Here is a 230,686-nt window from a genome sequence, read left to right on the forward strand (position 1 = left end):
ATGACGTCGCGCGCCGGCCCTTCCTCCACGATCACGCCGTCGCGCATGAAGATCACGCGGTCGGCGACCTCGCGGGCGAAGGCGATCTCGTGGGTCACGATGATCATCGTCATGCCCTCGGCGGCGAGGTCGCGCATCACCCCCAGCACCTCCGACACCAGCTCGGGATCGAGGGCGGAGGTCGCCTCGTCGAACAGCATCACCTCCGGCTCCATGGCCAGCGCGCGGGCGATGGCGACGCGCTGCTTCTGCCCGCCGGACAGCCGGTCCGGATAGGCGTCGGCCTTGTCGGCCAGCCCGACCTTGGCGAGCAGCCGGCGCCCGATCGCCTCGGCCTGCGCCTTCGGCATGTTTTTGGCGGAGACCGGCCCCTCCATCACGTTGCCGAGCACGGTCATGTGCGGGAACAGGTTGAAGTGCTGGAACACCATGCCGGTGTTGGAGCGGAACTTCGCCTGCGCCTTGGGCCGGGGCAGCGCCTTGCCCGTCTCGAAGTCGAAGGCGTCGCCGCCGATGCGGACCCGGCCGCCGTTCGGCACCACCAGCAGGTTGAGGCAGCGCAGCAGGGTGGACTTGCCCGACCCCGAGGGGCCGATCAGCGCCACGACGGCGCCGGAATCGACCTTCAGGTTGATGTCGCGCAGGACGACCAGCTCGCCGAATTGCTTCCTCAGCCCGGCGACTTCGATCTTGGGAATGCTCATGGAAAGGGGCCTCTCGCGTTGGATCGCAGGGGGAGCGTCAATGGTCCGGACCTTAATGACCGGTCTGGAGCTGCTTCTCGCCCCGCTTCACGATGGCCGTCAGGGGGACCAGCACGACGAAGTAGATCAGCGCGACGATCGTGTAGACCTCCAGCGGGCGGAAGGTGTCCGTTGCGGCGACCTGCCCCTGGTAGAGAAGGTCCGGCACCGCCACCACCGAGACCAGCGAAGTGTTCTTGAACTGGATGATCGACTGGTTCATCAGCGGCGGGATCATGCGCTTGACCGCCTGGGGCAGCACGATGCGCCGCATCACCTTGGCCGGCGTCATGCCGAGCGCCAGCCCGGCCTCCGTCTGTCCCGCCTCGATGGAGACCACGCCGCCCCGGATCACCTCCGCGTAGAAGGACCCGCCGTAGAGCGACAGGGTGAGGACGGAGGCCGTCACCGCGTCGATCTGGATGCCGGTCAGCATCGGCAGCGCGTAGTAGAACCACAGAAGCTGCACCAGCAGCGGCGTGCAGCGGAACAGCTCGATGTACGCCCAGGAGATCCAGCGCAGCACCGCGAAGCGCGAGAGCTGGGCCAGCCCGCCGACCAGCCCCAGCAGCAGGCCCAGCACGACGACGGCGGCCGTCAGGCCGATGGTGACCAGCGTGCCGTTGAGGAACAGCCAGCGGTATCCCCAGAGCATCTCGAAGTTGAAGGTGTACATGGCGGGCCTGCTTGCAAAACTTCGGAACGGCGGCCGAATCCCCGCGGGGTCGGCCGCCGTGCGCCATCGGAACCCAAATTCATCGACAGGTTCCTTCAAAGCGGATTGCAATCCGCTTTGGACCGCGACGGCGGTCCCGGCCGCACGTGCGGCCGAAGCCCGCCGGCGAGTGAGGCGATGTGACTCTAAAGCGAACGGACGTTCGCTTTAGAATGTGATGCCTTCCGGGATGTCGCTCATGGCGATGTCCACCTTGGCGAGGCTGTTCACCACCGCCTCGCGGATCAGGCCCAGGCCCTGGGCGTATACGATCCAGGTGTTCACGAAATCGCGCAGGGTCTTGTCCGTCTCGCGCCGCACCGCCGCGTTGGAGGTGGAGCCGAAGATCGGGCGCGGCACGATCACCTTGCCCAGCGACGGGTCGCGCTTCACCGCGCGCACGCCGCCCATCCAGAAGATCGACTGCGCGTCGGCCCGGCCGCTGCGCACGGCCAGCGTCGCCTCGTCCAGCGACTTGAAGCGGATGAGCTGGGCGTTCGGGCAGAGGCGGCTGGCCACCTGATCGTGGGCGGAACCGACGTCCACCGCGATCTTCACCTCCGGCTTGTTCATGTCGGCCCAGCTCTTCGGCTCGAAGCCCGGCTTGGCGATGACGACCAGGGCGCTGTTGTAGACCGGGACCGTGAAGTCGACGGCCAGGGCGCGTTTGGGCGTCGGGTTCATGCCGAACATGACGTCGATCTTGTTGGCCTGGAGATCGAGGATGGCGTTGCCCCAGGTGGTCTCGACCACCTCGATGCCGACGTCCATGTCGGCGGCGAGCGCCGACCCGATGTCCCAGAACTGGCCCGACCACTGGCCGGTCGTCTGGTCCTTCATGATCCAGGGGGCGCCGGTCGCCACGCCGCCGATGCGCAGCTTCTTGGCCTTCAGGACCCGGTCGAAGGAGCTGCCGCCCTCCTGCGCCGCAGCCGGGGCGATGCCCGCCGCCATGGTGGCCCCGAAAGCCCCGACCGCCGCGCCGGCGCCCAGAAACCCAGCCAGTTCCCTGCGATTCACCATGTCCGTCTCCCTTGTGGTCCGTCGGGCTGTCCGACCGGATGTGTCATGACGTGTGTGTCGTGACGTGTGTTCAGGCCATTCCGTGTTCGTTGACCGGCCGCCGCCGCGGCTTCGCGTTGTTGGGGCGCTTCCCGGGGGAAGGAGCGCCCGAAACGTTCCTTTTGGCCGTCAGGCGAGCGCGATGTCGCGCGCGTGCCGGGCGACGGCCTGGAGCTTCTCGGTGGTCTCGGCGGTCGGCGCAGTCAGCGGCAGCCGCACCCCGCCGACCGGCATGCCGGCCATCGCCATGAAGGCCTTCAGCGGGCCGGGGTTGGTTTCCAGGAAGATGGAATTCACCACCGGGTCGATCTGGGTCTGCTCGGCCAGCGCCTCGTTCAGCTTGCCGGCGCGCGCCAGTTCGAAGATGCGCAGCCAGATCTTCGGGTAGATGGTCGCCGAGGCCAGCACGCCGCCCCGCGCGCCCAGCGCGACGTGGGTGGCGAACAGCGGCTCCTCGCCGCTCAGCACCGAGATCTTCTCGCCGGCGTACTTCATCGTCTTGATGAATTCCGGCATGTCGTAGGAGGAGAACTTCATGCCGATGATGGAGCCGTCCTCCGCCATCGCCTGCACGCCCTCGGCGGTGACCGCCACGGTGGTGCGGCGGGGGATCTGGTAGAGCATGACCGGCAGGTCCACCGCGTCGCGGTAGGCGCGGAAATAGGCGCGCATGCCCTCCTGGGTGCCGGCGGCATAATAGGGGGTGACGGTCATCACCGCGGCGGCCCCGGCGGCGGCGAAGTCGCGCCCGGCCTCGACCGCGTCCTGGAAGCCGGTGGACAGCACGCCGGGGATCACCGGCTTGCCGCCGGCCTCCTCCACGCAGGCGGCGACGACGCGTTTGCGCTCGTCCCGCGACAGGGCGGGATACTCGCCGGTGCCGCCGATCGGCACGACGCCGGACGCCCCGGCGTCGAGCTGGTGCCGCACCAGCCGCTTCAGGCCGGCGATGTCGACGGAACCGTCGACCGTCAGCGGCGTGACGATGGCGCTGAACAGGCCGCTGATCTCCGAATGGGTGAGTGCCATGGGGTCCTCGGATTTCCTAAGCGTGGCGTTTGAGGCGTGGCATAAGGGTGTGCTGCGGCCGCGGGGCGGCCTCGCCCCCGCGATGCGGGAAGCCGGTTCGGGACGATCGGAAGAGGCGCGATGAAACGAGTCCGATGAAATCGACAAAGACCGGCGCGCCGCCGGAAATCCGTGCCTGAACCCGCACCCGGACCAACGCTCGGGTGGGGGTCGGAGGGAACGGGAGCGATGGAGCGTCCCTTGTGAGACCTCGATCCGGCCCCGCCCGCATCCGACAAAGGAGATGTGACCCTATTTTTCCTTTTGCTGCAAGAACAAATCGTTTCATGGATGAAAAGTGACGATACGATAAAATCCGGCGCGCCAACACACGTCAACGTGGCCGTTCCACCGTCCCCGCGATGTCGGCCACGGTCGGGGCGCCGAGGAAACCCATGGTGGTCAGAAGCTCGCGCCGAACCATCTCCAGCACCGCCTGCGCACCCGCCGCCCCGTCGCTGGCCAGCCCGTAGAGAACGGCACGGCCAAGCAGCACGCCCTGCGCGCCGAGCCCCAGATAGCCGGCGACGTGGCTGCCGCGCCGCACCCCGCTGTCGGCCAGGACGGTCACCCGGTCGCCGACCCGCTCGGCGATGTCCGCCAGACAGCGCACGGGGTGGATGGCGTGATCCAGGTTGCGGGCGCCGTGGTTGGATACGACGATCCCGTCCACCCCCAGTTCGGCCGCCTTCTCCGCGTCGTCGGCGCGCAGCACGCCCTTCAAAATCAGCTTGCCTTTCCAGGCGTCCCGCAAGCTCCGCACGTCGTCCCACCCCACGTCCTGGGCGAGGCCGATCTCGTCGCCGACGGCGACCCGACCCAGCGCGGTGCGGAACTCGTCGGGATAGTGGGCATAGGTCGGCACGCCGCCGTTGCGCAGATACTTGGCGAAGACCCCGGCGAACCAGCGCGGGTGGGCGAGACAGTCCAGCCCGGCGCGCAGCGACGGCTTGATCGGAATCCCGAAGCCGTTGCGGATGTTGTATTCGCGGTTGGGCGTCACCGCCGTGTCCACGGTCAGGACCAGGGCCTCCGCCCCGGCTTGTTCGGCGCGCCGCACCAGCTCGCGGGTGCGCTCGCGGCTGCGCCAGACATAGAGCTGGAACCACAGCCGCGCCCCGGATTCCCCGGCGATCCGCTCGACGGAGGTGATGGACTGGGTGGAGACGCAGAAGGGAATGCCGACCGCAGCGGCGGCCCTGGCCAGTTCGACCTCGCCGTCGTACCAGACCAGCCCGGCCACGGCGGTGGGCGCCACGACCAGCGGCATGGGCTGGCTCACCCCGAACAGGCGGGTGGTGGCGTCGCGTTTCGACACGTCCACCAGAACGCGCGGCTTGAAGACGAGGCTGTCGAGCGCCGTTTTGCTCGTCGCGATGCCGGTTTCGTCCTCGGTTCCGCGGTCGATGTACTCGAACAGGCCGCGCGGGAGGCGGGCGCGTGCCCGCTGCCGGGCCTCGGCGATGTTGAGCGACGCGGTCACCGCCATTTCCCCGGTTTCCTCGGGAGGACGCGTGCATCGCACGATTCGCAGGATATGCCCATTGGGTGCTGCTCCGACAAAAATTATCTTTTCGGGAACAATTTTTCGTATGCTAGACATGGTGAAACAGTATCGTCAACGTCCGATCGTCCCGGCCGATTGTCCGCCTCACCGATCTCCACCCCGGCGCCCTCCTCCGGCCCCGAAGCCACAAGGACCTGCCCGATGCGTGACCCACAGGCTCTGCTGACGTCGCTGCGTACGCTCCTGGGGGAGCGCCATGTGGTCACGCAGGCGACGGATCTCGAACCGCTGACGCGGGACTGGCGGGGCCGCTACCAGGGCACGGCGCTGTGCGCCGTCTATCCGGCGGACACGGAGCAGGTGGCGGCGACCGTCCTGCTGGTGCGCGAGCATGGCGGGAAGATCGTGCCGCAGGGCGGCAACACCGGCATGTGCGGCGGCGCCACGCCCTTCTCGGAGGAGGCGGTGGTGCTGCGGCTCGACCGGCTGAACCGGGTCCGGCAGGTCAGCGGTCTGGACAACACCATGACGGTGGAGGCCGGCTGCATCCTGGCCGACCTCCAGGCCCGCGCGCAGGAGGCCGGACGCCTCTTCCCGCTCAGCCTGGGCGCGGAGGGGAGCTGCCAGATCGGCGGCAACATCGCGACCAACGCCGGCGGCACGGCGGTGCTGCGCTACGGCCCGATGCGCGACATGGTGCTGGGGCTGGAGGTGGTGCTTCCCGACGGCTCGGTGATGAACGACCTGAAACGGCTGCGCAAGGACAACAGCGGCTACGCCGTGCGCCACCTGTTCATCGGGGCGGAGGGCACGTTGGGGATCATCACGGCGGCGGTGCTGAAGCTGTTCCCGCAGCCGCAGGCGAGCGCTACCGCCATGGCCGGAGCCAGTCATCTCGACCAGGCGCTGGAGCTTCTGGCCGCCGTCCGCTCCCGCTTCGGCGACCGGGTCGGCGCCTACGAGGTCATGTCGCACTCGCAGATGCAGCTCGTCCTCGACCACATTCCCGGCTGCACCCTGCCCTTCGCGGAGCCGCACCCCTGGTACGTGCTGATCGAGGCGGAGGACAGCTTCGCCGCCATGGATCTGGCCTCAATTCTTGAGGATTGCCTTGCCGACGGGCTGGAGCGCGGCCTCGTCGCCGACGCCGTGATCCCCAGGAGCGAAGCGCAGCGCGAGGCGCTGTGGCGCCTGCGCCATTCGGTGTCGGAGGCGAACAAGGTCGCCGGGATCAGCGTCTCCTACGACACGGTGGTGCCGCTCGACCGGCTGAGCGACTTCGCGGCGGAGACGGAGCGCGGCGTGCGCGACGCCTTCCCGCAGGCGCGGCGGCTGTTCGTCGGCCATGTCGGCGACGGCAACCTGCACGCGGTGATCCATTTCGACCACGACGCCTTTCCCTCCCGCGCCGCGTTCGAGACGGCGGCGGGGCGGATCAACGAGATTGTCGACACGGCGACGCTCGCCTGCGATGGTTCGATCAGCGCGGAGCACGGGATCGGCCTCAGCAACCGCAAACGGCTCGCCAACTCCATCGACCCGGCGCGCTACCGGCTGATGACGCAGATCAAAGCGTTGCTCGACCCTCACCATATGATGAATCCTGGAAAGGTTCTTGTGTTCGAGGACCCTCAATGAAGCGGCCCGCCCTGACGACCAGGCATGTACGACGAATCGCGACACGACAGGCGGCGGACGACGCAATGGATGTGATCGACAGGCCCGACGCGGTCTCCTCCTCCCCTTCCCAGAGCGGGGCGGACGGGGAACTGGACCTCGGCGTCCGGCTGAAGAATCTGCGCAAGCGGCTGGGGCTGACGCTCCAGCAGGCGGCCGACCGCACCGGGGTCGGCGTGTCCACCCTGTCCAAGATCGAGCGGAACGAGCTGTCGCCGACCGTCACCACCCTCCAGAAGATCGCCGGCGGGTTCGACATGGACGCCGCGGCGATCATCGGCGGGCCGACCCCGGCGCTGCGCGTCGCCGGCCGCCGCTCGGTGACGCGATCGGGGGAGGGCCGCCCTTTCCCAACTGGCACCTGCAACAACGCCTGGCTCTGCCCAGATCTGACGAACAAGGTCATGAGTCCGATCATGACCACCGTCGCCGCCCGCTCGCTCGACGCCTATCCGGAATGGGCCAAGTACGACGCGGAGCTGTTCCTCCACGTCCTCTCCGGCACGCTGGTGGTTCACAGCCAGATCTACGAGCCGCTGCGTCTGGAAGCCGGCGATTCCATGTATTACGACGCCAGCACCCCCCATCTCTGGGTCTCTGAGGGGGACGAGAACGCCCGCGTGCTCTGGGTTTACGCCAAGTATCAATGACACATAACGATCCGATTGATGGATAAATAGCGGAACGCTATATTTATGCGATGCACACGATCCGCTATACCGCGGCGGCTCTGAAGACGCTTCGCCGAATGCCGCGCAACACGGCGGAGCTGATCCGCCTGAAGCTGCAGGAGGTGGCTGCCGACCCGGCGAACGCGCGGAACGTGAAGAAGCTGAAGGGCCGGGACGGCTACCGGCTCCGCGTCGGCGACTGGCGGATCGTTTATGACCTCGAATCCGGCGTGCTGGTGCTGATCGTCATCGAAATCGGCCCGAGAGGAGGCATCTATGACTGATTCCGCGCAGATCATCCGGGATGCCAACGGCAATCCGGCCTTCGCGGTTCTGCCCATCGCCGAATATGAACGATTGCTGGAAGCCGCCGACGAGGCGACCGCGACCCGCGCCTTCGACGTCTACAAGGCCACGCAGCCGGAAACCTTCCCCGATGAGGTGGCCGAGCGGCTGCTGGGTGGCGAGCATCCGGTGAAGGTCTTCCGCGACCACCGCGGCATGACACAGGCTCAGCTCGCCGAGGCCACCGGCCTCAAGCAGGCCTATGTCTCGCAGATCGAGGCCGGCACGCGGGGTGGTTCCGTGGATGTGCTCAAGCGGATCGCCGAAGCCCTTCGGGTGGACCTCGACGACCTCACCTGACCGACACGGCGAACAGCACCGGCACCTCGACGGTGGCCGGCTTGGGCGGGGGTGGAAAGGGTGCGGTCCGGGCGACCGTCTCCAGCGCCGCCCGCTCCAGCACCGCGACGCCGGGGCCGGACAGGACGGCCATGGACTCGCCCGGAACGCTGCCGTCGCGCTGCACCGTGAAGCGCACCAGCACCGTCCCACCCAGCCGCAACCGCCGCGCCTCCGCCGGCACCGCGAGCCGGGCCTGAAGACGGCGGCGCACCTCCTCCAGATAGACGCGCATGGCGTCCGCGCCTCCGCCGCCAGCACCGGCATCCGCCACAGCGGAGCCGTTCATCCCGCTGCCCATCGCGGGTCCGGCCGTTGGTCCGGTTGCGGCGGCGGCCCCATCGCGATTCCCGGCCATGTCCTTTGCCGGGGCGGCCGGTAATGGAACGCGGGTGGCCGCCGTCACCGGTTTCACCGTCGGCTTGCGGGCCGGAAGCGGTGCAACGGAGTCCGGAACGTCGGGGGGCGACGGGTCGGGAAGCGGGCCGGCCTCGACCGGTCGCGGTTCCGGGTCCGGCGCCGGTTCGGCGGCGGGAGCGGCCGGCGGCGGCTCCACGTCGGACTCTCCGCGGCCGTCCGGGCCTCCCCCCGCGTCGCCGGCTGTTTCCACGCCGTTTCCCGGCACGACGTCGACGCTGACCGCCTCCGGAACCGGCACGGTCGGTGTCTCGGCCGCAGCGATCAGCAGGCCCAGCAAGGCGGCATGGGCCAGGGCGGACAGGACGAAAGCCCACGGAGCCCACGGCCCATGCCCCTCCCCTTCCCCAACGATCGCCGCATCGCCGGCGCGCATGCCGTCCATGCTTAGGCCCCGTGCTCAGCCCAGCCTCTTCCGCGTCAGAACTGGTAGCGCGCCCCGAGGTAGAAGCTGCGCCCCTCCTCCGGGTAGCCGTCCATGAGCTGGTAGTTGCGGTCGGTGATGTTGCGGACCACGGCCTCCGCCTCAACGCCCTTGACGATCTCGTAGGAGACCTTGAGGTTCGCCAGCGCGTAGGCGCCGGTGCGGTAGTAGACGGTCTGCGCGGAATTGCTGGTCCAGCGGTTCGAGGAGACCTCCAGCGACGGCACGACGTGCAGCGCCTCGACGGGCTGTATGTCGGCATAGGCGAACAGCTTGTGCGTCGGCGTGCCGGTCGGCTTGGGCTCCGGGGTGCCCACGGCGTCGAGCGTGCGGACCAGCAGCGTGTAATTGCCGCCGATCTCCAGCCATTCGGACAGCAGCGCGCGCGCCGACAGCTCGAACCCGCGGTCGAAACCGGACCCGACGTTGCGGTTCTGCGTCACCGACTGGCCGTTGTAGAGGATGTTCACCTGCTGGATGGCGTCGGTCAGGTCGTTGACGAACACCGCCCCTTCCAGGCGGGTGTTGCCGAAGACCTGCTCGGACGCGCCGATCTCGTAATTGATGGCGCGTTCCGGCTTCAGCCCCGGATTCGACACGGCCCCGCCAAAGCGCGAACTGAACCGCTCGAACAGCGTCGGGAAGCGGGTGCGGCTGGACACGCTGGCGTGGGTCTCGCCGGTGGCGCTGTAGCGCCAGATCACCGCGCCCTGCCAATTGAAGGCGTCCATGTCCTTCGTCGGGTAATTGACGAAGCGGCCGGTGTTGGTGCCGTCCCAGTCCTGGGCCTTGCGCAGGTCGCGCCAGTCGTAGCTGGCGCCAGTCACCACATCCACCGCCCCGGTGGCGTGGAAGGTGTTCTCCAGCGCGACCGAATAGGTGTCCTCGACGCTCTTCTGGTTCGGCTCGCGGAAGCGCGGCGCGTAGAGGGTCTGGAATTCCTCATGCTCGTCGCGGCGGACATGCACGGCGCCCTTCAGCGTGTTGCGCGGGATCAGGTCGGTGCCCAGTTCCACGCCGCCGCCATAGGCGCGGTCGTCATAGATGCTGGTGAAGGCCCGCGACGTGCTCTGCCGGACGTAGCGGCGGTCGTCGTAGGAATCCAGCTTGTTGTCGAAGGTCGAATGGAACAGCCGCGTCTTGACGTAGGACTTCTCGCCAAGCTGTGTGCGCGAATTGAAGGACAGGTTCTGCACCGCCCATTCCGGCCATTTCCAGTAGCGCATGGTCTGGCTGCTGGCCGGGTCGTAGGTGTGCAGCGGGGCGCCCTTCGAGCCGTTCTGCTTCAGAACGTTGAAGGAGTACTCGTCGGTGTCGTTGGGCGTGATGCCGAACTTGGCGTTCACCCGCCAGTCGCGGCTGTCCGACCCCTCGCGCCGGCCGCCATTCTCGTTGGCGGTGGGCTTGTAGTCGTCGGACAGGCGGAAGAAATTCTGCTCGACCTTGGCGATGCCGCCCTGGACGTAGAAACGCTCCTGCTTCGTCCCGGCGCTGGCGCTGGTCAGATAGCCGGAGAACGCGCCGGTGGCGTCGAGGTTGATGCCGGTGCGCAATTCGCCTTCCAGCTCGCGCGTCGGCTTGCGGCTGACGAGGTTGATCGAGCCGCCGAGCCCGCCCGGCCCGTCGAGAACCGACGCGTAGCCCTTGGCCACCTGGATCTCGGCCAGATCGCCGGTCAGGAAGCGGCCGAGGTCGAAGCGGTTGTCCGCCGGCAGATAGAGCTGCACGCCGTCCAGATAGAGCGGCACCTGGAACCGGTCGTAGCCGCGCACGGTGACGTAGCGCTCGTTGCGCGGGCCGCGGGTGGTGGCGATGCTGACGCCCGGCAGCAGGTCGAGCGCGCGGTCCAGCCGCTCGCGGTTGAAGCGGGCGATGTCCTCCGACGACAGGACGGAGCCGCCGACCGGGGTGCCGCCGGCCGCCTGGGCCGTCGCGTTGATCTGGCCCAGCCGGTAGACCGGCTCGTCGGGCGCGGCCGTTTGAGCGGGCGTTTGACTGGCCGTTTGGGCGGTGGATTGAGCCAAGGCGGGGGCGTTCTGCGCGGCGGCCATCACGGCCGACGACGCAGCGGCAAGCAGCAATCGTCTCATCGGACTCCTAGAGGGGAAAGGCGTCAGCGGTGGGTGTGGATCAGAGTGAGGCGAGGAAGGACAGCAGCGCCTCGCGGTCGGCGGTGGGCAGGGCGCGCACGGCGTCGACGCTGCCCTGGGCCTCGCCGCCGTGCCACAGCACGGCCTCCAGCGGGCTGCGGGCGCGGCCGTCGTGCAGATAGGCGGGGTGATCGGCGATCAGCGGGACAAGGCCCAGCCCCCACAGGGGCGCCGTGCGCCATTGCCGCCCGTTGGCCCGATGATCGGGCCGCCCGTCGGCCAGCCCGTCGCCCAGGTCGTGCAGCAGCAGGTCGCTGTAGGGATGGATCGTCCCTCCGCCCACCCCCGGCAGGAGAGGATGCTCCGCCGTCTCCAGGCTGGGGGCGTGGCAGCGGGCGCAACCGGTCTCCGCGAAGACCGCCTCGCCGCGACGCACCGCCGGGTCGTCCACGCCGCGCCGCGGTGGCGGCTGGAGCGCCAGCGTGTAGAGATGGATGGTGTCGAGCATCGCCTCGGACAGTTCTGGCTGCAGCCCCTCGTCTTTGGCGGCATAAGCGGTGCAGGCGTCCTGCGCCTCCGGACAGTTGGGCTGCGGATAGAGGCGCGTGGTGATGCCGAGGTCGCCGACGAAGGCCCCGGCGATCTGCTGGCGTACGGTCGGCTGGTTGGCCTTCAGCCCGAAGCGGCCAAGCGCCTCCACCCCGGCTTCGCGGTCCCAGACGCGGTTGGGCTGGCCGGAGACCACGCCCTCGCGCGCCTGCACCTCGGCCAGCGCCAGGACGACGCGCTCCGGCACCGCCTCCAGCAGGCCCAGCCCGAAGACCGGCGGCCCCATGCGCGGCGAGGTCATCGCATCGTCGCCGAGCGGCCCGAAGGCCGGATCGGTGATGCGAATCTCGGGAGCGCGCAACGGCACCTCCGTGCCGTCGGCCAGACGCTCCACCCGCTCGTGCCACGTGAAGAAGACGCGCGCCTCGGCCGGGACGCCGGGCACCGACTGGTCGTTGATCTGGTCGCCGTAGGCGGGGTGCGGCTTCGGTCCGCCATGCGCGTCCTCGCCGGGCACCGACAGGCGGACCAGCATGGCGCGCAGCGCGTCGTCGGGCCCCTGCGGCGGCTCGCCCCGCCCGTTCTTGATGTGGCAGGCGGCGCAGGACAGCCGGTTGTAGGTCGGCCCCAGCCCGTGGAACCCGCCCTCCCCCGCGAAGCCGTTCTGCACCAGCGCCCGTCCGCCGGCCTGGGCGCGGCCGACGCCGGTCCCGGCCTCCGGGTCCGGGCCGCCCGGCGTCCAGACATGGTTGAACAGGATGCGCCCGATGGTGAACTGGACGCGCTGCGCCTCGTCGGCCGGCGGCAGGGTATGGTCGAAGGCGGCGCGCGTCGGGTTGGACGGGGCGGCGGCCTGAACCGCCGCTCCCGCCGTCGCGGACAAGGCGACCGACAGGCCGAGAAGCGCGTGGAGGGTCCGGCGCACGGGTCAGGGCTCCTTGGCGGCGGTCAGCACGGCGCGAGCGGTGTCCGCGGCGGCGGCGCGGGCCTTGCCGATGCGCTCCGCCCAGTCCTGATCGAGCGCTAGGGTGACGGTCAGGCCGGCGGCCTGCTCCTCCGTCACCGGCACCGCGGTGGCGAGGGCCAGCGCCTCCTCCGCTTTTGCGACGAGCGCGGGATTGCCCGTCCGGGCGGCGGCCCGCCGTGCCTCGTCCAGCAGAGCCAGCAGTTCGCGCAGCTCGTCCTGACGGCGGGTGATCAGCGCGTCGAAAAGCGCGGCGACCGCCGGTTCGCGGCGGCTGCCCCGCTCCGTCTCGTAGGCGAAGGCGCCCGCCGCGGCAAAGGGGTTGCCGGTACCCGCCGGGGCGTCGCGATAGACCGCGGGGCGGACCGGGTGGCGGCGGATGTCCGGGTGGAAGAGAATGCGCTGCCCCTCCTCCGACAGGGCGAAGGCGACGAAGGCAGCGGCGGCCTTCGGGTGGGGGGCGGCGGCGGTCACGCCGATGTGGGCGGGCAGCCAGGCGGTGCGCTCCGGATAGAGGATTTCCACCGGCTTGCCGTCGGCCTGGGCGTTCAGCGCCTGGAAGTCGATGGTCGGCCCGGCGCCGCGCCGCCCCGAGCCCACGCTGTCGCCCACGCCCGGCCCGCGGTCGGCCAGTTCGGCGCCGGCGGCGATGCGTTGCAGCAGCGTCCAGCCCGCCGTCCAGCCCTCGGCCTGGAGAATGATGTCCACCAGCACCGGGGCGAAGCCGACCCGCGAGGGCACCGGGAAGGCGACGTGCCCGGCCAGCGCGGGGTCGGCAAGGTCGGCCCAGCGCCGCGGCGTCGGCAGCCCGCGGTCCGCCAGATAGGCCGGATTGACCACGATCCCGTAACCGGCGACCTCGAACGCCTCGAAGCGGCCCGAGGGGTCGGACAGGGTCTGCGCCCCGATGCGGCCCGGCAGCGCCTCGCGATCAAGCTCCGGTGAAGCGGTGTCCAGCGGGCGGAGCCGCCCCTCGTCGCGCAGCAGCGGGAAGTTGCGCAGCGCCGGGGTCCAGTAGACGTCCACGCCCCCCTGGTCGGCGCTGCGCAGGATCGGCATCGCCTCCCGTCCCGTCTTCCAGAGGACGCGCAGGTCGGTGCCGGGATTGGCCCGCTCGAACGCCGCCTCGAAGCGGGAGACCAGCTCGTCGGGGTAGCTGGTCAGGACGAGCAGGCTCGATTCCAGGGGCTCCGCATGCAGCGCACCCGGAAGGATGCCCATCGCCAGCACAACCAACGCACGCAATCTCATCGCGGGCTCCGTCACAGGGGACCGATAAAGCCATATCCATTCGCTATGTTTGTTTGGATACAGCGCATACCGGCGTCTGTCAACGGCGCTATATACGTTCGGTATATAACCGTGAAGAAAATATGGAAATGGAAAAGGCCCCCGCTGTCCGGGTGCCCTCACCTCAGGCCGTGATTTAACTCAGAGCTATCGCATTTGGCCTCTATAACCCTCTCCCCTCTGGGGAGAGGGTGGCCCGCAGGGCCGGTGAGGGGGATGTGCTTGGCGGTAGGTCCGGCAAATGCGCACCCCCCTCACCCTAACCCTCTCCCCCGAGGGGAGAGGGGACTTCAAATGCAATCACCCCGTCACTTCACCAGGGGGCAGCCGCTGTCCTTCGGGTTGATGTAGGCCTGCTCGCCGGGAATGGTCTTGAGGATCTTGAAGTAATCCCAGGCCCCTTTCGACTCGCCCGGCGTCTTGATCTGCGCCAGATACATGTCGTTGAAGATCCGGCCGTTGTCGGCGATCTTCGCGTCCTTCATCATCATGTCGCTGATGAGCGTGGCACGCATCTTGGCGGCGACCTTGTCGGCGTCGTCGGTGCCGGCCTCCTGCACGGCCTTCAGGTAATGCTTGACCGCCGAATAGACGCCCGCCTGGTTCATCGACGGCTTGCGCCCGGTCCGCTCCTCGAACTTCTTCGACCAGGCGCGGGTCTCGTCGTTCATGTCCCAGTAGAAGGAGTTCGCCAGCATCAGCCCCTGCGCGGTGTCGAGGCCCAGCGCGTGGATGTCGTTGACGTTCAGCAGCAGGCCGGCCAGCGTCTGGCCGCCCTGGGGAATGCCGAACTCGGCGGCCTGCTTGACCGCGTTGATGGTGTCGCCGCCGGCGTTGGCGAAGGCGACCACCTCCGCACCCGAGGCCTGCGCCTGCAGCAGGAAGGACGAGAAGTCCGAGCTTGCCAGGGGATGGCGGACGCTGCCCTTGATGGTGCCGCCGAGCTGCTTGACGGTGTTGGCCGCCTCCGTTTCCAGCGAATGGCCGAAGGCGTAGTCGGCGGTGATGAAGAACCAGCTCTTTTTGCCCTGCTCGACCAGCGCGCGGGCGGTGGAGGACGCCACGGCGTGGTTGTCCCAGGTCCACAGGAAGCCGTAGGGGCTGCAATCCTTGCCCGTCAGATCGGTGGAGCCGGGGCCGGACATCAGGAAGATGCGCTTCTTGTCCTTGGTGATGCCCTGCACGGCCAGCGCCGCGGCGGAATTCGGCACGTCGGCGACGACGTCGACCTTCTCCACATCGATCCACTGGCGCGCGAGGTTGGCGGCGATGTCCGCCTTGTTCTGGTGGTCGCCGACGATGATCTCGATCTTGGTGCCGTTGATGGCGTTGCCGAACTCCTCGGCGGCCAGCCGCGCGGCCACCGCCGAGCCCTCGCCGTTGATGTCGGCGTAGATGCCGGACCGGTCGGACAGCATACCGATCTTGATGACGTTGTCCGACATCTGGGCCTGGGCCGTGCCGGACGCCAGGGCGGCGAAGGCGACTCCGGCGAGAAGGCCGGCAAGACGGGTGCTGCGCATGGTTCACTCCCTAAGGTGTTGTTTTCTTGGTGGTTGGGGATTCAATGGGTCGTGTAGCCGCCATCCACGGGGATCGCGGTGCCGGTGATCGACGCGGCGGCGTCCGAGCACAGGAAGGCGATGGCGGCGGCGACCTCCTCCGGGGGGATCAGCCGGCCGGTCGGCATGCGGTCGAGGAACACCGCCTGGAGGACCCGCTCCTCCGGCAGACCGGTGACCTGGGCCTGCTGGGCGATCTGCTTCTCGATGATCGGGGTCAGCACCGTGCCGGGGCACACCGCGTTGCAGGTGATGCCGTGCTCCGCCACCTCGATCGCCACCGACTTCGTCAGGCCGATGATGCCGTGCTTGGTCGCGACATAGGCGGGCTTGTGCGGGGCGCCGACCATGCCGAGGACCGACGCCGTGTTGACGATGCGCCCCCAGCGGCGCTCCCGCATCGCGGGAAGGGCCGCCTTGATGGTGTGGAAGGCGGCGCTGAGGTTGACCGCGAGCAGCAGGTCCCATTTTTCGTCGGGGAACTCGTGCACCGCCGCCACATGCTGCACCCCGGCGTTGTTCACCAGGATGTCGATGGGGCCGAGCGCCGCCGCGGCCTCCGCCATCATGGCGCGGGCCTCGTCCGGCCGGCTGAGGTCGGCCCCCGAATAGACGATCGTCGTGCCGCTCTGCGCCGCGATCTCCGCGCACAGCCGGTCGATCTCCGCGCGGTCGCCGAAGCCGTTGAGCATGACATGGCAACCCTGGCGGGCGAGTTCGCGGGCGGTCGCCAGCCCGATGCCGGTGGTGGAGCCGGTGACGACAGCGTTCCTGTTTCGCATCTCGGTCTTTCTTTCGGACGTCTTGGATGTCAATGGCGTGTCGCGGTTCAGAAGGCCACCTGATCGGCGCCTTTGAGGGCGAGCATGGCGCGCGCCTCGGCGGGGGTGGCGACCTCAAGCGACAGCTCTTCGAGAATCCGGCGGATTTTCGCCACCTGCTCCGCGCTGTTCCGGGCCAGCCGGCCCTTGCTGAGATACAGGCTGTCCTCCAACCCGACCCGGACGTTGCCGCCCATGACCGCAGCCATGGTCGTGAAGGGAATCTGGTGACGCCCGGCGGCCAGCACCGACCATTCGTAATCCGTCCCGAACAGCCGGTCGGCGGTCTCGCGCATGAAGACGAGGTTGCGCTGCTCCGCACCGATGCCGCCGAGGATGCCGAAGATCGTCTGGACGAAGAAGGGCGGCTTCACCAGCCCCCGATCGACGAAGTGGGCGAGGTTGTACAGGTGCCCGACGTCGTAGCACTCGAATTCGAAGCGCGTTCCGCAGCCCTCGCCCAGATGCTCCAGGATGTAGGCGATGTCGCGGAAGGTGTTGCGGAAGATGAAGTCATCGGTGCTGCGCAGATAGGGCTCCTCCCAGTCGTGCTTCCAGCCCTGGTAACGGTCGGCCAGCGGGAAGATGCCGAAGTTCATCGAGCCCATGTTGAGGGAGCACATCTCCGGCTGGGCCTGCAGCGGGGCGGCGAGGCGCTCCTGCACCGTCATATTGAGCGAGCCGCCGGTGGTGATGTTGAGCACCGCGTCGGTGGACTGCTTGAGGCGCGGCAGGAACTGCATGAACACCGCCGGGTCCGGCGTCGGCTGCCCGGTCCGGGGATCGCGGGCGTGCAGATGGAGGATCGCGGCACCGGCCTCGGCGGCGCCGACGCCCTGCTCGACGATCTCATCGGGCGTCACCGGCAGCGCGTCCGACATGGTCGGGGTGTGGATCGACCCCGTCAACGCGCAGCTGATGATGATCTTCTTCTGTGGTGCGGCCATGGGACAGTCTCTGTGTGGGTTCAATTCGAATGGAGAGGAGGCGGCGCGCGGTCACCCGCGCTCGACGCCGTCCAGCCGCTGGAGGTGGGCCGCCAGACGGGCGTGGGTCTCTGTCCGCTGCGCCTCCGTCCAGGTCCGGAAACCGGCGCCGGACTTCATGCCCAGCCGCCCGGACGCGACGAGGTCGCGCAGCAGGGGCAACGGTTCCGGCGTCCGGTCGAGGTCGGGCAGGACATGCTCGTGCACCGCCAGGGTCAGGTCGGTGCCGACGAGGTCGGCGTTCTCCAGCGGCCCCAGGACGGCGAGGCGTCGGCCGAAGCTGGCCTTGACCACGGCGTCCACCGTCTCGGCGTCGCACACCCCGTTCTGGACGAGCGCGATGGCCTCGCGCCAGAGCGCGTGCTGCAAACGGTTGCCGATGAAGCCGGGAACGTCCTTGCGGACATGCACCGGCGTCTTGCCGATGGCGGCCAGCAACCCGATCATCGCGGCGACCGCCGCGTCGTCGGTGTCAGCGGTCTGGATGACCTCGACGAGCGGAATTTGATACGGCGGGTTCCACCAGTGGGTGCCGAGCGCGCGGCTCTTGTCCCGGAGCGGTTCCATGATCCGGGTGATCGGGATCACCGACGTGTTGCTCGCCAGAAGCGCATGGGGCGGGGCGGCGGCCTCGACCGCCAGGAAGATCCGCTGCTTGAGGGGCAGATCCTCCGGAACCGCTTCGATGACGACGTCCGCCCGGCCGACCGCGTCCTCCAGGGAGGCGCAGGGCCGAACCCGGTCAGCGGCGGCGGTGTCCATTCCCAAAGTCTCAAGGTTGCCGCGGACCCGTTCGACGATCCCGGCCCGGCGGCCCGGATCGGGCTCGTGGATGTCGACCGGGTGCCCGGCGACGGCGAACGCCTGGGCGATCCCATGCCCCATCAGCCCGGCGCCGATGATCCCAATACGCTGCTGCGTCATGCCTCTGTCGCGTCCCCCCTGCCTTGAGCGCCGCCGCAACGGCCGTCCGGCCAATTGTTCGCGGCGCACATATTTTCTTTCCGCAATCAAAGCAAGGGGCGTGCCAGCGATGGGAATTGTTGGTATGGAGGGCCTTCGGCCAAGCCAGCGGGCGGATTGCCTGCGGTTTTCAGCCCTTCGCCGCCATGGGCCTGACACTCAGGGCTTCCGTCGTGTGCTGAATTTTGACAAACAGTGTTCAGAATATTGACAGAAACGACGCGACGGGAGGCGGGCCATGGCGGCGGGACGGGACGAACACTTCGCGGCGGCGCGCGCGCTGATGGTGATGATCGACGAGATGATCGACGGCGCCATCCTCGTCGACAAGGACGCGCGGATCGTCTGGTCCAATGATAAGCACGTCTGGTTCGATGACAAGCGCAAGGCGCTGCTGGGCATCCGCTCCCTCACCGAGGTGGTGGGGCAACCCATCGAACGGGTCATCCCGCACAGCCAGATGCGCGACGTTGTGGAAACCGGCCGCTCCTTCCCGCTCGACATCATGCGCTACGGGGAGCACACGCTGCTGGTGAGCCGCCTGCCCCTGCGCGACGAGCAGGGGGAGATCATCGGCGCCCTCGCCTTCGCCCTGAAGAACAGCCTGACCTACCTGCGTCCCATCGCCGAGCGCTTCAACAAGCTGCAATCGCGCCTCGCGCGCATGGAACAGGAACTCGCCGCCAGCCGCGCGCCGAAATACTCGGTCGAGAACCTCGTCGGCTTCAGCCCGGCGATGCTCCAGGTGAAGCGGCTGGTTCGCAAGGCGGGCCAGATCAACTCGGCGGTGCTGGTGCTGGGCGAGACGGGAACCGGAAAGGAGCTGGTGGCGCAGGCCATCCACGCCGCCTCGGATCGGGTCGACCGCCCCTTCGTCGGCATCAACGTCGCGGCGATCCCCGAAAACCTGCTTGAGGCAGAGTTCTTCGGCGTCGCTCCGGGCGCCTACACCGGCGCCGGCCGCCAGCCCCGCCCCGGAAAATTCCAGCTCGCGCATGGCGGCACGCTGTTCCTCGACGAGATCGGCGACATGCCGCTGCCGCTTCAGGCCAAACTGCTGCGCGTGCTTCAGGAGCGCGAGGTCGAGCCGCTCGGCTCCAATCAGGTCATCAAGGTCGATGTCCGCATCATCGCCGCGACCAGCCGGCCGCTGCCGGAGATGATGCGGAACGGCACCTTCCGCTCGGACCTCTACTACCGGCTCAACGTCTTCCCGATCCAGCTTCCGGCGCTGCGCGACCACAAGGAGGATTTGGAAATCCTCGCCTCGCTGTTTTCGGAACGGATGGCGGTGAGCCTCGACCAGCCGATGCGCGACCTCACCCCCGCGGCGCTCGACGCGCTGCGCGGGCATGACTGGCCGGGCAACGTCCGTGAACTGGCCAACGTCATCGAGCAGGTCTATGTGCGCACCGAAGGCGAGCGCATCCTGGCCGACGACTTCGCCGACATCCTTCCCGGAGCCGCTGCCCGGCCTCTCGCCCCACCGGCGCGCAGGCGCCCCCTCGCCGACAGCATGGACGAGCTGGAACGCTCGCTCATCCTCGCCGCGCTCGAGGACGCGCAGGGCAACAAGCTCGAAGCCGCGCGGAGCCTCGGCCTGTCGCGCACCAACCTCTACGCGAAGCTGCGCAAGCACGGCATCACCGCCGACTCCGAGACGTAGCCGGATCGCGGCGCTACAGCAGCAGGGCCTTCTCCCGCTGCACATGGCCCGACAGCCGGGCCGTCTCCCGCTGGTCCAGCGCGTTCCGCAGCTTGGGGAAATCGACGTCCTCCTCCTGCTGGACATGCTCCGCGATCAGTTCTTTCAGTTGGATGACGCGCCGCCGCCACGCGGGATCGTCCTTCGGCATTTGTTCGAGGGCATATAGGTGCATCTTCATGTCGGCGTGCTCGCCGTAGAGGTGCCGGACGTCCGCCTCCTGATGCGCGTGGTCGTGCAGCAGGGGATAGACGACGTCCTCCTCGGCCATGGCGTGCGCGGCGAGGCGGCGCTTGAGGCGGAGCAGCAACTGCGTCCGCTGGAAGGTCTCGCCGGTGTGCGTCCGCTCCATCGCGTCGAGCAGCGCCAGGATGTGGCGGTGGTCGTCCATCAGGGCGTCGAACGGGTCGCGCGCCATCGTCGTCCCGGCGGCCTGGGCAACCACCGGCGGCAGCAGGCGACTGGCGAGGATCGCCACGGCGGCACCGCTGGCGAAGGCGATCAGACCGTTTGTGGACCAGAGGTCCCTTCCTCTCCTGCTCATGATGTCCGTGCCTCCTGGGTCCATGGGTGTGTCCGATGACCAACAGGGGCGGGACGGGGTCATTCCGCCGGAGAGGTCTTCGCCGGAACGTCCGCCGCCTCGCGGTGCGGGATGAGCCGCTCGGTCAGCCGCTGGAAGGCGACGAACAGGACCGGCACGAAGATGATGCCGGCCAGCGTCGCCGCGGTCATGCCGCTGAAGACCGTCGTACCGATGGAGCGTCGGCTGGCCGCTCCGGCGCCGGTGGCGACCAGCAGCGGCACCGCCCCCAGGACGAAGGCCAGCGCCGTCATCAGCACCGCGCGGAAGCGCTGGCGGGCGCCCATCACCGCGGATTCGACGATGGGGTGGCCGGCGGCGCGCTGCTCCCGCGCGAACTCGACGATCAGGATGGCGTTCTTGGCGGCGAGGCCGACCAGCAGGACGAGGCCGATCTGCGCGTAGACGTCGTTGGCGATGCCGGCGACGCTCAGGCCGATGCCGGCCCCCAGCACCGCGATGGCCACCGACAGCAGCACGGCCAGCGGGATCAGCCAATTCTCGTACTGCGCCACCAGGAACAGATAGCCGAACAGCACCGCCAGCCCGAAGATGATGATCGTCTGGTTGCCGATGCGGCTTTCCTGATAGGACAGGCCGGTCCATTCCGTGGCGTAGCCCGCCGGCAGGGTGCGGTCCGCCACCTCCTGCATCGCCGCCAGCGCTTGGCCGGAGCTGCCGCCGGGGGCCGGGTTGCCGTTGACCGAAGCGGAGAGGAACTGGTCGTAGCGGACGAGGCTGTCGGGGGCCAGCGTGTTGCGGATGGTCACGATGCTGCGCAGCGGCACCATGTCCCCCGAGGAACTCCGCACATAGAGCTGGTCGATGGCCGCCACCTCGTCCCGGTACTCCGCGGCGTCCTGCACCTGGACCTGGAAGACCCGGCCGTAGAGGTTGAAGTCGTTGACGTAGCGCGACCCGAGATGGGACTGCAGCGTGGTGAAGACGTCGCCCGGCGAGACGCCGAGCAGCGCCGCCTTGGTGCGGTCGAGGTCGACGAACAGGTGCGGCACGTCGGGGCTGAAGGTGCTGAAGACGGCCGACAGCCGCGCGTCCTGGTTGGCGGCGACCAGCAGGCCGCGCAGCACCGCGCCGAGCTGCTGCGCGGATTGCCCGCCCAACGCCTGCACCTGGAGCTGGAACCCGCCGGTGCTGCCGAGACCGGGGATTGAGGGTGGGTTGAAGGCGGCGATGGTCGCCTGCGGCACCGCGGCGAGCTGCGGCCTCAGCCGGCCCAGCAGCGCGTCCACCGTCTCGGCGGCCCCCCGCTCCCCCCAGGGCTTCAGCACGACGATCTGCAGGCCGACGTTGGAGGCCGCTCCGCTGAGGATGCTGTAGCCGGCGATGGAGATCACATGGGCCACACCCGGCGTCGCGCGCAGCCGCTCGGTGACGTCGGTCATCACCGCCTCCGTCCGGCTGAGCGACGCGGCACTCGGCAACTGGACATTGACGAAGAAATACCCCTGGTCCTCCGACGGCAGGAAGGCGGTGGGCAGGCTCCGCAGCAGCAGGAAGGCCCCGGCGGTCAGCAGGGCGAAGACGGCGATCCCGATCACCAGCTTGCGCGACAGCCAGCCGACGAGGCCGCCGTAGCGGTCGCGCACCCCGTCCAGCCCCCGGTTGAAGGCGGCCAGCGGGCGCCAGGGCGGGGTCGGCGGGCGCAGCAGCAGGCCGCACAGCGCCGGGGTCAGCGTCAGCGACACCATGCCGGAAATCAGGAAGGCGGTGGTGATGGTGACCGCGAACTGCCGGTAGAGCTGGCCGGTGATGCCGGGAAGGAAGGCCACCGGCACGAACACCGCGGCCAGCACCAGGGTGGAGGCGACGATGGCGCCGGTCACCTGCTCCATGGCGATGCGGCTGGCCGAGGGAGCGGGCTGGTCGGGATGCTCCTCCATGACGCGGCGGACGTTCTCGACCACCACGATGGCGTCGTCCACGACCAGCCCGATTGCCAGCACCAGCGCGAACAGCGTGATGGTGTTGGCGCTGTAGCCCAGCACCAGCAGCACGGCGAAGACACCGATGATCGACACCGGGATCGCCAGGGTCGGGATCATCGTCGCCCGCCAGTCCTGCAGGAAGACGTAGATGACCACCACCACCAGCAGGAAGGTGATGCCCAACGTCAGCACGATCTCCTCGATCGTCGCGCTGACGAAGCTGGTGGTGTCGAACACGACGGCGTAGTCCAGCCCCTCCGGGAAGCGGCCGGACAGCCGGTCCAGCTCCGCCCGCACCGCTTTGGCGACGTCCAGCGCGTTGGCGTCCGGCGACTGGTAGACGACCAGCGTCGCCGCCGGGTCGCCGTCCAGCTTGGCGGTGGAGCCGTAGCTCTGCGCCCCCAGTTCCACCCGCCCGATGTCGCCCAGCCGCACCACGCCGCCGTTCGGGTTGGTGCGCACGATGATGCCGGCGAACTGCTTGGGGTCGTCCAGCCGGCCGCGGGCCAGGATGGTCAATTGCTGCTGCTGGCCGTCGGGGACGGGAGGGGCGCCGATCTGCCCCGCCGAGGCCTGGAGATTCTGGTTCTGGATCGCCGCGACCACGTCCGCCGCGGTGATGCCCAGCGCCGTCATGCGGTTCGGGTCCATCCAGACGCGCATGGCGTAGGTCAGCGCGCCCATCACCTGCGCGTCGCCGACGCCGGGCACCCGCGCGATGGCGTCGCGCAGGTTGATGCTGGCGTAGTTGGAGATGAAGATCGGGTCGAACTGGCCGCCGGGGGAGAAGACGTTGACGGCCATCAGCATGTTGGACGACTGCTTGCGCACCGTGACGCCCTGGCGCGACACCTCCGTCGGCAGGGTCGGCGTGGCGAGCGACAGGCGGTTCTGGACGTTGATCTGGGCCAGATCCGGGTCGGTGCCCTGCGCGAAGGTGACCGACAGCGTGTAGGCGCCGGTGTCGGTGCTGGTCGAGGACATGTAGAGCATGCCCTCCACCCCGTTCACCTGCGCCTCGATCGGGGCGGCGACGCTGTCGGCGACGACCTGGGCGTTGGCGCCGGGATAGGTGGCGGAAACCTGCACCGAGGGCGGCGTGATCGGCGGGAACTGCGCCACCGGGATGGCCAGGATGGCCAGCGCGCCCGCGATGGTCACGACCAGCGCGATGACGATGGCGAGGTTCGGGCGCCGGATGAACAGGCCGGAGAACATGGGCGCTTATCCTCGCGGCTGTTCGGCGGTCTGGGGGGCCCGCTCGGGCTGCACGGCCATGCCGGGGCGGACCTTCTGGGCGCCGCCGACGATGACGGTCTCGCCGGCCTGGACGCCCTTGGGCACCGCGATCACCTGATCGAGCTGCGGTCCGGGCTCGATCGGGCGGCGCTGCGCCCGGTTCTGCTGGTCGAGCACCAGGACGTAGCTGCCCTGCTGGTCCTGCTGGATGGCCGACACCGGCACCACCGGCTGCCGCTCCGTCTGCGCCGGGCGGATCAGGACGGTCACATACTGGCCGGGCAGCAGAAACCCCTTGGGGTTCGCGAAGTCGGCGTAGACGGGGATGGTCCCGGTCTGCGGGTCGATGCGGTTGCTGGCGAAGGAGACCTTGCCCTTCTGCTCGTACTCGGAGCCGTCGGCCAGCCGCAGGGCCGGCACGAAACGGTTCACCGCGTCGGCCGAGGCGAGATCGGGGGCGGCGCGCTGGACCTCCAGGATGTCGCGGTCGCTGACCGAGAAGACGACGCGGATGGGGTCGAGCTGGACGACGGTGGCGAGCGGGCCGCTGGACGGGTTGACGAGGTCCCCCACCGTCATCGCGGTGGCGCCGATGCGCCCGTCGATGGGCGAAGAAATGCGCGTGTAGCCGAGGTTCAGCTCCGCCTGCCGCAGCTTGGCCTGCGTCTGCATGATGTCGGCGTCCGCCGTCTCCTGCGCCGCCTGGGCCTGATCGAGATCGGCCTGGGAGATGTTGCCGCGGGTCCGCAGTTCCTGGGCGCGCTGGAACGCGCGCTGGGCCTCGCGCAGGGTCGCCTGGGCGCGGGCGAGGTCGGCCTTGGCGCTGTCCACGGCGGCTTGGTAGGGGGCCTGCTCGATGACGTAGAGCAGGGTGTCCTTGGTGACGTTCTGGCCTTCCTGGAAGGCCACCTGCTCGACGAAGCCCTCGACGCGGGCGCGGGCCTCGAAGTCCTGGATCGCCTGGACGCGACCGATGAACGCGCTGGTCGGGGTGACGTCCCGTTCACGCACCACCTCGGTCATGACCGTGGGGGGCGGAGCGTTCGCAGGCTGCTGGGCCAGGACCGCGCCCAAAGGGAGCAGGACGAGCAGGCACGAGACGGCGAGGCCGTGGCGAAGGCGCAGCATCGAGAGTGCTCCCGTTCAACCGTGCCTTCTAAACAGGGCCGCGGCGATTGGGTTCAGCGATGCCGATGAAAAGTGGGTGCGAGGAAGGCGACCGGGCGCTGAAAACGCAAGGGGACCGCCCCACGGAGGGCGGTCCCCTTGCCATCAAACATTCCGGCAGGTCAGTGTCCGGTCAACGCGGAGCGATGACCATGACCATCATGCGCCCTTCCATCCGGGGCATCTGCTCGACCTTGGCGATGTCCTCGAACTGGTCGCGCACACGGATCAACACGTTCATGCCCAGATCCTGGTGCGCCATCTCGCGCCCGCGGAACCGCATGGTCATCTTGACCTTGTCGCCCTCTTCGAGGAAGCGCCGCGCCGCCCGCATCTTCACGTCGTAGTCGTGGTCATCGATGTTCGGCCGGAGCTTGAGCTCCTTGATCTCGATGATCTTCTGCTTCTTGCGGGCCTCGTTGGCCTTTTTCTGCTCCTCGAACCGGAACCGGCCGTAGTCGAGGATCTTGCAGACCGGCGGCTCCGCCTGGGGGGCCACCTCGACGAGGTCGAGTTCGGCCTCGACCGCAGCGTCGAAGGCGTCGCGCAGCGAGACCACGCCGATCATCTCACCGTTGGCACCAACGAGGCGCACCGTGCGTGCCGTGATTTCCCGATTGATGCGCGGGCCTTCGCGGACCGGGTCCGCATCGTAGAGTTTAGCTATGTCCTGTCTCCAACGGTCTGTCCGGCGAGGAACCGGAATGGATGCTGACGGCCCTGACGCCGTCCCTCAAATTAAGGCATCGGTGGCCACGGTCAATAGCCCTCGCGCTGCAAACGCTTGCGCAGCAGCTTTCGCCGCCGCCGGACCGATTCCGCCGCCTGCCGTGCCCGGCGCTCCGAGGGCTTTTCGTAACGCCGGTGCAGCTTCATCTCACGAAAAAGCCCTTCGCGCTGCATTTTTCTTTTCAGGACGCGCAGAGCGCCCCCCACATCGTTGTCGCGGACCTGAACGAGCATAAGGCGATCATCCTCCCAATTGCTTGTATGGAAAGGGTTTTTCGTCGAAAAGGCCGCTCAGCCCAAGGTGTCGAGAACGATCTGGCGGATCTCGCGCGGGGTGAGGCGGGGCCACCCCGGCGCCCACGCCGGCTCCACCGCGGGAACGGGGCGCTGATGCTGGGGTTGGGCGGCCTGGGCCGCCCCGGTCGTCGGAAGCTTGATGGTCATGAGAATCCCCTTGCCGATATGGACGAAGCCCGTCGGCCGTTGTTGTTATGTGTTGAAATCCGGGGTATGCGGCGCTCAAAGCGCCCGCAGGTCCCCGATCGACACCCTGTCCTCCCCGTCATCGGGAAGGCATCAAATGCACTTTGGGAGAAAGAGACCCAGAGCGGATGGCCGGAGCGGCAGACAACAGGCCCCGGAGCAATCTTGATCTGTCCCAGATGGGAGGGTCCGCCGGCTTTTACAAGCGAAGACTGAGCGGTAACGTTCGGATTTCCAAAAATGATTTGGGCACACACCCGATGCCGGGATCACATCAGGCGTGAACGGCGACGGGACGGTTCGCGTCGGCGGTGAACGGAACGCTGACCGTGGCGGTGCAGCCCGGCCGCGCGTCGAAGGTGATGGTGCCGCCGACCTGCCGGACCAGCGCATCGACCAGCGTCGTGCCGATTCCCCCCTTGGGCGGCATGTCCGGGCAGCCGATGCCGTCGTCGGCCACCGTCATCGTCAGACGGTCGCCCGCTTGCCGCAGCCGGACCGTCACCGTCCCGCCTCTCCCCTCCGGAAAGGCGTGCTTCAGCGCGTTGACGACCAGTTCGTTGGCGATCAGGCCGAGCGGTGTGGCGAGTTCGATGGAGCAGGACACATCGTCCGTGTCGGGGTGGATGGTGATCGCCTCGTTCGGGAGAAGCTCCTGAAGGGCGTCGCAGAGCTGGCGCAGGTGCGTTCCGAAATCGACGTTCATCAGGTCGCCGGAAGTGTAGAGCTGCTCGTGCAGGCGCCCCATCGAGGTGACGCGCCCGGCCAGCGCCTCGATGCGGCCCCGCGACAGGTCCCCCTTGGGCAGGCGGCGCATCTCCACCATCATCAAGCCGTAGATCACCTGCAGGTTGTTCTTCACGCGGTGGTGGACCTCGCGAAGCAGCACCGTCTTCTCGGCGACCGTGCCGCGGAGCCGCCGGTCCGCCTCCTGCAGGTCGCTGACGTAGGTGTGCAGCGCCCCGGACAGCGTCGCCGCCTCCGTGTAGCGGCCGGTCAGCGGCAGGACGGGCATCGCGCCGTCCGGCCCCGCGGCTTCGACGGCCCTGGACATGGCGCGCAGGGGCGCCGACAGCCACGTCGCCAGGACATGGCCGACGAGGACCGCCAGCAAGCTGGCGGCGATTCCCCAGGCGATCACCCGGTTCCGCAGTTCGGCGACCGGCGCCATCGCCTGATCGACCGGCTGGCGGAGCACGACGCTCCACCCCAGCCCGGGATAATCCCGGTAGCCCTTCGTCCGCGCCACGCTCGTCAGGAAGCGGCGCCCGTCCGGCCAGGATTCGACCCACGCGCGCCGCCCTGGCGCCGACGCGAAGGCCAGCGGCTTGCCCACCAGGGGTTTGGGCCCCAGAATCACCGTGCCGTCGGCGGAGAGGATCATCGCCTCGACCTCGGCGTCCTCGGAAATCTGGCCGAGCACGGAGCGTTCGACCTCCGACGCCCAGTCCCAGCTCAGATGGGCGGCGACGACGCCGGTCAGCGTCCCCTGCTCGTCGCGCACCGGCGCCGCCAGATCGACGAAACGCGGAACCTCCATCCGGTTGGCGTACAGAATCTTGGCCAGAACCACCGCGTCGTGCACGTCGCCGACATAGGGCCGGTCGAACCCCTGCTTCCACCATCCGCGCGCGCTCACGTCCATGCCTTCATAGACACGGCCCGTCGCCGCCTCCAGAAGGCCGGTCGGCCGGATGAAGCCGATCCAGGCATAGTCCGGATAGCTGTCCTGAAGCTTCTGGAGGACGGCGCGGCGCGAATCGCGGGAAGCGTCGGTCGCACGGATGGTTTCGAGGCTCGTCACGACGAGAAGATCGCGGTAGCGCTCGAACATGCCACGGTCGAGCTTGTCGGCGACCTGCCCGGCGTAGAGGTGCAGCTGCCCGCCGATCACGCGCTGGAGCCGTTCCCCGGCTTCGACCTGCAGAATCGCGGCAGTGCCGGCCGTGAAGGCCAGCCCGACACCCCCCAGGCACGCGATCAGCATCGTCCTCAGGCCGATTTTCAAGGTCGCGGGTCTTCCTTTGGTGAAGGCTTCGCCCGGCGGCGCCGTGCCGGTTCCCAGCAGGAAGAATGCACACATCCCCGCGGAGCGAACAAGGGCTAGAAGCCCCCCGAAATGGCCGGGGAAACAACCATAGCCCGTTCAGCTTTGTTTTTCATCGCGTCGCCGGTTACAATCGTACCTGGAGCTGGACCACATCGTCCCGCACCCAGGACTGTGTTTACTCTGTACGGTGAGCCGCCATGACCGAACCCCGCCACATCCTGCTGGTCGACGATGAAGCCATCGCGATCATGGCGCTGGAGCATGGCCTGATGGACGAAGGGTTCCGGGTCACCACGGCCTTCAATGGCCAGGAGGCCCTGAAGCTCTGGCAGGACGAGTCCTTCGACGCCCTGGTCACCGACCTCAGGATGCCGGTGATGGCCGGCGACGAGCTGATCCGCAACCTGCGGAGCGAAGAGCCCGGCCTGCCCGTGGTGGTGGTCAGCGGCTACGCCACCGGTGAGATTTCCGAAAAGCTGAAGGTGAGCTTTTCGGACCCCATCGCGATCATGCCCAAGCCGGTGCGCGTCGAGGAGATTTCGGACGCGCTGAAGCGGATGCTGGCGATCGCCCCCGGCGCCTGACCCCGGCGCGTCACGGCACCACCGAGGACCATGGACACCGTCACCCAAATGCTTCTCGGGGCCACGGTCGCGCAGGCCGGCTTCCGCCGCCGGCTGGGCCGCCGCGCGCTGGCCGTCGGCGCGGGCATCGCGCTGATCCCCGACCTGGACGTCGCCGCCGGCTGGATCGGCGGCCCCTTCGCCAACTGGGTCCATCACCGCGGTCTGACCCATTCGATCCTGTTCGGTCCGGTCGCCGGCCTGCTGCTCGGCTGGCTGGTCTGGCGCTGGCAGCGCCGGCGCCATGGTCCGGACAGCCCGTCGGGCGACGGCGAGGCGCGGCGCGCCTGGATCTGGCTGGCCATCCTGGCGCTGATGACCCACCCGGTGATCGACGTCTTCACGTCCTACGGCACGCAGTGGCTCTATCCGCTCACCACCACGCGCTTCGCGATCAACGCGATGCCGATCATCGACCCGATCTACAGCCTGATCCTGGTGGTCTCGCTGGTGGCCGGCATCGCGCTCCGCAAGCGGGCGGCCCTGGCGCAGGACATCGCGGGCGTGGCGCTGATCCTCGTGACGGCCTACACGCTCGGCGGCTGGGCCATCAACGACCGCGTCGAGGCGCTTGCTCGGGCGCAGACCGGCGGCACCGCCCAGGTGACGGCCTACCCGACCCTGTTCCAGCCAGTGCTGCGCCGGGTGGTGGCCGAAACCCCGGACGCGGTGCTGGTCGGTTTCCACTCCGTGCTGAGCGACGGGGAAATCCAGTGGGAGCGGTTCGAACGGCACCGCTCGCCGGCCATCGCGGCGGTCGCGGCGACTCCGGAGGCCGAGGTCTTCCGCTGGTTCTCGATGGACAATCTGATCTGGCGCCAACAGCCGCTGGATGCCGAGCGCACGCTGGTCCAGGCGCTCGACCATCGCTACGGCATGCCCGGCGTCTCGTCGCTCGGCTTCTGGGGCATCCGGGCGGTCGTCGATCCGGCGGGGAGGCTGGTCGGTCCGGTGGAGACCTTCCAGACCCCCCGGGACGCGTCGCGGGCGGCGTGGCAGGACCTGTGGGTCCGCATCGTCGGTACGGGTCCGGCGGACCGGACGGTCCGCGCAAACTAATGCCACCCCAACTGACGCCGTAGACCCTCACACCGCAAGCGCGACGCCGAGGTGCCGCTCCATGAGGGCGTGGTCGTCCCGCAGATCGGCGGCCGCCCCCTCATGCACCACCTGCCCGCGTTCGAGGATCACCGCGCTCTGCGCGAAGTCCAGGGCGCGGTCCACCTGCTGCTCCACCAGGATCAGGGTGACGGTCAGCTGCGCCAGCGCCTGCATCAGCTGGTCGCAGATCACCGGAGCCAGGCCCTCCAGCGGCTCATCCAGCAGCAGCACCGTCGGCCGGCCGAGCAGCGCGCGGGCGACCGACAGCATCTGCTGCTCGCCGCCGGAGAGCGCGCCCCCGCCGTTGCCCCGCCGCTCCTTCAGGCGGGGAAACAGCGCGTAGGCCTCCTCCAGGGCGGAGCGCGGCCGGCCCTTCAGCCCAGTGACCAGATTCTCCTCAACCGTCAGCGAGCGGAAGATGTCGCGGGTCTGCGGCACATAGCCCAACCCGGCCGCCGCCCGTGCGGAGGAGTTGAGGCCGCTCAGCTCGACGCCGTCCAGCCGGATGCTGCCGGCATGACGCGTCGTCTGCCCGACCAGGGTGGCCAGCGTCGTCGTCTTGCCCATGCCGTTGCGGCCCAGCAGGGCCAGCCGCCCGCCGGCCGGCACGGTGAAGGACAGCCCTTCGACGATGCGGGTCTCGCCATAGCCGGCGGTCAGGCCGGTGATCTCCAGCGTCCCTTCAGTGCGGCGCATTGGCCCGGCTCCCCAGATAGACCTCGCGGACGCGCGGGTCGGTGGTGATCTCCTGTGCCGTGCCGCTGCACAGCAGGCGTCCCTGCGCCAGAACGACGATGCGCTTGGCGAAGCGGAACACCAGATCCATGTCGTGCTCGATCATCAGCACGGCCAGATCGGGCGGGAGACGGTCCAGCGCGTCGAGGATGCGGTGGCTTTCCGAATGCGGCACGCCGGCCGCCGGCTCGTCGAGGATCAGGAGCTTGGGCTTCAGGGCGAGCGCCAGCGCGATCTCCAGAAGACGCTGCTGCCCGTAGGCCAGCGCCCCGACGGCGGTGTCCGCCACCGGGACCAGCCCCATGCCGTCGAGCAGGCCGGCCACCTCGTCGGCCAGACCCGGCGTGCGCCGGACCGAGGCGAAGAGGCGGAAGGTCTTCCGCTCGCGCTCCAGAACGGCCAGCTCCAGATGCTCGCGCACCGTCATCGACCGGAACAGCCGGGCCACCTGGAAGGAGCGGATCAGGCCGAGGCGCACCCGCGCCTGGGCCGACAGGCGGGTGACGTCCTGCCCGGCCAGCCGGATGGTGCCGGCGCTGGGCGCCAGCACGCCGGTCACCAGATTGACGAAGGTCGTCTTGCCCGCCCCGTTCGGCCCGATCAGCGCGCAGCGCTCGCCGGGATGAAGCGCCAGCGTGATGTCGGCCGACACCTGCAGCCCGTCGAAATTCTTGCTCAGCCCCTGGACGTCGAGAAGCGCGGTCATGCCCGGTTCCCCTTGATGAAACGGTCGGCGAGCGAGGCGATGCCCCCCGGCAGGAACAGCACGGTGCCCATCAGGAACAGGCCGATGAACAGCATCCAGTGGAAGGGGTCGATCGCGGCCATCACGTGATGGATGGTCATGAAGGCCACCGTGCCGATGATGGCGCCGACGAGCCGCCCGGCGCCGCCGAGCACCAGCATGACCAGCGCCTCCGCCGACCAGGAGAAGCTGACGCTGTCCAGCCCGACGATGCCGCTGGTCACCGCGGTCAGCGCCCCGGCCACACCGGCGAACACCCCGGCGACGGCGTAGAGCGTGACCAGATAGCGGCGCGGCGAACCGCCCAGGGCGGCGACGCGCAGCGGGTCCTCCTTCACCCCCCGGCAGGCCAGCCCGAAGGGCGAGCGGACGATGCGCCGCGCCACCAGGAAACCGACCAGAAGCACCGCCAGCGCGAACAGGTAGGACGTGCGCCCGAACATGTCGAAGCGGAACAGGCCGAACAGCGGGCTGGGCTCGATGCCCGACAGGCCGTCGCTGCCGCCGGTGAGGTCGCGCGCCTTGTTGACCACCTCCTGGACGATCTGCACCACGGCGATGGTCAGCATCAGCAGCGTCAGGCCGCGCGCGTGCAGGATCAGCGCGCCGGTGACCAGGGCGACCAGACCGCCGGCCAGACCGCCGACGGCGAGCAGGACGAGCGGGTCGCTCACCAGATGCACGGCGGCGATGCCGGCGGCGTAGGCCCCGGTGCCGAACATCGCCGCGTGCCCCAGCGTGGCGATGCCGCCGAAGCCGAGCACGAGGTCGAGCGACAGGACGTAGAGCGCCGTCGCGGCGATCCGCGTCATCAGGCCGAGATCGTTGGGAAACAGCCAGAAGGCGGCCAGCCCGGCGGCGGCGAGCAGCGGAAACGCGGCCCCGCCGAGCGCCCGGCGGAACCAGGGCTGGCGCGCGGAGACCTGCGGAGACGGATCGATGGCCACCGCGCCCGTGTGACGTCCGCTCATCAGGCCGCCCTCCCCTGGAAGAAGCCGTGCGGCCAGCGGAACAGGATCAGGATCAGCGCGGCGTAGAAGAAGAACTCGCCGAAGCTGGGGATCAGGTACTTGCCCGCCGTGTCGACGATGCCGAGCGCCAGGGCGGCGGCGGCCGAGCCGAGGATGTTGCCCGCCCCGCCGACGGCGACCACCGCCAGGAACAGGACGATGTAGCGGATGGCGTAATAGGGCTCCAGCGGCAGCAGCTCCGCCCCCAGCACACCGCCCAGCGCCGCCAGCCCGGTGCCCAGCGCGAAGGTCGCGGTGTAGAGGCGCTCCGTCCGGATGCCCAGCGCCGCGGCCATGTTCGGGTCGTCCACGGCGGCGCGCAGCTTGATGCCGAAATCGGTGCGCTCCAGCAGCCACCACAGGCCCAGCACGGTCGCCGCCCCCATGGCGATGACGAAGGCGCGGTGCACCGGGATGGACTTCGGCCCGATCGCCACGGTGCCGAGCAGCGCGTCCGGCAGCGGGATGCGCTTCAGCGTCGGGCCGAACAGGTAGTTGATCCCGGCGACGATGACGAAGGTCAGGCCGATGGTCAGCAGCACCTGGGCCAGCTCGTTGGCCGAGCCGTAGATGCGCCGGTACAGCAGCTTCTCCAGCGGCAGCGTGGCGAGCACGGTGAACAGGATCGCCGCCACCAGACCCACGGCGTAGGGCAGGCCCAGCCCCTGCGCGGCGTAGGAGGCGACGTAGCCGGCGACCATGGCGAAGGCGCCGTGTGCGAGGTTGACCACGCGCATCAGGCCGAGCGTGACCGACAGGCCGACCGAGATGATGAACAGGATCATCCCGTAGGCGACCCCGTCCACCACGATGCCGAAAAGCGTTTCCATCAGGAACTCCAGCACGGACAGGCCCCTTCCCTTGGAGGAAGGGGCCGTCGATGGACCTTACTTGCCGGCCTTGAAGCCGTAATCGGGCTGGTCGGGGAACCCGGCGACCTCGGTGTTCTGCAGCCGGCCGTCCTTGCGCTCGGTCACGCGCAGGTAGATGGTTTGGGTGATGTGGCGGGACTCGGGATCGATCCGCACCGGCCCGCGCGGGCTTTCCCAGGCCATGCCCTTGACCGCCTCCACCGCCTTCGCTCCGTCGCTCTTGCCGTCGGTCGCCTCGACCATGCGGTAGATGACGTGCGCGCCGTCATAAGCGCCGACCGAGGTGAAGGTGACGATGTCGGACGAGCCGAACAGCTCCTTGTGCTTGGCGAGGAATTGGCGGTTCAGGTCGGACTCGTGGGCTTGGCTGTAGTTGAAGGTCGTGGTGATGCCGACCGCCGCGTCGCCGAGCACCGGCAGGTCCGGTTCCTGCGTGATGTCGCCGGGGCCGAAGAACTTGATTCCCGCGGCCTTCAGGCCGGTATCGCTGAACGCCCGGGCGAAGCCCAGCGTCGTCGGGCCGGCGGGCAGGAAGGCGTAGATCGCCTCCGCCCCGGAATCCTTGATGCGCTGCATGAAGGGGGCGAAGTCGGTGGACTTCAGCGGCATGCGGATGCTGTCGACCACCTTGCCGCCGGACTTCTCGAAGGTCTGCTTGAAGGCGGTCTCGCCGTCGATGCCGGGGCCGTAGTCGCTGACCGCGGTGGCCACCTTGCGGATGCCCTGCTTGGCGACATGCTCGGCCAGCGGCACGGTGTTCTGCCACAGGGTGAAGGAGGTGCGGACGTAGCGCGGCGACTTCTCGGTGATGGCCGAGGTCGCGGCGTTGAAGATCACGCAGGGGATGTTCGCCTCGTCGATCAGCGGGGCGACCGCCAGCGCGTCCGGCGTGAAGAAGAAGCCGGCGAGGTAGCCGACCTTCTCCTTGACCACCAGTTCCTGGGCCAGGGCCTTGCTCTGCGCCGGGTTGGCCTGGTCGAGGTCCTTGTAGACGAACTCCACCGTGTTGCCGGCGACCGTCTTGCCATGCTGGGCCTGATAGACCTCGATGGCCTGCTTGAAGGTCTGGCCGACCGTGGCGAAGGGGCCGGAGAACGGCGCGATCACCCCGACCTTGATCGTGTCGGCCCAAGCCGAACTGGTGCCGAAGGCGCACAGGAAAGCCGTGCCCAGCAGGGCCTTGCGAAATGTTCCGGACATGTTTCCTCCTCGTTTTGAAAGCCCCCGTGCTTTTTCGTCGTTGATTGGGGGGCGTTGCTCTGGGGCGTCTTGGCGTTCGCCGGGGCCGGACGCGCAGGCCGCCGATACCGTCACCACAGCAGGGATATCAGTGATCGCAGCGCTGCGCTCATTCGTTGGACGAAGGCCCCATTCGTTTTTTGAATAACGTCCGGGGCGCCATTGCAATGCAGCATGGGCATCTGCACCGATGACCGACGGTGCCAAGCCGCAAAGCCTAGGGATTGTCTATAGTAAAACTCAATGCCCCAGGGCTTCGACGGTCCGGCCCGTGCCGCTCGACCGGTCCTCGGGATGGACGAACTGCTTGACCAGCAGGGCCAGGGCGGCGACCAGACCCGGAACGGCGACGATGGCGAAGATGCTGGTGAAGTCGAGCTCCCGGCGGGCCAGCTCGGCCACCAGGAACGAGCCGCCGATCCCGCCGAAGCGGCCCAGCCCAAGCATCCAGGCCACGCCGGTGGCCCGCCCGTGGGTCGGGTAGAAGCTGGCGGCCAGCGACGGCAGCGAGGTCTGGGCGGTGTTCATGATGGTGCCCGCCGCGAAGACCGTGACCACCAGAAGCCCGACGTTCCCGGCGACCTGTCCGATGGCGTAGACGGCGCCGTAGGTCAGCACGAAACCGAAGGCGATGATCCGGTTGGCGTTGAAGCGGTCCATCAGCCAGCCCGACAGCACGGCCCCGACACCGCCCAGCGGGAACAGCGCGGCGATCAGCGCGGCGTCGCGCGGCGCCAGCCCGGCGTCCTTGAACAGGATCGGCATCCAGTTGATCAGCGCGTAGAAGATCACCAGCCCCATGAAATAGGCGACCCACAGCATCACCGAGCCAACCAGATAGCCGCGGGACAGCACGACCGCGATGCCGTTCCGCGTCTTGGTCGCCGGAGCCTTCTCGGTCATCACGAAGCCGGACGCCCCGGCCGCCGTCTCGGAGATGCGGCGCAGCACGGCGCGGATGCGCTCCACCGGGTGATTGTGGGCGACCATGTAGCGGACCGATTCCGGCAGCAGGACCAGCAGCACCGCCGCCAGGACCAGCGGCGCGATCCCGCCCAGCACCAGCACGCTGCGCCAGCCCCACAGCGGGATCATCCAGGCGGCGAGGAAGCCGCCGAAGGCCGCGCCGAGCGGGAAGCCGCAGAACATGGCGTTGGTGACCATGGCCCGCCGCCCCTCGGGGCAATACTCGCTCATCAGCGTGACGGCGTTGGGCATCGCCGCCCCCAGCCCGAGGCCGGTGACGAAGCGCAGCATGACGAGCTGGTCCAGGTTGCCCGAGAAGGCGGAGGCCAGACAGGCAGCGCCGATGACCAGCACCGAGCCGATCAGGATCGCCTTGCGGCCGAAGCGGTCGGCCAAGGGCCCGGCGGACAGGGCGCCGAAGGCCAGCCCGAACAGCGCCGCGCTCAGCACCGGCGCCAGCGCCGGCCGCGCGATGCCCCACTCCGTCGTCAGCGACGGGGCGATGTAGCCGATGGCCGCCGTGTCGAAGCCGTCCAGAAGGACGATGAAGAAGCACAGCGCGAACACCAGCCACTGGTATCGCGAGAAAGGATGCTCGTTGAGAAAGGCTTGGACGTCGACGCTGCGCGCGGTTGGCATGGGTTTCCTCCTCGGGGGACTCGTCACGGGGCGTTTTTTGTTTTGCGTCCCGTCTTTTGTTTTTTGGGAATTGCGGCCCCAAGCAACCATAAGTGCTGGGGCCGTGGGGCTGGCGACGCGTTCCCCGGTCAGGTGTTCAGCGATTTTTCCAGCCGGTCGAGCGTCCGCATGGCCGGCAGGCACTGCGCCACGCTGGCGTTGGGTTCGCGCCCGTCGCGGATGGCGGCGAAGAACTCGCGGTCGATCAGCTCGATGCCGTTGGTCGACACGGTGAGGCCGCTGAGGTCGATCTTGTTATCCTTGCCGTCGTACAGATCGTCGTAGCGGGCGATGTAGGTGCCGTTGTCGCAGATGTAGCGGAAGAAGGTGCCCAGCGGCCCGTCGTTGTTGAAGGACAGCGACAGGGTGCAGATCGCCCCGGACGGCACCTTCATGCCGATGCTCATGTCCATGGCGATGCCCAGCTGCGGGTGAGTCGGCCCCTGCAGGGCGTGCACCTGGCTGGCGACCTCGCCGGTCTGGTACTGGAACAGGTCCACCGTGTGGCAGGCGTGGTGCCACAGCAGATGGTCGGTCCAGGTCCGCGGCTTGCCCAGCGCGTTCATGTTGGAGCGGCGGAAGAAGTAGGTCTGCACGTCCATCTGCTGGATCGTCAACTCCCCCGCCTGGACCCGGTTGCGGATCCACTGGTGGCTGGGGTTGAAGCGCCGCGTGTGCCCGGCCATGGCGACCAGCCCGCTGGCCCGCTGCGCCGCAACCAGCCGCTCCGCGTCGGCCAGACTGTCGGCCATGGGGATTTCCACCAGCACATGCTTGCCGGCCTCCAGGCACTGGATCGCCTGCGCGGCGTGCACCGGCGTCGGGGTGGCGAGGATCACCGCCTCCACGTCGGTCCGCTCCAGGCTCTCGGCCAGATCCTTGGTCCAATGCGGAATGCCGCGCGCCTTGGCGAAGCCCTCGATGTCGTCCGGCTCGCCGCCGACCACCGACACCACCTCGATGCCGTCGATGGCGGCGACCGCCTCCAGATGCTTCACGCCGAAGGCGCCCGCGGCCCCCGCCACACAAATCCTCATCGCGTCCTCTCCCGAAATCCTTTGTCCGGGCCGGGGAGCGTCCCGCAACGGCGGGTCCGGCTCCTCACCCCTTAATCCCTCATGATCGAATGGGTATCATCCCGCCCGCCGCCGAGGAAATTCGTTCGTCGAAGAGCCCATTTGTTTTTTGAATAGCGGAGAGGCCGACCAGCGTGGAAGGAGCCCCGTCGAGGCGGCTGCAAGGCAGCCCTTTCCTTACCCGTCAACGCGCCTTTCAGCACAGCCCCGTATGTTGCATCCCCATGATTCGACATGAGATTACGCTTGGCGCGACATCTTCGCATCGACGCCGGAGGCTTCCTTCCGCCGCCCCTTCCCTGGCGAGGCCCAACGAAAAGACGCGCCTATAGCAAAACCAAATGATCATGATGGGAGTTCGAAATAGGATTTGCCACCGGACCGGCGGATGATGGGCCATCGGAATCGGACTGCCCACAACAAGGCTGCCCACCACCAGACTGCCCATGCGGGGGAGCGGACATTCATGGCACAGAACAAAAGAGCGCTGGTTCTCAGCGCCCACTCGGCGGACTTCGTGTGGCGCGCCGGCGGCGCCATCGCGCTGCATCAGAAGAAGGGTTACGAGGTCACCATCGTCTGCCTGTCCTACGGCGAGCGCGGCGAGTCCGCCAAGCTGTGGAAGCAGGACGGCTGCACGCTGGACCACGTGAAGACGGAGCGCCGCAAGGAGGCCGAGGCCGCCGCCAAGGCACTGAACGCCCACGACATCCAGTTCTTCGACCTCGGCGACTACCCGCTGGAGATCGACCGCGAGGCCAAGTTCCGTCTGGTCGACGTGATCCGCAAGGTGCAGCCGGCCTTCCTGATGAGCCACTCGCATTACGATCCCTACAACACCGACCATTCCTACGCGACCAAGGTCCTGATGGAATGCCGGATGATCGCCCAGGCCTGGGGCCACAATCCGGGTCAGAAGGTGCTCGGCGCGCCGCAGCTCTACCTGTTCGAGCCGCACCAGACCGAGCAGATGGGCTGGAAGCCGGACGTCTTCCTCGACATCACCGAGGTGTGGGACAACAAGCGCGCCGCCATCGAATGCATGGCCGGGCAGGAGCATCTCTGGGATTATTACACCAACCTGGCGCAGAACCGCGGCAACCACTTCCGCCGCAACTCCGGCGGGCAGGCCGGCGGGCGCAACGCCCGCTACGCCGAGGGCTTCCAGTCGGTCTATCCCCGCACCGTGGATGAGCTGTGATGAACGTCGTCGTCCAAACCATCGAGCGGGCCGACCCGGCGGTGATCGCCGGTCTGGCCGAATGCGGCGTCGCCACCGTGCACGAGGCGCAGGGCCGCAAGGGCCTGCTGGCCTCCGCCCTGCGCCCGATCTATCCGGGCGCCCAGCTCGCCGCCTCGGCGGTGACCGTCCTCGCCCCGCCGGCCGACAACTGGATGCTCCACGTCGCCATCGAGCAGGTGACGCCGGGCGACATCCTGGTGCTCGCCACCACCTCACCATCGGACGCCGGCTATTTCGGCGACCTGCTGGCGACCTCGGCCCAGGCGCGCGGCTGCGCCGGTCTGGTCATCGACGCCGGGGTGCGCGACGTCCGGACGCTGACCGACATGGGCTTCCCGGTCTGGTCCCGCGCGGTCTGCGCGCAGGGCACGGTCAAGGAGACGCTGGGTTCGGTCAACGTGCCGGTGGTCTGCGCGGGCGCACTGGTGAATCCCGGCGACGTGATCGTCGCGGACGACGACGGCGTCTGCGTGGTCCGCCGCGAGGAGGCCGCCGGCGTGCTGGCGAAGGCGCAGGACCGGCTGGCGAAGGAGGAGGAGAAGCGGGCGCGGCTCGCCGCCGGCGAACTCGGCCTCGACATCTACGGCATGCGCGGCCCGCTCGCCGCGAAGGGGCTGCGCTATGTCTGACGGCGTGCGCTGCCTGTGGATGCGCGGCGGGACCTCCAAGGGCGGGTATTTCCTGGCCGACGACCTGCCGCCCGGCACGGCGGCGCGCGACGCCTTCCTGCTGCGGGTGATGGGCTCGCCCGACCCGCGCCAGATCGACGGGATGGGCGGCGCCGACCCGCTGACCTCCAAGGTGGCGGTGGTGCGCCGGTCGGAACGGCCGGGCGTGGACGTGGACTACCTGTTCCTTCAGGTGTTTGTGGACAAGGCCATCGTCACCGATGCCCAGAACTGCGGCAACATCCTGGCCGGCGTCGGCCCCTTCGCCATCGAGCGCGGCCTCGTCCCCGCCCGCGACGGCGTGACGCCGGTGACCATCCACATGGAGAACACCGGGCAGGTGGCGGTGGCCGCCGTGCCGACGCCAGGCGGGACGGTCACCTACCGGGGCGAGGCGCGCATCGACGGCGTGCCCGGCACGGCGGCGGCGATCCCCATCGAATTCCGCGATACCGCCGGCTCCTCCTGCGGGGCGCTGCTGCCGACGGGCAACGTCGTGGACGTCATCGACGGGGTTCCGGTCACCTGCATCGACAACGGCATGCCGGTGGTGGTGCTGCGCGCCGCCGACCTCGGGGTGCGCGGCGACGAGACGCGGGAGGACCTCGACGCCGACGCGGCGTTGAAGGCGCGGCTGGAATCGATCCGGCTGCAGGCCGGGCCGCGGATGAACCTGGGCGACGTAACGGACAAGTCGGTGCCGAAGATGACCCTGGTCAGCGCTCCGGCCAACGGCGGGGCGATCTCCACCCGGACCTTCATCCCGCACCGCTGCCACGCCTCCATCGGCGTGCTCGGCGCGGTCAGCGTCGCCACCGCCTGCGCGCTGGAGGGCTCCCCCGCCGCGTCGCTCGCCGTGGTCCCCGACGGCGCCACCCGGACGCTGAGCGTCGAGCACCCGACCGGCGAGATGACCGTGGTCCTCGACCTGGACGGGGCTGGAACGGTGACCCGCGCCGCCCTGCTGCGCACCGCCCGCAAGCTGTTCGACGGCACCGTCTACGCCGACTGATCATTTTCCCCGAAGGGAGCCTTCCCATGGACGCCAACTACCGTCCCTTCCACCCGAACCCGAGCAAGCCGGCCTACACGCCGCCGCCCGGCGCGGTGGACGCCCACTGCCACGTCTTCGGTCCGGCCGACCGCTTCCCCTACGCGCCGGAGCGCAAATACACCCCCTGCGACGCGCCGAAGGAAAAACTGTTCGCCCTGCGCGACGATCTGGGCTTCGCGCGCAACGTCATCGTCCAGGCGACCTGCCACGGCAAGGACAACCGGGCGCTGGTCGACGCGCTGAAGGCCTCCAACGGGCTGGCGCGCGGCGTCGCCTCGGTCGGCCCGTCGATCACCGAAGGCGAGCTGGCCGAGTTGCACGAGGCCGGGGTGCGCGGGGTGCGCTTCAACTTCGTCAAGCGTCTGGTGGACGCTACGCCCAAGGAGGTCTTCCTCGGCATCGCCGACAAGATCGCCAGGTTCGGCTGGCACATCGTGGTCTATTTCGAGGCGCCGGATCTGGACGACCTCACGCCCTTCCTGCGCGAGCTGCCCACCACCATCGTCGTGGACCATATGGGCCGCCCGGACATCGCCAAGGGCGTGGACCACCCCCAGTTCCAGAAATTCGTCGCCCTGATGGCCGAGAACCCCAAGGTCTGGAGCAAGGTGAGCTGCCCCGAGCGGCTGAGCGTCCAGGGTCCGCCCTCCTACGACGACGTGGTGCCCTTCGCCCGCCTGCTGGTCGACCGCTTCACTGACCGCGTGCTGTGGGGCACCGACTGGCCGCACCCGAACATGACCTCGCACATGCCCGACGACGGCCATCTGGTCGACGTCATCCCCCGCATCGCCACCGACGAGGCCAAGCGGACGGCGCTTCTCGTCGACAACCCGATGCGGCTTTACTGGTCCGAATAAGCCCAAAAACGAGTGACAGAAACGAAAAGGAGGAAACACCCGTGACCGCACCCCACGAGCCGATCCCCGGCACCACCATCTTCGACGGCCGGATGGCCATGAAGGGCTATCCGCTCAACAAGATGTGCTACTCGTTCAACGAGGCGGCGGCCCGGCAGGAGTTCCTGGCCGACGAGGACGCCTACTGCGCCAAGTTCGGCCTGACCGACGAGCAGAAGACGGCGATCAAGGAGCGCAACGCGCTGGCCCTGCTGGCGGCCGGCGGCAACATCTACTACCTCGCCAAGTTCATCGGCATGCTCGGCCTGAATGTCCAGGACATCGGCGCGCAGCAGACCGGCATGACGGTCGAGGAATTCAAGGCGAAGCTCAAGGCGGCGGGGAACTGAGACCATGGCCAAGATCGTCGGTGGCGTCACCACCTCCCACATTCCCGCGATCGGCAACGCCATCGCCAACGAGCTGTTCGAGGACCCCTATTGGAAGCCGTTCTTCGACGGCTATCCCAAGGCCCGCGAGTGGCTGGCCGAGGTCAAGCCGGACGTGGCGATCGTGGTCTACAACGACCACGGGCTGAACTTCTTCCTCGACAAGATGCCGACCTTCTCCATCGGCGCGGCTCCCGAGTACCAGAACAAGGACGAGGGCTGGGGCCTGAAGCCGCTGCCGCCCTACCCCGGCGACCCGGAGCTGTCCTGGCACATCATCGAATCGCTGGTGAACGACGAGTTCGACATCTGCTCCTGCCAGGAGATGGCGGTGGACCACGGCTTCACCGTGCCGATGGCCCTGCTGTGGCCCGACCAGACCCGGCGGCCCGTCCGCACCATCCCGGTGGCGGTCAACACGGTGCAGCACCCGCTGCCGACCCCGGCGCGCTGCCTGAAGCTGGGCGAGGCCATCGGCCGCGCGGTGGCGTCCTACCCCAAGGACCTGAAGGTGGTCGTGCTGGGCACCGGCGGCCTGTCGCACCAGCTCGACGGCGAGCGGGCGGGCTTCATCAACAAGGACTTCGACCTGATGTGCCTTGAGAAGATCGTCGACGAGCCCGAGGCGTTGGCGAAATACTCCATCCACGATCTGGTCCGGCTGGCCGGCGCCCAGGGGGCGGAGCTGATCCTCTGGCTGATCATGCGCGGCGCACTGGGCCGGAAGGTCTCGAAGGTCCACAGCAACTACCACATCCCGATCTCCAACACCGGGGCCGGCCTGCTGGTCCTGGAGAGCGCGGCCTGATCGGGCCACCGCCGCCGTTGGTCCCCGTCCGCCGCCGCGTTCCCCGGCGGGCGGGGATCATGCAGAACAGGCCGGTGCAGCGCGCGCTGCACCGGCCTGTTTCTTTGCGTCACGATCCAACGATCACCGCGTCCCAACGATCACCGCGTCAGGGACGCCAACGGAAAGCCCTCGTCGGCCGCTTGGTCCGGCGTCAGCACGGCCTTGCGATCCAGCAGCTTGCGGCCGACCATGTGGTCGGCCGGGCGATTGACGGAGTCGATGGCGACCAGGGCGCCCTCACGGAAATAAAAGGCGGAGAAGCGACGGTCCTCCGGCGCGCCGCGCAGCACCATCCGGTCGTGATCGGCGGCCAGGCCGACGATCTGCAGCTTCACGTCATACTGATCGGACCAGAACCAGGGCGCCGCCGTGACGGGACGCTCCCGCCCCAGCAGCGCGGCGGCCGCCGACTTGCCCTGCTCGACGGCGTTCTGGACCGACTCCAGCCGCAGCAGGGTCCCCGCGCCGGTGCGCCGGGCCGTGCAGTCGCCGACCGCGACGATGGCCGGATCGTCGGTGCGGGCGCCGTCGTCCACCAGAACGCCGCCGTCGCACGCCAGCCCGCAGGCTTCGGCCAGCGCCGTGTCGGGGACGATTCCGACGCCGACGACCACCAGATCCGCCGGGTGCGAACGCCCGTCGGCGGTGCGCACGGCGGTGACGCGGCCCCCCTGCCCGTCCAGCGCGACCACCTTGGCCCCCAACTCGACCGTCACGCCCTGCCCGCGGTGCAGGTCGGCGTAGAAGCCCGCCAGGAACGGCGTCGCCGAGCGGGCGAGCAGACGCTCAGCCGCCTCCAAGATGGTCACCTCCAGGCCGCGCTTGCGCGCCGCCGCCGCGACCTCCAGTCCGATGTAGCCGCCGCCGATCACCACCACCCGCGCCGCCCGGTCGAGCGCCGCACGAATCCGCCGGGCGTCGTCCAGCGACCGCAGGCCGAGGACGCCGTCCAACTCATCGCCAGTGATCGGCAGACGGCGCACCCGCGCGCCGGTGGCCAGCGCCAGCCCGCGATAGTCCAGGCGGCGCCCGTCCTCCAGGCGCACGCGGCGGGCGGAGCGGTCGATGGCGGCGACGCGCGTGCCGGTCAGCAGGGCGATGCGCTGCCGTTCGAAGAACTCGGCGCCGCGGATGGCGAGTTGCGCCTCCTCCATCGTGCCGGCAAGAATCGCCTTGGACAGCGGCGGCCGGTGATAGGGGGCCGAAGCCTCCTCCCCGATCAGTGTGATGGGACCGTCGTAGCCCTCGGCGCGCAGGGATTCGGCGACCTGCAAGCCGCCCTGCCCCGCCCCGACGATGATCATTCCCGCTTCGACCATTCCCGCTTCCGCTTGCGCCGGGCCGCCCATCAGCTCTGGGCCTCCGGCAGGCGCACCACCATGCCGTCCAGCGCGTCGCTCACCCGGATCTGGCAGGACAGGCGGCTGTTGCTGCGGCGCTCCGACGCCGTGCAGTCGAGCATCTCCTCCTCCGTCTCGCTGGGCGGCGGCAGGGAGTCGACGAGCGCCTCGTCCACGTAGCAGTGGCAGGTCGCGCAGGCGCAGGAGCCGCCGCACTCGCCCTCGATGCCGGCGACGCCGCTTTGCACCGCGCCCTGCATCAGGGTCCAACCCGTCGGGATGTCCACGACCTGCTCCAGGCCGTCGTGCTCGATGAAGGTGACCTTCGCCATGACCGAAAAATCCTTTGGAAAAGCGTGTTCTGCGAAAACCGTGTTCTGCGTCGTGGCGCGGCCGGAGCCTCCCCCGGCCGCGCCGTCGTCCCCGCGATCAGCCGACCGCCAGTTCGAGGCGGGTCGGGCTGCGGAAGGTGGTGGAGGGCATCCAGGGAAGCTGGTCCTGCACCCGGACGAACTCCGGCACACGCTTCAGGAACTCCTCGCAGGCGACGCGGGCGGCCAGACGGGCGAAGGCGGTGCCGAGGCAGGCGTGGACGCCGCCGCCGAATCCCAGATGCCCCTTCGGCTTGCGGTCGATGTCGTAGAGATGGGCGTTGGCGAAGCGCCGCTCGTCGCGGTTCCCCGACCCGTAGGCGAGGCAGACGAAATCACCGGCGCGCATCGTCTGGCCGTGCAGCGCAACGTCCTTCTGCAGGCAGCGGCGGAAGCGCTGGGCCGAGGTGTTGAAGCGCAGCGATTCCTCGATGGCGTCGGGGATCAGCGCCGGGTTGGCGGCGAGCCGGCGGCGCGCGTCGGCGTGGTCGGCGAGGTTCAGGGCGAACATCGCGAGGAAGCCCGACAGGGATTCGATGCCGGCCATGATCAGCGTGGTGATGGTCATCTGCACCTCGCGGTCGGCCAGCTTCTCGCCGGCGACCTCGGCCTGGATCAGCGCGGTGATCAGATCGTCGCCGGGCTCGCGCTTGCGCAGCTCGACCAGCTCCTTGGCGTATTCGCTCATCCACTGGAAGGCGGCGAGATGCTCCGGCCCCTTCTGCCGGGTGCGGGGATCGGACTGCACCATCAGCACGGCCTTATCGCGCACCATCCGCTCGTTCTCGCGCGGCAGGTTGAACAGGCCGAACAGCACGTCCACCGTGACCTTGCTGGAGACGTCGCTGACGAAGTCGAAGGTCCTCTCCCCTTGAACGGCATCGAGCGCCCGGTTGGCCGAGGCGCGCACCGGCTCGGTCAGCCCCTCCACCGCCTTCTTGGTGAAGGCGAACTGGACGATGCTGCGCAGGCGGTCGTGGCGGGGCGGATCGGTGGTGCCCAGCGTGTTGCCGGCGCGGTTGGGCATCTCGTCCATCAGATTGCCCTTGGCCGAAGAATAGGTTTCCCAGTCGTTCAGCGCGGTGACGATGTCGTCGTAGCGCGACAGCACCCACATGTTGGCTTCCTCGCTCCAGAAGCAGGGATGCTCGTCACGCAAGGTCTTGTAGAAAGGAAACGGGTCGGCATCGACGGCCGGTGAGTAGGGATCGAAGCGAAACATCGGGCGCACTCCTCCGACACCCGCGGCGGCGGGCGGCCAATTGGCAGTTTTTGGTTTGGATTGACGCGAACCGTTCTGGTCGCGAACAATTGCATCCTAGACGGATTCGCCTTCGCGGCGGAATGGACGAAGCGGAAGGAAAATTGTACTTTTCCGACAAACGAAGGCGCGGGGGAGGACGGCATGGAAAAGGATGCGGAGGGGCTGGCGCAGACGCCTTCCGGAATGGTCCCGCTGTTCGCCCTCTACGGCGAGGAGGCCCGGCTCACCGACGCCGAATTCATCCACATCGAGGACATCGAAAGCCGCAGCCGCCTCTACGATTGGGGCATCGGCTCCCACACCCACCGCGGGCTGTTCCAGCTGGTGGCGGTGCTCGACGGCGGGGGGCGCGTGCAGATCGACGACCGGGTGGCGGAGGTCGCCGCCCCCTGCGTGATCGTCGTTCCCCCGGCGGTGGTGCATTCCTTCCAGTTCCGGCCGGGCAGCCACGGCTATGTGCTGACGGTGGCCGAGGTGATGCTGTTCGACGGGGCCAGCGCGCAGAGCCGGCCGCTGTTCGAGGCGCTGTTCCTGCGCCCCTGCCTGATCGATTTCACCGACGCCCCGGCGGCGGCGGCGCGCGTCTCAACGCTGCTCGATCAATTGATGACGGAGTTCCGCTGGCCGCAGCTCGGCCGGTCGGCGATGTGCGAGTGGCTGCTGCGCGGCGTCCTGCTGCTGCTGGAGCGCCAGCGCGCGGCGGCGGCGGGCGCCGACCCGGCGGAGCGCGTGCGCACCGCGCTGTTCGCCCGCTTCCGCGCGCTGGTCGAGGACCATTTCACCGAACATTGGACGATCCCGCGCTACGCGGACGCGCTGGGGATCACGGAATCGCGGCTGAACCGCCTGTGCCGGCATCTCGCCGGCCGCTCCGCCTTCGAGGTGGTGCAGGACCGCCTGCTGCTCGAAGCGAAGCGCCGTCTGGTCTACATCGCCGCACCGGTGGCGATGATCGCCTATGAGCTGGGCTTCCAGGACCCCGGCTACTTCAACCGCGTCTTCAAGAAGCTGACCGGGAAGACGCCGGCCGCCTTCCGGCGCGAGGCGCGGGCCGGGTAGTACAGGCTGTTTCTCAGCGCCCCACCGGGTCGAGCCGCGTCAGAATGGCGTCGGCGAGCGCCCGGTAATCGCTCTCGCCGATGGCGCGGGCATCCAGCTTGAGGTCGCCGACGCGCTGCTGCCAGTCGACGGCGGCGCGGGCCATGCCGCCGGCCAAACCCAGCTCATCGACGGTGCGCGCGACCTCGCGCATCTCGGCGGCGCGGCGGACGCCGTGGGTCATGACGCGCTCCTGCATGTAGGCGGCGCGCTCCTTGAAGCCGAAACCGGGATAGGTGACGTCCAGGGAGTCCAGCACCACCTCGTCCACCCCGGCCTTGCGCCCGGCCAGAACGCATTCGAGGAACAGCGCCTCCAGCCCCTTCATCATGACGCTGCGGATCATCTTGATCGAGGAGGCGGTGCCGACCGGTCCCGGCACCTCCCGGGCGCTCATCTCCAGGGCCGACAGGGCAGCCAGAGCCTCGGCGGCGTGCGGACCGGCGACCAGCAGCGGCGTCTTGTGGAGTTTCGGATGGACCGGCGCCATCACCGCCAGATCGACGTAGCGCCCGCCCGCCGCCTCGACCGCCTGCGCCGATTCCCGCTTGGTGCCGGGCGCGCAGGAGTTGCCGTCGAAGAACAGCGCGCCGGGCGCGAGATGGGCGGCGGCGTTGCGGGCGGCGGCCTGCGCCTGATCGGCGGTGACCAACGAAAAGACCAGCGCGGCCCCGGCCAAGGCGTCCTCCGCCCGCTCGGCGCCGGTCACACCCGCCGCCACATAGTCCGCCCATTTGCGGGCGCGCACCACCGCGTCGGCGGACCCGGTCTTGACGTCGAAGGCGGCGACCGTGTCGGCCAGCCCGGCGCCCCGCCAGCCGGAGCAGAAGGCCGACGCCGCCTCCCCGAATCCAATGAAGGCCACCTTGGCCGTCCGCCGATCCTGCACCGTCATCGCCGCCTCCGTCCGTGCGCCGGGAGTCCACCTCCCCTCGACTGGGCATGGCTAACACGCCGACACACCCCCGGCGTCATTCAATGACGGACCATCCTATCCAATTTTTGAATAGCGTCTCGATGGTGTTTTGAATGGCCGGTCACGGGCGGGGGACCGGCGAGACGGCCTGCGTCCCGGCCGCGCGCAGCAGGTCGAGGAAATGCGCCTGCGTCGCGGTCGGGCGCCACCCCCGGCGCACGGTGAGGCCGATGGTGCGCTCGGTGTTGGCCAGTTCCACGGGCAGGATGACCAGCAGGCCCAGCTCATGCTCATGCCGGATCTGGTGCGCCGAGATCAGCGTCAGCCGGTCGCTGCCCAGCAGCAGGCCGCGCACCAGAATCTGCGAGCTGGTCTCGACCAGCCCGCGTGGCGGGGCGTCGGCGAACAGCGCCTCGAACCGGTCGCGCGTCGGCGTGCCGCGGCGCGGGACCACCCATTGGCACCCCGCCAACTCCTCCAGCGTCAGCTTGGGCCGGCGGGACAGCGGGTGGAAGGCGCGCGCCACCACGACCAGCGGGTCCTCGAACAAGGGCTCCTGCACGACATCGTCGATGGGCAGCGGGTCGCGCAGCGCGCCGATCAGCACATCGATCTCGCCGTGGCGCAGCCCGTGCAGCAGGTCGTCGTAGGGGCCGTCGAGCACGTCGAACTGGACGTCCGGACGCTCGCGCACCAGCGCGTTGACGGCGGTCGGCAGGATGAAGGGGCGCGACAGCGGCATGCTGCCGACGACGATGCGGGCGGTGTCGCCGCCCAGCCCCTCGCCGACCTCGGCAAAGCCCTGCTCCAGCTCCGTGATCGCCAGCTTGACATGCTGGACCAGCGCCTTGGCGGCGGGGGTCAGCGCGATGCCGGCGGCGGTCCGCGCGAACAACGCCATGCCCGCCAGTCGTTCCAGATCGCGGGCGGCGCGGTGCAGGGTGGGTTGCGAGATGCCGACGGTGCGCGCGGCGAGGCTGAAATTGCCGGCGTCGGCGACCGCGGCCAGCGCGCGGATCTGCGCCGCGGTCAGCAGCTGGTCGAAATCCGCCACACCGCGCAGGCCGCCCTTGCGTCCCCCGATGCGGACGGCCTCGCGCGTGCCGGTGCGCAGGCGGTCCAGCGCGCGCTCCACGCGGTCGAGGAACAGCACGCCCATGGCGGACACCGCCATGCCGTCCGGCCGCCGCTCGAACAGGGGGGTGCCGACCTCCTCCTCCAGCTTGGCGATGGCCTGGGTGATGGCGGGCTGGGACAGATGCACATGCTCCGCCGCCTGACTGATGCTGCCGCGCCGCGCCACCTCGCGGAAGGCCCGCAAATGCCGGATGTTGGGAATGCCGTTCATCGGACCGTCCTGCTCCACAGCACCGCTGCCGGAGCGGCCATAGCAAAACTCAATGGCTCCAGCTTATCGTCGGGGCACCGCTCCGTAAAGAGGCCGGGCCGCGGGGCGTGCTACACCGCCGCCGCGCGCTTGACCGCCTCGATCATCCCCTGAAAGCCCTGGGCCGAACGGTACGGCCCCTGCGGATCGGCCGCCTGGACGAAACAGGCGCGGAGCCGCTCCCAGTCGGGCGTCGGGCACATCTCCTCGAACCAGGGGCCATGGCTCCGCCATGGGGCGAGCGCCGCCGCGACGTCGGCCGGCAGAACGCGCCCGCCGTCGCGTTCCTGCTCCAGGAAGGCCAGGGCCGACCGGCAGCCGCCGATCATGTTCTCGGCGAAGACCCCGAGGCTGTCCGGGTGCAGGCGGGGGCGTCCGTCCGGGTCGATGTGGAGGATGGGAAAGACCGGCGCCAGCCGCGGGAACAGGGTGTTCGCCCACAGGGTGCCGCCCCAGTAGACCTGGGCGATCCGGGCGAAATGGGCCACCTCGACGACGGGTTCGAGTCCGCTCGCCTCCAGGGGCAAAATCTCGACCTTGGGCTTGGTGACGGTCACGGTGTCGTTGGCCGCGTCGACATACAGCGCGCCGATCTGCATGGCGTTCTGGAAGTAGCTGCCGCGCAGCGCCCCCCAGATCGGCGAGAGGTGGCCGCCCTCGCGGACAAAGGCCGCCAGAGCCTGCGTGACCGGCGTGTCCGGTGCGGCGATCCGGCGGCGCAACCGCTCGAAGACGGCGTCGCTGATCTCGCGGCAGAACCCCTTGGGGTAAGGGTTGCGGCGCTTCGGGAAGGTCAGCCGGCCCTCGTCCCGATCCCGGTCGACGCCGTGGCGCAGTTCCAGCATCAGCGCTTCCAGGGCCGCAAGATGGGGGCCGAGCCACCGCTCCGTCAGGGCGCGCATCCCCTCGTCGGGCGGAACCAGGCGGCGGTGGGCCTGCCAGAGCCGCAACTGGCGGTCCAACGGAGTCTCGGCGCCCAGCGGCGGACGGACGGAAGCGGTGTGGCTCACGGGCGGGCGGTCTCCGGGGAAAGCGGCAACCGTCCATTCGGTCCGCAAGGCCAACCCGGGCGGAGCGGCGCGCGGCATCCCCGATCTGGTCCCCGCCCGGTCTGGTCGCGGACAGGTAACGCCGTTGCCGGGCCGCAGGTCAAGCGACCATCGCGGTCCAGCGGCGTCCCGTCGCTCAGGGCGACGGGTCGACCCGCTTCATCGCCTTGCGGCAGTGAACCAGCGCGTCGCGGATCATGACGTTGACCAGCGTCGGCGACACGCCGAGGGTCTCCGCGATGTCCTTCTGGCTGTGGCCGTGGATCCGGTGCATTTCGAAGGCATAGCGGGTGCGCTCCGGCAGATCGGCCAGCGCCGCTTCGAGCGTCTGCAGGAGCTGGCGGTTCACATTCACGCCTTCCGGCGAGGCCGCGTCCGGCGTGCTCACCGCCTGCCCCTCCTCCTCCGCCGCCATCAGACGCAATTCCAGGCCTTTCCGGCGGTAGTGATCGATCGCCAGATTGCGCACGACCATCATCAGGTAACCCGCCTTGGCCCGGATGGAACTGGTCGATTCCGCTCCCAGAAGCTTCAGGAAGGCGTCCTGGACCACGTCCTCGGCGTGGTGGCGGCACCCGGTGATCCGCTCGGCCACCCCGATCAGCGACCGCCGATGCGTCGTGAAGACGTCGGTCAGGGTCTGGTTCTCGGCGGTTCCTACCGGTCGCATGGGACGATCCTTGTGCAAAGCGACGCCGCGGCGGGGCAGCAATCCCCAAGGCTTGACAAGCCGTCGCAAGCTAATGCAACTGACAGTCATTTGCAAATGAGGAAAAGGCAGAAATTCCTGCGGTGATTTCTAGTATTCGTTGCGCGAGTTCTCGATGACCCCGCGCCTCGCAGGCTTTCTGCTCGGCGGGCTGGCGCTCGGCTGGCCGGTGCTCGGCTGTTCTGTGCTCGCCGCGCCGCCCGCCGCCCTATCCGATTCCGTGCAGCCCGCGTCCCAAGACCGGCCACTGGCGATCCCGGCCCTTCCGCTGGGCGAAGCACTGACCCGCCTCGGCCAGCAGAGCGGTTTGCAAATCCTCTACAGCCCGGACCTCGTGTCGGGCCGCCGGTCGCGCGCCCTGGCGGGACGGATGGCCCCGGCGGCGGCCCTCGCCGAGCTGCTGAGCGGGACCGGCCTGGCCTTCGACCTGCGCGACGGTATGGCGACCATCGGCCGGCCGCAGGAAACCGCCGACGTCCTGCCCCCCTTGACGGTGGAGGGCCGACCGCTGCAAAGCGGCCGGGCGGCGAGCCTCGCCAGTCCCGACCAAAGCGTCGGCCGCACCGAAACCCCCGTCGAAGACCTGCCGCAGGGGCTCTCCATCGTCACGCGCGCCGATCTCGACCGGCGCGACGCCCAGGACATCAACGGCGCGCTGGCCTACAGCGCCGGCGTGCGCCCCATCGACTATCCCGGCGGCCAGGGCGCCATCGATGTCTATGTCCGCGGCTTCCGCCAGAGTTCCGAAGCCGTCCTGCTCGATGGGCTGCGCAGCGGCTACAACCCCTATGGGCTGGAGTACGAGCCCTTCGGCGTGGAGCGGGTGGAGGTGCTGAAGGGACCGGCTTCCGCCATCTATGGCGCGATGCCGCCCGGCGGCGCCATCGCCCTGACCAGCAAGCGCCCGACCGATCAACCGCTCCACCAACTCCAACTCCAGGGCGGCAGCCATGACCGGCGGCAGGTCACCGCCGACCTCGGCGACCGCATCGACGCCGGGGGATCGTTGCGCTACCGGCTGACCGCGCTGTCACGGCGCAGCGGCACGCAGGTCGACCACACGCCGGATGACCGCCTCTATGTGGCCCCCGCGCTGTCCTGGTCGGCCGGTGAGGGCACCGAGATCACCCTGCTCGCCAGCCTCCTCGATTTCCGCAAGATGGGGGCGGAGCAGAGCTTCCCGGTGTCGGGCACGGTCCTGGACAACCCCTACGGCCGCCTCGATTCCAGCCTGTTCCTGGGCTATCCGGGGGTGAGCTCCTACCGCTCGCGCACCCTCGCGGCCGGCTATGAGGTCCGCCACGCCCTGACCGATGACTGGACGCTGCGCCACAGCCTGCGCCACAGCCGCAGCCGCGTCGCCTACCGGTGGAGCTGGTCGGACTCCGGCGCGCTGGAGGCGGACCGCTATTACCGGTTCGGGCTGCAGGACCGGCCCAAGACCAGCTCCACCCTGCTGGCCGACGCCAACCTGCAAGGCGCCGTCACCACCGGACCGCTGCGCCACAGCCTGCTGGCCGGCGTCGATCACGCCCGCTACCGGGTGCATGAAACGCGGCGGAACGGCACGGTGGCCGACCCGATCGACGTCTTCGCCCCGGTCTATGGCGGCCCCTACGCCTGGGACGCGGCGCTGCTCAACGACCTGACCGACCGCATCCGCCAGACCGGCCTCTATCTCCAGGACGAGATCGCCGCCGGGGGCTGGCGGCTGACGCTCGGCGGGCGGCTGGACTGGAGCCGCACGGACGTCCGCGGCCTGCTGTCCGACAGCGTGCCGGTGGAGACGATGCAGTTCGACCGCGCCTTCACCAAGCGCATCGGACTCGCCCACCGCTTCGACAACGGCCTGACGCCCTACGCCGGCTATTCGACCTCCTTCCAGCCGACCAGCGGCAGCGACGCGCAAGGCCGTCCCTTCTCGCCGAGCCGCGGCGCGCAGATCGAAACCGGGCTGCGTTACCGGCCCGAGGGCTTCGAGGCGCTGTTCACCGCGTCGCTGTTCCGCGCGGTGCAGCGCAACCTCACCGCCGCCGATCCGAACCATCCCGGTTATCTGACCCAGACCGGGAAAACGCGGTCGCGCGGCATCGAGCTGGAGGCGCGCACGGCGGTCGGCGAGACGACCGATCTGACGGCGGCCTACGCACACACCGACGCGCGGGTCACCCGCGACACCCCCGCCCCCGGCGGCACCGACAAGACCGGGCATCGGGTGGCCTCGGTCCCCCGCCACGCCGCGTCGCTCTGGCTGCGCCAGCGTTTCGAGGACGGACCGGCCGACGGCCTGACCGCCGGCATCGGCGTGCGGTATGTCGGCGCGACGTACAACGCCGCGAACAGCGTGCGCGTCCCCGCCTACACGCTGGTCGATGTCAGCCTGGGCTACGAGCTGGACCGGCTCGGCCCCTCGCTCGACGGGGTCGGGCTGACGCTGACCGCGACCAACCTGTTCGACCGCCGCTATTTCTCGCCGGGCTTCTATGAGGATTCGGTCTTCGTCGGCAACCGGCGGGCGGTGCTGGCGACCCTGTCCTACCGCTGGTGACCGGCCCGCTGGTGACCCGCGCGACCGCCCCCCGGCCTCAGCGGGCGGAGAGGAGCAGCGCGCCGTCCTTCGCAGCGATTGTCACCGGCAGCACCCGCGGCAGCGACGCCACCACGCGGTCGAGGTCGGCGACGTCGTACACGCCGCCGATGCGCATCGCCCCGACCCGGCGGTCGGCCAGCCGCAGCGGCTGCGCCAGGTAGGGGTTCAGCAGCGGGACCGCCTCGGCCAGGGTGATGTCGTCGAACACCAGCTTGCCCTCGCGCCAGGACAGGACCCGCGTCGGATCGACGCGCGCGACGCTGCCGAACCGGCTGTCGCGAGCGAAGCGGCCCTGCTGGCCCGGCGTCAGCCGCAGGGGCTCCTCGCCCACCGCGGCGGCGGCGCTCACGGTCACCGCGCCCTCGGCCAGCGTCACGGCCAGCTCGCCGTCGTTGGCCCAGACGTTGAACCGCGTCCCCGTCACCCGGACCCGATGGGCGGCGGTGAAGACGGTGAAGGGCCGCGCGGCGTCGCCCGCGACCGCGAAATAGGCCTCGCCATGGTCCATCAGCACGCTGCGGCGGTCGCGGAACTGGGCGTAGAACAGGGTGGTGCGGACGTTCAGGTCCACCGTCGAGCCATCGGGCAGATCGACCACGCGGTGCCGGTCGCCGCCGAGGAAGACGTCCACCCTGCCGGGCAGCACACCGAACGACCAGCCCACCGGCCAGCCGACGGCCAGGACCGCCGCGACGCAGGCCGCCAGCGCCCAGCGCCGCTGTTTCGACGCCCGGACACTGGGAGAGCGCACCGTCTCGACGGGCCGTGCCGGAGCGGGGGTCGCGGCCACCCGCGGCCGCAGTCCGGCGGACAGGCCCCACAGCTCCCGCATCGCGTCGAATTCCGCCAGATGGCGCGGGTCGTCCCGGCACCAGCGCTCGAAGGCGGCCCGGTCGGCGTCGCTCACCTCCTCCGCTTGCAGGCGCAGGCACCAGTCCGCCGCCTCTTCGGTCACGCGGTCGTCGTCGGAAGGATGGGACGGAGGCATACAGGCGCGCTCGGCTCCGGAAATCGTGTGCCAGCTATAGGGCAGACCGGGACCACACCGCAAGACGGGGCGGATCGCCGCGACCGCTCCGCCGGGGCCGCTTCAGTTTTGCCCCGCTCGTTCGTCCTAGTCGTCAGGGCCGTGCGCGTCCGCCTTCCCGGCGGAGTCGTCGCGCGGCCGTCTGTCGCCCCGTCCCCCAGGAACCCCGATGCCGACGTCCCCCCGTTCCAGCCTTTCCGCTCTGCTCCACCTCCTGCGCCCCTTCTGGCCGCTGCTGACCGCCGCCACCCTGCTGGGGGTGCTGGGCGGGCTCAGCGTGACCGGGCTTCTGGCCGCCATCAACCGCATCCTGCACGCCGGCGACAGCCCCGGCGCCGGACTCCTGCTCGCCTTCGCCGGGCTGTGCGCGCTGGCGCTGGCCGGCTCGGTCCTGTCCGACATCGGCACCAACCGGATCGGGCAGCGGGTCATCGCCCGGCTGCGCAAGGATCTGGGCGACCGCATCCTGACAGCACCAATCGACCAGTTGGAGCGCTACCGCAGCCACCGCCTGATCCCGGTGCTGACCCACGACGTGGACACCATCAGCGACTTCGCCTTCGTCTTCGCGCCGCTGGCGGTGTCGCTCAGCGTCACGCTGGGCAGCCTCGTCTATCTGGCGCTGCTGTCCTGGCCGATGTTCCTGGCGACGGCGGCGGCCATCCTGATCGGCAGCGCCGTGCAGTACATCGCGCGCGGCCGTGGCATCGACGGCTTCCAGGAGGCGCGCGCCCACGAGGACGAATTGCAGAAACACTACCGCTCGCTGGCGGAAGGGGCGAAGGAGCTGCGCATCAACCGGCCGCGCCGGCTGCGCCTGCAAAGCGAGGCGCTGCGCGGGACCATCGACCGCATCTGCGAGGTCCAGATCCGCTCGATCACCCTCTTCGTCGTCGCCAAGGGGTTCGGCTCCACCCTGTTCTTCATCGTCATCGGGGTGGCGCTCGGCGTCGAGGCGCTGTGGCCCAGCACCGACCGCGGGACGCTCAGCGGCTTCATCCTGGTCCTGCTCTACATGAAGGGGCCGCTGGAGCATCTGATCGGCACCCTGCCCATCGTCAGCCGCGCCCAGGTCGCCTTCCGCCGCATCGCCGAGCTGTCGGCGGCCTTCGCCTCACCGGAGCCTCACTTGCTGATGAAGGACGGTGCCCCGCCGCCCAAAACCATCGACTCGCTGGAGCTGCGCGACACCCGCTACGCCTACCCACCGGCCGGGCCGGACGTGGAGCCCTTCGTGCTCGGCCCCGTGTCGCTGCGCGTCGGGCGCGGCGAGATCCTGTTCATCGTCGGCGAGAACGGCTGCGGCAAGACCACGCTGATCAAGATGCTGCTCGGCCTCTACGCCCCGCAGGACGGGGACATCCTGTTGAACGGCACCCCGGTCACGCCGGAAACGCGCGACGACTACCGCCAGCTCTTCACCACCATCTTCGCCGACTATTTCCTGTTCGACGACCTGATCCAGGCGGGCGGAAACGTGCCGGAGGAAGCCCAGGCCTATCTGGAGCGGCTGGAGATCGCCCACAAGGTCAGTCTGGTCGACGGGGTGTTCAGCACGACCGACCTGTCCACCGGACAGCGCAAGCGGCTGGCCCTGCTCCAGGCCTGGACGGAGGGGCGGCCGGTGCTGGTGTTCGATGAATGGGCCGCCGACCAGGACCCGGCCTTCCGCCGGATCTTCTACACCGAGCTGCTGCCCAGTCTGAAGGCGATGGGCAAGACGATCATCGTCATCTCCCACGACGACCGCTATTTCGACGTGGCCGACCATCTGCTCCGGCTGACCGCCGGAATGGTCGCCCAGGAGGAATTCACCCGCTAAAAATTTCACGGCGATGAAAGAATCCCCTTAAGTTCCGCCTACCCCCTTCGTCTTAGAGCCAGGAGACGGGTTTCGCAGGACGCGGAACCCGCCGGATCGAGCGTCATTCGGGGGTTTGGAGATGGAGATTGGGGTTGGTGCGGCCGCAGCGGCCGTCCGTCCGGCGACGGGCACGCGCGGGCGTCTGAAAGCTGTCCTGCTGGCGACGACATTGGCGGGAATGACGGCGTTGGCGCATCAGACAACCGCCCTGGCGCAGCAGCAGCCGGCCAGCGGATCGGTCGGCAGCGGATCGGTCAACAGCGGATCGGCCGGCAACGCCACGGTTCTCGCCCCGCTCACCGTCCAGGGCGTCGTCGGCGGCACCGACGGCTATGTCGCGACGCGCAGCGCCGTCGGCACCAAGGTGGACACGCCGCTCGTCGAGATTCCGCAGACCATCTCCGTCGTCACCCGCGAGGAGATGGACCAGCGCGCCGTTCAGGATTTCGGCGGTGCGGTGGCCTACTCGCCCGGCATCGTCGTGGTCGATTATCCGGGCGGCCCCGGCGCCCCGGACTTCTCGATGCGCGGCTTCCGCGACTTCAGCCTGTTCGGCATCTACCGCGACGGGCTGCGGGCCGGTTTCAACAACTACGACACCAATTTCGAGCCCTACGGGCTGGAGCGCGTCGACATCGTGAAGGGCCCCTCGTCGGTCCTGTTCGGCCAGACCGCGCCCGGCGGCGTCGTGAACCTGACCAGCAAGCGGCCGACCGCCGCGCCGCTGCACGAAATCCAGCTTCAGACCGGCAGCTACAAGCGCCGTCAGGCTGCCTTCGATCTCGGCGGGCCGGTCGATGGCGAGGGCAAGGTGCTCTACCGCCTGACCGGGCTCGGCCGCCTGTCCGACACCCAGGTGGACCACGCGCCGGACGACCGCCTCTACATCGCGCCGGCGGTGACCTTCAAGCCGACCGACAGGACCAAGCTGACCCTGCTCGCCAGCTACCAGTCGCTGAAGATGAGCGGGTCGGAGCAGAGCATCCCGCGCAGCGCGCTCGACCTGATCGGCACCGACCTCTATTTCGGCGTTCCGGGCGTGTCCGACTGGCGGGTGAAGAACACGTCGATCGGCTACGAGGTCGAGCATGAGCTGAGCCCGAGCTGGACGATCCACCAGAACGCCCGCTACATGCATTCGCGGGTGAGCTTCCAGTCCTCCTTCAGCACCGAATGGCCGGTCGAGCTGGTGGACGGCCGCTATTACCCGGTTGGCCTGCAGGACCGTCCGAAGAACACCGACACCTACCTGATCGACAGCAACATCCAGGGCAGGCTGACCACCGGCCCCGTCTCGCACACCATCCTGGCCGGCGTCGATTACGGCTACTACTCCGGCAAGGAGACGCGGCGGAACACGCTGAATTCGCTGGTCGTCGACATCTTCAACCCGACCTATCCGGGGACGGAGTTCATCTACGCCGACCCCTGGGTGAACGGGAAGAGCAAGCTGTCCCAGATCGGCGCCTACCTCCAGGACCAGCTGCGCTACGACAACTGGGTCCTGACGCTCAGCGGCCGTCAGGACTGGGTGGTCGGCAAGGAGGTCGACTACCTCTCCAACGGCTTCCAGACCACGCGCGACCACGACTTCACCGGGCGCGCCGGCCTCGGCTACGTCTTCGACAACGGCATCGCGCCCTACGCCAGCTACGCGACCTCGTTCCAGCCGAGCACCGGCACGCTGGCGCCGGAACGTGGCGGCGGCACCTTCAAGCCGACCACCGGCACGCAGTACGAGGTCGGCGTGAAGTACCAGCCGACCGGCTGGAGCAGCTTCATCTCCGCCTCGCTCTACCACATCACCCAGCAGAACGTGTCGACCAACGACCCGCTCTACAGCGGCTACGCCGTGCAGGAGGGCGAGATCCGCAGCCGCGGCGTCGAGCTGGAGGGCAAGATGGCGCTGACGGAGGCGTTCAGCCTGATCGCCTCCTACGCCTTCATCGACGCCGAGATCACCAAGGACAACCCGGCCGTCGGGTCCTCCACCAGCTCGGTCGGGCTGCGGCCGAAGGGAATTCCGCGCCACATGGCCTCGGCCTGGGGCGACTACACCTTCAAGGCGGGACCGCTCGACGGGCTCGGCCTCGGGGCGGGGGTGCGCTATGTCGGCTCGTCCAAGAACATCGCCAACACCGCGTCCATCCCCGAGCACGCGCTGATCGACGCCGCCATCCGCTACGACCTGGGCGCCCTGCGTCCGGAGCTGGCGGGGGCCAGCGCCGCGCTCAACGTCAGCAACCTGACCGACAAAAAGTACTATTCGCCGGGCTTCTACGACAACACGGTGCTGTACGGCAACCGCCGCCAAGTCCTGGCGACGCTGAAGTACAGCTGGTAAGGCCGGCCCCTTGTCCCCGATGCCCGGCATCAACGGCACCGTCGGCCGGCGCCGCGTCCTCCGCACCGCCGCCCTGCTCCCTGCCGTCCTGCTCTCTGCCGGCCTGATGGCCGGCGGCGCGCGGGCGGCGGAGCGAAGGACGGACGGCGGACTCTGCGCGCTCGACTGGACGAGCGCGCAGGCCCTGCTGGCGCTGGGCATCGTTCCCCGCGGCCTTCCGGAGCTTGACCGCTACCGCCGGGCGGTGGTCGAACCGGCGGTGCCGGACGGCGTTCCGGACATCGGCGCGCGGGCGGAGCCGAACCTGGAGCTGCTCGACCGACTGGCCCCGGCGCGTTTCGTCAGCGACGGCGCGCTGTCGGCGGTGCAGGGCCGGCTGGAACGGATCGCCCCGGTCACCGTCCATCCGCCCTTCGACACCCGGTCCGACGGAGACGGGCAGCCCGGTGGACAACTCGCCTTCGCCGTCGCGTCGCTGCGCGGGCTGGCCGCCGGCCTCGGCGTGCCGGAGGCGGCGGAGCGGGCGGTCGCCCGGCTCGACCGCACTCTGGCGGCGGCGCGCGACCGGCTCTCCGGATGGGAGCCGCGCCCGCTCTACATCCTCAGCGTCCTCGACGGGCGGCGCGTCCTCATCCACGGGCGCAACAGCCTCTATCACGACGTCCTCGACCGGCTGGGCATCGCGAACGCCTGGACCGGCCCCAGCGGCCCCTACGGCCACGCCACGGTGACCATGGACCGTCTGGCCGGGCGCCCCGACGCCGGGCTGGTCAACATCGGCAGCGAGGGCGGGCGGGCGCTGGAGACGCTGGCCGCCCTGCCGCTGTTCGCCGGCCTGCCCTTCCTGCGCGAAGGCCGGGTCACCATCCTGCCGCCCATCCTGTTCTACGGCGGCGTCCCGGCGGCGGAGCGTTTCGCCCGCCTTCTCGGCGAAGGGCTGGCGCCGCATCATGGCTGACACCGCGATGGCACCCCCGTCCCGCCGCTTCGGTCCCGCCTGGCCGGTCATCGGCCTGTTCCTGCTGGCCGGGCTGGTGTCCGCCCTCGTCCTTGAGCGGCAGTTGCCGGCCGGGCTGTGGTGGCGGGCGCTCGTCGCTCCCGACCCGGGACGGCTCGACCAGCTCGCCGCCCATTACGTCCTGTTCCCGCGCTTCGCGGTCGCCTTGCTGGTCGGGGCGGCGCTGGGGCTCGCCGGGGCCATCCTCCAGCAGGTCCTGCGCAACCCGCTGGCCGAGCCCGCCACGCTGGGCATCTCCGCCGGCGCCCACCTGTCGCTCGCCGTCGCCACGCTGTGGCTGCCCGACGCGCTGGCGCTGGGGCGGGAATGGGTGGCGCTGGCCGGCGCCGGGCTGTCGGCGGCGGCGCTGCTGGCGCTGTCCTGGCGCAAGGGGCTGTCGCCGGTCACCGTCGTTCTGGCCGGCCTCGTCCTCAGCCTCTACGCCGGGTCGGTCAGCGGCGTGATGGTGCTGTTCAACCACGACCTGCTGATCGGCCTGTTCCTGTGGGGCGCCGGCTTTCTCGACCAGCAGGATTGGAGCACGGCCGCCTTCCTGGCGCCGCGGCTGGCGGTGCTGGCGCTCGCCGCCGCGCTGGTCCTGCGCCCGCTGGTCCTGCTCGGCCTCGGCGAGGGCGGGGCGCGCAGCCTGGGCCTGTCGGTGGCGGGCGCCCGGCTGGCCGGTCTGGTGATCGCGGTGATGCTGGCGGCGTTGAGCGTCGCCGCCGTCGGCGTGGTCAGCTTCGTCGGGCTGGCCGCCCCGACCATCGTCGGCATGGCCGGCGCCCGCCGGCTGGGTCCGCGCCTGCTCTGGGCGACGCTGTGCGGCGCCGCCCTGCTGTGGGCGACCGACGCCCTGGTGCTGCTGGCCCCGGTCACCTACCGCGAGCTGCCGACCGGCGCCGTCACCGCGGTGCTGGGGGTGCCGATGCTGCTGTGGCTGCTGCCCCGCCTGCGCACGGCGGCACCGCCGGTCACGGCCGCCACAGCACCGCCGCCGCGGGCGCACCGCCCGGCGTTGCTGCTCGCCGCCGGTGCCCTGCTGCTGCCGCTGGCCCTGTGGGCGGCGGTCGCCGCCGGCCGCGGTCCGGACGGCTGGGAGTGGAGTGCCGGCAGCGCCCTTGCCGCGGTGGAGCCCTGGCGCCTGCCGCGGGCGCTGGCGGCGCTGGCCGGCGGGGTGATGCTGGCGGTGGCCGGCGCCACGCTGCAGCGGATGACCGGCAACCCACTGGCGGCGCCGGAAATCCTCGGCGTGTCCTCCGGCGCGATCCTCGGCGTGATCGTTCTGATGTTCTCCACCGAAATCCCCGGCCGCGGCGCCCAGATCCTGGCCGGCGGGGCGGGAGCGGCGGCGGTGCTGGCGGCGATGCTGGCGCTCGGCCGCAAGGACGGCTTCTCGCCTGACCGGCTGCTGCTGGCCGGGATCGCCACCAGCTCCATCTCCGGGGTCGTCGTCGCCGTCCTGATGGCCGGGCACGACCCGCGCCTGCAGACGCTCGTCACCTGGCTGTCCGGTTCGACCTACATGGTCGGCCCGACCGACGCGCTGGCGGCGGCGCTGCTGGCTCTGCTCGCCATCGCCGCCATCCCCTTCGTGGCGCGCTGGCTCGACCTGCTGCCGCTCGGCGGCGGGATGGCGGCGGCGCTGGGCGTCAGCCCACCGCTCAGCCGCGCCGTCCTGTTCAGCCTGTCGGCGCTGCTGACCGCCGCAGCGACGCTGATCGTCGGGCCGCTGAGCTTCGTCGGGCTGATGGGGCCGCACCTCGCCCGCATGCTCGGCCTGCAGCGGGCGGCGGCCCATCTCGCCGGCTCCGCCCTGCTCGGCGGTCTGGTCATGCTGGCCGCCGACTGGCTTGGACGCGGCGTGATCTTCCCCTATCAAGTGCCGGCCGGGCTGCTCGCGTCCGTGATCGGCGGCCCCTTCCTCCTCTGGCTTCTGGGACGGCGCTGATGCCCCGCTTCTCCTGCGACACCGCGATTTCCCAAGACCTCCTTCCCGACACGCCCGCCGCCGCCGCGGACTGGCTGGTCGCCGCCTCCGAGCCCTACGGCCTGACCTTCACCCGCGACGGCGACCGCCGGACGACGGACGGACCGTTCGGCCGCCTGACGCTGACCGTGGGCACGGACGCCCTGCGTCTGCGGGCGGAATCGGACGACCGCGGCCTCCTGGAGCGGTTCCGCGGCTCCGTCACCGAGCAGTTGCTCGGCCTGCTCGGGGAGGGTGCGGCGATCGTCTGGACCGGCGATGTCGAGACCGGGGCGCTGTTCGCCGATTTCCGCGAGATCCGCGTCACCGCCGTCCGCGACCTGACTCCGCGCCTGCGCCGCATCACCTTCCGCGGCCGCGACCTCGGCCGCTTCGCGACGTCGGACAACCTGCATGTCCGCCTCTACCTGCCGCCGCCGGGGCTGGAGGCGCCGTCCTGGCCGCGCCCCGGCCCCGACGGGCGGCCGGTCCTGCCCGAGCCCGAGCGCCGGCCGGCGGTCCGCTACTACACCCTGCGGCGCGTCGATGCCGACGCCGGTGAGTTGGACATCGACGTCGTCCTTCACGAGGACGGCGGCCATGATGACGGCCATTCCGGCGAGGCGCCCGGCGCCGACTTCGCCCGGCGGGCGCGGCCCGGCAACCTCTGCGGCATGTCCGGCCCCTACGGGCTCGGCATCCGTCCGGCCTCCTGGTACCTGCTGGCCGGCGACGAGACCGCCCTCCCCGCCATCGCCCGCATCCTGGAGGAGCTACCCGGCGACGCCCGCGGCACCGCCCTGATCGAGGTGGAGGACGCGGCGGACGAGCTGCCGTTGCAGGCCCCCACGGGAATCGCTGTCCGCTGGCTGCACCGCCGCAACGCCGATACGGCCAGCCCGCTGGTCGAGGCGGTGTGCGCCCTGACACTCCCGGCGGACAGCGCCACCCTGTTCGCCTGGGTCGCCTGCGAGTTCGACGATCTCGCCCGGCTGCGCGAGCATTTGCGCAGCTGCGGCATCGATCGCGACCGCATGCTCGCCGTCGCCTACTGGCGGCGCACCCCGCCGGGGGCGTCTGCCAACGGAACCTCCGCATGACGCCCGCCATGGAGCCGATGTTCCGCCTCGACGGGGTGCGCTTCGCCTTGCCGGGGCGTCTGCTGCTCGACCTGCCGTCCTGCGACCTGTTCCCCCACCGGGTGACCGCGCTGATCGGCCACAACGGCTCCGGCAAATCGACCCTGCTGAAGATCCTCGCCCGCCAGCAACCGCCGAGCGGCGGGCGGGTGCTGTTCGACGGCCGGCCCCTGGACCGCTGGAAACAGCGCGCGCTCGCCCGCCGCATCGGCTACCTGCCGCAGCACATGCCCGCGGCGTCCGGGCTGCTGGTGCGCGAGCTGGTGGCGCTCGGCCGCTATCCCTGGCACGGCGCGCTCGGCGCCTTCCGCGCGGAGGACGCCCGCAAGGTGGAGGAAGCGCTGGCGCTGACCGACACCGCGCCCTTCGCCGACCGGCTGGTCGACAGCCTGTCGGGCGGCGAGCGGCAGCGGGTGTGGCTGGCCATGCTAATCGCCCAGGACGCCGGCTGCCTGCTGCTCGACGAGCCGATCTCGGCGCTCGACGTCGCCCATCAGGTGGAGGTGCTGGCCCTGGTCCGCCGCCTGTCGCGCGAGCGCGGCATCGGGGTGGTCGCGGTGCTGCACGACGTGAACATGGCGGCGCGCTTCTGCGACGACATCGTCGCTCTGCAGGGCGGGCGGCTGATCGACCGCGGACCCCCGGCCGAGATCATGACGCCAGCCCGGCTGGACGCCATCTACGGGGTGCCGATGGCGGTGATCCCCCACCCGGACAGCGGCGAGCCGGTCGCGCTGGTGCGCTGAGCACCGGCGGGCGCGCTCACGCCCCGCCATCTCCCACGCCGTCTCCCAAGATGCCGAGCTGACGGCGCAGCGCCGCCAGAATCTCCGCCGACCGTTCGGGATCGGTCGGCGCGGTGGCGCGGGCCAGCGCCATGCCGCCGACCAGGGCCGACACGATGGCGATGGCGCGGTCGCGGCGGCCGGCGTCACCCTCCCCGCCCCGCTCCGGCAAGCGCTCCTCCACCGCCGCGAAGAAGCGCTCGACACCAGCGCCGAAGCGCTCCTGCACCGCCGGGTCCTGCCGCGCCACCTCCCCGGCGAAGGCGGCCATCGGGCAGCCGGCGTCCGGCCGGTCGCGGTGCCGGTCGCTCAGATAGCGCGTCAGGAAGGCGTCGAGCGCCCCCTCCGGCGACGCCTCGTCGGCGGGCAGCCGGCCGAGGCTTTCCGCGAAGGCGGCCTCGCACGCCTCGGCGGCCAGCGCGTCCTTCGAGGCGAAATGGCCGTAGAAACCGCCATGGGTCAGCCCGGCGGCCTTGGTGATCTCCGCCACCCCGACCTTGTCGAATCCACGCTCGCGGAACAGGCGTCCCGCCGCCTTGACGATGGCGGCCCGGTTCTCCGCCGCCTTTTCCTTGGAAACCTTCACGTCGTCACCCTGTGCATGGCTGCCACGCCCCCATCGTGGGGGGCGCCGCGATATTCATGATGGACGTCATGAATAAGTCCATTCATGATGATCATCATCATAACCCAGCGAACGTGGAGAGGACAATGACGGATATGAGCGGCGGCGTGGCCCTGGTCACCGGCGGCACCTCGGGCATCGGGCGGGCGACCGCGCTGGCCTTCGCCAAGGCGGGCGCCACCGCCATCGTCACCGGGCGGCGCGAGGCGGAGGGGCTGGAGACGGTGGACCTCGTCCGGCAGGCCGGCGGGCGCGCCGTCTTCGTCCAGGCCGACGTCGCCGACGCCGAGGAGGTCGCCGCCCTGTTCGCCCGGATCGAGCGGGACCACGGCCGGCTCGACTACGCCTTCAACAACGCCGGCATCCATTTCGGCCGCTCGGTGGCCGACACGACGGAGGCCGACTTCGACCGCATGGTCGCCGTCAACATCAAGGGCGTCTGGCTGTGCCTGAAGCACGAGCTGCCGATCATGCTGCGGCAGGGCAAAGGCGCCATCGTGTCCACCGGGTCGGTGCTGGGCCAGATCGGGCTGGCCGGCAACAGCGTCTATTCCGCGAGCAAGGCGGCGGTCGAGGGCATGACCCGCAGCGTCGCCATCGAGGTCGCCAAGTCCGGCGTGCGCGTCAACGCCGTCTGCCCGGCGATCATCCAGACGCCGATGAGCGCCGGGTCCTTCGGCGGGGAGGAGGCGGTCAACGCGGCGCTCGGCCCGCTGCACCCGGTCGGGCGCGTCGGCCAGCCGCGCGAGGTCGCCGACACCGTGGTCTGGCTGTGCTCCGACGCCGCGTCCTTCATCACCGGCCAGTCGATCAACGTCGACGGCGGCCTGACGGTGCAGTGATCCCCACCCCATCCAGGAGTTCGCGATCATGGATACCCTCGACCCCGCCGCCGACCCCGCCGCCGACCCCGCCGCCGACCCCGCCTTCGACCCCGTCGTCATCGTGTCCGCCGCACGCACGCCGCTCGGCCGTTTCCAGGGTGAGCTGTCGGCCCTGCCCGCCCACGCGCTGGGCGCCCACGCCGTCCGTGCCGCCCTGAGCCGCGCCGGGCTGGCGCCGGAGCGCGTGGACGAAGTCCTGCTCGGCTGCGTGCTCCCCGCCGGCCAGGGGCAGGCGCCGGCCCGGCAGGCGGCGCGCGGCGCCGGTCTGCCCGACGCCACCGGCGCCACCACCGTCAACAAGGTCTGCGGCTCCGGCATGAAGGCGACGATGCTCGCCCACGACCTGATCCGCGCCGGCTCCGCCGACCTCGTGGTCGCGGGCGGCATGGAGTCGATGTCCAACGCGCCCTATCTGCTGGCCAAGGCGCGCGGCGGCTACCGCATCGGGCACGACCGCATCCTCGACCATCTGATGCTCGACGGGCTGGAGGACGCCTATGAAGGCGGGCGCCCGATGGGCGATTTCGGCGAGGCGACCGCCGACCTCTACGGCTTCACCCGCGCCGAGCAGGACGCCTACGCCGTCGAGACGCTGACCCGTGCCCGCGCCGCCATCGCGAGCGGCGCCTTCGCCGCCGAGATCGCGCCTGTCACCCTCGCCGTCAAAGGTGGCGAGCGAACCGTCACCGACGACGAGAACCCGCTGAAGGTCGCGCCGGAGAAGATCCCCGCCCTGAAGCCGGCCTTCCGCCGCGACGGCACGATCACCGCGGCCAGCTCCTCGGCCAACGCCGACGGGGCGGCGGCGCTGCTGCTCACCCGCCGCTCGCTGGCCGAGCGCGAGGGGCTGCCTGTGCTGGCGACCATCCTCGGCCACGCCACCCACAGCCAGGACCCGGCCTGGTTCACCACGGCGCCGATTCCGGCGATCCGCAAGCTGCTCGACCGCGTCGGCTGGGGTGTCGGCGACGTCGACCTGTTCGAGATCAACGAGGCCTTCGCGGTCGTCGCCATGGCGGCGCAGCGCGATCTGGGCATTCCGCGCGACGCGCTGAACGTCAACGGCGGAGCCTGCGCGCTCGGCCATCCCATCGGCGCCACCGGCGCGCGGCTGATCGTGACGCTGCTGCACGCGCTGGCCGCGCGGGGGCTGCGCCGCGGCGTCGCCTCCCTGTGCATCGGTGGCGGCGAGGCCACGGCCATCGCGGTCGAACGGCCTGCCTGACCCTTTCCGCCACACCGGAACCGCATCCATGCTGTCCTCCCCCGTCGCCGCCGCGCTGGCGCGGCGCAACGTCCATTACGGCTGGGCCGTCGTCGGCGTCACCTTCCTGACCATGCTGGTGTCGGCCGGCGCGGTCGGCGCCCCCGGCGTCCTCCTGCTGCCCCTGCAGCGCGAGTTCGGCTGGTCCACCGCCGACATCTCGGTGGCACTGGCCATCCGCCTGCTGCTGTTCGGCCTGATGGGGCCGTTCGCCGCCGCGCTCATCAACCGCTACGGCGTCAAGCGGATGGTGCTGTCCTCGCTGACTCTGGTCAGCGGCGGGCTGCTGCTGTCGCTCGCCATGCGCGAGGTCTGGCAGCTGATCCTGCTCTGGGGCTTCGTCGTCGGCTTCGGCACCGGCCTGACCGCCATGGTGCTGGGCGCCACCGTGGCGACGCGCTGGTTCAGCCGGCGGCGCGGGCTGGTCGTCGGCCTGCTGACCGCCAGCTCGGCCACCGGGCAGCTCGTCTTCATGCCGCTGCTGTCGATGCTGACCGAGCAGATGGGCTGGCGCGTCGCGCTGGCTCTGCTGTGCGGGCTGCTGTGGGTGGCGGCGCTGGCCGTGCTCGCCCTGATGCGCGACCGACCGTCCGACCTCGGGCTGGCCGCCTATGGCGAGGAGGGTGCGGCGACCGCCCCGCCGCCGCCCGCCGGATCGGTGGTGGCCGCCGCGCTGGGCGCCCTGCGCGACGCGTCGAGGACGCGGGTCTTCTGGGTGCTGTTCGCCACCTTCTTCGTCTGCGGGGCGAGCACCAACGGGCTGATCCAGACCCACCTGATCCCGCTCTGCGTCGATTTCGGCGTGCCGGAGGTGCGGGCCGCCGGCCTGCTGGCGCTGATGGGCATCTTCGACTTCGTCGGCACGGTCGCCTCGGGCTGGCTGTCCGACCGCTACGACAACCGCTGGCTCCTGTTCTGGTATTACGGCCTGCGCGGGCTGTCGCTGCTGTTCCTGCCCTATTCCGATTTCACGCTCTATGGCCTGTCGCTGTTCGCGGTGTTCTACGGGTTGGACTGGATCGCCACCGTGCCGCCGACCGTCCGGCTGACGGCGGAACGCTTCGGGCGGGAGCGCGCCAACCTCGTCTTCGGCTGGGTCTTCGCCGGGCACCAGATCGGTGCGGCCTGCGCCGCCTTCGGGGCCGGCTACGCCCGCAGCACGCTGGACAGCTACCTGCCGGCCTTCTTCATCGCCGGGCTGCTCTGCCTGGGGGCCGCGCTGCTCGTCCCGACGCTGGGCCGCGCCCCGGCCGCCAAGCCGGCGCCGGCCACCTGAGGGCGCCCATTCAAGACTCCCGCGTTGGCGCAGTAGCCCTCTCCCCTCTGGGGAGAGGGTGGCCCGAAGGGCCGGTGAGGGGGTTGCGCGTAGCGGCACGTTCGGCAAAAGCGCAACCCCCTCACCCCAACCCTCTCCCCAGAGGGGAGAGGGGACAACCAAAGCCCCATCGACTTCGCCCCGGGCTGTGCTTAGATAGGCGCAACCCGGCCCGCTCCGTATATGTGCGGGCCGCCCCCACTGCGTCGATGGACCGACCATGGACAAACTGCACGCGATGCGCGTCTTCGTCCGCGTCGTCGAGGTCAACAGCTTCACCAAGGCCGCCGACACGCTGGGCCTGCCGCGCGCCTCGGTGACGACGACCATCCAGAATCTGGAGGCGGCGCTCGGCGTGCGCCTGCTCCAGCGGACGACCCGCAAGCTGAGCCTGACGCTCGACGGCGCCGCCTATCTGGAGGGCGCCACCCGCATCCTGTCCGACCTGGAGGAGATCGAGACCTCCTTCACCAGCGCCCGCAAGATGCCGCGCGGGCGGCTGCGGGTGGACATGCCGGGCTCGGTCGGGCGGCTCATCATCATCCCGACCATCCACGAGTTCCACGCCCGCTACCCCGACATCGAAATCATGATCGGGATGAGCGACCGCCCCATCGACCTGATCCAGGAGGGGGTGGACTGCGTGCTGCGCGTCGGCGACTTGGTGGATTCCAGCCTGATCGCCCGCCGGGTCGGCGCCTTCCGCCCGGTGACCGTCGCCAGCCCGGCCTATCTCGCCCGCCACGGCACGCCCAAGACCATCGAGGAGCTGGAGGGCCACAGCGCCGTCAACTACTTCACGCGCACCGGCAAGATGCACGAGATGAGCTTCGAGCGCGACGGCGTCATCCACGAGGTGAAGCTGAACGGCCCCGTCTCGGTCAACGACGCCGACGCCTACGTCACCTGCGCGCTGGAGGGGCTGGGCATCGGCCAGACGGCGCGCTTCATGGCGCTGCCCCACCTGCGCAGCGGCGCCCTGGTGGAGATCCTCAAGGAGTGGCGCCCGGCCCTGATGCCGATCTCCGCGCTCTACCCGCACAACCGCCACCTGTCGCCCAAGGTCCGCGCCTTCGTCGACTGGGTCGCCGAGCTGTTCGAGGGCTGCCCGCTGATGCAGGGCGAGGAGATCGACGGTTACGAGTGTCCGGACCGGGAGAAGCCCAAATCCGCTCCTGCCACCACGGAACCGGAGGGCGCCCGTCTCTGCGTGGTGTGAGCCGGGCCTCATGTGGATCGGATTGTTCATCCGATCCGAATTGTGTTGCCGTTGACCACGTATTTATTCCGACCCGCCTGACGTCCACACTCCCTCCTGTTGCAATGCGGGAGGGGTGCTGGGGCACCGTCGGATCATGGGCCGCTCGTCGGAACCGTCGAACACACGAAATGCCGGAACGGCGCCCTGCCGGATCGCGGTCGATGACCGGACCATCGCCGGCCACGCCCAGGACATCCGGCTGCGGCTCTACCGGCCGCTGATCGGGCTGACTGTCCCGGCCCTGCTGTACCTGCACGGCGGCGGCTTCACCTCCGGTTCGCTGGAGGAGGCGGAGACCGCCGCCGCCGCCATCGCGGAGAGCGTGCCGGCGCTGGTCGTCTCGGTCGGCTATTCGCTGGCCCCCGCCCACTGCTTCCCCACCGCCGCCCACGACGCCCATCAGGCGGCGCTGTGGACCCTGGCCGAAGCCCGCGACCTGAACATCGCCAAGGGTGGGCTGGGCGTCGCCGGGCACGACGCCGGCGGCCATGTCGCCGCCTCGCTGACCTTCCTGGCCCGCGACCAGGGCGAGGTGGACATCCGCGCGCAGGCCCTGCTCGGCCCGATGCTGGACCCCAGCCTGACCCGCGCCGGCGACGCCCAGGCCATGCAGTGCGACGTTCCGGCCACCGCCTACGCCCGCTGCTACCGCGCCTATCTGCCCGACGCCGCGCAGCGCGTGCACCCCTACGCCGCACCGCTGGATTCCCGCCGGCTGGCCGGGCTGCCGCCGACGCTGATCGTCACCGCGCAGAAGGACGTCCTGCGCATCGAGGCGGAGCAGTACGCCGCCAACCTGATCGGAGCCGGCGTGCCCACCGAGGTCACCCGCTTCCCCGCCATTTCGCACGCCGCCTTGCCGGGCCACCGCCCGGCGTTGCTGGCGGTCGCCGATTTTTTCCGCCGCCGCCTGTCCCCCGCGGACGGCCGCGGCGTCCCTGTCTGATCCTCCCCAGGAGAGTGGTCCCATGTCGTTGTCTCCTTCGAAGCTCGCCCTCCTTCTCGCCGTCGGCGCCGCGACCGCTGGTGTCGCCGGTGTCGTCTCCACCCAGGGCCACGCCGACGCCCCCGCGGCGTCTGCCGCCGCCCCGCCGCCGCCCGAGGTGGATGTGGCGCCGGTCGTCGCCCGCAAGATCACCGACTGGCAGTCCTACTCGGGCCGCCTGGAGGCGGTCGACCGGGTGGAGGTGCGCCCGCAGGTGTCCGGCGCCATCACCGCCGTGCATTTCCGCAACGGTGCGCTGGTGAAGAAGGGCGACCCCCTCTTCACCATCGACCCGCGCCCCCACGTCGCCGAAGTCGCGCGCGCCGAGGCCCAGGTCGCCGCCGCGCAGGCCGCGGTGCGCTTCACCACCGCCGACCTCGACCGCGCCCAGCGGCTGGTGCAGAACAACACCGTCTCGCGCCAGACGCTCGACGAGAAGGAGAACGCCGCCCGCGAGGCCGGCGCTAACCTGAAGGCGGCGCAGGCGGCCCTTGATCTCGCCCGCATCGACCTGGAGCACACCCAGGTCACCGCACCCATTTCCGGGCGCGTCTCGCGCGCCGAGGCGACGGTCGGCAACGTCGTGGCGTCCGGCGCCTCCGCCGCCCCGCTGACGACCCTGGTCTCGGTCTCGCCGATCTACGCCTCCTTCGACGTCGACGAACAGACCTACCTGCGCCACATCGCCAGCGTGAAGGACTCCGCCGACGTGCCGGTCCAGCTCGGCCTCGCCAACGAGAGCGGCTATTCGCGCGGCGGCACGGTGGAGCATGTGGACAACCGGCTCGATTCCGTGTCCGGCACCATCCGCGTGCGCGCCAAGTTCGACAATCCCGACGGCATGCTGGTCCCCGGCCTCTACGCCCGCGTCAAGGTCGGCAGCAGCACCCCGCACGACGCGCTGATGGTCGAGGACCGCGCCATCAACACCGACCAGGACAAGAAATTCGTCCTGGTGGTCGGCGGCGACGACACCGTGCAGTACCGCGAGATCATCCCGGGTGCTGCGCAGAACGGGCTGCGGGTGGTCAAGAGCGGCCTCGCCGCCGGGGAGCGCATCGTCGTCAACGGCCTCCAGCACGCCCGCCCCGGCGCCCGCATCAGCCCGAAGACCGTGGCGATGGGCAAGCCGGCGGACGCCATCGAGACCGCCGCGAACCAGTAACAGCCTGGCCCCCTCCCCCAACCCTCCCCCGCAGCGCGGGAGAGGGAGTCCGTCGCAGGCCCTCTCCCGCGCAGCGGGGGAGGGAGGGACCCGCTCCGTCAGGAGCGGGAGGGAGGGGGCCTTGTATCCAAACTCCATGCCGCCCGCTGGGAAGGCCATCATGAACATCTCGAAATTCTTCATCGACCGCCCGATCTTCGCGGGCGTGCTGTCGGTGGCGCTGTTCCTGGCGGGAGCGATCTCGCTGTTCCAGTTGCCCATCTCCGAATACCCGGAGGTCGTTCCACCGTCGGTCGTCGTGCGCGCCCAGTTCCCGGGCGCCAACCCCAAGGTCATCGCCGAAACGGTCGCCTCCCCGCTGGAGGAGCAGATCAACGGCGTCGAGAACATGCTGTACATGCAGTCGCAGGCCAACAGCGACGGCAACATGGCGCTGACCGTGACCTTCCGGCTGGGCACCGACCCGGACAAGGCGCAGCAGCTCGTGCAGAACCGGGTGGCGCAGGCGTTGCCGCGCCTGCCGTCGGACGTGCAGCGGCTGGGCGTGACGACGGTCAAAAGCTCGCCCACCCTGACCATGGTCGTGCATCTGCTGTCGCCCAACGACCGCTACGACATGACCTACCTGCGCAACTACGCCATCCTGAACGTCAAGGACCGGCTGAGCCGGATCAGCGGCGTCGGCGAGGTGCAGGTGTGGGGCGCCGGCGACTATTCCATGCGCGTCTGGCTCGACCCCAACAAGGTCGCGCAGCGCGGCCTGACCGCGTCCGACGTGGTGGCGGCGATCCGCGAGCAGAACGTCCAGGTCGCGGCGGGCGTCATCGGCGCCTCGCCGTCGCTGCCCGACACGCCTCTCCAGCTCTCGATCAACGCGCAAGGGCGCCTGACGACGCCGGAGGAGTTCGGCGCGATCATCCTGAAGACCGGCGAGCAGGGCGGCGTCACCCTGCTGCGCGACGTCGCCCGCGTGGAACTGGCGGCGGCGCAGTATGGCCTGCGCTCGCTGCTCGACAACAAGCCGGCGGTGGCGCTGGGCATCAACCAGTCGCCGGGCGCCAACGCGCTGGCCATTTCCGACGCCATCCGGGCGACCATGGCCGACCTCAAGGCCGACATGCCGGACGGCGTCGATTACAGCATCGTCTACGACCCGACGCAGTTCGTCCGCTCCAGCATCGACGCTGTGATCAGCACCCTGCTGGAGGCGGTCGCCCTGGTCGTGCTGGTGGTCATCATCTTCCTCCAGACGTGGCGCGCTTCGATCATCCCGCTGCTGGCGGTTCCGGTGTCCATCGTCGGCACCTTCTCGCTGATGCTGGGACTGGGCTACTCGATCAACGCGCTGTCGCTGTTCGGCATGGTGCTGGCCATCGGCATCGTCGTGGACGACGCCATCGTCGTCGTGGAGAACGTCGAGCGCAACATCGAGAACGGCCTGTCGGCCAAGGAAGCGACCTACCGCGCCATGCAGGAGGTCAGCGGCCCGATCATCGCCATCGCGCTGACGCTGGTCGCCGTCTTCGTCCCGCTGGCGGCCATGAGCGGCCTGACCGGCGAGTTCTACAAGCAGTTCGCGATGACCATTGCGATCTCCACCGTCATCTCTGCCTTCAACTCGCTGACCCTGTCGCCGGCCCTGGCGGCGGTCCTGTTGCGCGGCCACGACCAGCCGCAGGACTGGCTGACCCGCGCCATGAACAAGGTCTTCGGCGGCTTCTTCCGGCTGTTCAACCGCGTCTTCCACCGCGCCTCGACCGGCTACGGCCGCGGCGTCGGCGGGGTGGTGCGGCACAAGGGGCTGATGATGCTGGTCTATGTCGGGCTGCTCGGGGTCACCGTGCTGCTCGGCCGCACCGTGCCGATGGGCTTCGTCCCGGCGCAGGACAAGGAATACCTCATCAGCTTCGCCCAGCTTCCCAACGGCGCCTCGCTCGACCGGACGGAGGCGGTGATCCGCGAGATGACCGACATCGCGCTGGCCCGCCCCGGCGTGCAGAGCGCCGTCGCCTTCCCCGGCCTGTCGGTCAACGGCTTCACCAACAGCTCCAGCGCCGGCATCGTCTTCGTCACGCTGAAGCCCTTCGCCGAGCGCAAGGACCCGTCGCTCTCCGCCGCCGCCATCGCCGGTGATCTGCAGAAGCGCTACGCCGGCCTGAAGGAAGCCTTCGTCGCCATCTTCCCGCCACCCCCGGTGATGGGCCTCGGCACGCTCGGCGGCTTCAAGATGCAGATCGAGGACCGCGGCGCACTCGGTTACGAGGCGCTGAACGCGGCGGTCGGTTCCTTCCTGAAGAAGGCCATGGAAACGCCGGAGCTGGGGCCGGCCTTCTCCAGCTACCAGATCAACGTGCCACAGCTCGACGTCGACCTCGACCGCGTGAAGGCCAAGCAGCAGGGCGTGCCGATCGGCGAGGTGTTCGACACCATGCAGATTTATCTGGGCTCACTCTATGTGAACGACTTCAACAGCTTCGGGCGCGTCTACCAAGTCCGCGTCCAGGCCGACGCGCCCTTCCGCGCCGAGTCCGCCGACATCGGCCTGCTGAAGACGCGCAACGCCCAGGGCGACATGGTGCCGCTCTCCTCGCTGGTCACGGTGAAGCAGAGCTACGGGCCGGAGATGGTCGTGCGCTACAACGGCTACACCGCCGCCGACATCAACGGCGGCCCGGCGCCCGGCTATTCCTCCGGCCAGGCCCAGGCGGCGGCGGAGCGCATCGCCCAGGAGACCCTGCCGCGCGGCGTGCGGTTCGAATGGACCGACCTGACCTATCAGGAGATCCTGGCCGGCAACGCGGCGCTGTGGATCTTCCCCATCAGCATCCTGCTCGTCTTCCTGGTGCTGGCCGCCCAGTACGAGAGCCTGACCCTGCCGCTGGCCATCCTGCTGATCGTCCCGATGAGCCTGATGTCGGCGCTGGCCGGGGTGTGGCTGACGGGCGGCGACAACAACATCTTCACGCAGATCGGCTTCATGGTGCTGGTCGGCCTGTCGGCGAAGAACGCCATCCTGATCGTCGAGTTCGCCCGCGAACTGGAGCATCAGGGGCGCAGCGTGGTGCAGGCCGCCATCGAGGCCAGCCGGCTGCGGCTGCGGCCCATCCTGATGACCTCCATCGCCTTCATCATGGGCGTGGTGCCGCTGGTCACCTCGACCGGCGCCGGCGCCGAGATGCGCCACGCGATGGGCGTGGCGGTGTTCGCCGGGATGATCGGCGTCACCCTGTTCGGCTTGATGCTGACGCCGGTCTTCTACGTCCTGCTGCGCACGATGGTCGGGGCCGGCAAGCCGGCGGCGGTGCCGACCGGTCCGGCGCTCGCCCACGGGCATGGGGACGACTGAGCGCCCCTGAGAGAACCGTCGCCTTAACCGCGGCGGGGAGCCGGGGCCGAGCGCCCCGCTCCCCGCCGCGTCGTTTCTTCGCCGACCCTTCCCCTGCTTGCTCTGGCACAACGAACGGCGACGCTTCCGCCGGCACTCTCACCGTCACGCACCGCCCATTCGCTGGCGGCCCCGGTTGGAGACCTCGTCATGTCCAGTGCAGCCATCAGCACCACCCTGTACCGCCATCACCACGCCACCGTGGGACAGCTCGTCGACCGGATCGACTCCCTGCTGGCGGCGCCGTCCCCGGTGGCGAACGCCGCCGCTCTCGCCACGGCGGTCCGCGACCTGTTCGGCGTGTTCACCGTCCACCTGTCGCTGGAGGACAGCGCGCTCTACCCGCGTCTGCTGGCCCACCCGACCCCGGCGCTGCGCGCCACGGCGGCGCGCTTCCAGGCCGAGATGGGCAGCCTGCGGGCACGCTTCGACCGTTACCGGTCCAGCTGGCCCGGCCCGCTGGCGGTGTCCAAGGACCCGGAAACCTTCGTCCGCGAAACGCGGGAGGTGGTGACCGCGCTCAAGCACCGCATCGCCCGCGAGGATCTGGAGCTGTACGACGTCATCGACCGCGCCGCCCTCGCCGACAAGACGGCGAACCGCTGAGGGCCTCACTCCTCCGCCGCGATGGCCCGGGCGAACTCGTCGAGCAGAGCGTCGGTGTCCAGCCCATAGTCGTCCGCGACCTCGGCGATGGTCTGGAAACGCGCCATGGGGCAGCCCGGACAGGCCATCCGGTGCTTGAGGAACACGGGAATGGTCGATGGCCAGCGCTCCAGCACATCCTCGACGAGGTCGGAGGACGAGGGCAAGGCCGCGGTGGCGCAGTGTGATGGCGGGGCGATCATCCCGGCACCGTAGCACACCGGAACGCGCGTCTCTTTGCGCCCGCACAAACGGAACGGAGGTTCAGCCCCGCCTACTTCTCCGGTTTCGAGGTCGCTTCCGGCTTTTCCGGCTTGGGCAGATCCTCGGCGATGGCGACCAGGGCGTGCGGCTGGCGGATCGTCACCTGCTGGCGCCCGCCCTCGACGATCCCCTGCCCCTCCCAGCCGCTGAGGATGCGGCTCACCGTGTGCAGCGTGGTGCCGGTCATCTCCGCGATGTCCTGGCGGGACAGCGGGAAGTCGATCTCCACCCCGTTCCCCACCCGGCGGCCCGCCTGACGGACCAGACGCAGGAGCGCGTGGGCGACCCGCCGCTCCACCCGCTCGGTGGACAGCTCGCGCAGACGGGTCTGCACCTCCTGCAGGCGGCGGCCGACGATGTCCAGGGCGTTCAGCGCGATGCGCGGATAGCGCTCCATCAGCTCGCCCATCGTCGCGGCGGTCCAGTGGACGCCGACGCAATCGACCATGGCGAGCGCGTCGGCAGGGTAGATGCCGCCCGAGAACACCGCCGCCGTGCCGAACATCTCTCCGCCGCCGATGTAGCGGACCACCAGTTGCTGCCCGTCGGCCCCGGTCTGGACGATCTTGACCCGCCCGTCGATCAGCGCGTGGCAGAGGGCCGCCCGGTCGCCCTGGGAAAAGATGGTGGTTCCCTTCTCGATCCGCCGGGTGTGGGCGGACCGGACGATCTCGGCCAGGGCCGCCGCGTCCAGACCGGAAAACAGCCGCAGGCCACGCAGACTGGCGGGATCGGGGGCAAGCGGCGTCATCGGACCATCCTCAAAAGGCCGTGCCCGACCACCCCTGCGGGCAGCCGTCACGGAAAGGTTGCCTTCCAAGATGACCGCCCGCGCGCCGCGCCGCAACCCGCCTGCGCTCCGCTTGACACTCAAAGCCGGAACCAAGGTCTCAATTTGTCCTGGAACAAAGAGCCGATAGAACCAGTCCTTTAGGCTTGCCACCACATCGCAACCCTTCGGACCTCCCCCATGCAGATCGCCGAACAGTCCAGCGCGGCCGAGCCGGTCATCGACGTCCAGTCCATTCCGCCCCACCAGCGCCACCCGCTGATCCTCCAGGCCACGCAGGATCTGGCGCCGGGCCGCGGCTTCGTGCTGGTGAACAACCATGACCCGCGCCCGCTCTGCCTCCAGGTCCAAGCGCTGTTCGGCGATGCGGTGAGCTGGACCTACTTGGAGCGCGGACCGGAGCGCTGGCGGGTGCGCATCGGGCGGCCCGAGTCCGGAACCGCGCCGGCGACCTCCCTGCGGGTCCTCATCGGGCGCGGCGGGCAGGCGAGCGCGGTCGCCGCCGAGACGCCGCTCGGCGTGGCGGATGGCGGGCTGGTCTGCGAGATCACCGACTGCCCGCCGGGCACGACCGCGGAGCAGGTGCTCGACCTGATGCAGGGGGTCATCCCGCCGGCCGGGCAGCTGCACCTGTCCTACGAGCGGCTGGTCGCCCGGCGCTCCGGCTCCTGCTGCGGCGGCATGTGCGGCTGATCGCCCCAGGCGGCGTTTCGGGACCTTGGGCTTGACCGTCATCAAGGATGGTATGACCACCGGGCTGTATTGCCGAAGCCCGGCGGGCTCCGCCCGCCACACGACCATTCCGAAGGGAAGGAGACAGGCGTATGCGCGATCCCGGCTTTATGGCTCTGGATAAGGCCCAGGAGATGGCCACGGACACCCGTGCCCGCGACGTCGAAGTCCAACTGACGCGGGCCGGGCTGGGGTTCGCGCGGCGGCTCGGCGACCGGGCCGGCGGCCTGCTGTTCGACCGGCTGCTGCGGATTCTGGAGGCGCGCCACCCGCGCGCCTTCACCGCCCTCGGCGAACTGCCCGACGCCCGTCTGCTCATCGACCCGGTGGACGCGCCCGCCGCCCTGCTGCTCCGCGTCGGCCCCGGCCTCGCCCTGCGGGTCTGCGACCGCACCGCCGAGGCGGAGGCCACGGTGCGCGGCCCCTGCGCGCGGCTTCTCGACCTTCTGGAAGGGCGCATCGACGGCGACGCGCTGTTCTTCCGCCGCGAACTCTCCATCGAGGGCGACACCGCCCTGATCCTGGCGCTCCGCAACACGCTGGACGGCGAGGAGATGGACCTGTTCGGCGACGTCGCCGCCGCGGCCGGCCCGCTGCGGCACGCCCTGCCCGTGGCGCGGCGCAACGCCGGGCGGGCGCTCGACCTGCTCGCCACGGCGCGCCGTTTCGCCCCGCCGCCGGTGCGCTGGGGCATGACCATGCTGGAGCGGCGGCTCATCGGCCCGCGGCAGGGAGCGTGACGGGATGAGTTCCTTCGAACTGATCTGCCCGGCGGGCAACCCCGCCGCGCTGCGCGCCGCCGTGGACGCGGGCGCCGACGCCGTCTATCTGGGCTTCCGCGACGAGACCAACGCGCGCAACTTCCCCGGCCTGAACTTCTCGCGGCCGGAGCTGGCCGAGGCCATCGCCTACGCCCACGCGCGGTCGGTCCAGGTCTTCGTCGCCATCAACACCTACCCCCAGGCCGGCAACCTCGCCCCCTGGCAGCGCGCGGTGGACGACGCCGCGCGGCTGAAGGCGGACGCGGTCATCCTCGCCGACCTCGGTCTGCTCGCCTACGCGGCGGAGCACCACCCCGACCTGCGGCTTCACCTGTCCGTCCAGGCCTCCGCCGCCAACGCCGAGGCGATCCGGCTCTACCGCGAGGCCTTCGGCGTGCGGCGGGTCGTGCTGCCCCGCGTGCTGACGGTGCCGGAGATCGCCCGGCTGAACGCCGAGGTCGATGTGGAGACGGAGGTCTTCGTCTTCGGCGGCCTCTGCCCGATGGCGGAGGGGCGCTGCTCGCTGTCCTCCTACGCGACCGGGTTGTCGCCCAACAAGCAGGGCGTCTGCTCCCCGGCCAGCCATGTCCGCTACGAGCCGCGCGGCGAGGCGCTGGCCTCCCGCCTCGGCGGCTTCACCATCAACGTCTTCGGCGCCGGGGAGCCGGCGGGCTACCCGACTCTGTGCAAGGGCCGCTTCGTGCCCGGCGGCGGCACCTCCCGCGACCCGGCCTACCTGTTCGAGGAGCCGACCAGCCTCAACGCGCTGGCCCTGCTGCCGGAGCTGAAGGCCGCCAAGGTGTGCGCCCTGAAGATCGAAGGCCGCCAGCGCGGCAAGGCCTACATCGCCGCCGTGGTCGGCGCCTACCGCCGGGCGCTGGACGCGTTCGAACGCGGGCTGCCCGTGCCGGCGCTCGACCTGGAGGCCATGGTCGAGGGCGGGGCCCAGACCACCGGCGCCTACACCCGCGCGTGGCGCTGAGGAGTTGCGTTCATGAAACCCACCCTGACCCTTGGCCCCGTCCTGTTCAACTGGCCGGCGGAGCGCTGGCGCGATTTCTACGCCCGCATCGCCGACGAGGCGCCGGTCGACGCCGTCGTCGTCGGCGAGATCGTCTGCTCCAAGCGCGCCCCCTTCCTCGCCCCGGTCATGGACGAGGTGATCGCCCGTCTGGCCGCCGCCGGGAAGGAGGTCTGGCTCGCCAGCCCGATCCTGGTGGGCAGCGACCGCGAGCGCGCGGCGATGCGCGACCTCGTGGAGAGCGACCTCCTGCCGGTGGAGGCCAACGACATGGGCGCGCTGGCCCTGCTGGAGGGACGCCGTCACGCCGTCGGCCCCTTCATCAACAGCTACAACGAGGCGACCCTGTCCTGGCTGGCCGGGCGCGGCGCCGTCGCGGTGTCGCTGCCGGCGGAGCTTCCCGCCGGCTCGGTCGCCGTGATGGCGAAGACGGGGGCGGCGCTCGGCCTGTCCATGGAGGTGCAGGTGTTCGGGCGCGCGCCGCTCGCCATCTCCGCCCGCTGCTACCACGCGCGGGCGCACGCGCTGCACAAGGATGGCTGCCAGTTCGTCTGCGCCAACGATCCGGACGGCATGCCGGTGAGCACCGTCGACGGCCAGCCCTTCCTGTCGGTCAACGGCACGCAGACGATGTCGCACGGCTATCTGGCGCTGGCGGCGGAGATCGACCGCCTGCGGGCGATGGGCATCCAGCGCTTCCGCCTGTCGCCGCAGGACCTCGACATGGTCGCCGTCGCCACGGCCTTCCGCTCCGTTCTGGACGGCGAGCGCAGCGGACAGGACGTGATGGCGGAGCTGCGCGGCATGACCGCCGTCCCTCTGGAGAACGGCTTCTTCCACAACATGGCGGGTGCGGCCTACGCCGACGCCCCGGCCGCCTGACGCGTCCGCCATCCGCCCGCCATCCGACGTCCGTCGGACCGCCGCTCCCGCGCGGTCCGGCTGACTTTTGAGTCCGTTGAAACTTTTGAGTCCGTTAAACGAGGAAACCCCTATGAAGCGCATGTTTGCCCTGCTCGCCTTCGGGCTGGTCGCGTCGTCCCCCGGCTTTGCCGCCGCGCAGGACGCCGATGCCGGCGCGAAGGTGTTCAACCAGTGCAAGGCCTGCCACACCATCGAGGCCGGCGGTCCGAACCGCGTCGGCCCCAACCTGCACGGTGTCGTCGGCCGCAAAGCCGGTGCCGTCGAAACCTACAAGTATTCCGATGCCATGAAGAACGCCGGGGCCTGGGACGAGGCGACGCTCGACGCCTATCTGGCGGACCCGAAGAGCGCCGTCCCCGGCAACAAGATGGCCTTCGCCGGCGTGAAGAACGAGCAGGCCCGCAAGGACTTGATCGCCTATCTGAAAAAGAACAGCTGACGAAATCGTCCGTTTTCCTTGGCGGCTTGACCGCCGTCAAGGATGGGAGGGCGACCAGCCGCTAGGATAACCGCACAATCGTTGATCGATTGCGTCCCCGCTGGACGAGTACCCTCCCGTTTTTCTGCCCCCTCCAAGCCCATCGGTTCTTCGCCGGTGGGCTTTTTTCCTTTCAAGAACGGCCGCGGACGAGAAGGCGGCCGAAGGCGGCCAGGAACAGGACCACTGCCACGCCCCAGGCGCCGGTCGCGGCCAACAGCCACAGGGAGCGGCCCTCCCCCACCACCGCGGCAGCCGCCCGCAGGACAACGGCGAAGCCGATCAGCGCGTAGCAGCCCGTCACCACCGCCGACCGCCCGAAGGCGTTTCCGGCGTGCTTGCGGATCATGCTCGACATCACCGCGAAGCCCATCAGCCCGAGCGCCCCGACCGTCCAGAGATGGACCGCCATGCCGGGCGATGCCGCCACGGCGGCGAACCCCAGCGGGACGCAGGCGTAGGCCGCGTGCACGGCGAGGACCGATGGCCGGTCGAGCGTCCGCCAGCCTCGCCATTGCAGCAGCCGGGCCGTCTGCATCAGCGCGGCGAGAAGGCTTGCGGCGGCCGTCGTTCCCGAACTTGGCTCGGCTAGCCAGCCGGCCAGCGCACCGGCGGCGGCCAGGGCGGCGGCACGCTCGAACCAGGGACGCCCGGTGAACAGCCCCGCCTTGCTGGGCAGCCCCAGATGGGTGGCGGTCAGGCTCGGCGCGATGCGCCCGCCCAGCACCATGACCAGCCCGAGCGACAGCGCCAAGCCGGACGGAACGGCGTCGCACAGCGCCGCCCCGGCCAGCGCGCCGACCAGGGCCGCGACGACGGCGTTGCGCCGGTCCCGCGCGGCGGCGATCTGTGCGGTCACGAGAAGGGCCAGCGCGGCGAGGAACGGCGCGTGCGCGGGGACCACCCAGGGCGACAGCGCCCGTCCCGCCAGCCAGAGCGGCACGAGGAGCGGCCAGAGGCGCGCGCCGACCAGCGGCCGCTTGGTCCAGCGCGGCAAAGCGGTGCGCAGGAATCCCGCCATCATCGCCGGCAGCGTGCCGAACAGCAGCGCCCGCCCGTGCCACCCCGGCAGGTCGGCGATCACGTTGGAGACGTCCCAACCCAGGAGCGCCGGCACCCACAGCCCCACCGCCAGCAGCGCGTCCAACGCCGTCAGCAGGAAGAAGGGACGGAACGGCACCGTCAGGCCCCGCTCCGCCTGGACAGGATCATGAGGTGTGATGACCGTTGGGAAGGCCGACGTTGCAGTGCCGCCGAAGCTGCTCGACGGACCGGACCCGGACGGTGTTGCCGGTGACGTGCAACTGGTGCGGGGAGAGCTTGGTGAAGGTGCGGGACAGCTGTTCCGGCGTCATGCCGAGGCGGCTGGCCAGCACGCGCTTGCTGACCGGCAATTCGACGGTCGCGCCGTCCTCCGCCTCGTCCTCAGGCGACGGATCGACCTGCGACAGGATGAAGGCCGCGAGCCGCTGGGTCGTCGTGCGCAGCTTCAGATTCTTGACCTCGCGCACCAGACCGCGGCACTGCCCGACCAGCGTGCTCATCACCCGCAGCGCCAGCGCGTGGTCGCGGGCGATCTGCGCGCGCAGGACGGGCGCGGCCAGCATGAGAATGCGCGACGATTCCAGCGTCCGCGCCGACATCAGGTACGGCGCGTCGGCCAGCACCGCCGCCGGCACGAAGCAATCGCCGGGGCGCACGATGTCGATCACCGTCTCCTGCCCCGCCTCGTCGCAGCCGGCCAGCATCGCCGTGCCCTCGACGAGGATGTGCAGGAAGTCGGGAATCTCGCCCTCCGCGAACAGCCGTGTCTCGCGCGGGAACCACTGGAGAAGCGCCCCGTAGGTCAGCGCCTCCAAGGTCTCGTCGCCGACTTCCTCGAACAGCGGGAGGTCGCGCATCAGCGTCAGGGCGCCCTGTCTCATCGTCCCGGCTCTGCTGTCGCGGTCAGGCGTCGGAGGCGGGCTTGCGCGACGCCTCCACCATGACCGGTGCGTCATCGTCCTTCAGGCCGGCCTTGAAGGACTTCACGCCCTTGGCGAGGTCGCCCATGACCTTGGGCAGCTTGCCCGCCCCGAACAGCAGCAGGACGAGCAGCAGGACGATGGCCCAATGCATCAGACTGAAACTTCCCATGACGATGGTCTCCTGGGTGAAGGGCGGTCAGGCGCGCAGCGCGAGGACGCTGCCGTCGCGGCGGGTGAGGCGGGCGGCGGTGCCCGGAAAACGGTCGAGCAGGACGGCGGCCCGCGCTTCCGGCGCGACCGACAGAGCGGTGGACAGGGCGTCGGCGGTGGTGGCGTCGGGGGCGAGCACGGTGACCGCCAGCCACTCCCGCGCGCAGCCGCCCGTCGCCGGGTCGAACAGATGGGTGAAGCGCCCGGCGGGATCGAAGGGCGTGCCGTAGCCGCCCGACGTCGCCACCGCCCGGTCCGCGATCTCCAGCGTGCCGGCGTTGCGGCCGTCCACGAGCGGATCGGCGAGGCCGACCGACCAGGGGCGGCCCGAGGGGTGATGGCCGAGCGCGCGGATTTCGCCCAGATCGACCAGCACCTCGGTCATGCCCTCCGCCCGCAGCCGTTCGGACACGCGGTCGGTGACGTAGCCCTGGGCGATGCCGTTCAGCGTCACCGCCATGCCGCGCCCGGCGAAGGCGACGCGGCCCGGTTCGACACGAAGCTTGCGGTGATCGACCAACTCTCTGGCCGCGCGGAGGACGGCCTCCGGCGGGCCGGCGGGATCGGCGCCGGGGCGGGCGAAATGGCCGGCGTAGAGCTGCCACAGCGGCTGCACGGTCGGGTCGAAGGCGCCGTCGGTGCGGCGGCTGAAGGCCGCGGCTTCGGACAGCAGCCGCACGAGATCGGCGGGAGGCGCGTCCAGCACACCGTCGCGGTTCAGGCGGGCCAGCGCCGAATCCGTCCGGTAGAGGCTGAAGACCCGCTCCAGCCGCGCGACCTCCTCCAGGCACAGGGCGATCAGCCGGTCGGCCTCGGCGGGGTCCGGGTGCGCCAGCTGGAGGACGGAATCCGCCCCCAGCGCGACACCGCGCCACGTCCGCACCGGCACGCCCGCCGCCCGGAGGCCGCCCGGCAGCAGCGCCAGCCCGGCGGCAGCCGCGGCGATGCCGAGAAAGCGGCGGCGGGTGGTCATGGCGTGCCTCCGTGCCCGGCGCCGTGGCCGCCGCCATGATTGCCGCCCTGCTCCGCCGGCTCGTCGGCGGCGGTCTGTTCCGAGGGAAGCGTGGGGTGAAGGATCTCGTCCTCGGTCACCTCGGCGAAGCGCTTGATCGTTCCGCCGTTGTCGGCGGCGAAGCGGCGGGCGGCGGCCTCGTCGCCGAAGGGGAAGGGCTCGGCCTCGCCCATGCCGCCGCGCTGGCGGCTGCCCACCACGTACCAAGCCTTGCGCGCCTCGATCCAGACGGTCAGGTCGGGCTTGCGCGGGTCAGGGGCTTGGCCGACGTCGGTCACGTAGATGGCGCGGACGTCCTTCTCCTCCTCCGGCAGCATGGTGAAGGCGAAGGTGTCGCGGACCGAGGACAGCCAGACCGGGCGGTCCCGCCCGCCGACCAGGATCTGCCCCTTCGGGCCGGGATGGTCGGCGAGGTTCATGCCGCAGTAATGGCCGATCGCGTCGGCCGTGATGGCGACGGGCGGCGGCGGGGCGGTCTCCGCCTTCTGCTGCTGGCAGGCGGACAGCGGCAGCAGCAGGCAGGCGGCCAGCAGCGTGGCTCTCAGGGAGGTGTTCATCAGATCTGCCTTCTGGAAAAGAGGACGGCGGCCAGCGCCAGCGGTGCGGCGACCCAGCCGGCCAGCACGGCCAGCAGGACGGAGGCTGACACCTGCACCTGCGCGGCCAGCCCGGCGGTGCCGGCGAACTGGCTGACGCTCTTGAAGCCGGTCAGGTTGAAGAGGCGGAAGGCGTCCGCCGGGTTGGCGAGCAGAAGCCCGTTCAGCAGGCCGGCGTTCACCGTCTTGCCGCCGTCGGCCACCAGCAGCCCCAGCAGCGCCATGTCGTAGAGCAGGACCAGCACCAGCCAGATCGCCACGGCGATGCCCGCCGCCGTGCCGCGGTCGCGGACCAGCGTGGAGGCGAGGTAGCCCATGGCCGTGAAGGCGGCACCCAGCAGGACGCTCGATCCGATCATGGCGGCGAAGGCGCGCCAGCTCTCAGGCCCGATCCCCGATCCGTTTTCTGGCCCGCTCATCGCCAGCGCCACCCCAGCGGCGCCGTAGCCCAGCACGGTGGCGAAGGCGATGATCGCGGCGTGACCGAGGAACTTGCCGATCAGCACCTGCCAGCGCGCCACCGGATAGGACAGCAGCAGCGTCATGGTGCCGCGGTCGATCTCGCCCACCACCGCGTCGAAGGACAGCAGCAGCGCGATCAGCGGCAGCAGGAAGATGGTCAGGCTGGACAGGCTGACGATGGTCACCTCCACCCGGCCCACGCCGACCGTGCCGGTCGGGGCGGCCCCCAGGAAGCTCAGCGTCAGCGCCAGCGCCGCCATCAGCAGCGTGGTGGCGACGACCCAGCGGTTGCGCAGGCCGTCGCGCACCTCCTTGGCGGCGATCGTCAGAAGCGTGTTCATTCCGCAGCCTCCCGGCGCAGGAAGTGGGCGTACATCTCGTCCAGGCTCGGCTGGACGACCTCGATGTCGGCGAGTTCCGGGCCTTCGCAGGCGATCTGGCGGAGCGTCGCCACCTTGTCGTCGTTGGCGCAGGTCGTCTCCACGACCTCCCCGGACGGCAGGGTCAGGCGGATGCGCACCGGCAGCTGGGCCAGCCCGCGCAGCGTGGCGAGCGAGCCGTCGGCGACCTTGCGCCCGCGGTTCATCACCACGACGCGGTCGGCCTGCCCCTCCAGTTCGGTCAGGGCGTGGCTGCACAGCAGGACGGTGGTGCCGGCGTCGCGCAGGTCCCGCACGATCTCGTAGAAGCTCTGGCGCAGCGCCGGGTCGAGGCCGGTCGTCGGCTCGTCGAGGAACAGCACCTTCGGCCCGCCGAGCAGCGCCTGGGCCAGCGCCAGCCGCTGCCGCATGCCCTTCGAATAGGTGCCGACACGGCGCTTCACCGCGGCGGGCTCCAGCCCCACCCGGTCGAACAGCGCGTCGTTGCCGTCGCGCGGCACGCGCTTCAGCCGGGCGTAGAAGTCCAGCGTCTCGCGTCCCGTCATGCTGGGATGGAAGGCGACGCTTTCGGGCAGGAAGCCGACCTGCCGGCGGATGTGCGAGGCGGCGGCACTCGCCGGGTCGCCGCCCAGCACGCGGATGCCGCCGGCGGTCGGCGTGGTCAGCCCGAGCATCAGCTTGATCAGCGAGCTCTTGCCGGCGCCGTTGTGGCCGACCATGGCCACGCATTCACCGGCGGCGAGGTCGAGATCCACCTCGCGCACGGCGAAGGCGTCGCCGTAGCGCTTGGAGACTCCCTCCACACGGATGGTCGGTGTGTCGGTCATTGGGCGTTCCTTTCCGCCGTTTGGGGCCGTGCCGGAGACGGCGGCGGGCTCATCAGGGGGGCGCTGTCGATCACGCCGCCGGGGTGCAGCGCCGGGAACTGCTTCTGCGCCCAGCGGATCACCTGCACGCCGGGGCTGTTCATCAGCAGCTTCGCCGCCGGGTAGGCCCACATCACGCGGTCGACCACGTCGTTGGGGCGGTAGGCCTCGTCGGCGACGCCGTCGCCGTTCAGGTCGAAGGCGGCGTTGTCGGACCAGTAGTTGCCGCGCCCCTTCTCCGACCAGTCGAGGTGACGGGTCCCGACATACTTGACCTGGGTACGGTTGCCGATGAAGGCGTTGCCGGTCAGCGTGTTGCGCTCCGACCCGGCGGTGAAGTGCACGCCGATCTCGCAGCCTTCGAACCGGTTGCCGGTGAAGCGGTTCTTGTTGGCGTTGTAGATGAAGACGCATTTCCAGGTGCCGGTGCGCTGGCCCTCCACCGGGCCGTCGGTCGCCACCGGCATGTCCTTGTCGGCCACCACCTCCACCGGCGCCGCCTGTTCGGGCGACAAATGGCCGTCGACCACGTTGCCCTCGATGAGCGCGCTGTTGGCGTAGTTCAGCAGCAGCCCATGCTCCCGGTCGCCCTGCGAGCGGTTGTTCCGGATCACGAGGTTGTTGGAATACATGATCGCGTAGCCGACATGGTTGCCGACCGAGACGTTGTCCGACACCTCGGAATCGTTCGTGTACATGTAATGGACGGCGAAGCGCACCCGATCGAACCGGTTGCGGGCGAACAGGTTCTTCTTCGACGTCGTCGTGAAGATGCCGTCGCGCCCGTCCTGGACGCGGTTGTCCACCACCTGTGTGCCCGGCGCGTTCCACAGCTGGATGCCGTTGCCGCGTTCGGACAGGCGCAGGTCGGTGCGCCCGATGACATCGTTGCGCTGGACCATCACATCGTGGGCGCCCCAGACATAGATGCCGATCAGGTTGTCGCGCAGCCGGTTGCCTTCGATCACACCGCGGTGCGCCTCCTTGCCGAGGAAGATTCCGGTGTTCTGCTCGGACAGGCTGATGCCGGAATTGCGGACCTCGACGTTGCGCACGGTCACGTCGGGGGCGAAGACCGTCACGGCGTTCCCCTCCCCTCCCCCGTCGATGACGGCCCCGGGCTCGCCGAGCAGCGTGACCGGCTTGCGGACCACGACGGGGCCGGGATGCGTGCCGGGGGCGAGGACGAGCGTGTCGCCGGGCGCCGCCGCGGCGAGCGCGCCCTCCAGCCCGCCCGGCGCCACCGTCACCGTGGCGGCGCCGGCCGTCCCGGCGGCGAAGACGAGCGCCGCGGCGAAGAGGGGGAGTGGGGAGTGATGGGGCATTGGCTTGCCTTGATTGTTTTGCGGCGTGTTGCCCCCACCCCGGCCCTCCCCCGCTGGGCGGGGGAGGGAGATGGGGCGACCCTTGTTCCCTCCCCTGCGAAGCGGGGGAGGGTTAGGGTGGGGGCGAACGGTGCCTCAGGTGGCGCGCGGCTCGACGATCATGCGGCCGCCCATCTCCATGTGCAGGGCGTGGCAGAACCACTGGCAATAGTACCAGTGCACGCCCGGACGCTCGGCGATGAAGGTGACCGAGCTGGTCTGCTGCGGCCCGATCTCCATGGCGATGCCGTGGTTCGACAGGGTGAAGCCGTGGGTCAGATCGTCCACATCGTCCATGTTGGAGATGTAGAGCGTCACCTCGTCACCCTGCTTGACCGTGAACTCCTCAAGCCCGTAGGCCGGAGCGCGCTGCCACATGTAGACGCGGACCTTGTTGCCCTCGCGGATCACCTTGGCGTCGTCGTCCAGGTTGACGCCGTCCTTCTTGGCCTGCTGGCGGGCCTCCTCCCACATCGGGTCGTCGCGGGTGAAGATGCTCTTCGGGTTCAGCTTGGAGCGGTGGACGATCAGCGTGTCGTGCGGCTCGGCGTAGGTCGGGCCGTCGTGCACCAGCTTCATCTCGTCGCCCGAGATGTCGATGAGCTGGTCGTTCTCCGGCTTGCTCGGACCGACGTTGAGGAAGCGGTCCTTGGAGAACTTGTTCAGCACCATCAGCCACTTGCCGTCGGCGTCCTTGGTCTGGCCCATGGAGGAATGGGTGTGGCCCGGCTGGTAGTGCACGTCCAGCTTCTGGATGATCGGATCGACCTTCTCGCCCTTGTAGGCGCGCTTGGCCTTGTCGATGTTCCACTTCACGATCTGGCTGTCGAGGAACAGCGTGGTGTAGCCGTTGCCGCGCCCGTCATAGGCGGTGTGCAGAGGCCCGAGCCCCAGCTGCGGCTCTGCCACGATGACGTCCCGCGGCTTGATCTTGTCCTCGAACAGGTCGTCGAGCAGGCGGACGTCCATCACCGACACCGTCGGCGACAGCTTGCCGTTGATGGTGACGTGGATGCCGTCCGGCGCCGCGTTGATGCCGTGCGGGCTGTTGGGGATCGGGACGTAGCGGGTGAAGGGCGAGCCGTGGCGGCCGTCCACGACCGGGACGCCGTGCATCACCTCGACCTTGCCGGCCTTCACCGCCTCTTCGATGCGCTTGATGTTGAAGATGACGATCCAGTCCTGCTCGTTCGCCGTCATCTCCGCGGTGGTCACGCCGCCTTCGGAGTTGTAGCAGGTCGAGAAGGCGTATTTGCCCTGGTAGTCCGCCTCGGTGTTGTCGAGGTTGCCGTCCACCCGGACCTGCCACGACACCGTCATGCTGTCGCCGTCGATGGCCGAGAAGTGCGTCCGGTAGTTCTTCGGGTCGAGGTTCTTGCCGTCGTTCGGCATCGGCACGAGCTGCTCGGCGTTCGCGAAGACGTAGCCGGTGCGCGGGTACTTCTGCAGGCGCAGGCCATGGATCGCCGAGACGTTCGGAATGTCGATGATCTTATCGACCTTCATGATGTCGCAGCGGATGCGGGCGACGCGGGTGTTCGCCTTGTCGTTCACGAAGATGTAGCGCCCGTCGTAGGTGCCATCGGTGAAGGACATGTGCGGGTGGTGCAGATCGCCGTTCAGCCAGGTGCCGCCGTGGTTGGCCAGATACTTCCGGTTCTCCTCGGTCAGACCCTCGGTCAGGATCTTGCGGCTCTCGTTGGTCAGGCCCCAGCCCGAGGCGCTGCAGCGGTTGAACACCGGGATGCGGTGCAGCTCGCGCATGCTGGGCAGGCCGAGGATGCGCAGCTCGCCCGACTGTCCGCCGGAATGGAACACGTAATATTCGTCGAGATCGCCCGGCTTGACCTCGTACTTCTGGTTGCCCGACCCCGCGGCCGCGGCCGGCCCGGCGCCGAACAGCGCACCGCCCGCCGTGCCGCCGGCCACCGCGCCGGCGATGCCGGCCAGCGCCGCCGCCTTGGCGGTGCCCCCGAGAAGATCGCGGCGGTTCACGCCCGTCCGCTCAACCTTGATGTTCGACGCTTTTGTGTCCGACGCTTTTGTTTCCGACATGGGTGAACTCCTTCGATGTCCCCTTACGGGGCTCTTGTTTCGACCTGGTGGGTCAAAGTCCTTCCGGCCGGGCGGACAGGTGCCCGGTGGTGGGATCGGTGGTCAGCACGGCGGCACGGGGCTGGGCCTCGGCAACCGAAGCTGTGGATTGGGTGGCGTCACGGCGCTCCCGCTTCAGGCGCTTCTGGATCATGACCGGGCATTTGCGGTCGTGGTGGTAGAGCACCTGGCAGTGGAGGCACTGGATGCATTCGTTGGGGTTGATCGAACCGTCAGGGTGGATCGCCTGGACCGGGCACTCGTTGGCGCAGCGCCGGCACGGGTTGCCGCATTCCTTGTAGCGGCGCAGCCAGTCGAACATCCGCATCCGGCCGGGGATGGCGAGCGCAGCACCCAGCGGGCACAGATAGCGGCAGAAGAAGCGCTCGATGAACAGGCCGGCGGCGATCAGGGCCACGGCGAACAGGACGAACCACCAGTCGCGGACGAAGTGCAGGATGATCGCGGTCTTGAAGGGCTCGACCTCCGCCGCCCTCTCCGCCGTCGCCAGCGAGGTCAGCGACAGGCCGAACAGCAGCAGGAAGATCATGTACTTGATCGGCCACAGCCGCTGGTGCAGCCCGAAGGGCACGGCGATCTGGCGGACGCCGAGCTTCTTGGCGGCCTTGGACGCCAGCTCCTGCAACGCGCCGAACGGGCACAGCCAGCCGCAGAAGGCGCCCCGGCCCCAGAACAGCAGCGACGCGGCGACCGAGAACCACAGGATGAACACCAGCGGGTCCATCAGGAAGTAGTCCCAGCGGAAGTCGGTGCGCAGCGCGTTGGCGAAGGTCAGCACGTTGACCACCGACAGCTGCGCCGTCGCGTACCAGCCGAGCCAGACCAGCGTGAAGACGAGGAACCCGGTGCGCACCCGCTCGTAGAGGGCCGGGCGCTTCACGAGCTGGTCCTGGAAGAAGAAGATTCCGGTCAGCAGCAGGATCGCGCTCGCCAGAATAGCGACGTCGAACAGCCGGTTCTCCCAGATGCGCCGCCACAGCGGGATCTCGTCGCCGGCGTCCGCTTCCGCCAGGGCGGCGGCCATCGGAGCCACGGCGGCCGGAGCCACGGAGGCCGGCGCCGCGGCAGCGGCAGGGGCGGCCACCGGCTCGACCTTCAGGAACTTCTCCGGCGGCTGGTAGCCGAGATCGAAGGTGACGAAGGCCTTGTCGAGCGCCGCGGTCGCGCGCTGGACCAGCAGCTGCAGGCGCCACGGATCGGCGGGGTTGAAGCCGACCTCTTCGGGGATGACGAACAGGCCGATCTCGGGGAAATTCGGCGCGCCCGCCGCAGCCAGGGAGCCCAGGCGCTTGTGCAGACGGTCGCGGAAGCGGATGGCGCCCTCGTGCTGGACCAGCTCGAACCGGTCGAAGATGCCGCCGCGCACATAGCCCGAACCCTTGAAGGAATAGCGCCCCTGACCGGCCACGACGATGGCGTGCTGGCCCGGCTTCAGCCGCTGCACCAGCGCCTCGTACTCCGCGTCGCCCAGCAGGGAGCGGCCGACGGCGGGAATGGTGGCGAGCGCGGCGTAGAGGTCGATGAAGCTGTCGTTCGGGTCGCCGGCCTCGGGACGGGCGGCGGCCTCGGCCTTGCCGGTGCGCTCGAAGGCGGCGTTGACCTCGCCCACCGTCAGCGTCAGGCGGCGCACCGAGCCGTCGCCGACCAGCGTGGCCCAGTCTTCGACTCCGCTCTTGGACAGGTCGAGGCTGCGGGTCACGGTCGGCGCGGCCTCCGCCGCCCCCGGCGCGCCCAGCGCCTGCAACACCTTCTTGCCGGAACGGATGATCGAATCGCCGATCACCATCACCGTCACGGTGGCGCCGGACACGATGTCCACCGGCGGGCTGGACGCGCTCTGCGAGGCCAGGGCCAGCACGTTCTTGCCGACGTAGCCGTCGATGAAGGCGTTGACCTTGGCGGGCGGGATGCCGATCAGGACGATGGGCTCGTGATGGTCCACCAGCTTCGCCCCGGTCACCGTTCCGTCCGGCGCCAGCCCGACCATCACATGGATGGGGCGGCCCGAGTAGCCGGTGGTGTTCACGAAGTCGGAGGTCAGGAAGGCGTGGCCGACCAGCGCGTCGCCCTTGTAGACGGGAACCAGAGGCGCGTTCGGCAGGGGGGCGCCGAAGCGGTCCGCCCCGGCGGCGAGATCGCCCGGCTGCACCGTGCCGAGATACCGCGCCAGCAGCGCTTCGGCGGCGTCCGCCGTGCCGAGACCGGCCAGCAGGATCAGCAGCCCCACCACCAGCGCGCGTGTTCCCCGCAAGAAGTCCGCAACCATCGCCCTTGCCTTGAAGTCTTGATCTTGATCAAGGGGCCGTATGCCCCGTTGACGCACCCATGAGACCGCAGGTTCGGGCCGCTGTTCTTGACCGTCGTCAAGTCGCGGAAAAATGAAGCTGGACTATCCTCCTCCCCAGGGTCCGTACGATTGCTGATCGGGCGGGACTATCGATTGCATTTTAGGCGAAGTTCACTCGCGACCGGGGGTTTCCATGCCGTTGCTGCGCCACGAACCACAGGGTGGGGTCCGCTCGCTGGACGAGCTTCTGGGCATCGCGCTGGCGCTGGAGCAGGAGGCGGTGCGCCGCTACACCCAATTGGCGGCCCTGATGGACCGCCGCGGCGAGACCGACACCGCCACCACCTTCCGCGCCCTCATCGCGGAGGAGCAGGACCATGTTCAGGCGGTGGACGGCTGGGCGCACCGCCTCGGCCGCCCCGCCCCCGACGCTCCGGCCTCTCTCTGGCGCCTGCCGCCGGAGCTTGCCGCCTCATGGGAGGAATTGACCGAGCGCACGCGGCTGACGCCTTATCAGGCGCTGTCGCTGGCGGTGGTCAACGAGCAGCGCGCCTTCGCCTTCTACAGCTACATCGCCGCCAGCGCCCCGGATGAGCCGATCCGCACCCACGCCGAGGCGCTGGCCCGCGAGGAGCTGCGCCACGCCGCCCTGCTCCGCCGCGAGCGCCGCCAGGCCTACCGCCGCGAGCGGGGCCGGGCGGAGCACAAGCCGACCCGCGCGGACACGCCCGCGGAGCTGGAACGGCTGGCCGTCGCCCTGCTGTCCGCCACCGCCGCCGAGCACGGCGCGCTGGCGGCGCGCCTGCTGGCCCTGGGCGACGGGGACGGTGCCGCGCTACTGACCCGCATCGCCGAAGAGGAGCGGTCGCTGATCCCCTCCGGTTCCGACGCGGCGGCGTCGCCGACTGCCCTACCCGACACCGCAGCCGCCGGACTGCGCGCGGCGGTCGCCGCCTCCGAACGGCTCGCCGAAGCCTTCGGCGACGTGGCGGCCCAGGCGACCGACGAGCTGGTCCTGACCGAATCCCTGCGTTTTCAGGAAGCCGTGGTCGGACACCTCGCGCTGCTGGCGGAGCGGATCGACACCGCGGGCTAGGATCCCGCCCGAGGGCGATCGGCGCGGCGCCCCCCCGTCCCCGGCAGACGGTGCAGCAGCTCCCCGACGATGCCGCGGCGGAAGAGCAGAACGCAGACCACGAAGATCGCGCCGATCACCACCGGCACCGGCAGGCTGGTCGAGGCGAGGTAGCTTTCCAGCGTCACCACCAGCGCCGCCCCCACCACCGGGCCGAGCAGCGTGCCCATGCCGCCAAGCAGGGTCATCAGCACCACCTCGCCGGACATCTGCCACGTCACGTCGGTCAGCGAGGCGAGCTGGAAGACCAGCGCCTTGGTGCCGCCGGCCAGACCGGCCAGCGCCGCCGACAGCACGAAGGCCAGCAGCTTGTAACGCTCGGTGCGGTAGCCCAGCGACACGGCGCGCGGCTCGTTCTCGCGGATCGCCTTCAGCACCTGACCGAAGGGCGAGTGGACCGTGCGCCAGATCAGGGCGAAGCCGCCGAGGAAGATCGCCAGCACGGTGTAGTACATGGTCAGCGGCTGGCTGAGGTCGAACAGCCCGAACAGATGCCCGCGCGGCACCGCCTGGATGCCGTCCTCGCCATGGGTGAAGGGCAGTTGCAGGGCCAGGAAGAAGATCATCTGGCTCAGCGCCAGGGTGATCATGGCGAAGTAGATGCCCTGCCGGCGGATGGCGAGCAGGCCGAAGGCCAGCCCCATCACCCCGGCGACCGCGGTGGCGGCGAGCAGCCCGGCCTCGGGCGCCCAGCCCCATTCCTTGACCGCATGGGCGGCGACGTAGGCCGCTCCGCCGAAGAAGGCGGCATGGCCGAAGCTCAGCAGCCCGGCGAAGCCGATCAGCAGGTTGAAGGCGCAGGCGAACAGCGCGAAGCACAGCACCTTCATCAGGAAGACCGGGTACAGGGCGTAGGGCGCCAGGACCGCCAGAAGCAGCAGAGCCCCGGTCAGCAGGACCTTCGGCGAGCCGCCGCGCATGGCGAGGCCTTCGTGCAGCGTGTCCCTGGTTTGCAGGCTCATGGCTTATCTCTCCCGCCCGAACAGGCCGGCGGGCTTGACCATCAGCACCACAGCCATGATGACGAAGACGACGATGTTGGAGGCCTCCGGGTAGAAGACCTTGGTCAGGCCTTCCAGCAGCCCCAGCCCCAGGCCGGTGACGATGGCGCCGAGGATCGAGCCCATCCCGCCGATCACCACCACCGCGAAGACGACGATGATCAGGTTCGACCCCATCATCGGCGAGACCTGATAGATCGGCGCGGCCAGCACGCCGGCCAGACCGGCCAGCGCCACCCCGAAGCCGTAGGTCAGCGACACCATCACCGGCACGTTGATGCCGAAGGCCTGGACCAGGGTCGGGTTCTCGGTGGCCGCCCGCAGATAGGCGCCCAGCTTGGTCCGCTCGATGGCGAACCACGTGCCAAGGCAGACCAGCAGCGAGGCCGCCACCACCCAGCCGCGGTAGGTCGGCAGATACATGAAGCCGAGGTTGGTCCCGCCCTTCAGCAGGTCCGGAATCGGGTAGGGCTGGCCCGACACGCCATAGTGATGGCGGAAGGCGCCCTCGAAGATCAGCGCGAGGCCGAAGGTCAGCAGCAGGCCGTAGAGATGATCGACCTTGTAGAGCCGGCGCAGCAGCGTGCGCTCCAGCGCCAGCCCGACCATCAGCGGCGCCAGAACCAGCGCCCCCCAGTAGCCGACACCGGCGTAGGTCAGCAGCAGCCACGCCACGAAAGCGCCGACCATGTAGAGGGCGCCGTGCGCCATGTTGACGACGTTGAGCATGCCGAAGATCACGGCCAGCCCTAGGCTGAGCAACGCGTAGAAGGAGCCGTTGATCAGGCCGAGCAGAAGCTGGCCGAACAGGGCCTGTGGCGGAATGCCGAGCAGTTGGGACATCGGGCGTTCTTCTCCCGCTCACACGCCGAGATAGGTGTGGAGCTTGTCCATGTTGGCGTGGAGCTGGTCGTTGGGGATCATGTCCACCACATGCCCTTCCTCCATCACGTAGTGGCGGTCGGCGATGGTGGCGGCGAAGCGGAAGTTCTGCTCGACCAGCAGGATGGTGAAGCCGCGCTGCTTCAGCGCCCGCACCGCCACGCCGATCTGCTCGATGATGACGGGGGCGAGGCCCTCGGTCGGCTCGTCCAGCAGGATCAGGCCGGCGCCGGTGCGCAGGATGCGGCCGATCGCCAGCATCTGCTGCTCGCCGCCCGACAGGCGCGTGCCTTGCGTCGCGCCGCGGCCCTTCAGGTTGGGGAACAGCGCGTGGATCTGCGGGACGGTCATCCCGCCCTCCTTCACCACCGGCGGCAGCGCCAGATTCTCGTCCACGCTGAGCGAGGAGAAGATGCCGCGCTCCTCCGGCACATAGCCGATGCCGAGGCGGGGAATCTTGTGCGGCGCCATGCCGATCAACTCGTGGCCCTGGAAGCGGATGGAGCCGGTGCGCTTGCCCATGATCCCCATGATGGCGCGCATCGTGGAGGTCTTGCCGGCGCCGTTGCGGCCGAGCAGCGTCACCACCTCGCCCTGGCGCACGTCGATGTTGACGCCGTGCAGCACATGGCTTTCGCCGTAGAAGCCGTGCAGGTCGGCGATGTCGAGCATCGCCGACCCGGTCCGGGCGGTCGCCGCGCGCATCCCGTCAGGCATGTCCGGTCCCCATATAGGCCTCCATGACCTGCGGGTTCCGCGAGACGGCCTCGTACGGCCCCTCCGCCAGGATTTCGCCGCGGCGGAGCACGGTGATGGTGTCCGACAGGTGGGCGACGACCGACAGGTTGTGCTCCACCATCAGGATGGTGCGGTCGGCGGAAACGCGCTTGATGAGCGCGGCGGTGCCCTCGATGTCCTCGTGGCCCATGCCGGCCAGCGGCTCGTCGAGCAGCATCACCTCCGGGTCGAGCGCCAGCGTGGTGGCGATCTCCAGCGCGCGCTTGCGGCCGTAGGGCAGCTCGGCGGCCAGATGGTCGGCCCACGGGGTGAGGTTCACCGCCTCGATCAGCTCCAGCGCACGGCCCCGCAGGTCGCGCAGCGTCTCCTCGGACTTCCAGAAATGGAAGCTGGTGCCCAGCGGGCGCTGCAGAGCGACGCGGACATTCTCCAGAACGCTGAGGTGCGGGAAGACGGCGGAAATCTGGAAGGAGCGCACCATGCCGAGCAGCGCCACGTCGGCGGGCTTCATGGCGGTGATGTCGCGTCCCTTGTAAAGAATCTGGCCGCGCGTCGGCGTCAGGAACTTGGTCAGCAGGTTGAAGACCGTGCTCTTGCCGGCGCCGTTCGGGCCGATCAGCGCGTGGATGGTGCCGCGGCGGACCTGGAGGTTCACCTCCTTCACCGCGACGAAGCCCTTGAACTCCATCGTCAGGCCACGCGCTTCCAGGATGATGTCGCCGGTGTGCCCGGTCATGTGGCCGGCGGTCGTGTGTCCGGTGGTCATGTCTGTCCTTTCCCGGTGATGAGCCGGCCTCGCGCGGCCTCGGACTCAGGCCGGCGACGCCGCCGGTGCCGCGTCGCCGAAGCGCCGCGCCCCGACGGCGTGTTTCGCCTTACATCTTCTTGACGAGCGGGCAGTCGCTTTCCGACAGCGGCCGGAAGGCGCGGTCGGCGGGAACGCTGCGGACCAGCTTGTAATAATCCCACGGCGCCTTGGACTCCGCGGGGGTCTTCACCTGGAACAGATGCATGTCGCGCAGCACCCGGCCGTCCTCGCGCACCGAGCCGTTCTTGGTCATGAAGTCGTTCACCGGGGTCGCCTTCATCGTCTTCATGACGTCGGGGGCGGCGTCCGTCCCGGAGGCCTTGATCGCCTTCAGGTAATGGCTGACCGCGCCGTAGACGCCGGCCTGATAGAAGGTCGGCATCGCCTTGCGCTTCTCGAAGAAGCGCTTGGAGAAGGCGCGCGTCTCGTCGTCCATGTCCCAGTAGAAGGGGGTGGTCAGCATGATGTCCTGGGTCGCTTGCAGGCCCAGCGCATGGACCTCGCTGATGGCGAGCAGCAGCGCCACGATGTTCTTGCCCGACTGGCCGAGCCCGAACTCCGCCGCCTGCTTGATCGCGTTCTGGGTGTCGGCCCCGGCGGTGGCGAGCGCCACGACCTTGGCCGGGGACGCCTGCGCCTGGAGCAGGAAGGACGAGAAGTCGGCGTTGTTGGCCGGCACCCGGACGCTGCCCAGCACCTTGCCCTTCTGGCTTTCGACGACGGCGCCGGTGTCACGCTCCAGCGCATGGCCGAAGGCGTAATCGGAGGTCAGGAAGAACCAGCTGCTCAGGCCCGAGGCCACCACCGCTTCCGCCGTCACGTGGGCGAGGGCGTAGGTGTCGTAGGTCCAGTGCAGCCCGTTCGGCGTGCAGGCCTTGCCGGTCAGGTCCGAACTGGCCGGGGAGGAGAAGATGGCGACGCGGTTGGCCTCCTTGGTGATCTGCTGCACGGCCAGCGCCACCGCGGAGTTCGGCACGTCGATGATGGCATCCACCTGATCGACGTCGTACCAGCGCCGCGCCGTCGAGGCCCCGATGTCGGCCTTGTTCTGATGGTCGGCGAAGATCAGCTCGACGGGCGTGCCGTTGACGGCGCCGCCGAAATCCTCCACCGCCATCTGCGCGGCGGCGATCGAGCCCTGACCGGTGCTGTCGGAGAGCTGGCCCGACAGATCGGTCAGAATGCCGATCTTGATCTTGCCGTCGCTGTAGGCGGCACCCTGGGCGTGGGCCGGTTCGGAATAGGTCTGGGCGAGCAGGCAGGCGGCGATGGCCGCCGTCACGGCATAGCGCTTCACGATATCCTCCCAATGAATCCTTGGACCCGAGATTTTCTTATGATGGTCAGCCGGCGTTCCGCGACGCGGCCATGTCTTGGGCTGCGTGCTGGGCGGCGAGCCGGCCGAACACGGCGCCGCGCAGGACCGAGGTCGAGCCGGTGTAGACCTGATGGTAGAGGCCGACGGTCTCGCCCGCCGCGTAGAGGCCGGGCATCGGCTGGCCGTTGCCGTCGAGAACGCGGGCGTCCACGTCCACCTTCAGCCCGCCGAAGGTGAAGCAGTTGGCCGAGACGATGGGGAAGGCGCGGAACGGTCCCTTGACCAGCGGGCGCGCCCAGTTGGTCTTGGCCGGGGTCAGCCCGGTCGTCGCCAGACCGTCCACCCGCGTCGGGTCGAAACCGGCGGCGTCGGCCGGGCAGGCGGCGTTGTAGGCGGCGACCGTCGCCTTGGTGGCCTCGGCCGGCAGGCCGAGCTTCTCGATCAGGGCGTCGAGCGTCGGCGCCTCGATGGCCGGCACGTCGCTGCGGATGCTGGTGCGCCAGCGCGGGATGTCCTCCACCTGATCGTCGAACAGGACGTAGGCGAGCCCGTCCGGCTGGTCGGCGACGACGCGGGTGATGTGGTCGTAGGTGGCGTCGGCGGTGCCCGGCGCCTCGTCGAGGAAGCGCTCGCCGCGCTTGTTGACCAGCACGCCGTAGGGCCAGATGAAGATCACCGCCTCGGGCTGGCGGGACCGCGGATCGACCGGCTCGGCGTGGTAGGAGCCGAAATCGCCGGCCGGCGCCGCCCCTGCGTCGAGCGCCATGCGGATGCCCTCGCCGCGGTTGTAGTAGCCGCCGCGCGCCACCGGCCGCACATGCTTGGCGCGCGCCCCCATGTAGCGGGTCATCATCTCCGTGTTGCCCTGGTAGCCGCCCGAGGCCAGGACCGTCGAACGGCCGCGGATGGCGACGCGCAGGCCGTCCGGCCCGGTGGCGTGGATGCCGCCGATGCGGCCCTGCCCGTCGCGCAGCAGGTCGAGCGCGGTGGTGCGGTAGAGCACGCGGGCGCCGAGCGCCTTCGCCTCGGCCATCAGCCGCTCGATCAGGGCGAGGCCGCCGCCCTGGGCGGCGATGCGCTGGGTGTTCTGGGTCAGCAGATAGATCGGCTGCGGCTCGAAGCGCAGGCCGAACTCCTTGAGCCAGCCGATGGTCGTCGGCACCCGCTCGGCGAAGCGGGCGATCACCTCCGGATCGGGGAAGGGATGGGCCTTCACGTAATCGGGCCAGTATTCGTAGGGCTCGGCGGCGGCGGCCAGAACGTTGGGGTCGATGTTCAGCCCGGCGTTGGCGGCGAAATGCTCCTCGAAATCGTCGGCGATCTCGGAATCGTTCTTCATCCGCATGTAGGCTTCGGTCCAGCGCGAGTTGCCGCCGAAATCCTCCTCCGGCGCCCGCTCCAGCAGCGTGACCGACAGCCCGGCCTGCAGCGCCGTCACCGCCGCCGAAAGCCCGGCGATGCCGCAGCCGACGATCACCAGATCGCTGATATCATTGTCGCTGGGGGTGTCGCTGGCGATGTTGTTGCCGGCCGGGCTCATCCTGGTTTCCTCCGTCATTTCATTCGTCTCCTGACCTGTCCCGCTTCATCCGGCGAGGCGTTTCTGGTTCTTGCCCGATGCGTGGTCGGTGGCGCCGTTGGTGGTGCCGTCGGCCACGATGACCCCGGCCTCCACCAGCCGCTCGATTACCGCCGGGTCGTAGCCGGCCTCGGCCAGCACGGCGCGCGTGTCCTGGCCGACGCGGGGCGGATCGCAGCGGATCGCCAGATCCGCGTCCGCCACATGGATCGGCAGCCGCGGCAGCGCGGTCCGCACCCCGTTGGGCAGGGTGGTCGGCATCAGTCCGCCGGTCGCCCGCAGATGCGGGTCGTCGAACAGATCCTCCGGCCGGGCGATCGGGGCGAAGGGGATGCGGGCGCGCTCGCACACCGACACCGCCTCCTCCATCGACAGGCCGCCGAACAGCGCCGTCAGCAGCGGCAGCAGGCGCGGCCGGGCGGCGATGCGGTCGTTGTTGGTGCGGAACTGCGGATCGTCGCGCAGGTCCGGCCGGTCGATGGTGGCGCAGAAGCGCTCCCAATGGCTGTCGGTGGTGATCCCGACGAAGATCGGCCGCCCGTCGGCGGTGTGGAAGGTCTCGTAGACCGCCCAGGCCGACACGCGTTCCGGCATCGGCGGGATCGGCGCGTCCGACTGGGCGGCGTAGCAGAGATGCTGCCCCATCAGGAACACCGTGGTCTCGAACAGGGCGGATTCGACGGTCTGGCCCCGGCCGGTCCGCTCCCGCTCGCGCAGCGCCACCAGGATGGCGATGACCGCGAACATGCCGCCGGTGATGTCCACCACCGACGTGCCGGCGCGCAGCGGCCGGCCGCTCGGCCCGGTCATGTAGGCGAGCCCGGTCATCATCTGCACCACCTCGTCGAGGGCGAGGCGCCCGGCGTAGGGGCCGTCGAGGAAGCCCTTCAGGCTGGCGTAGATCAGGCGCGGGTTGACGGCGGCCAGCGTCTCGGCGCCCAGCCCCAGCCGGTCCATCGTGCCGGGGGCGAAATTCTCCACCAGCACGTCGGTCTCGGCGACGAGGCGGCGGGCGATCTCGCGCCCCTCCGGCGATTTCAGATCGACGGCGAGCGAACGCTTGTTGCGGTTGAAATACCCGAAATAGCCGGTGCCGAAACCCTTCAGATGGCGGGTGGGCTCGCCGTTGGGCACCGGCTCGATCTTCACCACGTCGGCGCCGAGGTCGGCGAGGATCATGGCGCAGGACGGCCCCATCACCGTGTGGCCGAAGTCGAGGACCTTGACGCCGGCCAGGGGCAGCGGATTGTCGGCGGACGGGCCGGTCATGCGCCGCCTCCCGGCACCGGGCGCGGAGCGGCGCCGTCGTAGCGGTAGGGGATGGACGGAGGCATCGGCCCCTTGATCCGGCCGCCCTGCTGCGACTGCTCCCAGGCGTGCGCCAGGATGCCGACCGAGCGCGACAGCACGAACAGCCCGCGCCCGAGACCGGGCGGGAAGCCGAGTTCGGCGAACACCACGGCGGTGGCGCCGTCGATGTTCATCGGCACCCGCTTGCCCTTGCGGGCGGCCAGCGCGTCCTCGACGGCGCGGCCGATGGCGGCGACCGCCCCGGTCACGGCCTCCACGCCCCTCGCCTCCTCCACCAGGGCCAGCAGGCGGCCGGCGCGCGGATCGACGGGGTGGAAGCGGTGGCCGAAGCCGGGAATGTGCTCGCGCCGCTCCAGCCGGGCGGCGATCTCGGCGTCCGCCGCCGCGGCCAGGGTGGCGCCCTCCGCCATGCGGGCGGCGATGGCTGCGTACAGCTCCATGCATTGCTGGCCGGCGCCGCCATGGACGTCGCCCAGCGCGTTGATGCCGGAGGCCATGGCGTTGTTCAGCCCGACGCCGCAGGTGGCGGCCATGCGGGCCGTGGCGATGGACGGCGCCTGCGGCCCGTGGTCCACCGCCGCGACCAGCGCGGCCCCCAGCAGCCGGCCCTGCGCCGGCGTCGGCAGGTCGCCGCGCAGCATCAGCCAGACCATGTCGGGAAAGCCGATCGTGCCGATCAGCTCCTCGATGGCGTAGCCGCGCACCCGGATCGAACCTGGATGGATGTCGATGATCGACGTCCGCCACCAGCCGGCGGCGGTATCGATGGTCGCTTCGGACATGGGAATGCTCCCGGGGCAAGGCCCCTGCAGGCCCGGCCTCAGCCGAGCACGAAGGGGTTGGCGCGGTTGGGCTTGGTGGTGATCCAGACGCTCTTGGTCTGGAGATATTCCTTGATCGCCTCCACGCCGCCCTCGCGGCCGAGGCCGGAGCGCTTGTAGCCGCCGAAAGGCGTGGTGAAGCTGGTGGAGCGGTAGTTGTTCACCCACACCGTCCCGGCGCGCAGCCGGTCGACGCACTGCATCGCGCGGTGCAGGTCGCGCGTCCACACGCCGGCCGCCAGACCGAACTCGACGTCGTTGGCGATGCGCAGCGCGTCCTCCTCGTCCTCGAAGGGGATGACGCAGAGGACCGGGCCGAACACCTCCTCCTGGGCGATGCGCATGTCGTTGCGGACGCCGGTGAAGATGGTCGGCGCCACGAACTGCCCCTGGCCGTACTCCGGTCCCGACAGCGCGTGGCCGCCGAGCGCGCAGACCGCGCCCTCCGCCTTGGCCATCTCGATCATCCGCAGGATCTTCTCCCACTGCGCGCGGGTGGCGATGGGGCCGATCTGCGTGTCCATCTTCGACGGATCGCCGATGCGCGCCTCGCCCGCCGCCGCGACCAGCTTCGCGACGAAGGCGTCGTGGATGGTCCTCTGCACCAGCAGGCGCGAGCCGGCCATGCAGGTCTGGCCCGAGGCGCCGAACACGCCGGAGATGGCGCCCTTCACCGCCTGGTCGAGGTCGGCGTCGTCGAAGACGATGTTCGGCGACTTGCCGCCCAGTTCCAGCGTCACCTTCTTCAGGCCCGGCGCCGCCGCTTCGTTGACGCGCTGGCCGCCGATGTCGCCGCCGGTGAAGGCGACCTTGGCGGTCAGGCGATGGCGGACCAGCGGCTCGCCGACCTCGCCGCCGAAGCCGGTGACGACGTTGACGACGCCGCGCGGGAAGCCCGCCTCGTGGGCCAGCTTCGCCAGCTCCAGGATGGAGGCGGAGGTGTATTCCGACGGCTTGATGACGATGGTGTTCCCGGCGGCCAGGGCCGGGGCCATCTTCCAGGTGGTCAGCGCCAGCGGCGAGTTCCACGGCGTGATGGCGACGACGACGCCGAGCGGCTCGTACTTCACGTAGTTGAAGACGTCGGCCTTGTTGATCGGCACGACGGCGCCCTGAACCTTGTCGGCGAGGCCGGCGTAGTAGTGGAACCACTGGGCGACGTTGCGCACCTGCCCGCTGACCTCGGCCATCAGCTTGCCGTTGTCGCGCTGCTCGATGGCGCCCAGCCGGTCGACGTTGCGCTCGATCAGCTCGGCCAGACGGCGCAGCAGGGCGCCGCGCTGGGTCGCGGTCAGCCCGGCCCATTCCGGAGCCAGGAAGGCGCGGTGCGCCGCTTCGATCGCGCGATCGGCGTCGCCCTGCGTCCCGCGCGGAATCTCCGCCCACGCCCGCCCCGAATAGGGCTCCGTCGATTCGAACCACTCGTTGGACACCGGATCGCACCAGTCCCCGTCGATGAACAGCCTGTAGCGTTCCACCCTTCGCCTCGCAGAAGTTCTGTTAGATAGAACCATGTTTCATCTAAGAGAACATAGGCGTACTAAATGCGTCAACCCCGAACCGTTCGTCCTCCCACTTTTTTCCGCCCCGGCCATCCTTGACGTCCGACGGTTGTGTCGGGGAAAAATGCGCGCTAAGGCTGCCAATGGCCAAGGCCGCCAGGCTGCCAATGAAGGATGCGATATGACCGACGCAAAGCCCAAGACGACCATGGCTCCCGCCGGCGGGGTGGAGGCCGTCGACCGGGCGCTGAGCATCGTCGGCTGCTTCCAGGCGGGCGATCACGCGCTGAGCTTGACGGAGATCGCGGCGCGGACCGGGCTCTACAAGAGCACCATCCTGCGGCTGACCGTGTCCCTGGAGAAGGCCGGCTATCTCGTCCGCCACCAGGACAAGTCCTACCGGCTCGGCCCGGAGCTGATGCGGCTGGGGGACTCTACCAACGCTCCCTGCGCCTGGAGGACCATGTCCGGCCGGTGCTGCGCCAGCTGATGCGCGAGAGCGGGGAGAGCGCGTCCTTCTTCCGGCGCGAAGGGGCGTGGCGGATCTGCGCGTTCCGCGAGGATTCGACGCAGGCGATCCGCGACCACGTCCACGAAGGCGACCGCCTGCCCCTGGACCGGGGGGCCGCCGGCCATGTGCTCCTCCGCTTCGCCGGAGCGGTGTCGGCGGAGGACTTCGCCGCCCTGCCCCTGCTGTCCTTCGGCGAGCGCGAATCCGAAACCGGCGCCGCCGCCGTTCCGGTCTTCTCCCAGCGGGAGGGGCTGGTCGGCGCCCTGACCCTGTCGGGCCCACTGACCCGCTTCACCGAGGAGCGCGTGGCGGTGATGATGCCCCTGTTGCTCGCGGCGGGTCACCGGCTGTCGGAGACCCTGGGCGGGCATTACCCGAACTGAGGGCCGTCAGGGATCGCGCGGCGGCGGCTGGACGGCGCTCCTGCCGCCCTCAGAACTGCCAGTTCGCGGGGACCCAGGCGTAGCCGCCGTCGGTCTTGAGCATCCGGCCGAGGCCCGGAAACGGAAAATGGAACCCCAGCACCGGAATGCGGTCGGCGGCGGCCCGGTCGAAGATGCGCCGGCGCGAGGCGAGCGCGGTGTCCTTGTCGCGATCGGGTCCGGGACGCCAGGGATTGTCGACGTTGACGACCGGGTGATAAGCGAGGTCGGCGGTCAGCAGCAGCTGGTCGTTTCCGGAATGGACGAGGAAGGTCGCCATGCCCGGCGTGTGGCCGGAGGCGACGATCGTCGTGAGGCCCGGCACGATCTCGGCGCCCGCCTCGTAGAGTTCGACCGCGTTCCCGACCGGTTCGAGGCTGCTCTTGATCGCGGCGGCGAAGCGCCGGCGGAAATCCTCCGGGACCGGCATGTAGGACAGGTCCGGATCGTTGCGGACGAAGAACTCCCAGTCCGCCCGCGGCACGAAGACGGTGGCCCGGGGGAACGCCCGGCCGCCGGTCGCGGTCCTGAGATTGCCGACATGGTCGGGGTGGGTGTGCGAGATCACGATGGCGTCGATGTCCGCGGCACCGAGCCCGATCGCCGCGAGGTTCTGAAAAATCCGCCCGCCGTTCGGCCCCATGGTCGTGCCCGCGCCGGCCTCGACGAGGATGCGCCGTCCGCCGGTTTCGATCAGAAGGGTGTTCAGATTCAACGTCATGTGGTCCGTCGGCAGGAAGGCGCGCCGCAGCACCTCCTGAAGCTCCGCTTCGGGCGCGTCGCTCGCATAGACGCGGGGCGGACCGCCGATCACACCGTCGCTCAACACCACAGCACTGATGTCGCCGACCCGGAAACGGTAGTGGCCGGCGTTGCCGGTCGCGGGCGTTGTCGGCGGCGGCGTCACTTGCGCAGACGCGCCACCACCACCACCGGGAGCGAACAGGGTCGATGCGCCGACGGCCGCGGACAGCATGATCCGGCGTCGGTTCAGAGTGAGGGCATTCATCGGCGTTTCCTCCCGAGTGGGGCGCCCGCTTCCCGCCACGGGACCGGGGGTGACCGGTGGCGGACGGCGATCCGGGCGCGACGATCAACCGCAGATCGACCATGACACGGCAAGATTGCGCTGATAAGCTCGTCAAATGTGATCGGCTTGATTAGGCCAGCTTCGCAATGAACCCAATTCGCTTGGACAGCTTCGACGTGTTCGCGGCGATCGTGCGCTGTGGCGGCTTCCGCGCGGCGGCGCTCGAACGGGGAGTCTCGTCATCGGCCTTGAGCCAGACGATGAACGCCCTGGAGGAGGCGCTGGGCATCCGGCTGCTCAATCGGACGACGCGGAGCGTATCGCCGACGGAGGCCGGGCAGCGCCTCCTCGATCGCCTGGCTCCGGCGCTGAGCGACATCCAGCTTGCGATCGCCGAGGTCGGCGAGCTGCGGGACAGCCCATCGGGAACGCTGCGGATCAACGCGCCGGCGCCCGCCGTCGATCATCTCCTCTGTCCGCTGGTCTTCGACTTCATGGACGCCTACCCCGAGGTGAGGATCGAGATCATCAGCGACGCCGCGGTGATCGACATCGTGGAGCAGGGGTTCGATGCCGGCGTCCGGTTCGGCAAGCAGTTGGCGCAGGACATGATCGCGGTCCCGTTCGGGCCGTCGCTGCGATACGCGATCGTCGCGTCACCGGATTACATCGCGCGGCATGGGCTGCCGGTGACGCCGCACGCCCTGGTCTACCACGACTGCATCAGGCGGAGATTTCCCGGCGGGACCCTCGTCACATGGCGCTTCGCCCGTGGGAGCGACGCGCTGGAGGTCACCCCCGCCGGACGCCTGACGGTCAGCACGGTGCACAACGAGCTTCAGGCCGCCCTGGCCGGCCGGGGCATCGCCCACGTCCTGGACGACTATGCGAAACCCCATGTCCGGGACGGTCGGCTGGTGGAGCTTTTCCCGGAGTGGAGCCCCACCTTGCCGCACTGGTTTCTGTATTACCCGAACCGCCGCCTTCCGAGCGCGGCCATGCGGGCGTTCCTCGATCACATGAAGGGCTACGACTGGCGGGCCGGGGATCAGGCCAGCTTCTGAACGACGGTCGCGATGCTGGAGCCCAGGTCACCCAGCGTCTTGACCGTCGAGCCATACTCATCCGCGTATTTCTTGAGAATCGTCTTCCAGTCGGCGTTTGGAATCGCGTCGTAGGTGGACGGGTCGAATGCCCGCCGCGCTCCGTCGATCATCGCGTCCAGACGCTTCAGGTCGGTGCGGGCTCCGTTCAGCAAGGGGGTGAGGCGGTCGATCAAATCCTTGTACTGCTTCACCTTCTTGACGAGAGCCAGGATGGAGGCATCCTCGGTGACGGCGATTCCGTCAATCTTCTTCTGACTGAGGATGCGCTCCACGTCTTCGTACTTGGCCTCCGCCGCGCGAAGCTGCCGCTCCAGCTTGTTCACCGACTCCGCCATGAGGTAGCGCCGGCTCTCGGCCCGCTCGACCACCTTCATCGCCTCCTGCGCGCCGCTCCGGTGTTTCGCCACGGCGCTTTGCAAGGCGACCACCTCGTCCGCGCCGTCGTTGAAACTGTCGTAGGCGGCCTTCCCTTCCTTGACCACGTCGAGCGTGATCTTGGCGCCCGCCACGACCAGCGGCAGCGCCGCGCCCCCGGTCAGCACCGTGGCCGTGATGGCGAGGGCCGTCGCCGTCAGAGCGAGGGCGATCTTTCCCACCGTCTTGGCGTAGACCTTCCACTTCATGTCTTCGAGCATCTTGCGCACGGCCGCGTCCAGGCCGGCGAAGGCCTTCTTCTCGATCAGCTTCATGACCGTCGCGATGCCGCCGACGATCCCCCCGAAGCGGTCGGCGGCCCGCTGCTCCATGGTGTTGTTAATCGTGTTCAAAAACAAAAACAGGTTGCGGCCGTCGATCTCGTGCTTCGCAATCTTCTGATCCCACGCCTGAATTTGCTTCTTTATTTCGGCAACCGTCTTCTCTTCGGTCTTCATCAACTCCTGAATGGCGTCGCGCACATTCTTGTTGAAAAGATCGACCACCTTCTTCGGTATCGGCTTTCCCGATGGATCGGTTTTCGGAGAGTCCCAGGAAAACTCGACATCCACCTTGTTGTTGTTTCCGGAAAATTCGAAATATTTGTATTTTCCGTACTCGTAGGAGAACTTTATCGACTGGTCCGCCATGCTGTCCATCCTTCCACTGCAAAATGCTGCAAGGCGTCGTCCAGCCGGGAAGACAGCCGCGACAACAGGGTGATGTCCCGATGAAAACAGCGGAAGAAGAATTGCCTCCAGTTGGGATCAAACACGTTCGCGACCCCAGCATTTTTGCACGGGATGATATCTCAGGGCTTGGTTGATCCGATGGCCGGCGGTCCACCCGGTGGATCGCCGGCCATGGACCGGAGCGGACCCTAGAGCAGGTCCTCGATCCGGATCGGCAGATGCCGGATCCGTCTTCCGGTCGCGTTGTGGACGGCGTTGACGATGGCCGCCGCCGCGCCGACCATGGCCACCTCGCCGAGCCCTTTGACGCCCGACAGGTTGAGGCGGCTGTCCGGCTCGTCGATGAAATCGACGTCGATGGCGCCAATGTCGGCGTTGACCGGCACGACATACTCGGCAAGGTCGTTGTTGAGAACGCCGCCGAACCGCGGATCGATCTCGGCGGCCTCGCGCAGGGCGGCGCCGATGCCCCAGACCACGCCGCCCCGGACCTGGCTTTCCGCCGTGCGGCGGTTCATCACCCGTCCGCAATCGGCGACGCTGACGACCCGCCGGACCCGCACGCGTCCCGTCGACGGTTCGACATGGACTTCGACGAAATGCGCGATCCAGCTGAAGGCCAGGAAGTCGGGGTATTCGGGGCCGGTCGTCACCGGCATGCCCCGGCGCAGCTGCTCGATCGCCTGCCGGTCCTTGCCGAGCGGCACGGTATCGACCGACACCTCCAGATAAGGGCGGCGGGTCCGGGCAAGCTGAACAGGGACGGGCTCGTCCGACAGCGCCGCGCCGGTCAACTGGCTCAGCTCCTCGCGCAGCTTCAAGGCGGCGGCCCGCGCCGCCGGGGCCGCACTCCCCGCGCCCCAGGAGCCCGCGGTGAGGTGCTGGGGGGCGTGGCCGGTGTCGCCGATCCGGATGTCGAGCTTATCGGGATCGACGCCGAGGACGTCGATCAGCTCCGCGGCGATGACGCTGCGTATCCCCTGCCCCATTTCGTGGCCGGACGTCGCGATGCGGCATTGGCCGCCGGCCGAAAGCCGCAGCGTGGTGACGGAGGGCGTCATCGCGGCCTTGTAGCTGCCGCAGGCGACACCGAGGCCGATGCGGTCGCCGTTTCCGGCGACCAGGGCGCCCGGCTGGTTCGTCCAGCGGTCCCAGCCGAACAGCGCGGCCCCGCGCTTCAGGCAGTCCGCAAGATGGCGGGACGAGAAGGGCTTGCCGGTGATCGGGTCACGCTGGGTGTCGTTGGCGAGGCGCAGCGCGACGGGGTCCATGCCGAGCGCCCCGGCGAGTTCGTCGAGCGCGCATTCGGTGGCGTGGCTGGCCGGATGCTCGTGCGGGGCGCGCTGGTGGCCGGGGGTCTGGGTGTCGACCCGGACGATGCGCTCGCTTCCCCGCCACGCGCCATAACGGTACATGCGCGGCGGAGTGGCGCCGTGATCGCTGGCGAAGCCGTCATACCGGCTGTTCTGCTGCACCGTTTCATAAATGCCGGCGAGCAGGCGGCCGTCACCGTCGGCGGCGAGCCGGACGCGATGCCGGCTTTGCGGGCGGTAGGACGCCGTGTGGAACAGCTGGCCCCGCGGCATGACGAGCTTGACCGGACGGCGCAGGAGCAGGGCGGCGCTCGCCACCAGCACGCTCTGTTCCTGAACGCCGTTCTTCTGGCCGAACCCGCCGCCCGTGTAGGGGCTCACGCCGCGCAGCGCCTGCGGCTCCATCCCCATCATGCCGGCCAAGCCGCCGGCGAAGGCCGCGGCGGACTGCGTTCCCTCGTAAATCCGCAGCGTGCCGTCCTCGAAGGCGGCGGTGGTCGAGATCAGCTCGATGGGGTTGTGATGCTGCTGGGGATGCCGATACTCCACGTCGATGGTGTGGACGGCGGCGGCGAAGGCGGCCTCGGCGTCGCCGGACGCGAGCTGGCCGACGGCCTCCGGCTCGGGGCTCGCAAGATCATCGTCCATCCGTGCGCTGAAGGGGTCCTCGGCGTAGCGCACCGTCACCGCTTCGGCGCCCTCGACCACCGCCTCCAGCGTTTCGGCGACCACCAGGGCGACGGGCTCGCCGCGGTGGCGGACCTGCGGGGCGGTCATGGGCTGGTAGCCCTTTCCCGGCTGCCCTTAGGCGCCGCGGGCCGCGGGCGTCGTCCGGATCTGCGAAAAATCAGCATGGGTGAAGACGCGCACGACGCCCGGAACCTGCAGGGCCGCCGCCGTGTCGATGGACAAAATCCGCCCCTTGGCGATCGTCGCGGGCACGGTCATCGCGTGCAGCAGACCGGGAAAGGGCTGGTCGGCGGCGTACAGGGCACGGCCGAGCACCTTCTCATGGGCGTCGATCCTGGGACGGTCCGCGTTGCGGTTCGGCGTCATTGGCTCTTGCTCCCGGCGTTGATGATGGCGTCGGCAAGGGTCCGCGCGCCGAGTTCGATCTTGAAGGCGTTGTGGCGGCCGGCCCGGGCCTCGGCGAACGCCGCCCTGGCGGCCTCCAGCGCCCGCTCGCGATCCAGGGTTTCCCCGCGCAGGAGAGTTTCGGTGGGACGCGCGCGCCAGGGCACGGTGGCCACCCCGCCGAGCGCCACATGCGCCTGCCGCACGCGATCGCCGTCCATCTCCAGCGCCACCGCGGCGGACACCAGCGCGAAGGCGTAGGATTCGCGGTCGCGCACCTTCAGATAGGTGGAGTTCCGGCCGGCGGCGGTCTTCGGCACCGAAATGCCGGTGACGATCTCCTCGCGGCCGATGGTGAATTCGAGGTGAGGCGTCCGGCTGGGCGGCCGGTAGAGTTCGGCGATCGGGATCACCCGCGGTCCGTCGAGGCCCTGCAGCTCGATCGCGGCGTCCATCGCCATCAGCGCAACGGGCCAGTCCCCGGGCGACACGGCGTTGCACGCCGCGCTCGCCCCCAGCACGGCCTGGGAGCGATCCATCCCGCCGATGGCCGCGCAGCCGGAGCCCGGTTCCCGCTTGTTGCACGGGTAGGCGCCGTTCGCGCCGTTCCGGAAATAGGGACAGCGCGTCCGCTGCAGCAGGTTGCCGCCGACGGTCGCCATGTTGCGCAGCTGCTGGGAGGCCGCCTTCGACAGACTCTCCGCCAGCACCGGATAATCGTCGCGCACGACCGGGTGTTCGGCGACGTCCGCCATCAGCGCCGCGCCACCGAAGAACAGCCGGTCGCCGTCGGTGTCGATGCGGTTGGCGCCATCGAGGTCGGCGATGTCGATCAGATGCGCCGGCTTCTCGATGCCGAGCTTCATCAGGTCGTAGAGATTGGTGCCGCCGGCGATGTAGCGGGCGCTTTCGCCGGCCGCGACGAAGGCCTCGATCGCCTCACGGGCCGTTCGGACCTGGACGTAGGACAAGGGCTTCATGGCTCAGCTCCTCTCGATCTGGGGAGCGGCCTGTTCGATCGCCGCGACGATGCCGACATAGGCGCCGCAGCGGCAGATGTTTCCGCTCATGTAGTCCTTGATCTGCTCCGGCGTCGACGCGTGCCCCTCCTTGACGCAGGCGATCGCGGCCATGATCTGGCCCGGTGTCGGCCAGCGAAATAACCTTTACTGAAGCCTTTTCGGCCCGAAACCTAGTCGCAATAACGTGAACTGGCGCGTGTCGCCGCCACACCCTCGACCTCAATAACCTTTACCGTCGATCCCAATAACCTTGATTGGGGCTTGGCCGCAGGTCTGCCCTCCGGAGGCACGCGCCGCCGTTTGTCCATGCTGCCGGCCGCCCGGCCGTTGGCTTGACCGTTGCCAGACCTGTGCACGATAGTCGGGTCTATCGCCGACCGTGTAGCCGCGGGCGCGGACTTCGCGGAGCAGCCGGCTGGCGGTGAGTTCCGGAAACCCGGTGACGCGCTCGCGCAGGTAGGCCTCGTAGGGCGCGACGACGGTCGGCCTGGGCGGCGTCCGGCGGAGAGACACGATGTCGAGTTCGTTCCGGCCAAGGGTGTAGTGGCGCACCATGGCACGCTCGTCGTCCGCGACCGCCAGGAACCTCGCCCATTGCTCCTTGGTCAGCAATCGCCGACGCGCCATGCCCATCCCCTCCCTTCGTGCCGGCGGGACCATAGTGAAAGGGGGGTGCCATTGTCACGGCATGCCCGGGACATTGATGAAGTCTGAGGCCCGCTTATGGATCGCACTGGCCTGAACAGGTTATCGATCGGCGTGGGGTTCCGATGGCGGAGGGGAAAACACCCCTTTGTACAGTCTGATCAGTTATGAAAAAATGACCGTTTCCGGGTGGGCCAATTCCTTTACAGCGACCACGCGAGCGGCCGTCCCATGATCGGGAGCGTCCCGGAGGAGATCTGCGACATGGATCAGGGCGCCGGACCGCGGGCTGTCAAACTGGGCAGCCGACATCGAAGGAATGCCCTGGCAATCCCACTAGAACTGAGCCCTGACGCGCTTGGAGCCGCCGATCTGAGCAGCGACGGTCCGCTTCTAAATCAATCCACTCTCTTCTAAACGGATCTGGTCTGCAAGACGGCGGCCGGTCCGGGGCGGAAGCCGCGGAAAGCCGGCTTCTAAACGGATCCACCCGACAACGACATGCTCGTTCGCAATGTCCGAGAAGCCCTTTTATCAGCAGAAACTGTGCCTTTGGCTGCCCTGCTCCCCTTGATCGCATGCATAACGTGGGTTGCGGAAGGCCGCTCACTCCAAGGCGATGCTTGCCCGTTCACAAAAGAGCATCACCTTTCGGACCTCGACAAAGGCGATGCATCCAATTGAACTCTTTTGCCGTTACCTGCAATCTGAAGTGTGAAGGCGGTGGTCATTGGAAACGTTGAACGGCCGCACCCACGACGTGCCCAAGGCCAATCATGCGCATGCGTCTATTCCTGCTGCTAGCCTTGGTCATGCTGCCACTGTTGGGCTTCGAGATTGCGGCGCAGATCGATCTGCGCCGCGACCGAGCGGCGGACGTCCGGCGAGAGGCCGAACGGCTGCTCGACCTGATCCAGGCTGAACAGCGCCGCATCGTCGCGGATGTCGAACATGTCCTTGTGGCCATGGCGGAGACAGGCGTCGCGGCGACCGGCACCGAGAACTGCCAAGCCGTTATGGATCGTCTTAAGCGACGCTATCCAGCCTACCTTACCATCGAGATCACCGGCTTGGACGGAATCATCCGGTGCACCACCGACCGCCGCACGGCCGGTGCCCATATCGGGGACCGCGACAACGTCCGGCGCGCGCTCGAAACCGGCGGTTTCGTCGTCGGGGGCTACCGCATCGCCCAGGGCATCGGCCGCCCAATCCTGAGCTTTGGCTTGCCGTACTCCGGCCCGGATGGCCGGCCGGCTGGTGTCGTCACCGCTCTGATCGACGTTCAGTGGCTTTCGGAATACCTCGCAGACAAACCGCTTTCGCCGGGTGCCACGGTTCTCTTGGCGGATCGGAACGGCATCATCCTGGCGCAGGCTCCCGAGCTGCAGGGCATGACCGGCCAGCCCTTGCCCGCACCATACCGCTTCATGCAGGAGAATGACCGGCGCGGAACGGTCGAGATGGAAGGGCTGGATGGCGTCGTCCGCATCATCGCCTACTCGCCGGTCGAAGCTGACCCCCATGGGCTGATGCTCTGGGTTGGAATCTCCAAGGCCCAGGCCATGCTGCCCGTCGAACACGCCATGCTGCGGTCGCTGGCGATCCTCGCGGCGGTGCTTGTCCTCTCCGGTCTGCTTGGCGTCTGGGGTGTCAGCCGCTTTGTCCGGCTCCAAAGGCAGGCCGAGGCAACGAGGCAGCGGATGGCCGAGGTGTTGGAAAGCACCCACGACGCCATCCTTGAGGTGGATCACAGCTGGCGGTTCACCTTCCTCAACGAACGGGCGAAGTCGCTCATCGCCCGAGGGCATGACGTTGATGGACTCACGCTGCTCGAAGCGTTCCCCACGCTGGCAGGCACCGACACGTGGCGGCGGCTCGCCCATGTCATGGAACACCGAGACGCCTGCGAATTCAGCCATCACGACAGCCGGAACGGCCAATGCTACGCGGTGCGGGCCTTTCCGTCCCGCACGGGGATGGCTCTGTACCTTCAAGACATTACGGAACGTGAGGACGCGGCGCGAGCACGGGATCGTCTGGCCCGACACTTGGAAGAGGAACGGTTGCTGCTCAAGGCCGTTCTGACGCACCTTCCGTCCGGGGTTCTGGCGGTGTCCGCTCCTTCCGGGCGCCTGCTGCTGCACAATGAGGCCGCCGAACGGCTCATGGGCCACACGGTGGGACATGGCGAGACGATCACGGACTACGCGGCGCAGCACGCCCGGCACACGGACGGAACGCCCTACCGTCCGGAGGACCATCCGCTGGCCCGTGCGCTTGAGCAAGGCACGGCGACCGACCAGGAAGAGTTGCTCCACCTCCGCGCTGACGGCCGGTTCACGAGCTTCGCGGTGAGCGCCGCACCGGTCCGTGACGCCGCGGGCCGCATCGTCATGGCGATCTGCACGTTCCAGGATATCTCCGAGCGGCGGCGGATGGATGAAGCGTTGATCTCCGCCAAGGAGCGTCTGGCGCTGGCGCTCGAAGCGGCGCAGGCCGGCAGCTACGATGTCGACCTGAGGACCGGCGAGTCGGTGTGGTCCAAGGAACTCTACCGTGTACTGGGGCTCGATCCATCCGCGCACCCGGCGACGATGGCCAGCTGGATCGGCACTCTGCACCCGGATGATCGCGAACGGGTGCTGGCGGAACGGTCCAAGGTTGTGACAGGCCGGTTGCCGCAGACGCGTCTGGAATACCGCGTTGTACGCCCCGACGGTTCTGTTCGCTGGCTCGAGGCCGTGTGCCGCGTCGTCCGTGCCGATGACGGCACGCCGCTGCATCTGACCGGCTTGGAAATCGACGTCACCGACCGCCACGCCATGGAAGACCAATTGCAGCGCGCCAAGATAGAGGCGGAACGGGCGAACCTGTCCAAGTCGAAGTTCCTGGCTGCCGCCAGCCACGACCTTCGGCAACCGATGCAATCCATGTTTCTCTTCGCCGGAGTCCTGCGCGCCCATGTTCATGACCAGCGCGGTCAGCACGCACTGGGCATGCTGGTGCGGGGGCTGGACGCGCTCAAGGGGCTGCTGGACAGCCTGCTCGATGTTTCGCGCCTGGACGCGGAAACCATCCACCCCAACTTCGAAAGCACAATGCTGCGTCCGCTGCTTGAACAAATCGGCGCGCTGCACGCGCCGGTCGCCGAAAGCAAGGGGCTGGCGCTGCACCTGGACATGCGGTGCGACGGTGCGGTGCGCACCGACCGCCACATGCTGGCGCGCATGGTGCGCAACCTCCTGGAGAACGCCCTCCGCTACACCGACCATGGTTTCGTCCGTCTGTCGTGCGAGGCGGTGGACGGGTGGGCCCGTATCGCGGTGCAGGACAGCGGGATCGGCATCGCGGCCAACCAGATGGAGCTGATCTTCGAGGAGTTCCACCAGGTGGGCAACCCGGGGCGCGACCGCGGCCAGGGGCTTGGCCTGGGGCTGTCCATCGTGCAGCGCCTGTCCAAGCTCCTTGGTCATCCCGTCACGGTGTCGTCGACACCGGCGGTCGGATCGACGTTCACCGTGGATGTACCGCTCGCCGACGCGCCTCCCGCCCGTCCGGCCACTCCCTGCAAAGCCCGCGCGATCGACGGTGCCGGACGGCTGGCGGTGCTGGTGGACGACGACGCCATCGTGCTGTCCGGTCTCCAGGCCATCTTCCGGGACTGGGGCTACGAGACCCTGGTCGGCTTGAACGCCGATGACGTGGTGGAGCGCCTGAAGGAGGCGGGACGCGCGCCGGATGTGATCGTCGCCGACTATCGTCTTCAGGGTGGGAGCACGGGCATCCAGGCGATTCACCGCCTTCGCGACTGCGTTGGTGTGGACGTTTCCGGCATCCTCCTCACCGGCGAATCGGGAACGGAGTGGCAGCGAGAGGCCGCCGAACATGGTCTTGGCGTTGTCATCAAACCGGCAACGCCCCAGCAACTTGGGGAGGCTCTGACGCGATTTCCCAAAACGGCCGCATGGCTCAAAGGACGGCAGGAGGGCTGAGGCGCACCGGCGGAGTGCCCGCCACCGGCTACGGATCCGGGGATCGGACCGCTGTCAATTCGTCTGCCGGACGAGGCCGACAGCCTCTGCAAGAGCCTGTTCGAGGCCTTCGCGACTGTACGGTTTGGGCAGGGTCACCGCACCGGGATGCAAAAAGCTGGAATAGCCCGTTGCCATGACGATGGCGAGGCCGGGCTGCCGCCGCCGCGCCTCGTCGGCCAGGTCGCTGCCCGACAAGCCCGGCAACCCCACATCGGTCAGCAGCACATCGACCGGCCCGCGGCCCAGCATCTCCAAAGCCTCTGCGGCATCGCCCGCCTCGAGCGCGTCATGACCGAGGTCGGCCAGCATGTCCAGCGTGGTCAGGCGGACCAACGTGTCGTCCTCGACCACCAGGATCGAGAGGCGCTCGCGCGGCGGCGTTGCAGCGTCGGGCATCGCTGGAGCGGGCGCATCCAACACGTGGCGCATCTTGGCCGCCAAGGCCTCGCGGCTGAAGGGTTTGCTCAACAGCGACACACCCTCGTCCAGCCGTCCATGGTGGACAATGGCGTTGGCGGTGTAGCCGGAGGTGAACAGGACCCTTAGGGCCGGGCAGACCTCCTGCACCCGCCGCGCGAAGTCACGTGCGTTGATCGTCCCGGGCATCACCACGTCGGTGAAGAGCAGATCCGCCCTGGCGCCATTGTCCAGGAGGTTCAGAGCCGCCTCGGCGTTGGCCGCCTCCATGGTGCGGTAGCCCAGCGAGCGCACCAGCGCGACGGCGGCGGCACGGACATCGGGATCGTCCTCCACCACCAGAACCCGCTCGGAGCCGCCGCGGATATCGGTTGTTCCGCCCGGCGGTTCCTGCTCCGCTGCCCGCACGCGTGGCAGGTAGATCTTGACGGTCGTGCCGTGCCCCACCTCGCTGTAGATCTTCACATGGCCGCCGGACTGCTTGACGAAGCCGTGGATCATGCTGAGGCCCAAGCCCGTCCCCTTGTCCACGGGCTTCGTGGTGAAGAACGGTTCGAACACCCGCTCCAAGACGTCGGGCGCTATGCCGCCGCCGGTGTCGCTGACCGCCACCAGCACGTACTGGCCCGCCGAGACCTCGTCGTGGCGGGCGGCATAGGCGTCGTCCAGTTCGGCGTTGCCCGCCTCGATGGTCAGCTTGCCACGCCCCTGCATGGCGTCGCGCGCGTTCACCGCCAGGTTCAGGATGGCGTTCTCCAACTGGCTCACATCGGCGCTGGTGTCCCACAAACCGCCGGCAACGATCGTCTCGATCTCGATGGACTCGCCCAGCGTGCGCCGCAGCAGGTCGGTCATGGTCTGCACGACGCGGCCGACATTGACAACCGTCGGATTGAGCGGCTGGCGGCGCGCGAAGGCAAGCAAGCGCGAGGCCAGCGTCGCCGCCCGGTCCACAGCGGCCAACGCGTTGTCGACCAGCGACAGCTCCTCGTCGCCCAGGGCGCGGGCACGCAGCAACTGCAGGTTCGCACCGATGATCTGGAGGTGATTGTTGAAATCGTGCGCAATGCCGCCGGTCAGTTGGCCCACAGCCTCCATCTTCTGGGACTGGAAAAGTGCCGCACGGGTCTCTTCCAAGACCTCTTGCGCCCGCTTGCGCTCCGTGATGTCGCGGGTGACCTTGGCAAATCCAATCAGCTTTCCAGTGTCGTCACGGATGGGATCGATGAGAACGTGCGCCCAAAAGCGCGCGCCGTCCTTGCGAACCCGCCAACCTTCCGCCTCGAACTTCCCTTCGTTCAAGGCGATGGAGAGCGCCCGCTCCGGCACTCCGGCACGCTGATCGTCGTCGGTGTAGAAGTGGGAGAAATGCCTGCCGATGATCTCTGCGGCCGCATAGCCTTTGAATCGTTGCGCACCTGGATTCCAGCTGGTTACGATCCCTTGAGGATCGAGCATGTAGATGGCGTAATCGTGGACGCTATTGACGAGCAGTTCGAATCGCCGCTCGCCGGACAACGGCTCCCCGCTAACGCCGGTCGGCAACTCACTCTCCACCAAAATTCTCCAAAGCACATTGAACCATGGTTGGCACCCTATCGCTGTTGGTGATGCCGTTCAACGAAACCGGCCTCCGGGAACCCCAGAGTTGTTCACTGCGACGGACGGTCTGTGGGCCTCTTGCGGATTTCCTTGAGTGAACTTCCAGTCACGTGTTTTGTGTTTGGCCCGCGAGGAGTGAGGTTCGCCTTCTTCAGCCATGGATCGCGAACGGTGCGATTGCGCCGCACCCATGAGGTCCGTAGCATAGATTGACGGTGGGCGCAGAGAGCAATGGCTGACCCGAATTTCAGATCCCAGCGTCGCACCGTCTCCTAGGACTCATCGATGCCACGCTCCGCCAGAAGCTCCTCAACATCCCGGCAGCTCAACGTGAACCGGAGATAAGAGCTCCTATCAAAACCCGTGGAAAGTGGGCTGAAGCCGTTGATTTACCTCAGCCCTACCCGGTTTTGATCCGCACTCTAAAGCCAAATCGCGAGCAGAATGACGGCGGGAGGGAACTGATGGCGGGCATACAAGATCGGCAACATCCTAGTTGGAAAATGCCGCGACCCGCGGGCCGCCATCGGTCTCGTGACAACGCTCCTATAGGCCAAAGGAGTCACAGGTGCACCAACAGCGCTACGGTTTTTCAAGGTGCCCAGTTGAACCTGGGCAGGGTCAACCATGTTATTGAAATTAAGCAAGTTAATCCAAGACCACCGTGATCGGTACAAACATCTTCCTCCGACATCGCCAAGCCAACCGGCGAAAGTGGTGACTGACGACAGCAGCGTTCAAGGGCGAAACCGGAAAGTCCCTACATGCGTGGTGCGGGCACTTACTCGTGCGCTCATGTGTGCGACGGGGCCTTAACGCTCATCGCACAAGGTATGCGCTATTGTGTGATTGCGTGACCGAATCGCTATGTTAAGTGTGATGATCACATTGCTTAGCCGCCGACCCATAATGAGGACGCAGTATGAACCATTTTGAGAAGGAATCGGTTGTGGTTGATGGCGATGTTCTTACGAAAGTTGAATTCCAGCGATTTGAGCATGTTCCCGTACCTGCGTGCCTGGTGGATGCTGACGGTATGGTGCTGCAACACAATCGGCGGGCCGCCGAGCTTTTGAACGGCACGGCGGCGTTGACAGTCCCTGGCGACCGGAGATTAGGAGCCTGGCGGCTCTACACTCCCGATGGCCAACCCCTGCAATCGAACGAGACGCCCGTTGCCGAGGCCCTGCGCAGCGGTGTTCCGAAACACGACGTCGAATTGCAGCTGGAACGCCTTGATGGCACCCGACGGTGGGTGCTGCTCAGCGTCGAGCCCGTTCCTGAGCCAGCCAGCGGCGCACGGGCGATCGTCACTTTTCAAGACATCACCGCGCTCAAACAGGCCGAACTGCAGGCCCGCCAGGGTGAGGCGCTGTTCCGGGCCATCGTCGAGACCACGCCGGAATGCGTCAAGATTGTCGCTCCGGACGGCACCTTGCTGCACATGAACCCCGCCGGCCTGCGGATGATCGAAGCCGACGCGCCGGAGCGGGTGCTCGGCGCGTGCACCGTCGACCTGATTGCCCCCGAACACCGCGACCACTGGCGCGCGTGCCACGCCCAGGTGTGTGCCGGCGAACGGCTCAGCTGGGAGTTCGACATTGTCGGCCTCCAGGGCGCTCGGCGCCACATGGAGACCCATGCCGTCCCGTTGCGCCTGCCCGACGGCAGCTCGGCCCAGCTCGCGGTGACACGGGACATCACGGAGCGCAAACGCGATCAAGCGGCCCTTACGACGAGCGAACCAAGCCTGCGCGACATCCTTAATTCCCTTCCGGCCGCCGTTTACACCACGGATGCTGCGGGACACATCACTTTCTACAACGAGGCGGCGGTTGCGCTGTCTGGCCGCCGTCCGACCCTGGGCAGCGATCAGTGGTGTGTTACCTGGCGCCTGTACACGCCCGAGGGCGCGCCGTTGCCCCATGATCAATGCCCTATGGCTGTGGCGCTGAAGGAGGGGCGGCCCGTTCGCAACGAGGAGGCCATCGCGGAACGACCGGACGGCACTCGCGTGTCTTTCCTCCCCTATCCGACGCCGTTGCACGACTCCACTGGCACAATCATTGGCGCCGTGAACATGCTGGTCGACATCAGTGACAGGAAGTCTGATGAGGCCGAATTGCGTCGCCAGCGGGAAGACCTTGAGGACTTCTTCGAGAACGGAGTTGTGGCGCTGCACTGGGTCGCTTCCGACGGCACCATCCTTCGGGCGAACCGAGCGGAGCTCGACCTCCTGGGCTACAGGCACGACGAATACATCGGCCGACACATCGCGGACTTCCATGCCGACGCCGGCACCATCGGCGACATTCTGGGGCGCCTGCGCAACGGCGAGCGGCTGGACAAATATCCGGCCCGTCTCAAGGCCAAGGACGGCGACATTCGCCACGTTCTCATCAGTTCCAACGCGCAGTTCCGTGACGGCAAGCTCATCAAAACGCGTTGCTTCACCCTGGACGTCACCGACCTCCAGGCAGCCGAGCAGCGCCGCAAACTGCTGATCGACGAGCTGAACCACCGGGTCAAGAACACTCTCGCCACCGTGCAATCGATCGCGGCCCAAACGTTGCGCTCGACACCGACGCCGGACGCGTTCGAACCGACCTTCACCGGCCGCCTGATGGCACTGTCCCGCGCCCACGACCTGCTCAATCTGGAAAGCTGGCAGGGGGCATCGCTGCAGGACGTGCTGACGACGGCGTTCCTGGCGCACGACCCGGACCGCGTCACGCTGATTGGCGAGAACCTCCGCGTGCGGACGCGAGCGGCCTTGGCGCTCAGCATGGCGGTCCACGAACTGGCGAGCAACGCGGCCAAGCATGGCGCGCTGTCAGCGCCCGCTGGCCGCGTGGAGATTGGCTGGACCGTTGGTGACCGCAACGGCGCTTCTGACGTCCATTTGGTTTGGAAGGAGCGCCATGGGCCCGCGGTGATGACGCCGCCCGGCCGGGGCTTTGGCTGCCGGCTGATCGAGCGCGGCTTGGCCCACGAGCTCGGCGGGACCGCTCAGCTTGATTTTGAGCCGGACGGTTTGCGTTGTGCCATCACCTTCCCATTGTAGGGGCAAGCGGCGCGATGATGGAGGGTCCGCAAGAATGACCGCTCTGCGCGGGTGCCGGGTGTTGGTGGTGGAGGACGAAGTCTTCATTGCCATGACCATCGAAGACATCCTCGAGGCACTCGGGTGCGTCGTGGTTGGACCAGCGGCGCGCGTACAGCAAGCCTTGGAACTTGCGGGTCGCGAGCTGTTCGATGTGGCCTTGTTGGACGTCAACGTAGCGGACGAGTTGGTCTTCCCGGTGGCCGAGCTTCTGGTTGAACGGCGTGTGCCATTCGCCTTTGTCACCGGCTACGGCCGTTCCGGCTTGGACGGTCGTTACCCGAACGCTCCGGTCCTGCAGAAACCCTTTCGTGCCATTGATCTGGAGACTGTGCTGAACGACTTACTCGACCCAAAGTTATAATTTGATTGCCGCTCTATCGCGGCCGGCGCCAGCGATATCGGATGCGCTGGATGCAAGAAGGGCTGCCGAGGAGTGTTGTCAGGTTGGCGAGCGGGAGCCGCGCGTGGCAGTTTGCTGGCTATGGGGGTCACTACACGAAAGTGCGCTTCGACTTTGCGCATTTTGGGACGCTCGTCCTGTCATGCTTGGGCGTCGCAATACCGCCGGCGAAAGGTTGTTGGCTGGTCAACGTCCGACGACACCACAGGTGCCCCATGGCACACCTCGCTGTCCCCCTTCCTCCGACTTTCGTCGCTTGGCTGTGCCCCTATCTGGTCGCCTTCTCGGGGCGCACTCGATCTACGGTGGCCGCGCTCGCGGTCGGTGCGGTGCTGGCGGTTGGTCCCCGCACCGTCGCCAACCTGTTGCGCACACTCGGCTTGGCGGACGATCCCGGCTTCGCCGCCTTTCACCGCGTGCTCAACCGCAACCGCTGGTCAGGGCTGAAGCTCGCACGCACCCTGCTGAACGCCCTGGTCGGCGCCTTCGTCCCGGACGGCCCGATTGTCATCGGTATCGATCACACCCTTGAACGGCGCCGGGGAGCCCATATTCGCCCAGCCGGCCATTGCTTTGACTCCGTCCGGTCCTCGACGGAGCAGACGGTCAACCGGCTCGACCGACCGCGGCGAGAGCCGGTGATGGCGGCCATTGAGCAGGCGGCCCCGGCGGTGGACGTTGCCACCGCTTGCCGGGCGCTCGGCGTGCCGCGCGCCAGCTCCTATCGGCACCGCGACCGCCAGCGAGGCGTCGGGCCGCCGTGTCCGCTACCACGGGCCCCTCACCGCCGCGCACGTTGAGCACGCCGGAACGCCACCAGGTTCTTGACCTGCTGCATGGCGAATCCTTCGTCGATGCCGCTCCGACCCAGGTCTACGCCACGCTGCTCGACGAGGAGCGATACCTATGATCGGTGCGCACCATGTATCGCCAGCTTCCGGCCTATGCCAAGCCCGAACTGCTGGCCACTGGCCCCAACCAGGTGTGGAGGCGGGACATCACCAAGCTGAAGGGGCCGATCAAGGGCACTTGGCTGTGTCTGTACGTCATCCTCGACATCTTCAGCCGCGCCGTAGTGGGGTGGATGGTGGCCTACCGGCAGAGCGCGGCACTTGCCGAGCGGCTGATCCGGCAGACCGTGTGCAAACACGCCTTTGCCCGCGACCGGTTGCCCAATTCGTCACCTTGAAGCGCATCTTCGGGATGTGATGCCGACGGGCGTCGTTGTGCTTGTTCGGCATGCCGGGAGGGACCAATCCAGGGCAACACGCAGAGGCGCCCTTCTACATCATGACCCAGGACCGGCAAACACGGGCCTCGATGCACCAACACCGAAAGGTCAGGCTGCCGCGCCGGCGCAGCCCCGCTTCATTCGAGGAGCAATCCTAACCCGAGGCGCTACACCTCCAATCGAAAGCGATGTTTTCCCCACCTTCGCATTCTTGCCGGTTTTGCCCGTGCAGAGCACACTCATATGAAAATATGCTTTGAGCATTCATCCCTCGTACCGATGAATGTGACAAATGCTTGGAGGGCAATCATGAAGGCCGACTCCATCCCGCATGTCGTACTGGGACGCGCGGACACCGGTGAAGGCGAGAGCATGGCGGCTCACGGCGGTCCGGGTGTCTGCGCCGGTCACTACGGTATCGTGGCATGGACACCGTCCATCGTCTTGGTTGACGGCTATGTCCATGATCTTCGACCGGAGCGGCGGGAACGCTACACGCTGCGGGTGTCCGTGGATGGGCGCAGCCAAGCCGAGTGTGACGTGGACACTACCATGCCTTCGTCGCCACCAGGCGGGCGTCCCGATCAGGTGGCCATTCCGACACTGGCTCTGTATGTGCCCTCCAGACCGGTGCCACAACCCCAGGACATGCACTGGGAACAGCCCGATACTGACCAACCCTACAATCTCCGGTGGGAACTCCACGGCGTTGACGCCGAGCCGATGCTCAAAATGTACCTGACGTACCGGATCATTCCGGTGTGAGGACCAAGACACGGTCTTGAGCATCGTTGAAACTGCGAGTACAGGGAGGAAGCCCATGAAGGCTGTCGATCTGATGACCCCCAAGGTCATCACCATCGGCCCGGACGCGACCATTGCGGAAGCGGCCAGGATGATGCTGGACAATCGCATCAGCGGCATGCCGGTGGTGGATGCTGCGGGCCATGTTCTGGGCCTGATCAGCGAAGGCGACCTGCTGCACCGTGCCGAAATAGGCACCGCACGTCACCGCTCCTGGTGGCTTCGCCTGTTGAGCGGCGGCACCGAGCCGCCGGAGGACTTCATCAAATCCCACGCCGGCAAGGTTCGGGACGTGATGACCCCGAACGTCATCACCGTGGACGAAAGCGCCTTACCCGACGAAATCGTGCGGGTTCTGGAGACACGTCGGATCAAGCGGGTCCCGGTGGTGCGCAACGGCCGGCTTATCGGCATCATCAGCCGTGCCAACCTGCTGCGCGCGCTCGTCAGCGTCGCGTCGGAGCCGCCGCCGACTGCCGCGGACGACCGTGAGCTGTATGAGCGCGTGTTTTCCGCTGCCAAGGAACTGGCCTGGGATCCGCGCGCCCACGACGCCATCGTGGTGCGCAACGGCATCGTCCACCTCTGGGGCTTCGTCAGCACAGAATCACAGCGTGACGCCATCCGTGTTGCCGCTGAGGAGGTGCCCGGTGTCAAGGGCGTGGAGAACAACATCCAGGTCGTTGATCCTGTAGAAAGCGGCGCCTGGGGCGGAATAATCTAGGACAGTGCGACCCGACCGCATGGGGAGCATTGGGGGGACCGGCGACATCATACGCGCCACCCCCTTACCCCAGCCCCTCGGGTCTCGGATGGATCACCAGCCCCGATAAGTCCCCTCAAACAGATCTCCCATTGCCCGCCGCTGCAGGATCGTGAGCCGGAACTGCCGGCGGTGATGCTCCCGGTCATTGAGGATGTGGCATCGCTGGCACTACGCCGCGAGGTTCTTCGGCTTCACGTTGGGCGGGTCATGATCCCGGTGGCAGGCCGCCAGGATCACCTTGGTCTTCCGCATCCGGCAGGCATCGACCATGTCCGGCCAAACCGCTTCCTTGCCGCGGGCGTCCCTCCAGGTGTGCAACTCCGCATCGAACCAGCGGCCGTCAGGAAGCACCCGCAGCAGACGACGCTCAAGGCGATCATCCTCGCGGGCCCCGATCCCAAGCGGCACGGCTGCGTGGAGTGGACCCTGCCGATCCTGTGCGAGGTGATCGCCGAACGCTTCGCCAAGACGCTGCATCCGGCCAGCCTCTCGCGCATCGCTGGTGGGAGCGCGGGCAGCGTCCGGCCGGGCTGTGCGACAAGCGCTTCACCTCGGCTTACCTCTACGCCGCCGTCTGTCCGGCCAGCGGCGCCGACTTCGCGCTGGTGATGCCGACCGTCTCCACGACCGCCATGAGCCTGTTCCTGGACGGCTTCTCCCGGAGCCTGGAACCGGACGTCCAGGCGGTGCTCGTGCTCGATCAGGCCGGCTGGCATGGAGCATGGGCGCTGGTTGTGCCACACAACATCGCACTGGCGCCCCTGCCGCCCTACAGCCCTGAACTGAACCCGGTCGAGCGCGTCTGGCTGTACCTGCGCGAGCGCTTTCTGTCCCACCAGCTTCTGGACGACTACGACGCCGTCGTCCAGGCCTGCTGTGACGCATGGAACGCTCTCACCGTTACGCCCCAACGCCTACGCTCCCTCACCAGCTACCCATGGCTCCCGTGTGTCAGTGCTTAAGCTCGGCAGTATCAGGGGCCTTTTCGGACGTTTTGGGAACGCGGGAGGCTGTAACCAAAGCTGCTTAAAGTTCACACAGGCACCGGCTTCAGCTCCGTGGCTTTTTCGGTCTGACCTAAACCCATGGTTTCCTCCGGTCATTGGCATAACCGCCTTACCAGGAAATTGGGGCTGCGCCGAACCTGGGGCGGCTTAACCGTTTCTCCATCATTGGATGTGGCCTCCTGACGGGCGTACCAAGTTTAGCCAACTGACCAGGAAACAGAGAGCAGATCAGGAAGAGCAAAAGTACACTGCCCCCAGTGTAGTGAGAAATGCTACGCCCTCCAGTGTTACACAGCTAGGCCAGTGTTACACAGCTAGGGAGGACAAAAATTTGGCCCCAAGCACTCCACCTCGGCCGGACAACGAGTCTGCGCGGCTCGATGCGTTGAAGAGATACGACGTTCTCGACACGCCAGCTGAGGAGGTGTTTGACCGGATCACCACTCTTGCTGCCCGCTATTTCGGCATGCCCATTGCTCTGGTCAGTTTGGTGGACGAAACTCGCCAGTGGTTCAAATCCCATTATGGGTTGGAGATATCATGTACGGAGCGCCGCTTGGCTTTCTGTGCCTACACCATTTTGGAAGAGGGGGTGATGGTGGTGCCCGACGCAATGGCCGACAAACGCTTCGCCAACAATGATCTTGTGACAGGCCCACCTCATATCCGTTTCTATGCTGGTGCTCCACTCGTTGCGGAAGACCGGCATCTGCTCGGAACCTTCACAGTGATCGATCAACAAACGCATTGGGATTTCGGCCCAGATCGGCAGGGTGACCTCGCCGATTTCGCCCATTTGGTCATGCACGAGTTGGAACGACGCCGCGCTCTGGCTCAAGCCGAAGCCGCACGGGCCGAGGCGCAGCGGGCCAACAGCGCCAAGACGCGGTTTCTCGCTGCGGCCAGCCACGATCTTCGCCAGCCTTTCCAAGCTATGGAATTGCTTACCGGTGTGCTCGCCCAGCGCTTGCATGAACAGGCGGACAACTTGGCGCTGCTGGAGCGCGTGCAAGAGGCGCTGCATTCCGGCCAAGGCCTTCTCCATGGTCTGCTCGACATCGCCACGCTGGAGGCCGGAACCGTCGAGCCGACCATATCGGAATTCCGGATGTGCAATGTGGTCAAACGGTTGGTCCGTGAGATGTCGGCTTTGGCGGAGCGGAAGGGGATCAACCTGGACGTCACCGAGTGTCGCCGATCGGTACGCAGCGATCCGCTGTTGCTCGAGCGCATTCTACGCAACCTGATCAGCAACGCCATAGCTCACACGGAGCGAGGGCGAGTGCTGGTCGGTTGCCGACTGTCCGGTGTCGTACTGCGGGTGGAAGTCTGGGACACCGGGCCTGGCATCCCGCCGGACCAAATCGATCTCATTTTCGAGGAGTTCTACCAGATCGGCAATCCGGAGCGGAACAGCCGCAAGGGTCTTGGTCTTGGCCTCGCCATCGTGCGCAAGACCGCGGAGTTGCTGGGCCATCACATTGGTGTAAAGTCCACGCTTGGAAAGGGGGCGATGTTTTTCGTCGAGGTGCCACTGGCACAGGCTGAAACTGAACCCGCTGAAACCAAGGAAGTGCAGGCGCAGATTGATTTTGCCGGATGCACTATTGTCGTGATCGAGGATGAAGATTGGCAGCGTGGTGCGCTTTCCATGTTCCTGGAAAGTTTGGGCTGCCAAGTCATCGCTGCCAAATCGGCCACCGAGGCAGTCAGCCGTGTGAAAATGGAAGGCATTTTTCCTGATATCGTGGTGAGTGACTTTCGCCTCGCCGAGCGAAAGACTGGGTTGGAAGCTATTTCCACCATCCGTCTAGCGGTTGGACAGCGTGTGCCGGCTGTGCTGGTCACTGGCGATACCGATCCACAGCGGCTGCGACAAGCGAAGCGGGGCGGGTATACGCTACTGCACAAACCTTTTCGTCCAGAGGATCTGAAACAAGCTTTGGCGAAAGCCTTCATTGAACGTCGCGGATAGATACAACGTCAGCCGTATGAATGCAGGTAAGCGGCTGCGGGAGCTTTCAATCACCCACAAGCTGGAGAATGGTTTTCACGCCCAAGGTCAAACCGCGCCGGGTTTGTTGGAGGCCATGAGGGTCGGGCCAAGCCATAATGATGGTCTTCCCACCAGCCCACTGCGTAAGGCGGCGGACCAACCACTACGCAGCGCCCAGGTCTCGTACCAGTCCCTGCTCCTTGGCGCGGTCCAGCAGGTTCTTTACCGACGACCGGCTCCAGCGCAGACCGCCACGCGGCGTGCGCTGCCCCATGCCTTGCAGACGGCGGGCGATGCCGTCCAGCGTGATGCTAGGTTCGGCCCTCACCAGCCCCGCCACCATCAACACGAGGTCGTTGCTGTCGACACGCTTGGGCGCCGGATCGAGAACGTCCTGACGAACCAGCCCCACCGCGGCCAACCGGCGCACGGCGCGGATCAGGCTGTTGGGCGTCCATGGCTTTCGGTCCCACGGTCGGGTCCGCCCCTGCCCTTTCAGCGCCCGCACGACCTGATCCCATGGTGCCGTCGGGCGCAGCGCCTCGACGGTCGGCAGGAACTCTTGGGCCTGGGCAATGACCAGCTCGTCGCGGGCGGTCTCGCGGCCCTGCCGTGCCTTTTCCAGCGCCGCTGGGTCGCGTCGGCGCAGGCCGGGATTGCCGGGTTCCTTGCCCTTGGCCACCGCGGCTCTGAGCCCGGCGATGGAGCGCTCGCGGATCAGGGCCCGTTCCAGCTCGGCCGCGGCTCCCAGGACCTGGAGGGCGAAGCGCCCCTGCGGGCTGGTGGTGTCGATCGGATCGCCCAGCGACTTGTGTCAGTGCCGATTGGATACTGGCCCATCCGCAAACTCGACACTGCTGGCGAAATGCCTTGGGGATTTGCGATGGTGCAGCGCTGGTCGGGTTGAAGAGGGCTTGACCTCTCCGAAAGGACGCCAGCCATGTCCCTTCGCCCTAGCTTGGCCACTGCCGTGCCCGAGGAAACGGCCAAGGTTGCCCGGGCGGCGTTTCCCCGCGGCTGCCGGCTGATGGATGTGCGCGACAGCCTTGGGCCCGTCTTCGACGACGCCCGTTTTGCCCGGCTGTTCTCCACGCGCGGCCGCCCGGCCGAAGCCCCGTGGCGGCTGGCGCTGATCACCCTGCTTCAGTTCGCCGAGAACCTGTCGGATCGCGACGCCGCCGATGCGGTGCGAGCCCGCCTGGATTGGAAGTACCTGCTGGCCCTGCCGCTCGATGACCCGGGCTTCGACAGCACTGTCCTCTGTGAGTTCCGGGCCAGGCTCGTGGACGGGCATGCCGAGCACGAGTTGCTGGACGCGGTGCTCGCCGTGGCCATCGCCCGCCGCCTGGTTCGCCCACGGGGCCGCCAACGCACCAACTCCACCCACGTTCTGGCCGCCGTCAAGATACGCAGCCGCATCGACGCCGCTACCGAAGCGTTCCGGCAGGCATTGAACGTGCTCGCCGTCGCCGCGCCGGCTTGGCTGCTCGGCCACACGCGGTCGCACTGGGCCGATCGCTACAGCGGGCATGGCGATTGGGGGCACGCCGCCAAAGCGCGGGCCGGCCGCGACGGGCATGTTCGGGAACTGGGCGAGGATGGCCATCACCTGTTGGCGGCGATTTGGGCGGACGAGGCTCCGGACTGGCTGCGCCGGCTGCCCGCGGTGGAAATCCTACGCCGCATCTGGGTCCAGCAATTCTACCTGTGCGACGACGGCGTCCGCTGGCGCGGTCCCGCTGAAGGCTATGCGCCGTCATCACGCTTCATCAGCTCGCCGTACGATCCGGATGCCCGCTACGGACGCAAGCGAACCACAACCTGGGTCGGCTACAAGGCGCACCTGACCGAAGCTTGCGACGAAGGACGGCCGCGGATCATCACCCACGTGCAGACCGAAACCGCGCCCACCGCCGATGGCGAGGTGACGACCCCGGCCCACCGGGCTCTGGCCGCCAAAGGGCTGCTGCCCGCCCAGCACCTGGTGGACACCGGCTACCTAGACGCCGCTCTTCTGATCGAGGCCACACGGGACTTCGGCGTTGACCTGGTCGGGCCGACCCGCCCCGACCTGCAATGGCAGGCACGCCGGGGAACGGGCTTTGCCGCAGCCGCCTTCCAGGTCGATTGGGACGTCCAGCATGTGACGTGTCCCAGAGGGGCCAAAAGCTCGGGTTGGACAGCGAGCACCGAGTTCGGCTGGGAAACGGTGAAAGTGAAGTTCTCCCAGGCTGACTGCAAACCGTGTCCGAACCGCACGGACTGTGCCGGTCCGACGGCGTCCCGCCGGGTGATGACGCTGCGCGACCGACGGGAGTTCGAAGCGCTTCAGGTCGCCCGCAAGCGCGAACGGACGCCGGAGTGCTGGCCACGCCGACACAGGACGCGGCCAACACGCTGGGGTGGCGGACGCTGGACAAAGGAGCCCCGGTGTGGGCATCGGCAGCAAAGGGCATCCACAACCGGGCCGAGACCTCGCACCAACCAACCCGCCGACGCGAGCGGCAGATGAAGCGCTTCAAGTCGCCTCGACAGGTCGAGCGCTGCCTGTCCAACCACGACCCGATCGCCACCCTCTTCCACCTCCGCCGAGACCACCGCCCTGCCTCTGACCACCGCGCCGCCCGTGCCGAGACCTTCGCCACCTGGATTGAGGTCGCCGGGAACCTTTGGCCGCGTGATCGGGCCGCACCTTGGTGTCTGCACCACCACTCCGTGCCAGCTCGACAAACCGACATCAATTTGGCAGTGCCGAAGGCCACCGGCTGACCCAAAAGCAACATTAAAGCATCCTGATGTTTTGTTCACTTATGAATCCGGAGAGCTTGGTCTTGAAATAGGGTTGACCATAAAGCCGGAGCGATACGAAGCGCGAGAAGCCACTTCATCAGTTATTCCCCTAACTTTTCTATGCTGCGATCTTCCCAATCCACCCACTCCACTGGGTGCCGCTTGAGATAGTTGGCGACCGCGTCGTCAATTGTAGCAAAAAAGGCTTCCTCGCCGATCTGCGCAAAGAGCCCAAATTTCTTCATTTTGTCCTTCACAGGGTCCTTGAGTTCTGCGAACTTCAGCTCGACACCCATTTCCTTCAAAGTCTTGTACAGGTCTTCGAGAGTGTCGGCGGCAGTCACGTCCACGCTGGTGACCGGTTCCGCGGAGACGGCGAGCCAGCGTGTTGGCGTCGGTGCATTCTTCACCGCGCCCAGAGCACGCTCCTTGAAAAGTTCGGCATTGGCAAAGAACAGCGGCGCATCCCAGCGGAAGAGAACGAGTTCCGGGATCCGTCGGGCATCCGGATAGCGCGTGATATCGTGATAGCCATTGATTCCCTCGGCACGCCCAAGCACCGCGGAGTAGGGACGCCAGCCATCCCACAGGAACTCGATGACGGCTATCACGATCGCCAGCCCGATGCCGGGGATGGCGCCAAACACGGCGACGCCCACGAAACACGCGATGGACAGCCAAAACTCCCAGCGCTGGATGCGGTAGATCCGGATCAGATCATTGACCTCGATCAGGCCAATGGCCGAGGCAATGACGACTGCGGCGAGGGCAGCGGACGGTAAGTGCTGGAGCAGATTCGGCGCCGCCAGCAGCAGCAGAGCAACGGTAAGCGCGCCAACAACACCGGTCAGTTGAGTGCGGGCGCCTGCCGCCTCCGCCACTGGCGTGCGCGACGAACTGCTGCTGATCGGAAAGCCCTGAAAGAACCCAGCCGCCAGATTGGCTGCGCCCAGCCCGATCATCTCCTGGTTGGGATCGACCGGCGTGCGCGTGCGCGCAGCATAAGTGCGGGACAGGACGCTGGTGTCGGCGAACGACACCAGGGCGACGGCAGCCCCGCCGATCATGACGACCACGATATCATCGAAGCCGATCCAGGGAATTGTGAACGCCGGCAGCCCCTGGGGTAGCGGACCGAGGACCGAGATGCCAGCCCGCGTGCCCAGGTCTAGGACACCCGCGACCACGGTGGCGCCGACCACGGCCAGCAGGATGCCGGGCACGCGTTTGTAGTTCTTAAGCAGCAGGATCACCGCCAGCGTGCCACCGCCGATCGCGAAGGCAGTCCAGCTGGTCTTCCCATCCAGGATCGCTTCGGCAATCGCTGCCAAGTTACGCAACGGTCCATCGCTCTCGATGGAGAAGCCGAACAGCTTGGGCAATTGACTGATCAGCACGGTCAACGCGATCCCGTTCATGTAGCCATAGCGTATCGGCTTGGACAGCAGTTCGGTTATGAAGCCCAGCTTGGCCAGCCCCGCCAGCATGCACAGGAGTCCCGAAACGACGGCCATCATGCTGGCCAGGGCAATGGCGCGTTGCGGATCTCCGACCGACAGCGGAAGGACGATGCCAAGGATGATGGCGGCGAGCGAGGAGTCCGGCCCCAGGACTAGGATGGGGCTGGGCCCGAACAGTGCATAAGCCACCAGGGGCACGATCGTCGCGTAGAGCCCGTAGATGCCCGGCACGCCCGACGCAACGGCATACGCAATGCCGACGGGCACCAGCATCGTTGTCAGGACGAGTCCGGCGACGACGTCATGAACGAGCCAGCTTGGCTGATAGTGACGGAGCGTCAGCAGCCCTGGCAACCAACGCATCCAGCCGATTTGGTGCGACATGTGCTGAGCCCCTACGTGTATCCCCGTGGCCTAAGGAAACGGAAACTCACTCAGCTTACGCGAGGATGATCCGCCCGGTATAGCCGACTGCGGCCAGGCTTCATCGCCAGCCTAGCCACCTTTCTTCACCGGTCCGAGGAATCGACCGTAAGCCCGCCGCGGATCATCAGCCTTTGGCTGTACAGTCGTGTTCACCCCGACCGTCATGGAGGTGGTGGCGTGAAATTGCAGGGGTTGGTTGCTGACAGCATCAGATTGATGCTGAGGAACACCAGCCCAGGGCATTGTCACGCGAACGGACTCGGGGTGACGCCAAAGAACGGACGAGAAGCTGCGGCAAGAAGGCAAATCCGGAGTTTGGAGCGTGAGGGACGCAATAAGAGAACGGGACCATCCCTGAAAGCCGCAGAAATCCCGCAATCTGCGCAGTTGCGGTTCCGTTAAACTGGTGATGTCCAGTTTTTGATCGCTCGGGGCATAATAAAATCCAATAAAAACCGATACGATGAACGGATTGCCGCCCGCCGGGCCTCAGTTCACGTGCCTTTTTGTCCGGCCTCTTGAGCAGTCTCATTCAACTGCGCGCGCAACGTTTCGACCAAGAGCTTGGCCGAAACCGGCTTGTGCAGGATGAGGAGCCCATGGGCGGCCGCCTCACGCAAGCTCTCCGTGCCGGTTTCCCCGGTCAACAGGACCCCAGGGATGGTGTGCCGGCAGGAGTCCCGTATCCGGGCAACCGCCTCCGTTCCCAGACGCCCTTGGCCCAACCGGTAGTCAGCCAAGATGATATCAGGGCATCGCCCGGCAACGCGCAGGCGATCGATGGCCTGATCGGCACTCGACGCAACGACAACGGTGCAGCCCCAGTCTTTAAGCATCGTCTGCAAGGCCATCAGCACCATCACATCGTCGTCGATGACAACGGCAAGCCACTCCCGGTCCAGCCGTGCGACCTCCGCCTCTTCGACCGGACCAGAGGGCAATGCGGCGGCTCCGCGCGGAACCGCAAAGATGAACGTCGAGCCGTGACCGACTTGGGACCGGACGTTGACCTGATAACCAAGCAGGCTGGCGATCCGCTGCACGATCGCGAGGCCCAGTCCGAGCCCCTGCTGCCGGTTGCGCTCGACGTTGGCAACCTGATGGAACTCGTCGAAGATGCGGTCGAGTTCCTCCGATGGAATGCCGATCCCGGTGTCTTCCACCTCAATCCGGATGCGCTCCGGCTCCGGCACGCAGCGGACCGTGATACCCCCGCGCTCGGTGTAACGCACCGCATTCTCGATCAGATTGCGCAGCAGGCGCCCCAAAAGGACACGGTCGCTGCGGACCGTCTCGAAACAGTCGAGCATATGCCATGTCAGCCCCCGGCTCTCGGCGACCGGCTGGTAGGCGATACGGAGTTCGTCGATGACGGTGTTCAAGGGGAAGTCCTCGAGCGTGACCTTCACCAAGCCGGCGTCAAGCTTGGACACGTCGAGCAGGCTGTCGAGCAACCCCTTAAGGGCATCCAGACTACGCTCAAGATGGGCCAGTTTCTCCCGTCCCGATCCGTCGAGGTGCCGTTCCAACGCTCCAGCGAACAGGAACAGCGACTGCATGGGCTGGCGAAGGTCATGGCTGGCGGCGGCCAGGAACTTGGACTTCGACCGCGAGGCCGCCTCGGCTTCCCGCTTGGCGGCGTCCAGCAACTGCTTGGCCCGGCGCTCTTCCGTCACGTCACGGACAATGACGCCAACCGCGACGACCGTGCCGTCGGCCCCCTTCAGAGGGTAGAAGTCCTCGATCCAGTCGAGTTCGGTGCCGGGGTGGCGATCCGTCGTGCCGTGCAGTTCAACGCCGCGGACGGTTTCTCCGGTGTCGAGGACTTGGCGAAGCAGGGGCTCCGCCGTTTCGCGCAGGGATGGGACAACGTCCCATGCATGCCGCCCGATGTGGTCGGCGACCGACACGCCATTTATCTCGGCCAAGGCCTCATTGACGCGGACGAAGTTCAGGGCGCGATCGAACACGGCGAGGCCAATGGGGGCGGTGTGGTAGAGGCTTTCCAACTCGTCAAACTGCCGGCGCTGAGCGGCTGCGGCTTGTTCGGAGATGGTCTTGGCGCGCTTGAGTTCCTCCTCGGTGCGCTCGCGGTAGCGCAAGTGACGGCGCAGCACCCATGACACCGCCAGCACCGATCCCAGGAGTACGGTTGCGGAAATCAGCAGCGACCGCAGCATCGCGGCGTCGGCCACTGCCATCCTGCCATCCCGATCGATATTCAGGATGCTGCGGGTTTCCCTCACGCCGACTTCCGGCGGCGAATGCGCCGTAATCAGACGCCTGCCCCTGCCGTCATCGATGTCGGTCACCTCGCGTTGCGTTGCCCCGAGCAGCGGGTGCAGGAACTCCGGCAACCCTCCCGGAGGGGCACTGCCTTCCGGAGCACGCGCGAACACCGTCCCCGCCCGGTCCGCGATCAACAGGCTGGCGTGCGGAGGCAAGGGCTTGCGCTGCAGGAGATCTTCAAGCCAGGCGGTGTCGATCACCGCGTTGACGGTTCCGGCAAACCGTCCGGCATCATCCACGTACCGCCTGACCAATGGAATCATCGGCTTGCCAGAATACTCTGACGGTCGGCTTAAGCCCTGAATGATGCCGTCAGTGATGTGGGCTTGTTGGAAGGTGGACCGATCCGCAATGGAGTGACCGAGCGCTAAGGGTTCGGTGGAGCACCGAATGACACCATTGGCGTCGGTGACGGTGAACATAAAGTGACGTGGGTAGTATGTTCTCAGACGCGCCAGGACAGTGGCGCATTGGGCCGGGCTCATCGCCCCGACCCCGGTGTCGATGAGCGCACTCAGCGCGCGGCCGGCTTCGCCGAAGACATGCTTCTGCTCATCTTCGATGTTGATGAGCCAACGGATGGCCTCTTCGTAAAGTTCAGCTTCCTGCTCGGTCCTGACGCTGAAAGCACTGGTGAGGATGATGGCGAACAGGGGGGCTGCGATCAGAAGCAGAAGCAGCGGGACCCACGTGGAAGCCTTCTCGGTCGTGACCAGGCCGAGCCTCCTGTCAGTCGTCACGAGGGGCATCGCCTTGTGCCGAGACGGGGCGACGTCGGTTGGTCGTTGGGCATGTGGTGGCTTGATAGCGAGAAGTCCGAATGTCCCAGGACCGTACTGGGTCTCATGGGGAACGTCGATCATTCAATGGGCATATGACGGGTCGGCAGTGTCGCGGGAACGGAGATAGCGCTTCGCACTCAACATGCGCGCAACTCGTTCGTGCTGGCGCGGTCGTGGCTTGCCAAACGGCCATGGCCCGCTTCCAGAAGGTGCGCCGGGTACCCTGTCGTGTGCACCCTACGCTCCAGTCCGGCCCGACGGCAATCTTCAGGCCGTTCGGCCAGCGGGCTGACGTCGATGACAATGTCCAGGTCGCTGCTCGCCTTCTACGCCTTCCCCGCCGAGCACTGGGACCATGTGCGGACCACCAACCCCATCGAAAGCGTGTTCGCCACCGTCCGCCACCGGACCGTCCGCACCAAGGGGGCGCTCTCGCAAGACACCGCCAAGCTGATGGTCTTCAAGCTGGTCACTGCCACCGCGAAGACGTGGCGCCGTCTGCAGGGGGAAAACCAGTTGCCCAAGGTCATCCAGGGCGTCACATTCCGTGACGGCATCGAGGTCACCGAAGCCGCCTCACAGGACGCCGCCTGACCAGACCGTCACCCAATTTCCTGCATAGCTCTCTAACACGTGGCGCATCTTGGCCGCCAACGCCTCGCGGCTGAAGGGTTTGCTCAACAGCGACGCGCCCTCGTCCAGCCGTCCATGGTGGACAATGGCGTTGGCGGTGTAGCCGGAGGTGGCCGGGGTTACAGTTCCGCCTGGCTCGCCTCCGTGATCAGGAGACGCGGACAGAGTTCGGGCGTCCGAGGTCGAGCATGCGGTTGAGGACTGCGGCGGCGATGGCCACCTCGGTGGCTTGCGCCTCATCGGTGTGGAAGCGCAGGGCCGGTCCGATGACCTGCTTCCAGCGGCCGATCTGACCCTCTACCCGCGCCCGCACATTGTACTGGCTGTCCCGTTGCCAAGCCATCCGGCCGTTCTCCGCGATCATCTGGATGTGCCGGTCGCGCTGCGTGGGCGCGGTCGCGGCGGTGTCGCTGAGCACAACGTCGGCGCGGGGCGGTGCCACGACCGCGGCTTCGGGATGACGCTGGTGGACCGAGGCGTAGACCCCAGTCCGGTCATAGGCACCATCCCCGGTGAGCGCGGCCACCGGTTCGTCGATCTGGTCGAGCAACGGCCCGACCTGAGCGGCATCGTCGCCGTCGCGGTCGGTCAGCGTGGCCGCAACGATCCGGCCGTTCTCCGCATCCACGCCGAGGTGCAACTTCCTCCAGGAGCGCCGCTTCTTCGTGCCATGCTTCTCGATCAACCATTCGCTCGGCCCGCACAGCTTCAGCCCCGTGCTGTCCACCAACAGGTGAAGGGGGCCGCTGGATGAGCGTGGCTTGCTGGGCAGCGCGACGGTCCTGGTGCGCCGGGCGATGGTGGAACGATCGGGCACCGGCAGGTCGAGCCCGAGCAGCTGCAGGATGCAGCCGATCAGCCCTTCGGTCTGGCGCAACGCCAGGTGAAAGACCGCGCACAGCATCAATGCTGTCGTGATTGCCAGATCCGAGCAGTTGGGCTGCCCGCCCCGTGTCGTCCGTGGCGCCGCCTTCCAGCTCGCAATCGCCTCATCAGTGACCCAGACCGTCAGGCTGCCCCGCTGCCGCAAGGTGGCATCGTACTCTGCCCAGTTCGTCACCCGGCACTTGGGCCGGGGAATGTGATGACGACGAGCGGCGTTGGCCTTTTGCGGCATGATGTACAACCAGAGAGCGGACGGGGCCTCTGCCTACGCCAGCAAGCCCATCCATGCAACACGCGGACACCCTGTCTCAACATGCGCAAAGTTGAAGGTCACTTTCGTGTAGTGACTCCTGCTCCGCGATCACCGAAAGAAGAAATAAAATAACAAAATCTGATGATGCTCAGTGATGGCGTGAACTGATGCCGAGCCCTCAGTGCGTTTTAATCGCAGTCACCGGGCGATGCCCAGTCACACCACGGAGATTGCGATGACCATCACTGCGACCGCGACCGAAGGCGCCGACACGCTGCAGGGCACTTCCATTGACGATACTTTCAAAGGACTGGGCGGCAACGACCAGATCTTTGGCGGAGCCGGGGCGGACACCATCACCGGCAACGCTGGCGACGACATGATCTATGCGGACAGCTACGGCGGCACCGGGGCCGACACCGAGGGCACGTGGAACAAGCTGTTCGGCGACGCCGGGGACGACGTGCTGGTCAGCGGCGCCGGTTTCGACGACCTGTGGGGCGGGGTCGGCAACGACACGCTGACCGGCGGGGCCGGTTGGGATTGGTTCGTGTTCGAGCCGGGCAGCGGCGTGGACGCCATCACCGACTTCACGCCGGGCAGCGACCAGATCATCGTCATGTCGAACATGAACGGGGCCGGCGATCCGGTGCTCAGCCAGAACGCCGACGGCACGGTGGTCGACTTCGGCGCCGGCAACGCGGTGCTGCTCCAGGGCGTCGCCCTGGCCGAGTTGCCGGCCGACGCCATCGTCACCGCCCCCTACAGCGACGGGCCGTCCTTCTACACCACCGCGGTGGAGGCCCTCCTGGGCTGAGCGTCGCGTTTCCTTCCGCTTCGGATGTGCCAAGTGAGAAACCTCGGGCTCCGCGCCATCCGCGCGGAGCTCTTTCTTTGTCAGCTCTTCTTTTCCGCAGTCGCAAAAGGCGAAACGCATCCGCCTCTGCGCCGTGTCGGGCGGATGCGGTTGGGGAGTAAGCTGGTCCCCGGTCGGACTCCTGCCCGCCGAATGGACAAAGAGGAGGGGTGCCCATGGGCCGGGCCTCTCTGCTGCCATGCCTGCTGACCGAGTTTGCCATTCTGGCGGCGGGAATGGTTCGCGCCGAAGACCCGACGACGGCCGATCAGCTCGCCCGGCAGGCCGAGGCGCACCGGGCGGAAGGCAAGCTCGAGCAGTCCTTCAACGAGCTGCTGCGAGCGCGCGCCCTGGCGGAAAAGTCCAGCGATCCGGGCCTCCTGTCCGCCATTGACGCCGCTCTGGCGGATGTCGGAAGTGCGGGCGAGTTCGACGGACGGGCTCGGGAAGGCTGGGCAAGGGCGCTCGACCGCCTGCTGGCCGAAATCGATCCCGGTCAGGAGCGCACCCGGGCGGCGGCGCTCAACACACTGGGCCGGCTGCGCGACACGCCAGATTCCGTGGACGCCTTCCGACAGAGCGCCGTGCTGGCGCGGCGGGCCGGCGACCCGGCGCTGGCGGCGACGGCCGGCATCAACGCCGCGCGCCGCCTCGCGGCTATGGGTGCGCCGGCACAGGCCGAAGCCGCGCTGACGGAGGTGGAACGCGATCTGGCGGCGCTGGAGGACGGCGGCGCAAAGGCCTTTCTGCTCGTCGCCCAGGGCATCGCCCTGATGGACGTGCAGGCGGCGGCGCGGCAGAGCCGCGGCTCCCTCGCCCGCCGCAGCCATGATTGCTTCGTAAAGGCCGCCGAGCTGGCGCGGGCGGCCGGAGACCGGCGCACCCTGTCGGCCGCGCGTGGATATTTGGGCACCCTGTATGAGCGGATGGGCCGCCCCGACGATGCGCTCGTCCTGACGCGGGAGGCCAGCTTCTGGGCGCAGGAGAGGATGGCCGCGGACCTCCTGTTCCGCTGGCACTGGCAGGCCGGGCGGCTGCATCGCAGCCAGGGCCGGACGGCGGACGCCCTGATGGCCTATGACGCCGCGACCGCCGCCATCCGGCGCATACGCTCCGACCTGCTGCGCGCCTATGGCGGTTACGGCTCCCTGTTCCGGGAGGCCATCGGGCCGGTCTATCTGGAATCCGCCGACCTGCGGCTCCGTCAGGCCTCCGCCCTGCGGGGCACGCCCCAGGCGCAACGGCACCTCGTGGCCGCCCGCGACGCCCTGGAGCAACTGAAGGCGGCGGAGCTGGAGGACTATTTCCAGGACGACTGCGTGGCGGCGCTGAAGGCCAAGGTCCAGACCATCGATCCGCTGGCCCCGGGCACCGCCGTGCTCTACCCCATCCTGCTGCCCGACCGGCTGGAGCTGCTGCTGAGCCTGTCCGACGGGCTGCACCAGGCCACCGTTCCGGTCGGCGGGGCCGAGGTCGGGGCGGTTGCGGCCAGCTTCCGCCGGCAGCTGGAGCAGCGGACCAGCTCCCGCTTCCTCGGCGATGCGCGGCGGCTCTACGACTGGCTGGTCCGGCCCTTCACGCCGCTGCTGGAGGCGCGGAAGGCCGACACGCTCGTCCTCGTGCCGGACGGGCCGCTGCGCAGCATTCCGATGGCCGCCCTCCACGACGGGAAGCGTTTCCTGGTGGAGCGCTACGCGCTGGCGGTCACGCCCGGCCTCAGCCTGATGGAGCCGAAGCCGCTGACCGTGCAGCAGGCCGAGCTGCTGCTGGCCGGGTTGACCGAGAGCGTGCAGGGCTTCCCCGCCCTGCCCTTCGTCGAGTCGGAAATCAAGACGATCCATGGCGCGCTGGGCGGGACGGTGCTGGAAAACCGCAGCTTCGTCATCGAACGGGTGGGGCGGGAGCTGAACGCGGCGCCCTACTCCATCGTTCACATCGCCTCGCACGGAAAATTCGAGCCGGAGGCGAGCGACAGCTACATCCTGGCCTACGACGGGCGGCTCAGCATGGACCAGCTCGAGCGCTTCGTGAAGCTGAGCCAGTACCGGGAGGAGCCGGTGGAGTTGCTGACGCTCAGCGCCTGCCAGACGGCGGCGGGAGACGACCGGGCGGCCCTGGGCCTCGCCGGGGTGGCGATCAAGGCGGGGGCGCGCAGCGCGCTCGCCTCGCTGTGGTTCATCAACGACCAGGCTTCGTCGCAGCTGATCGCCGACTTCTATCGGCGGCTGGCCACCGGCGCGCCCGGCAAGGCGGAGGCGCTGCGGCAGGCCCAGATCTCCATGCTGACGGATGTGCGTTACCAGCACCCCGGCTATTGGGCCGCCTTCCTGCTGATCGGGAACTGGCGATGAGGGAGCGGATCGTCCCGTCGCTGCTGATCGGGCAGGCCGCCGTGTTCGCGGTGCTGCTGATGCATCTGCTGGGCTGGCTGCAACCGCTCGACCTGCTGGCCTACGACAATGGGCTGAAGCTGCGCGCCCGGCCGGCGGTGGACGACCGCATCGTGCTGGTCGGCGCGCGGGAGGCGGATCTGGCGGCGCTCGGCTGGCCGCTGTCCGACGGTCAGCTGGCCGACCTGCTGAAGGCGCTGTCCGCCGCGAAGCCGGCGGCCATCGGTGTGGACATCTACCGCAACTGGCCCATCGGCGACGGCCAGGGCGAGCTGGAGCGGGTGCTGCGGGAGAACCCCGACATCGTCTGGGTCAACCGCCAGCCGTCGGAAGCGGGCGGGGCCATCGCCGCGCCGTCGGTGCTGGCGACGCCGGACCGCATCGGCTTTTCCGACATCCTGGTCGATCCCGACGGGGTGGTCCGCCGGAGCCTGCTGTTCCTGGAAGACCCGTCGGGGCAGCACGCCACGGCGCTGTCCATGGTCATGGCGCTGCGCCTGCTCGGACACCGGGGTATCGTCCCGCAGTCCGACCCGGAGGAGCCGGAGCACATGCGGCTGGGCGCCGCCACGCTGCGTCCGGTGGAGGCGACGGACGGCGGCTATGCCGGGGTGGACGCGCGCGGCTATCAGTTCCTGCTCGACTACGCCCTGGGGCCGGGGCCGATCCGGAATTTCTCGGTGCGGGAGGCGCTGGAGGGGCGGATTCCGGCCGAGGCGCTGGCCGGGCGGCTGGTGTTCGTGGCGGTCACCGCCGACAGCGTGAAGGACTATTTCCGGACGCCGGTGGACAGCGGCTTCGCCTTCGGCGCCGTGGTGCACGCCCAGGCCACCGGCCAGCTTCTCCGCATGGCCCTGGGCGAGGCGACGCCGACGGCGAACCTGCCGGACTGGGCCGAACTGGCGGTGACCGTCGCCGTCGGGCTGGCCGGTTCCCTCCTCGCGCTGGCGATGCACGGACCGCTGGCCTTCGCCCTGCTGCTGGCCGGGGGGACGGCGCTGCTGACCGGGCTGTGGTTCGCGGCGCTGGCGCAGGCGCTGTGGGTGCCGCTGGCCGCGCCGCTGGGGGCATGGGCGCTGGCGCTCGGCCTCGTCACCGCCTTCCTGTCCCGCCGGGAGCGGGCCGACCGCGAGGCGCTGATGAACCTGTTCTCCAGCCACGTGCCGGGGCCGGTCGCCAAGGAGCTGTGGGAGCGCCGGCACCTGTTCATGGACGGCGGGCGGCCCCGGCCTCAGCGGCTGACGGCGACCGTCCTGTTCTCCGACGTCGCGAACTTCACGCCGATTTCGGAGAAGATGGAGCCGGAGGAGCTGGACGCCTGGCTGCACGACTACATGGGCGCCATGGTCCCGGTCATTCAGGATCACGGAGGCCTGCCCCTGCGCTTCGTCGGCGACGCCATCCTGTCCGTCTTCGGCGTGCCCGTCCCCCGCGAGACGGAGGAGGAGATCGACCGCGACGCCGGCAACGCGGTCTGCGCCGCACTCGCCATGGCCGACGTGCTGGCCCGCCTGAACGAGGGCTGGGCCAGGCAGGGCCTGCCGCCGGCCGGGATCCGGGTCGGCATCTACACCGGCCCGATGGTGGCCGGCAGCATCGGCGCGCCGGGGCACATGGAGTATTCGCTGACCGGCGACGCCGTGAACACGGCGGCCCGCCTGGAAGCGCTCGCCAAGACGGTCGGCACCGACGTGCCGGGGCGGCCTTGCCGGATCCTGGTGGGCGATCCGACCTGGGAGCGGCTGCGCGGCGCCTTCCGGGGCTCGGCGGTCGGCGAAGTGCCGTTGAAGGGCAAGGACCGCAAGGTCGGCGTGCACGTCATCCTCGGCGAGGCGGGCGCGGAGGTGCCTGACGCGGAGGTACCTGACTCGGGAGAGCCGGACGCGGACGTGTTGCGGCTCACAGCGCCGCCGGCCCCGGCGCCGCTAACATCCGGACCATCATCGACCGATGGGGCCGGACCGATCACCGGTTCACGCAAGAAGGGAGCCACGGGATGACGCGCCATCCGATCCTGGCGGCGACGCTCGCCGCGACCACGATTCTGTCCGCCGGCCTGCCGGTTGCCGCCCAGGCGGCTTCCTCCGAACGCGGCGGCGCGCAGGAGGCCGCCGTGCCCGGCGGCGGCATCGTCTATGTCCCGCCGTCGCGCGGCGCGCCACAGGGGCGCATCGGCGGCAGCACGCGCGGGCCGGTTGGCGGGTTGCCCAGCCTGGAGGTGCTCGCCCCCGACCATGCCGGCCTGACGGCCTCGCCGCAGCCGACCCTGCTCTGGTACCTGGGGGCACCGGCGAAGGGGCCGATCGAGATCGTCGTCGATACGGTGGAGATGTCGGGACGCCCGCCCCTGCTGGACGTGACGCTGCAGCGCCCATCACCCGGCATCAACGCCGTCGATCTGGCGCAGCACAAGGTCCGGCTGGAGCCGGGGCGGCTCTACCGCTGGTCGGTCGCGATGCAGGTGGATCCGGCGCAACGGTCGGGCGACGTGCTGGCGTCGGGAATGATCGTCTACCAGACCGGAGCGAGCCCGGCGGTGGACCGCAAGGCCCCGGCGGCAACGGCGGCGAGCCGGTTGGCCGCCCAGGGATACTGGTACGACGCGCTGGCGGTCCTGTCCCGCGCCATCGCCGGCCAGCCCGGCGACGCCGGCCTGCGGGACCTGCGCGCTTCCCTGCTGGAACAGGTGGGATTGCGCGAGCCGGCGGCGTACGACCGCGCGGGCAGGAGGGAGTGAGGCCGTCGCACCGGCCCGGGGCGGCCGGGCGGGGATCTCAGAAAACCCTTGCGGTGACGCGGAACTGCACGCCGTGGTCCTGGAGGGAGTCGCCGTCCGCATCCGGCACGTCGCGCAGGGGCCGGGCGTAGGTCAGTTGCAGGCTGACGTCGGGGGAGACGTCCCAGCGGAGGCCGAGACCGACGCCGGCGATGGCGCGCGGGGCCGGCGTCGGTTCCCCGTGGTTCCATCCCCGGCCGTAATCCAGGAAGGGGACGAGCGACACGCGCCCGTCCTCGGCATCGCGCGACAGCGGGGGCAGCGGGACCTGGAACAGCGGAAACCGCCCCTCCAGCGACAGGACGAGCCCCTGGTCGCGGACCAGCGTGTTCTCGCGGTAGCCGCGCACCGTGTCGAAGCCGCCAATGGCGATGCGCTCGTTGGGCAGCAAGGTGTCGTTCGAGAGTTGCGCGTCGGCCCGCAGCACGATCTGGTTGCCCCGCTCGTCCAGGCGCCTCGCCCATTGGAACTGGCCGAGCCAGGCGAGGAACTGACCGTCGGGCGCACCCGGCTCATGATGGACGGTGGCCCCCAGCGCGTCGATGCCCAGGCTGAAGACGGAGCGCAGCGCGATCACCTCCTCTGGCCGGCGGCGCAGCCAGTTCTGCGACAGGCGCAGCACCGTCAGGGTCGCCCGGCCGTCGTCCACCCCTTCGGAAAAGGTGAAGGGCCGTCCCAGCAGGAAGGTCTCCGTCCGGTTGCGCGACAGGGTCAGGCCGACGTCCAGGCGGTCCCGCGCGGTCAGGATCACCGGGTGGGAGACGCCGGCCTCGTAGGTGCGCACACGGCTCTCGATATCCAGCTCGTCCAGCGGGGCTTCCACGATGCGGGCGCGGGCGTCCTCCGCCCGCAAGCGCAGCGTCGTGCCGGCGGAGGTCACCGGAAGCTCGAAGGCCGCCCAATAATCGTGGGAGCCGCGCGTCTGCTCCAGGTCGATCTCCAACGCGTCGCCCCAGCCCGTCAGGTTGCGGACGATGCCGAAGGCGTTGCCCCGCAGTTCCCCCGTGGTCGGGGACGAGGCGTTGTCGACGTTCAGCCACAGCGCGTAGGGCCGCGCCCGCGTCACCGCCACGCCCAGGCGGCTTTCCCCCAGCCGTTCGCCCGGCCCGAGTTCGGCGTTGATGCGCTCGATCAGCGGGTTCTGGAGCAGCAGCAGCACACGCTCCCGCAAAGCGTTGACGTCCAGCGGCGTGGTGACGCCGCGCGCCAGCCGGCGTTCGACGTAGCGGGGGTCGAGCCTGCCGGTCCCGGTCACGTCGATGCCGGAAAGCACGCCTTCCACGATGCGGACGGTGACGATCCCGTCGGTGACGTCCTGGTCCGGCAGCACGGCGCCGGAGGTGATGAAGCCCCGCTCGATGTGCAGTTCGGTAAGGCGCCGCTGGAGCTCCTGCAACTCGTCGGCTTCGACCTCCCGTCCGGCGAAGGGGGCGGCGGCGGCCACCAGCTCGGCCGTGGAGATCGCCGTGTTGCCTTCGAAGCGGTAGCCCTTCACGAAGACGCGTGGCGCCTGCGAGAGCGGCGGCGCCCGTTCCGTCCGGTCGAGGACGGGGGGCGGCAGGATGTCCGGTCCGGAGGGTTCGAAGCCGGGAAGGTCCGGGCGTTCGCGCGTGCCCCGCTCCGGCAGCGGGGGTGTGATTTGGGGCGGCATGATTTGGGCCGGCGTGATTTGGGCCGGCGTGATTTGGGATTGGGCCGAAGACGCCGTGGCGATCAGCAGGGCCATTGCCCCGGCGATGCACCGGCCCGCGGGCACCGGGTCACCGCGCCGGCTGGCCGTAGTCGGCGATCTGCTGCGGTTGCAGCAGCGTGATGTAGCCGTTCTCCACCGCGATCAGCTCCTCGTCCTGCCAGGTGCGGAGCTGTTTGTTGATGCTCTCGCGGCTGGTGGCGATCAGGTTGCCGAGATCCTTCTGAGACAGCTTCAGGTCGATGCGCAACCCGTCCCGGGTGCGGCGGCCGTAGCTGGCGCCGAGCCGGACCAGCAGACGGGCCATGCGCTGCGGCAGGTCGAGCAGGGCCAGATCCTCCACCAGCAGGCTGGTCTGGCGCAGGCGGTCGCACATAACCTCCAGCATCTTGATGGCGACCTGCGGGCTCTTTTCCAGGAAGGGGACGAAGTCGCGCCGTTCGATGACCAGAAGCACGCAGTCCCCGATGGCGGTGGCGTCGGCGGTGCGCGGGCGTCCGTCGAGCAAGGCGATCTCGCCGAAGATGCCGCCGGTTTCCACGACCTTGAAGACGATCTCCTTGCCGCTTTCGGAGACCGTGCCGATGCGGACGTTGCCCAGCAGCACGGCCATCATGCCGCTGCCTGGATCGCCCTTCTGGAAGATGGTCTGGCCGTTCTTGCACCGGCGCTCCCCTGCGAAGGCGAGGATCGCGTCCACGTCCTTGCCGCTGATGCAGCGGAACAGGTCGTGCTGAAGAAGAAGCTGGCGTTTGAAGACCGGATCGAAGCGACGCACGAATCCCTCCCATGTGGCTCCAGGGAGATCCGAACCATCGGTTGCGGCCTCCCCACTTAACGTCACCCGGAAAGCCCGTGCCAATGGAGCATCGGGGTTATCCGAATTTCGAAATGTTTGGTACCGGCGTGCCGTGCTGCGTTCGGACGCCGCCCCGGCATCACTCCTCGCGGAAGGCGCGGGCGAAGCTGTCGGTCAGCGGTGCCAGGAAATAATCGGCGGCGGTGCGGCGGCCGGTCACGATCATCACTTCCGCCGGCATGCCGGGCTGGAGGTTCAGCCCCCCGGCCCGCTGCAACTCGCCGCGGTCCACCACGATGTGGGCGCTGTAGGAGGCATCGCCCGTGCGCTGGTCGGTCAGCGCGTCGCCGGAGACATAGGTCACGCGGCCCGACAGGACGGGGGTCGTCCGCTGCTTGAAGGCGGTCAGGCGGATCCGCGCGGGCAGCCCGGTGTGGACGTTGTCGATGTCGGTCGGCCGCAGCCTGGCCTCGATCAGCAGGCTGTCGTCGTCCGGCGCGATGTCCAGGATCGGCTTGCCGGCCCCGATGACGCCGCCCGCCGTGTGGACCTGCACGTTCATCACCATGCCCGTGGCAGGTGCGCGCACCACCGTCCGCTCCAGCACGTCCCCGGCGGCGTGCAGGCGCTCGTCCAGTTCGCGCAGCTTGCCCTGCACCTCGCGCAGTTCCGTCGCCAGTTCCTCCGCGCGCTTGTTGCGCAGGTCGAGGATTTGCAGCCCGGTCTCGCCGCGCCGCTGCTCCGCCCGCGCGATGGAGGCGAGATACTCGCCGCGCCGGCCGCCGAGGTTCGCGGCCTCGCGTTCCAGCGACAGCAGGCGCGACTTGCGCTCCAGCCCCTTGACGACGAGGGTGCGCGCGTCCTGCATCTCCTCCGCGATCAGGCTCAGCTGGACTTCCGTGCTGGCGACCTGGGCGCGCAGCCCGTCGGCCTCGGCGTCGAGCTGGGCGGTTCGCTGGATCAGGATGTCCACCTGCCCCCGCAGGCTTTCCCACCGCGCGGAGAAGAGGCGGCGCTGCCCGTCGAGCAGTTCGGCGATGCGGGCATCCTGGTCGTGGGCGGCCCGGACGGCGAGATGCGGCGGAAAGGCCACCTCGTCGGCTCCCGCCCGCTCCGCCAGCAGGCGGGCCTCGCGGGCCAGCAGTTCATCCTGCTGGGAACGCAGCGTGTCCAGCGCGCTGCGCGCCTGGGTCTGGTCCAGGACGACCAGCGGCGCGCCGGCCTCCACCCGCGCGCCCTCGGCGACGAGGATGCCGCGCACGATGCCGCCTTCCAGATGCTGCACGGTCTTGCGGCGGCTCTCGACCACCACGTGTCCGGCCGCCACGGCCGCGCTGTCCAGCGGCGCCGTCAGGGACCAGGCGCCAAGGACGCCGGTGAAAACCGTGAGGGACAGGACGCCCGCCAGGATGATGCGGCCGGGGTTGGGGGCGGCGGCGACAGCGGAGCTGAGGGCGGAGCTGGCGGTGGAGTTGGTGGCGGTGGAGTTGGGGGCGGAGTTCGCGGTGTCGGCGATGCTGGTCATGGCGGGGATCCTTGTCGCGAAAACGAGGGTCAGGCGGCGGAAGAGGAGATGGCGTCCCGAGTCTGGGCGGGGCGGGGCTGGCCGAGGGCGGCGATCACCTCGTCGCGCGGTCCGAACCGGGCCACAGCGCCGTCCCGCAGGACGAGCACGCAGTCGGCGACGCGCAGCAGGTTCGGCCGGTGGCTGGTGGCGACAACCGTGGCGCCGCGCGCCTTCAGCGCGGCGATGGCCTTCTGCAACGCCGCCTCGCCGGGGCCGTCGAGATGGGCGTCCGGCTCGTCGAGCACGACGAGGCGAGGGTTGTCGAACACGGCGCGGGCGAGCGCCAGACGCTGGCGCTGTCCGGCGGACGGCAGGAAGCCTCCGCTGCCGAGGCGGGTTTCATAACCCTGGGGCAGGCGCAGGATCATGTCGTGGACGCCGGCAATCGTCGCCGCCTCGGTCACGCGGTCCAGCGGGGCCTCCTCCATGCGGGCGATGAAGGCGCGGACGGTGCTATCGATCAGGTCGCCGTCCTGAGGCAGATAGCCGATATGGCGCCCGAGTTCGCCCCGGTCCCAGCCCGCCACGTCCACGCCGTCCAGCCGCACCGCCCCGGCCTGGGCCGGCAGCGCGCCGACCAGCGTTCGCGCCAGCGTGGTCTTGCCGGCCCCGGAGGACCCGACCACCACCAGCACGGTACCCGGCTCCATCGCGAAGGAGACGTTCTTCAGCAGGGACCGGGCACCGGGAATGGGACTGGCGGCGATGCCTTCGACCGACAACAGGCCCCGTGGCGGCGGAAGGCCGCGGACGGTGCGCCGCGGCGCCGGTGTCTCCAGATGGGCTGCCACGCGCCGCCACGCTGCACGCGCCGCCGCCAGCGTCCGCCATGCACCGATCACCTGCTCCACCGGAGCCAGCGCACGGCCGAGAAGGGTGGCGCTGGCGAACAGGGCGCCACCGGTGATCGCATGATCAACCACCAGATAGGTGCCGACCGCCATGATGGCGACCTGCACGACCAAGCGGACCCAGCGGGTCAGGGAATAGGCGGTGGCGTGCCGGGCGCAGGCGCGCTCCCCCTGGTCCAGGGCGGCGGCGTTTCCCGCCGCCCAGCGCTCGACCACGGCGGCCGACATGCCCATGCAATGGATCTCTTCCCGCGAGCGGACCGCCGCCTCGACGAAGCGCTGGGCGGTCGTGCCGGCCTCGCCGGAGGCGGCGACGGCGCGGCGCGTCAGAATCTCGCCCGCCCAGGCGATGGCGAACAGCGTCAGGGCGCCGCCGGCCGCCACCAGCCCCAACAACGGGTGCAGGGCGAACAACGCCACCAGATAGACCGGAACCCACGGGACATCGGCCAAGGCGGCGACCACGGGGCTGCCCATGGTCTGCCGCAGCACCGCCAGTTCGCGCAGGGTGGTGAGATCGGCGTCCCGCCGGCCACCGGACATGGTCAGCGCGCGACGCAAGCACTCCGGGGCGAAGCGCCGCTCCACCCAGCTGGCGACGCGCAGCAGCAGGCGGGCGCGCAGGATCTCCAGCCAGCTGACGAAGACGAGTGCGACCAGCGCGATCACAGTCAGATAGAACAGCGTCTCCAGGCTGCCGCTGGACAGGACGCGGTCATAGACCTGCATGGAATAGAGCGGCAGGGTCAGCGCCAGCACGTTGATGGCGGCGCTGAAGCCCGCGGCGGCAACCAGGCAGCGGCGGGCGGGGGCGAGCGGTGACATGACGGGCGATTTTCCCTTTCCGGTGCGCCGGAGCCATCCCCACGGCGTGCCGTCATTCCGCCACAGGCTTGTGCGCGGGGGAGTGAGCGCCACCACCACCCCTCCGTGTTCCGCGCAATTCCTGCAAAGCTGCCCCAGAAATTCCAACGGACTGCAAAGGAAATAAAATATCAAAATTTGGCGATTCTCGGTGATGGCGTGAACTGATGCCGAGCCCTCAGTGCATTTTAATCGCAGTCACCGGGCGATGCCCAGTCATACCACGGAGATTGCGATGACCATCACTGCGACCGCGACCGAAGGCGCCGACACGCTGCAGGGCACTTCCATTGACGATACTTTCAAGGGACTGGGCGGCAACGACCAGATCTTTGGCGGAGCCGGGGCGGACACCATCAACGGCAACGCTGGCGACGACATGATCTATGCGGACAGCTACGGCGGCACCGGGGCTGATACCGAGAGCGCCTGGAACAAGCTGTTCGGCGATGCCGGGGACGACGTGCTGGTCAGCGGCGCCGGTTTCGACGACCTGTGGGGCGGGGTCGGCAACGACACGCTGACCGGCGGGGCCGGTTGGGACTGGTTCGTGTTCGAGCCGGGCAGCGGCGTGGACGCCATCACCGACTTCACGCCGGGCAGCGACCAGATCATCGTCATGTCGAACATGAACGGGGCCGGCGATCCGGTGCTCAGCCAGAACGCCGACGGCACGGTGGTCGACTTCGGTGCCGGCAACGCCGTGCTGCTCCAGGGCGTCGCCCTGGCCGAGCTGCCGGCCGATGCCATCGTCACCGCCCCCTACAGCGACGGGCCGTCCTTCTACACCACCGCGGTGGAGGCCCTCCTGGGCTGAGCGTCGCGTTTCCTTCCGCTTCGGATTTGCCATGTGAGAAACCTCAGGCTCCGCGCCATCCGCGCGGAGCCCTTTCTTTGTCCGCTCTTCTTTTCCGCAGTCGCAAAAGGCGAAACGCATCCGCCTCTGCGCCGTGTCGGGCGGATGCGGTTGGGGGGTAAGCTGGCCGGCACTCGGAACGCGGAGGGCGTCGCATGCGGCGGAGACTCCTGCTCACCCACGTGGTCGCCCTGCTGTCACCGGCGGCCGCCTTGGCTCAGATCGCCACCGACGGCACGACCGGCCCACGCGTGAGCCTATCGGGCAACCTTGTGGAGATCGGCGCCAGCCTCGGCATCCAGGCCGGTGGGAATCTGTTCCACAGCTTCGACCGCTTCAACGTCAACCAGGGTCAGACGGTGACCTTCACCGGGCCGGGCAACGTGCGCAACGTGGTCGGCCGGGTCACCGGCGGCAGCCCGTCGGCGATCGACGGCACGCTGCGCTCCACGGTCGGGCAGGCCGATGTCCATCTCATCAACCCGGCCGGCATGACCTTCGGCCCCAACGCCGTGGTGGACGTACCGGCCAGCCTGCACGTCGGCACGGCGCACGAGGTGCACTTCGCCGACGGCGCGCGCTTCTCCGCTCTGGACAAGAGCGGGAGCAGCTTCACCGCCGCCCCGCCGGCCGCCTTCGGTTTCCTCGACCGGCCCACGGGGGCGCTGAAGGTCGATGGCGCACGGATATCCGTGAAGCCGGGCAAGGCCCTGTCCCTGGTCGGCGGCGATGTAGAGGTGCGCGGCGGGGCGACGGGCCGCGTCGAAGCGCCGGGCGGGAGCGTGACGGTGGCGTCCGTGGGCCGGGCCGGGCAGGTGCGCCTCACCGACGGCGCCGTGAACGCCGCCAAGCAGGGGAAAATCCGGCTGCACGATCGCGCGTCCGTCGCCTCCAGCGGCAACGGTGGCGGCAGCGTCCGGATTCGTGGGGGCTCCCTAACGATCGACAACGCGACCGTCGCGATGAACAACACCGGCGGCGCCGACGCCAAGGGGGGCCTCGACGTCCAAAGCCGGTCTCTGGACATTGCCAGCGGAGCGCTCATCAGCGTCGCGACGGGGAGCGGCCAAGGAGCGCCTATCAGCCTCCAAGCCGGAGACGTGACGCTGCGCGAGGGAGCGCGCGTCGGCAGCATTGCCTTCGGCCAGGGTGGCGCCGGCCCGATCACAATCATCGCCGACCACCTGTCCATCGAGGGCATCGGGGAGACTTTCTCGACGCTCATCGACAGCCAAGCGGCCTTCTTCGCGAACGGCTTGGCCGGCCCGATCACGATCGCCGCGGGCAGCGTGGACATCCACAAGGGCGGCGCGATTCTGAGCCGCACCTACGGGGCAAGCAAGGCCGCCGACATTTCCCTGAACGCCGGGAGCCTCACCATGTCGGGCGACTCGACGGCTGGCGTGCGGTCGCGGATCGTCAGCGAGGGCTATCCCTGGGCGACCGGGGACACCGGGTCGGTCACGCTTGGGATCACCGGGCCGCTGCTGTTGAGCGACACCGCCCAGATTGGCAGCCGCATCGAGGGGTCTGGCAATGCCAGCCCCGTCACCGTCGACGCGGGCACGATCACCATCACCGGCGGTGCGGGCGACGTCTTCACGGGCCTGATCAGCCAGGTCACGGAGACCGCGACGGGAATCGGGGGCATGGTTTCCGTCCGTGCCGGCGCCATCGACCTGTCCGGCCCCTACGCGCAGATCGCCAGCAACACGTTTGGAAGCTCCCGCGCCGGCGACGTGACGGTCGAGGCCGGACGCCTGTCGATCACCGGGGTGAGAGGCGTCTTCGGCGATTTCAGGGGCGTGTTCGTCGGCATTCAGGCCAACACGAGCGGCGGCGGGCGCGCCGGCACGGTCCGCGTCAGCACCGCCGGCCCGCTGACCATCGCCAACGGAGGCGAGATCGGCAGCAACACCTTCAGCGCCGGTCACGCCGGAGACGTCGCGGTGACGGCCGGCTCGCTGTCGATCACCGGAACCGGGACGTCTGTCCTGACGGGGATCACGAGCAACGCCGACAACGGCTCCACCAACGACGCCGGCACGGTCCGCGTCAGCACCGCCGGCCCGCTGACCATCACCAGCGGCGGTGAGATCGGCAGCAACACCTTCACCACGGGAAACGCCGGGAATGTCATCGTGACCGCCGGGTCGCTGTCGATCACCGGCAATCACGGCAAGAGCTTCACCGGCATCTCCAGCAACGCCAACCGCCTTTCCAGCGGCAATGCCGGCACGGTCGGCGTCGCCTCGGCCGGCGCGCTGACCATCGACCAGGGCGGCGAGATCGGCAGCAACGGCTTCAGTTCCGGCAACGCGGGCGACGTCACCGTGTGGGCCGGCTCGATGGCCATCACCGGCGACGGCGGGCAGAGCTTCACGGGCATTTCCAGCAACGCCAACCGGGGTTCCAGCCCCGACGTGCGCGAGGGCAACGCCGGCACGGTGACCGTAGGGGCCGGCATGCTGGCGATCAGCCAGGGAGGCTCCATCGCCAGCGACACCTTCGGCGACGGCAACGCAGGGGCGGTGACGGTCCATGCCGGAACGCTGGCGATCATGGGCATCCCCGACGAGGTTTTCACCGGCATCTCCAGCAACGCCGAGCCCGGATCCAAGGGCGATGCCGGAACGGTCCGGGTCACCACCACCGGCGACTTGGCGATCCTCAACGGCGGTGAGATCGGCAGCAACACCTTCGGCGAGGGCGATGCCGGAGCCGTGACGGTCAAGCCCGGATCGCTGTCGATCCACGGCGTCGACGGTCCGCCGCGCCTGACCGGAATCGGAAGCAGCGCGGAACAGGGCTCGGGCGGCCAGGGCGGCATCGTCCATGTGACGACGGCGGGGCGGATTTCCCTGACCCATGGCGGCCAGATCCGCAGCACCACCTTCGAGAAGGGGAATGCCGGCTCGGTGACGGTGCAGGCCGGCCAATTGCTGATCGACCGCCAGGGCGTCCCGACAGCGACCGGAGTGCTGAGCAGCGCCCAGCCGGGCTCGACCGGCGATGGCGGCTCCGTCACCATTCGCGCAGGCGATCTTCTCCTGCGCCGGGACGGGACGGTCAGCGCGGAAAGCGAGGGAACGGGGACGGGCGGATCGGTCGCGATCACGGCGACGGACCAGTTGGCGCTGGACGGTGCGGCCATCCGGACCCAGACCACCACAGCGAACGGCGGCGACATCACCATCCAAGTCGGCCGGCTGCTCGACCTGCACGAAAGCGCGATCACGACCTCGGTCGCCGGCGGCACCGGCAGCGGCGGCAACATCGTCATCGATCCGCCCTTCGTGGTGCTGGACGACAGCCGAATCCAGGCCAACGCGCAGAAGGGCAACGGCGGCAACATCACGATCCGGGCCGACCAGCTGTTGTCCTCCCCCGCGACGGTGATCGAAGCGTCTTCGGCCGAGAGCGTGTCGGGGACCATTTCCACACCGGCTCCCGACAACACCATCGCCAGCAGCCTGGTCAAGCTGCCGGAGAGCTTCCTGGGCAGCCGGGACCTGCTGCGCGACACCTGCGCCGGCCGGGGCGGGCGGGCGAGCAGCAGCCTGATCGTCGGCAACGGTGGCGGCCTGCCGCTGGACCCCGCCGCCGCCCTGCCCTCTCCCTACGGCGGGCCGGCAGGCGGGAAGGCCGGTGACGCATCAGGGCCGGCGCCGCCGCTCCGGTTCCAGATGGCCGCGAGGCCGGGTTGCCGATAGGCGGGCGAAAGAAAGGCCCCCGGTTCCGGCTTCGCCCCACCGGAGGCCTCCCTTGAGCGGGTCACACGGCTGCGATCAGGCGGCCGCGATCAGGCGGTCATTATCGGCGATCCAGTCGAGCAGCGTGCCGTAGCTCGCTATGACATCATGGGCGGCAACGCCGGTGGAGACGATGCCGACGACGTGACCGACGCCGTTCTCCTCGTACCAGACCGGCCCGCCGGAATTGCCGGGATGGACCTCCAGGCCACTGATGTCGATGAAGTCGTCGAACGGGTTGTCCGCGACCCAACCCATATCGTTCATCATGTTGTTGCCATACAGATCCGGGAATCCGGTCAGGTTGACGCTGCCGGACACGAAGGTCGGATCGATCTCCATCCAGCCCGTCTCGTAGCCCAGCGCCACGCCGAGATCGAGCAACGCGTAGTCGAGTTCCACCCCTTCCAGGCCCGCGCCGCCGTTGCCGGACACGATCAGGCCGTCCCCGTTCGGATCGAAGTTGGCGTTGTAATGCCACGAGACGGCGTCCACGCTTCCGAACGGCGCCGTGAAGGGAGACGGGTCGAAGGCCGGGGTGACGGTGATCTCAATCGGGCTTTGGCCCGTCGTCGAATCGTAGACGACGTGGGATGCCGTCAGGACGTCATTCGGTCCGACCATCACACCGGACCCGGTGTGGACCTCGCCGTTCGCGTAGGTGGAGGTGATGAAGACGATGCTCTGCCAAGGATACTCGGTCTGGCTGGTCACTTCGACTTGGGACATCGCTGCTGCTCCTGTGCTGTGAACCGATGGATGGAGAATTCCGGGCACCGATCCCGAACACCATCATTCAACCCCAGGAACGAAGTACGCACAGTCGAAGCGGTCACTGAAACAGCAGAAGAATAGCAATAATATTTCTAATCAGGATTGCTTGATTTTCGCAAAAAAAAGGGCCCCGCGCGAACAGCACGGAGCCCGGAGTTTCACCATTGGAAAACCTGATCCAGGAAAACTTGGCCGATCTTGCGATCAGCCTAGAAGAGCGTTTACTGCCGTACTGTAGAAGGACGCCACGTCGCTGTAGGGGGCGGTGACGATGGCGTCGGCCGGCAGCTCGGCCAGGGCGACGCCCTGGAGCAGCACGGCGTTGCCGGCGCCGAAGTCGACCACCGTACCGTCGGCGTTCTGGCTGAGCACCGGATCGCCGACCCCGTTCATGTTCGGCATGACGATGATCTGGTCGCTGCCCGGCGTGAAGTCGGTGATGGCGTCCACGCCGCTGCCCGGCTCGAACACGAACCAATCCCAACCGGCCCCGCCGGTCAGCGTGTCGTTGCCGACCCCGCCCCACAGGTCGTCGAAACCGGCACCGCTGACCAGCACGTCGTCCCCGGCGTCGCCGAACAGCTTGTTCCACGTGCCCTCGGTGTCGGTCCCCAGGCTGGGTTCGCTTTGGCCGGCATAGACGTCGGCGAAGATCACGTCGTCGCCGTCATTGCCGCTGATGGTGTCCGCGCCGGCCCCGCCGAAAATCTGGTCACCACCACCAAGTCCATTGAAAGTATCGTTGATGGACGTTCCCTGAAGAACGTCAGAGCCTTCGGTCGCATTCGGAACAATTCGCATGGTTTCCTCCTTGGTTTGTCAGGGCATCACCCTGTGAGGAGGATTAAAGCGCGTATGTTTTCCGAGATAAGTTTAAATGTTCACTTTCTCTCCGAATATCTTGTTATCTTCTTTCTTTTCATATAACCACAGAGTGGTGCATTTCATTTGATTTCAACGACACCCCTCGTTGTAGAGCATCTTGGTGCCGCGGTGCTTTAGGGCTGGGACTCATAACCAGTAGCTGACGAGAGCAGCGATCTGGACGGCCGCCAGAAAGTTGACGGCGAGGCGGTCGTAACGGGTGGTGATACGGCGGAAATCCTTCAACCGGTTGAACATGCGCTCGATGGCATTACGGTTGCGGTACAGGTAGGGAGAGAAGCAGCTCTTCCAACGGCGGTTGACCTTGGGCGGGATGTTGGGGGCGGCCCCCTTGGCCTCGATCTTCCGGCGCACGGCGTTGGTGTCGTAGCCCTTGTCTCCATGCACCAGATCGGCGGCGGTCAACTGGTCCAGCAATTGGTCGGCGGCCGTGCAGTCGGCGACCTGCCCACCGGTCAGCAGGAATGCGATGGGGCGGCAGGCGGTGTCGGTCAGGGCGTGGATTTTTGTCGTCCGCCCGCCGCGGGACCTCCCGATCGCTTGGCGGCGCTCCCCCCTTTTCCGCCGGAGGCACAGCGGTGTGCTTTCACGGCTGAGCTGTCGATCAGAAGCTCGGCCGGTGGGCCGCCCGCACTGGCCAACGCGTGGAACATGGTGGCCCAAATGCCTTTGGCTGCCCACCGCTGAAAGCGGTTGTACAAGGTCTTACGGGGGCCGTAGACGGCAGGAGCGTCCTTCCACCGGCAGCCGGAGATCAGCACATGAATGATCCCGCTGATCACCCGACGGTCATCGACCCGTGGCTTCCCCCGCGTGTCCCGTGGCAGAAACGGCTCAAGCCGAGAGACCTGAGCGTCGCTCAGCCAGAAAAAGTCCTGATCCATAAACAGCCTCCCTTCGGAGGCTATGAATCACACTGACGCCACCGTGGGAATCCGTTTATGGGTCCCGGCCCTAGGTGGCGTCGATCCACAGGTACGGCCAATCGCCTTCGATGGGGCGCTCCAGAAAGGTCTTTACCCACTCATCGATCTCTTCGCACAGCTGGCTGACCTGGCTCTTGGAGATGCCGCCCATACCGAGCGCCTTGACCAGTTCATCCACCGAGCGCGTCGAGATGCCGTGGACGTAGGCTTCCTGGATCACGGCGGTCAGTGCCTTCTCGGCCATCCGGCGCGGTTCCAGGAAACCGGGGAAGTAGCTGCCCTTGCGCAGCCTGGGGATGCGCAAGCTCGACGGTGCCGGCACGGGTCTCCCAGTCGCGATCCCGGTAGCCGTTGCGCTGGACCAGCCGCTCGGCGGAGCGTTCGCCATGGCCGGCGCCGGTCAGGCCCTGAACCTCCAGCTCCATCAGCCGCTCGGCCGCGAAACCGATCATCTCGCGCAGCACGTCAGCGTCAGGGCTTTTCTCCAGCAGCGCGCGAAGCGCCATCATCTCGGCGGTCATCGTGGTCACCCTTCGGTCGGGTTGAGGTGTGGTGACTAGACTCTACCGAAGACCCACGATGGCCGCCCCGCTGTGGACAACCGGCCCGCCTACGCCAGCTCAGGGGGCGCTCCGGCGGGCCGGTTCCCCACAGCTCCTACACCACACCGTGGGGCACGACCCGTGGCGCAGCCGTGAAGTACCTGTCCCATACCGCGTCCCTTTCCTGGGTGCCCACTTCCCTACCATGACACCCTGGGACTGAACATCTAACAGATGGGTCGCACAGATGGGTCGCAGCGTTCCGCATCTCGCCCCGGCGCGGTGCCCGCCGACGCAAGCAAGTGGCGATCTCGCGGCCGAACTTCCGGGCCCACTGGCACACTGTCTCGTAGCTCATGGGGATGCCGCGCGCCGCCAGCAGTTCCTTGACCATCCGCAGGATCAAGGGAAACCGGAAGTACAGCCACACCGCCGTCGCTATGATCTCGGCGGGATAGCGGTAACTGGCGTAGCGGGCATCAGGGCGCGTCGTCATGGCCCTTCCATACCCGGCCAATGCCGGCCCCGGCAACCAAGTGACTGACATGTTGACGGTGCTGGGCCGAGGTCGCTGGCGCCCCCTGGCAGCGTAATCACCGGACCGCCATCAGCCTCTGGGTCAGATTGGACACTCGCCCAGCCCGGTCATCAACAAGTTGACGGTGCCGTTCCGGCTGCAGGGCGAAGCTGGTCGAATCGGCCATCACCTTTGCCAGAAGAGCCGCTTCGACCCGGTTCCGGACCTGCAGCTTTTCAAAAATCTTCGTGAGGTAGTGCTTGACCGTCTTTTCCGCGAGGTCAAGGCGTCGGCCGATTTCCTTGTTCTGGAGCCCTTGCGCCACCAGGGTAAAGACTTGGCTTTCCCGGTGGGTCAGATCGGCGAGCGGATCGGGGCGGGAGGAACGGACCGCGGCCATGGCGCCGGTCCGCGCCATCATACTGGCAGCCAGGGTCGGTGAGATATAGCCGTCACCGCAGGCGATGGCCCGTACGGCGGCAATCAGCTCGTGCCCACCCACCCCCTTCAGAACGTAGCCCCGCGCACCTATGGCAAGCACCTGCCGGAGTTGCTCCTCGTCACCGGTCATGGTCAGGACCAGCACCCGCGCGACCAGCCGGGGATCGCCAATAGCACGCAACGCCGCAACGCAGCCACCCGGTATATTGGCGTCCAGCATGATGACGTCTGGCGTGATGGACTCCAGCGTAGTGACGGCTGGTAGCCGGCCCTGCGCTAGCGCGATGGCATCGGCAGCGCTGGCTCCTTCCCCCACCACATCCATGCCGGCGCATGTCAGCACATGCACGACGCCCTGCCGGAACAGCGGATGATCGTCCACGACTGCGACCCGAACCTTGTCCATGCCCGCCCCCTCCATGATTCCCCCCCTTACGCCCGATCCATCCGCCGGTAAGGCAGGCGCGCCGCCAGACGCCTCGCCTCTCCCGGACGGTGGATGATGTCCATGGTGCCGCCGAGACCTTCGATACGGTCGCTGAGGCCGGTCAGGCTGAGCCGACCTGTGATGCGCTCCGGCGACCGGTCCCGTCCGGTCTCTCCATCCGCAACTTCCGCGATCACCACGCCCGCCTCGTGACGGACCGACAGGCGAGGCGAGGTCCCCGCCCCGATCCGGACGGTGCCGTTCAGCCCTTCCTTCAGGAAGCGGCATAGGCAGACTTTCACCAGCGGCGGCACGGCGGCCGGCAGATCCATCGCCTGGACATTGACCGGCGCGCCGGTCCGGTGTTCATGGTCGAGGATGGTGAAGGCGACCGCCTCGCGGAGCGACAGTCCATCGATCTCCGGCATGTGCAGGTCGCCGCAAATGCCCCGGACGTCCTCCAGCACTGCGGCGAGGGCCGAGCGGACGGCCGAGCGGTCGGTGGCCTCAAGCGATCCCGATGGGGGCTTCCAGCCGTCCAGCCGCAGCAGCGCCAGCCCGACGAGTTGCGCCGGCCCGTCACGCAGACCGTCCGCCAGCCGCCGCAGGAAGCGTTCGTTGCAATCGGCAGCCCGCCGGGCCGACTGCTCAATGCGCTCCCGCAGTTCCTCGTTCGTCCACAGCGCCTCCGACAGCGCCTCAACCTGCCCCGCCAGGGCGGCACGCTGGGCGGCAATCGTCCGGCTGCCACGGGCGACCACCCCGTAGAGTGCCATCGCCATCAGAAGCGCCACGATTCCGGTGATGAGCCAAGCGTCGGTACGTGCCCGCGCGAGGTCGTCGAACAGCATTCCGGCGTTCTCATAGATCTCCGCGACAGCGACAATCCTCGGCTCGCTCTCGCTCCACACCGGGCTGTGGGTTTCCAGCAACGGCAGGCCGCCATCCTGTGGCACCTCGAAACCGGCAATCACGTCGCCGCGGAAGGCCTCTCGGGTCGGCTCGTCCAGTTCGAACGTCCGGCCGATGAGGTCCTTGCGGGTCGAGTAGGCCACAGTTCCGTCCGGCAGCCTTATGGTGACGGCGACGATCCGCGATCTCACGGCGTCCCGCTGCAACAGCCGGTCCAGCGCCGCCGCGTTGGTTTCCGGAAGCGGTTCCCCCCTGGCGAGCGCCTGGAGGTGCGGGGCCATGAAGCTGTCCACGAACAGCGCGGTCGCGACGGAGTCACCGTGCTGGACCTCCGCCGCGATGCGGGTCGCGATCCAGTGGCCGATCACCGTCATACCGAGAAAGACCACCGCGAAACCAATCAGGATGAACTGTCGGGTGAGGCTGAGACCGCCCCAGAAGGCGATTATCCGTGCCTGGAGCCGATCCCCATGATTTTCTTTGCGAACCGCCAAGGCCGTCTCCCGTTTCCCAAATTCCCTTATTCACGCATGTGAACTGCAATGTTCGCTCGATGAATGAGCGAATCCTCTGCGGGACAGAGGCATACCTACTTGGCTAAATATTTCCGTCAGCTCTATGACCGGAAAAGATGAACCAACGAAATTCCAGCGAGTTCTGATGATCATAGGAATGCCAAAGATAATTCTCCGTGGTCCATTCGATATTCCGTGACACGAACGGTCCTTTGGTGCCGGGCCGGTCGCCAGAACGGGGTAACGCCAGCGAAGCGGAAATGCCCGATCGATTGGATGGCGGAGTGGCGATGAGCGGGGCTGATCCTAAGACGGCCAGACGCTCCGCGGTCTTTCGAAATTTGAATTAAACTGGACGGAATAGCCGTTTCGGCTCCGGTTGCGGCGGTTGGTCTGAAACCCGTCGGACCTCGGTCGGAAAACTCGCCCGACCTTCGCCCCTCCTTTTTCCGACCTGGAACCAGCCATCCTCCGGCCATGCCCCCACACTCAACGTTCGGAGACAAGGCATGGTCAAACTGGTCAAGCACGACCTTGAGTTCATTCTCAAGCAGATCAACATCGCGGAACAACATGCCAATGGCACGCCGCTCAGCGAACTGGTGGACAGCCCGCTCCTGCCCTACGGTCTGCGGACGGTGGATGGAAGCTACAACAACTTCGGCATCGGGCGCGAGCAGTGGGGCTCCTCCGGCCAGCCCTTCCCGCCCCTGTCCACCGGCTCACCCCACCAGGGCAGCGGCAGCCTGCCGCCCGGCTATCCGACCAACAACGACTACGGCCAGCCCGGCAGCGTGGTCGATGTCGAGCCGCGGCTGATCTCCAACCTGATCGTGGACCAGACGCTGGACAATCCGGCGGCGATCACCGCCGCCCTGCAGCATGCCGGGCTGAGCGGCGCGGCGCTGACCCAGGCATTGGCCGAAATCCGGGGCGCCCACACGATCCTGAAGGCGGTCCCGGAGGGCGGCCCGGCCTACGACCTCGCGAAGGCGCAGCTCGACGCGCTGCTCGACCAGCACGACGTGCGGATGGACGGCCCGACCGTCCTGCTGCCGAATGTCGCCCCGGACGAGGGCATCTCGGCATCCTACAACTCCTTCTTCACGCTGTTCGGCCAGTTCTTCGACCATGGCCTTGACCTTGTGAAGAAGGGCGGCAACGGCACCGTCTACATCCCGCTGTCGCCGGACGACCCGCTCTACAACCCGGCCAGCCCGCACACGAACTTCATGGCGATGACACGGGTCTCAACCGGGGACGAGGCGGGCAACGTCACCACCCCCTGGGTCGACCAGAACCAGACCTACACCTCGCACCCCTCCCATCAGGTCTTCCTGCGGGAATACGCGGTGAGCGGCGGTGTGCCGCTGGCCACGGGCAAGCTACTGGAGGGCGAATACGGCCTCGCCACCTGGGGCGATGTCAAGGCGCAGGCGGCGGAGCTGCTGGGCATCCGCCTGACCGACCTGGACGTGGGCAGCGTTCCGGTCGTCGCGGTCGATCCCTACGGCGAGTTCATCCGCGGCCCGAACGGCTTGCCTCAGATCGTCGCCGCGCTGCGTCCCGACGGCACGCCCATCCTGGTGGAAGGTGACTTGGCGAACCCCCTCGACCCCTCGGCGATCCAACTGCCGCCCGGCACGCAGATCATGGGATCCGGCGGCACCACCGTCACCATTGTGGATGGCCAGACCGTGTCGGCGCTGCGGACCGGCACCGCCTTCCTTGACGACATCGCCCACAACGCGGTTCCGGTCGCCGTAAACGGCGTGCTCCAGGCCGACGCCGATGATGCGGCCGGCTATTCGGGCGGCGTCGATACACGCGGGCGGAATACGTCCTACGACGACGAGACGCTCGACGCGCACTACATCACGGGCGATGGGCGGGGCAACGAGAACATCGGCCTGTCGGCAATCCACCACATCTTCCACGCCGAGCACAACCGCGTCGTCGATCACGTCAAGGACGTCGTTCTGGCGTCGGGCGATCTGGCCTTCCTCAACGAATGGCTGCTCGGCCCCGACCTGACCGCCTGGCCGTCGGCGGACCAGCTCGCCTCCCTAGCGTGGGACGGTGAGCGCGTCTTCCAGGCCGCGCGCTTCACGACCGAGATGCAGTACCAGCACCTCGTCTTCGAGGAGTTCGCGCGGAAAATCCAGCCGGACGTCGACGTCTTCATGGTCCAGCCGGATGTGGAGCTGAACCCGGCGATCTTCGCCGAGTTCGCCAACGTGATCTACCGCTTCGGCCACTCGATGCTCAATCAGACCGTCGACCGGATCAACGCCGACGGCACCCGCGACGACATCGACCTGTTCGACGCCTTTCTCAACCCGCTGGAGTTCGGCGGCGCGGGCGTCGATCACCACGAGGCGGCGGGCGCCATCCTGCGCGGTATGACCGCCCAGGTCGGCCAGGAGATTGACGAGTTTGTGACCGACGTCCTGCGCAACCAGTTGACCGGCATCCCGCTCGACCTCGCGGCGATCAACATCGCCCGCGGCCGCGACACCGGCATGCCGACGCTCAACGAGGCCCGTGCGCAGTTCATGGCGATGGCCAGCGGCGACACCCAACTCAAACCCTATGAGAGCTGGACGGACTTCGCCCTCAACCTGAAGACTCCAGCCTCCATCGTGAACTTCATCGCGGCCTATGGCACGCACGACCTGATCGCGGGCGAGGCCAGCATCGACGGCAAGCGCGCCGCCGCCATGGTCCTGGTCTTCGGCACGGCGGAGACCTTCTTCGACCCCATCGCCAACCAGACCCGGACCATCGGTCCGCTGGACAGCGCCGACCGGCTGGACTTCCTGAACGCGCGTGGCGCCTACGCCGACCGGCGGGGCGGGCTGGACGACGTGGATCTGTGGGTCGGCGGCCTCGCCGAGAAGAAGATGGCCTTCGGCGGAATGCTCGGCTCGACCTTCTCCTTCGTCTTCGAACTCCAGATGGAGAATCTCCAGGACGCCGACCGCTTCTACTACCTGTCGCGCACCCAGGGACTGAACCTGCTGACCGAGCTGGAGAACAACTCGCTCGCCAAGATGGTCCTGCGCAACACCGACCTCGGCGAGACGGGGACGGCGATCCCGGCGGACATCTTCTCCACGCCGGACCTGATCCTCTACGTGGACCACGCCAAGCAGCTGGCGATGACCGGACGGGACGACCCGGAGCATGAGGACCCGACGCTGGAGGCGATCTCCGCGATGGTGGAGCGCCGCGACCTCGACGGCGACGGGACGCTCGACTACATCCGCTACAACGGGGACGCCCACATCGTCATCCAGGGCACGCAGGGCAACGACAAGATCGTGGCCGGCGACGGCGACGACGCCGTGTGGGGCGACGACGGCGACGACACCATCGAGGCCGGCTACGGCATCGACCATGTCAGCGGCGGCGAGGGCGACGACATCATCACCAACGCCGGCACCGACATCGGCATGACCGACATGCTGAAGGGCGACGGCGGCAACGACGTCATCCATGGTGGCAGCGGCATGGCGATGCTGTTCGGCGGCTCCGGCAAGGACTTCCTGATCGCCGGCCCCGACGGGTCCAACCTCCAGGGCGGCACCGAGGACGATTTCCTGCTGGGCGGCGACGGGTCGGACATGATCTTCGGCGGCGCCGGGAACGACTGGGTCGAATCCGACGGGCGCTTCGACTACATCGCGGGCGACACCGGCGACATCTTCTTCAACTCGACGATCATCGGCCACGACATCATCAACGGCGGGCGCGGCGACACCGACTACGACGCGGACTCGGGCGACGACATCATGGTCGCCGGGGAAGGCATCCAGAAGAACATCGGCATGTGGGGCCACGACTGGGTCATCCACAAGGGCCAGGAAACCGGCGCCGACGCCGACATGAACGTCCAGGTGTTCACGACCTTGCCGCTGGAGGTGCTGCGCGACCGCTTCAGCCAGGTGGAGGCGCTGTCCGGCTGGCGGCACGACGACACGCTGCGCGGCGACGACCGCACCAGCGAGGACGAGGAAACCGGGGCCGTCGCCGATCCGACGCCCGAAGGCAACTTCATCCACAACGAGCTGGATCAGGCCGGCATCGACCGCATCGCCGGGCTGGACCAGATCATCACGCCCGGCATGATGCGCGAGGTGAACTATTGGGCCGACGGCTCCGGCGCCCAGAAGATGGCCTTCGTCGGCGGCAACATCCTGCTCGGCGGCGGCGGCGGCGACGTCATCGAGGGCCGTGCCGGGGACGACGTGATCGACGGCGACGCCTGGCTGAACGTCCGCATCAGCATCCGCACGAATCCCGACGGCACGGGGGACGAGATCGCCACCGTGGACAGCATGAAGGGCAACGTCACGCTGACCATCGACGGGGCGCCGGTCACCCGGCCCCTGACGGCCTGGATGCTGACCGGCCACATCAATCCGGGCCAGCTCCAGGCGGTGCGGGAGATCCTGCACGACGACAGCGGGACCGACGTGGCGGTCTATTGGGACGTCCGCGACAACTACGTCGTCACGCGCAACGACGATGGCAGCCTGCGGGTGGAGCATGTCACGGTGTCCGACGTGGTCGATCCGGTGACCGGCCGGCAGCGGCTCTCGGATGGCACCGACACGCTGCGCAACATCGAGGTGCTGCGCTTCGCCGACCAGGAGGTGACGCTGTCCCCGCCGACGCTGGCGCTGAACGCCTACGACTCCGGCGGCAACTACGCCGACAGCTTCGGCAGCAGCGGCTATGGCAACTCCAACGGTTCGCACTTCTGGGGTCCGGACTGGACGGAGAGCGGCGACGGCGGCGGAGCGCCGGCCACCGGGGGCCAGATCCGGATCACGGGCGGCGCCCTTCTGGTCGGCCAGGGCGACGGCGCCACCATCACCCGCGCCGTCGATCTGTCGGCGGCGACCTCCGCGCGGCTGAGTTTCACCGCCAACCCGGACAACCTCGACGCCGGGGAGCAGGTCGCGGTCTGGTTCTCCCGCGACGGGATGACGTTCGAACAGATCGGCACCATCACAGGCAACGGCCCGGCCGCCACCATGGCCTTCGATCTGTCGGGCCCCTTCACGACGACCGCGGCGATCCGCTTCGTCGCGTCCTCCATCAACGCCGGGAACGAGTTCGTCAGCATCGACAACCTGTCGATCGACCTCGTGGTCCCCGCCGCCAACCCGACGACGGATCACGCAGCCAGCTTCACCGAGAACGGCGCCGCGACCGACATCGCGTCCCTTCCGGGGATCGAGGAGGACAGCGGCGTTCTGGCCTCGGCGCGGATCGTGCTGACCAACGCCCAGCCGCTCGACGACCTGCTGGTCGGTGCCCTGCCCGGGACCATCGCCGCGACCGTGGACCGCTCGGTGGCCGGGCGGATCACCGTCACCCTGACGGGCGCCGGCACGGTGGAGGAGTACCAGCGGGCCATCCAGGCCGTTTCCTTCCGCAACACGTCGGACAACCCGGACACCCAACCCCGCATGATCGAGGTGACGGTGAACGACGGGATGATGGACAGCAACGTCGCCCGCACCACGGTGACGGTGACCGCCGTCAACGACCCGCCCGCCGCGTCCAACGACAGCGTCTTCACCAACGTGGCCGCCAACACGCCTTTCCTCATCCCTGAATGGGCTCTGCTGGCAAACGACTCCGATCCGGAAGGACCAGTGTCGATCACAGGCGGCATCGTGACCCAGTCCGGCCTGACCGCCGTCCGCAGCTCCGGCTCGGTCAGCGTGACGGACAACGCCACGGCTGGCGGCAGCTTCACCTACCGCGTCAGCGACGGCGGCCTGACCGACACCGCCCAGGTGACCGTCAACCGGACCACCTCCAACACGCTGAACGGCGACGGCGGGAACAACATCGTCATCGGCAACGGCAGCGCCAACACCATCGACGCGGGCACCGGCGACGACATCATTCTGGCCGGTGGCGGGAACGACACCATCCGCTGGTTCGCCAACAATTTCGGTGTCACGGACGGGCGTGACTTCGTGGATGGCGGTGATGGGCAGGACGACCGTTTCGACGTCAACGGCAACAACACGGCGGAGAGCTTCGTCGTCTACAGCCGGGTGGCCGCAGTGGCCATGGGCATCGCCGTGCTGAACCCGGCCACCGAAATCGTCATCACCCGCAACGGCACGGTGATCGCCGAACTCGACAACGTCGAGGAGATCACGATCAACACCGGTTTCGGGAACGACAGCGTGACGACGGTCGGCGACTTCAACCCGACCAGCCTCAACTTCAACACCATCACGATCAACGGCGACGGCGGCGACGACACGGTGGACATCTCAGGCCTGCAGTCGGCCCACCGCATCCATTTCCGGTCCAACGGCGGCAACGACGTGCTGGTCGGCACCCTGCGGCCACAGGACGTGATCGAGCTGGCCGCGGGCACCGAAGCGTCGGACTGCACCGTCGAGCGGACGGAGGACGGCATGACCCGCCTGACCGGCGCGGGATTCAGCATCGCCTTCTCCGGCACCGGGCTGCCGCAGGTCCGCACCGCAAACGGCCAGATTTTGGACCTCGACGCACCGCCCACAAATGACGGCGGGAACGAGGACGAAGACGAGGGGAACGAGGGCGGCGGCGATGACGATCATGATGACGGTGACGATGATGATGGCGGCAGCGATGGCGGCGGCCAGGACGATGACGCCGAAATCGGCGAAGGCGAAGAGGCCGGGGGCAGGGCCAGCATCGTGGGGACCGCCGGCGCGGACGCGCTGATCGGGACCGGCAGGGGCGAGGCGATCATGGGCCTCGGCGGACGCGACGTGATCTTCGCCGGGGACGGCAACGACGACGTTTTCGGCGGCGACGGGGCCGACATGCTGTACGGCGACGGCGGCAACGACCGCATCCTGGGCGGCGACGGCGGCGACTTCATCAACGGCGGGACCGGCAACGACACGGTGTTCGGCGGCGACGGCGACGACGTGATCGTGGCGGAGGCCGGGGACGGCAACGACGTCTACTATGGCGACGACATGGTCGGCGGCGGCGGGCGCGACACGATCGACCTGTCGGCGATCACCGCCAACATCACCGCCGACCTCGGCACCGGCCTGATGGGACGCGGCAGCGTTCACAGCGCCCAGACCGGCAGCGACATCCTGTGGGGCATTGAGAACATCGTGACGGGGTCGGGCAACGACGTCATCACGGCGAGCGGTGCGGTCAACGTGATGGACGGCGGGGCCGGCAACGACAGCTTCCGCTTCCTGTCGGCGGCGGACGCTGACGGCGACACCATCCTGGGCTTCCAGCCCGGCGACCGGATCGACGTCAGCGCCATGGACGCCAACGGCTGCGCGGCTGGCCAGCAGAGCTTCACGCTGGTGTCCGGCGCCTTCACCGGAAAGGGCCAGCTCCTGGTCACCCACGAAACCCGCGAGGACGGTGACTACACCGTCGTCCAGGGCAACACGACCGGGACCGACGAGGCCGACTTCAAGGTCAGCGTCAAGGGGTCGCACGAGTTGACCGCCGGCGACTTTGTCCTCTAGCGCGCTGCGGCTCCCGCGGGCGGGCCCCAACCCGGCCCGCGGGAGCCGCTCCCCGCCGTCCTTCCCGTCCGCCAATAGGGTGCGTCATGAGTTCCACGTCGTCACGCAAGGCGTCGAAGCGCCGAGACGCCGAAAGGCTGCTCCACGATTTCCGCGGCATCGTCTTCTTCCTGTTCGGGATGTCGGGGATTATCAACCTCCTGGCCCTGACGGGCGCCTTCTACATGATGCAGATCTACGACCGGGCGCTGACCAGCGGCAGCGTGCCGACGCTGGTGGCGATGTCGGTCCTCGCCATCGGCCTGTACGCCTTTCAGGGGCTGTTCGACGTGATCCGCTCGCAGATCCTGGTGCGGGTGGGCGCGCGTCTGGACCGGAAGATCGCTCCGATGGCCCATCAGGTCGCCGTCGATATGCCGCGCTACGGCTTCTCGACCGCGGAAGCGCTGGAACGGGGACGCGATGTAGACACGCTGCGCGGCTTCCTGGGCGGCCAGGGACCGGTCGCCCTGTTCGACCTGCCGTGGATGCCACTGTTCCTCGTCTTCGTCTACCTCCTGCATCCCCTTCTCGGCGCGCTGACCTTCGGCGGCGCCTTCGTCCTGACGCTTCTGACCATCGTGACCGAGCTGATGACCCGCCGGCTGAGCGGCGCCACCCACCAAGCGGTGATCACCCGCAACGCCATCGCCGACTCGAACGCCCGCAACGCCGACATCCTGAAGGCTATGGGCTTCGCCGGGCGGGCCGTGGCGCGCTTCAACCGGGCTAACGACGCGCATCTGGCGCTGCAAACCCGGACCAGCGACATCGGCGGCACCTTCGGCGCGGTGTCGCGGGTGCTGCGCATGATCCTGCAATCGGCGGTGCTCGGGCTCGGCGCGTTTCTGGCGATCCAGGGGGACCTGTCGGCGGGCGCCATCATGGCGGCGTCGGTCGCCTCCGCGCGGGCGCTCGCCCCGATCGACCTCGCCATCGGCAACTGGAAAGGCGTGGTTGCCGCCCGCGCGGCCTACCATCGACTGAAGGAGACCGCCGTCGCCCTGGCCGAGGCGGCCGAGCCGATGGAACTGCCGCCGCCGCGCGCCACGCTGAAGGTGGAGAACATCACCGTGGCCGCCCCCGGCTCGGGCCGGGTGCTGCTGAGCGACGTCAGCTTCGAGGTTCGCGCCGGGCAAGCGGTCGGGATCATCGGCCCCAGCGGCGGCGGCAAGACCACGCTGGTCCGCGCCCTGACCGGAATCTGGCCTGTGTTGCGCGGCAGCGTTCGGCTGGACGACGCCGACCTCGCCCAGTGGGACGAGGGGGCCCTCGGCCGCAGCATCGGCTATCTGCCGCAGGAGGTGGCGCTGATGGACACCACCATCGAGGACAACATCGCCCGGCTGGAGGAGGAACCCGACCCCCGCAACATCGTGGCGGCGGCCCAGGCGGCGGGCGTGCATGAGATGATCTTGCGCCTGCCGGATGGCTACCACACTGAACTCGGCCCACAGGGGACGGCGCTGGCGGGTGGGCAGCGGCAGCGCGTCGGGCTGGCCCGGGCGCTCTACGGCAATCCCTTTGTCGTCGTCCTGGACGAGCCAAACTCGAACCTGGACGGCGAGGGCGAGGCGGCCCTGACGGCAGCGATCCGCGACGTGCGGAGCCGCGGCGGGATCGTCATCGTGATCGCCCACCGACCGAGCGCCCTGGCCGCCGTCGATCTGGTCGCGGTGGTCCAGAACGGCCGCATGACCGCCTTCGGGCCCAAGGAGGACATCCTGCGGCCCAAGACTGCTGCAGCGGACCCAGCATCCGGTGGGGAGGCGCACGCAGCCGTGCGGGCCTCGGCATGATCGGCATCAAGGGCACCAAGGCGGCGGCGCCGGAGACAGACCCCGCCGCCCGCTACGTCATTAAGGACGCTGGCCGGCACTCCTCGGTCCCCGTCGCGCTGGGCCTGTTCCTGGCCGGACTGGCGCTGTACCTGAAATCCTTCCTTTCCGGAGAGGCGCATTCCCAGGTGGGCATGGCGGCGGCGCAGGGGACGGCAAGCCAAGCGGACCGCGGCACCGCGCCGGCCCCGACCACCCCCGTGCCACCCGGGAAGCCAGATCCGTCCAAGAACGAGCAGCCAGACGCCCCGCCTTCCGACCGCGCACCGGGCGGGAGCACCGCCGGCGCGCCGGCCGACACCGTGCCCGTCTTCCCGTTCCGCCTCGTCGATACTCCGGACTTCGGCCTCCGGCCTCCGACCGTCCTGGCGGAGTGGAGGCCGGTGCCGCCGCTGCCTCTGGCGGACCGCGCGACGAACGGCAACGCCGCGTCCGCCGGCCCGGCGGATGGCCCGCCGCCCGCCGCCTCGCCCGACCAGGGCCCCGACGGCGGCCCCATTGATGGCCCCACCGTCGTTCCCGATGGCGGCGATCGGAAGACCGAGGACGCTCCGCCTCCCCCCGGCACCGACAGCCCCCCGCCCGCCACGGACGTCGAAGGCGAGGAGACGGGCGACGGCGCGGGCGGCGGTGAAGCGGAAGAGGAAAACGCCCCCGTCAACCGCGCCCCGCGGGTGAGCGGGCCGGTCCACCTGAGGGACGTCACCGGCTGCGCCAGCCTGACCATCGGCCTCGCCGACCTGTTGCGCAACGCCGTAGACCCGGATGGCGACAGCCTATCGGTCCGGGGGCTGTCCGTCTCGGCGGGAACGCTGACGGCGACACCGGACGGCTGGATCTTTCGAGGCGATCCCGGCGCCATCGGCCGCGTCACCATCACCTATGAGATCACCGACGGCACGGTCTCCGTCCAGCAGGTCGCCTACATCTCGGTGCTCGCCCGGACCTCCGTGACGGGAAGCGGCGGGCACGACACGCTGCTCGGTGGCCTGTGCGCGGACGACATCGACGGCAGGGATGGGGACGATCTGATCGACGGGCGGTCCGGCGATGACTTGATCGCCGGAGGCCGAGGCGACGACCACATCGTCGCAGGAGAGGGCCGGGACACCCTGTCCGGCGGCGACGGCGACGATATGCTGTTCGGCGGGAGCGGCAACGACCACCTGTCCGGCGGCGCCGGCAAGGATCGGCTGTTCGGCGGTATGGGCAACGACGTCCTGCACGGCGGCGCCGGCGACGACACGCTCGACGGGGGAGACGGCGACGATCTGCTCATGGACGGCGAAGGTGCGGACGTGGTGCGTGGCGGGAACGGCGACGACCGTGTGATGGCCGCCCCCGACCGCGCGGACGACTCCTACGACGGCGGCGAAGGGCACGACACGCTCGATTACTCCGCCTCCACCGGAGCGCTTCGGCTGGACCTTGCCAACGGCACCGCCCAGGGCGTCGCCATTGGGGAGGACCGCTTCACCGGCTTCGAAACCGTGATCGGCGGTCAGGGCGACGACCATTTCATCGTCGGCGGAAACGCCGCCGTGCTGGCCGGCGGCGGCGGGCGGAACCTGTTCGTGTTCGAGCCCGCGGCGCAGCCGGTGACCCATGAGATCCTCGACTTCCACGTCGGCGACCGCATCCGGGTGTCGAAATACGATCTCTTTGCGGCGGTGGGCGACGGCCCTGACGACCGTTTCAAGGACGTTTATGGCGACGGCACCGATGACGGCCCGGCCATCCGCTTCCGGCATGAATGGGTCGAGGCGATGGAGCGCACCGTCATCGAGATCGACAGCGACGGAGACCGCAACGTGGACACGATCGTCGCGCTACAAGGCTTCCACGCGCTGACCATGACCGAAACCACCTGACGGCGGCGTTCGGGCAGGGATCGTAGCGAATTGGGCTTTGAAGGAATGGACTTGGAGGGACTGGACATGAACGTTCGTCACCCGTCGCACGGCGCGGGATCGCCGGGCCGGAACCATGACATGAGCTTTCGGATCGGACCGCGGATTCTGGCCGGCACCGTCTTCGCCGGCATCCTGCTCGCCGGAGTCGGCGGCTGGGCCGCGACCGCCACACTGACCGGGGCTGTGATCGCGCAGGGCACCGTGGCGGTGGATCAGAAGCTGAAGGCCGTCCAGCACCGCGACGGCGGCATCGTCAGCGAGATCGCCGTCCGGGAGGGGGATGTCGTCCGCGCCGGTCAGGTCATCTTGCGGCTGGAGGACGCACAGACCAAGGCCGAACTCTCCATCGTCCGGTCGCAGATGGTTGAGTTGGCGGCGCGGCGCGCTCGTCTTCTGGCGACGCGGGACGGACTTTCGGCCATCGCGTTTCCACCCCATCTGAACCCAGCCGATCCCGCCGTCGCCACGGTCCTGCAGGGCGAGACCCGGCTGTTTGCCGGCAACCAGCGCAGCCGCGACAGCCAGAAGGAGCAGCTTGAACTGGGCATCGTCCAGATTGGGGAGGAAATCCGTGGCCTGGACGCCCAGCGGATGGCCAAGGAGGATGAGATCGTCCTCGTCGAGGCGGAAATCCAGAAGTTGAAGACACTCCTGGCGAAGGGGCTGATCGAGGGCTCCCGCGTCTATTCCGTGGACCGCGAGCGCGCACGCCTCATCGGGGAGCGCGGCGAGATCGACGCCGCCATGGCGAGGGCGAAGACCCGCATCGGGGAAATCCGGCTCCAGATCCTGGCCATCGACGAGAACGCCCGCACCGAGGCGCAGCGCGAGTTGAGCCTCGTCGAGACGGAGTTTTCGGAACGCGACGACCGGCGGATCGCCATCGAGGACCGCTTGGCGCGCACCGACATCCGCGCGCCCATCTCCGGTACGGTCAACGAACTGAACACTCACACCGTCGGCGGCGTGATCACCCCCGCGGAGGTGCTGGTCACCATCGTTCCGGAGAACGCAAAGCTCAAGGTGGAGACCAAGCTGATGCCGACGGCCATCGATCAGGTTTCAGCGGGCCAGACCGCCCGGCTGCGCTTCACGTCCTTCAACCAGCGGACGACACCCGAACTGATGGGCACGGTCGTCCACGTCTCCCCCGCGACCACACGCGACCCCGGCACTGGGGACATCCACTATCTCGCCGATGTGGAGATCGGCGCTGACGAACTCCGCAAGCTCGGACCCGTCCAACTGCTGCCCGGCATGCCAGTCGACGTGTTCGTGGCGACCGGCGAGCGCGCCGCCATGTCCTATCTCGTCAAACCCGTTACAGACCAGTTCAACCGTGCGTTCCGCGAACGGTGATGAGACCGTCTCAAACCTGGGGAGCCATCAAGCCGCCCGCCGGAACGGTCGGCGGGCGAATGGCTCGGCGGTGGTGTGGTCCGCGGCGAGTATGCCATTCATCACGGCGGTGCGCACCTTCAGCATTGCTTCCGCATCCACTCCGGCCTCGGCAAAGGCGCGGCAGAGGGAGGCAAGGACCGCCGCACTGCCGGGCTTCTTGCCGCGTTCGAATTCACCGACAACGGTATGGCTGCGCATGGCTCGATGCGCCAACTCCTCAATGGACCAGGCGAGCCTCCGGCGAGCGGCTTTGCACTGGGTGGGTGTCATGATGCTGTCTCGCTCAAGGGTGCTCTCCGGTGTGTGGGGCTATTCCATCGCTGAGCTGGGCAGTCCGTCCAGCAAGCCTTGCTCACGCGCGCGGTCGAGCAGGGACTTGACGCTTGACGGTGCCCAGGTCTTGGCCCCGGTTGCGGTGCGCACACCCTGACGCTCCAACTGCCGGCCGATGCGGGCCAGTGTCGGCTTTTGCCCGGCTTCGGCGGCGTTGTGAATGGTGGCGACCAGTTCCAGCAGGCGTTTGGCCTGTGCCACCGCCTTCTTGGAGCGGCGCGGCGCCGCCTTCAGCAACTCAGGTTGCGCCAAGCCGTCGGCGACCAGACGGCGCACGGCGCGGATCAGGGCGTCGCGCGTCCACGGCGCCGGGTTGTCGCCGGGCCGCTTCTTCATCGCTGTGTTGAGTACGTCAACGACGCGGTCCCACGGCTGGGCCGGTCGCAGGCGCCGCACGATGGGCAGGAACTCGTCGGCACCGGCGATGACCCGCTCGCTCTGCCGCTCGTCGCGCGCTCGGGCGACACGGCGGCGGGTCAATGGGTCGCCGGAGATCAGGCCGGGGTTGCCCGGCTGCCGGCCGAGCGCCTTGGCGGCCCGTACGCCGGCCTTGGTGCGCTCGCGGATGAGGGAGCGCTCAAACTCGGCCACTGCACCGAGGATCTGCAGAGTGAATTTGCCTTGTGGGCTGCCGGTGTCGATGGGATCGCCCAGCGACTTGAAGGCCACCCCTTTGCGCTCCAGCGTCTCGATGATCTCCAGCAGATGGGCCAGCGAGCGAGCCAGCCGGTCAATGCGCACGACGACCAGCGTGTCGCCCTTGCGGACGCGGGTCAGCACCACCTTGAGCTGCGGACGCTCGCGGTCGGCACCGGAGGCGCTCTCGCGGACGATCTCGGTGCAGCCGAACCGCTTCAGCTCGAGGAACTGCGCCTCGGTGGATTGGTCCTCGGTGGAGACGCGCGCGTAGCCGATCAGCGCCATGGCCTGCCTTCCTTCATCCGTCGAAGTGGCGGTTACCCAAGTCGTATCGCGAAAACCCGGCATTTTCAAGTTTTGCAACTGCAAACAACCGGGCGGTTAAAAACCAGCGGAAAAGATTTGGCCGCCCAAACCGCCGTCCAGGAACGACCGGAACCCAGCCCATGGCGAGGGGCACAGCAGGCGGGTGATGGCGCCGTCGAAAGCACCGGGAACTGGGGTTCGCTTGGTTGTCGCGGAGAGAGAGCCGGCATTGATGAAAAAGGTCGATCCCAAGAGAGGCGAAGGCGCTCTGACTTGTCGCCTGATCAACCCGCAGCTTTTCGCATCATTAGCCCAGAAAAACAGGACTGGTGATGACAAAAAGCGGCTCAAACGCCACTTTTCACCTGATTAACCCAGCAACGACAGAGCTTCAGACACCCTCGCCCGGCGTCCGCCTGGGGTATTTTACCAAATATGCAGACGGTACGTAACGGCCGTTTTGTAAAATATATAGGCATCGTGGGCTCCGCTGATGGACCGGAGCCGTCATCCGGCGCGAGACAAGATGCCAAGCGACGCCGGCCGCCCCGACCGGCGGGACATCAGGCAAAGAACGGCCCTCGGGCGGACCGCGTCTTGATCTGTCTTCCTGAAAAAAACCCGGCTTTTCAACGACATGAGGCGCTTCCCCGCGCCCCGATGGGGAGCTTTTCGCATGAACCGCCCGCATTTCGCACGATCCGGTCTGCAAAACGGGGCCAAGCAGGGCGTTGAAATCCCTGGAATCCGGCTTTTCGCACGAACCACCCGACAACGACACACTAAGGATAACCGCGATTATCCAAACCATCGGTGCTGGTGGTCCGAGGCGAGCTGGCAGTTGCAGAAGCAAGCAAAGGCTTTGGTATCATTTTCTGGTGCCCCGAGCAAGGTTTCGAACGGATGGATTGTCGGGAGGGCCCGCATCGGACGGGAGCGCCCGGATGGCATCATCCCGGCTTTGCACCGAGGGCCGTGCCCTGGAGAAGCCCAGCGCCTCCTCGATGGTCACGTTGCGATCATACCCCGCGGGCTCGCTGGGGACGGTCAACATGTCCTCGACGGTCAAAAGGTCGTAATCGCTCAGCTTTCCGAGCTTGCGATAATAGCAATAGCGCTCCTCAAGAGACGCTCCCGTGATCGGAACCGCTGTGGCCCGGTCTTGTCGACGAGCCACCGTTTCGCGCAGTTGCTCTTCCATTTCCCGCATGGCGGTGTGAGCGGTCCAAAACCGGCGGGCGGCCGTGGGAACCCATTGCTTTGTCCTCTCAAGGATCATTGCGCCTGCTTCCGGGGCCACGGCACCGAGCGCTTGGGCGATGGGATCACCCATGCAGTACACCCGCCAATCCTCGTGCCGGAGGCGCCACCGCCGGCAGGAGAGCAGGTCCTGCGCACCGCTGAGCAGCGCATAGACGGCGACCATGAGATCGAACCGGGTCGGCGCGGCCAGGGAGGCGAAGCCGTCGGCGAAGCTGGTCGCCTGCGGCCATTCCGACGGCACCATGCGGACCCAGGGGAGCCGGATGGTTTGGGCGAGTGTCAGCCTCGGTAAGGAGGTATCATCGTTGCGCACCGGCAGCCCAAACACCTGCAGCAGCCCAACCAGCGTCGATCGGACGGCGGCCGGGCAGCCGGTCCCCAAAACGGCATCCGCCCTCGGCGTCCAGGCCAACGCCCGCAGGACGGCATTCACGAACGTCCGGAACGGTGCCTCGTGCGTGGCCTGCGGGTCCGGACCCTGGCGCCGGTCGGCGGCAGGCCAGCGGCCCGGCTTGTGACACCGCGTAAGGGACCCAACGGACCGCGTTCCCAGCCGGGTGCGGCAGAGGGCGCAGTGGAGGCGGGCCGCCGCCGGAGGTCCGGAAAACACAAGCCCCGTGTGTCGGCACGCCGGGCATCCCAGCAGGAGTTCGATGTCGTGCACCGGGCAGTGGAAGGCCAGGGCACAGGTCCAGTCGACGCGCAGGTGGTGGGGGCGGCCGACCGCTTCGTCACCGGCCAGGCACACCGGGCAGTGGAGGGGCGGCGGTCCAACGGTCCAGTCGGTCCTGAAGGCTTTGCCCCACAGGGGGCGCAGGCGCGGCACCGTCAGCCCAGAGAGGGTTTGGACCGGCATGCCGAGCGATCGCGACAGGACCGCCAGCGACTCAGGGGTGGGATGGTGGGACAGGGCACCGGACAGACTCCCTCCTCCGGCTTGGTCCGTGATATGATCAAGCAGTTCCAGGGACGACATGCTGTAGACGCCGGCCACCCGTCCGAACCACGCGGTGAGGTGCTCATCGGGCAGCGGGCGCGGCACCACCGGCAGACGGGACACCGTCATCGTCTTAGGCCATGGCTTTGGGACGACGGTTCCGCACCATGGAGACGAGGGGCAACAGCAGCTTGTCGTCGGACAGACTATCCTCGTCGATCCGCTCCTGGCCGTTGCGGATCGCGGCGATGGCAACCGTCTCCAGGAGCCGGAACATGCGGCTCGTCACGCCGGACGTCGCGTCGATGAGAAGCCGCCGGAAGCGCTGGGTGTCCATCGCCGACGGCCGGCGCAGCGGCAGCACCGCCGAAACACGCATCAGCAGCTCGCGCAGATCGTCATTGCTTCCCCAATGCGGCAACCCGAGCACCTCGAACCGCTCGGCCAGGGCCGGGTCCAGTCGGATGGCGATGTCCGCCCCCGGCGTCCCCAGCGCAACGAGCGGGATTCTCAGGCTGTTGTGCAACGTGCGGATCGCGGTGAGGCAGAGAGTCTGCTGCTTGGGGCTGACATCGCCGATCTTGTTGAACTCGTCGATGAACAGCAGGCGGCACCCGACGCTGTCCACCAAACGGGCAACGGTGCGGTTGTCGGACTTGCCCGGTGGTGCGCCGAGCGCCCCCAGCAGCTCCTCCCGGATCGACTGCGGTGTCGGCTCGTCCGGCATCTCAAGGTGGAGCGCCGGCCGGATCGTCGCGCCCGTCCCCTCGTTGAAAGACGTCGGATAGTCGCGGATGAACTTCTCGGCCATCAGGCTCTTGCCCATGCCGGGATCGCCACTGACCAGCAGGCACGGCATGCGGGAGCGCTTGGGAAAATCGATGAGAAAGCGGAAGCGGTCCTCCACCAGTTGGGCGACCCGGTAGGGCACCCAGCGGTCCGAGAGGATGTAGCGCACACGCTCCTCGTTGGAACGGCCGGCGATCTCCTGCTGGGCCGGCCCCAAATGGTTCAAATCCATAGCGGTCACCATTCTTCAACCTCGTCGGCGAGATCGGCAGGACTCGGAAGCGGTGTAACGGACCGGGGTGCCGGTCCGTCTTGCCCGTGACGTTGGACTGGGAGCGCGGGTTCCTCGCGTGGCTCGGGCGGTGGCAGGAGAAGCATCTGCGGGGCGGGCGACACGAGTGTGCCCGGCGCGGGCGTGTCGATCAGGTCGAGGGACCGGAAGGCATCGAGCGTGGATTGCAGGCCCCGGCGCGCCCGCTTGGTCCGCCGTTCCCCTTCGGCAACCAACGCCCGGCATTCCAGGATGGTCTCGTAGACCAACTTCTGATCGACTTCGCGGTAACCTTGAGCCCGGAGCGCCTGCCGGGCTTGCCGGTGTTCCCAGAACGATATCCGACCGGGAACCGGATCCCTCAGACTGATCGGCCAGTAACGGTCCGCCGCGTCGTCAAACACCCAAACTTGACTCATGTCCCGCTTGTCGTAGCGGACGATCGGCTTCTCCCGGCGGACCTGCCAATGCTTCAGGATGGGGTCGTGGTAGACGAGGTTGAACAGTTGGATGGTCTGTCCATCGACAGCCGGGGTGCGGAACGGGAGGAAATCCAGCAGCAACGGATCATCGTTGGCCGGAGGCTCCCGCCGCCGATGGAGCGGGAGAGCGGTGATAGCCTCCTCCCACACGGCCAGCGGGGGACGCAGAAGCTGGCGATGCTCGCTGGCGTGATAGATGCCGACGATCTGCAGCGCCAGCCACCGCTCGAACTCCGATTGGGTGATCCGCGCCCGGCCTTCGGCGTCATATTCACCGCGCTGCCGGGGATCGGAGAAGGTGGTCCCGGGCAGCAGGTGCACCTCTCCCATCAAGCGCCCGATGAGCCGCTCGATGTGGCCGCCGACATGCGGAACCTTGACGGGCCTCGGCACCGTTTCGATCCCGTGCCGACGGCATCCCCAGAGAAAGCCTCGGGCCTTGAATTCCCGCGCGTTGTCGAGATGCAACGCCTTCGGAACCCCGGACACCGGCCAAGGTGCCGTGATGTTGCGTGCCGCGAGCCAGGCTGCCTTTGTCCGGATGCCCTGTTCGAGGGCGTAGGCGACGCTGCATTCGCAGGGTGCGCGCAGCGTGACGTGAAAACCGAAGACCATCCGGGTCCGGATGTCGATGGCCAGGGTCAGCCACGGCCGGCCGATGGGCTGACGATGAATGTCGTCGAGAACGATGACGTCGGCCAGCGTATGGTCGATCTGAATCACGTCGAGCGGATGCTCGACCTCATAGCGGCAGGTGTGAGGGCCGATCTTGTCGCGGGCGGCCTTGGGACCTTCGCGCCGCCTGAGGACGAGGTCGGCCGGAAGGCGGTCCACGCGCCGCTGGACTGTCGTTGCCATGACCTCCTTCAGCCCGGCTTTCCGCATTCGGCGATTGACCTCCCGCACCAGCTCGGAGACTGGTGGCTTTTCGCGGGTCAGGTAAGTGTCCTCGATGGCCGCGTCGATGATGTCCGTTTTCTGGGTGTTCAGTCGTGACCGGCCTTTGGTCCAGCCGCGGCGTTGCTCCAGGACAGATTCGGGCTTCGGATCATCCAAATACCGGCGCAGCAACTTGTATAGGGTCACCGCGCTGATGCCGAGTTGCGCTGCCTCCCGCTCAACGTTCGAGCGAGTTCGTTGTGTCAGCGCCACCAAGCGGGTTATGGCATCGAGACGAGCGCGCAGCAGAGCCGCTTCCGCGGCCGACTGGTCTAAAAACCGCAGTCGTCCTCCGGAGCGTTCAGTCGACATTGGCGCACGCCCCGGTTAATCTTATTGAGGTCAGGCTCGCGCTTCAGTTTGTGTTATTGGTGCGCAGTTAACAATATTGCTATCGAGCTAAGTATTTGGATTTTCGGCATTTCCGAGTTAAGCTTATTGAGATGACCGACAGGTTGCCAGCCACCGCAGTTTCCGCAAGGCCGCCGATGCGATGGGCGTGTCGCGTTCGGCGCTCAGCCACGCGATCATCGGGCTGGAAGGCAAGCTGGGCATCCGCCTGTTGAACCGCACGACGCGCAGCGTGTCGCCGACCCAGGCGGGTGCCCGGTTGCTCGCGCGGCTCGACCCGCTCCTTCAGGATCTCGACCAGGCGCTCGACACGCTGTCCGAGGCGCGCGGGACGCCCAGCGGAGAGCTGCGGATCAACGCGAACAAGAGCGGCGCCCGCATCCTGCTCCGGGACGTCGTTCCGAGATTTCTTGAACTGTACCCCGGGGTCGAACTCGATCTCGTCTCGGAAGGCCGGCTGGTCGACATCGTCGAACAGGGATTCGACGCCGGCGTGCGCCTTCTGGAGGCCGTCCCGCAGGACATGGTCGCGGTGAGATTCGGCGGCGTGGTCCGCTTCATCGCGGTGGCCGCTCCATCCTATCTCCAGGGCCGGGAGCCCCCCGACACGCCCGACGATCTGCACGCCCATTCCTGCATCCGCCAGCGCCTGCCCAGCGGAAAACGCTACCGGTGGGAGTTCTCCAGACGCGGCGCCGAAGTTGCGGTCGACGTCCCGGGACTCTTACCCTGGACGACAACGATCTCCTGGTCGAGGCCGCCGCCGCCGGACACGGCATCGCCTATGTGCCGGAACACTTCGCGCGGTCCCGTCTGCAAGCCGGGAGGCTGGTCGCCCTTCTGGAGGACTGGTGCCCCCCGATTCCCGGTCTCGCGCTCTACTACCCGCGCAATCGGCACGTACCGTCGCCGCTTCGTGCCTTCGTCGACCTGCTGAAGGACACGGACCGGGAACGAGGAACGCGAGGCACCACCACTTGACAATCGTTCGCTACCTTGCAAATATCGCAAGGTAGCGAACGAATTGCGAGGAGGGTGGCGTCATGCCGGAGCGGAGCGACGCCGGGCATCCGGCCGTGGGGGCATGGACGAAGCGGTGCTACTTCGCGGGCCGCGCCCTTATGGACGCGACCCTGCGGCCTTACGATCTGGGATCGACGCAGTGGTATGTTCTCTGGCATCTGGCCAACTTCGGCCCGACCGTCCAACGCGATCTTGGACGCGCGCTTGAACTGGAACGCGCGACGCTGAGCGGGATCGTCACCACGCTCGTCCGCAAGTCCCTGGTCGAGCAGACCTCGAGCGGGGAGGACCAGCGCCAGCGTCTTCTGACGCTGACCGCCGCGGGCGAGGCCCTGTGGCGCGACCTCCCCGATCTTTCCTTCATTCACGACGCAGCGTTCGGCGGCATCGACGAGGCCGATCTGGCGACGACGGTCCGTGTCCTGCAACTGGCCACCGAGCGGCTGCAAAACCTGTTGCGAAAGGAATGAGCCGATGACGGTGTTGATAACCGGAGCCACCGGCCTTGTCGGTGAACGGCTGGTCCCGCGGCTGATCGACGCCGGCTTTGCCTGCCGGGCACTGCTGCGGGCCGGAAAACCCTGCCCTGGGGGAGCAACCGCCGCGACCGGCGACCTCCTCGACCCGTCGACGCTTTCGGAGGCCGTCCAGGGCGTTTCGGCGGTCGTCCATCTGGCGGCGGTCTTCCGCAGCCAGGACACCGACCTCATCTGGAAAAGCAATCGCGACGGCACCCGGAATCTGATCGCTGCGGTGAAGGCGAACGCCCCGGATGCCCGCTTCATCATGGCGAGCACCAGCCATGTCTACAACATGGACAGCCCTCATCCCGGCCGCGAGGACGATGCCGTCGATCCCAAGCATCCCTATCCGGCGAGCAAGGTGGCCGCGGAAAAGGACCTGCGCAAAAGCGGGCTGAACTGGTCCATCATCCGCTTCCCGTTCGTGTACGGCGACGGCGACGGGCATCTCGAATCGCTTCCCAACCATGCCGGCACTTGGCATCCGGCCCAACGGATGAGCACGATCCACCACCGCGACATCGCCACCGCCGTGAAGCTCGCGCTGGACGGCGTGTTCGACCGGCGCGTCGTGAATGTCGCCGACGATGCCCCCCTGTCCATCTTCGAGCTCGCGGGTGTGCTGGACACGGGAATGGCGGCGAACTCCGAGCCTCTCGCGAACCCATGGTATCTGCATGTCGACGGTTCGCTGGCGCGCGCGCTCGGCTTCCGGCCCACCGTGAGAAGCGTCTATCAGGCCCATCAGGAAGGGCTGATGTGACCGACACGCGCCGCGTGGCTCACCCCGAGTGGCCTCCGGAAAGCCCGGCGGGAATGGCGATCTGGGTGCGGTGCATGCGGCGGCGCTGGTCCTCGGGAAAGGGATCGCGGCGGTGCATGGTCCAGCGGTTGTCCCACATCACGAGATCCCCGACCCGCCATTGGTGGTGCCAGGACAGCTCCGGACGCACCGCCGCCTCCCACACCGCATCGAGCAAGGCTTCGCTCTCCGCCGGCGGCAGGCCGGGGATGCAGGCGTGCGGGCGGCGCCCCAGAAGCAGCGCCTTGCGTCCGGTCGCCGGGTGGGCGATGACCAGCGGGTGCACGGTGCCCGGCGAGGTGGCGAGGTCGGTCGGCGGCGCGAAGCCCTGCCGCAGATAGCCGCCGCTGTTGGTGGTGCTGTCGTGCTTGATCGACAGCCCGTCGATCCGCCGCTTCAGATCCTCCGGCAGCGCGTCGTGAGCGGCGAACATGCTGATGAATCCGGTGTCCCCGCCCTCCTCCGGCACCTCCAGCGCGTAGAGGCTGCTGGCGTAGGGCGGGGTCTCCAGATAGGTCATGTCGGCGTGCCAGACCGACTCCCCCGCCCCCAGCGCGCCGATGGGACGGCCCTGCTCCGTGACGTTGGAGATAACGTAGACCTCCTCGAAGCCCGGCGCGTGCAGCCGGCCATGCTCGGTGATCGGCGCCTTGTCGAGCGGCCCGAAATGGCCGGACACCCGGACGAGGTCGGCGTCGGACAGCGTCTGGTCGCGGAACACCAGCACCAGATGGCGGTCCAGCGCCGCGGCCAGCGCGGCGGCGCTGGCGCCGTCCAGCGGCCGCGACAGGTCGATGCCGCGGATTTCGGCCCCCAGCGTGGGGGAGACCGGATGGGCGGTGAAGGCGGGGTGGGTCATGGGAACGCCCTCAGCTTCCGGTGCGGTCGTGGATGTCGGCGAAGAACAGGTCGCGCCAGTCGGCGGGCCGGTTGCGGATCGAGCCGATGCGCGCCATGAAGTCGGTGAAGATGCCGATGCCGCGCGGGGCGAGGTCGTAGGACACCTCCGGATGGGCGATCATCGCCGCCACCTCCTCCTCGCCCAGCTTGGACTTCTCGATGCGGATGTAGGCGCGGGCGGCCTCCCTGGGGTCGGCCTTGATGAGGGCCACCGCGTCCTCCAGCGCCGCCAGCACGGCCTTGGTCAGCCGCGGGTTGGCGTCGTGGAAGGCGGCGGAGGTCCACAGCGCGCTGAAGGACGCCGGCCCGCCCAGCACGTCGTAGCTGCTCAGCACCTTGTGGATCTTCGGGTCGCGGAGCTGCTGGTCCTGGAAGGGCGGGCTGGTGAAGTGGGCGGTGATCTCCGTCCGGCCGGACAGCAGGGCGGCGGTGCCGTCGGGATGGGCCAGCGAGACGGTCAGCGGGTCCAGCCGCGCGTGCTGGCCGGGGCCGAAGACCTGCTCGGCGGCGATCTGGAGCACGATAGCCTGATAGGAGGCACGGACCGACGGCACGACGATTCGGTCCGTCTCGGTGAAGTCCGTCAGGCCCTTCACCTCGGGCCGGTTGGTGTTGAGGTAGGCCGGCTGGGCGTTCAGGGCGGCCAGCCCGCGCAGGTTGGCGTTCCCCTTCGTTTTATCCCAGGCGATGATGAAGGCCGGCACGCCCGCCGCCCCAAAATCAGCGTTGCCGGACAGGGTGGCCTCGGTGATCGTCGTCGGGTTGCCGAGCGGGGTGTAGCTGGCCGTCACCTCCCCCAGCCCGGCGGTGCGGGCGTGCTTCTCCACCAGCCCCTTGTCCTCCATGACGTAGAGCGGCAGGTAGCCGAGGCCGAGGTTGCGGGCGAAGCGGACCTGCGTCGCCTCGGCCTGCGCGGGGGCCGGCGTCAGGCCGGCGAAGCCGGCGGCGAGCAGCAGCGCGGTGCCGAGCAGCGCCCGGCGGCCCACCCCGGAAAAACGCGGGGAAGCGGAGAAGCGCGGGGAAATGGTCATGGGGTGTCCTGTGGCGGAGATCGTCAGATGACGCGGAAATTGTGGGCGCCGTCGCGCTTCAGCTGGTCCACCAGCTCAAGCTCCCAGTCGATGTAGCCCTGCATGGCGGCGGCGCTGTTGTCGGTGCCCTCGTAGGGACGCTTGTAGACGTCGTCCGGCTCCGGCCCCAGGCGCTCCAGCCCGGCGCTGAGCGGCAGCCCGGCCGCCACCCAGCCCTGCGTGCCGCCCTCCAGCAGCAGCGGGAACGCTCCCGGCGGGAAATCGGCGGCGGCGTAGCGGGTCAGCGTGCCGTCCCAGCAGGTCAGCACCGGCCGCACGCCCTTCGGCAGGCGAGCGATGGTGCCGCCCAGACGCGCGCGGGTCGAGAAATACGCCCCCGGGATGTGGCCGGCGCGGTAGCGCGGGCTGCGGGTGATGTCGATCACCGCCACCTCGCCGTTCTCCAGCAGGGCCAGCAGGTCGCGCGGAGGCACCGTCTCCGCCCCGGCGTCCGGGACGGGCGGCAGGCGGCGGCGGTCGGGGCCGCTCTCGTGGCCCAGCGACGCCACGTCGCCCTCCAGCACATGCACCTCCCAGCCGAGCTGCGCCAGCCAGGAGGCGGTCATGTCGGCGCGCGGGCCGCCGCCGCCCGCCGGGTCGTCGGCGAGCACGATGCGGGCGCCGCGCACCGCGACATACTCGTCCGTCGCCTGGACGAGCTGCCCGCCCGCCGCGTGGCGGAAGCCCGGCAGATGACCGGCCTCGTACTCCTCCGGCGTGCGCACGTCGAAGAGATGCAGGGTGCGCCGCTCGTCGCCGCGGAAGGCGTCCAGCGCGGCGGGGCCGATGCGCCCGACGCCGGCCCGGTCGGCCACCGCGCGGGCGGCCTCGCGGCCCTTGGCGTCGCCCTCCGGCGACACCGCCGGAAAGCGCCCGTCGCGCCCGCGGTCCAGCTCCAGCCCGGCCAGGGTCCAGCCGATGGTGCCGTTGCGCAGCGCCGCCACGCGGTTGGGGATGCCGGCGTTCACCAGCGATTGCGTGCCGATGATCGAACGGGTGCGCCCGGCGCAGTTGACGACGACCATCGTCCGCGGGTCGGGCGCGATGTCGTGGACGCGCTTGACCAGTTCGGCCCCGGGCACGCTGGTGCCGCCGGGAATCGCCATGGTCTGGAACTCCTCGTAGCGGCGGGCGTCGAGGATCACCAGATTGGCCCCGGTGTCGACGAGCGTCTTCACCTCGTTGGCGGACAGCGACGGGGTGTGGCGGTGATGCTCCACCCACTCGCCGAACGCCTTGCTGGGCACGTTGACGTCCCGGTAGACCTCGAACCCGGCGGCGGTCCAGCCGGCCAGCCCGCCCTCCAGCAGCGTCACGTCGCGGTAGCCCAGCGCCTGGAGCCGCCGCGCCGCCGGCTCGGCGTAGCCCTCGCCGTTGTCGTAGACGGTGACCGGCACGTCGCGCCGCGGCAGCAGGTCGTAGGCCAGCAATTCCACCCGGCTGAGCGGCACCGACACGGCGAACAGCGGGTGGGCCAGCGAATAGGGCCCCTCCTCCCGCGCGTCGAGAAGGGCGACCTCCCTGCGGTCGATCCAGTCGCGGCGGATGTCCGCGGCGGTGCGGGTGGCCAGTGTTGCGGTGTCGGGCGTTGCGATGTCGGGCGGGGCGGTGTCGGGCATGGTTTGCTTTCCGGGACCTGTTATGCGGCTTGCGGAACGGGTTTCGAGCGGTCCCACAGGTTGGGCAGGGCGCTGTTGGCGTAGCCGGAGATGAAGGGTTTGCGCTGGCCGGTCAGCGGATCGAAGACCGACCGCCGGATGGCGCCGATGTTGCCGCCATAGACGTGGATGCTGATCGAGGGTCGGTCGGTCAGCGCGTTGGAAATGGCGTGGACGTCGCCGATGCGCGGCGACACCGCCTCCACCGATCCGACCGGCAGAAGGTCGGCGGCGGTGGCGACGGGCGGGCCGTCCTGCAATTCGTAGCGTTGGGAATGCTCCGCCCCGCGCAGCACGCCGACGAGGCCCCAGACGGTGTGGTCGTGGATCGGCGTGCGCTGCCCCGGCCCCCAGACGAAGCTGACGACCGAGAAGCGCTCATGGGGATCGCAATGCAGCAGATATTGCCGGTAATGGACCGGATCGGGCTGGGCGTAGGCGTCGGGCAGCCAGTCGTCCACGGCGACCAGCCCGGCCAGGAGGCTGCGCCCCGCGTCGAGGATGGCAGGTTCGTCGTCGCCCAGCCGCTCCACCAGACGGGTGAAGTCGCCGATGAAGCCGCGCAGACGGGACAGGTTGGGAAGGGAGGGATCGGTCATGGAGTCGTCCGTCCGTTTGGGAGATGGGGTGCGGCCGAAGCCGGGCGTCGGGCGGATCAGGCCAGCGCGGCCACCAGCACCGGAAGGACGGCCAGGACGACGCCGGCCCCCAAGGCCAGCCAGTGGCTGAGCGGCGGCTCTTCCATGCGCGTCCGGTGAGGCGTGAGCGTCTGGTCCGGCGCATCGTCCGAAAGTTGCGGCGGCAGGGGCAAGGGCAAGGCGCAAGACGGGCTGAGCGACGCGATCAGCATCCAGTGGAAGTCATCCGAAGCCTTCATGCCGGGTCTCCTGTTTGGCTGGGGCAAGGCGGAGAGCCGTCACCCGGGCCGTGGTCGCATCAGATTTACATTTCTCGGAGGTGTTATTTTCCTTATTTCATATAGGAAAATAGGATTTATGCGCGGCGTCAAGCGCGCGCTTCGTTCCGGGCGCGGTTTTTCGCCGATTCCGAACCCCGGGCGCTGGTCGAGATCAGGGCGGCGGCGACATCCAGCGCAGGACGGGCGTGTTGCAGGGAGGTTCCCCACAGCTCATGCATCGCACAGGGGGGCACGACCCACGCCACGCGCGGGGGCCGGCGAGTCCATGCGCAAACGCATGGATTTCAGCAATCATAGGATTGCTCAATCAACGGATGTTTATTTCAGTGGAGAACTTATTTCCGTCCTGCGTTGCGCGAAGTATTGTGCGGGCGTGCTTCCCAAAGCCTTCTTGAACATCGTGATGAAGGCGTTGACCGAGTCATAGCCCAGTTCGGCGGCTACGTCCTGGACCGCCGCACCGCTGGCCAGTTCCCGAAGGGCGATGACGAGGTGAAGCTGTTGCCGCCAGCGTCCGAACGTCAGGCCCGTCTCGCGGATCATCAAACGAGCCAGCGACCGTTCGCTCATCGCCACGCGCTTGGCCCATTCGGCCAAGGTGCTGCGGTCGGAGGGGGCCACCGTCAGGGCATCCGCCATCGCACGGATCTTTGGATTGCTGGAGATCGGAAGGTTGAAGCGCTCACGCGGCATGTCGGCCAGTTCGTCGAGAGCCACCCTCGCAAGCCGGGCCGCATGGCCGTCCGAGGGATAGTCGGCGGGCTCCCGAGCCAACCGATCGACCATTTCCCGGATCAACGGGGAGACGGACAGAGTGCAGCAGTCCGCGGGCAAGCCCGCTGCCCCCGGCTCGACGAACAGGTAGTTGAGCCGCGCGTTTGCCGTCGCACGGGCGGAATGCGGCACACCGCCGGGAATCCAAACGCCGCAATTGGGCGGTACGATCCAGATCTCATTGTCCGCGGTGCAGGTGACGGCGCCATGCAGCGCGAGGATCAACTGGCCCTTGCGGTGCGTGTGCATCGGCACTTCCGCCTCATGGTCCACGAAGTTGAGCTGGCGCGCGACGGCCGGCCGATCCGTGAGATCGGGGTCGAAGGCGGAGACGGCTGATCGTGAAAGGGGCATCGATTGGCAGCTTTTGGATATTTTCTGACAGAATACCGAATTTATCAAATTCTGCAAATCGGTCACAACTGGCGGCATGACCACCGGGAACGCCGCAATCACCCTCTTGCGCAAGGCCAGTGCCGCCATGCTGCGCGCAGGACTCGACGCCCTCCGCACGCCCGCCATGAGGGCGGATGCGGATGCGATCCTCTTTTCGGCGAAGAGTTTCGCCGCGGCGATGCTGGCCTACTGCATCGCGTTGCGCATCGGCCTTCCCAAGCCGTTCTGGGCCGTTGTCACCGTCTACATCGTCTCGCAGACCTCCGTCGGGGCATCGCTCAGCCGGGGCGTCTATCGCTTCGCGGGGACAATGGCCGGTGCCGTGGCGACGGTGGCGATCATCCCGAATTGCGTGAACGATCCGATCACGTGCAGCGCGGTTCTGGCCGGCTGGATCGGGCTGTGCCTGTTCTTCTCGCTGCTCGATCGCACGCCGCGCGCCTACGCCTTCGTTCTTGCCGGCTACACGGCGAGCCTGATCGGTTTCCCCAGTGTCCTCGATCCCGGCGCGGTCTTCGAAACGGCCTCGGTGCGGGTCCAGGAGATATCCATCGGGATTCTCTGCGCCATCCTGGTGCACCGCTATGTCGTGCCGAAGCGCATGACGGGCCAGTTCACCGGCAAGCTGTCGGCAACGCTGCAGGACGCGCGGCGGCTGGCGGCGGATGTGCTCAGCGGAACGCCGGCAACGAGCCGTCGGGACCGCAACCAGCTTGCGGCGGACCTTCTTGCCCTGCAAGGGCTTGCAACTCACCTGCCGTATGACGCGGCCCCCATGACGCCGCGCCGTGAAAAGCTGCAGCTGGTCCATGACCGGCTTGCACGACTGCTTCCGCTCGCGACGGAGATCGAGGACCGGATGCACGTCCTCGGCGCCGGGGGTGACGGCGTACCCGATGCGCTGAGTGCGCTGCTCGATGACGTCGGAGCATGGATCGCAACCGCCGGGACGGCCGAGCGGGACGACGCCGCAGCCCGCCTGATCGGCCGCGCCCGGGCGATCCGGAACCATTTGGGCGCAGACGCCTCAACGCTTGGCGACCGGCTGGCCGCCAATCTCGCCGGACATCTGGCGGAGATGATCGGCCTGCTCCAGGACTGCGACAGGCTCGTCCGAACCATCGGGACTGTCGACCGCGCGCGCGATGCGGCGCCGCTTCATGGGCCGCGGCGTGCGAAGGGCTACGTCTATCACCGCGATCCCTGGATGGCGGCGCGGGCTGCCCTGGGCGCCATGGTCGGCATCCTCATCGGTTGCGCCTTCTGGATCTGGTCGGCCTGGCCGGAGGGCGGGACGGCGGTGTCCATCCTCGGCGTCTGCTGCACGCTGTTCGGGAATGTCGACACGCCGGTGCCCAACGTCATCAAGTATATGGTCGGATCGATCCATGGGGTGGCGATCAGCCTCGCCTACAGCTACGTCATCCTTCCCCAGGTCACGAGCTTCGCCGTTCTCGTCGCGGTTCTCGCCCCGGCGTTTCTGTTCGCCGGTTCCCTGCAGGCGCGGCTCCCGACGACCTTCCGGGCGCTCGGCATCACCCTCACAATTCCGATCCTCTCGGGTCTGGGCCCCACCTACACCGGCGATTTCGCGGCCTCCCTCAACATGGTGATCGCGCTCTTCGCGGCGGTCGGCTTCGCGGCGGTCAGCATGTCTCTGTTCCAGACCGTGCCGGTCGACACGGCGATCAACCGGCTGCTTCACGTAAGCCGGCGGGACGTCGGACGTCGAGCCCTGGGTGCCGCGCCCAACGAGGCACACTGGACGAGCCTCATGATCGATCGGACGGCGCTGCTGCTTCCAAGATTGCGGGCGTCCGGGAACGCCTATTCGGACGTCCTTGACGATACGCTGCACCATCTTCGCATCGGTCACGCCGCAGGCCAGCTCCGCAAGACGATCCCACGGACCGAGGGCGAGGTCGGCGACAAAGCGAGAGAACTGCTTCTGGCGGTCGCCGCACGCTTCGGCGCCAGGGGTCGGACCGGCCCTGTCGATCACGCCGACCTCGTCCGGCGCATCGAGGCGCTGGCGGCACTGATCGCCGGCAGCTCGATCAAAGACCGCATGCGGATGCTCGACCTGCTCATCGACCTTCGATTCGCGCTCGGTTCCGGTGAAACGGTGAAGGGAAAACACAGCCCATGATCGTTGACCTCAGCGTCGGGGGCGTCCTCATCCCCGGTCTGGTGGTGCTCGCGCTCGCCGCCCTGGGCGTCACCATGGCGGTGGTCCGCGTCCTCGCCGCCACCGGCATCCACCGCCTGTTCGCTCATCGGCCGCTCGTCGAGCCTGCCATCTTCGTCCTCATCTACGGTCTGCTCGTGCAGTGCCTGCCCTCGGTTGGAACATTGCCATGACGTCTGTTCTGTCCCTTCTCGGCCGCTATGCCCTGACTCTTTGCCTCGTGGTTGCCTCCGCATTCGTCGCGTGGGAGGCGTGGAGCCGTTACGAGCGGACGCCCTGGACCCGCGACGGGCGCGTGAGCGTGGATGTCGTGCAGATCGCACCGGAGGTCTCCGGCACGGTCAGCGCCGTATCCGTTGTCGATAATCAGCACGTCCATCGCGGCGATATTCTGTATGCGATCGATCCTGAGCGGCTCCGGCTTGCCGTGGCACAGGCGGAAGCCGACGTCGAAGCCAAACGGCAGGACATGCTCGTTCGGCAGGCGACGGCGCGGCGACACAGCCAGCTGCGCGATGTCCTGTCCCAGGAGGCCGTGCAGCAGTCGGGTGGAGCGGCCACGGCGGCGGGGGCTGCCTATCAGGCGGCGGTCGCGGCTCTCGATCTCGCCAAACTCGACCTCGCGCGCTCCACCATCCGCTCGCCGATCGATGGCTATGTCACCAATCTGAGGCTGCGGCCCGGTGACTATGCCACGGCCGGCGTGACGAAGGTCGCCGTTCTCGACGCGGCCAGCTTCCGGATCACCGGCTATTTCGAGGAAACGAAGATCCGGCACATCCGCGTCGGCAGCCCGGCGAGAATCATGCTGATGGGCTTTGAGCAGCCGATATCGGGCCATGTCGAAAGCATCGGCCGCGGCATCGAGAACAGCAACGACACGCCGGGTCATCTCGGCCTGCCGAATGTGGCGGCGACGTTTTCCTGGGTGCGACTCGCCCAGCGCATCCCGGTCCGCATCCATATCGATCGGGTGCCCTCGGAGGTCGAACTGGCAGCGGGCATGACGGCGACCATCGAGATCAGCCCTGCCGAGATCAGCCCTGCCGAGATCAGCCCTGCGGACTCCGGAACGGCCACGGGTGCTCATCGGCCCGATCACGGAGTTCGCCCCGATACCGTGTCTTAAGGGGCTGCCCTGACACCTCGGCCTTTTCGGCGGAAGGTTTGACCGGCCGCGCCAGCAAGGAACGGTGGCGTCAGCCCAGCCGCGGCTCGCGGAAGAATAAAATTTCATCGAACGCTAATGACAACGTTGTCATCGATACGAAACGGCGATATGATAACGTTGTCATTAGCGTTCATCGCCTTTGCCCTCATCTGGCTGGTCAGGATTGCCCCATGAGCCTGTTTCTCGATGCCCTGCTCGACAGCCCTTTAGACGACAGCATCCGGGGGGTGCCGCCCGGAGCGGCGCCGCTGCGGCTGCGTGATGTCGGCGCCCGGGGCTGGCGGCCGGCCGCGGGCGACATGGCGCTTCCGGTGCTGACGCTCGACGAGGACGCCTTCGCCGCCAACCGGGACCTGATCTTCGCCTATGCGCGCCGTCACGGCGTGGCGCTGGCCCCGCACGCCAAGACGCCGATGGCCCCGCAGATCGCCTCCGCCCTGGTGGAGGCCGGCGCCTGGGGCGCCACCGTCGCCAACCTGCAGCAGGCGGCCGTTCTGCTGCGCGCCGGCGTGACCCGGCTGATCCTCGCCAACGAGATCGGCGGCCGGGCCAGCGGCGAGCGGCTGGGCGCGCTGCTCGCCCCCCACCCCGACGCCGACCTGCGCGCCTTCGCCGATTCCCCTGCCGCGGTCGAGACGCTCGCCGCCGCGGCGCGCGCCGCCGGGCGGCGGCTGCCCGTCCTGGTCGAGGTCGGCGCCGGCCGCGCCGGCGCCCGCGACCGGGCGGCGGTGGACGCGATCCTCGCCGCGGTCGTCCGCCACCCCGGCCTGCTGGTCCTCGACGGCGTCGCCACCTACGAAGGGGCGGTCGCCACCGCCGATCCGGCCGAGACCGCCGCCAACATCGCCGCTCTGATGGACCGAACGGCGGAGACCTTCGCGCTGGTGCGCGCGCTGGCGCCGGAGCGGCCGCTGCTGCTCACCGCGGGTGGTTCCGCCTTCTTCGACATGGTGGTGACCGGTCTGGCGCCGGTCGCCGCGACGGACGGCAACGCCACGCTGGTGCTGCGCAGCGGCGCCATCTTCTTCCACGACCACGGCGTCTACGAACGCGCGCTCGGCGCGCTCGACGCCCGGCAGGGGTTCGCCTGCGGCGGCGCCACCGCGGCCGATTTCCGCCCGGCCCTGCGCCTGTGGGCGGAGGTGCTGACCCGGCCCGAGCCGGAACTGGCCATTTGCGGCTTCGGCATGCGCGACGCCTCCTTCGACCAGGACCTGCCCCGGCCCCTGCGGGTCCACCGCGACGGCGCCGCGCTCTCCGCGGAGGGCCTGCGGGTGACCCGGCTGAACGACCAGCACGCCTTCATCGCCGTGCCGGCCCGCCATGATCTCGCCGGCCACGATCTCGCCGGCCATGATCTCGCGGTTGGCGACATCGTCGAGTTCGGGATCTCGCACCCCTGCACCTGCATCGACCGCTGGCGGGTGCTGTTCGGCCTCGGTGCCGACGGACGGGTCCGCAGCGCCTACCGCACCTTCTTCGGCTGATCCAAGGCGGTCCGACACGCCATGCAGACATTGAATTTCCAGCAGCTCCTGCGCTACCAGGACCAGCTGATCGACGGCACGCTGCACACGCTGCTGCTGACCCTGGTCGCCGCGGTGATCGGCACCGCCATCGGCGTCGCCGGGGCGGCGGCGGTGCGCAGCGGGCCGCGCCCGGTGCGCTGGGCGATCCGCGGCTACGTCGAGCTGATCCGCAACACGCCGTCGCTGATCCAGCTGTTCGTGGTCTTCTTCGTGCTGCCGGGCTTCGGCTTGCGGATGGGAGCCTTCGAGGCGGCGGCGATCGCGCTCGGCCTCTATTTCGGCGCCTACTGCACCGAGATCGTCCGCGCCGGGCTCGACGCCATTCCCGGCAGCCAGGTCGAGGCCGGCCAGTGCCTGGGGCTGACCCGCTGGCAGGTGTTCCGCCACATCGTGCTGCCGCCCGCCCTGCGCAGCGTCTACCCCGCCTTCACCAGCCAGTTCGTCCTGCTGCTGCTCGGCACCTCGCTAGCCTCGCAGATCTCGGCGGAGGAGCTGTTCCACACCGGCGGCTTCATCGAGACGCGCACCTACCGCAGCTTCGAGGTCTATGCCGTGATCTGCGGCATCTACTTCGCCCTGGTGATGACCTTCAAACTGCTGTTCGCCGCGGTGGGGCACCTCGCCTTCCGCTGGCCGGTGCGGCGCTGACGGAGACACCGGCCATGCGTTCCTTTTCCCTCGCCGACTTCCTGTCGCTGCTCAGCGCGCTGCAATGGACGGGCGTCCTCGTCCTCATCGCGCTCGCCTTCGGCGCCCCGCTGGCGCTGGGGCTCGCCCTGATGCGGACCAGCGCCCGCCGCGCGCTGCGCTGGACTGCCACCGCCTTCCTCCAGCTCGTCCAGGGCGTCCCGCTGCTCGGCCTGCTGATGTTCTTCTACTTCGGCATGCCGGTCTTTCTCGGGGTGGAGATGCCGCCGCTGGTCGCCGTCGGCATCGCCATGACCGTCTACACCGCCTCCTTCCTCGGCGAGATCTGGCGCGGCGGCATCGAGGCGGTGAAGCACGAGCAGTGGGAGGCCGCCGCCTGCCTCGGCCTGTCGACCTGGCACCAGTTCCGCTACGTCATCGCGCCGCAGGCCTTCCGCATGGCGCTGCCGCCGACCGTCGGCTTCCTCGTCCAGCTGATCAAGGGCACGTCGCTGGCCTCCATCGTCGGCTTCGTCGAACTCGCCCGCGCCGGCCAGCTGGTCAGCGCCGCCACCTTCCAGCCCCTGCTGGTCTACTCGATCGTCGCGGCGATCTACTTCGCCGCCTGCCTGCCGCTCACCCTGTGGGCGCGTTCCCTGGAGGCCCGTCTCAATGGCGCTCGTTGACATCAAGAACGTTACCAAGAGCTACGGTTCCATCGAGGTGCTCAAGGGGGTTTCGCTCAGCATCGACGAGGGCGAGATCGTCACCATCATCGGCAAGTCGGGCTCCGGCAAATCGACCCTGCTGCGCTGCATCAACGCGCTGGAGCGCATCGACGGCGGCGCGATCACGGTGGAGGGCCAGTCGGTGCGCACCGACATGCCGAACCTGCGCGGCTTCCGCCAGCGCGTCGGCATCGTCTTCCAGGCCTTCAACCTGTTCCCGCACCTGACGGTGGAACGCAACATCACGCTGGCCCCGATCCTCAACAAGCGGATCGCCAAGGCGGAAGGCCGGGCGCTGGCGCTCGACGTGCTGGCCCGCGTCGGGCTGGCCGACAAGATCGACGCCTATCCGGCCCAGCTCTCGGGCGGGCAGCAGCAGCGCGTCGCCATCGCCCGCTGCCTCGCCATGGGGCCGCATCTGATGCTGTTCGACGAGGTGACCTCGGCCCTCGACCCGGAGCTGGTCGGCGAGGTTCTGAAGGTAATGGAGGACATGGCGCGGCAGGGCATGACGATGGTCCTGGTCACCCACGAGATGGGCTTCGCCCGCAACGTCGCCTCCAAGATCGTCTTCATGCACCAGGGCCGCGTCTGGGAGGAGGGGCCGCCGGCGGAACTCTTCGCCAATCCCCGCACCCCCGAGCTGCGGAGCTTCATCGCCTCCGCGCGCTGAGCCACCACCGGTCCCCCTTCACCGACCCCCTTCACCGACCCCCTTCACCGACCCCTTGAGGGCCGGACAACGACCAGAACAGAGGAGCAATGTCGTGAGACTCTTCCGGACCCTTGCCGCCGCCGTGGCGGTCTGCGCCACCGTCGCCCTGTCCGCCACCGCCCTGCCGTCCGCCGCGAAGGCGGATGCCCTGCAGAACGTGCTGTCGGCCGGCAAGCTGCGCGTCGGCGTGCTGATGGACGCCGCCCCCTGGGGCTTCAAGGACGCCAAGGGCGAGGCCGCCGGCCTCGACATCGACCTTGCCAAGCTGATGGCCGCCGACATGGGCGTGAAGCTGGATCTGGTCCAGGTGACCGGCGCCAACCGCATCCCCAGCCTGCTCGCCAACAAGGTGGACGTGCTGATCGCCGCCGCCGGCGCGACGCCGGAGCGCGCCCAGCAGGTGACCTTCTCCCAGCCCTACGCCGCGGTCAATCTCGGCGTCTACGGGCTGAAGGGGATGGCCACCGCCACCGATCCGGCCGAGCTGAAGGGCCACAGCATCGGCGTCGCCAAGGGCTCGACGCTCGACATCTGGCTGACCGACAACGCCCCCGGCGCCAAGCTGGTCCGTTTCGAGGACACCCCCGGCGCCATCGCCGCCTATCTGGCCGGCCAGGTCGAGGCCTTCGCCGAGAACAGCGCCATCGCGCTGAAGGTCACTGAGGACAATCCCGGCAAGGATGTCGAGCTTAAGTTCCTGATCCGCCAGTCGCCGGCCCATGTGGCCGTCCGCCACGGCGAACAGGACATGGTCAACTGGATCAACACCTTCCTGTTCTACAACCGCCTGAACGGCAAGCTGAGCGCCCTTCAGATGAAGTGGTTCAAGGAAAAGCAGACGCTTCCGCAGATGTAATCCGCCGTTCGGCACCGCAAGAGAGGTTTCATTCGATGATCACGAGGTTCCAGGTCGGTTCGCGCATGAGCCAGGCCGTCGTCTGCCAGGGCATGGTCCACATCGCGGGCCAGGTCGCCAACAACCGCAAGGGTTCGATCGGGGAACAGACCCGGGACGTGCTGGCGAAGCTCGACGCCCTGCTGGAGGAGGCCGGCACCGACAAGTCCAAGCTGGTCGCCGTCAACGTCTTCCTGCCGCACATCACCGACTTCGATGCCATGAACGAGGTCTACGACGCCTGGATCGACCCGGCCAACCCGCCGGCCCGCGCCTGCACCGAAGCGCGGCTGGCCGACCCGGACCTGCGGGTCGAGATGACGGCGCTGGCCTCGCTGTAAGCGGGCTTTTTCGGCGAACCGGAGGAGGCGCCGGGCAACCGCTGCCCAGGCAAACGCTGTCAGGGCAAACGCTGTCAGGGCGCCCCTCCGCCAGAAGGTTTTTGGAATGCACACTGGCCTCTACCACGCGCTCGATTTTGCCGCCGACGGCAAGTCGCTGGATTTCCTCAGCATCCCGTTCTCGGTGGACCGCTCCCCCTATTATCAGGTGAAGGTCCCGGTCTGCCGCGTGCGCAACGGGGCTGGTCCGCGCGTGCTGCTGATGGCGGGCAACCATGGCGACGAATACGAAGGCGAATTGCTGCTGGGCCGCCTGTTCCGCCGTCTCGATCCCGCGCGCATCCGCGGCGAGGTGACGATCCTGCCGGCCACCAACGCGCCGGCCGTGATGGCGGCGCGGCGGCGCTCGCCGCTGGACGAGGGCAACCTCAACCGCGCCTTCCCCGGCGACCCGGCCGGATCTCCGACCTTCCGGCTGGCCCATTTCCTCGAACACGAGCTGTTTCCACGCCACGACGTGGTGTTCGACCTGCATTCCGGCGGCACCTCGATGGCCCACCTGCCGTGCGCCCTGATCGAGCGGCAGGGCACGCCCGACCGGTTGGGCCGCGCCCTGGAGCTGATGCAGGCGCTGGGCATGCCCTACGGGTTCGTCGCGGAGAACGGCGCGACGGCGCCCACCTCGATGGCGGCGGCGGCGCGGGCCGGGGTCATCGGCATCAGCGGCGAGTTCGGCGGCGGCGGCACGGTGACGCCGGAGACCATGGCCTACACCGCCCGCGCGATCGACAACCTGCTGATCGCCGTCGGCTTGACCGATGCGCCGGTCCTGGCAGCGTCCGGGCCTGCCGCGGCGCCCATGCAACTGCTTCAGCTTGACAGCCACCGGCAGGCCATCTACGCGCTGCGGCGCGGCTGGTTCGAGCCGGCGGTCGACGTCGGGGCGCGGGTCGCCGCCGGCGACCTCGCCGGCTGGTTCCACGACCTGACGCGCCTCGACCAGCCGGAGGAGGAACTGCGCTTCCAGGAAACGGGCATCGTCATCTCGCGGCGCCTGCACAGCGACAGCGAGGCCGGCGACTGCCTGATCCAGGTGGCGCGTCCGGTCGAGGAGGCGGGCATCCTGGCGCGCGCGGCCTGAGCGCGGACTGAGCGCGGACTGACAACCGCGGACCAACAGACGGGAGACGGGCGGCATGAGTGACACCGGTGCGGCAAAGCGGCCGCCGACCATCGACGACGTCCTCCGCCTCCGGGCCGCGGAACCGTTGCCATCCAGCGACGGGGGGCCGGTCGAGGAGGGGGGCCGCGACGGGGCGGCGCCGCCGCGCATCGTCGAGATCGCCCGGCTTGCCGGTGTCTCGCCGATCACCGTCTCGCGCGCCCTGCGCCATCCGGAAAAGGTGGCCGAGGCCAAGCGCCGCAAAATCCTGGAGATCGTGGAGCGCACCGGCTACGCCACCAACCCCCACGCCCGCGCGCTGAGGTCCGGCCAGTCGAACATCGTCGCCGCCTTCGTCTCGAACCTGCAGAGCCAGCAGTTCTGCCTCGCCGTGCAGGGCTGCGGCGAGGTGCTGGAGCCTCAGGGCTACCAGCTGATGATCGGGCAGACCTCCTACTCCTACGCCAAGGAGACGACGATGATCCAGTCGCTGCGCGAGATGCGTCCGGCGGCGGTCATGTTCACCGGCGTCATCGAGATCGAGGAGAACCGGCGGGCTCTGCGGGCGCTGGGAATCCCGATCATGGAAACCTGGGCCTATCCCCGCGACCCGATCGACATGCTGGTCGGTTTCTCGAACATCGACGGGGGCCGGCTGGCGGCCGAGCATTTCGCCGAGCGCGGCTACCGTCGCGTCGGATTCATCGGTCGCCGCAGCGGCCGCGGCGCCCTCCGACTCACCGGCTTCCGCGAGGGTGCCCGCGCCGCCGGGCTCGACATCGTCGCCGAACTGTCCGTCGACGGGGTCAGCAGCATGGTCGACGGCCGCCGCGCGCTCGGCGATCTTCTCTCGCGAAACGCGGAGGTCGAGGCGGTGTTCTGCGCCAACGACCTTCTGGCGACCGGCGCGCTGCTGGAAGCGCGCCGGCTGGGCATGCGCCTGCCCGACGACATCGCCATTCTCGGCTTCGGCCACAACGACGTCGCCGAAGAGCTGCCGCCCGGCCTGACCACCATCGGAATCGACAGCCGCGACCTCGGCCGCCAGGCCGGGGCGATGATCCTGCAGCGGATGCGCGGCGAAATGCCTTCGGAACCGACCTGCGCCGTCGAACTGACGCTGACCGGTCGCGGCAGCAGCTGATGGGCCGGCACGGGTCTCGCGGTCGCGATCCCGGTAGTCGTGCGCTGGACCAGCCGCTCAGCCGCGAAACCGATCATGTGGCATAATGGGTGACCGGAACGGCGATGGGACCCGACCGCCGACGCCGCCCCCGTCCCTGCAACAGGCCAGCCCATGATGGCAACCCACTCATGACAGCCGTTCAGACCGACGCAGACCCGGACCGCGACCGCCGTCGGAGCGCCTTATGGCCGCCCCCCGCGTTCGTCGCGCGAAGGCGCCTTCTGGACCATCCGGTCGAGGTCCGGGCGCATGAGATATCCTCGGGGCTGACGGGGGTGGGGTTGTGGTGCTGCCGGACCTCCGATCTCGATCCGGCGGTCCTGGCGGAGCCGGAACGGCTGGGCCTGTTCGGGGACGACGACCTGCGGCGCTGCCGCCGCTATCATTTCGACCGGGACCGCCATCTGTTCATCGCGGCCCACCTGCTGCTGCGCTGCGTCCTCTCGCGGTACGAGCCGATCGAACCGGCGGACTGGCGGTTCGCCGCCAACCCCTACGGCCGGCCCGAGATCGCCGACCCGGCCATGGCCCGACGGCTGCGCTTCAACCTTTCGCACGCCGCGGGGCTGGCGCTCGTGGGCGTGGCGAGGGAGGGTGAGGTGGGTGTGGATGTCGAATGCGCGGACCGCCACGCCGACGCGGCGGGCATCGCCCGGCATGCCTTCTCCGACAGCGAGCGCCGCTTCCTGCAGGGCCTTCCGGCGGAGGAGAGCCGGCTGGCCTTTCTGCGATCCTGGACGCTCAAGGAGGCTTACGCCAAGGCGCGGGGCATCGGGCTGTCCCTGCCCTTCCGCGACATGGAATTCCAGTACGGTCCGGACGCGCGCATCGCGATGCGCCTGGGCGAGGGCATCGCCGACCGCGCGGACCGCTGGCGCTTCGAACAATTCAGCCTGTTCGACCGCCACATCGGCGCGGTCGCCCTGGGAACCCCGGTGCCGGCCGGATGATCCGGCGGCACCGGACCCCGCCGCCCGTTACAGCGGATCGTAGCAATCGTAGCTGCGCTGGCGCCAGATCAGGCCGTCCTTGAACTCAAGGAACTGGGCGAAATGCGCACACAGCGTGGTGCCCGGCGGATGCGAGCCGAGCGGAACCGCCAGCGTTCCCGTCCAGTGCGCCTCCAGCGCCACGTTGTTTCCCATGGCGACGATGTTCACGATCTCGAGGGTCTGGGCGGACAGCGCGTTGCGTCCCTTCGCGTTCGCCTCCTTGATGGCGCTGTGGTTCCGCCGCGCCCCTTGAGGAAAGAAAGCGTTGGGGAACTCTTCCTGGACGATGTCCGGTGCATAGAAGCGGTCAAGATCCTCGTCGCTGGCCCCGGACGAGATCTTATTCACATACGCCCGTGTTATCTCGATGAGTTCAGAAGGTTCCATGTCGTCTCCTTTCTTGAAAAATCATGCACAATCTTGGTGCGGAACCTTCAAATGGCGACATCACTCCAGTGCGAAAAAAGGATTCAAATGATGAACAAAGGTCTTACCCTTTACGACCACATGCGGACAAATCGGAAACACTGTTCATGACAGGCGCGTGACAAGGCGGCTTACGCGCTCCCTTACCTCCGGGAACGCATAAGTCTTGCGCTGGACGGACAGCTCGGCGTCGACCGCGGCGGGAAGGCGGTTCAGCAGGTCCCCCGCCAGAGAGGACTTCATCAGGCGCAGCGATCCTGCGGGCAAGGCGGCCAGCCCCCTTGCGGTGGACAGCGCGTGGTCCAGCACCCGCGCGCGAGGAACGACCGGGAAGGGGACGCCGCGCTCCCGCAACGCCGCCCCGGAATAGGCGCCCCCGGTGAGCATCATCTCCGCGGCCAGCCCGCGGCCCAGCTTCTCCGGCAGCAGCATCGTGGCGCCGAAACCCGGCGTCAGGCCGAACGTCATGAAATTCGCGGCGTAGGTCGCCTCCTCCGCCAGAACGACGATGTCGGCGTACAGCCCGAAGACGAAGCCCGCACCGGACGCGTTCCCCTGCATGGCGGCGACCACCGGCAGAGGGCAGCGCAGCAAGCATTCGTAGAGGAACGGGAAGTCCGTGTAGGACATCCGCCCCTCGACGATGTCGCTGAGCGCCTGCGGGCTGCCCCCCATGGCGAAGGCCGGCCCCTCGCCGGTGATCACGGCGACGCGGACGGACGGGTCCGCCGCGATGGCCTGGAAGGCCGCGAGAATCCCGAGGGACAGATCCTCGGTGAACATGTTGCGGTTGCGCGCGTCCTTGAGCACGACCAGCGCCACGCCCTCGCCGCCCGATTCCAGCGCCACCGTCTCGCCCCGCCAGCGCCGCGCCCGCTCCGCCCAATCGGCGGGCGGCGGGGCCGCGTGCAATGGAGCTGCGGGCGATGGGGCGGCGGGCGATGAGGCGGGGGACGGCTCCACCTTGCGGTACCAATGGCTGCGGCCCGCGAAGGGGGGAATCGGCAGCGACAGCCGGCGCGCCGCTCCATCCTCCTCCGGCACCGGCCATGCCACCGCCGCACCCGCCACCCAGGCACGTGCCAACTCTTCGGGGCCGGAGCCCGACGGCCCGGAGGACCCGGCCGCCGCGTGTCCCCGCAGGATTCGCGGATCGGCGGAACGGGCCGGCACCGCGTCCAGCAGAACCGCCAACTCCCCGAGGGAGGAGGCCAGAAGCGCCAGTCGGAAGGGGCGATCGGTCCGGCCCGTCCGCAGGGTGTGGGCGATGTCCCGCAGGAGCCGGTCACCGCCCGCATCCCCCTGACGGAGCAGCCAGCCCCGCAGGGCGGCGGCCACGGCGTCCAGCCCCGCTTCGCTGCCCGCCGACAGGAGCACGGGACGGGTGCGCGGAAGCACGCGTCCGCCCGGCACGCCATCGCCAGCCACCGGTCCGGTCCATTCTTCGAGAATGGCGTGGGCCATCGTGCCGGCGGCGCTCACCGCCGTCACCCCGGCCCGCCGCGGTCCGCCCGCCGGGCGCGGCCAGGGCCGGCTGTCCCGGTGGACCACGAAGGGACCGCCGTCCCGGGCCAGACCGGGATTCGGCCGGTCCAGGCCGGGCACGCCGTAGCGCCGCCCCTCCCGCAAGGCGAGCACCGCCTTGATGATCGCGGCGATCCCGGCGGCGGGGCCCGCGTCCCCGATGGCGGCCTTGACCGATCCGAGGGTGCAGTCCGGCTCCGTCGGCGCGACGCCGGCGGTTTGCGGAGTGAAGGCGCGGTGCAAGGCGGCGACTTCCGCCGCGTCCCCGGCCAGGGTGGCGCTGCCGCTGGTTTCCAGCAGGCCGAGCGACCGCGGGGCGGTTCCCGCCGCGGTGTGGGCATGCAGCAGAAGATCGGCAAGGGCCTCGATGGCGGACGCGTCCCATTGGGCGCCGCCGCCCCGGTGGCCGACGCCGACGCCCCGGATGAGCGCGTGGACCGGATTGCGGTCGGCCAGCGCGGCGCCCAGCGGCTTGAGGAACAGCACGCCGCACCCCTCCCCGGCGACGCGCCCGTCGGCGGCGGCGTCGAGGACCCGGCACTGCCCGGACGGCGATGCGTCGCCCGGCTCCAGCATCCGGACGGCGGTCTCCGGCCGCAGCAGGATGTTGACGCCGCCGCACAGCGCGGCGTCGCACTGCCCGGAGCGGATGGCGGCCACCGCCCGGTGCAGGGCCACGAGGGACGAGGCTTCTCCGGAACTGACCGTCTCGCTGGGGCCGTGAACGCCCAGAAGATAGGACACCCGGTTGGCGATCATCGCCAGGGCGTTGCCCGTGGCGCCCTGGGCGCGCAGTTCGCCCGCCGCCGCCAGCAACCGGGCATAGTCGCCGTACTGGGCGCCGACGAACACCCCCAGCCTTCCGCCGGCCAGCCCGCCGGGCCGTTGGCCGGCGTCCTCGACGGCGCTCCACGCCTGCTCCAGGAACAGGCGCTGCTGCGGGTCCATCTGCTCGGCGTCGATCGGTGCGATGCCGAAGAACGCCGCGTCGAACCGCCCCACCCCAGGGATGCAGCACACCGGAGGCGCCGTGGCGCTTCCGCCTTCGGATGGCCGGTCCGCCGGCCGCTCCGGCGCGACGCGGCGTCCCTGCTCCAGAAGATCCCGCAGAGCCGCGATGCCGTCGGCGCCCGGAAAGACCCCGCTCATCCCGACGACGGCCACCGGCTCCACCGCCCCACGCCCCAAACCCGCCTGCGACATCCTGCGTCCTCCGTGACCGTGTTCCGGCAAGCGCTCAGCTCCACTCGTATTCCCGGTGATAGGTGCTGACGCGCTTCAGGCGCAGCAGCCCGCGGCCGGCGAAGAAGGCGTCGTAGAGGTCCGCATAGGGACCCGTGTCCACCTCCTTGTCCTTGATGCCGAACCGCCATTCGTCGTTCAGGTCGAGGATGCGGTCGTAGGTGGCGACGTCGATCGGCAGGCGCCGCGCCAGACCCTCGTCGATCGCCATGGCGTCCAGATGCGCGGCGGCGCCCTCCGGAACGAGACCGCTGAGGAACTCCGAGGAGCAGCCGGACCCATAGGAGAAGAGGCCGATCCGCCCGGCGCGGCGCCCTGCGGTGATCTCACCGCACAGGGCCATGAAGACGGTCCCCGCGTAGATGTTGCCGACCTCCACGCAATGGTGCAGCGACGGCGCCACCCGCCGGATGAAGTCGGCCTCGACCTCCGCCGGCGCCGCCTTGCCGAAGCGGCGCATCATGCGCCGGTGGGCGCCCTTCACCATGCCCGCGAAGGGCGTGTGGAAGGCGAGCGCGTCGAAGGTCGTCTGGAAATCGGCGCCCTCCACGCGCTCCGCGTAGGCGCGGAAGCAATTCTCCAGGCAGTCGAGATAGGACAGCAGCGACATGTCGGGATCGCCGGTTTCCAGTTCCGGCAACGGGCGGTGGACGTCCATGATCTCGTAGGAGCAGCAGCCGTGGGCACCCGGATCGAGGTCGAGCAACCGCGGACGGTCGCCGATCAGCATGGCGATGGCGCCCGCCGCCTGGGTCGGCTCGGCGTAGGTGTTGCGGGCGGTCGCGCGGGCGGTGTCGGTGGCGATCACCAGCACCTTTTCCCCCGGCGTGAAGCCGCTGCCGACCACCCCGGCGGCGAGCTGGAGCGCGCCCATCCCGGCGTAGCACGCCTGCTTCAGCTCCAGCGACCGGCAATTGCGGTCCAGTCCGAGCAGCGCGTGGATGTAGGTGCTCAGCGACTTGGCGAAATCGACCGGCGATTCGGTGCAGGTGATCACCGTCCCGATGCGGCTGCGTTCGGCGGGAGTCAGGCGGTCGATGATCGGCTTCGCCGCGTTGACGGCGTAGGACACCGCGTCCTCGCAGGGAAGGGCCACCGACTTCTTGCGCATCATCAGGTTGTCGAACCTCTCCAGGTCGAGGCCGCGGGCCGTGAAGAGGTCGCGCACGTCCACATAGGTCGGCCCGGCGTACAAATTCATGCTTTCGATGCCGACTGAGGTCATCGCCATTCCTTTCTTCCTTTTGTTCTTGCCTGCGCCTTCGTCCCGCATGCGGCGGTCCGGCGTCGGGGATGGAGAACCGGGTCACCGCTCTGGCATGGGCAGCCGCAGCGGCGCGCGGCCGAGCCGCCTCGCCAGCGTGTGGAAGCGCAGCGTCGTCAGGCCGAGGACCGTCAGGAACACCAGCCAGACATCCCCGTCCAGGCGCGGAAAGCCGGCGATCAGGCGGTACCAGCCGCTGCCTGTGCCGAGGGCGTCCTCGATCAGGGCGGGGTCGGCCTGGAACAGGCACGCCGCCGCCAGATAGGCGAAGCCCGCGGCCAGCAGGTTGCGCATGGTTCGCGCTGTGAAGGCGAGCAGGTCGCCCCCGGGGCTTTGCGCGGGTTGGACCATCAGCGTGTTCTCGCGGAAACGGCGCGTGTGCATGGAGGCCATCGTCATGCTTTCCGCCATCGACTTCTGGCCGTCGGCAACGACCTGGGACATCCGGCGGGGGGCTTGCGCGCGATGGAATTCGGCGATGGCGGCGGTGTAGTCGATTTCCGGATAGAAGGCGCCGATCGCCAGATCGACCGCGTTGTAGGCACGGCCGAGCTTGAGCAGCGTCCAGTTCGGCGCGAAGCGGTAGGCCATGGTGATCTGGCCGATCTCGAAGGTGGAACTCGACAGCGATTTCTCGCTGAAGGTTCCGTTCTTCATCCGGGCGCGCCATTTCCAGCGCTGCAGCGCATCGGCGATCTTCTGCCGGACCTCGTGAACGTTGAGCGGCGGCAGCACGCCGCTCAGCATCAGCATCAGGTCGGCGGCCAGCATGAACTTGTCGGAATTGATGGCGCCGATGTACATCTTGTAATTGTTCAGGTATTCGACATCGAGCGACCCTGCCATCCCGAAATCGATGAAGGCCAACCGGCTGTTCTTCAGCAGAAGAATGTTGCCGGGATGCAGGTCGCCATGCCAGAGGTTGTCGATGAAGATCTGGTGAAACAGCGAGTGCATCATGGTCTTCGCGACCTTGCTGCGCCGGATGTTGTTCTCGAACATCCAGCGCTCGGCCAGGGCGGGATCGCTGCCGCGCACCCGCAGCAGCTCGCTGAGCGCCACCCCCTCGACGAACTCCATCACGACGACCTGCCGGGAGCAGTATTCCTCATGGACGTCGGGCACGTAGATGCCCTGCTCGCCCAGGGTCCCCTGCAGCCTCTGCATCGACGCGGCCTCGATGCGGTAGTCCAGTTCCTCCTCGATGATGGCCCTCATCTGCCGGACCATCTCGCGCCATTGCAGATGCGCGGCCAGTCCCAGCCCGTCGAGCAGGGCCGCGCCGACGCCGATCCAGCGCACGTCATAAGCCAGGAACGCCGATGCGTGGGGCCGCTGGACCTTCACGGCCACCCAGGCGCGCCGCCGCCGCAACTGCGCCCGGTGGACCTGGCACAGCGAGGCGGCGGCGATCGGCACGTCCTCGAAGTGGCTGAAGACGTCGCCGACCCGCCGTCCGATGCTGGCCTCGATCACGCGGCGCGCTTGGTCGGCGGGAAAGGCGCAAGCCCGGTCCTGCAGCAGGCTCAACTCGTTGCAGAAGGCGGCGCTCCAGACGTCGTTGCGCATGGCCAGGATCTGGCCGACCTTGATCCAGGCGCCGCCCATGCTCTCCAGAAACCCGCGCAGCAGCCGCGCCGCGGTCCGGCTGTCCCAGCGCCCGGTCAGCCGCATCCAGGCGAGCCGGGCCATCATCCGCGACAGCCCGACCAGCACGGCGAGCAACCGCAGCGGGGACGGACGGTCGATCCGCCGGACCTCCAGCGGCCGCCATCCGTTCCGCCGCGGCAGCGGGGTCGGGATCAGATCCGGGTCCTGCACGACGCACTCCCACGCGGCGCCGGCCATCCGCTCCGCCGCGCCACTCCTTCATCCTCGTCGAAACCACGCACGTCCGTCACCAGCTCCCCGATCCGTTGATCCCCCCGGCCCCTGCCGGCCGGAGCGTTGCAGGCCGCTCCGCCCCGCCGCGACCGTTCAGTCGGAGGCGGTGAGGATTTCCTCCGCGTTGATGAAGTCCGAGAGGCCGAGGATTTTCAGATAGCCCTCGATGTGCTGCCACAGCATCTGCGCCATGAACTCCCTCTGCGACGGCTCCAGCGTGCCCTCCAGCGCCGAGGTGTCGTCGCGCACCTGGCGGTAGTTGATGTTCGACAGGGTGAACTGGAGTTCCATCATGTCGATCGCCGCCTTGAAGGCGAAGCCGGCGTCGATCATCGGCTCGTAGATCGACTTGGCGTAATTCATGTCCTCCGCCGCGTAGGTGTGCGGCACGACGTCGAGCGAGTTGTACAGGCGGTCGCAGGTGCCGCCGATCGCGCTGTCGAAATGCTGGGCGAAGCGCTTGTCGCCCGGGCTGAAGCCGGCGATGGGGGTCGAGTGGATGGTGCAGCGCGCCTTCGGATCCCAGCGCGTGGACAGGCTGCCCTCGCAGCCCTGAAGCTCGCGCAGCCACATGGCGACCGTGGCGGACATGGTACCGCCCAGGCTGTGGCCGGTGGTGTGGATGGCCAGCGGCGACTGGCAGGCCGCCACCTCCTGCTTGAGGAAGTCCACCAGGGTCAGGCCGGTGCCCGGGACGCCCTTCTGGGCGCGGACCCGCTTCAGATGCTTCAGGGTGTTGGCGACGCCTTCCGAGACGCGCGGCCATTTCCGCCGGGGCAGATCCTCGACCGGCCAGAGTTCCTGCTCGTTGACCGCCGACACCTGATTCAGAATGCTGTAGATCGACAGCGGGTTGGTGCCGCGGATCGCGATGACGTAGCGGGTCGGATCCCGGCGATCCCGGACGACGTAGAAGACGTTGGTGTCGACGAGATTCGTGAATCCGGCGTTGACCAGCCCCGGCCCCCAGACCACGTCCCATTTCCCGTTGACCGGCTCCAGCTCCTCCAGGAAGCGGTTGATCAGTTCCAGCAGCACCGTCGGCTGGCCGCCCTTCTCGCCCAGCGTGCCGGCGTAGGCGATGTAGGCGAGGGTCACCATCTCCTGCCGCCAGGAGAAGTCGGGCAGGCCGACGAGGCCCTCGCTGTCCCCGATCAGGGCGGCGATGTCGATCGTGAAGCTGCCCGAGGAATCGGGAAGGGTCGATTTCCCGATGGCGCAGACGAGCGTCCCCTCCTCGCGGGTCCAGGTGCCGTCCCGGCGGAAGTTTTGCGGCTTGGTCGCGACCTGGATGGTGCCGTTCTGCGCCCAGGTGCCGTCCGGGCGCAACGTCAGCCAGCTGTCCCACAGCAGGCCGTCCTTGAACTCCTTCCGCTTCCAGCGCCCGACGAAGGAGAATTCCTCGAGCATCCGTTCGGTGATCGTCTGGGCCGGGGCCGCCTTGGCGGGCGGAGCGTCCAACACGGCGGTGTCCAACACGTCTTGCATCTGTCGTCGCCTCTTCTTGCCAGTTTCGGGGTGGGAGCGGATCGCGATGGCCTTCGGGTCAGGGGGCCGGCCTTCGTCGGGGTGCGGCCCCGTCGATGGCGAGCCGAAGGCGGGCGGCGGTGAGCGCCAGCGCCGGCTCCGTCATCAGCTCGGCATGGCGGAGCGGCGTGTTGATCACTTCCAGACGGGACCGCACGACCCCCGGCCAGTGGCGGAAGTAGTCGTAATCGCCGATGTGCGCGTCGGCCCCCGGCTTCGCGCGGACATAGAGCACCGGCGAGGCATCGTAGGCGCCGACGGCGTAACTGCGGTACGCCTCCGAGGCGAGGTCGTTGACCCGGCTGGCGCCGCTGAGATAGCCGAACAGCTCCTCCTCCGGCAGGCCCGAGCGTCCGCGTTCCGACACCAGCCGGGCGAGGTGGCGGAAATGCTCCTCCTCCGGCACGCCGTCCAGATCGTGGTCGCCGATGACGCCCGACTCATGACCGAAACCGGTCAGGAAGTTCGCCAGGATCAGCTTGATCTCGCGCAGGCTCTCCGGGACCTGGGTCATCGCGTGGACGGCCTCGCAGGGCGGATAGGTGTCGAGCAGGATCAGTTCCTGCACCCGCTGCCCGGCGCCGGCCACCCGGCGGGCCATCTCCAGGGCGACCAGCCCGCCCCACGAGTAGCCGCCGATCACGTAGGGCCCCTCGGGCTGCACCGCCCGCATGCAGGCGACGAAATGATCGGCCATCGTTTGCACGTCGCGGAAGGGCTCCTGCCGGCCGTCGTTGCCGCGGAAGCGGAAGGCGTGGACCGGATAGTCCGGTCCCAGCGCCCGCGGCAGGGCCTGGAAGGTCTGCGGAAAGCCGAAGGAGCCCGGCACCCAAAAGGAATGCGGCCGGTCGCCGCCGCGCTGGAGGGTCAGCAGCTCCGGCGCCGGGCCGTGGGCCGCCGCCGGCTTCGGCGCGCCGGCCTCGCCCGGCGCCACACCGAACAGGCCGGCCATCGCCTCGCCATGCTCCGCCAGCAGATGACCGGCGAGAGCGGACAGGCTCTGGTGCTGGAGCAGAGTCATCTGGTTGACATCGGCGAAGGGATAGCGGTCGTTGATGCGCCGCACGAAGGCCGTGACGTTGATCGAATCGAAGCCGTAGTCGACCAGGCTGCGGTCGCGTTCCAGCCGGGCGGGATCGAGATCGAGCACCTCCGCCGCCATGCCGCGGAGATCCTGTTCCAGCCGGTCGCCCAACGGTCCCTCCCCTGCCAGGGACACGGCGGGCGCCCTGCCCGGTTCGCGGGTCCCTCCCGATGGCGGGACCGGCTGCGGGGCGGGGACATCGCCACCAATGCCCCCGCCGATACCGAGGAAGCGGTCGACACGGGCGTGGTCGCGGACGGCCAGAACGATCGCCTGGGGCAGGTCTTCGGCAAGAAGCCGCTCGAACACCGCCAGCCCGTCAGCGGTCTCCAGGTAATCCATGCCCGAATAGCGCAACGCCTCCTCGTCGCCACCGTCGAGATGCAGGCCGCCGTCGCGCCAGAGCGGCCAGTTGATCGACAGCGTCCGCCCGGCCCGCCGGCCGGTCCGCCGCCAGTCCGCCCGCAGCCGGGCGAAGCGGTCCATGAACTGGTTCGACAAGGCGTAATCGCCCTGGCCCATGTCGCCGAGCTGGACGGAGGTGGAGGAGAACAGCACGAAGAAATCGAGCGGCTCCGTCCGTGTCGCGTGGTCGAGCGCCAGGGTCCCGGCCAGCTTCGGCCGCAGGGTCCGGCGAATGTCGGCCATCGACTTGTCGGTGACGAGCCGCTTGTCGGCCACCCCGGCGGAATGGACGACGCCGTTGAGCGGGCCGAAGCGCCCCGTGAGATCCGCCACCGCCGCCGCCACCGCCGCGGCATCCGCGACGTCGACGGCGTAGTAGACGGCCTCGCCCCCCAGCGCGCGGACGCCCTCCAGTTCCGCCTCCCGCGCCGCATCGAGCGGCGACCGCCCGAGCAGGCCGAGGCGGGCGCCGTAGCGTCCGGCAAGATGGCGGGCAACGATCAGGCCGAGACCGCCCAGCCCGCCGGAGATCAGGTAGACCCCGCCCCGGCGCAACGGCGCCCGCGCCCCCACGGCCTTTCCTCCGGCCAGCCGGTGGGGCCGGATCACGTGGGCCAGGGCCCGCCCGCCGTCCCGCCAGCGGTCGGCGGGCCCGTCCTGAGCCAGCTCGCGGACCAGCGCGTCGGCCAGGGCCGCCGGCGCGTCCGCACCGGCTCCATCCGGCAGGCCCACCGCGGCGAAGGAGAGGTTGGGGAAGAGGAGTTGAAGCGACTTCCCGAAGGCGCCCAGCATCTCGGCGCCGGGGTTGCCGGCGGCCTTCTCCAGGGCTCCATCGGGCGCGCCGCCCGACCGGTAGAGCGCCACGACCCGCTTCAGCGCCTGACGCTGCCCCGCCGCGGCGTAGGCATCGACCACTTCCACGACCGGGCGGACACCGAGCTCCACCGCCCGCTCCACGGCGCCCAGCGCGCCCTCGACGTCGTCGGGGTCATCGGGGATCAGGTCGGGCGCCGTCAGCAGCAGGACGACGGCCCCCGGCAGGGACCGGCCCCCGGCGGCAAGCCGTTCCAGGGCCCGCCGGCAGTCGCCCTCCGCGGCGCCGGGAGGGACGGCGGCGACGGAGTCCGCGGCGATGCCGGCGCGTTCCGCCACCGCCGCCCGGATCGCCTCGTCCGCGCCGACGATCAGCATCCCCTCGTCGAGGGAGAGAGCGGGAACCGCCGCGGCCTCCTCCGGTACCCACTCGTAGCGGTAGACGGACAGGGCCGGCGATTCCGGAGCGGAAGCGCTCTGGTCGGCGGGGTGGAACTGCGTCTGCCCGTCCTCGCCGATCCAACAGCGGAAGGGAGCGAACGGATAGGACGGCAGACAGACACGGCGCGGCGGCGCGGCGTCCAGCCCCGACCAGTCGACGGCGGCCCCCATGGCCCACAACCGCGCCAGGGCCGGCAGATCCCGGCGGGCGGTCAGGTCGCGAAGGAAGGATTCCCCCGCCTCCTTGCCCAGCAGAGCGGCCATCCCGCCGTCGGCCCGGTCGTCGCTCCGGAACAGCCGCGGGTCGGCGGCGCCGTCCAGGAAGGCCCGCAACCGCTCGACCAGCTCGTCGAGGCTCGACACCACGACCGCCAGCCGCCGCGGCATGGCGTCCCGGCCGACCCGGGCGGTGTGGCAGACGGCGGACAGGGTCGCTCCCCCGGCCCCCTCCTCCAGGAACCCGACCATCGCCACGGCATAGTCGCGCAGCCGGTCCTCGTCCTTGGCGGACAGGGTGAACAGCTGCGGCCCGGGAGCCGCGGCCGCGGGGTCGGGCGGCGGCACATACTCCTCCAGCACGATGTGCGCGTTCGCTCCACCCATGCCGAAGGAGCTGACGCCGGCGCGGCGCGGCAGGGGCCGCCCGTCCGGCCCGGCGACCGGTTCCCAGGACCGCGTCCGGGACACCACCTCGAAGGGCGTCCCCTCCAGCCTGATGAAGGGGTTGAGCGTTTCGAAATGCAGGCTCGCCGGAATCCGCCCGTGCTTCATGGCCTGCACGACCTTGGCGATGCCGGCGGCGGCGGCGGCCGGCTCCAGATGCCCGACGTTGGTCTTCACCGACCCGAGGCCGATCCGCCGGTCCGGCGGCGGCGTGGTCCCAAGACCACGGTGAAGCCGGTCGAAGGCCCGCAGCACCCCCTCGACCTCGACCGGGTCGCCGAGTTTCGTGCCGGTGCCATGGGCCTCGATGTAGCCGACCGTCGCCGGATCGACCCCGGCGGCCTCGTAGGCGGCCACGATCAGATCGGCCTGGGCCGCCGGGTTGGGAGCGGTCAGCGAGCTGGACCGCCCGCCATGGTTCTCCGCGGTGCCGCGGATCAGGGCGTGGATCGGGTTGCCGTCCGCCAGGGCGCGGCTCAGCGGCTTCAGGAGGAAGACGCCGACCCCCTCGCCCCGCACCGTGCCGGTGGCCTCGCTGTCGAAGGCCCGGCACCGCCCGTCCCGGCTGAGCACGCCGGCCTGGCTGAAGAAGATGTTCTGCCAGGGGTTGAGGATGACGTTGACGCCGCCGGCCAGCGCCATCGCGCAGCCGTCGTGCCGGATCGCCCGGACCGCCCGATGGATGGCGATGGCCGTGCTGGAGCAGCCGGTGTCGACCGGCTCGCTCGGGCCGTGCAGGTTCAGCAGGTAGGAGACGCGGTTGGGGAGGATGCAGTTGGAGTTGCCGAGCGGCCCGTGCGGTTCCATGACCGACAGCCGGTCCCGGATCAGCGCGGCGTAGTCGTTGTTCGCCAGACCGATGAAGACGGCGGTGCGGGTTCCCGCGAGGTCGGACACGCGGTGACCGGCGTTCTCCACCGCCTTCCAGGCGTGCTGGAGGACGAGCCGGTGCTGCGGGTCCATCAACGCCCCTTCACGCGGCGAGATGCCGAAGAACAGCGGATCGAAACGGTCGACGTGGGGCATGAAGCCGCCCCAGCGCGCCCAGGTCTTGTTCGGGTCGCGCGCCGGATCGCCGTAATAGTCCTGCCAGCGCCAGCGGTCGCCCGGCACCTCCGAGATCAGGTCGCGCTCGTCGACGAGGTTGGCCCAGAACCGGTCCAGATCCTCCGACATCGGCATCATGCCGCTCATGCCGACGATGGCCACCGGCTCGTCGGCACAAACGGCGGCCGGAAGGGCGACGGGCATGACCGGAGCGGGGGCTAGGGCCGAAGCCGGCGGCGCGGCGGGAACCGCCTCGACCGGCTGGGCCGTCCCGACCCGGAATCCGGGCTGTCCGCCTAGGTGACGGGCGAGGCTGGCGATGCTGCGGTGCTCGAAGAACACCGTCGGCATCAGTTCGGTGCCGAACCGGCCGTTGATGGCGTTGGTGAACTCGATCAGCGAAATGGATTCGAAGCCGTATTCCGACAGCTCGGTGTCCGGGTCGATCTCCTCCGCGGCCAGCTTCAGGAGGCCCGACGCGATCCGCCGCAGCTCCGCCTGCACATCCTCCGCAGGCGGTCCGGCGATGGGCTCGGCGGCTTTCGCGGGAGCCGGGACGACCGCCGCGCCAGCCACTCCCAGGCCGCGCAGCAGCCGCTGCCGGTCGCCCTCCACCACCATGACGCGGGGCCGTCCGGAAGCGGCGGCCAGTTCGAGGATCTCCAGCCCCGCCTCCGTGCCCAGCGGCAGGAGGCCGAGCGTCCGTTCCAGCCAGGACAGCAGCGCGGGCGACACCGCGCCGATGCGCCCGTCCCGCCAGAGCGGCCAGTTGACCGACACCGTGCGCCCGGACCGGGCGCCCGCGCGGCGCTGCGCCTCGCGCCGTTCGGCGAAGCCGTCGAGAACGGCGTTGGCGTAGGCGTAGTCGGGCTGGAGCGCGTTGCCCAGCGGTGCCGCGGTCGAGGAGAACAGGAGGAACAGGTCCAGCGGCTCCCCGGCGGTCGCCTCGTCCAGCAGCCGCGCGCCGCGGATCTTGGGGACGAGCACCGCGGCGACGTCCTCGCGGCGGCGGGCCGTCATATGCTCCTCGGTGAGCAGACCAGCGGCGTGGACGATGCCGTCGATGCGGCCGAAGCGTGTCCGCGCGGCGGCCACCAGGGCGGCAACCTCCCCGGCGTTGCCCAGATCGGCAGGCACATAGAGCGCGTCGCGGCCCGGCGCGAGCAGGGCGGCGAGCGGCCCGTCCGGGTCGGGCGCGCGGCGGCCGGTGAGCACCAGCTTCGCCCCCCACCGGCGCGCCAGATGCCCGGCGACGAGGGTGCCCAGCTTTCCGCTGGCCCCGGTCACCAGATACACCCCGCCCTGCCGGAACGGCGCGGCGGCGGCCGATGGCAAAGCCTGTTCGCGCAGCCGCGGCACCCGGCGGACCCCGCCGTCCAGCCGGACTTCCGGCTCGAACGGGGCGGCCTCCGACAGTTCGGCCAGGATGAGCGGCCAGACATCCGCGTCGCCAAGTCCGCCGGGCAGGGCCAGTGCCTTGAAGCGCAGCGGCAGCTTCTCCAGACCGGCGGAGCGGGCGAAGGCACCCAGCGCCTCGTTCAGCGGCTGCATCCCAGTGCCCGTCCAGGCGCCCGTCCAGGCGACGAGGACCGTGACCGCCGGCCCCGTGCCGAGCCGCGGCGCGAGCGTCCGCACCAGGGCGTAGAGGCTGTGGATGCCGCGGTCGAGCGCTGCGGCCTCGCCCCCCTCACCCTCGGCCCCCTCACCCTCGCCCGCAGCCCCGTCCGGCCACAGGAACACGATGTGCCGGGGCAGGTCGCCGCGCTCCTCCAGCCGTTCGGCGAGCGCGGCGAAATCCTCCTCGCGGCCCGGGGCCACGCTGTAGGTGTGCGCGCCCGTCGCCTCGAACCGCTCGCCCGGCTGCACGAGCACCAGCGCCGCCGCGACGTCGCCAAGCTCCGCAAGGTGCCGGCGCAGCGCCTCGGCCCGCCGGGTGCCCTGGTCGAACAGCAGATAGGGGCCGAGCGGCGCTTCGGCTCCGGCGGGAAGGGCCGCGGTTTGCCATTCGACCGCCAGGGACAGCCGGTCGCGCGGCGTGGCGCGCCCGCGGTCCGCCCGGCGGTCCAGGCCGCCGGCGTCGAGCAGGCGGAAGGTGAAGTCGGACAGCCGGGCCAGGACGGCGCCGCGGTCGTCGGCGATCGTGACGTCGGCCACCAGCGCCTGACCGTTGGGATCTCTGCGCCGCACCACGAGATGGGCGTGGCAGGGCGAGGTCAACCGCCCGAAGATGCCGACGGCGCCGATCGAGAACGGGAAGAAGAGCTGGCGGAAATCGCCGTCACCCAGCCCGACCACCGTCTGGATCGCCCCGTCGAGCAGCGACGGGTGCAGGACGAACGCGCCTTGCGGATCCGCGGCCTCGTCCGGCAGCTCAAGCCGGGCGAGCACCTCCCCCGTGCCGCAGTCCAGCGTTCGGATGGACCGCAGGCTGGGACCGATGCGCACCGCGGCGGACTCATCCCCGTCGCGGTAGCAGTCGGTCACCTCGCGGCGCACCGGGCAGCGCGCCCGGATGGCCTCCAGGTCGAGCGGAGGCGGCGGGTCGGCGGGCCGCCCGCTCCGGCGGTGCAGGCGTCCCTGGATGTGCGGCACCGGCGCGTCGCCCGGCGACACCACCTCGAAGGCGGCGCTGTCGCCATCCGGCTTCAGGGTGATCTCAAGCGCGGCGCCGGGGCGCTCGACGGCGAACCGCTGGACCCACACGACACCGGTCAGCCGCTCCACCGGCGGCTCCCCGGCGAGGCCGCCGGCGGCCCGGACCATCTCCAGGAAGGCGACGCCGGGCAGGACGGGCTTGCCGCCGACGATGTGGTCACGCAGATAGAACTCGCCGCCGTCCATCCGGGTGCCGAACCGCGACCCGGGGCCGCCCGGCAGGGCGCGATGGACCAGCGGGTGCAGGAGCGGCTCGGCGGGGGCTTCCTCGACCGTCGGTATCCAGTAGCGGCGGCGGTCGAACGGATAGCCGGGCAGCGGCACCCGCCGGCGCCCCTTGCCGCGGTGCAGTGCCGCCCAATCCACCGTTTCGCCACGGACCCAGCGGTCGGCCAGTCCACCGGACGCGGCGGAATCGCCCGTGATGACGGTGCCGTCAGCGGCGGTGCCGTCCAGGTAGGCGTCAAGCCGCGCCAGGAGGTCGTCCACCCCGTCCGCCAGCACCGCCAGCCGCGCCTTCATCGCCTCGCGCCCGGTCTGGAGCGTGTAGGCGACGTCGCCCAGGGCCGGCATCCGCCCCTCCCCGGCGCGGCGGCGCAGCCACGCCGCGAGCCGTGCGGCGACGGCCCGAAGCTGGCCGGCGGTGCGCGCCGACAGCACGAACACGTGGCCTCCCTCCGCCGCCGGTTCGGCGGTCGCCGCCGGAGGCCGGTGCTGCTCGACGATGACGTGGGCGTTGACGCCGCCGGCCCCGAAGGAGCTGACCGCGCCCCGGCGGCGCCCGTCCTTCTCCGGCCAGGGCGCCCGCTCCCGCTGGACCACGAAGGGGGTCCCGTCGAAGCGGATGTCGGGGTTCAGCCGCTCGGCGTGCAGCGTCGGGGCGAACGCGCCGTGTTCCATCTGGAGAAGCAGCTTCGTCAGCCCGGCGATGCCCGCCGCCGCCTCCAGATGGCCGATGTTGGACTTCAGCGAGCCGATCGCGCAGGACTGCGGCGCCACCCCGGCGAACGCCTTGGTCAGGCCGCGGATCTCGATGGGATCGCCCAGCGCCGTGCCGGTGCCGTGGGCCTCGACATAGCCGATGCTGTCCGGCGCCACGGCGGCGCAACGCAGGGCCTCGGCGACGAGCGCCGCCTGCGCGTTGGGGTTGGGAACGGTGTAGCTGTTCGTGCGCCCGCCGTGATTGACCGAGGTCCCCTTGATCACGCCGTGGATGTGGTCGCCGTCCCGCTCCGCCGCCGCCAGCGGCTTCAGCAGCATGGCGCCGACGCCCTCGCCCGGCACGAAGCCATCCGCGTCGGCGCCGAAGCTGTGGCACCGCCCGCGCGGCGACAGCATGCGGACCTGGCTCATCCCGATGTATTTCGACGGGTGGAGGTACAGGTTCACCCCGCCCACCAGCGCCATTTCGCATTCACCGCGCAGGATGCTGTCGCAGGCCAGATGGACGGCGACCAGGGACGACGAGCAGGCGGTGTCCACCGGCAGGCTGGGGCCGGTGAAATCGAACAGGTAGGACACCCGGTTGGCGATCGACCACGGGGCCGAGACGGGAATGACCGGGTTGCCGCGCGACCATTGTTCCGGGCCGAACAGCTGGTAGCTGTTGGTGGTCACGCCGACGAAGACGCCGACGCGGGCGCCCGGCTCCAGCGTGCCGGCGCCCTTGCGGGCCGGCACATGGCCGGCGTTCTCCAGCGTCGCCCAGGCGGTCTCCAGGAACAGCCGCTCCTGCGGGTCCATCACCTCCGCCTCGCGGGGGGAGATGTTGAAGAAGCCGGCGTCGAAGCGGTCGGCGCCGTCGATGAACCCGCCCCATTTGCAGTACATGCGCCCCAGCACCGCCTTCTCGGGGTCCGGATCGAAGTGGCGGCGCCAGTCCCAGCGATCGGGCGGAACCTCCACGACGCCGTCGTAGCCGGCGGCCAGCCGGTCCCAGAAGGCGTCGGTGTCCTCGGCCTGGGGATAGCGCAGGCCGATGCCGATGATGGCGATGTCCCGCCCGCCCGCCTCGGGCGCCGCGGCCGCCACCGGCACGGCGGGGGCAGCGGGAGCGGGAACAGGCGTCCGGACCGAGCGGTCCAGCGCATCGCCATGGTGCTCGGCGAGGTAACGGTGCAGTTCCGCGAGATTGCGGCATTCGAAGAGCAGCGTGCGGGGCAGTTCCCCGACCAGGGCTTCCAGCTGGACGTTGAAGCTCTTGATCTTGACGGAATCGATCCCGTACTCCTCGAAGTCGCGATCCTCGTCGATCTCCTCCTCGTGCAGGCCGGTGACGTCGGCCATGATGGTCCGCAGCATCGACCGGGCGCGGTCCGCTCCCGCCGCCGGCGTTTCGGCGCGCGCCGGGGCGGGAGCGGGAACCGGGGCCTGCTGCGCGATCAGCGCGGCAAGCCGCCCCGCGTCGCCGTGGGAGACGGCGCAACGGGCGAAGGGAATCCGCTGCACCTCCTCCCAGGCGCGCAGCCCGGCTTCGGTGGTCAGCACGGCCAGGCCGGTGTGCCGCCGGATCTCGGCCAGCATCTCCGCGGGAATCCGCATGCCGCCCTCGGCCCAGTAGGGCCAGTCGATGGCGAGGCTGCGGCCATGCCGCCGGCCCTGCCCGCGCAGCGTCTCGCGCGCCGCGGCGAAGGCATCCAGGAAGGCGTTGGCGTAGGCGTAGTCCGACTGCCCGACGTTGCCCATCACCGCGGCCAGGGAGGAGGTCAGGACGAAGCCGTCCAGCGGCTCGTCCGCCGTGGCCTCGTCGAGGGCGAGCGTTCCGGCGATCTTGGGGGCGAACACGGCGTCCAGATCGGCGGCCGTCTTCGCCATCAGCCGGGCGTCGCGGTTGACCCCCGCGGCGTGGATCACCCCGTTCAGCGGCCCGAAGCGGTCGCGCGCCGCGGCGACCAGCCGGCGCGCGGCGTCGGCGTCGGCAAGGTCGGCGGGCACATAGACCGCCTCGCCCCCCTCCGCCCGCAGGCGGTCGATCAGTCCGGCGATCCCGGCGTCCGCCGCACGGCGCCCGGTGAGGACCAGCCGCGCGCGCGCCGTCCGCGCCAGATGCCCGGCGAGGATTCCGCCGATCCCGCCGCTGCCCCCGGTGATCAGCCAGACGCTGCCCGGCCGGACCAGGGGAGCCGCCGCCGGGCTGGCGTCCGCCGGCCCGCAGGGCCTCCAGACGCGCCGCTGGCGACCTCCTCCCGCATAGCGGATTTCCGCTCCCGCCGCCTCGGCGCCGGACAACTCCCGAAGGAGGTGCGCGGCCTGTGCGGGGTCCGCCGGTTCGCCGTCGAGCACCACCGTCCGGACCTGGATGCGCGGATGCTCCAGCGCCGCGCTGCGCGCGAAGCCGGCAAGCGCCACGAAGACCGGATCGGCGGCCAGATCGGCGGCCGTGGCGCCGCCGGCCACGGCGACGATCCGCAGCGCGTCCGGCGGGTTGCTGCGGACGGCCGCCTGGAAGAGGGCAAGCAGCGCGTGCGGCCCCCGCGCCAGCCGGTCCGCGAGGGCTTCCCCGCCACCCGAAGCGGCGGCGCTCCAGGCGACCACGATGCGCAGGGGACGGAGTCCCCGGTCCGCGAGCGCGGCGAACAGCGCCTCGTAATCGCTCCGCCGCGCGGGATTCAGCGTGAAGCGGTCGTCGGACCGGGCGGCGAAGCCGTCCCCCGGAGTCACCAGGACGACCCGCCCTGCGCCGGCCTGGGAGAGACTGCGGGCGAGGGAGTCGCCGTGATCGAACAGCAGGATGTCGCCCGCCGGCCCGGAGGCCGCGGGACAGGGCGCCGCGACCCAGCCGTCCGTCCACAACCGGGTCTCGTCAACCGCGGTTTCGGCCACGGTTTCGGCCGCGGTGCCGGCCGTGGTGCCGGCCGTGGTGCCGCCGGGCGCAACAGGGTGGGCCGGGATCGGCTTGACCGGAACCGCGCCGGCCTTGCCCGCCGTCTCCGGCAGCCGCCGGCCGGGGGGCCAGGTGATGGCGCTGGTCGGCACGTCCAGCCAGTAGCGCTCGCGGGCGAAGGGGTAGGTGGGCAGGCCGATCCGCCGGCCCGGCACCGGATGCAGGGTGCGCCAGTCCGGCAGATGCCCCTTCAGATAGAGCTGGCCGAGCGCGACCAAAGCGCCGCGCCGCGCCGCATCGCTGATGCCGTCGCGCCCGAGCAGCGCCGCGAGGCGCCGCTCCAGCCCGGCGGCGTCGCCGGCAGGCAGCCGGTCGTCGGGCGCGATGGCGTCGCCGCTCTCCAGCCGTCGCCGCAGTTCGGTCAAATCGTCGGCCAGCACGGCGAGCCGCCGTCCGAAATGGGACCGGCCGCGATGCAGGGTGTAGGCGACATCCGCTGGCGACGCGGCGGGGGCCGCCGCCAGCCACCGGCACAGATCCTCGCTCCGGCGCCGCAGCGCCTCCTCGGTCTTTCCGGACAGCAGGAACAGGAAGGGGGGCCGGCCCGGTGTCGGTGGAGGCGCGGGCGGTGCCTCCTCGATCAGGGCGTGGGCGTTGGTGCCCGTGTAGCCGAAGGAGCTGAGCGCGGCCCGGCGCGGATGCCCGTCCGGGGCCGGCCAGTCGATCGGCTGGTCGTTGACGAAGAACGGGCTGTTGGCGAAATCGATGTGCCGGTTCGGCGTGGTGAAGTTCGCGGTCGGCGGGATGCGGCCGTGCTTCAGGCTCAGCAGCACCTTGACCAGACCGGCGAGCCCCGCGGCGGCCAGGGGATGGCCGATGTTGGTCTTGACGGCGCCCAGCGCGCAGAACTGGCGGCGCGCGGTGAACCATCCGAACGCCTCGGTCAGCGCCCGCATCTCCACCGGGTCGCCCAGCAGCGTGCCGGTGCCGTGGGTCTCCACGAAGCCGATGGTCTCCGGGTTGATCCCGGCCTTGCGGTAGACCGCGGCCTCCAGAAGGGCCTGCGACTGGCCGTTGGGCGCGTGGATGCCGTTGCTGCGGCCGTCCTGGTTGACCTCGGTGGCCTTGACCACCCCCCAGATGTGGTCGCCGTCGCGCACGGCGTCGTCCAGCCGCTTGAGCAGGACCGAAATGGCCCCCTCCCCCATCACCATGCCGTCGGCGCCGTCGTCGAAGGCGCGGCACGCCCCCGTCGGCGAGACCACCCCGGCGTCGCTGAGCGACACGAACATGGCCGGGGTGGTCATCACCTCCACACCCGACGCGATGGCCATGTCGGCGGAGCCGGTCAGCAGGCTCTCGCAGGCCAGATGCAGCGCGACCAGCGAGGACGAGCAGGCGGTCACGATGGGAACGCTGGGTCCCCGCAGGTTGAGGAAGAAGGACAGGCGCCCCGGCAGCATGGAGATCTCGTTGCCGGTGAGCATGTAGCTCTCGACCTTGGCGAGGTCCTCGTCCGAGCCGCCGAGGATGCGGAACTGGTAGTCGGCGCCCCGGCAGCCGACGAAGACGCTGCACCGCACGCCGTCCATGTCGCGGTCAGAGTAGCCGGCCTCCTCGATGGCCTTCCAGGACTCCTCCAGGAACAGCCGCTGCTGCGGATCGAGATGCAGGGCCTCGCGCGGGGTGATGCGGAAGAAGCGCGGGTCGAACCGGTCGATGTCCTCGATGAAGCCGCCGCGGCGGGTGATGCTGCGGTGGCCGGACTGGGAATTGGGATCGTAGATCTCGTCGATGTTCCAGCGCGACGGCGGCACGTCCCGGACCGCCACATGGCCGGCCAGCAGGTTGCGCCAGAAGCGGTCGATGTCCGGAGCGTCCGGCAGGCGGGCAGACATGCCGACGACGGCGATGTCGCCGGCCCCATGGCCGCGGTCCCGCCGTTCCGCCGGCAACGGCGGCGCAGACCGCTCAATGTCCCAACCACTGTCCATCGACCTCTCCTTCACACTCCGCCGCCCGGCGATTCCGATGCCTGTCATGCGATTGCCGGTTCGCGCCGCCCGTCCGGCGCCGTCCCCTGCCCGAGATCCTCCAGCAGGAGGAGCAGATCCTGGTCGTCCGCCGCCGCCTCGGGCATCGCCTGGGATTCCCCTGGGAACGGCGCCAGGGACGCCGCTTCAGGCCCGGCCGGCGCCGGGTGATCCGGGCTCCGTGCCGCCGCCGGCTCCGGACGGCCCGCCGGAAGGCCGGCGATGTGGTCGCACAGCAGGCGGGGCGTGGCGAAGTTGAACAGGTCGGTGGCGCGGAGCTGGATGCCGAGGCCGTCGTTCAGCGCGTTGACCAGATCGACCGAGAGGATCGAGTCCACGCCCATCTCCAGGAAAGGAAGGTCCTCGTTGAAGTCGGTCTCCTGGAATTGCAGCACGGACCGGATGCAGGCCAGCGCCCGCCGCCTCAGGTCGGGATCGGCCGCCGCGGGGGCCGCAACGGGCGCCGGCCCGGACGCCGGCCGGAACGCCGGGGCAACCGCCACGGGGGCCGGTACCGGAGCCAGGACCGGGGCCGGAACGTCCGCTGCCGGGGCAACCGCTGCCGTCGTCGCCGTCGTCGCGCTGGGCACCGTGACGAACCCGTCGCTTTCGGCCACCAGCACCATGCCGTAGGGCTGGCCGTCCGCCGCGATGTCGGTGCCGAAGGGCCGGGTGGCGCCGAACCCCTCCTCGTGCAGGATGCGCCGCCATTCCGCGAGGCCCAGCAGGGGCGACAGCTCCAGCCGTTCCTGCTCGTCCTCGTACAGCCACCAGCCGTCCAGCAGGCCGAAGGTCAGCAGCATGACGTCCTGGTTGCGGACCATCTCGTACAGCACCAGCCAGCCGCGGGTGGACAGCAGCGACTTGGCCTGCCGCAGCGTCCTGCGGATGTCGCGGGTCGCGTGCAGAACGTTGGCCGCCAGCACGATGTCGTAGCCGCCGACCGCCAGCCCCTGCCCGGCCACCGGCTTCTCGATGTCGAGCAGGCTGTACTCCACGAACGGGTAGTCGGCGCCGAACTCCTTGCGCCCGAACAGCAGGAACGCCTTGGACAGGTCGGTGTAGGTGTAGACGACCCGGTCCGCCCAGGGCTTCAACCCGGCCAGCACGTGGGCGGAGGTGCTGCCGGTGCCGGCCCCCACCTCCAGGATGCGGATCGTCTCGCCGGGAGCGAGGCGCGGCAGCAGCGCCCGCACCTGCGACGCGACCACCTCGCGGGTGAGGCTGTTGAAGTAGTCGGACACCGCGTTGCCGCGGTAGACGCCCTGCATCAGCGAGGGGCCGGAACTGGGGAACATGATCTCCGCGGCCTGGACCCGTCCGCACAGGATGTCCGCCAGGTTCCGCCCGCAGATCAGGGCCAGCCGCGCCTGCGATTCGTAGTCCGGGAAACGCTCGGCCAGCCGGTCGTCCGGCGCGTGCAACCGGGCCAGTGCCTCCACCGTCGCCGGCTCGCCCACGGTCGCGGCGGCGGTCGCCCGCCCGCCGGCGACCGTGACGAAGCCGCAGCGGCGCAGCATCCCGAGCAGCCCGTCCAGCAGGCGCCCGAACTTCGGCAGGACGCCCAGCCGGGCGCCCAGCCCGGCCAGTTCATGGCTGTCGCCCGGCCGGGTGAACAAGCCCATCGTCCGGAAGACGTCCAGGACCAGCAGGCGGGTCAGCTCCTCCAGCGCGTCGGACTGCCGCTGGGTGCGCCGGACGACCTCCGGAGCGACCCCGCCGCCGCCCGCCGCCGCCGCCTCCGCGATGCAGGAGGGACGCGTCTCGGGCAGCGGAACCACCCGGCGCCCGGTGTCGATGCCCAGCGTGCGCATGCCGGCATCGTCGAGCTGCACGCACATCACCTGCTCCGCCCGGTGCGCGGCGATGCGCTCGATGGTGGCGACGCCGTCCTCCGGCGTCATGAAGGCGATGCCCTGGCGCGCCATGCGGCGCCGGCTGTCCTCCGCCACGTCGTTGACGTCCCAGAAGCCCCAGTTGACGATGCGCACCGGCACGCCTGCGCGCTGGCGCAGGGCGTGCGCGTAGGCGTCCTTGAAGGTGCAGCCGGCGGCGTAGTGGGCGCGCCCCTCCAGACCGGCGAAGGACTGCCCGGACGAGAAGATCATCAGCAGGCCCGGCGGGTCGTCGCGCAGCGCCTCCCACAGGGCGACCGCGACCGCGGCCTTGGAGTCCAGCACCGCGCGGAACGACCGCTCGTCCATGGCCGCCACAGGCTCGCGCGACACCACCAGCGCGGAGTGGACGGCGCCGTCGATGCGCCCGAAGCGCTCCCTGGTGCGGGCGACCGAGCGGGCCATCGCCGCGGGATCGGTGGCGTCGGCGCGGATGTACAGCAGCTGCCCTCCGGCGGCCTCCATGTCGGCGAAGGCGCGGCGCCGGGCGTCGTCCGGCTCGCTCCGCCCGACGACCGCGACGCGGGCGCGGTAGCGGGTGCAGAGATGGCGCACGAAGGGCAACCCGATGCCGCCGGCCCCGCCGACCACCAGATAGACCCCGCCCTCCACGAAGCCCGAGGTCTCCGTCGCGTCCAGCCGCGCGGCGCGCAGCGTCCGGCGGTAGCGCCGGCCCGCCCGGAATGCGATGTCCTCGCCCAGCACGATGCGGGGCTCGGCCGGCAGGGGCGCCAGCCGGTCGGCCCAGGTCCCGTCAGCCCCGACGTCGATGCAGCTCACCGACAGGCCGGGATGCTCCTTGGCGAGGCACTTGGCGAAACCGTGCAACCCGGCGAAATGAGGCGCGATGCGGTCGTCGGGCAGAACCCGGTGCACGCCGTTGGTGGCGATCCGCAACTCGGCGAGCGCCGGGCCGCCGCCCGCCAGGGCACCCTTGGCGATCAACGCCTTGATCAGGTGGAACAGCGACGCCACGCCGGTCTCCGTCGCCCGTTCCAGGGCCGGCGGTTCGAGACCGGGGGTTCCCGACACCAGACCGGCGAGGAAGCAGACGCGCCGCGGCAGCGCCCCTTCGTCGGCGGCGATCCGCCCGATCACCTCGCTCCAGGCGGCGGCATCGGCGGCTCCCAGCCCATAGGTCCGGGCGTCGCGGCGCCCGGTCCGCCCGCCGGGGAACGCCGCCACCAGCACGTCGCGCGGGTACCAGGAGCGCACGATATCCACCAGTTCCGGCATGTTCGCCGGGCAGACCACCAGGGTCAGGCCAGGCCCGGTGGACGGCCCGGCGGACGGCGCAAGGGCCGCGGCGGGATCGGGCACCCAGGCCGGCACATGGAAGAACCCGTCGAGATCCCGCGTCCGGTGGTCCACCGGTTCGGCGGCGGCCGGAAGGGCAGGCGCGGCGGACGACGGCGACGCGCGGTCCGCAGGGACCGGCGCCGCGACGGCATCGCCGACCCAGCAGCGCTGGCGGGCGAAGGGATAGGTCGGCAGCGGCACGCGGCGCCCGATCCCCCAGGGCCAGCCGGCGCTCTCCGCCCCGGACACCCAGAACCGCGCCGCCTCGGCCGGCGGGCTGTCCGCCGGAATCCGGCCCGTCCCCGGCGCCGCGCGGCCGCGGAAAATCGTCTCCGGACGGTGCTCCCCGCGCACCGCCGCGCGGAGCGCGTCGATCAGGGCGCCGGTGTCGCCGGCCAGCACCGCCAGCCGTTCCGCGAACAGGGCACGCCCGGTCGCGCAGGTGAAGGCGATGTCGCCGATGGCGGGAAGCGCGCCCTCGCGCCGCCGCCGTTCCAGGGCGTCGGCGAGTTGCTCCGCCGCGGCCTCCAGCTGCTCGGGGCTGCGGGCCGACAGCAGCACCACCTGCGGCACAATCTGCGGCGCGGGGCCGGGGCCGGTCGAGCCGGCGGCCGGCCGGGGATCGACGAACTCCTCAATCACCGCATGGGCGTTGGTGCCGCTGAAGCCGAAGGAGCTGACCGCGGCCAGCCGCGGCCGGTCCGGCGGGCTGTCCCAGGGGCGCAGCCGGGTGTTCACGAAGAAGGGGCTTCCAGCGAAATCGATGTGCCGGTTGCCGGTCCCGAAATGCAGGGAGGGCGGGATCTGACGGTGTTTCAGCGCCAGCAGCGTCTTGATCACCCCGACCACCCCGGCCGCCGCCGAACTGTGGCCGAGGTTGGTCTTCACCGACCCGATGGCACAGTAGCCGCGCCGCGCGGTGAAGGCGCGGAAGGCTTCGCCGAGCCCCGCGATCTCCACCGGATCGCCGAGCGGCGTCCCGGTGCCGTGGGTTTCGACGTAGGAGATCGCATCCGGATCGATCCCCTCGCGGCGGTACAGCTCCAGCATCAGCGCGGCCTGGGATTCGGCGCTGGGCGCGGTGATGCCGTTGGTCCGGCCGTCCTGGTTGACGGCGGTGCCGCGGATGACGCCGTGGATGTGGTCGCCGTCGGCCAGCGCGCGGTCCAGGCGCTTGAGCACCAGGACGCCCACCGCCTCGCCCGGCACGATGCCGTCGGCGTCGGCGTCGAAGCTGCGGCAGCGGCCCGTCGGCGACAGCATGCCGGCGTGGCTCATCATCAGGTAAGGGGCTTCGGTCAGGTAGAGCGTGATGCCGCCCGCCAGCATCAGGTCGGCATCGCCGTCCAGCAGGCTGCGGCAGGCCAGGTGAAGCGCCACCAGCGACGACGAGCAGGAGGTGTCGATGGTGAGCGCCGCCCCCTTCAGGTTCAGGAAATAGGCGATCCGGCTGGCGAGGATCGACCCGGCGTTGCCCAGCATGACGCGGGCGTCGAAGCGCTGGCCGGCCCGGCTGCGCAGGATGTCCTGGTAGCCGCTGGCGAGCGCCCCGACGGTCACGCCGCAGCGCTGCCCGTCCAGCGCCTTCCCGGCGTAGCCGGCGTCCTCCAGCGCGTTCCAGCAGCTTTCCAGGAACAGGCGGTGCTGCGGGTCCATGACCGCCGCCTCGACCGGCGCGATGCGGAAGAAGGCCGGATCGAACCGGTCGACGCCCCGCAGGAAGCCGCCCCATTTGCAATAGCTGCGGTCCGGCTGTCCGGGTTCGGGGTCGTAGAACCCGTCGAGGCTCCAGCGGTCCGGCGGGATCTCCGAAACCGCGTCGACCCCGTCGCGCAGGTTTTCCCAGAAGCTCTCGACGTCGTCGGCGCCCGGGAAGCGGCCGGCCATGCCGATCACCGCGATGGCGGACGAACGCTGGCCGTCCGTCGGGGCCGCGACCGCTGGAACCGGGGTTGCCGGAACCGGGGCCGCCAGAACCGGTGTCACCGGAGCAGCGGGAGCCGGCGCGGCGGGCGGCTCCGCCGCCACGGCAGGCCCGGGCACCGCCTCGGGGTGCTGGACGGCGATGAAACGGGCGAGGTCGCTGAGGCTGGAATGGTCGTAGAGCGACCGGACCCCCAGCTCCAGCCCGAACCGCCGGTTCACGGCGTCGAGGATGCGCAGGCCCTGCAGCGAGTCCACGCCGAAGTCGGCGAAGCGCGCGTCGGGGTCGATCTCGTCGGGCCGCATTTCCAGCAGGCCGCAGGCGATGCCGGTGAGGGCGGCCAGGACGGCCTGCGGCGACGCTTCGGGATCGACCGGGGGGGTGGCGGCGCCGGCAGAGGCCGCGGGGGCCGCGGGGGCCGGAACAGGCACGTCTTCGTAGGGCACGCTGCCTTCCATGGCGTTCAGGTTGTCCGTCGCGAGGTCCCCGGCCGCGCGTCCGGACGGTGCCCGGACGGCGGTCAGCAACAGGTATCGGAAGAGGCCGAGGCGCAGCGCCCGGCCGAAATTGTGCCAGCCGCGGTGGATCGCCTCCCCCTCGCGCAGGGCGGGGAAGGCGGCGTGCAGACGGGCGAGGTTGGCCTCGAAGTCGGGGTCGTCGAGGAAGTTGGCGATCTGCGCGCTGACGTCCACCGCCCGCGACAGCCGCAGCCCCTGCTCCGCCAGCAGCCCGGCGAACTGGCGCTGGGTGCTGGTGAACTGGCCGATGCCGGGCAGGTCGACCGGGGCCACCGTGTTGGCGACCACGTCGGCGACGACGAATTGGCCACCGTCCGCCAGATGGCCCGCGACGTTGGCGAACACCGCCGCCTTGTCCCGGATGTGGGTCAGCACCTCGACCGCGATCACCAGATCATAGGTGCCGGGGAACGGGTCGCGGGTGCTGTCGGCGTGATGGATGCGGACGCGACCGTCCACACCGTTCGCCTGCACCCGGCGCCGGCACAGCACCACCTGCTCGGGCGTGATGTTGAACCCGTCCCCGACAACGTGGGGATGGCGGCGCGCCAGACGGATCAGGTCGGAGCCGAGGCCGCAGCCGATGTCGAGGACACGCCGGACCGACGCGAAGGGAACGCCGTCGAACAGGACCGCGCGCATCTCCTCCTGGCGGCGCTGGGCCATCGCCTTGTACGCCGCGTTCCGTTCCGGCTCGGCGAAGGTCAGCAGCCAGGAGAAGCCCGGCTCCGGCCTCGGCAGCGGCACCATGGTCAGGAACTCGTCGGCCCCGCCGTCGCCGGGCGCGAAGGTATCGACCAGCCGCCCGTAATAGCCCGACACCACGCCGCCGGACTCCGCCGTTGTTGCCGCCGTTCCTGCCGCCGCGGCGGGCTTCGCTTCCGTCATCACGTTGCTCTCCACATTCCTCTCGGCGGTTCCCTCGGCAGCTCCCTCGGCGCCCCCCTCTCCATCGGTGATCCAGCAGCGCCGCGGCTCGAAGGGATAGGCCGGCAGGACGATCCGCCGTCCGGTTCCGCGCAGGGCCGGGGACTCCCAGTCGACGGCGCCCCCCGCCACCCAATGGGCGGCGACCGCCTGCGCGTCGGCGCCGTGCCCGCCGGCGACGGACCGCGCCCGCCCCCGGACCCAGCGGCCCGCGGGCTCCTCCCCGGCCAGCGCCGCGTCGAGGACCCGCAGCAGCGCCGGGACGTCCGGAACGACGCAGGCGAAGCGCCAGGAGAACGCCTCCCGCCCCACCCGCAGGGTGTGGGCGAGGTCGGACAGCGCCATGCCGTCCGGCGGCGCGGCGGCGACGGAGCGGAGCTGGGACAGCCGCCGGGCGAGCGCCGCCTCGGTCTTCGCCGAAACCACCACCAGCTCCGGACCCGCGTCACCACCGGACGCCCGCCGGTCGGCGGGATCGGCCTCCTCGACGATGACGTGGGCTTCCATGCCGCCGGAGCCGAAGCTGTTGATACCGGCCCGCCGCCGCTCGCCATCGCGGACGGTCCAGGGCGTCAGGCGCCCGGGCAGGAAGAAGGGGGAGGCGGCAAGGTCGATGGACGGGTCGATGCGCTCCGCCGCCATCACCGGAACGAAGCGGCCATGCCGCATCTCCAGCAGCAGCTTGGTGAGCTGCACCATGCCGGAGGCGGCCTCGGCGTGCCCGGTGTTGGGCTTCACCGAACTGACCGCGTGACGGCCGGAGGACCCGGCGAACACCGTCCGGATGGCCTCCCATTCCGCCTGGTCCGGCAGCGACGCCCCGCCGGCCTGCACCTCGACGCAGCCGATGTCGGCGGCCTGGAGCCCGGCCTGGGCCAGCGCCCGGCCGATCAGCGCCGCGTGCGCCGCCGGGGACGGCAGCAGGGCGCCGCTGCCCTTCCCCTTGTGGGCGGCGGCCGATCCGACGATGACGCCGTGGATGATGTCGCCGTCGGCGCGGGCCGCCTCCAGCGGCTTGAGGACCACCGCCCCGACCGCCTCGCCCGGAACGAACCCGTCGCCCCCCTCCGCGTAGAGGCCGCGGCCGCCCTGCGTCGCCAGCAGCCGCCCGCGGCACAGGTTGCGGTACTTGGACGGGTGCAGGTAGAGGTTCACGCCGCCCACCACCGCGACCTCGCAGTCGCCGCTGCGCAGGCTCTGGCAGGCGGTGTGCAGCGCCACCAGGGACGAGGAGCAGGCGGTGTCCAGCGTGACGCTGGGGCCGGCGAAATCGAAGATCTGCGAGACGCGGTTCGCCAGACGGAAATGCGCGCCGTCGAGCGAGGGGTCGCTGCCGCCCAGCAGCGGATAGGTGTTGGTGGTCATCCCCATGAAGACGCCGACCGGACGGCCGCGCAGCCGGCCCGGACGGATGCCGCCGTTCTCGAAGGCCCGCCACACCGTCTCCAGCATCAGCCGCTCTTCCGGGCTGGTCCATTTCGCTTCCAGCGCGGTGATGCCGAAGAACACGGTGTCGAACCGGTCCACCCCATCGAGGAACCCGCCGGTGGCGCAATACACGTCGTCGGGCACGGTCCAGCGGTCCGGAGGAACCGGACCGGTGACGGTGCGGCCCTCGGCCAGGACGTCCCACAGCTCGTCGGGGGTGGCCGCGCCGGGGAAACGCCCGTCCAGGCCGACGATGGCGATGGGACCGGTGGCGATGGGACCGCCCACGGCCGCCGGTCGCGCCTGGGCCTGGGCCGGGACCGCGGCGGGCGGTCCGTCCGGCTCCACGCCGGCACTCCCCAGCAGGGCCGCCGCGTGCCGCTCACCCAGATGGCGGGCGACCTCGCGCAGGGTCGGGTGTTGCAGGAACAGCGTCTTGGACAGGGGACCCAGCCGGTCCTCCAGCTCCGCCGTGAGGTGGCTGATCACGATGGAATCGAAACCGTAATCGCCAAACGGGGTGTCGGGATCGAGGGCGTCCGGTTCGACGCGCGCGACCCGGACCATCAGGTCCGACAGCAGCGCCAGAGCGGCGGCCTCGGCGTCGCCCCGAGGGACCGGTGCGGCGGGCGGTGCGGCGGGCGCCGCGCCCTCCTCGAACAGGGCGCGGCAGCGGTCGGGATCACCACGCAGCACCACGACGCGGCTGCGCCCTGAGCGAAGCGCGCCCTCCAGCGCGGCCAGACCGTCCGCCGTCTCCAGCGGATCGAGCCCCAGACGGTTCAGGGCGCGCGTCTGCAGGGCCTCGTCGACCCGCATCCCGCCCTCCCGCCAGAGCGGCCAATTGACCGACAGGGAAAGCCCGCGCCGTCGTCCGCCGTGGCGCAGGGCCTCCCGCGCCTCCATGGCGTGGTCCATGAAGCCGTTGGCGAAGGCGTAGTCGCATTGCCCGGCGTTGCCAAACACCGCGGCGACCGAGGAGAAGGTGACGAAGGCGTCCAGATCGTCGTCCCGCGTCGCGGCGTCGAGAAGGAGGGTGCCGTTCAGCTTCGGACCGAACACGGCGTCGATGTCCGCCGCCGCCTTGCCGAGCACCAGACCGTCGCGCGTCAGGCCGGCGCTGTGGATCACCGCGTTGAGACCGCCGAACCGCGCGCGGGCCTCGGCGACGGCGCGGGCGACGTCGGCGGGGTCTCCCATGTCGCCGCGAACGTAGACCACCTCGGCTCCGGCCTCGCGCCAGCGCTGGAACGCGGCTTGCGCGTCGGCGTCCGGCTCCGAACGCCCGGTCAGCACCAGCCGCGCAGCAAGCCGGCGGGCCAGCATTCCGGCAACGATGCGCCCCAGCCCCCGCGCGCCGCCGGTCACCAGACAAACCGCACCACGGCGGATCGGAAGGGAGTCGCTGCCGGCCGCCGCGAAGGGCCGGTAACCGGCCACGTGGCGCCTGCTGCCGTCGAGGCGCACCGTGCTCCCCCAGCCGCCGCTGCCGAATTCCCGCACCAGCGACTCCACCGGCGCCCCGGCATCGGCGCCCGCATCCGCGCCCAGGACCACCACCTTGCCGCGGAAGCGGGGTTCCTCCCGCTGGACGGTGCGCAGGAAGGCCACCATGGCGGCATGGGCGGGACGGGATGCGGCCCCGGTCGCCTCGCGGTAGAGATAGACGAATTCGATGGCCCCGCCGGAAGGCTGCCGCAGCAACGCCTGAACCAGGGACAGCACCGCCCGGAAGCCGTGTCGGAGGTCGCCTTCCAAATCCGCCGCCGTCTCCGGCGACGGGGCGTCGGGCACCGCGAACAGGATGCGCCTGGGCAGCGCCCCGGCCGGATCCAGCGCCGCGGGGTGCTCGACCCGGGTCACCGCCTCTGGACCGCCCGGCCAGACGCGCGCGACGTCCGCGAAGGCGCCGGTTCCGTCGATCAGCAGCAGGCCGCCATCCGGGGCCGCCGCGTCGCCAGCCGGCTCCGCCCGCCACACCGGCTCGAACGTGACGGTCGCCGGGGTGGGCGCCGGGGCAGGCGCAGGGGCGGCGGCCGCCGTTCCGGCCGGACCCGCGGCATCGGCGTCGAGCGCCGGACCAATCCAGTAGCGCCGCCGCTGGAACGGCGTTCCCGGCAACGGCACGCGCCGCAACCCGGCCGTGTCGGCGGCGGGCAAGGCCCCGCCGGCCACCCAGGCGGCGGCCAGCTCGTCCGGCGACGGTCCCGTCGCGGGAACGGCATCGCGGCCCCGCCGTCCGGCATGGACGCCCGGCACCGGCCCGGCGCCGTCGAGCCAGCCGCGCAGCCGTTCGGCGAGCGTTTCGAAACCGTCGGCGACAATGGCCAACCGCTCCGGCAGGCTGTCCCGCCCGACCCGGAGCGTATGAGCCACGTCGGCCAGCGTGCCCGGCGGCCGGTCCGTTACCGTGTCCAGCAACGCCCGGGCGGCGGCGCGCAGCCGGTCGGGGGAGCGCGCCGACAGCAGGATCAGCTCGCTTCCGCCGCCCTCGCCCGCCGCATTCCGCCGGGGCCGCGGATCGACATGCTCCTCCACCAGGACATGGGCGTTGCTGCCTCCGGCGCCGAAGGAGCTGAGCCCCGCCCGGCGCGGGCGCGGCCCGCCGGGTCCCTGCGGGGGCGCCCACGGGGCCAGCGACCGCTGCACCCGGAAACGCCCGTCCGTCCAGTCCACGTTGGGGTTGAGCCGCCCGGCGTGGAGCGACGGCACCAGCGTGCGGTGACGGAGCTGCAGGATCAGTTTCGTGAGCCCGGCGATCCCCGCCGCGGATTCCAGATGGCCGATGTTGCTCTTCAGCGACCCCACCGACCAGCCGGCGGGCGGCGCCTCCGCTCCGGCGAAGGCCATGCGCAGCCCGGCGATCTCGATGGGATCGCCGAGCGCGGTGCCGGTGCCGTGGGCCTCGACGACATCCAGCGTGTCGGGCGACCAGCCGGCCTCGTCGAGCGCCGCCCGGATCACCTCGGCCTGGGCGCGCGGGGTCGGCACGGTGTAGCCGGTGGTCCGGCCGCCGTGGTTGATGGTGCAGGCCTTGATCACGGCGTGCACGGTGTCGCCGTCGGCGACGGCGCGGGCGAGCGGCTTCAGCAGCACGGCCCCGACGCCCTCGCCCGGAACATAGCCGTCGCCGCCCTCGCCGAAACTGCGGCACCGCCCGTCGGACGAGGCGAACTGCCCCTGGCTCAGCAGCAGGAACTTGTGCGGGTGCGGGCTCAGGTTGACGCCGCCGACCAGGGCCATCTCGGTCTCGCCCCGGCGCAGCGCGCCGACCGCGAGGTGGAGCGCCGTCAGCGAGGAGGAGCACATGGTGTCCACCGCGAGGCTCGGACCGCGGACGTCGAGCAGGTAGGACACGCGGTTGGCGATGGAGGCGTAGGACGAGCCGGGCGTGCTGCCGTCCGGGCCGGGACGCCCGCCGGTCATCAACTGGTACTGCCCGTACATGACCCCGACATAGACGCCGATGCGGCGCCCCGCGAGGCTGCCGGGTGCGTAGCCGGCGTTCTCCACCGCGTGCCACGCGGTTTCCATGAACAGCCGTTCCTGCGGGTCGAGCACCTCGGCCTCGCGGGCGCCGATGTTGAAGAACTCCGCGTCGAACCGGTCGATCCCGTCGAGGAAGCCGCCCCAGCGGGCATAGCTTTTGCCCAGTTCGTGCCGGCCGGACGTGGACAAAGGCGCGTGGTTCCAGCGGTCGGCCGGGATCTCGACGATCGAATCCACGCCGTCGCGCAGGTTGGCCCAGAAGCGGTCGAGGTCGGGGGCCTGCGGGTAACGCCCGCTGATTCCGATGATGGCGATGTCGGTCGTTGCGGCGGCCCCGCCGACTCCGGTCCCGGCGGAAGTGGCGGCGGGGGCCGCAACCTCCGCCGGGACCGGATCGGGGAGCGGCGGAGCCGCCGCTTCGTCCAGCGCGCCGGCGCAATGCTCGGCCAGCCACGCCGAAATCTGCGCGACCGTCTGGTGCTCGAAGAACAGGGTCTTCGGCAGCGGACCGAGGCTCCGCTCCAGCGTGCGCGTCACGTTCATGATCATCACGGAATCGAGCCCCAGCCGATCCAGCGGCTCGTTCCGCTCGACGGGCAGGTCCAGCTCGGCGGACAGCCGCTCGGTCAGCAGCGCCTCGGCCAGCGCCGCCCGCCGCGCCGCGCCGGTCGGATCGGGTTGGACCATCTCGGAGCGGGCGAACTCGGAGCGGGCGGGGTCGCGGGCCATCGCGGCGGCCATCGCGGCGGCGGCGGCGGCGACGGGCCGCGGCGGCGGGACGGATCCGGCCCCAGCCGGTTCCTCCTCGCGCTGCCTCCAGGCGGCGCGGATGCGCCCGGCATCCCCGGCGGCGACGACCAGTTGCGGATGCCCGTCCGCCAGACCCCGGGCGAAGGCGGCCATGGCGGCCTCCCCGCCGATGGGCCGCAGGCCGATGGTCCGGGCCAGGCGGTCCCGCAGGGCCGCGCTGGGGGCCATGCCCCCCTCCTCCCATTCCGGCCAGCCGAAGGACACGCTGACTCCGGACCGCTCGCCGCGGCGGCGGCTCAGGTCGCGCGCCGCGGCGAAATGGTCGAGAGCGCTGTTGGCGTAGGCATAGTCGCTCTGCCCCGCGTTCCCGGCCACCACCACGAAGGAACCGAACAGGGCGAAGACATCGAGCGCGTCGCCGCGCGTCGCCGCGTCCAGATTGACGGCTCCCAGCAGTTTCGGGGCCAGGACCTCGTCGATGGCCGAGTCCGGCTTGCGCAGCAGCAGCCCGTCGCGCGTGACGCCCGCGGCGTGCACCACCCCGTCGATGCGCCCGAACTCCCGGCGCGTCCGCGTGCACAGCGCCTCCGCCTGGGCCGGGTCCGCCACATCGGCCTGATGGTAGACCACCGTTCCGGAGCCCCCGGCCAGCCCGTCGATCACGGCCCGGCGCTCCGCGTCCAGCGGCGAGCGTCCCGCCACCACCACGGTCGCGGACCAGTCCCGCGCCAGATGCCCGACCAGAATGCGGCCGGCCCCGCCGAGGCCGCCGGTCACCACATACACGCCGCCGCGCTTGAGCGGCACGCCACCCGCGCCGGGTTCCCCTTCGGACCAGCCGCGCAGCCAGCGGCCGCCGTCCCGCCGCAGCACCAGATCGCTGCCGCCACCGGCGACGGCGGCCTCGGCCAGGGCGATGCCGAGGAGATCCGGCGACGGGCCGGCCACCGCCACGGTGCGGACGCTGAAACGGTCGTCCTCGGCGGCAAGGCATTTGCCGAAGGCCGCGAAGGCCGAGGGCAGCGGCGGCAGCCCATCCTCCGCCACCGTCGGGAAGGCGAAGACGAGGCGCACGGGTCCGGCGCCTCCCCCCTGCATCAGGTCCCGGCACAGCGCGGCCAGCGGCTTCAGCACGCCGTCGATGTGGCGGCGGCACGCGCGGTGATCGGGCAGACGCTCCGGCGCGTCGTCGAGGATCAGGATGGTCCGCGGGCCGGTCCCGCCTTCGCGCAGGCCGGCGAGGGCGGCGGCGACCGCCGCGGGATCGGACAGATCAACCGCCGCCGGCAGGAGCCGCCCCGCGGCGGCGGCCGAGGGGACGAGCACCAGCAGGCCGCCCGACGGTGCGCCGGCGGCGGGAGCCGGAGCGGCCGGACGCCAGACCGGCGTGAAGAACAGGGTCGAGTCCGGAGCGGCTACGGCCTCCGCATTGGCGGCCCCCGCACCAGCGGCGGCCCGCAATTCGAAACCGTCGATCGCAGCCACCGGATGGCCATCCGCGTCGGCCAGCGTCAGGTCGAAGGACCACACCCCCGCTCCGCTCCCCGCCCGCCGCCGGACATGCACCAGCGCACGGGTCGGCAGCGGACCGCTCCAGACGAGCGAT

General features: G+C 69.1%; 168 protein-coding genes and 6 pseudogenes (1 of these 174 cut by a window edge). 75 read left to right on the plus strand and 99 right to left on the minus strand.

The window, feature by feature from the left end; translation table 11 throughout:
* From ACWPN7_RS25755 to ACWPN7_RS25775, 5 genes are all read right to left on the minus strand, one after another.
* Window positions 1-704 (minus strand): amino acid ABC transporter ATP-binding protein (locus tag ACWPN7_RS25755; RefSeq protein ID WP_492273495.1); only part of this gene is annotated, 704 nt, incomplete at its 3' end.
* Between the two features lie 52 nt (window positions 705-756).
* Window positions 757-1,419 (minus strand): amino acid ABC transporter permease, encoded by a 663-nt coding sequence (locus ACWPN7_RS25760; RefSeq protein WP_014199009.1) that lies wholly within the window; start codon window positions 1,417-1,419, stop codon window positions 757-759.
* 207 nt (window positions 1,420-1,626) lie between these two features.
* On the minus strand, window positions 1,627-2,481 hold the full coding sequence (locus ACWPN7_RS25765) for a transporter substrate-binding domain-containing protein (protein ID WP_094302718.1): 855 nt from the start codon (window positions 2,479-2,481) through the stop codon (window positions 1,627-1,629).
* A 168-nt stretch (window positions 2,482-2,649) separates the two neighbouring features.
* Window positions 2,650-3,549, minus strand: coding sequence for a 4-hydroxy-tetrahydrodipicolinate synthase (dapA, locus tag ACWPN7_RS25770; RefSeq protein ID WP_451996877.1), 900 nt, complete (start codon window positions 3,547-3,549; stop codon window positions 2,650-2,652).
* A 373-nt stretch (window positions 3,550-3,922) separates the two neighbouring features.
* A complete protein-coding gene (locus tag ACWPN7_RS25775) occupies window positions 3,923-5,077 on the minus strand; it encodes an alpha-hydroxy acid oxidase (protein ID WP_451996879.1) in 1,155 nt (384 codons plus the stop codon).
* A 219-nt stretch (window positions 5,078-5,296) separates the two neighbouring features.
* On the opposite strand from ACWPN7_RS25775, the gene ACWPN7_RS25780 reads away from it, so the two are divergent.
* From ACWPN7_RS25780 to ACWPN7_RS25795, 4 genes are all read left to right on the plus strand, one after another.
* On the plus strand, window positions 5,297-6,733 hold the full coding sequence (locus ACWPN7_RS25780) for an FAD-binding oxidoreductase (RefSeq protein WP_459196358.1): 1,437 nt from the start codon (window positions 5,297-5,299) through the stop codon (window positions 6,731-6,733).
* Between the two features lie 65 nt (window positions 6,734-6,798).
* A complete protein-coding gene (locus ACWPN7_RS25785; RefSeq protein ID WP_040137493.1) occupies window positions 6,799-7,422 on the plus strand; it encodes a helix-turn-helix domain-containing protein in 624 nt (207 codons plus the stop codon).
* Between the two features lie 50 nt (window positions 7,423-7,472).
* Window positions 7,473-7,727 carry a type II toxin-antitoxin system RelE family toxin gene (locus ACWPN7_RS25790; RefSeq protein WP_014199002.1) on the plus strand — a complete coding sequence of 85 codons (255 nt, stop codon included), beginning with the start codon at window positions 7,473-7,475 and terminating at the stop codon, window positions 7,725-7,727.
* Window positions 7,720-8,088: a helix-turn-helix domain-containing protein gene (locus tag ACWPN7_RS25795; protein WP_451996884.1), complete on the plus strand. Its 369-nt coding sequence runs from the start codon at window positions 7,720-7,722 to the stop codon at window positions 8,086-8,088. Before ACWPN7_RS25790 ends, ACWPN7_RS25795 begins: the two co-directional genes overlap by 8 nt.
* Here the strand turns inward: ACWPN7_RS25795 and ACWPN7_RS25800 are convergent.
* The 8 genes from ACWPN7_RS25800 to ACWPN7_RS25835 form a co-directional block, all read right to left on the minus strand.
* Entirely contained in the window at window positions 8,081-8,929 is an 849-nt protein-coding gene (locus ACWPN7_RS25800) for a TonB family protein (protein WP_451996886.1), read from the minus strand. The genes ACWPN7_RS25795 and ACWPN7_RS25800 overlap by 8 nt on opposite strands.
* 35 nt (window positions 8,930-8,964) lie before the next feature.
* A complete protein-coding gene (locus ACWPN7_RS25805) occupies window positions 8,965-11,058 on the minus strand; it encodes a TonB-dependent receptor plug domain-containing protein (protein ID WP_459196359.1) in 2,094 nt (697 codons plus the stop codon).
* Window positions 11,059-11,098: 40 nt separating this feature from the next.
* Window positions 11,099-12,532, minus strand: a complete 1,434-nt coding sequence (locus ACWPN7_RS25810; protein WP_459196360.1) for a di-heme oxidoreductase family protein — start codon at window positions 12,530-12,532, stop codon at window positions 11,099-11,101.
* A gap of 3 nt (window positions 12,533-12,535) precedes the next feature.
* Window positions 12,536-13,822, minus strand: a complete 1,287-nt coding sequence (locus ACWPN7_RS25815; protein WP_200475286.1) for an ABC transporter substrate-binding protein — start codon at window positions 13,820-13,822, stop codon at window positions 12,536-12,538.
* 347 nt (window positions 13,823-14,169) lie between these two features.
* Window positions 14,170-15,384 carry an ABC transporter substrate-binding protein gene (locus ACWPN7_RS25820; RefSeq protein ID WP_459196361.1) on the minus strand — a complete coding sequence of 405 codons (1,215 nt, stop codon included), beginning with the start codon at window positions 15,382-15,384 and terminating at the stop codon, window positions 14,170-14,172.
* A gap of 41 nt (window positions 15,385-15,425) precedes the next feature.
* Window positions 15,426-16,205, minus strand: a complete 780-nt coding sequence (locus tag ACWPN7_RS25825) for a 3-hydroxybutyrate dehydrogenase (RefSeq protein ID WP_459196362.1) — start codon at window positions 16,203-16,205, stop codon at window positions 15,426-15,428.
* 47 nt (window positions 16,206-16,252) lie between these two features.
* A complete protein-coding gene (gene kce / locus ACWPN7_RS25830; RefSeq protein WP_200475283.1) occupies window positions 16,253-17,191 on the minus strand; it encodes a 3,5-dioxohexanoate:acetyl-CoA acetone transferase in 939 nt (312 codons plus the stop codon).
* Window positions 17,192-17,242: 51 nt separating this feature from the next.
* Window positions 17,243-18,154: a 3-hydroxyacyl-CoA dehydrogenase family protein gene (locus ACWPN7_RS25835; protein ID WP_459196363.1), complete on the minus strand. Its 912-nt coding sequence runs from the start codon at window positions 18,152-18,154 to the stop codon at window positions 17,243-17,245.
* A 277-nt stretch (window positions 18,155-18,431) separates the two neighbouring features.
* On the opposite strand from ACWPN7_RS25835, the gene ACWPN7_RS25840 reads away from it, so the two are divergent.
* A complete protein-coding gene (locus ACWPN7_RS25840; protein WP_040137485.1) occupies window positions 18,432-19,859 on the plus strand; it encodes a sigma-54 interaction domain-containing protein in 1,428 nt (475 codons plus the stop codon).
* A gap of 13 nt (window positions 19,860-19,872) precedes the next feature.
* On the opposite strand, the gene ACWPN7_RS25845 is transcribed toward ACWPN7_RS25840, so the two are convergent.
* From ACWPN7_RS25845 to ACWPN7_RS25875, 7 genes are all read right to left on the minus strand, one after another.
* Window positions 19,873-20,442: a hemerythrin domain-containing protein gene (locus tag ACWPN7_RS25845; protein WP_459196364.1), complete on the minus strand. Its 570-nt coding sequence runs from the start codon at window positions 20,440-20,442 to the stop codon at window positions 19,873-19,875.
* A gap of 59 nt (window positions 20,443-20,501) precedes the next feature.
* Entirely contained in the window at window positions 20,502-23,645 is a 3,144-nt protein-coding gene (locus ACWPN7_RS25850; protein ID WP_459196365.1) for an efflux RND transporter permease subunit, read from the minus strand.
* 6 nt (window positions 23,646-23,651) lie between these two features.
* The gene (locus ACWPN7_RS25855) at window positions 23,652-24,794 is read right to left on the minus strand and encodes an efflux RND transporter periplasmic adaptor subunit (protein WP_040137481.1); all 1,143 of its coding nucleotides are present in this window, start codon (window positions 24,792-24,794) and stop codon (window positions 23,652-23,654) included.
* A gap of 172 nt (window positions 24,795-24,966) precedes the next feature.
* A complete protein-coding gene (gene infC / locus ACWPN7_RS25860) occupies window positions 24,967-25,500 on the minus strand; it encodes a translation initiation factor IF-3 (protein ID WP_035673684.1) in 534 nt (177 codons plus the stop codon).
* A gap of 92 nt (window positions 25,501-25,592) precedes the next feature.
* On the minus strand, window positions 25,593-25,796 hold the full coding sequence (gene rpsU, locus ACWPN7_RS25865; protein WP_014198985.1) for a 30S ribosomal protein S21: 204 nt from the start codon (window positions 25,794-25,796) through the stop codon (window positions 25,593-25,595).
* 57 nt (window positions 25,797-25,853) lie between these two features.
* Entirely contained in the window at window positions 25,854-26,006 is a 153-nt protein-coding gene (locus tag ACWPN7_RS25870; RefSeq protein ID WP_158310442.1) for a hypothetical protein, read from the minus strand.
* Window positions 26,007-26,319: 313 nt separating this feature from the next.
* Window positions 26,320-28,053, minus strand: a complete 1,734-nt coding sequence (locus tag ACWPN7_RS25875; RefSeq protein ID WP_247874674.1) for a sensor histidine kinase — start codon at window positions 28,051-28,053, stop codon at window positions 26,320-26,322.
* A gap of 239 nt (window positions 28,054-28,292) precedes the next feature.
* Between ACWPN7_RS25875 and ACWPN7_RS25880 the strand changes: the two genes are divergently transcribed.
* On the plus strand, window positions 28,293-28,679 hold the full coding sequence (locus ACWPN7_RS25880) for a response regulator (protein WP_040137479.1): 387 nt from the start codon (window positions 28,293-28,295) through the stop codon (window positions 28,677-28,679).
* A 30-nt stretch (window positions 28,680-28,709) separates the two neighbouring features.
* On the plus strand, window positions 28,710-29,777 hold the full coding sequence (locus ACWPN7_RS25885; RefSeq protein ID WP_459196366.1) for a metal-dependent hydrolase: 1,068 nt from the start codon (window positions 28,710-28,712) through the stop codon (window positions 29,775-29,777).
* Between the two features lie 27 nt (window positions 29,778-29,804).
* Here ACWPN7_RS25885 and ACWPN7_RS25890 read toward each other — a convergent pair whose 3' ends face one another.
* The 7 genes from ACWPN7_RS25890 to ACWPN7_RS25920 form a co-directional block, all read right to left on the minus strand.
* The gene (locus ACWPN7_RS25890) at window positions 29,805-30,515 is read right to left on the minus strand and encodes an ABC transporter ATP-binding protein (RefSeq protein WP_407825057.1); all 711 of its coding nucleotides are present in this window, start codon (window positions 30,513-30,515) and stop codon (window positions 29,805-29,807) included.
* Complete coding sequence (locus tag ACWPN7_RS25895) at window positions 30,502-31,260, minus strand: ABC transporter ATP-binding protein (protein WP_040137476.1); 759 nt, start codon at window positions 31,258-31,260, stop codon at window positions 30,502-30,504. The genes ACWPN7_RS25890 and ACWPN7_RS25895 overlap by 14 nt, the downstream gene beginning before the upstream one ends.
* Window positions 31,257-32,270 (minus strand): branched-chain amino acid ABC transporter permease, encoded by a 1,014-nt coding sequence (locus ACWPN7_RS25900; protein ID WP_349619329.1) that lies wholly within the window; start codon window positions 32,268-32,270, stop codon window positions 31,257-31,259. The genes ACWPN7_RS25895 and ACWPN7_RS25900 overlap by 4 nt, the downstream gene beginning before the upstream one ends.
* Entirely contained in the window at window positions 32,270-33,139 is an 870-nt protein-coding gene (locus tag ACWPN7_RS25905) for a branched-chain amino acid ABC transporter permease (protein ID WP_014198978.1), read from the minus strand. The genes ACWPN7_RS25900 and ACWPN7_RS25905 overlap by 1 nt, the downstream gene beginning before the upstream one ends.
* 57 nt (window positions 33,140-33,196) lie before the next feature.
* Window positions 33,197-34,381, minus strand: coding sequence for an ABC transporter substrate-binding protein (locus ACWPN7_RS25910; protein ID WP_456521959.1), 1,185 nt, complete (start codon window positions 34,379-34,381; stop codon window positions 33,197-33,199).
* Window positions 34,382-34,660: 279 nt separating this feature from the next.
* Window positions 34,661-36,025, minus strand: coding sequence for an MFS transporter (locus tag ACWPN7_RS25915; RefSeq protein ID WP_459196367.1), 1,365 nt, complete (start codon window positions 36,023-36,025; stop codon window positions 34,661-34,663).
* 128 nt (window positions 36,026-36,153) lie between these two features.
* A complete protein-coding gene (locus tag ACWPN7_RS25920; protein WP_451996908.1) occupies window positions 36,154-37,101 on the minus strand; it encodes a Gfo/Idh/MocA family oxidoreductase in 948 nt (315 codons plus the stop codon).
* 505 nt (window positions 37,102-37,606) lie between these two features.
* Between ACWPN7_RS25920 and ACWPN7_RS25925 the strand changes: the two genes are divergently transcribed.
* The 6 genes from ACWPN7_RS25925 to ACWPN7_RS25950 are packed head-to-tail and all read left to right on the plus strand — an operon-like array spanning window position 37,607 to window position 42,201.
* Entirely contained in the window at window positions 37,607-38,341 is a 735-nt protein-coding gene (locus tag ACWPN7_RS25925; protein WP_014198973.1) for a PIG-L deacetylase family protein, read from the plus strand.
* Complete coding sequence (locus ACWPN7_RS25930) at window positions 38,341-39,012, plus strand: 4-carboxy-4-hydroxy-2-oxoadipate aldolase/oxaloacetate decarboxylase (RefSeq protein WP_451996912.1); 672 nt, start codon at window positions 38,341-38,343, stop codon at window positions 39,010-39,012. Before ACWPN7_RS25925 ends, ACWPN7_RS25930 begins: the two co-directional genes overlap by 1 nt.
* Window positions 39,005-40,063, plus strand: a complete 1,059-nt coding sequence (locus ACWPN7_RS25935; protein WP_459196368.1) for a 4-oxalomesaconate tautomerase — start codon at window positions 39,005-39,007, stop codon at window positions 40,061-40,063. Before ACWPN7_RS25930 ends, ACWPN7_RS25935 begins: the two co-directional genes overlap by 8 nt.
* Window positions 40,064-40,089: 26 nt before the next feature.
* Window positions 40,090-40,965: an amidohydrolase family protein gene (locus ACWPN7_RS25940; protein ID WP_459196369.1), complete on the plus strand. Its 876-nt coding sequence runs from the start codon at window positions 40,090-40,092 to the stop codon at window positions 40,963-40,965.
* 41 nt (window positions 40,966-41,006) lie between these two features.
* Window positions 41,007-41,354 carry a protocatechuate 4,5-dioxygenase subunit alpha gene (locus ACWPN7_RS25945; RefSeq protein WP_119507983.1) on the plus strand — a complete coding sequence of 116 codons (348 nt, stop codon included), beginning with the start codon at window positions 41,007-41,009 and terminating at the stop codon, window positions 41,352-41,354.
* A gap of 4 nt (window positions 41,355-41,358) precedes the next feature.
* On the plus strand, window positions 41,359-42,201 hold the full coding sequence (locus tag ACWPN7_RS25950; protein WP_456511795.1) for a class III extradiol dioxygenase family protein: 843 nt from the start codon (window positions 41,359-41,361) through the stop codon (window positions 42,199-42,201).
* Window positions 42,202-42,341: 140 nt separating this feature from the next.
* On the opposite strand, the gene ACWPN7_RS25955 is transcribed toward ACWPN7_RS25950, so the two are convergent.
* The 3 genes from ACWPN7_RS25955 to ACWPN7_RS25965 all read right to left on the minus strand — a co-directional run bounded on the left by ACWPN7_RS25955 (window position 42,342) and on the right by ACWPN7_RS25965 (window position 45,176).
* Entirely contained in the window at window positions 42,342-43,562 is a 1,221-nt protein-coding gene (locus tag ACWPN7_RS25955; protein WP_459196370.1) for an NAD(P)/FAD-dependent oxidoreductase, read from the minus strand.
* 29 nt (window positions 43,563-43,591) lie between these two features.
* Window positions 43,592-43,915, minus strand: a complete 324-nt coding sequence (locus ACWPN7_RS25960; protein WP_014199250.1) for a 2Fe-2S iron-sulfur cluster-binding protein — start codon at window positions 43,913-43,915, stop codon at window positions 43,592-43,594.
* A gap of 97 nt (window positions 43,916-44,012) precedes the next feature.
* Window positions 44,013-45,176, minus strand: a complete 1,164-nt coding sequence (locus tag ACWPN7_RS25965; RefSeq protein ID WP_103040157.1) for a cytochrome P450 — start codon at window positions 45,174-45,176, stop codon at window positions 44,013-44,015.
* Between the two features lie 183 nt (window positions 45,177-45,359).
* On the opposite strand from ACWPN7_RS25965, the gene ACWPN7_RS25970 reads away from it, so the two are divergent.
* The gene (locus tag ACWPN7_RS25970; protein ID WP_459196371.1) at window positions 45,360-46,277 is read left to right on the plus strand and encodes a helix-turn-helix domain-containing protein; all 918 of its coding nucleotides are present in this window, start codon (window positions 45,360-45,362) and stop codon (window positions 46,275-46,277) included.
* A gap of 13 nt (window positions 46,278-46,290) precedes the next feature.
* On the opposite strand, the gene ACWPN7_RS25975 is transcribed toward ACWPN7_RS25970, so the two are convergent.
* From ACWPN7_RS25975 to ACWPN7_RS25990, 4 genes are all read right to left on the minus strand, one after another.
* Complete coding sequence (locus ACWPN7_RS25975) at window positions 46,291-47,211, minus strand: NAD(P)-dependent oxidoreductase (RefSeq protein WP_456521964.1); 921 nt, start codon at window positions 47,209-47,211, stop codon at window positions 46,291-46,293.
* Between the two features lie 142 nt (window positions 47,212-47,353).
* Window positions 47,354-48,580 carry a LysR family transcriptional regulator gene (locus tag ACWPN7_RS25980; RefSeq protein ID WP_040137465.1) on the minus strand — a complete coding sequence of 409 codons (1,227 nt, stop codon included), beginning with the start codon at window positions 48,578-48,580 and terminating at the stop codon, window positions 47,354-47,356.
* A 110-nt stretch (window positions 48,581-48,690) separates the two neighbouring features.
* Window positions 48,691-49,629, minus strand: a complete 939-nt coding sequence (locus ACWPN7_RS25985; RefSeq protein WP_407825049.1) for a hypothetical protein — start codon at window positions 49,627-49,629, stop codon at window positions 48,691-48,693.
* Between the two features lie 175 nt (window positions 49,630-49,804).
* Complete coding sequence (locus ACWPN7_RS25990; RefSeq protein WP_459196373.1) at window positions 49,805-50,338, minus strand: RNA polymerase factor sigma-70; 534 nt, start codon at window positions 50,336-50,338, stop codon at window positions 49,805-49,807.
* Window positions 50,339-50,492: 154 nt separating this feature from the next.
* Here ACWPN7_RS25990 and ACWPN7_RS25995 point away from each other — a divergent pair, with 154 nt between their 5' ends.
* Entirely contained in the window at window positions 50,493-52,925 is a 2,433-nt protein-coding gene (locus ACWPN7_RS25995; protein ID WP_459196374.1) for a TonB-dependent siderophore receptor, read from the plus strand.
* A 37-nt stretch (window positions 52,926-52,962) separates the two neighbouring features.
* Here the strand turns inward: ACWPN7_RS25995 and ACWPN7_RS26000 are convergent, their stop codons facing one another.
* A complete protein-coding gene (locus tag ACWPN7_RS26000) occupies window positions 52,963-53,955 on the minus strand; it encodes a FecR family protein (RefSeq protein WP_459196375.1) in 993 nt (330 codons plus the stop codon).
* Between the two features lie 208 nt (window positions 53,956-54,163).
* On the opposite strand from ACWPN7_RS26000, the gene ACWPN7_RS26005 reads away from it, so the two are divergent.
* The 6 genes from ACWPN7_RS26005 (at window position 54,164) to ACWPN7_RS26030 (ending at window position 63,050) form a co-directional block, all read left to right on the plus strand.
* Window positions 54,164-55,816, plus strand: a complete 1,653-nt coding sequence (locus tag ACWPN7_RS26005; RefSeq protein ID WP_459196376.1) for a cyclic peptide export ABC transporter — start codon at window positions 54,164-54,166, stop codon at window positions 55,814-55,816.
* 220 nt (window positions 55,817-56,036) lie between these two features.
* Window positions 56,037-58,202, plus strand: a complete 2,166-nt coding sequence (locus ACWPN7_RS26010; protein WP_459196409.1) for a TonB-dependent siderophore receptor — start codon at window positions 56,037-56,039, stop codon at window positions 58,200-58,202.
* A gap of 19 nt (window positions 58,203-58,221) precedes the next feature.
* Window positions 58,222-59,160 carry an ABC transporter substrate-binding protein gene (locus ACWPN7_RS26015; RefSeq protein ID WP_456524605.1) on the plus strand — a complete coding sequence of 313 codons (939 nt, stop codon included), beginning with the start codon at window positions 58,222-58,224 and terminating at the stop codon, window positions 59,158-59,160.
* Window positions 59,153-61,147 carry a Fe(3+)-hydroxamate ABC transporter permease FhuB gene (fhuB, locus tag ACWPN7_RS26020; protein ID WP_459196377.1) on the plus strand — a complete coding sequence of 665 codons (1,995 nt, stop codon included), beginning with the start codon at window positions 59,153-59,155 and terminating at the stop codon, window positions 61,145-61,147. Before ACWPN7_RS26015 ends, fhuB begins: the two co-directional genes overlap by 8 nt.
* Window positions 61,147-62,265 (plus strand): SIP domain-containing protein, encoded by a 1,119-nt coding sequence (locus ACWPN7_RS26025; protein ID WP_459196378.1) that lies wholly within the window; start codon window positions 61,147-61,149, stop codon window positions 62,263-62,265. Before fhuB ends, ACWPN7_RS26025 begins: the two co-directional genes overlap by 1 nt.
* A complete protein-coding gene (locus tag ACWPN7_RS26030; RefSeq protein ID WP_145683919.1) occupies window positions 62,262-63,050 on the plus strand; it encodes an ATP-binding cassette domain-containing protein in 789 nt (262 codons plus the stop codon). Before ACWPN7_RS26025 ends, ACWPN7_RS26030 begins: the two co-directional genes overlap by 4 nt.
* 16 nt (window positions 63,051-63,066) lie before the next feature.
* On the opposite strand, the gene ACWPN7_RS26035 is transcribed toward ACWPN7_RS26030, so the two are convergent.
* Window positions 63,067-63,675 carry a TetR/AcrR family transcriptional regulator gene (locus ACWPN7_RS26035; RefSeq protein ID WP_459196379.1) on the minus strand — a complete coding sequence of 203 codons (609 nt, stop codon included), beginning with the start codon at window positions 63,673-63,675 and terminating at the stop codon, window positions 63,067-63,069.
* Window positions 63,676-63,800: 125 nt separating this feature from the next.
* Between ACWPN7_RS26035 and ACWPN7_RS26040 the strand changes: the two genes are divergently transcribed.
* From ACWPN7_RS26040 to ACWPN7_RS26075, 8 genes are all read left to right on the plus strand, one after another.
* Entirely contained in the window at window positions 63,801-64,556 is a 756-nt protein-coding gene (locus tag ACWPN7_RS26040; RefSeq protein WP_014199259.1) for an SDR family oxidoreductase, read from the plus strand.
* Between the two features lie 28 nt (window positions 64,557-64,584).
* The gene (locus tag ACWPN7_RS26045) at window positions 64,585-65,823 is read left to right on the plus strand and encodes an acetyl-CoA C-acyltransferase (protein ID WP_451996945.1); all 1,239 of its coding nucleotides are present in this window, start codon (window positions 64,585-64,587) and stop codon (window positions 65,821-65,823) included.
* A gap of 28 nt (window positions 65,824-65,851) precedes the next feature.
* Window positions 65,852-67,138, plus strand: a complete 1,287-nt coding sequence (locus ACWPN7_RS26050; RefSeq protein WP_040137457.1) for an MFS transporter — start codon at window positions 65,852-65,854, stop codon at window positions 67,136-67,138.
* Window positions 67,139-67,397: 259 nt separating this feature from the next.
* Window positions 67,398-68,396, plus strand: a complete 999-nt coding sequence (locus tag ACWPN7_RS26055; RefSeq protein ID WP_200776568.1) for a LysR family transcriptional regulator — start codon at window positions 67,398-67,400, stop codon at window positions 68,394-68,396.
* Between the two features lie 136 nt (window positions 68,397-68,532).
* A complete protein-coding gene (locus ACWPN7_RS26060) occupies window positions 68,533-69,384 on the plus strand; it encodes an alpha/beta hydrolase (RefSeq protein ID WP_200776573.1) in 852 nt (283 codons plus the stop codon).
* 22 nt (window positions 69,385-69,406) lie between these two features.
* Entirely contained in the window at window positions 69,407-70,588 is a 1,182-nt protein-coding gene (locus tag ACWPN7_RS26065; protein ID WP_459196381.1) for an efflux RND transporter periplasmic adaptor subunit, read from the plus strand.
* A gap of 160 nt (window positions 70,589-70,748) precedes the next feature.
* Window positions 70,749-73,934, plus strand: coding sequence for an efflux RND transporter permease subunit (locus ACWPN7_RS26070; protein WP_014199266.1), 3,186 nt, complete (start codon window positions 70,749-70,751; stop codon window positions 73,932-73,934).
* A 189-nt stretch (window positions 73,935-74,123) separates the two neighbouring features.
* Window positions 74,124-74,579, plus strand: a complete 456-nt coding sequence (locus tag ACWPN7_RS26075) for a hemerythrin domain-containing protein (protein WP_014199267.1) — start codon at window positions 74,124-74,126, stop codon at window positions 74,577-74,579.
* Between the two features lie 5 nt (window positions 74,580-74,584).
* Here ACWPN7_RS26075 and ACWPN7_RS26080 read toward each other — a convergent pair whose 3' ends face one another.
* Entirely contained in the window at window positions 74,585-74,839 is a 255-nt protein-coding gene (locus ACWPN7_RS26080) for a DUF1858 domain-containing protein (RefSeq protein ID WP_459196382.1), read from the minus strand.
* A 53-nt stretch (window positions 74,840-74,892) separates the two neighbouring features.
* Complete coding sequence (locus ACWPN7_RS26085; protein WP_103040171.1) at window positions 74,893-75,633, minus strand: Crp/Fnr family transcriptional regulator; 741 nt, start codon at window positions 75,631-75,633, stop codon at window positions 74,893-74,895.
* Window positions 75,634-75,852: 219 nt separating this feature from the next.
* Between ACWPN7_RS26085 and ACWPN7_RS26090 the strand changes: the two genes are divergently transcribed.
* The 5 genes from ACWPN7_RS26090 (at window position 75,853) to ACWPN7_RS26110 (ending at window position 79,549) form a co-directional block, all read left to right on the plus strand.
* On the plus strand, window positions 75,853-76,365 hold the full coding sequence (locus tag ACWPN7_RS26090) for a DUF2249 domain-containing protein (protein WP_459196383.1): 513 nt from the start codon (window positions 75,853-75,855) through the stop codon (window positions 76,363-76,365).
* Between the two features lie 149 nt (window positions 76,366-76,514).
* Window positions 76,515-77,144, plus strand: coding sequence for a ubiquinone anaerobic biosynthesis accessory factor UbiT (gene ubiT, locus ACWPN7_RS26095; protein WP_407825589.1), 630 nt, complete (start codon window positions 76,515-76,517; stop codon window positions 77,142-77,144).
* Between the two features lie 4 nt (window positions 77,145-77,148).
* A complete protein-coding gene (ubiU, locus tag ACWPN7_RS26100; protein ID WP_407825590.1) occupies window positions 77,149-78,147 on the plus strand; it encodes a ubiquinone anaerobic biosynthesis protein UbiU in 999 nt (332 codons plus the stop codon).
* Window positions 78,148-78,159: 12 nt separating this feature from the next.
* On the plus strand, window positions 78,160-79,068 hold the full coding sequence (ubiV, locus tag ACWPN7_RS26105) for a ubiquinone anaerobic biosynthesis protein UbiV (RefSeq protein WP_459196384.1): 909 nt from the start codon (window positions 78,160-78,162) through the stop codon (window positions 79,066-79,068).
* 112 nt (window positions 79,069-79,180) lie between these two features.
* A complete protein-coding gene (locus ACWPN7_RS26110) occupies window positions 79,181-79,549 on the plus strand; it encodes a c-type cytochrome (protein ID WP_200775695.1) in 369 nt (122 codons plus the stop codon).
* 172 nt (window positions 79,550-79,721) lie between these two features.
* Here the strand turns inward: ACWPN7_RS26110 and ACWPN7_RS26115 are convergent, their stop codons facing one another.
* From ACWPN7_RS26115 to ACWPN7_RS26160, 10 genes are all read right to left on the minus strand, one after another.
* A complete protein-coding gene (locus tag ACWPN7_RS26115) occupies window positions 79,722-80,768 on the minus strand; it encodes an NnrS family protein (RefSeq protein ID WP_459196385.1) in 1,047 nt (348 codons plus the stop codon).
* A gap of 28 nt (window positions 80,769-80,796) precedes the next feature.
* Window positions 80,797-81,513: a cyclic nucleotide-binding domain-containing protein gene (locus ACWPN7_RS26120; protein ID WP_459196386.1), complete on the minus strand. Its 717-nt coding sequence runs from the start codon at window positions 81,511-81,513 to the stop codon at window positions 80,797-80,799.
* Window positions 81,514-81,535: 22 nt separating this feature from the next.
* Window positions 81,536-81,724: a twin-arginine translocase TatA/TatE family subunit gene (locus tag ACWPN7_RS26125; RefSeq protein WP_137106597.1), complete on the minus strand. Its 189-nt coding sequence runs from the start codon at window positions 81,722-81,724 to the stop codon at window positions 81,536-81,538.
* Between the two features lie 27 nt (window positions 81,725-81,751).
* Window positions 81,752-82,738, minus strand: a complete 987-nt coding sequence (locus ACWPN7_RS26130; protein WP_459196387.1) for an FAD:protein FMN transferase — start codon at window positions 82,736-82,738, stop codon at window positions 81,752-81,754.
* Window positions 82,735-83,334 carry a nitrous oxide reductase accessory protein NosL gene (locus ACWPN7_RS26135; RefSeq protein WP_137106599.1) on the minus strand — a complete coding sequence of 200 codons (600 nt, stop codon included), beginning with the start codon at window positions 83,332-83,334 and terminating at the stop codon, window positions 82,735-82,737. Before ACWPN7_RS26135 ends, ACWPN7_RS26130 begins: the two co-directional genes overlap by 4 nt.
* Entirely contained in the window at window positions 83,334-84,176 is an 843-nt protein-coding gene (locus ACWPN7_RS26140; RefSeq protein ID WP_094303948.1) for an ABC transporter permease, read from the minus strand. Before ACWPN7_RS26140 ends, ACWPN7_RS26135 begins: the two co-directional genes overlap by 1 nt.
* On the minus strand, window positions 84,173-85,042 hold the full coding sequence (locus ACWPN7_RS26145) for an ABC transporter ATP-binding protein (protein WP_459196388.1): 870 nt from the start codon (window positions 85,040-85,042) through the stop codon (window positions 84,173-84,175). Before ACWPN7_RS26145 ends, ACWPN7_RS26140 begins: the two co-directional genes overlap by 4 nt.
* Window positions 85,039-86,406: a nitrous oxide reductase family maturation protein NosD gene (locus tag ACWPN7_RS26150; protein ID WP_459196389.1), complete on the minus strand. Its 1,368-nt coding sequence runs from the start codon at window positions 86,404-86,406 to the stop codon at window positions 85,039-85,041. The genes ACWPN7_RS26145 and ACWPN7_RS26150 overlap by 4 nt, the downstream gene beginning before the upstream one ends.
* 135 nt (window positions 86,407-86,541) lie before the next feature.
* Window positions 86,542-88,500, minus strand: coding sequence for a TAT-dependent nitrous-oxide reductase (nosZ, locus tag ACWPN7_RS26155; protein ID WP_200776710.1), 1,959 nt, complete (start codon window positions 88,498-88,500; stop codon window positions 86,542-86,544).
* 52 nt (window positions 88,501-88,552) lie between these two features.
* A complete protein-coding gene (locus ACWPN7_RS26160) occupies window positions 88,553-90,826 on the minus strand; it encodes a 4Fe-4S binding protein (protein WP_459196390.1) in 2,274 nt (757 codons plus the stop codon).
* 214 nt (window positions 90,827-91,040) lie between these two features.
* Between ACWPN7_RS26160 and ACWPN7_RS26165 the strand changes: the two genes are divergently transcribed.
* Complete coding sequence (locus ACWPN7_RS26165; RefSeq protein ID WP_459196391.1) at window positions 91,041-91,943, plus strand: ferritin family protein; 903 nt, start codon at window positions 91,041-91,043, stop codon at window positions 91,941-91,943.
* Here ACWPN7_RS26165 and ACWPN7_RS26170 read toward each other — a convergent pair.
* From ACWPN7_RS26170 to ACWPN7_RS26210, 9 genes are all read right to left on the minus strand, one after another.
* Window positions 91,940-92,902 (minus strand): branched-chain amino acid ABC transporter permease, encoded by a 963-nt coding sequence (locus tag ACWPN7_RS26170; protein WP_456524604.1) that lies wholly within the window; start codon window positions 92,900-92,902, stop codon window positions 91,940-91,942. The two genes, ACWPN7_RS26165 and ACWPN7_RS26170, sit on opposite strands and share 4 nt — an antisense overlap.
* 45 nt (window positions 92,903-92,947) lie before the next feature.
* A complete protein-coding gene (locus ACWPN7_RS26175; protein WP_492273496.1) occupies window positions 92,948-93,826 on the minus strand; it encodes a branched-chain amino acid ABC transporter permease in 879 nt (292 codons plus the stop codon).
* 18 nt (window positions 93,827-93,844) lie between these two features.
* Complete coding sequence (locus ACWPN7_RS26180) at window positions 93,845-94,582, minus strand: ABC transporter ATP-binding protein (protein ID WP_459196392.1); 738 nt, start codon at window positions 94,580-94,582, stop codon at window positions 93,845-93,847.
* On the minus strand, window positions 94,575-95,339 hold the full coding sequence (locus ACWPN7_RS26185; RefSeq protein WP_040137746.1) for an ABC transporter ATP-binding protein: 765 nt from the start codon (window positions 95,337-95,339) through the stop codon (window positions 94,575-94,577). Before ACWPN7_RS26185 ends, ACWPN7_RS26180 begins: the two co-directional genes overlap by 8 nt.
* 139 nt (window positions 95,340-95,478) lie before the next feature.
* On the minus strand, window positions 95,479-96,708 hold the full coding sequence (locus tag ACWPN7_RS26190) for an ABC transporter substrate-binding protein (protein ID WP_040137438.1): 1,230 nt from the start codon (window positions 96,706-96,708) through the stop codon (window positions 95,479-95,481).
* A 46-nt stretch (window positions 96,709-96,754) separates the two neighbouring features.
* On the minus strand, window positions 96,755-98,287 hold the full coding sequence (locus ACWPN7_RS26195; protein WP_456524505.1) for an FAD-dependent oxidoreductase: 1,533 nt from the start codon (window positions 98,285-98,287) through the stop codon (window positions 96,755-96,757).
* A 27-nt stretch (window positions 98,288-98,314) separates the two neighbouring features.
* Window positions 98,315-99,577, minus strand: coding sequence for a CaiB/BaiF CoA transferase family protein (locus ACWPN7_RS26200; protein WP_200775788.1), 1,263 nt, complete (start codon window positions 99,575-99,577; stop codon window positions 98,315-98,317).
* Window positions 99,574-100,401 (minus strand): citryl-CoA lyase, encoded by an 828-nt coding sequence (locus ACWPN7_RS26205; RefSeq protein WP_459196393.1) that lies wholly within the window; start codon window positions 100,399-100,401, stop codon window positions 99,574-99,576. Before ACWPN7_RS26205 ends, ACWPN7_RS26200 begins: the two co-directional genes overlap by 4 nt.
* Window positions 100,402-100,439: 38 nt before the next feature.
* Window positions 100,440-101,918 carry an aldehyde dehydrogenase gene (locus ACWPN7_RS26210; protein ID WP_200477362.1) on the minus strand — a complete coding sequence of 493 codons (1,479 nt, stop codon included), beginning with the start codon at window positions 101,916-101,918 and terminating at the stop codon, window positions 100,440-100,442.
* Window positions 101,919-102,123: 205 nt separating this feature from the next.
* On the opposite strand from ACWPN7_RS26210, the gene ACWPN7_RS26215 reads away from it, so the two are divergent.
* The gene (locus ACWPN7_RS26215; protein ID WP_492273497.1) at window positions 102,124-102,432 is read left to right on the plus strand and encodes a helix-turn-helix domain-containing protein; all 309 of its coding nucleotides are present in this window, start codon (window positions 102,124-102,126) and stop codon (window positions 102,430-102,432) included.
* Window positions 102,417-102,836 carry an IclR family transcriptional regulator domain-containing protein gene (locus ACWPN7_RS26220; protein WP_492273498.1) on the plus strand — a complete coding sequence of 140 codons (420 nt, stop codon included), beginning with the start codon at window positions 102,417-102,419 and terminating at the stop codon, window positions 102,834-102,836. Before ACWPN7_RS26215 ends, ACWPN7_RS26220 begins: the two co-directional genes overlap by 16 nt.
* 49 nt (window positions 102,837-102,885) lie before the next feature.
* On the opposite strand, the gene ACWPN7_RS26225 is transcribed toward ACWPN7_RS26220, so the two are convergent.
* Window positions 102,886-103,884 carry an MBL fold metallo-hydrolase gene (locus ACWPN7_RS26225; protein ID WP_459196395.1) on the minus strand — a complete coding sequence of 333 codons (999 nt, stop codon included), beginning with the start codon at window positions 103,882-103,884 and terminating at the stop codon, window positions 102,886-102,888.
* Window positions 103,885-104,066: 182 nt separating this feature from the next.
* Here ACWPN7_RS26225 and ACWPN7_RS26230 point away from each other — a divergent pair, with 182 nt between their 5' ends.
* Window positions 104,067-104,969, plus strand: a complete 903-nt coding sequence (locus ACWPN7_RS26230; RefSeq protein ID WP_247875015.1) for a LysR family transcriptional regulator — start codon at window positions 104,067-104,069, stop codon at window positions 104,967-104,969.
* Here ACWPN7_RS26230 and ACWPN7_RS26235 read toward each other — a convergent pair.
* The 6 genes from ACWPN7_RS26235 to ACWPN7_RS26260 form a co-directional block, all read right to left on the minus strand.
* Window positions 104,954-106,075, minus strand: coding sequence for a hypothetical protein (locus ACWPN7_RS26235; protein WP_081863420.1), 1,122 nt, complete (start codon window positions 106,073-106,075; stop codon window positions 104,954-104,956). The two genes, ACWPN7_RS26230 and ACWPN7_RS26235, sit on opposite strands and share 16 nt — an antisense overlap.
* Before the next feature lie 230 nt (window positions 106,076-106,305).
* Window positions 106,306-108,207: a xanthine dehydrogenase family protein molybdopterin-binding subunit gene (locus ACWPN7_RS26240; RefSeq protein WP_492273499.1), complete on the minus strand. Its 1,902-nt coding sequence runs from the start codon at window positions 108,205-108,207 to the stop codon at window positions 106,306-106,308.
* A gap of 27 nt (window positions 108,208-108,234) precedes the next feature.
* Entirely contained in the window at window positions 108,235-108,486 is a 252-nt protein-coding gene (locus ACWPN7_RS26245; RefSeq protein ID WP_492273500.1) for a hypothetical protein, read from the minus strand.
* Window positions 108,483-109,484, minus strand: coding sequence for an FAD binding domain-containing protein (locus ACWPN7_RS26250; RefSeq protein WP_459196397.1), 1,002 nt, complete (start codon window positions 109,482-109,484; stop codon window positions 108,483-108,485). Before ACWPN7_RS26250 ends, ACWPN7_RS26245 begins: the two co-directional genes overlap by 4 nt.
* Before the next feature lie 3 nt (window positions 109,485-109,487).
* The gene (locus ACWPN7_RS26255) at window positions 109,488-109,640 is read right to left on the minus strand and encodes a 2Fe-2S iron-sulfur cluster-binding protein (protein WP_459196410.1); all 153 of its coding nucleotides are present in this window, start codon (window positions 109,638-109,640) and stop codon (window positions 109,488-109,490) included.
* Between the two features lie 105 nt (window positions 109,641-109,745).
* Window positions 109,746-110,159, minus strand: coding sequence for a hypothetical protein (locus tag ACWPN7_RS26260; RefSeq protein WP_492273501.1), 414 nt, complete (start codon window positions 110,157-110,159; stop codon window positions 109,746-109,748).
* Window positions 110,160-110,953: 794 nt separating this feature from the next.
* Here ACWPN7_RS26260 and ACWPN7_RS26265 point away from each other — a divergent pair.
* Window positions 110,954-114,166 (plus strand): PAS domain-containing protein, encoded by a 3,213-nt coding sequence (locus ACWPN7_RS26265; protein ID WP_492273502.1) that lies wholly within the window; start codon window positions 110,954-110,956, stop codon window positions 114,164-114,166.
* Window positions 114,167-114,220: 54 nt separating this feature from the next.
* Here the strand turns inward: ACWPN7_RS26265 and ACWPN7_RS26270 are convergent, their stop codons facing one another.
* A complete protein-coding gene (locus tag ACWPN7_RS26270; RefSeq protein WP_492273503.1) occupies window positions 114,221-116,170 on the minus strand; it encodes a response regulator in 1,950 nt (649 codons plus the stop codon).
* Between the two features lie 979 nt (window positions 116,171-117,149).
* On the opposite strand from ACWPN7_RS26270, the gene ACWPN7_RS26275 reads away from it, so the two are divergent.
* The 6 genes and pseudogenes from ACWPN7_RS26275 (at window position 117,150) to ACWPN7_RS26300 (ending at window position 122,492) form a co-directional block, all read left to right on the plus strand.
* Window positions 117,150-119,291, plus strand: coding sequence for a PAS domain-containing sensor histidine kinase (locus ACWPN7_RS26275; RefSeq protein ID WP_459196400.1), 2,142 nt, complete (start codon window positions 117,150-117,152; stop codon window positions 119,289-119,291).
* A 34-nt stretch (window positions 119,292-119,325) separates the two neighbouring features.
* Window positions 119,326-119,694, plus strand: a complete 369-nt coding sequence (locus ACWPN7_RS26280) for a response regulator (RefSeq protein WP_456523247.1) — start codon at window positions 119,326-119,328, stop codon at window positions 119,692-119,694.
* A 254-nt stretch (window positions 119,695-119,948) separates the two neighbouring features.
* Complete coding sequence (locus ACWPN7_RS26285; RefSeq protein WP_459196401.1) at window positions 119,949-120,533, plus strand: transposase; 585 nt, start codon at window positions 119,949-119,951, stop codon at window positions 120,531-120,533.
* Window positions 120,464-120,904, plus strand: a pseudogene (locus ACWPN7_RS26290) (DDE-type integrase/transposase/recombinase); the annotation flags it as partial. The gene ACWPN7_RS26285 and the pseudogene ACWPN7_RS26290, both read left to right, overlap by 70 nt.
* 369 nt (window positions 120,905-121,273) lie before the next feature.
* Window positions 121,274-121,729: a hypothetical protein gene (locus tag ACWPN7_RS26295; RefSeq protein ID WP_459196402.1), complete on the plus strand. Its 456-nt coding sequence runs from the start codon at window positions 121,274-121,276 to the stop codon at window positions 121,727-121,729.
* A gap of 55 nt (window positions 121,730-121,784) precedes the next feature.
* Entirely contained in the window at window positions 121,785-122,492 is a 708-nt protein-coding gene (locus ACWPN7_RS26300; RefSeq protein WP_459196403.1) for a CBS domain-containing protein, read from the plus strand.
* Window positions 122,493-122,702: 210 nt separating this feature from the next.
* On the opposite strand, the gene ACWPN7_RS26305 is transcribed toward ACWPN7_RS26300, so the two are convergent.
* On the minus strand, window positions 122,703-122,942 hold the full coding sequence (locus ACWPN7_RS26305; protein WP_492273504.1) for a hypothetical protein: 240 nt from the start codon (window positions 122,940-122,942) through the stop codon (window positions 122,703-122,705).
* A gap of 11 nt (window positions 122,943-122,953) precedes the next feature.
* Between ACWPN7_RS26305 and ACWPN7_RS26310 the strand changes: the two genes are divergently transcribed.
* Complete coding sequence (locus ACWPN7_RS26310) at window positions 122,954-123,496, plus strand: IS630 family transposase (protein WP_492273505.1); 543 nt, start codon at window positions 122,954-122,956, stop codon at window positions 123,494-123,496.
* A 430-nt stretch (window positions 123,497-123,926) separates the two neighbouring features.
* Window positions 123,927-125,516 carry a hybrid sensor histidine kinase/response regulator gene (locus tag ACWPN7_RS26315; protein ID WP_492273506.1) on the plus strand — a complete coding sequence of 530 codons (1,590 nt, stop codon included), beginning with the start codon at window positions 123,927-123,929 and terminating at the stop codon, window positions 125,514-125,516.
* Window positions 125,517-125,700: 184 nt separating this feature from the next.
* Here the strand turns inward: ACWPN7_RS26315 and ACWPN7_RS26320 are convergent, their stop codons facing one another.
* Window positions 125,701-126,342, minus strand: coding sequence for a recombinase family protein (locus ACWPN7_RS26320; RefSeq protein ID WP_459196405.1), 642 nt, complete (start codon window positions 126,340-126,342; stop codon window positions 125,701-125,703).
* Between the two features lie 165 nt (window positions 126,343-126,507).
* Here ACWPN7_RS26320 and ACWPN7_RS26325 point away from each other — a divergent pair, with 165 nt between their 5' ends.
* Together ACWPN7_RS26325 and ACWPN7_RS26330 are read left to right on the plus strand one after the other, a co-directional pair.
* Window positions 126,508-128,049, plus strand: coding sequence for a transposase (locus tag ACWPN7_RS26325; RefSeq protein WP_492273507.1), 1,542 nt, complete (start codon window positions 126,508-126,510; stop codon window positions 128,047-128,049).
* A complete protein-coding gene (locus ACWPN7_RS26330) occupies window positions 128,046-128,306 on the plus strand; it encodes a hypothetical protein (RefSeq protein ID WP_459196187.1) in 261 nt (86 codons plus the stop codon). Before ACWPN7_RS26325 ends, ACWPN7_RS26330 begins: the two co-directional genes overlap by 4 nt.
* Before the next feature lie 122 nt (window positions 128,307-128,428).
* Here ACWPN7_RS26330 and ACWPN7_RS26335 read toward each other — a convergent pair whose 3' ends face one another.
* Both ACWPN7_RS26335 and ACWPN7_RS26340 read right to left on the minus strand, forming a co-directional pair.
* Window positions 128,429-130,171: a SulP family inorganic anion transporter gene (locus ACWPN7_RS26335; protein WP_492273508.1), complete on the minus strand. Its 1,743-nt coding sequence runs from the start codon at window positions 130,169-130,171 to the stop codon at window positions 128,429-128,431.
* Between the two features lie 536 nt (window positions 130,172-130,707).
* Window positions 130,708-133,251 carry an ATP-binding protein gene (locus ACWPN7_RS26340; protein WP_459196188.1) on the minus strand — a complete coding sequence of 848 codons (2,544 nt, stop codon included), beginning with the start codon at window positions 133,249-133,251 and terminating at the stop codon, window positions 130,708-130,710.
* Between the two features lie 345 nt (window positions 133,252-133,596).
* Between ACWPN7_RS26340 and ACWPN7_RS26345 the strand changes: the two are divergent.
* Window positions 133,597-133,878: pseudogene (locus tag ACWPN7_RS26345) on the plus strand (transposase); the annotation flags it as partial.
* Between the two features lie 187 nt (window positions 133,879-134,065).
* Here the strand turns inward: ACWPN7_RS26345 and ACWPN7_RS26350 are convergent.
* Complete coding sequence (locus tag ACWPN7_RS26350; RefSeq protein WP_174450913.1) at window positions 134,066-135,034, minus strand: IS5 family transposase; 969 nt, start codon at window positions 135,032-135,034, stop codon at window positions 134,066-134,068.
* 256 nt (window positions 135,035-135,290) lie between these two features.
* Between ACWPN7_RS26350 and ACWPN7_RS26355 the strand changes: the two genes are divergently transcribed.
* The 4 genes from ACWPN7_RS26355 to ACWPN7_RS26370 all read left to right on the plus strand — a co-directional run bounded on the left by ACWPN7_RS26355 (window position 135,291) and on the right by ACWPN7_RS26370 (window position 141,038).
* Window positions 135,291-135,872 carry a calcium-binding protein gene (locus ACWPN7_RS26355; RefSeq protein ID WP_014242592.1) on the plus strand — a complete coding sequence of 194 codons (582 nt, stop codon included), beginning with the start codon at window positions 135,291-135,293 and terminating at the stop codon, window positions 135,870-135,872.
* Window positions 135,873-136,087: 215 nt separating this feature from the next.
* On the plus strand, window positions 136,088-138,262 hold the full coding sequence (locus tag ACWPN7_RS26360) for a CHAT domain-containing protein (RefSeq protein ID WP_014242591.1): 2,175 nt from the start codon (window positions 136,088-136,090) through the stop codon (window positions 138,260-138,262).
* Window positions 138,259-140,301, plus strand: a complete 2,043-nt coding sequence (locus ACWPN7_RS26365; RefSeq protein ID WP_492273509.1) for a CHASE2 domain-containing protein — start codon at window positions 138,259-138,261, stop codon at window positions 140,299-140,301. The genes ACWPN7_RS26360 and ACWPN7_RS26365 overlap by 4 nt, the downstream gene beginning before the upstream one ends.
* Entirely contained in the window at window positions 140,298-141,038 is a 741-nt protein-coding gene (locus ACWPN7_RS26370) for a DUF928 domain-containing protein (protein WP_014242589.1), read from the plus strand. Before ACWPN7_RS26365 ends, ACWPN7_RS26370 begins: the two co-directional genes overlap by 4 nt.
* A 37-nt stretch (window positions 141,039-141,075) precedes the next feature.
* Here ACWPN7_RS26370 and ACWPN7_RS26375 read toward each other — a convergent pair whose 3' ends face one another.
* The 4 genes from ACWPN7_RS26375 to ACWPN7_RS26390 all read right to left on the minus strand — a co-directional run bounded on the left by ACWPN7_RS26375 (window position 141,076) and on the right by ACWPN7_RS26390 (window position 146,809).
* Window positions 141,076-142,728, minus strand: coding sequence for a ShlB/FhaC/HecB family hemolysin secretion/activation protein (locus ACWPN7_RS26375; protein ID WP_459196190.1), 1,653 nt, complete (start codon window positions 142,726-142,728; stop codon window positions 141,076-141,078).
* 109 nt (window positions 142,729-142,837) lie between these two features.
* Window positions 142,838-143,545: a Crp/Fnr family transcriptional regulator gene (locus ACWPN7_RS26380; protein WP_041814719.1), complete on the minus strand. Its 708-nt coding sequence runs from the start codon at window positions 143,543-143,545 to the stop codon at window positions 142,838-142,840.
* A 160-nt stretch (window positions 143,546-143,705) separates the two neighbouring features.
* The gene (locus tag ACWPN7_RS26385) at window positions 143,706-145,091 is read right to left on the minus strand and encodes an HlyD family type I secretion periplasmic adaptor subunit (protein WP_459196191.1); all 1,386 of its coding nucleotides are present in this window, start codon (window positions 145,089-145,091) and stop codon (window positions 143,706-143,708) included.
* A gap of 29 nt (window positions 145,092-145,120) precedes the next feature.
* Window positions 145,121-146,809: a type I secretion system permease/ATPase gene (locus ACWPN7_RS26390; protein ID WP_459196192.1), complete on the minus strand. Its 1,689-nt coding sequence runs from the start codon at window positions 146,807-146,809 to the stop codon at window positions 145,121-145,123.
* 274 nt (window positions 146,810-147,083) lie between these two features.
* On the opposite strand from ACWPN7_RS26390, the gene ACWPN7_RS26395 reads away from it, so the two are divergent.
* Window positions 147,084-147,665, plus strand: a complete 582-nt coding sequence (locus ACWPN7_RS26395; RefSeq protein WP_459196193.1) for a calcium-binding protein — start codon at window positions 147,084-147,086, stop codon at window positions 147,663-147,665.
* A 194-nt stretch (window positions 147,666-147,859) separates the two neighbouring features.
* A complete protein-coding gene (locus ACWPN7_RS26400) occupies window positions 147,860-151,417 on the plus strand; it encodes a two-partner secretion domain-containing protein (RefSeq protein WP_459196194.1) in 3,558 nt (1,185 codons plus the stop codon).
* Window positions 151,418-151,492: 75 nt separating this feature from the next.
* Here the strand turns inward: ACWPN7_RS26400 and ACWPN7_RS26405 are convergent, their stop codons facing one another.
* The 7 genes and pseudogenes from ACWPN7_RS26405 to ACWPN7_RS26435 form a co-directional block, all read right to left on the minus strand.
* Window positions 151,493-152,185 carry a trypsin-like serine peptidase gene (locus tag ACWPN7_RS26405; protein WP_014242581.1) on the minus strand — a complete coding sequence of 231 codons (693 nt, stop codon included), beginning with the start codon at window positions 152,183-152,185 and terminating at the stop codon, window positions 151,493-151,495.
* Window positions 152,186-152,434: 249 nt separating this feature from the next.
* Complete coding sequence (locus tag ACWPN7_RS26410) at window positions 152,435-153,031, minus strand: calcium-binding protein (protein WP_051658614.1); 597 nt, start codon at window positions 153,029-153,031, stop codon at window positions 152,435-152,437.
* 210 nt (window positions 153,032-153,241) lie between these two features.
* Window positions 153,242-153,999 (minus strand): annotated as a pseudogene (locus ACWPN7_RS26415) (IS5 family transposase).
* A 73-nt stretch (window positions 154,000-154,072) separates the two neighbouring features.
* Window positions 154,073-154,562: pseudogene (locus tag ACWPN7_RS26420) on the minus strand (transposase); the annotation flags it as partial.
* A 289-nt stretch (window positions 154,563-154,851) separates the two neighbouring features.
* Window positions 154,852-155,079: pseudogene (locus ACWPN7_RS26425) on the minus strand (IS6 family transposase); the annotation flags it as partial.
* Window positions 155,080-155,176: 97 nt separating this feature from the next.
* The gene (locus tag ACWPN7_RS26430; protein ID WP_103041659.1) at window positions 155,177-155,947 is read right to left on the minus strand and encodes a LuxR C-terminal-related transcriptional regulator; all 771 of its coding nucleotides are present in this window, start codon (window positions 155,945-155,947) and stop codon (window positions 155,177-155,179) included.
* A gap of 26 nt (window positions 155,948-155,973) precedes the next feature.
* Window positions 155,974-157,374 carry a sensor histidine kinase gene (locus tag ACWPN7_RS26435; protein ID WP_200776607.1) on the minus strand — a complete coding sequence of 467 codons (1,401 nt, stop codon included), beginning with the start codon at window positions 157,372-157,374 and terminating at the stop codon, window positions 155,974-155,976.
* A 530-nt stretch (window positions 157,375-157,904) separates the two neighbouring features.
* Between ACWPN7_RS26435 and ACWPN7_RS26440 the strand changes: the two genes are divergently transcribed.
* From ACWPN7_RS26440 to ACWPN7_RS26455, 4 genes are all read left to right on the plus strand, one after another.
* A complete protein-coding gene (locus ACWPN7_RS26440) occupies window positions 157,905-164,921 on the plus strand; it encodes a peroxidase family protein (protein WP_459196196.1) in 7,017 nt (2,338 codons plus the stop codon).
* Between the two features lie 86 nt (window positions 164,922-165,007).
* Window positions 165,008-166,759, plus strand: a complete 1,752-nt coding sequence (locus tag ACWPN7_RS26445; RefSeq protein WP_174452552.1) for a type I secretion system permease/ATPase — start codon at window positions 165,008-165,010, stop codon at window positions 166,757-166,759.
* Entirely contained in the window at window positions 166,756-168,669 is a 1,914-nt protein-coding gene (locus ACWPN7_RS26450) for a cadherin-like domain-containing protein (RefSeq protein ID WP_459196197.1), read from the plus strand. Before ACWPN7_RS26445 ends, ACWPN7_RS26450 begins: the two co-directional genes overlap by 4 nt.
* A 120-nt stretch (window positions 168,670-168,789) precedes the next feature.
* Entirely contained in the window at window positions 168,790-170,070 is a 1,281-nt protein-coding gene (locus tag ACWPN7_RS26455; RefSeq protein ID WP_459196198.1) for an HlyD family type I secretion periplasmic adaptor subunit, read from the plus strand.
* Window positions 170,071-170,097: 27 nt separating this feature from the next.
* Here the strand turns inward: ACWPN7_RS26455 and ACWPN7_RS26460 are convergent, their stop codons facing one another.
* The 5 genes from ACWPN7_RS26460 to ACWPN7_RS26480 form a co-directional block, all read right to left on the minus strand.
* Window positions 170,098-170,310 carry a hypothetical protein gene (locus ACWPN7_RS26460; protein ID WP_372684177.1) on the minus strand — a complete coding sequence of 71 codons (213 nt, stop codon included), beginning with the start codon at window positions 170,308-170,310 and terminating at the stop codon, window positions 170,098-170,100.
* A 111-nt stretch (window positions 170,311-170,421) separates the two neighbouring features.
* Entirely contained in the window at window positions 170,422-171,369 is a 948-nt protein-coding gene (locus ACWPN7_RS26465) for a recombinase family protein (RefSeq protein ID WP_459196199.1), read from the minus strand.
* An 889-nt stretch (window positions 171,370-172,258) separates the two neighbouring features.
* Window positions 172,259-173,719 (minus strand): TniQ family protein, encoded by a 1,461-nt coding sequence (locus ACWPN7_RS26470; protein WP_459196200.1) that lies wholly within the window; start codon window positions 173,717-173,719, stop codon window positions 172,259-172,261.
* Between the two features lie 4 nt (window positions 173,720-173,723).
* A complete protein-coding gene (locus ACWPN7_RS26475) occupies window positions 173,724-174,611 on the minus strand; it encodes a TniB family NTP-binding protein (protein WP_459196201.1) in 888 nt (295 codons plus the stop codon).
* A gap of 5 nt (window positions 174,612-174,616) precedes the next feature.
* Window positions 174,617-176,383: a transposase gene (locus tag ACWPN7_RS26480; RefSeq protein ID WP_459196202.1), complete on the minus strand. Its 1,767-nt coding sequence runs from the start codon at window positions 176,381-176,383 to the stop codon at window positions 174,617-174,619.
* A gap of 181 nt (window positions 176,384-176,564) precedes the next feature.
* Here ACWPN7_RS26480 and ACWPN7_RS26485 point away from each other — a divergent pair.
* The 3 genes and pseudogenes from ACWPN7_RS26485 (at window position 176,565) to ACWPN7_RS26495 (ending at window position 178,729) form a co-directional block, all read left to right on the plus strand.
* Window positions 176,565-177,403 (plus strand): annotated as a pseudogene (locus tag ACWPN7_RS26485) (LysR substrate-binding domain-containing protein).
* A gap of 62 nt (window positions 177,404-177,465) precedes the next feature.
* Window positions 177,466-177,915 (plus strand): MarR family winged helix-turn-helix transcriptional regulator, encoded by a 450-nt coding sequence (locus ACWPN7_RS26490; RefSeq protein ID WP_200776156.1) that lies wholly within the window; start codon window positions 177,466-177,468, stop codon window positions 177,913-177,915.
* Window positions 177,863-178,729 (plus strand): NAD-dependent epimerase/dehydratase family protein, encoded by an 867-nt coding sequence (locus ACWPN7_RS26495; RefSeq protein WP_492273510.1) that lies wholly within the window; start codon window positions 177,863-177,865, stop codon window positions 178,727-178,729. Before ACWPN7_RS26490 ends, ACWPN7_RS26495 begins: the two co-directional genes overlap by 53 nt.
* 19 nt (window positions 178,730-178,748) lie before the next feature.
* Here ACWPN7_RS26495 and ACWPN7_RS26500 read toward each other — a convergent pair whose 3' ends face one another.
* The 6 genes from ACWPN7_RS26500 to ACWPN7_RS26525 form a co-directional block, all read right to left on the minus strand.
* Complete coding sequence (locus tag ACWPN7_RS26500) at window positions 178,749-179,627, minus strand: TauD/TfdA dioxygenase family protein (RefSeq protein ID WP_459196204.1); 879 nt, start codon at window positions 179,625-179,627, stop codon at window positions 178,749-178,751.
* 10 nt (window positions 179,628-179,637) lie between these two features.
* A complete protein-coding gene (locus tag ACWPN7_RS26505) occupies window positions 179,638-180,699 on the minus strand; it encodes an ABC transporter substrate-binding protein (protein ID WP_407824385.1) in 1,062 nt (353 codons plus the stop codon).
* 23 nt (window positions 180,700-180,722) lie between these two features.
* Entirely contained in the window at window positions 180,723-182,357 is a 1,635-nt protein-coding gene (locus tag ACWPN7_RS26510; RefSeq protein WP_459196205.1) for a rhodanese-like domain-containing protein, read from the minus strand.
* 20 nt (window positions 182,358-182,377) lie between these two features.
* Window positions 182,378-182,995 (minus strand): cysteine dioxygenase family protein, encoded by a 618-nt coding sequence (locus ACWPN7_RS26515; RefSeq protein ID WP_040137392.1) that lies wholly within the window; start codon window positions 182,993-182,995, stop codon window positions 182,378-182,380.
* Window positions 182,996-183,051: 56 nt separating this feature from the next.
* Window positions 183,052-183,273, minus strand: coding sequence for a hypothetical protein (locus ACWPN7_RS26520; RefSeq protein WP_456510832.1), 222 nt, complete (start codon window positions 183,271-183,273; stop codon window positions 183,052-183,054).
* 360 nt (window positions 183,274-183,633) lie between these two features.
* Window positions 183,634-184,572, minus strand: a complete 939-nt coding sequence (locus tag ACWPN7_RS26525) for an AraC family transcriptional regulator (protein ID WP_459196206.1) — start codon at window positions 184,570-184,572, stop codon at window positions 183,634-183,636.
* Here ACWPN7_RS26525 and ACWPN7_RS26530 point away from each other — a divergent pair.
* The 12 genes from ACWPN7_RS26530 (at window position 184,520) to ACWPN7_RS26585 (ending at window position 195,977) form a co-directional block, all read left to right on the plus strand.
* The gene (locus ACWPN7_RS26530) at window positions 184,520-186,634 is read left to right on the plus strand and encodes an FUSC family protein (protein ID WP_459196207.1); all 2,115 of its coding nucleotides are present in this window, start codon (window positions 184,520-184,522) and stop codon (window positions 186,632-186,634) included. The two genes, ACWPN7_RS26525 and ACWPN7_RS26530, sit on opposite strands and share 53 nt — an antisense overlap.
* A complete protein-coding gene (locus tag ACWPN7_RS26535) occupies window positions 186,631-186,846 on the plus strand; it encodes a DUF1656 domain-containing protein (protein WP_200776150.1) in 216 nt (71 codons plus the stop codon). Before ACWPN7_RS26530 ends, ACWPN7_RS26535 begins: the two co-directional genes overlap by 4 nt.
* Window positions 186,843-187,802, plus strand: coding sequence for an efflux RND transporter periplasmic adaptor subunit (locus ACWPN7_RS26540; RefSeq protein ID WP_459196208.1), 960 nt, complete (start codon window positions 186,843-186,845; stop codon window positions 187,800-187,802). Before ACWPN7_RS26535 ends, ACWPN7_RS26540 begins: the two co-directional genes overlap by 4 nt.
* A 212-nt stretch (window positions 187,803-188,014) precedes the next feature.
* Window positions 188,015-189,331, plus strand: a complete 1,317-nt coding sequence (locus ACWPN7_RS26545; RefSeq protein ID WP_459196209.1) for an alanine racemase — start codon at window positions 188,015-188,017, stop codon at window positions 189,329-189,331.
* 21 nt (window positions 189,332-189,352) lie between these two features.
* The gene (locus ACWPN7_RS26550) at window positions 189,353-190,021 is read left to right on the plus strand and encodes an amino acid ABC transporter permease (RefSeq protein ID WP_456529174.1); all 669 of its coding nucleotides are present in this window, start codon (window positions 189,353-189,355) and stop codon (window positions 190,019-190,021) included.
* A 14-nt stretch (window positions 190,022-190,035) separates the two neighbouring features.
* Entirely contained in the window at window positions 190,036-190,686 is a 651-nt protein-coding gene (locus ACWPN7_RS26555; protein WP_014198859.1) for an amino acid ABC transporter permease, read from the plus strand.
* Window positions 190,673-191,401 carry an amino acid ABC transporter ATP-binding protein gene (locus ACWPN7_RS26560; RefSeq protein ID WP_014198858.1) on the plus strand — a complete coding sequence of 243 codons (729 nt, stop codon included), beginning with the start codon at window positions 190,673-190,675 and terminating at the stop codon, window positions 191,399-191,401. Before ACWPN7_RS26555 ends, ACWPN7_RS26560 begins: the two co-directional genes overlap by 14 nt.
* A gap of 94 nt (window positions 191,402-191,495) precedes the next feature.
* Window positions 191,496-192,299 (plus strand): transporter substrate-binding domain-containing protein, encoded by an 804-nt coding sequence (locus tag ACWPN7_RS26565; RefSeq protein ID WP_040137384.1) that lies wholly within the window; start codon window positions 191,496-191,498, stop codon window positions 192,297-192,299.
* Between the two features lie 35 nt (window positions 192,300-192,334).
* Window positions 192,335-192,679: a RidA family protein gene (locus ACWPN7_RS26570; protein ID WP_103041026.1), complete on the plus strand. Its 345-nt coding sequence runs from the start codon at window positions 192,335-192,337 to the stop codon at window positions 192,677-192,679.
* Between the two features lie 106 nt (window positions 192,680-192,785).
* Window positions 192,786-193,820, plus strand: a complete 1,035-nt coding sequence (locus ACWPN7_RS26575; protein ID WP_451997023.1) for a M14 family metallopeptidase — start codon at window positions 192,786-192,788, stop codon at window positions 193,818-193,820.
* A gap of 55 nt (window positions 193,821-193,875) precedes the next feature.
* Window positions 193,876-194,985, plus strand: coding sequence for a LacI family DNA-binding transcriptional regulator (locus tag ACWPN7_RS26580; protein ID WP_040137381.1), 1,110 nt, complete (start codon window positions 193,876-193,878; stop codon window positions 194,983-194,985).
* Window positions 194,986-195,302: 317 nt separating this feature from the next.
* Window positions 195,303-195,977: a 4'-phosphopantetheinyl transferase family protein gene (locus tag ACWPN7_RS26585; protein ID WP_459196210.1), complete on the plus strand. Its 675-nt coding sequence runs from the start codon at window positions 195,303-195,305 to the stop codon at window positions 195,975-195,977.
* A 27-nt stretch (window positions 195,978-196,004) separates the two neighbouring features.
* Here the strand turns inward: ACWPN7_RS26585 and ACWPN7_RS26590 are convergent, their stop codons facing one another.
* The 7 genes from ACWPN7_RS26590 to ACWPN7_RS26620 all read right to left on the minus strand — a co-directional run.
* Window positions 196,005-196,406, minus strand: coding sequence for a nuclear transport factor 2 family protein (locus ACWPN7_RS26590; RefSeq protein ID WP_103041030.1), 402 nt, complete (start codon window positions 196,404-196,406; stop codon window positions 196,005-196,007).
* Window positions 196,407-196,550: 144 nt separating this feature from the next.
* Complete coding sequence (locus ACWPN7_RS26595; protein ID WP_459196211.1) at window positions 196,551-199,172, minus strand: polyketide synthase; 2,622 nt, start codon at window positions 199,170-199,172, stop codon at window positions 196,551-196,553.
* 34 nt (window positions 199,173-199,206) lie between these two features.
* Entirely contained in the window at window positions 199,207-200,442 is a 1,236-nt protein-coding gene (locus ACWPN7_RS26600) for a hydroxymethylglutaryl-CoA synthase family protein (RefSeq protein ID WP_175428912.1), read from the minus strand.
* Window positions 200,443-200,517: 75 nt separating this feature from the next.
* Complete coding sequence (locus ACWPN7_RS26605; protein WP_459196212.1) at window positions 200,518-202,296, minus strand: ABC1 kinase family protein; 1,779 nt, start codon at window positions 202,294-202,296, stop codon at window positions 200,518-200,520.
* 156 nt (window positions 202,297-202,452) lie between these two features.
* The gene (locus tag ACWPN7_RS26610) at window positions 202,453-203,847 is read right to left on the minus strand and encodes a lipase family protein (protein ID WP_459196213.1); all 1,395 of its coding nucleotides are present in this window, start codon (window positions 203,845-203,847) and stop codon (window positions 202,453-202,455) included.
* Window positions 203,848-203,905: 58 nt separating this feature from the next.
* Window positions 203,906-216,811, minus strand: a complete 12,906-nt coding sequence (locus tag ACWPN7_RS26615) for an SDR family NAD(P)-dependent oxidoreductase (RefSeq protein WP_459196214.1) — start codon at window positions 216,809-216,811, stop codon at window positions 203,906-203,908.
* Window positions 216,812-216,855: 44 nt separating this feature from the next.
* A protein-coding gene (locus tag ACWPN7_RS26620) for an SDR family NAD(P)-dependent oxidoreductase (RefSeq protein ID WP_492273511.1) crosses the window boundary here: on the minus strand, window positions 216,856-230,686 show its 3' portion. 8,354 nt of this gene lie beyond the right edge of the window; the window shows 13,831 of its 22,185 coding nt (coding positions 8,355-22,185); the start codon falls outside the window, past its right edge; it ends in the stop codon at window positions 216,856-216,858.

This window comes from Azospirillum sp. UENF 312511, assembly GCF_058780635.1.

Excerpts from the sequence above, each read along its gene's own strand:
- ACWPN7_RS26175 (WP_492273496.1), bottom strand. The coding sequence starts at position 93,826 with ATGTCCCAACTGCTCGGCATTCCGCCACAGGCCCTGTTCGGCCAGCTT.
- ACWPN7_RS26160 (WP_459196390.1), bottom strand. The coding sequence starts at position 90,826 with ATGGTTGCGGACTTCTTGCGGGGAACACGCGCGCTGGTGGTGGGGCTG.
- ACWPN7_RS26245 (WP_492273500.1), bottom strand. The coding sequence starts at position 108,486 with ATGACGCCGAACCGCAACGCGGACCGTCCCAGGATCGACGCCCATGAG.
- ACWPN7_RS26135 (WP_137106599.1), bottom strand. The coding sequence starts at position 83,334 with ATGAACACCTCCCTGAGAGCCACGCTGCTGGCCGCCTGCCTGCTGCTG.
- ACWPN7_RS26560 (WP_014198858.1), top strand. The coding sequence starts at position 190,673 with ATGGCGCTCGTTGACATCAAGAACGTTACCAAGAGCTACGGTTCCATC.
- ACWPN7_RS26330 (WP_459196187.1), top strand. The coding sequence starts at position 128,046 with ATGAAGCGCTTCAAGTCGCCTCGACAGGTCGAGCGCTGCCTGTCCAAC.
- ACWPN7_RS26050 (WP_040137457.1), top strand. The coding sequence starts at position 65,852 with ATGCTGTCCTCCCCCGTCGCCGCCGCGCTGGCGCGGCGCAACGTCCAT.
- ACWPN7_RS26300 (WP_459196403.1), top strand. The coding sequence starts at position 121,785 with ATGAAGGCTGTCGATCTGATGACCCCCAAGGTCATCACCATCGGCCCG.
- ACWPN7_RS26285 (WP_459196401.1), top strand. The coding sequence starts at position 119,949 with ATGGCACACCTCGCTGTCCCCCTTCCTCCGACTTTCGTCGCTTGGCTG.
- ACWPN7_RS26350 (WP_174450913.1), bottom strand. The coding sequence starts at position 135,034 with ATGCCGCAAAAGGCCAACGCCGCTCGTCGTCATCACATTCCCCGGCCC.
- ACWPN7_RS25835 (WP_459196363.1), bottom strand. The coding sequence starts at position 18,154 with ATGACGCAGCAGCGTATTGGGATCATCGGCGCCGGGCTGATGGGGCAT.
- ACWPN7_RS25895 (WP_040137476.1), bottom strand. The coding sequence starts at position 31,260 with ATGACCGCGCTTCTCGACGTCCAGGGGCTGAGCAAGAATTTCGACGGG.
- ACWPN7_RS26040 (WP_014199259.1), top strand. The coding sequence starts at position 63,801 with ATGACGGATATGAGCGGCGGCGTGGCCCTGGTCACCGGCGGCACCTCG.
- ACWPN7_RS26010 (WP_459196409.1), top strand. The coding sequence starts at position 56,037 with ATGACGGCGTTGGCGCATCAGACAACCGCCCTGGCGCAGCAGCAGCCG.
- ACWPN7_RS26150 (WP_459196389.1), bottom strand. The coding sequence starts at position 86,406 with ATGCCCCATCACTCCCCACTCCCCCTCTTCGCCGCGGCGCTCGTCTTC.
- nosZ (WP_200776710.1), bottom strand. The coding sequence starts at position 88,500 with ATGTCGGAAACAAAAGCGTCGGACACAAAAGCGTCGAACATCAAGGTT.
- ACWPN7_RS26075 (WP_014199267.1), top strand. The coding sequence starts at position 74,124 with ATGTCCAGTGCAGCCATCAGCACCACCCTGTACCGCCATCACCACGCC.
- ACWPN7_RS25870 (WP_158310442.1), bottom strand. The coding sequence starts at position 26,006 with ATGACCATCAAGCTTCCGACGACCGGGGCGGCCCAGGCCGCCCAACCC.
- ACWPN7_RS25855 (WP_040137481.1), bottom strand. The coding sequence starts at position 24,794 with ATGCTGCGCCTTCGCCACGGCCTCGCCGTCTCGTGCCTGCTCGTCCTG.
- ACWPN7_RS26390 (WP_459196192.1), bottom strand. The coding sequence starts at position 146,809 with ATGTCACCGCTCGCCCCCGCCCGCCGCTGCCTGGTTGCCGCCGCGGGC.
- ACWPN7_RS25845 (WP_459196364.1), bottom strand. The coding sequence starts at position 20,442 with ATGAGCAGGAGAGGAAGGGACCTCTGGTCCACAAACGGTCTGATCGCC.
- ACWPN7_RS26540 (WP_459196208.1), top strand. The coding sequence starts at position 186,843 with ATGACGTCTGTTCTGTCCCTTCTCGGCCGCTATGCCCTGACTCTTTGC.
- fhuB (WP_459196377.1), top strand. The coding sequence starts at position 59,153 with ATGGCTGACACCGCGATGGCACCCCCGTCCCGCCGCTTCGGTCCCGCC.
- ACWPN7_RS26590 (WP_103041030.1), bottom strand. The coding sequence starts at position 196,406 with ATGGAACCTTCTGAACTCATCGAGATAACACGGGCGTATGTGAATAAG.
- ACWPN7_RS25850 (WP_459196365.1), bottom strand. The coding sequence starts at position 23,645 with ATGTTCTCCGGCCTGTTCATCCGGCGCCCGAACCTCGCCATCGTCATC.
- ACWPN7_RS26265 (WP_492273502.1), top strand. The coding sequence starts at position 110,954 with ATGCGTCTATTCCTGCTGCTAGCCTTGGTCATGCTGCCACTGTTGGGC.
- ACWPN7_RS26000 (WP_459196375.1), bottom strand. The coding sequence starts at position 53,955 with ATGCCTCCGTCCCATCCTTCCGACGACGACCGCGTGACCGAAGAGGCG.
- ACWPN7_RS25825 (WP_459196362.1), bottom strand. The coding sequence starts at position 16,205 with ATGCGAAACAGGAACGCTGTCGTCACCGGCTCCACCACCGGCATCGGG.
- ACWPN7_RS26170 (WP_456524604.1), bottom strand. The coding sequence starts at position 92,902 with ATGCGCGGCGGCTCGCCGAAGGTCCTGCTGACCGGGGCTCTGCTGCTT.
- ACWPN7_RS26515 (WP_040137392.1), bottom strand. The coding sequence starts at position 182,995 with ATGACCGATCCCTCCCTTCCCAACCTGTCCCGTCTGCGCGGCTTCATC.
- ACWPN7_RS26030 (WP_145683919.1), top strand. The coding sequence starts at position 62,262 with ATGACGCCCGCCATGGAGCCGATGTTCCGCCTCGACGGGGTGCGCTTC.
- rpsU (WP_014198985.1), bottom strand. The coding sequence starts at position 25,796 with ATGCTCGTTCAGGTCCGCGACAACGATGTGGGGGGCGCTCTGCGCGTC.
- ACWPN7_RS26250 (WP_459196397.1), bottom strand. The coding sequence starts at position 109,484 with ATGAAGCCCTTGTCCTACGTCCAGGTCCGAACGGCCCGTGAGGCGATC.
- ACWPN7_RS26140 (WP_094303948.1), bottom strand. The coding sequence starts at position 84,176 with ATGAACACGCTTCTGACGATCGCCGCCAAGGAGGTGCGCGACGGCCTG.
- ACWPN7_RS26215 (WP_492273497.1), top strand. The coding sequence starts at position 102,124 with ATGACCGACGCAAAGCCCAAGACGACCATGGCTCCCGCCGGCGGGGTG.
- ACWPN7_RS26180 (WP_459196392.1), bottom strand. The coding sequence starts at position 94,582 with ATGCCTGACGGGATGCGCGCGGCGACCGCCCGGACCGGGTCGGCGATG.
- ACWPN7_RS25890 (WP_407825057.1), bottom strand. The coding sequence starts at position 30,515 with ATGCGCCGCACTGAAGGGACGCTGGAGATCACCGGCCTGACCGCCGGC.
- ACWPN7_RS26440 (WP_459196196.1), top strand. The coding sequence starts at position 157,905 with ATGGTCAAACTGGTCAAGCACGACCTTGAGTTCATTCTCAAGCAGATC.
- ACWPN7_RS26370 (WP_014242589.1), top strand. The coding sequence starts at position 140,298 with ATGACGCGCCATCCGATCCTGGCGGCGACGCTCGCCGCGACCACGATT.
- ACWPN7_RS26240 (WP_492273499.1), bottom strand. The coding sequence starts at position 108,207 with ATGACCGCCCCGCAGGTCCGCCACCGCGGCGAGCCCGTCGCCCTGGTG.
- ACWPN7_RS26340 (WP_459196188.1), bottom strand. The coding sequence starts at position 133,251 with ATGCCCCTCGTGACGACTGACAGGAGGCTCGGCCTGGTCACGACCGAG.
- ACWPN7_RS26455 (WP_459196198.1), top strand. The coding sequence starts at position 168,790 with ATGAGCTTTCGGATCGGACCGCGGATTCTGGCCGGCACCGTCTTCGCC.
- ACWPN7_RS26205 (WP_459196393.1), bottom strand. The coding sequence starts at position 100,401 with ATGTCCGAAGCGACCATCGATACCGCCGCCGGCTGGTGGCGGACGTCG.
- ACWPN7_RS26365 (WP_492273509.1), top strand. The coding sequence starts at position 138,259 with ATGAGGGAGCGGATCGTCCCGTCGCTGCTGATCGGGCAGGCCGCCGTG.
- ACWPN7_RS25970 (WP_459196371.1), top strand. The coding sequence starts at position 45,360 with ATGGAAAAGGATGCGGAGGGGCTGGCGCAGACGCCTTCCGGAATGGTC.
- ACWPN7_RS25930 (WP_451996912.1), top strand. The coding sequence starts at position 38,341 with ATGAACGTCGTCGTCCAAACCATCGAGCGGGCCGACCCGGCGGTGATC.
- ACWPN7_RS25940 (WP_459196369.1), top strand. The coding sequence starts at position 40,090 with ATGGACGCCAACTACCGTCCCTTCCACCCGAACCCGAGCAAGCCGGCC.
- ACWPN7_RS26145 (WP_459196388.1), bottom strand. The coding sequence starts at position 85,042 with ATGACCGACACACCGACCATCCGTGTGGAGGGAGTCTCCAAGCGCTAC.
- ACWPN7_RS26385 (WP_459196191.1), bottom strand. The coding sequence starts at position 145,091 with ATGACCAGCATCGCCGACACCGCGAACTCCGCCCCCAACTCCACCGCC.
- ACWPN7_RS26045 (WP_451996945.1), top strand. The coding sequence starts at position 64,585 with ATGGATACCCTCGACCCCGCCGCCGACCCCGCCGCCGACCCCGCCGCC.
- ACWPN7_RS26185 (WP_040137746.1), bottom strand. The coding sequence starts at position 95,339 with ATGACCGGGCACACCGGCGACATCATCCTGGAAGCGCGTGGCCTGACG.
- ACWPN7_RS26600 (WP_175428912.1), bottom strand. The coding sequence starts at position 200,442 with ATGGCGATGACCTCAGTCGGCATCGAAAGCATGAATTTGTACGCCGGG.
- ACWPN7_RS25915 (WP_459196367.1), bottom strand. The coding sequence starts at position 36,025 with ATGCCAACCGCGCGCAGCGTCGACGTCCAAGCCTTTCTCAACGAGCAT.
- ACWPN7_RS26130 (WP_459196387.1), bottom strand. The coding sequence starts at position 82,738 with ATGACCACCCGCCGCCGCTTTCTCGGCATCGCCGCGGCTGCCGCCGGG.
- ACWPN7_RS26225 (WP_459196395.1), bottom strand. The coding sequence starts at position 103,884 with ATGAATGCCCTCACTCTGAACCGACGCCGGATCATGCTGTCCGCGGCC.
- ACWPN7_RS26465 (WP_459196199.1), bottom strand. The coding sequence starts at position 171,369 with ATGGCGCTGATCGGCTACGCGCGCGTCTCCACCGAGGACCAATCCACC.
- ACWPN7_RS26520 (WP_456510832.1), bottom strand. The coding sequence starts at position 183,273 with ATGAAGGCTTCGGATGACTTCCACTGGATGCTGATCGCGTCGCTCAGC.
- ACWPN7_RS26400 (WP_459196194.1), top strand. The coding sequence starts at position 147,860 with ATGCGGCGGAGACTCCTGCTCACCCACGTGGTCGCCCTGCTGTCACCG.
- ACWPN7_RS26575 (WP_451997023.1), top strand. The coding sequence starts at position 192,786 with ATGCACACTGGCCTCTACCACGCGCTCGATTTTGCCGCCGACGGCAAG.
- ACWPN7_RS26055 (WP_200776568.1), top strand. The coding sequence starts at position 67,398 with ATGGACAAACTGCACGCGATGCGCGTCTTCGTCCGCGTCGTCGAGGTC.
- ACWPN7_RS25995 (WP_459196374.1), top strand. The coding sequence starts at position 50,493 with ATGACCCCGCGCCTCGCAGGCTTTCTGCTCGGCGGGCTGGCGCTCGGC.
- ACWPN7_RS26195 (WP_456524505.1), bottom strand. The coding sequence starts at position 98,287 with ATGACGGAGGAAACCAGGATGAGCCCGGCCGGCAACAACATCGCCAGC.
- ACWPN7_RS25795 (WP_451996884.1), top strand. The coding sequence starts at position 7,720 with ATGACTGATTCCGCGCAGATCATCCGGGATGCCAACGGCAATCCGGCC.
- ACWPN7_RS26505 (WP_407824385.1), bottom strand. The coding sequence starts at position 180,699 with ATGACCATTTCCCCGCGCTTCTCCGCTTCCCCGCGTTTTTCCGGGGTG.
- ACWPN7_RS25820 (WP_459196361.1), bottom strand. The coding sequence starts at position 15,384 with ATGCGCAGCACCCGTCTTGCCGGCCTTCTCGCCGGAGTCGCCTTCGCC.
- ACWPN7_RS25760 (WP_014199009.1), bottom strand. The coding sequence starts at position 1,419 with ATGTACACCTTCAACTTCGAGATGCTCTGGGGATACCGCTGGCTGTTC.
- ACWPN7_RS25790 (WP_014199002.1), top strand. The coding sequence starts at position 7,473 with ATGCACACGATCCGCTATACCGCGGCGGCTCTGAAGACGCTTCGCCGA.
- ACWPN7_RS26545 (WP_459196209.1), top strand. The coding sequence starts at position 188,015 with ATGAGCCTGTTTCTCGATGCCCTGCTCGACAGCCCTTTAGACGACAGC.
- ACWPN7_RS26510 (WP_459196205.1), bottom strand. The coding sequence starts at position 182,357 with ATGCCCGACACCGCCCCGCCCGACATCGCAACGCCCGACACCGCAACA.
- ACWPN7_RS25990 (WP_459196373.1), bottom strand. The coding sequence starts at position 50,338 with ATGCGACCGGTAGGAACCGCCGAGAACCAGACCCTGACCGACGTCTTC.
- kce (WP_200475283.1), bottom strand. The coding sequence starts at position 17,191 with ATGGCCGCACCACAGAAGAAGATCATCATCAGCTGCGCGTTGACGGGG.
- ubiU (WP_407825590.1), top strand. The coding sequence starts at position 77,149 with ATGAGTTCCTTCGAACTGATCTGCCCGGCGGGCAACCCCGCCGCGCTG.
- ACWPN7_RS26460 (WP_372684177.1), bottom strand. The coding sequence starts at position 170,310 with ATGCGCAGCCATACCGTTGTCGGTGAATTCGAACGCGGCAAGAAGCCC.
- ACWPN7_RS25900 (WP_349619329.1), bottom strand. The coding sequence starts at position 32,270 with ATGAGCGGACGTCACACGGGCGCGGTGGCCATCGATCCGTCTCCGCAG.
- ACWPN7_RS25925 (WP_014198973.1), top strand. The coding sequence starts at position 37,607 with ATGGCACAGAACAAAAGAGCGCTGGTTCTCAGCGCCCACTCGGCGGAC.
- ACWPN7_RS25975 (WP_456521964.1), bottom strand. The coding sequence starts at position 47,211 with ATGACGGTGCAGGATCGGCGGACGGCCAAGGTGGCCTTCATTGGATTC.
- ACWPN7_RS26335 (WP_492273508.1), bottom strand. The coding sequence starts at position 130,171 with ATGTCGCACCAAATCGGCTGGATGCGTTGGTTGCCAGGGCTGCTGACG.
- ACWPN7_RS26525 (WP_459196206.1), bottom strand. The coding sequence starts at position 184,572 with ATGGCGGCACTGGCCTTGCGCAAGAGGGTGATTGCGGCGTTCCCGGTG.
- ACWPN7_RS26060 (WP_200776573.1), top strand. The coding sequence starts at position 68,533 with ATGGGCCGCTCGTCGGAACCGTCGAACACACGAAATGCCGGAACGGCG.
- ACWPN7_RS25800 (WP_451996886.1), bottom strand. The coding sequence starts at position 8,929 with ATGGACGGCATGCGCGCCGGCGATGCGGCGATCGTTGGGGAAGGGGAG.
- ACWPN7_RS26275 (WP_459196400.1), top strand. The coding sequence starts at position 117,150 with ATGAACCATTTTGAGAAGGAATCGGTTGTGGTTGATGGCGATGTTCTT.
- ACWPN7_RS26595 (WP_459196211.1), bottom strand. The coding sequence starts at position 199,172 with ATGTCGCAGGCGGGTTTGGGGCGTGGGGCGGTGGAGCCGGTGGCCGTC.
- ACWPN7_RS25960 (WP_014199250.1), bottom strand. The coding sequence starts at position 43,915 with ATGGCGAAGGTCACCTTCATCGAGCACGACGGCCTGGAGCAGGTCGTG.
- ACWPN7_RS26120 (WP_459196386.1), bottom strand. The coding sequence starts at position 81,513 with ATGAGACAGGGCGCCCTGACGCTGATGCGCGACCTCCCGCTGTTCGAG.
- ACWPN7_RS26410 (WP_051658614.1), bottom strand. The coding sequence starts at position 153,031 with ATGCGAATTGTTCCGAATGCGACCGAAGGCTCTGACGTTCTTCAGGGA.
- dapA (WP_451996877.1), bottom strand. The coding sequence starts at position 3,549 with ATGGCACTCACCCATTCGGAGATCAGCGGCCTGTTCAGCGCCATCGTC.
- ACWPN7_RS26610 (WP_459196213.1), bottom strand. The coding sequence starts at position 203,847 with ATGCAAGACGTGTTGGACACCGCCGTGTTGGACGCTCCGCCCGCCAAG.
- ACWPN7_RS26110 (WP_200775695.1), top strand. The coding sequence starts at position 79,181 with ATGAAGCGCATGTTTGCCCTGCTCGCCTTCGGGCTGGTCGCGTCGTCC.
- ACWPN7_RS26445 (WP_174452552.1), top strand. The coding sequence starts at position 165,008 with ATGAGTTCCACGTCGTCACGCAAGGCGTCGAAGCGCCGAGACGCCGAA.
- ACWPN7_RS26490 (WP_200776156.1), top strand. The coding sequence starts at position 177,466 with ATGCCGGAGCGGAGCGACGCCGGGCATCCGGCCGTGGGGGCATGGACG.
- ubiT (WP_407825589.1), top strand. The coding sequence starts at position 76,515 with ATGGCTCTGGATAAGGCCCAGGAGATGGCCACGGACACCCGTGCCCGC.
- ACWPN7_RS25880 (WP_040137479.1), top strand. The coding sequence starts at position 28,293 with ATGACCGAACCCCGCCACATCCTGCTGGTCGACGATGAAGCCATCGCG.
- ACWPN7_RS26555 (WP_014198859.1), top strand. The coding sequence starts at position 190,036 with ATGCGTTCCTTTTCCCTCGCCGACTTCCTGTCGCTGCTCAGCGCGCTG.
- ACWPN7_RS25965 (WP_103040157.1), bottom strand. The coding sequence starts at position 45,176 with ATGTTTCGCTTCGATCCCTACTCACCGGCCGTCGATGCCGACCCGTTT.
- ACWPN7_RS25885 (WP_459196366.1), top strand. The coding sequence starts at position 28,710 with ATGGACACCGTCACCCAAATGCTTCTCGGGGCCACGGTCGCGCAGGCC.
- ACWPN7_RS25950 (WP_456511795.1), top strand. The coding sequence starts at position 41,359 with ATGGCCAAGATCGTCGGTGGCGTCACCACCTCCCACATTCCCGCGATC.
- ACWPN7_RS25840 (WP_040137485.1), top strand. The coding sequence starts at position 18,432 with ATGGCGGCGGGACGGGACGAACACTTCGCGGCGGCGCGCGCGCTGATG.
- ACWPN7_RS25780 (WP_459196358.1), top strand. The coding sequence starts at position 5,297 with ATGCGTGACCCACAGGCTCTGCTGACGTCGCTGCGTACGCTCCTGGGG.
- ACWPN7_RS26125 (WP_137106597.1), bottom strand. The coding sequence starts at position 81,724 with ATGGGAAGTTTCAGTCTGATGCATTGGGCCATCGTCCTGCTGCTCGTC.
- ACWPN7_RS26430 (WP_103041659.1), bottom strand. The coding sequence starts at position 155,947 with ATGGACAAGGTTCGGGTCGCAGTCGTGGACGATCATCCGCTGTTCCGG.
- ACWPN7_RS26085 (WP_103040171.1), bottom strand. The coding sequence starts at position 75,633 with ATGACGCCGCTTGCCCCCGATCCCGCCAGTCTGCGTGGCCTGCGGCTG.
- ACWPN7_RS26470 (WP_459196200.1), bottom strand. The coding sequence starts at position 173,719 with ATGACGGTGTCCCGTCTGCCGGTGGTGCCGCGCCCGCTGCCCGATGAG.
- ACWPN7_RS25955 (WP_459196370.1), bottom strand. The coding sequence starts at position 43,562 with ATGGTCGAAGCGGGAATGATCATCGTCGGGGCGGGGCAGGGCGGCTTG.
- ACWPN7_RS26280 (WP_456523247.1), top strand. The coding sequence starts at position 119,326 with ATGACCGCTCTGCGCGGGTGCCGGGTGTTGGTGGTGGAGGACGAAGTC.
- ACWPN7_RS26295 (WP_459196402.1), top strand. The coding sequence starts at position 121,274 with ATGAAGGCCGACTCCATCCCGCATGTCGTACTGGGACGCGCGGACACC.
- ACWPN7_RS26395 (WP_459196193.1), top strand. The coding sequence starts at position 147,084 with ATGACCATCACTGCGACCGCGACCGAAGGCGCCGACACGCTGCAGGGC.
- ACWPN7_RS26450 (WP_459196197.1), top strand. The coding sequence starts at position 166,756 with ATGATCGGCATCAAGGGCACCAAGGCGGCGGCGCCGGAGACAGACCCC.
- ACWPN7_RS26475 (WP_459196201.1), bottom strand. The coding sequence starts at position 174,611 with ATGGATTTGAACCATTTGGGGCCGGCCCAGCAGGAGATCGCCGGCCGT.
- ACWPN7_RS26570 (WP_103041026.1), top strand. The coding sequence starts at position 192,335 with ATGATCACGAGGTTCCAGGTCGGTTCGCGCATGAGCCAGGCCGTCGTC.
- ubiV (WP_459196384.1), top strand. The coding sequence starts at position 78,160 with ATGAAACCCACCCTGACCCTTGGCCCCGTCCTGTTCAACTGGCCGGCG.
- ACWPN7_RS25935 (WP_459196368.1), top strand. The coding sequence starts at position 39,005 with ATGTCTGACGGCGTGCGCTGCCTGTGGATGCGCGGCGGGACCTCCAAG.
- ACWPN7_RS25910 (WP_456521959.1), bottom strand. The coding sequence starts at position 34,381 with ATGTCCGGAACATTTCGCAAGGCCCTGCTGGGCACGGCTTTCCTGTGC.
- ACWPN7_RS26355 (WP_014242592.1), top strand. The coding sequence starts at position 135,291 with ATGACCATCACTGCGACCGCGACCGAAGGCGCCGACACGCTGCAGGGC.
- ACWPN7_RS26375 (WP_459196190.1), bottom strand. The coding sequence starts at position 142,728 with ATGCCGCCCCAAATCACACCCCCGCTGCCGGAGCGGGGCACGCGCGAA.
- ACWPN7_RS26015 (WP_456524605.1), top strand. The coding sequence starts at position 58,222 with ATGCCCGGCATCAACGGCACCGTCGGCCGGCGCCGCGTCCTCCGCACC.
- ACWPN7_RS26360 (WP_014242591.1), top strand. The coding sequence starts at position 136,088 with ATGGGCCGGGCCTCTCTGCTGCCATGCCTGCTGACCGAGTTTGCCATT.
- ACWPN7_RS26200 (WP_200775788.1), bottom strand. The coding sequence starts at position 99,577 with ATGACCGGCCCGTCCGCCGACAATCCGCTGCCCCTGGCCGGCGTCAAG.
- ACWPN7_RS26025 (WP_459196378.1), top strand. The coding sequence starts at position 61,147 with ATGCCCCGCTTCTCCTGCGACACCGCGATTTCCCAAGACCTCCTTCCC.
- ACWPN7_RS26005 (WP_459196376.1), top strand. The coding sequence starts at position 54,164 with ATGCCGACGTCCCCCCGTTCCAGCCTTTCCGCTCTGCTCCACCTCCTG.
- ACWPN7_RS25775 (WP_451996879.1), bottom strand. The coding sequence starts at position 5,077 with ATGGCGGTGACCGCGTCGCTCAACATCGCCGAGGCCCGGCAGCGGGCA.
- ACWPN7_RS26065 (WP_459196381.1), top strand. The coding sequence starts at position 69,407 with ATGTCGTTGTCTCCTTCGAAGCTCGCCCTCCTTCTCGCCGTCGGCGCC.
- ACWPN7_RS26235 (WP_081863420.1), bottom strand. The coding sequence starts at position 106,075 with ATGGCGGACCAGTCGATAAAGTTCTCCTACGAGTACGGAAAATACAAA.
- ACWPN7_RS26500 (WP_459196204.1), bottom strand. The coding sequence starts at position 179,627 with ATGACCCACCCCGCCTTCACCGCCCATCCGGTCTCCCCCACGCTGGGG.
- ACWPN7_RS25765 (WP_094302718.1), bottom strand. The coding sequence starts at position 2,481 with ATGGTGAATCGCAGGGAACTGGCTGGGTTTCTGGGCGCCGGCGCGGCG.
- ACWPN7_RS25805 (WP_459196359.1), bottom strand. The coding sequence starts at position 11,058 with ATGAGACGATTGCTGCTTGCCGCTGCGTCGTCGGCCGTGATGGCCGCC.
- ACWPN7_RS25980 (WP_040137465.1), bottom strand. The coding sequence starts at position 48,580 with ATGAACGGCATTCCCAACATCCGGCATTTGCGGGCCTTCCGCGAGGTG.
- ACWPN7_RS26480 (WP_459196202.1), bottom strand. The coding sequence starts at position 176,383 with ATGTCGACTGAACGCTCCGGAGGACGACTGCGGTTTTTAGACCAGTCG.
- ACWPN7_RS26615 (WP_459196214.1), bottom strand. The coding sequence starts at position 216,811 with ATGGACAGTGGTTGGGACATTGAGCGGTCTGCGCCGCCGTTGCCGGCG.
- ACWPN7_RS26090 (WP_459196383.1), top strand. The coding sequence starts at position 75,853 with ATGCAGATCGCCGAACAGTCCAGCGCGGCCGAGCCGGTCATCGACGTC.
- ACWPN7_RS26070 (WP_014199266.1), top strand. The coding sequence starts at position 70,749 with ATGAACATCTCGAAATTCTTCATCGACCGCCCGATCTTCGCGGGCGTG.
- ACWPN7_RS25920 (WP_451996908.1), bottom strand. The coding sequence starts at position 37,101 with ATGAGGATTTGTGTGGCGGGGGCCGCGGGCGCCTTCGGCGTGAAGCAT.
- ACWPN7_RS26165 (WP_459196391.1), top strand. The coding sequence starts at position 91,041 with ATGCCGTTGCTGCGCCACGAACCACAGGGTGGGGTCCGCTCGCTGGAC.
- ACWPN7_RS26535 (WP_200776150.1), top strand. The coding sequence starts at position 186,631 with ATGATCGTTGACCTCAGCGTCGGGGGCGTCCTCATCCCCGGTCTGGTG.
- ACWPN7_RS25815 (WP_200475286.1), bottom strand. The coding sequence starts at position 13,822 with ATGAGATTGCGTGCGTTGGTTGTGCTGGCGATGGGCATCCTTCCGGGT.
- ACWPN7_RS26405 (WP_014242581.1), bottom strand. The coding sequence starts at position 152,185 with ATGTCCCAAGTCGAAGTGACCAGCCAGACCGAGTATCCTTGGCAGAGC.
- ACWPN7_RS26550 (WP_456529174.1), top strand. The coding sequence starts at position 189,353 with ATGCAGACATTGAATTTCCAGCAGCTCCTGCGCTACCAGGACCAGCTG.
- ACWPN7_RS25785 (WP_040137493.1), top strand. The coding sequence starts at position 6,799 with ATGGATGTGATCGACAGGCCCGACGCGGTCTCCTCCTCCCCTTCCCAG.
- ACWPN7_RS25905 (WP_014198978.1), bottom strand. The coding sequence starts at position 33,139 with ATGGAAACGCTTTTCGGCATCGTGGTGGACGGGGTCGCCTACGGGATG.
- ACWPN7_RS26580 (WP_040137381.1), top strand. The coding sequence starts at position 193,876 with ATGAGTGACACCGGTGCGGCAAAGCGGCCGCCGACCATCGACGACGTC.
- ACWPN7_RS26530 (WP_459196207.1), top strand. The coding sequence starts at position 184,520 with ATGACCACCGGGAACGCCGCAATCACCCTCTTGCGCAAGGCCAGTGCC.
- ACWPN7_RS26260 (WP_492273501.1), bottom strand. The coding sequence starts at position 110,159 with ATGGGCATGGCGCGTCGGCGATTGCTGACCAAGGAGCAATGGGCGAGG.